Here is a 226,022-nt window from a genome sequence, read left to right as displayed (position 1 = left end):
GAACACGGCCGAGGGCGGCGCCGACGCCGTGCTCACCGCCGTGGACGCGCTGCTGCGCAGGACTCTGGAGGCCGGGGCCACCCGGATCTCGCTCCAGGTCAACGTGGTGGGGGAGGACGGCGACAAGTGACCGGAAACGCGGACGAGCCCTTCATCACGGCCGTGAAGCCGCTGATCGACGCCATGGGCGGGGAGATGCTCCCGCCCGACGAGGCCGGCGCCGACGACGTCGTGCTCGCCTGGGAGGGCGTCGACGTGGTCGCCGTACGGCTGCCGCAGCTCGCCGACTCCCTCGACCACATCCTGGCCGCCATGGAGCGCAAGCAGGGCAAGCCGTTGGCCGACCTGGACCGGAAGGCGAAGCAGGAGGTCGTGCGCATACTGGAAGCGCGGGGCGCCTTCTCCGTACGGCACGGTGTGGAGACCGTGGCGGGTGCGCTCGGCGTGAGCCGCTTCACCGTCTACAACTACCTCAACCGCGAGAAAGAGGGCTGACCCGCGGGGCGCGTCCCGGGGGCTGACTCGCGAGGTGCCTCCCCTGGGTTGTTACGCGGAATTTTCAACAAAGTGTTGACGCTGAGTTCCGGAGAGCGTTAGCTAACGGCAGCCCGTTCAGCACGAAGGCCGCCTACGGCCACGGAGGCTCCCGTGACGTCGACTTCCACGCCCCCGGGTCTGGCCCGGTTCAATGTTCTGGAGGAGCACGCGGCCCTCGCCGCCCTCCACGAGGCGTGTGCCTCCACCGCATGGGCCCGGCGGCTGCTCGCCGCCCGCCCCTACGCCACCCCCGATGCCCTCTACTACGCCAGTGACGCGGCGATGGCCGACCTGAGCCCGGCCGATCTGGCGGAGGCCATGGCCGGACACCCGCCGATCGGCCGCCCCAAGCCCGGCGACCCGACCTCGGCCCGCGAACAGTCCGGCATGGCAGGCGCCGCCGAAGCGCTCAAGGCGGAGATGCTCGAACTCAACCTGGCATACCAGGAGAAGTTCGGCCATGTCTTCCTGATCTGCGCCACCGGCCGCAGCGGCGAGGAGATGCGGGACGCGGTCAAGGAGCGGATCGGCAACGCGCCCGAGCAGGAGCGGGAGATCGTCCGCACCGAACTGGGCAAGATCAACCGCATCCGGCTCGCCCGACTCGTCGCAGAGGACGCCTGACACCATGAGCACCCGCACCACCGCCTCCGTGTCCACCCACATCCTGGACACCTCGCTCGGCCGCCCCGCCGAGGGCGTCGCCGTCCAGCTGTCCGCCCGCCAGGGCCGTGACGCGAACTGGCGGGCGCTCGGCTCCAGCGCGACCGACACGGACGGCCGGTGCAAGGACCTGCCGGCGCTGCCGGAGGGGACCACCCACGTACGGCTCGACTTCGCCGTGGAGCCGTATTTCGAGAAGAAGCAAGCCGATGCGCAGCAGGACGCCCCCGCGAATCGGGACAGCGGACCGGCCGTGTTCTTCCCGGAGGTGGCGATCACGTTCGCCGTCGTACCGGGCGAGCACTACCACGTACCGCTGCTGCTCAACCCGTTCGGCTACTCCGTTTACCGAGGGAGCTAGCTACATGCCCACCATCCTGGGACAGAACCAGTACGGCAAGGCCGAGAACCGGGTCGTGAAGATCACGCGGGACGGCGCCACCCACCACATCAAGGACCTCAACGTGTCCGTGTCGCTGAGCGGCGACATGGACGAGGTCCACTACTCCGGCTCCAACGCCAACGTCCTGCCGACCGACACCACCAAGAACACGGTGTACGCGTTCGCCAAGGAGCACGGCATCGAGTCCGCCGAACAGTTCGGCATCCACCTGGCCCGGCACTTCGTGACCAGTCAGGAGCCGATCAGGACGGCCCGGATCCGGATCGAGGAGTACGCCTGGGAGCGCATCGAGGCCTCCGGCGCCAACTCCCGATTCGTCGGCGCGGACGAGGTCAAGCACTCCTTCGTACGCAAGGGCCAGGAGACCCGGCTCACCCAGGTCACGTACGACGGCGAGTCGTGGGAGGTGATCTCCGGCCTCAAGGACCTCGTCGTGATGAACTCGACCGACTCCGAGTTCTGGGGCTACGTCAAGGACAAGTACACCACCCTCCCCGAGGCCTACGACCGCATCCTGGCCACCCAGGTCTCCGCCCGCTGGCGGTTCAACTGGACCGACGACGAGCAGAGGACGCCGAGTTGGGAGGAGTCCTACGAGCAGACGAAGAAGCACATGCTCCAGGCCTTCGCCGAGACCTACTCCCTTTCGCTCCAGCAGACGCTGTACCAGATGGGCTCGCGCATCATCGACAACCGCGGCGAGATAGACGAGGTCCGCTTCTCACTGCCCAACAAGCACCACTTCCTGGTCGACCTGGAGCCGTTCGGGCTCAAGAACGACAACGAGGTGTACTACGCCGCCGACCGGCCCTACGGCCTGATCGAGGCGACCATCCTCCGGGACGGCTGCGCGGCGAAGATCCCGGTGGATCTCACCAACCTCTGATCCACTCCATATTCTCGGCACCCGCGGCCGGTGACGTCCTGCGTTCCGGCCGCGGCACTCAAATCCCCGGGGTCCTGCCGTGCCCTCCCGACAAGTCCACTGAGCGAAAAGGACGAATCATGGCAGCAGACCAGCGCACCGTCATCGAGAACTGTTCGATCGCGACCGTCGACGCCCACGACACCGAGTACGCGAGCGGGTACGTCGTCATCGCCGGCAACCGTATCGAGTCGCTCGGCGCGGGCCGGGCACCCGAGGACCTGGAGAACGTCGTACGCCGTATCGACGCCACCGGCCATCTGGTGACCCCCGGCCTGGTCAACACCCACCACCACTACTACCAGTGGATCACCCGGGGCCTGGCCACCGACCACAACCTCTTCAACTGGCTGGTCGCGCTGTACCCGACCTGGGCGCGCATCGACGAGCCGATGGTGTACGCGGCCGCCCAGGGCTCGCTCGCGATGATGGCCCGCGGCGGTGTCACCACCGCGATGGACCACCACTACGTCTACCCGAAGGACTCCGGCGACCTCTCCGGCGCGATCATCCGAGCCGCCCGCGAGACCGGCGTCCGCTTCACCCTCGCCCGCGGCTCCATGGACCGCAGCGAGAAGGACGGCGGACTGCCCCCGGACTTCGCCGTCGAGACCCTCGAAGGCGCCCTCGCCGCCACCGAGGCGACCGTCAAGGAGCACCACGACCCCGCCTTCGACGCGATGACCCAGGTGGCCGTCGCCCCCTGCTCGCCGTTCTCCGTCTCCACCGAACTCCTGCGACAGGGTGCCGAGTTGGCTCGCCGTCTCGGGGTGCGCCTGCACACGCACGGCTCGGAGACCGTCGAGGAGGAGCAGTTCTGCAAGGAGTTGTTCGGGATGGGCCCGACCGACTACTTCGAGTCCACCGGCTGGCTCGGTGAGGACGTGTGGATGGCGCACTGCGTCCATATGAACGACTCCGACATCGCTGCCTTCGCCCGTACCAGGACCGGTGTCGCCCACTGCCCGTCGTCCAACGCCCGCCTCGCGGCCGGTATCGCCCGCGTCCCCGACATGCTCGCCGCCGGCGTCCCGGTCGGCCTCGGCGTCGACGGCACCGCGTCCAACGAGTCCGGCGAACTCCACACCGAACTGCGCAACGCGCTGCTGATCAACCGCCTCGGCGCGCACCGGGAGGCCGCCCTCAACGCCCGCCAGGCGCTGCGCCTCGGCACCTACGGCGGCGCCCAGGTCCTCGGCCGTGCAAGCCAGATCGGCTCCCTGGAACCCGGCAAGCTCGCCGACCTGGTGCTCTGGAAGCTGGACACCCTCGCCCACGCCTCCATCGCCGACCCGGTGACCGCCCTGGTCTTCGGCGCGGCCGCCCCGGTCACGGCCTCCTTCGTGAACGGCCGTCAGATCGTCGGGGACAACCGCCTGCTGCACGTCGACGAGGACGCGATCGCCCGCTCCACGCGGGCCGAGGCCCAGCGGCTGGCCCACATCGCCGCACAGTAACTGCGTCTATCCGTACGGCACTTGAGGTCCGGAACCGCGGTACGGCATTTCAGCGGTAGGGCACTTCAGCGGTAGGGCACTTCAGCGGTACGGCACTTCAGCGGTACGGCACTTCAGCTCCGGCCAGGAGGGACGGCTCCCGGCCGGCAGCCGTGGACCCCAGCGGGGTGCACGGCGGCCGTCTCCTGGGCGCGTGCTTCCTCGCGCGCGCCCAGGAACGGTCACCCGTCGCCCCCCTCGGTTTCGCCGGGGTCGCCCCGATGACCGCGATCGCCGCCTCCACCCACGACAAGTCCGACGCCCTGCCGGTCATCTTCGGCGCGGTGATCGTCGCCGGACTCCTCGGCTTCCTCGCCGCCCCCTCCTTCAGCAAGGCGGTCCGGTTCTTCCCGCCCGTCGTCACCGGCACGGTCATCACCCTCATCGGCGTCTCGCTGCTCCCGGTGGCCTTCGGCTGGGCACAGGGTCCCGACCCGGCGGCACACGACTACGGTGCGGCCAAGTACCTGGGCCTGGCCGCCGCAACCCTCCTCGTGGTCCTGCTCCTGCGCCGTCTCACCCGGGGCTTCGACCGTCCCCGCGTACTGCCGGCGCTCTGCCGGGTGCGCCGGGGTGAATCCGCCGGCGTCCCGCGCGCCGGCGGCCGCCGCGCAGCCGAATTCAGCCTGCGCCCCGGACTGACTGGCAGGGGCTGAGCGCGGGGAGCCGGCCGGTCATGTACGAGCGGGGCGGAACGCCCATCAGGGCGCGGAAGTCGGTCGTCATGTGTGACTGGTCGAAGTAGCCGGTAGCGGCGGCCAGTTCGGACCAGGCCGCGCTGCCCGCCCGGGCGGCGAGCGTGCGGACGCGGTCGATACGGGCGTAGTGCTTCGGGGAGACACCGATGCCGTCGGTGAACAGGTTCCGCAACTGGCGTTCGCTGACCGCCAGTTCCCGGGCCACGTCCCGCACCTGGGCGGGCGCCCGGTCCAGCCGCACCGACAACGCCTCGACGCCCGACCGCAGCAGCGCCGTCCGGGCCGGATCCGACTGCTCCGACAGCATCCCGGGCAGTACCTCGGTGATACGCGGCAGCGCCTCCCGAGGGTCCAGCCACCGCACCTCACGGGCGAACCGGCGGGCCGCCCCGCCCGGCAGGTCGTCCAGCGGCACCACGCGGCCGACCAGCCCCGCGGCCGGAACACCCAGCAGGGGCCGGGCGGTTCCCGGAGCGAGGCGCAACTCCACACACGAGATATGGGACTTGCCCGCGTGGTAGGTCGCCCGCACCCGCGGCCCGATGGCCAGGACGTCACGCCGGCCGTCCCCCGTCACCCGCAGCACCACCTTGGTCACGGCGTCCGGCAACTGGACGAACGTCCCCTCGGGCGGCTCGGTGAAGGACATGGTCCGTACCTCGGTGACCCACGGGCGCAGCCCCTCGGGCGGAGTCGGAAGCGACTGGGCGATGGTCATCGGCACGCTTCCACGGTAAGCGACCCGCGCCACCGCCCTGGCGGGTCGGCCGTGCCGGAATTTCCAAGAGCCGGCCGCCCGGGCACGCCCATCGTGGGCCACATGATTCTGGTGACGGGTGCCACGGGCACCATCGGTAGGGACGTCGTACGGCAGTTGGCCGAGCGCGGTACGAAGGTGCGCGCGCTCACCCGGGACCCGGCGAAGGCGCGGGTGCCCGCGGGGGTGGAGGTGGTGCGCGGGGACTACGGCGACCCTGCCTCCCTGGACGCCGCGCTGGCCGGTGCCAGGGCCGCGTTCCTGCTCAGGCCGCCCGGCCCCGACGCGGGAGAGGACGCGGCGCTGGTCGCCGCGGCGCGGACCGCGGGAGTGGAACGGCTGGTGAAGCTCTCCGCCGTCTTCACCGGCGACCCGGCTTCGGGCCCCTCCGCGCAGTGGCACGTCGACGGCGAGCGGGCGGTGCGGGACAGCGGGCTCGCCTGGACGGTGCTCCAGCCGTCGTCGTTCGCCTCCAACACGCTGACCTGGAGGGAAGCGCTCCGGGCGGACCAGCCGGTGCCCAACATGACCGGGGACGGCGCCTCGGGCGTGATCGACCCGCGCGACATCGCCGAGGTGGCGGTGCGGGCCCTGCTGGACGCCGGGCACGCCGGGCGGACGTACGTCCTGACCGGCCCCGAGGCGATCACCGTGCCCGGCCAGGCCACCGTGCTCGCCGAGGTCCTCGGCCGCCCGGTCCCCACCCGGGACCTGTCCCCGGACGAGACCCGCGACTTCCTGCGTACGGCCTGGGGGATGGAGGGGAGCCGGGCGGAAGGCGTCCTGACCGGCGTGGCGTTCGTCCGCGCCGGAGGCAACGCGTTGGTCACCGAGGACGTGGCCGAGGTGCTGGGCCGCCCGGCCCGGACCTTCCGCGCCTGGGCCGAGGACAACAAGGACCTTTTCGAGGCGAGTTGAGTCGAGACACGCTGCGGCCCAGGGGCCTCGGCGGCCGCGACGCCGGCTCTCCGGTACGGCTGCGACGCCGGCCCATCGGTACGGCTGCGGGACCGGCTCACCGGTATTGCGGCGGTGCCGGCTCACCGGTACTGCCGTGGTGCCGGCTCACCGGTTCCGCGGTCGTAGTACCGCCGTCGCCAGCACCAGGGCGGCCACCGCGATTCCGGTCCCCGCCCGGAACGCCAGCCGGTAGCCCTCCGCCGTCGCGGGGATCAATTCCGCACCCCGGTCGAGGAGTCCGCCGGTGCGGCTCGCCGCCAGGGTGCTCAGTACCGCGAGCCCCAGCGAACCGCCCACCACCTGCGTGGTGTTGAACAGCCCGGACGCCAGGCCCGCGTCCTCCTCGCGCGCCCCGGACATCGCGAGCCCGGTCAGCGCCGGCATCGCCGCGGCGAACCCCGCGGCGAGCAGCAGCAGCGGCGGCAGCACGTCGACGGCGTAGGAGGCGTCGACCGGCACCCGGCTCAACAGGGCCATCCCGGCGGTGATCAGCACCAGACCGCAGAGCAGGACGCGGTACGCGCCGTAGCGGGCGACCGTCCGCGCGGACAGCCCCAGCATCAGCACCCCGATCGCGACCGGAGCCGGCAGAAAGGCGGTGCCGGTCGCCAACTCGCCGTAGCCGAGGACGCGTTGGAGGTACAGCGCACCGAGGAACTGGAAGCCGTACATCGCCGCGATCATCAGCACCTGTACGGCGTTGGCGCCCGCGAGCAGCCGGGAGCGCAGCAGCCGCAGACGCAGCAACGGGCGCTGGGCGCGTGCCTGGCGGAGGGTGAACGCCGCCAGCAGGGCGACTGCCAGGGCCGTCAGGAGGAGGGTGGCGAGCGGGCCGCGGTCCCCGGCGCCGACGATGACGTAGACCGTGAGCATCAGGGCGCCGGTGACCAACGCGGCGCCCGGGAAGTCGGCGCCCTGGCGCAGGCCGGCGCCCCGCTCCGGGGCGAGGATCCGGCTGGCCGCGAACCAGGCGGCCAGCCCTGTCGGCAGGTTGATCAGGAAGATCCAGTGCCAGCTCAGTGCCTGGGTGAGCGCCCCGCCGAGGAAGGTGCCGAGCGCCCCGCCCGCCGCGCCGACCGCGCTGAACGCCGCGATGGCCCGGCCCTGTTCACGCGGCTCCGGGTAGAGGGCGACCAGCATGCCGAGCACTACCGCGGAGGTCATCGCGCCGCCCACGCCCTGCATCGCCCGCGCCGCGATCAGCACCCCCTGCCCGGTCGCCATCGCGCACAGCAAGGAGGCGACCGTGAACAGCGCAAGGCCCGTCGTGAACATCCGCTTGCGGCCCAGCAGGTCGCCGAGACGCCCCGCCAGCAAGAGCAGCCCGCCGAACGGGATCAGATACGCGTTGACGACCCAGGCCAGCCCGGGACCGCTGAAACCCAGGTCGCGCTGGATGGCCGGCATCGCCACGGTGACGATGTTGCCGTCGAGGACGGTCATCAGGGTTCCCGCGCACAGAACGGCGAGGGACGCCCAACGGGGGTATGTTCGTGGGAGTGCCACCGGGGCCGCCGGTGTCGGCTTGGGTGTATCGGTCGTGGTCGACATGGCCTCAGGCCTCCGTAATCGCCGTAGAAACTCACCAGGCAGCTGAACAGGAACCGATCGTGCGCAAGGTGCACGACTTGTAACGGAGTTCATGGTGAGTGACCATGGGGGGAGACGTAAGGAGGCAGCTCGATGTCCCAGAGGAACACCGGTGTAACCGTCCAGGCAGTGAACGCGGATGCCTGCCCGGTCCGCGAGGTTCTTGACAGGGTCGCCGGCAAATGGAGCGTCCAGATCCTGGTCGCGGCTTCGTACGGCCCCATCCGTTTCACCGAGCTGGAGCGCGGTATCGAGGGCATCAGCCGCCGGATGCTGACCCTCACCCTGCGCAACCTCGAGCGCGACGGGCTGGTGACCCGCACGGTGTACCCGACCGTGCCCCCGAGGGTGGAGTACGGACTCACCCCGGTGGCCCTGGAACTGCACGAGACGCTGCAGCGGCTGACCGACTGGGCCGAGCGCAACCGCGGCTACATCGCGCAGGCGCGGGCGGCCTACGACGCCGAGCACCAGCCCGAACTGCTCGACGTGTAGGCGGCGTTGACGGTGTAGTCGGGGTACACGGAGTGGGACCGGGTGGGGGCGGTCCGCCGGACCCTCAGAAGCCGAACAGGTCCGGAGTCGAGGTGAGTTCCTTGAAGACCTCGCGCGGATCGGCGACCAGCCGACGGGCCTTGAGGTCCAGCAGCCCGCCGACCGACTCGACCTCGGCGGCCAGTGTGCCGTCCACCTTGGTTATCGACTGGAGTATCCGGAACGTCTTCCCCCCGTTCCACTCGAACACGCAGGTCACGTCCACCTCGTCACCGGCGAGCAGCTCCCGTTTGTAACGGATGGTCGTCTCCAGCCCCACCGGGCCTACGCCCCGCCCGATCAGCTCGGACTGCGTGACCCCGGCCGCCTGGAGCAGCGACCAGCGGGCGTGCTCGGCGTAGTTGATGTACACCGCCTGGTTCAGATGGCCCTGCACATCGGTCTCGTAGCCACGGACCGTGACGCGGACGGAATACGGTTCGCTCACGACTTCCCCTTCTCGTGTACGACGTCTCGTGTACGACGTCTCGTGTACGACGTCTCGTGTACGACGCACTGATCCTGTGTCGGCATCCTGGCACGCCCGTCACACCCGGCGCGGCGATGCCAGTAGATAGCGCGTTCGAGTCCGTGGCTCCGTGTACTCGCCGGTCTGCCACCCCGCCCGCTCCAGGGTGTCCGCGCACGCCCGCAGGGGCTCGCCCTCCGGCGCGTACACGGCGACCGCCTCGGGCTGCGGAGTGGCCCGCACCCGGTAGCCGGCGGTGTCCGGCCCCTCGGGCGGGTGCCCGGCCGCCTCCAGGGCGAGCGCGGCGGCCCGCACCAGATGCGTACGCTCCCAGCCGCACGGCCGGTCCGTGGCGCCGTCGGGGTTGGTCATCCGGCGCAGCTCCAGGAGCCCCTGCCAGGCGCTGTGCACCTCACGCGCGCGGGCGGGCCCGTCGTCGACGGCCTCCTCACCGCCGACACGGGCGGCGAACACCCCGCCGTCCGGCTCGGCCGGTGCCCCCGCCGGTGCCAACGCCGGGGGCCGCGGAGCCGCCGCCTCCCGCATCCGATGGCCCGCAGGCGTCAGGAAGTGGTCGTGCGGCGACCGCGGATGCCGAAAGGCGAGCCCCCGCTTCACCAGCGCCGCCAACTGCGCCTCCGTACCCCGCAGCCGCCCGCTGACCGGATCGGCGGCATCGATGACCCGCCGCTGTGCGGCGGTGGGCGGTCGACTCACAGCGCGTCCCCTCCCGGAAACCGATCCGAACGACCCGCACGGACCCACCTACCGAAGGCTACGTCTGCCCACCGACACCCGCCCGCACGAAGATCCCCAGCCGCCAGCCGCCAGCCGCCAGCCGCCAGCGGTCAGCGGTCAGCGGTCAGCCGCCAGTCGCCGGCCGCCGGTCGCGCATCTCCGGCCGCCGGCCGATGGGCGCCCGCTGCCCGCTGCCCGCTGCCCGCTGCCGGCCGCCCTCCCGCAGTCGCCCGCCCCCAGCGCCGCTCTCTCAGTCGTTCCTCGGCTCGCTCGGCCGGATGTTCCACCCCGCGATCACCGGGCGGTCGTGTTCCGTGCCGAGGCGGCACAGCGTTCCGGTCGCCAGCTGGAAGAGGGCGCCGTCGGAGGGGGGCAGGCCCAGGCGGCGGGCGGTGAGGACGCGCAGGAAGTGGCCGTGGGCCACCAGCAGCACGACCCCCTCCGTGTTGGCGAGGGCCGCTTCGACCTTGGACAGCATCCGGTCGGCCCGCTCGCCGACCTGCTCCGGGGTCTCCCCGGGGTGCTCCGGCGGGCCGGGCACGACCCCGTCGCTGAAGAGGAACCACCCCGGCCGGGTGCGCTGGATCTCCACGGTGGTCACGCCCTCGTAGCCGCCGTAGTCCCATTCCCGCAGGTCGGCGTCGATCCGGGCGTCGGGCACGCCGATCAGCTCGGCGGTCTCCCGGGCGCGCTGGAGCGGGCTGACGAAGGCGGCGCCGATGCGATGCGACCGGATCAGCGGCACCAGCCGCCGCGCCTCCTCCCGCCCGTGCTCGGTGAGGGGCACGTCGGTCCACCCGGTATGCCGCCCGGACCGCGACCACTCGGTCTCACCGTGCCGGACGAGAAAGACATCAGCCATACGTCAGAGGCTATGAGCCCACCGTTCCAGTTCGGCGAACTCACGCGCCCGAAGGCCGTGGCGGGGGTCGACCGGAAGGAGTAACGCGGGGCCCTCGTGGTGCTCGGCGCCATGGCGGACGTCCAGGTCGGTGACCATGTCGTCCACCCAGACGAACGGCCGCCCCGCCGTCCACGCCACCACGGTCCGCGTCTTACCCGCCACTCGGGTTGCCAGGCCCGGGCACGGCCCTACTGCCGGTATCCGCTCAGGAACCGCCCGATCCGGCCGATCGCGGTCTCCAGGTCGTCAGCGTGCGGGAGAGTGAGGATGCGGAAGTGGTCGGGGCTGGGCCAGTTGAAGCCGGTGCCCTGAACGACCTGGATCTTCTCCTGGAGGAGCAGGTCCAGGACGAACTTCTCGTCGTCGTGGATCGGGTGCACCTTGGGATCGATCCGCGGAAAGGCGTACAGGGCGCCCTTGGGCTTGACGCAGCTCACGCCGGGGATCTCGTTCAGCTTCTCCCAGGCCACCGTGCGCTGCTCGTGCAACCGGCCCCCGGGGGCTACGAGTTCGCGGATGGACTGGCGGCCGCCGAGCGCGGCCTGGATGGCGTACTGGGCGGGCGCGTTGGCGCACAGCCGCATGGAGGCCAGCATGGTGAGGCCCTCCAGGTAGTCCTTGGCGTGCTGCCTGGGGCCGGTGACCACCAGCCAGCCGGAGCGGAAGCCGGCCACCCGGTAGGTCTTCGACAGGCCGCAGAAGGTGAGAACGACCAGGTCGGGGGCGAGGGCCGCGGCCGAGTGGTGGACGGCGTCGTCGTACAGGATCTGGTCGTAGATCTCGTCCGCGAAGACCATCAGGCCGTGCCGGCGGGCCAGGTCGAGGATGCCCTCGATGATCTCCTTCGGGTAGACGGCGCCGGTCGGGTTGTTGGGGTTGATGATGACCACGGCCTTGGTACGGTCCGTGATCTTCGACTCCATGTCGGCCAGGTCCGGGTACCAGTCCGCCTGTTCGTCGCAGAGGTAGTGCACCGCCTTGCCGCCCGCCAGGGTGGTCACGGCCGTCCAGAGAGGGAAGTCCGGGGCGGGGATCAGGATCTCGTCGCCGTCCTCCACCAGCGCCTGTACGGCCATGGAGACCAGCTCGGAGACGCCGTTGCCGAGGAAGACGTCGTCGACGCCGACCTCCAGGCCGAGCGCCTGGTAGCGCTGGGCCACGGCCCGGCGGGCGGAGAGGATGCCGCGCGAGTCCGTGTAGCCGTGTGCCTGCGGGAGCATCCGGATCATGTCCTGGAGGATCTCCTCCGGCGCCTCGAAACCGAACACCGCGGGGTTGCCGGTGTTCAGGCGCAGCACGCTGTGGCCCGCCTCCTCCAGCGCGTTGGCGTGCTCGATCACCGGCCCGCGGATCTCGTAACAGACCTCGCTGAGCTTGTTGGACTGCCGGAACTCCATGCGCCCCTCCGGAAACTCGTGATGCTTGGTTTTACCAAGTAGCAGCTTGGAAAGTCCAACATCTTGTCTAGACTGCGTCGCATGTCACCTCGCCGAAGCTACGACCAGTACTGTTCCGCGGCCCGCGCCCTAGACGTGGTGGGCGACCGCTGGACCCTGCTGATCGTCCGGGAGCTGCTCGCCGGTCCCCGCCGTTACACCGACCTGCACGCGGATCTGCCGGGGGTCAGCACGGACGTCCTCGCCTCCCGGCTGAAGGACATGGAGCGGGACGGGGTCACGACCCGGCGGCGGCTGCCCCCGCCGGCTGCGGCGTACGTCTACGAACTCACGGAGCGCGGAAGAGGGTTGCTCCCGGTGATCCAGGCGCTGGGGAGCTGGGGGGAGCCCGAGCTGGGCGAGCGCCGGCCCACCGACGCGGTCCGCGCCCACTGGTTCGCGCTGCCGCTGCTGCGGGCCCTGGACGGCGAGGGGCTGGTCGAAGTCCGGCTGGGGGAGGGCGACTTCCATCTGTACGCCGGCGCGGAGGACGGCCCGGTGTACGGCGACGGTCCCGCCCCGCGCGAACCCGACGCACGGCTCGTGCTCGACGCCGGGACGTGCACTTCCCTGGCCCGGGGGGAGTTGGGCCTGGCGGACGCGGTCCGGGCCGGGCGGGTGACGGTGACCGGGGACGGCGCGCTCGCCAAGCGGCTGCGGGACGCCTGAAACGGCGACCGGGCCCGCCGCGAACGGGGGCCCGGTCACCGGAACACGTCAGGTCAGGCGCCCGGCGGCACCCGGTACGGCCGTCCCGCCCCCCGGGTCAGCGCGTATCCGCCGATGCCTGCCAGCGCGGCCAGCACTCCGCCGATCCCGGTCCACACCCAGCGGTCGGTCCACCAGCCGGAGGACCAGCCGTCGTCCGAACCGAAGCTGGAGAGCACCGCCGCCTTGCTGTCGTCGTCGCTCTTCTCAGAGCTGACCGCGATGCCGGGGACCAGCGGCTTCGCCAGCGAACCGTCCACCGCCGCCGAACCGCCGATGTCCTTGGAGTCCACCCGGACCTCGGCGCTCACCGGCTGGCCGAGGTCCGCGTTGCCGAGGTCCACCACCGTCAGCCGGACGTAGTACGTGCCGGGCAGCGGGTCGTTGGCCCACGGCTCCGACCAGCCCCGGACGGTGCGCATCACACAGGCCAGCTGTACCGACGCGGTGCCCTGTCCGGCGGTGCGGGTCGCCGCGCCGTACTGGCAGGCCTGGCGGCGCCGAAGCCCGTCGTACACGTCGATCTGCCACGTCTGCGCCGCGTGCGAGTCGGGCAGCTTCACCGTGGCCTTGACGTCGGGGCGCTGGCCGGTGTCGGCGGGGAACGACCAGTACAGGTAGTCGCCCGTCGATCCGCTGGCGGTGGCCTGCTGTCCCTGGTCGAGTTCGGTCGCCGTACGGAAGGACGTGCCCGCCTGGGTGGGCGCGCCGCTGTCCTCCGAGGCACTGGGGGAGGGCGAGGCGTCGTCGGCGACCGCCGGACCCGCGGCCAGGCCCACCGCCAGCAGGGCCGCGCTCAACACACGTGTGATCGACATCAGTTGGTCCTCCAGACCGCTACCCGCCAGCGCGACACCCAGCCCCACACCAGACCCGCGAGGAAGCCGGTCAGCACCAGCGCCCCGAGCAGCCACCAACCGCGGCCGAGACCGAAGGAGGCGACGTCGGACGCCTTCGACGGCCCGTCCACCACGTCCACCGTCAGCTCGACGGGCAGACCGGGGCTGGTCTTCACGCCGGACGTGGCCGAGAAGGAGTTGGTCACCTGGAGACAGACGGTCTCCGGGGTGGTGTCCTCGTCGTCGTCACTCTCGGCCTTCGGGTACCGCAGGCCGGTCGAGATGACGTCGGTCCGGCCGGTGCCCGACGCCTCGCCGCGCACGATCTCGCGTCCGTGCACGGTCACCGCGCGCAGCAGCACCCCGTAGTCCGGGTTGACGGCCCGATCGGCGGCGACGCTGACCGAAGCCCGCAGCTCCTGGCCCGGGTCGACGTCGACCTTGTACCAGCGCTGCTGCCCGAACTCCTCGCGGTCGGTGTACAGCCCCGACTTCAGCGCGGGCGCCGAGGAGCACTGGCCGGTACCGTCCGTGGCCACCGGCGTGACCACCGGATCGGCGGCCCGGTGAACCAACTGCCCGACCCGGTCGGTCAGTTCCTCCTTGTGCTGGACGGAGGTGTAGGTGCCGCCGGTCGCGTCCGCGATGCAGCTCAGCTGGTCCCGGGTCTTGGCGTCCGGCACCAGGCCGAGCGTGTCGATGGTCAGCCCGACGCCCTTGGCGGCGATCTCGCGGGCCACCTCGCACGGGTCCAGCGGCTGGCAGGTGTCCTCGCCGTCGCTGATCAGGACGATACGGCGGGTCCCGGTACCGCCTTCGAGATCGTCGGCCGCCTTGAGCAGCGCGGGGCCGATCGGGGTCCACCCGGTCGGCGTGAGCGTGGCGACGGCGGTCTTCGCCTCGGTGCGGTCCAGGGTGCTGACCGGGTAGAGCTGCGCGGTGTCCTTGCAGCCGGTCTTCTTGTCGTTTCCGGCGTAGTTGGCGCCCAGTGTGCGGATGCCGAGCTGGACCCCTTCGGGTGTCGCGTCCAGCACCTCGTTGAACGCCTGCTTGGCCGCCGCCATCCGCGTCCCGCCGTCGATGTCCGACGCTCGCATGGAACCGCTGACGTCCAGCACCAGCTCCACCTTGGGAGCGGCCTGGCCCGTCTCGTCCGTCTCGTCGGCGACCGCTCCGCCGGGGAACGCGATCCCGGCCGCCAGGGCGGCGAGCAGAGCGCAGACTCCTGCCGCCGTCCGTTGTGTTCTGATCATCGGCGGATCCTATTGATCAGAGGCGCCGGGCTCCAAAACGAGGTCCGGACGCCGACCCGCGAGCGGCCGGCAGGCCAACAGAGGGTGGCGGGTGGGCCGGTGAGCGCTCACCGCCCGTCGGCGAGCGGATTCGGCAGTGCCGCCCACTGGTCCCCGGGCGCCTCGGGCGACAGCCGCATCAGCGTCAACGCCTTCGCCGGCAGCGGGCCTTCGAGGAGGGCCGTCAGGTCGGGGGTGGCGGGAAGGTCCCGTACGGCCGTCTCCAGAGCCGTCGCCAGGGCCGGACCCGAACCCGCCGTGCCCGCCAGGGCGCCCGCGACCAGGGAGCCGAACAGCTTGCGGCGCAGCGTCGTTTCGTCGTCCGTGACCAGGCGTCCCGTCAGCGCGGGCGGGGTGATGCCGTGCCGGTTCAGACGAGCCGGGCTGAGGCGGATGTCGGCCAGGTCGCGGTAGACCAGCCGCAGCGGCGCACCGCTCCCGGACAGCACCACCAGCAGGTTCTGGCCGTGCGCCTCCAGGGCCACGCCGAGGTCCAGCAGCCGCAGCCCCACGGTCAGGGCGAGCCGGGTGAACCCGGCCAGCCAGGACGGCGATGCGGGCAGCGCGGTGCCGGCCAGCGCGGCCACCGGCAGAACCCGCTCGCCCGGCGCCGCGTACACCTCGGGCGACTCGCGCAACACCGCCGCCAGATCGGGGGAGTCGGCGGTCGCCGCGCCCAGGGTGCGGGTGATGTGCAGGAGCCCGTCCGTGCGGGACGCCAGGTCCGTCGCGAAGGACGACAGGGTCATGGCCGCGTCGACGGAGTACGCCGAGATGTCCCGGACGGACGAGGTCAGCCGGGCGCTCAGCGCGGTCTTCACATGCGGTCCCTCGGGGAGGGCGAGGGTGCGCAGGGACATCAGGGGGTGTGCGGTCCGCCAGGGCTCACCGGGGCCGCCCTTGAGGACATGGGCGGTCTGCCACGGATGCACCGGGATCAGCAGCCGCCCCGCATCCCGGAGTTCGTCCGGCCACTCGCCGGTCAGCAGACAGTCCCCGGCCGCCACCGGGACCGTCTCCAGCCGTACCACCGGCCGGTGCTCCGGCGCGTACGCGAGCTGCTCCGCCGCCGAGAAGCCGGGCCGGGAACGGCAGTTGGGGTGGAAGGGATGCCCGTCGACCACTCGCTGCTCCCACTCCCAGTCCTGCCCGGGCCACTCCTTCGAAGGGAACTCCCGGTCCGCCCGCGAGAGCGCCAACGAGGCGGCACTGTGCCCCAGTTCGGCCGCGAACCCCGCCGAGTGCGGCCACCCCAGATCGGTCATCAACCGCGCCGGATCGTCGTACGACACCCCGTCCAGACGTACGGCGGTCACATACGCGTCGGTGGCGTACGGATCCGCGCGCGGGCCGTGCAGCGCGCGCCCGTCGGCCAGCCACAGGGCCAGGCTGTGCGCCCCGCGCACCCGGCGCGCCACCCACGGCAGCGGCTCGTGCGCGAGCGCCCGCCACAGCCGGGTCAGCACCGCCGCCCGTGCACCGGGCAGCTCGGCCGTGTACCCGGACACCAGGTCCGGTCGCGCCTCGGCCAGCTCCGTCGCGAGCTGTGTCTCGATGGGGGAGGGACGGTGCACGGGAGGGCTCCTCGGAGACGGGGTCGACGGTCATGATGGCTGATGACGGCAGACATACTGATCGTGATCGGACGGTGTGGACGCAGACACACTGATCGTGATCGGACTGTGTGGACGTAGCGAACGAATGGAACGCGTGGATCTCATGCCCCCCGGCGACGGCATCGGCGAGCGCGCCGACGCGTACGCTGCCGCGCCCCTGCTCAACTGCCTGCTGCGAGAGGTGGCCGAGCCGCTCCCGGACACCGGGGACGGCCCGCTCCCGGACACCGGGGACGGGCCGCCCCCGGACGCCGGGCAAGGGAAACCGCGGGTCTACCGGCTGCCCGGCGGCGGCCGGCTGCTGCGGGTGCGCGGCACGCGCCGGCCCGCCGCGCCCGAGGTGTACGCGGCCGGCCGCTGGCACCGCATCGGCCACACCGAGCTGGTGAAACTCGTCGCCGAGGAGCTGCGCGCGCACACCGGGCTGTCCAACGACGACCTGCCGGCCGAGATGATCGACAGCCGGGACGCGGTCGCCGCGCTGCTCACGGCACGCGCCCGGGCGACGGCGCCCGACGACCCGTATCTGCGCTCGGAGCAGTCCCTCATCACCGGCCATCCCTACCACCCTGCCCCGAAGGCCCGCGGCGGCGGCCCGGTCACCGCCTGGCTGCCGTACGCGCCCGAGGCGCACGCCCGGTTCCCGCTGGTGCTGCTCGGGGTGCGCGCGGACCAGGTGGCCGAGGAGGGCGACACATCGGCGCTGGACGCGCTGGCCGCCGCACCGCCGGGCTACCGGCTGCTGCCGGCCCACCCCTGGCAGCTCGACCTGGCCGCCCGTGACCTGGCCCCGGCCTTCGCCGACGGACGGCTGGTACGACTGCGGGAGACCGACTTCGCGGTCTGGCCGACGGCCGCGATCCGCACGGTCTACGAGCCGGAGCGCGATCTCTTCCTGAAGTTCAGCCTGGACGTCCGGATCACCAACGACATCCGCCGGCTGTGGGCGCACGACCTGCGGAAACTGCGCCGTACGGACTCGGCCGCGACCGCCGCCTTCGCGGCGATGGGCGGGCCCGCGGCCTGGCTCGGCGACCACGGCTACCGCACCGCCCGCTTCGCCTTCGAGGAACTCGCGGTCGTCGTCCGGGACGGGCTGCGCGGATCTCTGCCGCCCGGGGCGACCCCGCTGCTCGCGGCCGGTCTGGTGGAGGGCTTCGACGGCAGCCCCCTGGCCGCGGCGGCGGAGCCGGCAGCCTGGTGGCAGGCGTACCTGCGCGCGGTCGTACCCCCGGCGCTCACGGCCTTCGCCGACCACGGCGTCGTCCTCGAAGCGCATCTGCAGAACACGCTGGTCGCCGTCGACGCGGACGGTACGCCGGTGCAGGCGCTGTACCGGGACGCCGAGGGCGTCAAACTGCTGGCCGACGTGGAGCGGGCCGCCGGGTGGGAGCGGCTGGTGTACTGCCTGGTCGTCAACCATCTGCTCGAGGTCGCCGCCGCGCTCGCCGAGCACCACCCCGGGTTCGATCCATGGCCCGCGGCCCGCCGGGAGCTGGCACGGCATCCACTTCCGGAGGTGGCCGCGCTGCTGGCGTCGCCGACCCTGCCGGGCAAGACGAACCTGCTGCTGCGCTGGACCGGGGCGGACGGCGCCGACGCGCGCTATCTGCCGTTGCCGAACCCCTTGGCCTGAAGTCGTGGCGGTCGGGAAGCGGCCCGGTGGATCCGCCTAGGATCATGGTGCCCGATCCCCGGCAGGTGAGGAGCCCCAACGGCCATGGCCGACACGCATGTTGTCGTCATCACGGGAGGCGGAACCGGCATCGGTGCCGCCACCGCCCGATTGCTGCGGGCCGCCGGGCACCAGGTCGTCATCGGCGGGCGGCGGCCCGAGCCGCTGCGGCGACTGGCCGACGAGACCGGCGCCCTGGCGCACCCCGGCGACCTCTCGGACCCGGCGGGGGTCCAGGACCTGATCGACACCGCGGTCACCCGCTACGGCAGGCTCGACGGACTGGTCCTCAACGCGGGCATCGGCCGCAGCGGCGCGGTCGGGGACCTCTCGGACGAGACCTGGGACGAGGTGCTGCGCACCAACCTGACCGGCCCCTTCCTGACCCTCCGCGCGGCCCTGCCGCACTTGATCCAGGCCCGCGGCGCGGTGGTCGCGGTCGCCTCGGTCGCGGCGCTGCGCAACGGGTGGGGCAACGCCGCGTACGCCACCTCGAAGGCCGCGCTCCTCCAGCTGTGCCGCTCGGTGGCCGTCGACTACGGCAGCCGGGGGGTACGGGCCAACACCGTGTGCCCCACCTGGGTCCGCACCGAGATGGCCGACGGGCGGATGGCCCGGTTCGCGGCGGAGGAGGGCATGGCCGGCGGGGTCGAGGAGGCGTACACGCAGGCCACGCGGCTGGTGCCCAGCGCCCGCCCCGGCGACCCGGCCGAGGTCGCCGAGGCTATCGGCTGGCTGCTGTCGCCCGCGGCCTCGTTCGTCAACGGCGCGACCCTCACGGTGGACGGCGGGATCAGCGCCCTCGACCCGGGAACGGTGCCGTTCGGCTTCCGCGTCGAGAGCCGGGGCGGAGACGCCGGCCACTGAGCACCCCTGGCGCGGCCCGACGGCTCCGTCCCGGCGTTCCGACGGCTCCGTCCCGGCGTTCGTCCGGACGGAGCCGTCCTCCCGTGCTGTACGGACGCGGGTCGCTGCCGCTGCGGGCCAGGGCGCGGTCGAGCAGGGGCGCGTCCTCGTCCTGGGGCACCTCGCATATCCCTCCCGGTCGCGAGGGTCTTTTCGTTCTGGTCCGGGCTCTCCCCGACACCCTCCGCTACGAGACCCAGTTCGTGATCGCCGAAGGCGACTACCACCTCATGCTGTACGGCCGCTGCGCCGGCCGTGGCGCTCCCGCCGCCTCGGTGGTCGCCGACGTGGTCCGTGTCGAGGACGGCAAGCTCGCCGAGCACTGGGATGTCTGGGAGGAAGAGGCGACCCCACCGGAGTCCGTGAGCGGAGGACCGATGTTCGGCGACCGATTTCCCGCCGAATGATCACAGGAGGCTGTGCCCGGGAATGGGGGACATGTCGCCATGTGTTGGGGCGGAAGGACGACGAGCACCGGAGCACGACGTGAGCGCTGCGATGATCACCGCAACTGTGGTCGAGACCCTGCGGACCTGGCGCCGTTCGGCGCGACCTCTGTGGCTGGTCGGACCCCTCCTGCTGATCATCGCGATCCCGGTGGCCGACGGGTTCCTGCCGCCCGACATCCATCTCGCCCACCTCCTCGTCGTCGCCGTGGCGGTCACCGCGGTCGGCGCCGGGCCGCGCGCCACCGCGCTGATCGGGGCGCTGGCGGTCCTCGCCCTGGTCTCCGCGGGCGTGGAGCGACGGTCACTGACCACCGAGAGCGTCCTCGTCGAGCTCTCCGCCCTTGTCGCCGTCTGCGCGTTCCTCGTCCTCTTCACCGGCATGCGGGACCGGCGTGAACGCGAGCTCGCCCGGGTGCGCTGGGTGTCCGACGCGGCCCAGCGCGTCGTCCTGCGGCCACTGCCGCAGCGGGCCGGACCTGTCACTCTCGCCTCGCAGTACCGCAGCGCCGAAGCCGACGCGACCATCGGCGGCGACCTGTATGCGGCCGCCCGGATCCCCGGCTCCACGCGGCTGCTCATCGGGGACGTCCGGGGCAAGGGACTCCCCTCCATCAGCGACACGGCGATCGTGCTGGGCGCCTTCCGGGCCGCCGCACACCGCCGGATCCCGCTGCCGGAGCTGGTCGCCTACATCGAGGACGCCGTCCGGTGGGGGCTCGCGGAGTTCTCGGAGCCCAAGGAGGACGCCGCCGAGCGCTTCGTGACCGCCGCCGTCCTGGACATCCCGGACGACGAGCCCGTGGTGCATCTGATCAGCTGCGGGCACCCGCCACCCCTGCTGCTGCGCGGTCGCGCCAGGACGGCGCTGGCGCTGCCGGTTCCCGAGCCGTCGCCGCCGCTCGGTCTCGGCGTGTGGCCCGCCGACGCGGACAGCACGGACAGTGCCGGCGCCCGCTACGTACCGGCGACCTTCCCGTTCGAGCACGGCGACAGGCTGGTCCTGTACACCGACGGCGTCAGCGAGGCGCGGAACGCCGACGGCGACTTCTATCCGCTCGCCGAGCGCGCCACGGCCTGGGCGGACAAGGCGCCCGGTCCGCTCGTCGAGCAGCTCGCCACGGACGTCCGGGCGTACACGGGCGGCCGGCTGCACGACGACATGGCCATGATCGTCGTACAGCGCGATGCGTAGGACTCCGGTTCGGACAGCCGTTCTCCAGATCACCCGCTGCGCGGACGACGCCGCGGGCGCCGCGGACCTGGTCACCCTTGTCGGCGTACTCCACCGCCGCCAGCAGCAGCGGAGTCCCGGGTGATGACGGCGCGACGGCTCGGGTACTCCCGCCCGGCTGTCACGCCGGGTCACTATGCTCAGTTCATGCCCGGATCGCAGCACGGTGGAGTGTCCGTGGAATGTAAGACAAACGAGCGATGGGGCCTTGGAAGATGCTGAGAGAGGTGAGCGCCACCCGATATATCGCTCCTCTGCGCTCTGGTGGCTCCGTACCCGGCATCGTCGAGGCCGACGACCTCGGCACCTACGTCGTCAAGTTCACCGGCTCCGCTCAGGGCCGCAAGGCGCTGGTCGCCGAGGTGGTCGTGGGGGAGCTGGCGCGGGCGCTGGGACTGCGGTTCCCGGAGCTGGTGCTCGTGCACTTCGACCCGGCGATCGCCGAGGACGAGCCGCATCAGGAGGTACGCGAGCTGCACGCGGCCAGCGCCGGGGTGAACCTCGGGATGGACTTCCTGCCCGGCGCGAAGGACTTCACCCCGGAGATCGCCGAGGTCTTCCCGGTGGACCCGCTGGAGGCCGGCCGGATCATCTGGCTGGACGCGCTCACCGTCAACGTCGACCGTACGGTCCACAGCTCCAACCTCATGGTCTGGCCGACGTTCGGCACCGCGCCCGCGCACCTGTGGCTCATCGACCACGGCGCCGCCCTCGTCTTCCACCACCGCTGGGACACCTCGGCACCCGAGAAGGCCTACGACTTCCGCCACCACGCCCTCGGCCGGTACGGCCCCGACACCCGGGCCGCCGACGCCGAACTCGCGCCGCGGGTGACCGAGGAGCTGCTCCGGGACCTCCTCGCCGAGGTCCCGGACGCCTGGCTCACCGACTTCGGCACGCCCGACGAGATGCGTGCGGCCTACGTCGGCTATCTGCTGGCCAGGGTCCGGGCCTCCGCGCAGTGGCTCCCCACCGATTTCCCGGGCCGCGACCAGCTCGCGGCCGAGGAGGCCGCCCGCGCGGCCAGGTCACAGCAAGGACGCCCGGCCTGGCTGAAGCAGGTTCCCGACCTGCACGGCAAGCCCGCGGCTCAACAGGATTGGTCGGTACACCTCGGATGAGTGACAGCCAGCGCGTCGAGATCGAATACTGCACCCAATGCCGCTGGCTGCCCCGCGCGGCCTGGCTGGCGCAGGAGCTGCTGACCACCTTCGAGGCCGAGCTGACCGAACTGGCCCTGAAGCCCGGCAAGGGCGGGATCTTCGTCGTCCGCGTGAACGACGAGGTGGTCTGGGACCGCAGGGAACAGGGGTTCCCCGAGCCCACGGCCGTGAAGCAGGCCGTACGCGACCGAGTGGCCCCGGGGAAGTCCCTGGGCCACTCGGACAAGTGAGCAGGTGAAGGTCAGCCGCGCAGCTGCTGGTACGCGGGCAGCGTGAGGAAGTCCGCGTAGTCGTCGTCGAGGGCGACGGTGAGCAGCAGGTCGTGGGCCTGCTGCCAGTGGCCGGCCGCGAAGGCCTGCTCGCCGGTCTCCTCGCGGATGGCGTCGAGTTCCTCGGCGGCGATCTTGCGGGCCAGCTCCGGCGTGGCCTTCTCGCCGTTCTCGAACTCGACGCCCGCGTTGATCCACTGCCAGATCTGTGAGCGGGAGATCTCCGCGGTGGCCGCGTCCTCCATGAGGTTGAAGATGGCCACCGCGCCGAGACCGCGCAGCCAGGCCTCGATGTAACGGATGCCGACCTGGACGGCGTTGACCAGACCGGCGTAGGTCGGCCTGGCGTCCAGCGAGTCGACCGCGATCAGGTCGGCGGCCTCGACATGGACGTCCTCGCGCAGCCGGTCCTTCTGGTTCGGCTTGTCGCCGAGGACCCGGTCGAAGGACTCCATGGCGATCGGGACCAGGTCGGGGTGGGCGACCCAGGAGCCGTCGAAACCGTCGTTCGCCTCACGGTCCTTGTCGGCGCGGACCTTCTCGAAGGCCACCTTGTTGACCTCGGGGTCCCGGCGGGACGGAATGAAGGCCGCCATGCCGCCGATGGCGTGCGCACCGCGCTTGTGGCAGGTGCGGACGAGGAGTTCGGTGTACGCCCGCATGAACGGGGCGGTCATCGTCACGGCGTTGCGGTCCGGCAGGACGAACCTGGGGCCGCCGTCACGGAAGTTCTTGACGATGGAGAACAGGTAGTCCCAGCGGCCGGCGTTCAGCCCCGAGGCATGGTCGCGGAGTTCGTAGAGGATCTCCTCCATCTCGTACGCGGCCGTGATGGTCTCGATCAGCACGGTGGCGCGGACGGTGCCCTGCGGGATGCCGACGTAGTCCTGAGCGAAGACGAATACGTCGTTCCAGAGCCGGGCTTCGAGGTGCGACTCGGTCTTCGGCAGGTAGAAGTAGGGCCCCTTGCCGAGGTCGAGCAGTCGCTGCGCGTTGTGGAAGAAGTAGAGCCCGAAGTCGACGAACGCGCCCGGCACCTGCTCGCCGTCGACCTCGATGTGCCGCTCGTTCAGATGCCAGCCGCGCGGCCGCATCACGACCGTCGCCAGCTCCTCGTTCGGGCGCAGGGCGTACGACTTGCCCGAGCCGGAGTCCGTGAAGTCGATGTTCCGCGTGTAGGCGTCGATCAGGTTCAGCTGGCCCAGGACGACGTTCTCCCAGGTCGGTGCGGAGGCGTCCTCGAAGTCCGCGAGCCAGACCCGGGCGCCCGAGTTGAGGGCGTTGATGGTCATCTTGCGGTCGGTGGGGCCGGTGATCTCGACACGCCGGTCGTTGAGCGCCTCGGGGGAGGGGGCCACCCGCCAGGAGTCGTCCGCGCGGATCGCGGCGGTCTCCGGGAGGAAGTCGAGCGTGGAGGTGCGGGCGATCTGGGCGCGGCGCTCGGCCCGGCGGGCGAGGAGTTCGGCACGGCGCGGCGAGAACCGCCGGTGCAGCTCGGCGACGAAGGCGAGTGCCGCGTCGGTGAGGACCTCCTCCTGCCGGGGCAGGGGCTCGGCGTCGACGATGGCCGGCGGAGACGGCGCTGGTGCGGACATGAGCTGTCACTTCCTTCAGCGGTGGCACCGGGTGCCAGTCGTTCCGGGGAGAGCGAAGCACGCCTGATCGAGGGTCGGGTGCTTCTGAACAGTGGATACTAGTTTCCTCATTGTGGAAGTTCAATGGTTTGTTGATGTCGAGATTCTCCGGGTCGAGCCAAGGTGGCGCTCAGTGCCACCCCGTTCACTCAAGGTGGCTCAGATCCGCTTCGGTGTCGATGTCGAACGGCTCGGCCACATCCCCGCACTCGACCGGCGCGATGCTCGACTCGTGGGCCTTGAGATAGGCGCGGGCGCCCCGGTCGCCGGTCGCGCTCGCGGCGATCCCCGGCCAGTGCCGGGCGCCGAACAGCACGGGATGTCCTCGCACCCCGTCGTAGGCGGCCGCCACCAGCGAGTCCTCGTCCCGGTACCCGCCGAGCACCCGGGCCACCGCCTCGCCCCCGATCCCCGGCTGATCCACCAGCGACACCAGTGCGGCCCGTACCCCTGCCCCGGCGAGCGACGCCAGCCCCACCCGCAGCGAGGACCCCATGCCCTCGGCCCAGTCCGGGTTCTCCACGACCACGCAGCCGTCCAGCCGGGCCCGCGCCCGCACGTCGTCCGCACGCGCGCCCAGGACCACGTGCACCGGCCCGCAGCCGCCCGCGCGCAACACCCCGACCGCGTACTCCACCAGGGGTCGCCCGCGATGGGTGAGGAGCGCCTTGGGCCGCCCGCCGAGCCGTCTGCCACCGCCGGCGGCGAGCAGCAGCCCGGCGATCTGGTCACGCGTGTCCGTCATGCGTCCTGCATACCCGACGCCGGGGCGGGCGGCCGGTTCCGCAGGGCTGAATTTCGGTCCGCGCTGTAGCGCGTCGCGCGCGGGAGGGCGTTTACTGACCCGCGTCGCCGGGCGCCCGACCACCGTCATGGGGCGACGGGCGAGGGGGGAGAGCTGTGTTGCGGAGCTTGGGACAGAGACCAGTGACCGGCAGTGACGAGGATCCGAGGGTTACGGAACTACGGACGGCGGTCTCCCGCCTGCGCCGCGAACTGGCCGCGCATCCGGCCGAGTTCACCGACCGCGCGATAGCCGAGGACGAGCTGGCGGCCCTGGCGGCGATGGCCGTCGGCGGCATGCCGGAGATCCCGCGGCTGCGCCGTTCCCTGTTACTGATCGCGGGAGCCATCGGTTCGGTGAGCGCACTGTCCCGGGGCCTGTCGGACGTACGTCAGGCGGTGGATATGTTCGGGGAAACCCCGAGGGGCTGATGGCGAGGGGCGCGGTGACGTACCTCGCGGTTACGCACCCAGGGGCGCCGGGCCGTATCGATGTGCGGCTCCGCCGCGTGGGCGCGACCAACCGGAACGGGACCCGCACCCGCCCACGGCGAAGCGGCCCCCACCCCTCAGGCTCCTGAACTCGCCAACGCCTGGGACAAATCGACGGCCACCTGCTGCAGCACCGGCACGATCTTCTCCGTCGCCGCCTCGGTGACCCGCCCCGCCGGCCCGGAGATCGAAATGGCCGCCGCCGTGGGCGACTCCGGCACGGACACCGCCAGGCACCGCACCCCGACCTCCTGCTCGTTGTCGTCCACGGCGTACCCCAGCTGCCGTACCTCCTCCAGGGCGGTCAGGAACCCCTCCGGAGTGGTGATCGTCTTCTCCGTGGCCGCCGGCATCCCGGTCCGCGCCAGCAGGGCCCGTACCTCGGCGTCCGGTACGCCCGCCAGCAGCGCCTTGCCCACCCCCGTGGAGTGCGGCAGCACCCGCCGGCCCACCTCGGTGAACATCCTCATCGAGTGCTTCGACGGCACCTGCGCCACGTACACGATCTCGTCCCCGTCGAGCAGCGCCATGTTCGCCGTCTCGCCGGTCTCCTCGACCAGCCGCGCGAGGTACGGCCGTGCCCAGGTGCCCAGCAGCCGGGACGCCGACTCGCCGAGCCGGATCAGCCGGGGGCCGAGCGCGTACCGCCGGTTGGCCTGCTGGCGTACATAGCCGCAGGCGACCAGCGTGCGCATCAGCCGGTGGATGGTCGGCAACGGCAGTCCGCTGCTCGCGGACAGCTCGCTGAGGCCGACCTCGCCGCCCGCGTCCGCCATCCGCTCCAGCAGATCGAAAGCGCGCTCGAGGGACTGGACCCCGCCGCCGTTGGACTTGGCGGAGCCGGTGGTGCTGGCGCTGGACGTCGGCACGGCGCGTTCCTTTCGGGGCTGCCTTTCGGGCCGGGCAGAAGAGCAGAAGCCTACCCGGCGGCCGGTTGACGCCCTGCTTGTGCGTAGCTACGTTCTGCTTGCCGGAATTGTAATTCCGCTTTGTGGAAACGTCCAGAGTGTGCGCCTGTGCGGCCCTGGGGATCAGTGTGCCCTTGACGGCGGGGGAGCGGGAGTGAAGACTCCTTCAACAGAACGTTGAATTCCGTTACATGGGTGTAAATCCCGTTTCCCGGAAGTAAAACGGCGGCAGAGAGAGGGGTCCGGGTGTCCGACGCTGAACTGGTGCTGCGCTCGACGCGCGTCATCACCCCGGAGGGGACACGGGCCGCCTCGGTCTCCGTGTCCGCCGGGACGATCACGGCCGTACTGCCGTACGACGCCCCCGTTCCGGCGGGCGCCCGTCTGGAGGACTTCGGCGACGACGTGTTGCTGCCCGGCCTGGTCGACACCCATGTGCATGTGAACGACCCGGGCCGCACCGAGTGGGAGGGCTTCTGGACCGCCACGCGCGCGGCGGCGGCCGGCGGTATCACCACCCTCGTCGACATGCCGCTCAACTCCCTCCCGCCGACCACGACCGCCGACAACCTCCGCGTCAAGCGGGAGGTCGCCGCCGGCAAGGCGCACGTGGACGTCGGCTTCTGGGGCGGCGCACTGCCGGACAACGTCAAGGATCTGCGCCCCCTGCACGACGCCGGGGTCTTCGGTTTCAAGGCGTTCCTGTCGCCGTCCGGCGTGGACGAGTTCCCGCATCTCGACCAGGAGCAGCTCGCCCGCTCCCTGGCGGAGATCACCTCCTTCGACGGCCTGCTGATCGTGCACGCCGAGGACCCGCACCACCTGGCCGCCGCCCCGCAGCACGGCGGCCCCAAGTACGCCGACTTCCTGGCCTCGCGTCCGCGTGACGCGGAGGACACGGCGATCGCGCAGCTGATCGCGCAGGCGAAACGCCTCCACGCGCGCGTGCACGTCCTGCACCTGTCCTCCTCGGACGCGCTGCCGCTGATCGCCGAGGCCAAGCGGGACGGCGTACGGCTCACCGTCGAGACCTGCCCGCACTACCTCACCCTCACCGCCGAGGAGGTCCCGGACGGTGCCAGCGAGTTCAAGTGCTGCCCGCCGATCCGTGAATCGGCCAACCAGGACCTGCTCTGGCAGGCGCTGGCCGACGGCACCATCGACTGCGTGGTCACCGACCACTCGCCCTCGACCGCCGATCTGAAGACCGCCGACTTCGCGACCGCGTGGGGCGGCATCTCCGGACTCCAGCTCAGCCTCCCCGCCGTGTGGACGGAGGCTCGCAGGCGCGGCCACGGTCTTGAGGACGTGGTCCGCTGGATGTCGGCCCGCACGGCCGCGCTCGTCGGCCTCGACCACCGCAAGGGCGCCATCGCGGCCGGCCGGGACGCCGACTTCGCCGTCCTCGCGCCCGACGAGACCTTCACCGTGGACCCGGCGGTCCTGCAGCACCGCAACCGGGTCACCGCGTACGCGGGCAAGACCCTGTACGGCGTCGTGAGGTCCACCTGGCTGCGCGGCGAACGCATCGTCGCGGACGGCGCGTTCACGGCCCCGGAGGGACGCCTGCTGACCCGCACCCCCTGACCACCGCGCGCTCCCGCACCCGCAGCGGCCGACACCCGAGAGGAAGACTTCTTTGACGGCGATCCCGACCTTCACCGGCGACGCGAACCCCTACTCCGGCGGCGACCCGTACGCCGACTACCGCACCGCCGACTTCCCCTTCACCCAGTACGCCAACCTCGCCGACCGGCAGCTCGGCGCCGGGGTCATCGCCGCCAACGACGAGTTCTTCGCCCAGCGGGAGAACCTGCTGGTGCCCGGACGGCCCGAGTTCGACCCCGAGCACTTCGGGCACAAGGGGAAGATCATGGACGGCTGGGAGACGCGCCGCCGCCGCGGTGCCTCGGCCGGGCACCCCTGGCCCACGGCCGAGGACCACGACTGGGCGCTGGTCCGCCTCGGCGCCCCCGGCGTCGTCCGCGGGATCGTCGTCGACACGGCCCACTTCCGCGGCAACTACCCGCAGGCGGTGTCGGTCGAGGGCACGTCGGTCCCCGGCTCCCCGTCCCCGGCGGAACTCCTCGGCGACGACGTGAAGTGGACGACCCTCGTCCCGCGCACGCCGGTGGGCGGCCACGCTGCGAACGGCTTCGCCGTCTCCGTCGAACAGCGCTTCACCCACCTCCGCGTCAACCAGCACCCCGACGGCGGCATCGCCCGCCTGCGCGTGTACGGCGAGGTCGTCCCGGATCCCGAGTGGCTCGCCGTGCTCGGCACCTTCGACGTGCTCGCCCTGGAGAACGGCGGCCAGGTCGAGGACGCCTCCAACCTCTTCTACTCGCCGGCCACCAACACCATCCAGCCGGGCCGCTCCCGCAAGATGGACGACGGCTGGGAGACGCGCCGCCGCCGCGACCAGGGCAACGACTGGATCCGCTACCGGCTGGTGGCGCAGGCACAGATCCGGGCGATCGAGATCGACACGGCGTATCTGAAGGGCAACAGCGCGGGCTGGGCGTCGGTGTCGGTGCGGGGCGGCGAGGACGGCGACTGGCGGGAGATCCTTCCGCGCACCCGCCTCCAGCCGGACACGAACCACCGCTTCGTCCTGGCTGCCCCGGCCGTCGGCACGCACGCGCGCGTGGACATCTTCCCGGACGGCGGAATCTCCCGGCTGCGGTTGTTCGGAACGCCGACAGAGGCGGGATGGGCAGGGCTGACGGCCAGGCACCGCGAACTGTCCTGACCCGCCTTTCCCGCCGGCCCACCCGACTCGGTCGCTGTTCGAGCCCGCTGCTCTGACGACCGAGACGTGTGGGTGGGCGGGCGAGGGAACCGCTGAAGCGTCGGCTACGTTCTTTCCCCGTGACCCTTCAGCAAGAAATCGTCGGCAACGCCATGCAGATGGCGGTCGTCAACCTGCACCCCGGCCAGACCGTCTACTGCGAAGCCGGAAAGTTCCTGTTCAAGACCACGAACGTGAGCATGGAGACCCGGCTCAGCGGCCCGAACGGCGGCGGCCAGCAGCAGGGCGGTGGCGGCGGCATGGGCGGCATGCTGCGCCAGGCCATGGGCACCGCCATGCAGGTCGGCCAGCGCATGCTCGCCGGTGAGTCACTGGCCTTCCAGTACTTCAGCGCACAGGGCGGTGAAGGCACCGTGGGCTTCGCGGGCGTGCTGCCCGGCGAGATGCGCGCCCTGGAACTCAACGGCACGCGCGCGTGGTTCGCCGAGAAGGACGCCTTCGTCGCGGCCGAGTCCACCGTCGAGTTCGGCATCGCCTTCCAGGGCGGCCGCACCGGCATGAGCGGCGGCGAGGGCTTCATCCTGGAGAAGTTCACCGGCCACGGCACCGTGATCATCGCCGGTGCGGGCAACTTCATCGACCTCAACCCCGCCGACTTCGGCGGCCGTATCGAGGTCGACACGGGCTGTGTCGTCGCCTTCGAGGAGGGCATCCAGTACGGCGTCCAGCGCGTCGGCGGCCTCAACCGCCAGGGCCTCATGAACGCCGTCTTCGGCGGCGAGGGACTCTCCCTGGCCACCCTGGAGGGCAACGGCCGGGTGATCCTGCAGTCCCTCACCATCGAGAGCCTCGCCAACGCCCTGAAGAAGGCCCAGGGCGGCGACAAGCAGGGCCCCACCGGCGGACTGTTCTCGACGCACGCGGGGTGAGGCGCCGTACGGACGATCACGACCGATGAGTCGCGGGCGCCCGCGGGGTCTGAGCTGACGACAGCAGACCGCACCCCAGGAAGCAGGCACCCCCACGGGCAAGCTCGTCTCCACCATGTTCATCACCCTCGACGGCGTCTACCAGGCACCCGGCGGCCCCGAGGAGGACCCCGGCGGCGGCTTCACCCACGGCGGCTGGAGCCACCCCGTGCGCTGAGCACTCACCTACGTCGTTCTGCGGGAGGCGGCCCAGAGGTCTCTTACTCAGGCCGTCCGGCGAAGAAGTCCGCCAGGGAGGACGCGAGCGTTTCTGGAGCCTCTTCGGCCACGTGGTGCCCGGAGTCGATGCCGTGGCCGCGTACGTCCGGCGCCCACTGCCGCCAGATCTTCAGCGGGTCCCCGTACAGGTCCTCGAGGTCGTCCCGGAGCGACCACAGGATCAGTGCCGGGCACTGGATCCGTGTCCCGGCGGCGCGGTCGTCCTCCTCGTGCCGCCGGTCAATGGTGAGGCCGGCCCGGTAGTCTTCCAGCATCGCCCGCACCACGTCGGGGTTTCTCGTGGCCGCGCGCCACTCGTCGTAATTCTCCTGCCCCATGCTCTGGGGATCACCGTGGTACCAGCTGTCCGGATCGGCGTTGATGACCCGCTCGGGAATATCCGGCTGGGCGAAGAAGAACCAGTGCCACCACTGCGTGGCGAAGTCGACCGTGATGCGGGACAGGTGCTCGGTGAGGGGCAGACAGTCGATCAGCGCCACCCGCGAGACCGCGTCGGGATGATCGAGTGCGAGACGCAGCGCGACACTGCCTCCGCGGTCGTGCCCGGCGAGCGCGAACCGGGCATGACCGAGGGAGCGCATCACCTCGACCACGTCACCAGCGACGGCCCGCTTGGAGTATCCCGCGTGGTCTGCGGTAGGCGCCGGACCGGTGGACCGGCCGTACCCCCGGAGATCGGGACAGACCACGGTGAAACCGCGTCGGACGAGGAGCGGGGCGACGCGATGCCAGGTCGCAGATGTCCGGGGGTGGCCGTGCAGCAGCACCACTGGCGGCCCTTCCCCGCCGTAGCGAAGGAGAATCGATGCTTCATCGACCTGAACCCGCCTGGTCTCAAAGCCCTCGAACAAGGCCCAACCCCCACCCTCGTTGACACACCACGGCACTTATCTGCCCAGGACAACCCCGTACTCGCACCCGAGGACCACCGGGCCAACAGGCTGCGCAAGCCGGCCCCCTTTGCCGACGAGTGCTGAACCGACACAGCCTTCCTCATGCCCCCACGGATCCCGTGGACACACCTGCCGGATTCGCCAACGGTGTGACGTCCGAGCCATCCGGAGGAAGTGCGGACCTCACCAGGCGGTTTGCGATGCACGATCAGGGGCACGCGGAGATCAGTGCTTCGGACCGGAGGCGCATGTCCAGCGGGGATTCCTGCCGCGAGATGCCCGGCCTCTGATGTCGGCTCCCTCGTTGCGTTACCCCTGACCACGCGTTCAGTGATCCGGAATCCGCATTCCGGGCTCTCTGAGCAGCCGTCCAGGAGCCATCTCTCACATGACTGGCAACACAGCTTCCGACCGGTCCCGTACGCCTACTCACACCACCCGTGCCGCGTCCCGGCACCCCCACGACGACTCTCCCGACACAGCAGCCCTCTTCGCCCGGCTCGCCTCGCTCGGGGACGTCCCCGAACGCCGCGTTCTACGCGACGAGCTGGTGGCTGCCTGGCTGCCCATGGCGCACCGTGTCGCCAGCCGCTTCCGCGACCGCGGGGAGAACATCGAAGATCTCCGGCAGGTCGCCGCCCTCGGCCTGGTCAAGGCCGTCGACCGCTTCGACCCCTCGCGTGGCGCATTCGAGAGTTACGCGGTGCCCACCATCACCGGCGAGATCAAGCGGCATTTCCGCGACCGGATGTGGGTGCTGCGGGTCCCTCGCGGCGTGCAGGAACTGCGCAACCGGGTGCGGGTGGCCCGCCGCGAACTGACCCAGCAGCCTGGCGCTCTGGAACCCACCCCGGCCGTCCTCGCCGCTAACACCGGGCTGACCGAGGACGAGGTCAGGACGGGCCTGGAGGCCCTGGACAGTTTCAAGCCCCTGTCTTTGGACGCCGAGCTGTCCGTCCGAGAGAACGGCCACAGCCTCGCCGACACCCTCGGAGACGTGGACGGCTCCTTCGACACGGTCGTGGACCGGGAGGCCGTCAAGGAGGGCCTGCGCCGACTGCCTGAAAGGGAGAGGGACATCCTCTACCTGCGTTTCTTCGAGGACATGACGCAACGCCGGATCGCCGACAAGCTCGGCCTCTCCCAGATGCACGTCTCCCGCCTCATCGCACGTAGCTGCGCCCTCGTCCGGGCCGTAGCTCTCCACCAATGAGGCATGCGGAAAGCCGCACGCGCCATCATCTGCAGCCCGTACCTGAGGAGACCGTCCGATGCTCATGCCCCACCCCGTGGCCCTGCGCAGACTCCTCACGGAGTACGAAACACGTCTCGCGATCCAGCCCCGCACCGACGGCACCACTCCCGACCCGCGCCTGCAGGACCTCGCCTACACCCTGTGCGTGTCCACCGGCACCCGGGAGATCGATCAAGCTCTGCTAGCGGCCCACGACTACCTTGAACGGCCGATCGAAGACCCTGTCGAAGACCCTGACAGCGGAGGCGAAATCGCCGCGTCGCGCCGGGTACGTACCGTGGTAGCCCCTGGTCAGCAGCACCGCACCGCAGGCGCCACACCTCTTCTTCACAGCTAGGTACAGCGCGGCAACGGCACCTCGTGGCCTCTCGCGGCCCCCTGGACCGGGAAGAGCGGACGCGGTCGGGTGGTCGGCTCCTACGTACACGGGCGCGCCTGTTCCTGTACGGGCCAGGTACGCGCGAGTGGTCCGTCGTTCCTCCCAGGCCATCCTCAGCGACGTGTGAATCGCATGTGCGTCCCCAACTCCGCGGCTGGACTGGACGGCGGTCGGCGGTCCGAGTCGGCTCCCCGCCGTGGCTGTGCAGGACACCGCTGCGGGGTGTCTCCTCGGACCGACCTGTCCGCCGGCCTGGCGGCCCCTAGGGGGTCGACATGCCGTGTCCGGTGCGCGAAGAGTGGTTCTCCCTCGCGATGGCGCTCGCCGTCATGGCCAGCAGGAGGCCGACGATTCCGACGATGACGTTGTTCACGATGCTCTTGGTGGTGCTGACGTCACCTGCGACGGCCCAGGGGGCGATGATGGTCCAGGCGCCCATGACGCAGGCGGCCCAGGGCATGCTGTGGGTGCGCTCGTAGGCGCGACCGAATCCGCCGCTCATCAGCAGGGCGAAGGCGATGCCGACGATCAGGTTGTTGACTGCCAGCGTGGACAGGTTGTTGAAGCCCACGATCCACGGGGACGCTGCCAGGTACACGCCCGTGAGCAGGGCCATGGCTTCGATGGCTTGGGCCATCGGCGTACTCGTCGCTCGCTCCGCCACCTCGTGACGAGTGCGCATGGCGACGATGTCAGGGTGGGTCTCCATCGACGACCGGGGAGAAGTTGTCATTTCGGTTACCTTCGCAATCGGGATCGGCTTGTGGCCCGTGACGAGTACCCCGGATAGCGCCGGTTCCAAAACCGTCCGCCCCTCTCTCTCCGGATCCTTCCTTGTGTTCACGGCCGTCGATGGGTGCGCTGCCAGCGGGGGCGCGCGTCGTTTGCCGGGGTCCGGCGACGGAGGCGCAGCGTGGGCAGACCCGCCGTACGCGATTCGCCGCGCCATCTCCTGGCGGTGACATTGGTGACCAGAGCGGATTCGAGCGATTCCGGGAAGAGGTCGGTCACGCGGGGTGCCGCGTCTCACCTCGCAACGTGTCGTGGGCTTACGTCCTGGGGGGAGAGGGTACCCAGTGGTTCTGGGGGGATTTTTCCCCATATGAGGAGCGCTATGTATGAGGGAACCACTCGCTGTCCCGCTCTATCGGCCGAGGAAGCAGCCTCGTCGCACGGTCCGTGTCGCGTCCGTGCCCGCCGGTCACGTGTACGTCCAGCACTGCGCGGATCCCCGCGGAACCGACGGAGTGCTCCGTCTCGCTGATCCCCGGCCCAACGGCGCACCCAGTACCTCTCAGCGCTGGTGGCCGCCGATGATGCTGGATCCGACTTGGGTGGCCGATCATCATGATCGGTTCGATGTGTTCCATCTGCACTTCGGGTTCGATGCCCATGAGCCGGACGCACTGCGTGCGCTCGCGGACGTCTTGCACCGATACGGCAAGCCGTTGGTGTACACCGTGCACGACCTTCGCAATCCTCATCAGGCCGATCCAGCTCCCCATCTTGCTGCTCTGGACGTGCTGCTGACGGAAGCGGATCGTTTGATCACCCTTACTCGGGGAGCTGCGTCCGAAATCGTCCGACGCTGGCACCGCTCGGCGATCGTACTTCCGCATCCTCACGTGGTGGAGGTGCCTCGCCTCGCGCGTCCCCGACCTTCCTGGTCCGGCTTTCGGGTAGGGGTGCACGCCAAAAGCCTGCGTCCGAACATGTCCGTCCTGCCGGTGGTCCGGACGCTGAGTTCCGTGTTGTCCGGACTGCCCGGTGCCGAGATGCTGGTGAATATTCATCGCGAAGTCGGCGATTCCGCTGCGCACGCCTACGCCCCCGAAGTCATGGCCGAGCTGGAAACCCTTGCCGCTGAGGGGCGGTTGAGGCTGCACGTCCACGACTACTTCGACGACGAGCAGCTATGGAGCTATCTGAGCGGGTTGGATGTGTCAGTGTTGCCGTACACCTTCGGTACCCATTCAGGTTGGCTGGAAGCGTGTCACGACCTGGGTACCACGGTCATCGCGCCGACCTGTGGTTACTACGCCGAGCAGCGCCCCTGCCTGTCCTACGGACATACCCAGCGGGAGGGCTTGGATGAGGAGTCACTGCGCCATGCGGTCCTGACCGCATACCGGACCCGGCCGTCTTGGCGAGCCACGGCGGCCGAACGGACAGCCGAGCGCATTCGTGTTGCTGCCGCCCACCGCGACCTGTACACGGAGTTGTTGACTTGAGCACGGGCCTGCGGATCGCCCTGATCGCCTCCGCCCGCTTCCCTGTCCGGGAGCCTTTCGCAGGCGGACTGGAAGCGCACATCTGGGCGCTTGCCCGAACGCTCACTGCTCGCGGCCACCGCGTGGGGCTCTTCGCTGCGCCCGGCTCGGACCCGACGCTGGACCTGCACGAACTGCCGGTTCACCGGCCGAAGCTGAGCGCCGCCGCCCGAGCCGACGTGAGCATGCCTGACCCGGAATGGATGGCCGAGCACCACGCCTACCTGCGTCTGATGCTCGACCTGTCGGAGAACGGCCGTCGACGGTTCGACGTGGTGCACAACAACAGCCTGCACTACCTCCCGATCGCCATGGCCTCGGCTCTGCCTCTGCCTGTGGTGACGACCCTGCACACCCCGCCTACCGCCTGGCTGGAATCGGCCATCCAGACGCGGCGAGACTGCCCGGTCACGTTCACGGCCGTCAGCGCCCACACCGCCCGTGCCTGGCGGCCTACCGTGCCTGCGGCTCGGGTCGTGCGCAACGGCGTCGACATGCGAACGTGGTCTCAGGGCCCGGGCGGTACCTATCTGGTGTGGTCGGGACGGCTGGTTCCCGAAAAGGGGCCCCACCTTGCGGCCGAGGCGGCACGCAAGGCTCGTATTCCCCTGCGGCTGGCCGGCCCGGTGGGGGACCCCCGCTACTTCACCGAGTATGTGGAGCCGCTACTCGGCGACGGGGTCGACTACGTCGGCCACCTGGATCGCCGCAGCCTGGCGGACCTGGTGGGCGCAGCACGCGCCGCGCTCGTCACCCCGTGCTGGGACGAGCCGTACGGGCTGGTCGTAGCCGAGGCGCTGGCTTGTGGCACCCCTGTGGGCGGGTTCGACCGAGGGGCTCTGCGCGAGATCCTGACTCCCGAGTGCGGACGGCTCGCCCCACCCGGTGACGCCGCTGCCCTGGCCGACCTGATACCGGAGATCGCGCGGTTGGATCGGAGGGCAGCCCGGGACCGGGCCGAACGCTTCTGTTCCCTGCAGGTGATGGCCAATCAGTACAGCGCACTCTATGAGGAGCTGACCACATGATCGGCTACTACATCCACCATCAGGGCCGGGGCCACCTGCACCGTGCGCTCTGCATAGCCCGGCACGCGAAGACGCCGATCACCGCTCTGTCCTGCCTGCCCCGCCCCGCCGACTGGAGCGGCGCGTGGGTTCGACTCGCGCAGGACAACGGGCCGGGGACCACTGCCGCAGACCCGGCAGCCCATGGCCGGCTGCACTGGGCCCCTCGACACCATCCTGGGCTCCGTACGCGCATGGCGGATATCGCGCAGTGGATCCGCCTTTTCACCCCTGCCCTTCTCATCAGTGACGTATCGGTGGAAGTGGCCACCTTCGCCCGTCTGATGGGCATCCCCGTGGTAGTGGCGGCCATGCGCGGTGAGCGAGACGATCCCGGTCACCGACTTGCCTACGACCTCGCCGACACCCTGCTGGCGCCCTGGCCTGAAACAATCCCCGAGCCAGGCTGGCCCGACGCCTGGTACGCCAAGACAGCCCATACGGGCGCCTTTTCCCGCTACGACGGCCGGAAGCACCCCGAGCGGGCCGTCGCCGGCCGTGAAGTGCTGCTGATGCTGGGAGCCGGAGGCGCGGACATGGATGAGACGAAACTCCGCGAGGCGGCTCAGGCCACACCCGGCTGGAGGTGGACCGTACTGGGAGGCCCAGGCGGATGGACGGAGGACCCGTGGCCACTGCTGTGCCGGTCCGACGTAGTCGTCACGCATGCCGGACAGAACGCCATCGCCGAGTGCGCCGCCGCGCACGCCCCCGCCGTGGTCATCCCACAGGACCGGCCGCACGGCGAGCAGCATGCCACTGCTCGTGCGCTGACGGCCGCTTCCCTGGCCACCGTATGCGACACGTGGCCCACGCCGCAGGAGTGGCCCGCGCTGCTGGAGTGGGCGCGGCACATGGGAGGCGAGCGCTGGAGTCAGTGGGCGCCCGGCGATGGCGCGGTCCGGGCTGCTCGACTGATCGATTCCCTGGCGACCCATCACATGCAGCGAGGTGGCTCGCACCCGCTGCTCTGGGAAGGTGTCTCATGCGCACAGCAGTGATCACCCTGGTCGCGGGGCGCCACCATCATCTGGCCCTGCAACAGCGTGGCCTGGCCGCCGGCACACAGGACACGGACCACTACATCGTGGTCACGCTGCACGACCCGGCCGCCGCCGAGATCGTCCGGGAGCGGCTGCCCGCGGCCGACGTGCTCACCGTCGAACTGGCCGCCGGCCGGCTGCCGCTCGCCACCGCTCGCAACGTCGGTGCCCGGCGAGCTCTTACCGCAGGCGCCGAACTGCTGGTCTTCCTGGACGTGGACTGCGTTCCCGGACCGACCCTCCTCGGCCGCTACAGCGAGGCGGCCCATGTCGCCGAGACAAGCGGCGACCACCGTGCCCTGCTGTGTGGCACCGTGGCCTACCTTCCCCCGCCACCACCCGGCGGATACAGACTGGAGCAACTGCCCGACATGGCGCCGCCCCACCCAGGGCGCCCGACACCCGCCACAGACGAAGTCCTGCGCGACGGAGATCACCGGCTCTTCTGGTCGCTGTCATTCGCCGTGACCGCTGACACCTGGCTGCACACAGGCGGCTTCTGTGAGGACTACACCGGCTACGGCGGAGAGGACACCGACTTCGCCCGTACTGCCGCCGCGCGAGGAGTCGACCTGTGGTGGGTCGGTGGCGCCCCTGCCTATCACCAGCACCACCCGGTGAGCCATCCTCCGGTCGAGCACCTGGACGACATACTGCGTAACGGAACCCTTTTCCGCGAGCGCTGGGGCAACTGGCCTATGGAGCAGTGGCTCCGAGACTTTGCCGACCTCGGACTGATCCGCCACGACCCCGCTACCGACACCTGGCACCGCACCGAGAAGCCGGTCACCTCGCCCGCCTGAACACTGCCTGGCGTCAACTCGTGGCGAACCAGGGAATGAGCGTGCGCGACGCCGCCGAAAACCAGGGATGTGGGAGAAGCCGGTGTGGTTCTAAACGCCGACTGGTTCCAGGGCGCTGTCATCGAAAACTGGCGCCCTCAGGACGGCCGACGCAGGGCACTGATTCCTGTCGACCGGCTTGGCTGATCTTGCTGCTCATCGGCCACAAGCCAGGACAACGAGAGCTGCCCGTGCCCCTCGCCGTGGGGGGCGAGGGGCTGGAAGCCCGGCCGATCGGGGGCCGGTCCTTCAGGGGGCCGCACTGTTCCTCGGACCGGTCAACGGGCGACTCAGCAGCCGAAGTCGACGAGGTTGAACGTGACGTAGTGGTCGGAGGTGTAGTAGTCCTCCTCGTACTCCTCACCCGTGACGATGCGGCGCGCACCGCGCGTGGAGGAGCCCGGGGTCTTCACGGTGTACTCGTGATAGTAGCCAGACGGCTGACTGGGCAGGACCCCCTCCTGGTTGCGGAAGACGACGCCGTCCTGCGAGTACGGGAACGGACCGCCCGACGCGATCAGGTCGAGCGTGTCGTACGCCTGCGAAGGCAGGTTGCTGTAGCAGATACTGCCGACCGAGGTGGCTGCGGCGTCCGCCGTCGCGGCGGTGACAGTGCCGCCGACCAGGAGGGCGGACAGCAGGGCGCCTGCTGCGCCGATGCGGGTGATTCGTGGGGGGAATCTCATGGCCTCATGATGACGCGCGTAGACGATGTCATGTCAATGACAAGGCAAGGAATTTGTTCTGGAGTCCATTGATTTTTCACGCAGTTAACCTGCCATGGGCGGCCCCCATGAAGTCTGCACACAGGGCCGCCGAGTCCACTCGCTGCCCGGCTGCTCCCGCAGAAGTCCACGCCGAGTACGAGGAGTTGCTGGCCGCAGCATAGGCGAAACACTCAACACCGCTGTCCGAGAAGCGCAGGGCCCCACCCTCTTCGAGTCTGCGCTTGCCGAGCACGTTCCCGCAGCGGCGTGTCACTGCATCGTGCTCCCCGCGACGGCGAACAGCGCGATCGCCAGCACGATCAGCGCGACGCCGGCGAAGACGCCGTAGCCGTCGAGGAAGCCGAGCCGTTGCAGGAGGCCCACGTGCCAGTGGGTGAACTCGTGCACCAGGCCCAGCACACCCTGCACCAGAGCGACGAATCCGAGGAGTTCCAGCAGCTGTCTCACAGCACGACTCTCGCCCCGCGGCCTCCCCCCATGCCATCGGCCGCGGGGCGAGTCGTGCCCACCGGAAGTCGCTCCGCACGCGCGCGTGCCGTGCCGAAAGTCCACACCGGCCCAACTTTGGTCGACGATCCCGTGCACGGGGAGGTGGCACGGTCCGGTCCTGCGTAGATTCGTCGACCGTGAGCGGTGACATCTCGATACGGGCGTTCGAGCGGCGGCGGTGGCTCTTCCCGTCCGCAGTGCTCCATGAACTCGATCCCGGCGCCGGCCCGGCCGGCCTGCGGCCCAGGCGCACCGCGCGCGACTGGCTCGTCGACTTCAGCTGTTTCCTGCTCGCCGTTCTGCTGGGCGTGGCCGCCGCGAACACCATGCGGCAGGACCCGAACGTCTCCCACGGCCTCGCGGTCGCCGACCAGCTGATCGGCGGCCTGGCCTGCGCCGCGGTCTGGCTGCGCCGCCGCTGGCCGACAGGTCTGGCCATCGCCATGGTCCCGGTCGGCTTCGTCTCCGACACCGCGGGCGGCGCCGCCATGGTCGCCCTGTTCACGCTCGCCGTGCACCGCCCGTTCCGGTACGTCGCCTGGATCGGCGGCGTCGACCTCGCGCTGGTCCCGTTCTTCTACTGGCTGCGCCCCGACCCCGACCTGCCCTACCTGGCCGTCGTCATCCTGGTCGTGCTGTTCACCCTCCTGGTCATCAGCCTCGGCATGTTCGTGCGCTCCAAGCGGCAGCTGATGGTCAGCCTGCGCGATCGTGCCCAGCGCGCCGAGACCGAGGCCGGGCTGCGTGCCGAGCGGGCCCAGCGGCTGGCCCGCGAGGCCATCGCCCGTGAGATGCACGACGTCCTCGCCCACCGGCTGACCCTGCTCAGCGTGCACGCCGGAGCCCTCGAGTTCCGTCCCGACGCACCCCAGGCGGAGATCGCCCGGGCGGCCGGGGTGATCCGGGAGAGCGCCCACGAGGCCCTCCAGGACCTGCGCGAGATCATCGGCGTCCTGCGCGCCGCCGACGGCGACGAGGCGGGCGGCCGGCCGCAGCCCACGCTGGCCGTCCTCGACGCGCTCGTCAGCGAGTCCCGCCAGGCCGGCATGAAGGTCACCCTCGTCAACCACGTCGGCGACCCGGCGGCCGTTCCCGCCTCCGTCGGCCGTACCGCCTACCGCATCGCCCAGGAGGGCCTCACCAACGCCCGCAAACACGCCCCCGGCGCAGAGGTCACCGTCCGCGTCACCGGAGCCCCCGGCGACGGCCTGGACATCGTCGTGCACAACCCCGCCCCGGAGACCGAGGCCCCGCACGTCCCCGGCTCGGGGCAGGGCCTGATCGGCCTGACCGAACGCGCGACGCTGGCCGGGGGCCGGCTGGAGCACCGGGCCACCGGCGACGGCGGCTTCGAGGTGCGGGCCTGGCTGCCCTGGGGCTCCGCCTGAACCACCGCGTCCGCAGTCCGGACAACTCTGTCCGCCCGGACGACCACGTCCGCCGCCCGGACGACCACGTCCGCCGCCCGAGCGGCCACGTGCCGTCGTACCCGCGTGATTACGTAGGAGCCATGACCGCGATCAGACTGCTGCTCGTCGACGACGACCCCCTGGTGCGGGCGGGGCTGTCCCTGATGATGGGCGGGGCCGGGGACATCGAGATCGTCGGGGAGGGCGCCGACGGCGACGAGGTCGAGGCGCTCGTCGACCGCACCCACCCGGACGTCGTCCTGATGGACATCCGCATGCCGTCCGTGGACGGGCTCACCGCCACCGAGCGGCTGCGCGCGCGACCGGACGCCCCGCAGGTCGTCGTCCTGACCACCTTCCACGCCGACGAACAGGTGTTGCACGCCCTGCGCGCGGGGGCCGCGGGGTTCGTCCTCAAGGACACCCCGCCCGCCGAGATCGTGGACGCGGTGCGCCGGGTCGCGGCCGGTGACCCCGTGCTGTCGCCCGCCGTCACCCGCCAGCTGATGCGGCACGCGGCGGGCGTCCGGGCGGACACCCGGCAGGCACGCGCGCGTGACCGGCTCGCCGCCCTCAACGACCGCGAGCGCGAGGTCGCCGTCGCGGTCGGCCGGGGCCTCGCCAACGCCGAGATCGCCGCCGGCCTCTTCATGAGCGTCGCCACCGTCAAGACCCATGTGTCCCGCATCCTGGCCAAGCTCGGCCTGAACAACCGCGTCCAGATCGCACTGCTGGCATACGACGCGGGACTGCTGGAGGAGTAGGGGCACCAGTCGGGCGCCCCGAACGTTCTCCCGGTACGGGACGGCCTCGGGGACCTCCTGAAGGGGAGTACAGCATGCAGGTGACCGACCTCGGCGAGTATGGCGACGGCCTGCGCACGGACCCGCACACGGTCTACGCCCGGCTGCGCGAGCGCGGCCCGGTGCACCGGGTGCGGTGGCCGCTGCCCGACGCGTACCACGAGACCTGGCTGGTCGTCGGGTACGAGGAGGCCCGCGCGGCGCTCGCCGACCCCAGACTGGCCAAGGACACCGAGAAGGCCGGCTTCAAGTTTCTCGACGAGGAGCTGATCGGCAAGTACCTGCTGGTCGCCGACCCGCCCCAGCACACCCGGCTGCGTGGGCTCATCACGCGCGCGTTCACCGCCCGCCGGGTGGCCGCACTGGAGCCGCGGATCCAGGAGATCACCGACCACCTGCTCGACGAGATGCTCCCGGGTGGCCGCGCCGACCTCATCGACGCCCTCGCCTACCCGCTGCCGATCACGGTGATCAGCGAACTGCTCGGCGTCCCCGAGCTGGACCGCGCACGGTTCCGGAAGCTCTCCAACGAGGTGGTCGGCTCCGCCCGTCCGAGCAACGAGTACGACGCGTTCGCCGAACTCGCGGCGTATCTGCGGGAGCTGATCGAGGACAAGCGGTGCGCGGGCCCGAGCGACGACCTGCTCAGCGACCTGATCCGCACCACCGCAGAGGACGGCGACCGGCTCTCCGCCGAGGAACTGCGCGGCATGGCCTTCGTCCTGCTGATCGCAGGCCACGAGACCACCGTCAACCTGATCGGCAACGGCGTCCTGGCCCTGCTCACCCACCCCGGCCAACTCGCCGCCCTGCGCGCCGACATGAGCCTCCTGGACGGCGCCGTGGAGGAGATCCTGCGCTGGGAGGGCCCGGTGGAGAACGCGACGTACCGGTACGCCGCCGAACCCCTGGAGATCGCCGGCACCGCCATCGAGCGCGGCGACCCGGTGATGATCGGGCTCACCGCCGCCGACCGCGACGGCGCCCGCTACCCCGAGCCCGACCGCTTCGACATCCGCCGCGACCACCGCGGCCACCTCGCCTTCGGCCACGGCATCCACTACTGCCTGGGCGCACCCCTGGCCCGTCTGGAGAGCCGCACGGCCTTGCGCTCCCTCCTGGAGCGAGCCCCGGACCTGGCCCTGGACGGCCCGCATGGGGACTGGCTGCCGGGCACGCTGATGAGGGGCGTGCGGAACCTTCCGGTGCGCTGGTAGCCGGGGTGCGCCGGTAGCCGGTGCGCCGCGGCCGGCGGCGGCCGCGGTCAGCCGAGCCGGTCCGGGATCTCCGCGAGCGCGACCGGTCTTCGCTCGTGCCGGGAGACCTCGCAGGCCTCCGCGATCCGCAGTGCCTGGAGTGCCTCACGCCCGTCGCAGGGGTTGGCGAGCCTGCCGCGCACCACGTCCACGAAGGCACACAGCTCGGCCTCGTAGGCGGGTCCGAACCGCTCCAGGAAGCCGGGCCACGGCTTGTCCGCGGGCGGCGGCCCGGTCGGCTCGGTGGAGGCCACCGGCGTACGATCGTCCAGGCCGACCACCACGGTGTCCCGCTCGCCGGCCAGCTCCATCCGCACGTCGTATCCGGCTCCGTTCAGCCGGGTGGCGGTGGCGGTGGCCAGCATGCCGTCGTCCAGGGTGAGCAGGGCCGCGCCGGTGCCCACGTCACCGGCCTCGCGGAACATGGCCGGCCCGGCGTCCGAGCCGGTCGCGTACACGTCGACCACCTCGCGGCCGGTCACCCAGCGCAGCACGTCGAAGTCGTGGATTAGCGTGTCCCGGAACAGGCCGCCGGACAGCGGCAGCCACTCAGGCGGTGGCGGCGACTGGTCGGAGGTCAGCGCCCGCACGGTGTGTAGCCGTCCGAGCCGGCCCGAGCGCACGGCCTCGCGGGCGCCGGCGTACCCCTTGTCGAAGCGCCGCTGGAAGCCCATCTGCAGCACCGTCCCGGCCTTCTCCACCTCGGCCAGGGCGTGCAGCGTGCCGGGCAGGTCGAGGGCGATCGGCTTCTCGCAGAACACGGGAAGCCCCGAGCGCGCCGCCCGGCCGATCAGCTCGGCGTGCGCCGAGGTCGCGGTGGTGATCACCACCGCGTCCACGCCCCACTTGAAGATCTCGTCCGTCCCGGGTGCCGCCGTCTCCCCTAAGCGGTGTGCCAGATCCTGGGCCCGCGCCGGATCCACGTCCGTCAGGATCAGTGACCCGACCTCACGATTGCGGCTGAGCGTGTTCGCATGAATGGTTCCGATGCGGCCCGTCCCGATGACCCCGATGCGCATGGGAACAAGGTGCGGGTGCACCCCGTGCGCTGTCAATCCGTATGTCCGGACAATCGAACTACACAACTTCCCGTCAACCCGTCACGGGGATACGCTCGGGCCCGTGCCGAAACCAGATGTGGACCCGACCGTGCCGCTCGACCTCAGCGTGGACCGGAGCTCGCCGGTGCCGTTGTACTTCCAGCTCGCGCAGCAGCTGGAGGCGGCCATCGAGCACGGCTCGCTCACCCCCGGCAGCCTGCTGGGCAACGAGATCGAGCTCGCCGCACGGCTCGGCCTCTCCCGCCCGACCGTGCGTCAGGCAATCCAGTCCCTTGTCGACAAGGGCCTCCTCGTCCGTCGCCGGGGTGTCGGCACCCAGGTCGTGCACAGCCAGGTCAAACGCCCCCTGGAGCTCAGCAGCCTCTACGACGACCTGGAGTCGGCCGGCCAGCGCCCCGCGACGAAGGTAGTGGTCAACAGCGTCGTCCCGGCGTCCGCCGAAGTCGCCGCCGCGCTCGCGGTCGCCGAGGACACCGAGGTGTACCGCATCGAGCGGCTGCGGCTGGCGCACGGTGAGCCGATGGCGTACCTGACCAACTACCTGCCGCCCGGCCTGCTCGACCTGGACACCGGGCAACTGGAGGCCACCGGCCTCTACCGTCTGATGCGGGCCGCCGGCATCACCCTGCACAGCGCCCGCCAGTCCATCGGCGCCCGCGGCGCCACAGCCGCCGAGGCCGAGCGGCTCGCCGAGCCGGAAGGCGCCCCGCTGCTCACCATGCGGCGCACCACGTACGACGACACCGGCCGCGCCGTCGAGTTCGGCGACCACATCTATCGGCCGACCCGCTACTCCTTCGAGTTCCAGCTGCTCGTACGATCCTGAGCGCGGCCCGGTTTCCGACGTTCCGTTAGTCGCAATGTCCGGACAATGTGAGCACAGAGTGCCGCCCGCCGCCGTCAGGGGTGTACCCCATGTTCGATACTGAGGCTTTTGGGGCAGGCGAGGTCGCCGTCGGTGGTCACCCACGGTGAGCTTCGCCCGCCCCTCTCGCACGTATGAGCACGGCAAGAAGGGCACGGCCTCGTGGCACGGTTTCGGACCTGGGTGGGCATAGCGGTGGCGGTGGCGCTCGGCGTCACCCTCACCGGATGCAGCAGTACCGGCGGCAAGCGGGCGGAGGACGCCCGGAACGCCGCGGCGGCCCAGGGGAGAGCGGCGGTGAACACCCCCCGCTGGACCTTCGCGATGATCACTCACTCGGGAGACGGCGACACCTTCTGGGACATCGTGCAGAGCGGTGCGAAGCAGGCCGCCCGCAAGGACAACATCGACTTCCTGTACTCGCACGACGACGAGGCCCAGCAGCAGGCGCAGCTCGTGGACGCGGCGGTCGACAAGAAGGTCGACGGGATCATCGTCACCCTTGCCAAGCCCGACGCCCTCAAGGCGGCCGTGGCCCGCGCCGAGAAGGCCGGCATCCCGGTGATCACCGTGAACTCCGGTTCCGCGGAGTCCAAGGCCTTCGGCGCCCTGGCGCACATCGGCCAGGACGAGACCATCGCGGGCCAGGCGGTCGGCGACGAGCTGGACAAGCGCGGTAAGAAGAAGGCCCTGTGCGTCCTGCACGAGCAGGGCAACGTCGGCCACGAGCAACGCTGCGCGGGCGTCACCGAGAACTTCGACGGCGAGGTCGAGAACCTCTACGTCAACGGCACCAACATGCCCGACGTGCAGTCCTCGATCGAGGCGAAGCTCCAGGCCGACCGGTCGATCGACGCGGTCGTCACGCTCGGGGCGCCGTACGCCGACACCGCCGTGAAGGCGAGGACGGACGCGGGCAGCACGGCCGAGGTCGACACCTTCGACCTCAACGCCAAGGTCGCCGCCGAACTGAAGGACGGCACCCTCGGCTTCGCCGTGGACCAGCAGCCGTACCTCCAGGGCTACCAGGCGGTCGACCTGCTGTGGCTCTACAAGTACAACGGCGACATCCTCGGCGGCGGGCAGCCGGTGCTCACCGGTCCGCAGATCATCACCAAGGACCAGGCACCCGCGCTGGCGAAGTACACCGAGCGGGGCACTCGATGAGCGCCGCCTTGGAACACTCCCTTGATGAAAGGATTCTGCAGACCTCTCCGCTGCGGAGACTCCTCTCCCGTCCGGAGCTGGGCTCGGTCGTCGGCGCACTCGCCGTCTTCCTCTTCTTCGCCGTGGCCGCGGACGGCTTCCTGCGCGCGTCCAGCATCAGCACGGTCCTCTACGCCTCCTCGACGATCGGGATCATGGCCGTACCGGTGGCGCTGCTGATGATCGGCGGCGAGTTCGACCTCTCCGCGGGCGTCCTGGTGACGTCCTCCGCGCTGATCTCCTCGATGTTCAGCTACCAGATGACGGCGAACACCTGGGTGGGCGTAGGGGCCTCGCTCCTCGTGAGCCTCGCCGTCGGCGCCTTCAACGGCTTCGTGCTCACCCGCACCAAGCTGCCCAGCTTCATCGTCACCCTGGGCACCTTCCTGATGCTCACCGGCATGAACCTCGGCTTCACCAAGCTGATCGACGGCACCGTCTCGACGAAGACGATCGCCGACATGGAGGGCTTCCCGTCCGCCCACGCGGTCTTCGCCTCGACGCTCACCGTCGGCGGCGTCGACATCAAGATCACGATTCTGTGGTGGCTCGCCCTGGTCGCGATCGCCTCCTGGATCCTGCTGCGCACCCGTGCCGGCAACTGGATCTTCGCCGTGGGCGGCAACCAGGACGCGGCCCGTGCGGTCGGCGTCCCCGTCACCAGGACCAAGATCGGCCTCTACATGGGCGTGGCGCTCGGCGCCTGGATCTCCGGCCAGCACCTGCTCTTCTCGTACGACGCCGTCCAGTCCGGCGAGGGCGTCGGCAACGAGCTGATCTACATCATCGCGGCCGTCATCGGCGGCTGCCTGATCACCGGCGGTTACGGCAGTGCGGTCGGCTCGGCGGTCGGGGCGCTCATCTTCGGCATGACCAGCAAGGGCATCGTCTTCGCCGAGTGGAACCCCGACTGGTTCAAGTTCTTCCTCGGAGCGATGCTGCTCCTCGCGACCCTGCTCAACACCTGGGTCCGCAAGCGCGCGGAGGCCACCGCATGACCCTCGTCCAGCTCACCGACGTCAGCAAGCACTACGGCACCGTCCGCGCCCTGGAGGGGGTCTCCCTGGAGGTCCACGCGGGCGAGATCACCTGCGTCCTCGGCGACAACGGAGCCGGCAAGTCCACCCTGATCAAGATCGTCGCGGGCCTGCACCGGCACGACGACGGCACGCTCGTCGTCGAGGGCGAGGAGACGACGCTCACCTCCCCGCGCGCGGCCCTGGACCGAGGCATCGCCACGGTGTACCAGGACCTGGCGGTCGTGCCGCTGATGCCGGTGTGGCGCAATTTCTTCCTCGGCTCGGAACCCCGCAAGGGCCGTGTGTTCAAACGCCTGGACGTCGACTTCATGCGCCGCACCACCCGCGCCGAACTCCTCCGCATGGGCATCGACCTCCGGGACGTCGACCAGCCCATCGGCACCCTGTCGGGCGGCGAACGCCAGTGCGTGGCGATCGCGAGGGCCGTGTACTTCGGCGCGAAGGTCCTGGTCCTGGACGAGCCGACGGCGGCGCTGGGAGTGAAGCAGTCAGGTGTGGTCCTGAAGTACGTGGCGGCGGCACGCGACCAGGGCCTGGGTGTTGTGTTGATCACCCACAACCCGCATCACGCGTACTTGGTGGGCGACCGCTTCGTGCTGCTGAAGAGGGGCACGACGGTGGGGAGCTACCGGCGCGATGAGATTGGGCTCGAAGACCTGACCGCCCAGATGGCAGGGGGAAGCGACCTGGAGGCTCTACGCCACGAACTGCAGCGTACGTAGAGGGGCGCGGGGCCGTGTCGGTTCGCGGCTCCGCCGCGCGGGCGCGACCGGCCACGAAGCACCAGCACCCGGCAACGGCCCGCACCGCTCCTTATCTCCCCCGAACGGCGCCACCCCTCCCCGTACGGCAGAATCAAGCCCGATGAGCACCTACCGCGACCTCACGGCCCCCATAGGCTCCCGCCGAGCGCCCGTCCTGCGAACGGTCGGCACAAGGGAGCGCCGGTCCCACCTGACGGCCCCCCGTGTCCCCACCGTCGGCATCGACATCGGCGGCACCAAGGTCATGGCGGGCGTCGTGGACGCCGACGGCAACATCCTGGAGAAGCTCCGCGCGGAGACCCCGGACAAGTCCAAGAGCCCCAAGGTCGTCGAGGACACGATCGTCGAGCTGGTCCTCGACCTGTCCGACCGGCACGACGTGCACGCCGTCGGCATCGGCGCGGCCGGCTGGGTCGACGCCGACCGCAACCGCGTGCTCTTCGCCCCGCACCTGTCCTGGCGCAACGAACCACTGCGCGACCGCCTCTCCGGCCGTCTCTCGGTCCCCGTCCTCGTCGACAACGACGCCAACACCGCCGCCTGGGCGGAGTGGCGGTTCGGCGCCGGCCGCGGCGAGGACCACCTGGTCATGATCACGCTGGGTACCGGCATCGGCGGCGCGATCCTGGAGGACGGCCAGGTCAAGCGCGGCAAGTACGGCGTCGCCGGCGAGTTCGGCCATATGCAGGTCGTGCCCGGCGGCCACCGCTGCCCGTGCGGCAACCGCGGCTGCTGGGAGCAGTACAGCTCCGGCAACGCGCTGGTCCGCGAGGCCAAGGAGCTGGCCGCGGCCGACTCCCCGGTGGCCTACGGGATCATCGAGCACGTCAAGGGCAACATCAACGAGATCACCGGCCCGATGATCACCGAGCTGGCCCGTGAGGGCGACGCGATGTGCGTCGAGCTGCTCCAGGACATCGGCCAGTGGCTCGGCGTCGGCATCGCCAACCTCGCCGCCGCCCTCGACCCGTCCTGCTTCGTCATCGGCGGTGGTGTGAGCGCCGCCGACGACCTGCTGATCGGCCCCGCGCGGGACGCGTTCAAGCGCCAGCTGACCGGCCGCGGCTACCGCCCCGAGGCCCGGATCGCGCGCGCCCAGCTGGGCCCCGAGGCGGGCATGGTCGGGGCCGCCGACCTCGCCCGCCTGGTCGCCCGCCGCTTCCGGCGGGCCAAGCGGCGCCGGGTCGAGCGGTACGAGCGCTACGAGCGGTTCGCGGAGGCCCGCCGTCCCCGGGACACCGCATGACCGCTTCGCTGCCCCGCCAGGCCGCGCCTCCGGACGAACCGCACCGCCCGCCGGAGAGCCCCGGCCACAGGGCGCGCCGTCGGGCGCTGACCCTGCTGATCATCGGGCTGCTCATCGGCGTACCGGCCGGCTATCTGGTGATCTCCGGCGCCCAGAGCCGCAACAGCGGCAAGGACAAGGAGTCGAAGTACTCGGCGACCGGCCTCACCGAAGGCTGGCCGTCGAAGGTGCAGCGGCGGCTCTACCAGGTGCCGGTCCCGCACCCGGCCGACCAGATCGCGTACTACGAGACGAACAACTGGAAGACCAGCCGCCTCTACGTCCAGTTCCGCACCAACAGCGCCGGCCTGGACAGCTTCCTGGAGGGCATGGGCGTCAACCGGGACGCGCTCAAGAAGGACGACATCAGCATCGGCACCCGCGACCAGAAGATCACCGGATGGAAGTTCACCGGCCCCGGCCCCTGGTCGGGCCTGACGCGTAAGCAGAAGAACCCCGCGCCCACCCAGGACGTGGTCGTGAACACGGCCGACCCGAACTACCCGATGATCTACGTCGTCTCCCGGACCGTGCCGTAGGGACGGCCCCCGGCCGGTCGCCGAGGCCGATTGTCAGAGCCCGCCCGTACAGTCGAAGACGTCTGATCCGACATGTGGGCGGGAGGTGGTAGAACGTATGAGCGGCACGGTGACCGAGACACCGGACGACGTCCCCCTGCGCCTGGCGGCGGTCTATCTGCCCGCCGACCTCCCGCGCCAGGGCCGTATCGCCTTCTGGGACCCGGACGGCGGCCCGCTGCCCGCCGCCGCGACCGAGGACCTGACGGTCGTACGACGGCACGGCGCCGGTGTCCGCCGCCGGCAGGTGCCCGCGCTGACCCTGCCGCTCGGCGAGGCCCTCCCCCTGCTGGTCCGGGCCCCCCGTGACCCGGCCGCCCACCCCGCCACCGCTTGCTGGGGCGCCGCCGCCCAGCACGCGCTGCGGCTCGCCGCCCGGGGCCGCCTGCTCCCCGGCCTGACCCCGGCCGGGTACGACGCCTGGCGGGCCGGCCCCCTGGAGCCCGCCGACATCGCCCACCTGCGCGCGGTGGCCGCCGCCCTGCCCGCCGAGGGCCACGCCGTCCCGCTGCCCGGCCCCGGCCCGCTCCGGCTGCCCCAGCCGCAGGCGCTGATCCGCTCCTTCCTGGACGCGGTCGCCGACACCCTGCCCCGCACCCCGGCCGCCCCTCACACCTCGGGCAGGCCGTTCGCCGCCCGCGAGGGCCGGCGGCTGCCCGACGCCCAGGAGTGGGCCGCGGAGGTCGCCGCCGGCATGGACGCGGGCGTGCGCATCTCGCTCCGCCTCGACCTGTCGGCGTACGACCTCTTCGACGACGGCGAGGGAGCGCACCGCGCGGGAGCGGCGATCGTCCAGGTGCACAGCCTGGCCGACCCCACCCTGGTGACCGACGCTTCGGCACTGTGGGCGGGGCAGTCCGACGCCGCCTTCGGTCCCCGCGCGCGCGTGGACGCGGCGCTGGCCGTACGCCGGGCCGCGCGGGTCTGGCCGCCGCTGGACCGGCTGGCCGAGCAGGACGTGCCGGACGTACTCGCCCTCTCCGAGTCAGAGCTGGGTGATCTGCTCGGAGTGGCCGCGACCCGGCTGGCGGCGGCCGGGGTCGCCGTGCACTGGCCCCGGGACCTGGCCCAGGACCTCACCGCGGCGGCCGTGATCCGCTCCGCCCCCGGCTCGGCGACCGACGGCACGGGCTTCTTCGACGGCGAGGATCTGCTGCAGTTCCGCTGGCAGCTGGCGCTCGGCGGGGACCCGCTCAGCGACGCCGAGATGGACGCGCTCGCCGAGGCCCACCGTCCGGTGGTACGGCTGCGGGACCGCTGGGTGCTCGTCGACCCGGCCCTGGTCCGCAAGGCCCGTAAGCGCGAACTGGGCCTGCTCGACCCGGTCGACGCGCTCTCCGTGGCACTCACCGGCGAGGCCGAGGTCGACGGCGAGAGCGTCGAGGCGGTCCCCGTCGGCCTCCTCGCGGCCCTGCGCGACCGCCTCACGGCCGGCATCCAGCCCGCCGAGCCGCCCGCCGCACTGCAGGCCACCCTGCGCGACTACCAGCTGCGGGGCCTGGCCTGGCTCGACCTCATGACCTCTCTCGGCCTCGGCGGCTGCCTCGCCGACGACATGGGCCTCGGCAAGACCATCACCGTCATCGCCCTGCACCTCAAGCGGGCCCGCACCGAACCGACCCTGGTGGTCTGCCCCGCCTCGCTGCTCGGCAACTGGCAGCGGGAGATCGCCCGGTTCGCGCCCGGCGTCCCGGTCCGCCGCTTCCACGGCCCCGACCGCTCCCTGGACGGCCTCGGCGGCGGCTTCGTCCTCACCACGTACGGCACCATGCGCGCCACCGCGGCCAGGCTCGCCGACCAGCCCTGGGGCATGGTCGTCGCCGACGAGGCACAGCACGTCAAGAACCCCTACTCGGCCACCGCCAAGGCGCTGCGCACCATCCCGACCCCCGCACGCGTGGCCCTCACCGGCACCCCGGTGGAGAACAACCTCTCCGAACTCTGGGCCCTGCTCGACTGGACCACCCCCGGACTCCTCGGCCCGCTGAAGTCCTTCCGCGCCCGGCACGCGCGTGCCGTGGAGAACGGCGGGGCCGAGGAGAACGGGGAGGCGGTGGCCCGGCTCGCCGGCCTGGTCCGCCCGTTCCTCCTGCGCCGCAAGAAGTCCGACCCGGGCATCGTCCCCGAACTCCCGCCCAAGACCGAGACCGACCACCCTGTCCCCCTCACCCGCGAACAGGCCGCGCTCTACGAGGCGGTGGTCCGTGAGTCGATGCTCGCCATCGAGACGGCGGAGGGGGTCGCACGCCGGGGCCTGGTGCTCAAGCTGCTCGGCGCCCTGAAGCAGATCTGCGACCACCCCGCGCTCTACCTCAAGGAGGAGACGCGCGCCGACGGCCTGGCCGCCCGCTCCGGCAAACTCACCCTGCTCGACGAGCTGCTGGACACGGTCCTCGCCGAGGACGGCTCGATGCTCGTCTTCACCCAGTACGTCGGCATGGCCCGCATGATCACCGCGCACCTCCAGGCGCGTGCGGTCCCGGTCGACCTTCTGCACGGCGGCACTCCGGTACCGGAGCGGGAGCGCATGGTGGACCGCTTCCAGAGCGGCGCTACGCCGGTCCTCGTACTGTCGCTGAAGGCCGCGGGCACCGGCCTCAACCTCACCCGCGCGGGCCATGTGGTCCACTTCGACCGCTGGTGGAACCCGGCGGTGGAGGAGCAGGCAACCGACCGCGCGTACCGCATCGGCCAGACCCAGCCCGTCCAGGTCCACCGCCTGGTCACCGAGGGCACGGTGGAGGATCGCATCGCCGAGATGCTGGAGGCCAAGCGTGCCCTTGCCGACGCGATCCTGGGCTCCGGCGAGTCCGCCCTGACCGAACTGACGGACCGTGAGCTGTCCGACCTGGTGTCGCTGCGGAGGACGTCATGAGCGGGGACGAGCAGCGGCCGGGCGATGCGGCCCGGCAGGCGCTGCGGGCGGCGCGGGGGCGCGGTGCGGAGACCGGGCGCGACGAGGGAGCACCGGCCGAGGGGCGGCCCGACGGCTCCGGCGAGCAGCGGGTACCCAGGGCGTCCGACGCGGCGCGGCTGGCGCTGCGGGCGGCTTCGACGGCGAAGGAGGCCGAGCAACGGGACGCCGATGCCGAGGCCGATGCCGATGCCGAGGCCGACGCGGCGGACGCCGGTGCCGTTCGTCCGGGCGCCCGGCCCGGGGACATCGCGCGCCAGGCGCTGCGTGCGGCCCGGGCGGAGGCACGGCGGGCCGAGGCGGCCGCGGCGGAGGCTTCGGAAGGGTCCCCGGCTCGCCGGGTACGCCGGCTGCCGTCGCCGGCCCCTGCGGAGACGCCTCGCGGTCGCACCGCCGGTGACCTGAAGCAGTTCCTGGCGACCGCGTTCAGGATGCCGAAGGAGGAGCCCGAGTCAGCGCGGCCCGACGACCTGGCGGAGCAAGGAACTCCGACGGAACGCCCCGACGAAGACGGGGCGCACCTCACCGCGACGCAGCCCTGCGCAACGGATCCCACCCCGTCCGCGCCCGCTGACGCCCCCGACCGCCCGCACCCGACTCCCGCCACGCCGCCCGGCCGCTCGCAGCCGACCGCCTCCACGCCCGGCACGCCTTCCGACGCCGGAGAGCCGACGGCCTCCACGCCCGGCACGCCTTCCGACGCCGGAGAGCCGACGGCCTCCACGCCCGGCACGCCTTCCGACGCCGGAGAGCCGACGGCCTCTGCGTCCGGTATGCCTTCCGACCTCGGAGAGTCGACGGCCTCTGCGTCGGCCGCGGCTTCCGGCCGTCCGCGACTGACGGCCTCTGCGTCCGGTATGCCTTCCGACGCCGAAGAGCCGACGGCCTCTGCGTCCGGCATGCCTTCCGACCTCGGAGAGCCGACGGCCCCTGCGTCGGCCGCGGCTTCCGGCCGTCCGCGGCCGAGTGCCCTCGTGCCCACCGCGCCTCCCGGCGATCCGCGGCCGAGCGCCCTCGCGCCCCCCGGCGACCTGCGGCCGAGCGCCTCCGCACCCGCCGCGCCCCCCGGTGACGGGGATCCGAACACCCCCGTACCCCCTACGGCTTCCGGGCGCCCGGAGTCGGCGGTCGGCCCCACCACCCCCCGCCTGCCCCGCACCATGGCCACCCCCCACCGCGACACCGAACTTCGCCGGACCTTCCCCTCCTTCCCGGCCTTCCCCTCCGGGGCCGGTGGCTCTGGGGCGGACTTCGCCGAGACCTGGTGGGGGAACGCCTGGGTGCGGGCGTTGGAGGAGGGGGCGTTGGATGTGAAGCGGCTTGCGCGGGGGCGGAGTTATGCCGAGCAGGGGCATGTGGACGCCATCACCGTGACGCCGGGGCTGGTCCTGGCGTATGTGCAGGGGAGCCGGCCGCGGCCGTATCGCGTGCAGGTGCGGTTGCGTACCTTCGGCGCCGAGGAGTGGGAGCGGTTCCTGGAGGCCGCCGCCGACCGGCCCGGGGACATCGCCGCGTTGCTCGACAAGGAGCTGCCGCAGTCCCTCGCCGAGAGCGGAGTGCCCTTGCTGCCGGGGCCGGGGGAGCTCGAACCCCGTTGCAGCTGCCCGGACTTCGGTCATCCCTGCAAGCACGCGGCCGCCCTCTGCTACCAGACCGCGCGGCTGCTGGACGCCGACCCGTTCGTACTGCTTCTGCTGCGCGGCCACGGAGAGCGCGAGGTCCTCGACGCGCTGTCCCGGCGCAACGCCGCCCGCGCGGCCCGGGAGCGGCAGCCGGCGTCGCTGCCCGGCGTCCGTGCCACCGAGGCCCTGGTGCCGCGTCAACTCCCGCCGCTGCCGCCCCCGTTGCCGGTTCCACCGCATCCCGAGCAGCCCCCGGTGTACCCGGGCGTGCCCGGGGGACCCGACCCTTTCACGCTGGACCAGCTCGCCACGGACGCCGCCGCCCGCGCCCATGCCCTGCTCGCCACCGGCCACGACCCGGTCGGCGAACTGACCCTCTGGCAGGACGCGGTACGCCTCGCCGCGGCCCGCCCCGGCTCCGGCCTGACCGCCTCCACCCGCGCCCTCTATGCCTCGCTCGCGGACGCCGTCGGCCGTACCCCGGGCGACCTGGCCCGCGCGGTCGCCGCCTGGCGGCAGGGTGGCCCGGAGGGACTGGCCGTGCTGGAGGAGCCCTGGGATCCGCCGGCCGGCCGTTTCGACCGGGCCAGACCCCTGCTCCTGGCCGCCGACCTCCCGGCCTTCCGGCCCTGGCGCAACCACCTGACCCACCCCGACGGTCAGGTCCAGCTCCGGCTGGGCCGGGACGGCCTGTGGTACGCCTACGAGTCCGAACCGGGCCAGGACGACTGGTGGCCCAGAGGCACCCCCGACCTGGACCCGGTGGGCGCGCTGACCGGACTGGGGGCGCCCGAGGACCTCTGAAGAGCCCGGAGCTAGACGTGGTTGCCGACGTCGTCGTGCCGGGCCACGAACCGGGCCCTGGCGCCCTCCAGCCGGTAGAGGAACCGGCCGCCGTCCCGGTCGGTACCCGACGTACCCGACCAGGTGATCCCGCCCATCCTGGAACACCTGGCGGCCCACACCCGGTGATCACCCCGCCCCGCCCCGGCGGAATGCAACCGTCGGCCCAGGCGGCCGGCGATGGCCTCGGCGATGTCGACCTGTCGGCCGCGGTCAGGACGTACGTGGCAGATAGCCGGACGCCCACCACGCGGGAGCACACGCCACGGCCGCGTCGATCATGTCGTCCTTGGTGACCGAGGCGTCCTGGAGCCAGGCCTTGATGGCGCCGGCGAAACCGTGAGCCATGAACTGGGCGATCACTTGGGGGTTGGCGTCGGGAAGCGCCGAGCGATCACCGCGCGCCATGAACGCCAGGGTGTACTCGCTGAAGTGGCGCACGAGCGCCTCGTAGACCCCGCTGTCCGCCGGGTCGTCGAGGGAGAGCCGGTAGACCGCCCGGAACCGCTCGACGTGGTTGCCCACCTCGGCGGTGGTGAGGCGCAGCAACTCGGCGGCCGAGTGCCCGCGCCCCGCCCGCTCGTCCTCCAGGCGGTGACCACGGTCCAGGTCGGCGTCGAGGACCTGGATGAGCAGTTCCAGCGGAGTGCTGTAGCGGTTGTAGAAGGTGGCTCGGGTGACCCCGGCGCGGTCCGCCAGCTCGGCGACGCTGATCTGGGAGACCGGCCGCTCCGAAGCGAGTTCCACGATGGCCTGCTCGAAGGCCTGGGTGGTCCGGGTGATGCGCGGGTCGATCCGGCCGCTCAGCGTACTGCCCTCCTGTTCGGTCGGCGACCGCGTCGCCCCCCGGTTGCGGGAGCGCGGTCCGCCGCCCTGTGCTGAGTCCATCTTGCGGCACACACTCGGCCTCGTGGCACGCGGCGGGAGAACCGGTGTGAACACCGCCGCGCCCCGCCCGACTGGGCAACAGCGCCCCGGAGACAGGCTCCGACGACGTCATCGCCGGAGCCCTTTCGCCTTCCAGCCGCCTCCTCACACGGTTGCCGTCCCGCCTGTTCCCAGCCCGCAACCGGTCAGGCGGCCTGGGTGAGTTCGGCGCGGCCGAACAGGAGCGCGTATCCGGACGGGAGCTGGGTGAGGATGCGGTCCAGGAGGCCGGGTCCCGCCAGGCGGCCGACGACGGCGAGGACGGCTCCGGTGTCCCAGCGCGCGACCGCGGGGGTGGCACCCGTGCGTGCGGCCAGGTCCTTGACGAAGCCCCAGCCGGTGAGCGGTTGAAGGTCGGGGATCTGGCTGGTGAACACGAGGGCGGCCTCGGAGGGGAGACAGGCGGCGAGGTCGACGCGTTCGTCGCCGGAGAGCTGACGGCCCAGGGCTCCCAGCACCGCACGCGTGACGTCCTCCGCCCGCTCCCGGGTCGGATACGCGCCTTCGTACCGGATCCTTTCCAGCATCTGCTGAAACGTCATGCCGGGTCGGGCGGTCGCCGGTTCACGCAGCGAAAGCATCGGGAGTGGTTGCCTTTCTCGTGCAAGGGTGTTGTCGAATGTGGGAAGGCCGGCGAGGGTGAGCGCCGGCCGGTCCTGCTGAATTGAGAGCGGGCCCCACGTTCCTGGGCTCAGGCGCGCTCGGGCCGGCCGAAGAGGAGGTCGTAGCCCGGGGGGAGCTGGAGCAGGATGCGGCGGGTGAGTTTTTCGCCCGCCGCATCGGCGGTCACACTCAGTACGGCACCGACGTCCCAGGCCGCGGTCTGTTCGGTGGCTCCCTCGATCCACGCCGCGGTCGCCCGCAGGAACCGCTGCGGTGGAAGCGGCTCGGTGGCCTGCAGCGGGTTGAGGAGAACCAGGGCGAAGGTCTCCGGAAGCCGGGCGGCCAGCTCGGCCCGCACCTCACCCACCAGATGCGCGCCCAGCAGCGCCAGAACGGTACGCGCGGCCCGTTCGGCTTCCTGGGGTGTGGCGTACTCGCCGCGTTCCTGCACGCGGTCGAGGAATGCTTCCCCCCGCATGGCCACCACTGCCCCTTCACGTCGTGTGCGATGGACGTAGAGCGGAGGACGGGACCAGAGGGGGGAGATCGATGCCCGTCCTCCGCCGTCGGCGCGGTCGGGGAGCTGGCTCCTCAGCCGCCGATCTGCTGGTGCTGGGACTCCCCACCGATCGTGATCTTGCGGGGCTTGGCGCGCTCGGCGATCGGGATCCGCAGGGTCAGCACCCCCGCTTCGTAGTCGGCCGTGATGCGCTCGGTGTCCAGGGTGTCGGCCAGCACCAGCTGGCGGGAGAAGACACCCAGGGGCCGCTCGGAGAGCTCCATCTGTACGTCGTCGGCCTTCACGACCGGGCGGCGCTCCGCCTTGACGGTGAGCATGTTCCGCTCGACATCGATGTCGATCGCGTCCTTCGCGACACCGGGCAGGTCGAGGGCGATCACGTACACCTCACCCTCACGGTAGGCATCCATCGGCATCGCCGAGGGCCTGGACCAGGTACCGGTCACACCCGTCAGCTGCTGGGCGAGCCGGTCGAGTTCGCGGAACGGGTCGGTGCGCATCAACATCGCGAATACACCTCCACAGGTCTGGCAGGAACTGCCAATGCGCTTCGTCTGACACCGTTGTAACATGTCATCCAAACGACGACAAGTGGAGTGTCGTCCAAACGGTGACAGTCCGAGAGGATCTCCGTGAACACCTCCCCGAGCCCCGTGACCCCACCTCGTGCTTCGCCGCCGCGGCAGCGCTGAACACGATCAACGAAGCCGCTCGCACCGCCCAGACCCGTACTCGGTGAAGTGCTCAGTCCGGGTGCGAATAACGTGCTCAGTCGTCAAGGCTGCGGCCGAGGTCCTGTCGGCACTGATCAAGTCCTTTGCGAGGCGGGGCTCGTTCTGCCTATCGTTCGATTCGGCGTCACGGTGGACGCTCGACAGGGCAGTGCCCAAGGCACGAGGGGGGCCGTCGTGGGTGTGTTTGTCCGGATCAGGGGTTGGTTGGAGTGCGATGATCGGCAGCTTGCCCGGATCAAGGAGATCGTCAGCTCCGAGGACCCCGATCGGACGTACAGCGGCGGCTGGGGCTACCCGGCGCGGCAGTACAACTGGACCAACTGGGTTTTCTTCGGCGCTGACATGCGCGAGCAGTCCGTTGACTGGTTTCTGGATCAACTGCGTCGCGTAGCGCGGATTCCTGCCTCCGATGACGACAACGACCTGGTCACCGGCCTGTTCCTCGTCAGTCACGAAGTCGAGGGCATGAGTGAGTGGCAGGTCCGCGATGGGGGCGTGGCGATCGGAAGCCCAAACGGGGAGTACCGGTACCTCGACGAGTAGAGCCACCCACCTCTTGGTTTCTGGCGTCGCTGACAGGGTGGCCGGCTCAGGTGCCTCGTTGGCTCAGGTCCTCCACCCCCCAGGTGGGAAACCCTTCGGGCCCTGCCGTTCGCTGCGAGCGGCAGGGCCCTTGGCTCCTTCTCGCGGGAGGCTTCGCGGCTGTGCCGCGCCCCGTGTTTGCTGCGCCCTCGGAGACGCGGCTGCTCACTCTTGGCGAGGAAGGGCGGCCGCGTGTCGTCAGCCGACCTTCTGCTTCTGCTGTTCGCGTATTTCGTGGACGGTGGCGTTGAGGGTGCCGTCCTGCTGTTCGTAGTGGGAGAGGGCGAGACCGAGGCCGAAGAAGGTGGGCGCCCATTCGCCGACGAAGAGTCCCCACCGGTCGGCGCGGTCGAGGCCGACGCCGGGCTCGACTGTGAGTGAGGTTGCCCAGGCGGCGATGCTGAGGCCGATGGATGCCATGCCGGCGAGGTAGGCGTGTTCGCTGCGGATGCCCATGTCGTGCATTGATTTGATGATCATGGCGCGCTCCGTTCATTGGGTGGCTTTCCCTGGACGGAGTTCCCACACCTGCGCGCCCTATTCGAGTCATTTGAGAGATATGGCCATTTTTTCTGTCAGCTCGTAGGGAGGCTGCCAGGTTTCGCGCGGCGCGCCCTACGTCAATGCTGTGACCTGCGACTTCTCGCGCCACACCCGGCTGGAACCTGATCGGACCACGCCGAGCTGCCAACGGTCACATCGTGTACGGGGTGACAGGCGTGCCGGATGATCCGCACCTGTGCTTCCCTGATGATTCAGTGGGTTCAAGGGCTGTTCCATCGGGCCTCTCACCCACCGGATTGAGTGCTTGGGCCAGCCTCACCAACCCCGCCTGCCAGCAGATGGCATCAATCGCCTCAGTCAGCTGGTCACACAGCACCCGGCAGCCGTCGTATCCCGCCACCGGAGTCCAGACCGTTCTGTCCCCACCGCTCATACTCACCCCTACCGGCTCACCCCTACCAGGTGACCGACCGCGCCGCCCTGACCACTTTTTCCGCCTGCGCCGGCCGTCGTATCCCGCCACCTCCGAGACGGCCATCCAGCACAACGTGCGATCACGGCCCATAACAACGGAGCCGGCCACGGCATCACCCCATCGGCCGAGCCTGCGCGGTGTGGAATGGAGTCTCCAGCCACTGGGGGCATGGCGGATCCGCGTTGCCCTTGCCGCTTCAAGGCTTGTGACCGCGTCCCGTCAGGAGCCGGCGCGGCGCCGCGTGCGCAGACCGCCGAGCGCGTGGCCGTGCCGGAAACCATTCCCTGGTCCGGAACGCTGCCTACGTCTTTTCCTCACTGCCGCTCGCCGTTGTGCCGGCTGGCCGGGATGGGCGGCTGGGTGGAGGGGCCGTCTGGGTCGGTCCTCATACGGCGGAGGGGAATTCTGCGGTCACCTCTTCCTTGCCCGGAGCGGACCGGTCCATCCCGGGAAGGGATCGCACTTGCCCCGTACCAGATCAGTCGCCCGCCCTTCACCTCCAGTGCCCGGCGTGCCGAGTGGCTGGCTCAGACCGTGAGGGCTTCGCGGAGGCTGGTGCAGCAGGGGATGACGGCGTCGACGCCGACGATCTGCAGAGTGCGCAGCACGGAGTCCGGTACGCCGGCCAGACGCAGCCAGCCGTCCGCCGCCGTGAGGTCTCGGTGGGCACTGAGCAGGACGTTTATACCGCTGGAGTCCATGAACGTCACCTGCCGCATGTCGACGACCACGCGGGGCCGGTCGCCGGCTTTGCCACGTTCCAGAGCCTGGACGAGAGGGCCGGCACTGGTGTGGTCGATCTCGCCGGTCACGGTCGCCACGGTGATGCCTTCGGTGGCGGTGGACACGACCTTCACCAGTTCGGGCCCGTGCGCGTTCTCAGTCTCCACGACGGCTTCCTCAAACATCCTCGACAACAGGTACGGCCTGGCACCACGGCCTGGCATTTGCCGTAACAGTGCCCGGCATCGTATGGGGCGATGCCCGTGTGTGGCCTACCTGACAGACCCTGGGGTGACCCATGAGGTGAGCCCCGGGCGGATGCAAGACCCGCCGTGAGCATCCGATGCCTCGAACGATATGCCGCCCGAGAGGTCTTCAGCCTGGTCAGGACGGTATCCAGCGGCCCCCGTTATAGGGGCGTCTGTGTGCCGTGGCGCTCCCCGCCGATAGGGTGGACGGTGATCGACAGGGACGGGCAGGGTGAGGGCGGCGGATGGCGTGGGCGGTGCCGAGGAGAGCGGGAGCACGGGCACCGGGCGCCCGACGTCACGGGACGTCGCCCGGCTCGCCGGCGTGTCGCACACCGCGGTGTCCTTCGTGTTCAACGGCCGGGCCGAGGGCAACCTCTCGCCCGCCACCCAGGAACGGATCCGGCAGGCCGCGGCCCGGCTGGGCTACCGCCCCGACCCGGTGGCCCGCGGTCTGCGCCGTCGCCGTACGGCCGTGATCGGGCTGGTCACCGATGAGATCGCGTCCTCGCCGTTCGCCGGTCGGCTGCTGCGCGGCGCCATGGAGACCGCCTGGGAGAGCGACCATCTCGTCCTCACCGTCGACTCCGGCGGTGACCCGGCCAAGGAGGACGCGGCCGTCGCGGAACTGCTCGACCGGCGCGTGGACGGCATCATCTACGCGGCCATGTCACTGCGCCGGGTCCGCGTCCCCGAGGGCCTGCACCGCACCCATTCCGTGCTGGCCAACTGCCTGCCCGAGGACGACTCCCTGCCCGCCGTGGTCCCTGCCGAGCGCGCCGGTGGCCGTACCGCGGCCCGGCTGCTGCTCGGTGCGGGCCACCGCCGCCTCGCCGTGATCGGCGGTCTGGACGACATCGCCTCGGTGGAACGTACCCGCGGCTTCCGGGACGCGCTGCGCGCCGAGGGCGTCACCGTGCCCGCGGAGTGGATCGTGCGCGGCGGCGGGGAGATCTCCGCGGGATACGCGGGGGCGCTGCGCCTGCTCGACGGGGTCGAGCCGGGCCGTCGCCCCACTGCCGTCCTGTGCTACAACGACCGGGTCGCGGCGGGTGTCCTGCACGCCGCGACCCGGCTCGGGATCGACGTGCCCGCCGATCTGTCCGTGGTCGGTTACGACGACCAGGAGCACATGGCCGCGTTCCTCACACCGCCGCTCACCTCGGTCGCGCTGCCGCACCGGGCGATGGGCGAGGCGGCGGCCCGGCTGCTCCTGGACGCCATCGAAGCCGGCCGTACGCCACCCGCGACCGTCCGGCGCCTGGCCTGCCCTGTGGTCAGCCGCGCCTCCGTGGGTCCGGCGCCCACCCGGTGACCCGGGCACCCGGCCCGTCGACGACCAGCTCGGCGATGTCGCCGGGGCGGCGGTAGACCCGCTCGGTGACCATCGCCCGTTCCGCGACGAAGAGTTCGAGGAGCGAGCCGTCGACGAGCAGCCGGAGCGCGAGTTCCGGCCCCTTCGGCACGTGCACGGTGATCGGGGCGGAGCCTTCCCTGCCGGTCCGGGGCCAGGCGCTGCGGTCGAGGACGACGGTGCCCGCGGCAGGGTCCGCCCGGACGGTCAGCTCCCGGCCCGCCGCGTCCCGGAGCAGGCTCACCGTGGTCGGTTCGCAGACGGTGACCGTCAGGTCGTACGTGTGGGGAAGCGGAACCCGGCCCGGCGCGGTGACGAACGGCTCGGCCTGGCGCAGCAGTTCGAGTTCCGGGGCCGGGCTCACCCGCAGTGAACCGTCGGGGTGGACGTCGACGACCCGTGGCGCGGTGAGTACGCCTGCCCATCCGGCCCTGTCCGTCTCCTCTTGCGGGCGGGCCTCCCACGACCAGCCCCACAGCAGTGCGCGGTCCGGCTCCTGGAGGACGGCGGGCGCGTAGAAGTCCCGCCCCTGATCGAGCCGGCCGCCGGCGCGCGGCACAAACCTCAACGCCCACCGTCCATCGGCCTGCAGACGGCCCGTCAGGTATCCGGTGGAGCAGGGATCGCCGTCCCACAGGGACACCACGAGCACGTGGTCGCCGCCCGCTGTCCGGTACAGGTGCGGGCACTCCCAGCCCACCGACTTGTCGCCGAACACGCCCGCGGCCACCGGGTCCTTGCCGTCCAGCAGCACACCGGCGAACCGCCAGTCGGTCAGGTCGTCGCAGTCGTACAGCAGGACCGACGGGGTGCCGTCGGCGTGCCCGGCCCCGACGAGTGCCCAGCGCCGCTCTGCGTGGCGGAAGACGAACGGGTCGCGGAACATCACCACGTCCAGTCCCGGCGGCGGCCCTGCCACCACCGGTGTCGGCAGCGGCTTCCACTCGGTCAGCCGCTCGTCGTCCGGGTCGGCCGCCCGTGCCAGGCAGATGGTGCCGAGTCCGGCGTGGGCACGGTCGACTCCCGTGTATACGGCGGTCGGTGTGCCGGCGTCGTCGATCACGCAGCCCGACCAGCAGCCGGCCTCGTCGGGGCCGCCCGGCGTCGGGGTGAGCGCGATCGGGTGATGCTCCCAGTGCGCGAGGTCGGCGCTGGAGGCATGACCCCAGTGGACGTTCGCGTGCACCGGTGCGTCGGGGTTGTGCTGGTAGAAGAGGTGGTAGCCGTCCCGCCAACGGAACGGCCCATTGGGGTCGTTGATCCAGCCCACGGGCGGACGGACCCTGAAACGCGGCGCGTTGGGGTCATTGCTCAACGGTTGACTCCTGCCGAGGTGATGCCCTCGCGCAGAGGGCGCTGGCCGACGACGAACACGGCGAGGGCGGGGAGCATGGAGAGCACGACCCCGGCCAGGACCACTGAGATCGACCCGGTGCCGAGGTTGCCCTGCAGGGAGACCAGACCCAGCGGAAGCGTGTAGTTCTGTCCGGAGGTCTCCAGGATCAGCGGGCGGAAGAACTCGTTCCAGTGGTAGTTGAAGGCCAGCACGCCGACGATCGCCAGGCCGGGTGCGGCCAGCGGCGCGTACACCGAGCGGAAGATCCGCCAGGGCCCCGCGCCGTCCAGCATGGCCGCCTCGCCCAGGTCCTTGGGCATACCGAGGAAGTACTGGCGCATCAGGAAGGTGCCGAAGGCCGTCGGGAAGGCCGGGATGATCAGGCCGAGGAGCGTGTCGGTGAGACCCATCGACTTCAGCACCAGGAACACCGGCACGATGGTGACCTGCAACGGCACCATCATGGTCGCCAGGACCAGACCGAAGAGCGGCTTCTTGAACCGGAACTCCAGGCGCGCGAAGGCGTATCCGGCCAGGCCAGCCGTGATCATCTGGCCGACGGCGATCAGCGCCGTCACCAGCGTGGAGTTCAGGGCGAGCAGCCACACGTCGATCTGCTGGAAGACCCCGCGGTAGGCCGCGGTCGTCGGATGCGTCGGGATGATCTGCGGGGGCAGGTCGAAGGACTGGGCCGGAGTGCGCAGTGAGGTGGCGACGGTCCAGATGACCGGGCCCAGCGTCAGCAGGGCGCACGCCGTCAGTGCGGCGATCCGGGCCCAGGGGGCGAATGCGTGACGTGCGCGGCTCAGGGTCGGGGTTGCTTGGCTCATAGCGCTCATGCGGCTCACCGGCTCACTGGTAGTGGACGAAACGCCGGCTGAGCCGGAACTGGACGGCGGTGACCGCCATGATCAGCACGAAGAGCAGCACGCCCACCGCGGACGCCTCGCCGAAGTCGAGCTGCTCGAAGGCCCTCTCGTAGATCACCATCACCACGGTGCGGGTGGCGTCGCCGGGTCCGCCGTCGGTGAGGACATAGGGCTGTTCGAAGACCTGCAGGGCGTTGATGATGCCGACCACCGACGCGACGAGCAGCGTCGGCGACAGCAGCGGCAGCGTGATGCCGAGGTGCTTGCGCAGGCCGGTCGCACCGTCGAGGGCGGCGGCCTCGTGGATCTCCTTGGGGATGTGGTTCAGGCCGCCGACGAACAGCAGGAACGAGAAACCGAACTGCTGCCAGACGTAGACCAGGATCACCGTGGCCATCGCCGCGTGCTCCGAGGTCAGCCAGGGCACGGGCGCGACGCCGACCAGGCCGATCAGCCAGTTCACCACCCCGAAGTCCTGGTTGAACAGGTACTTCATCACCACCGAGATCGAAGCGGCGGACAGCACCAGCGGGAAGAAGAACGCCGAACGGAACACCGACCGCAGCCACCCCGGCATCCGCCCGTTCAGCGCGAGCGCCAGCGACAGCGCGATCAGCAGTTGCAGCGCGACCGCGAGGACCATGAAGAGGAGCGTGTTGCGGAAGGAGACCAGGACGGTCGAGTCCGTGAAGGTCGTACGGTAGTTGGCGCCGCCGGCGAAACGGGGCGGGTCGATCACGTTCCAGTGGAACAGGCTCAGTACGAGGGACCCGATGATCGGCACGACCGTGAAGACGACGATGCCGACGACCGTGGGCGTCAGGAACAGCGCGGCCAGCAGCCGGGCGCCGCGGTCGCGGACGGACGGCCGCACGGCGACGGCCGGTGGCGTGGCGGGCCGCGGACGTACGGCCGGGACCTGGGAGTTCGGGACCTGGGTGTTCGTCATATCTCACGCTCCATGGCCTGCTCCAGGTCGCTCTGCATCCGGCGCAGCGCGGGACCCACCGCACGCGGCGAGGCCAGCGCGGTGCCGGTGTACTTGAGCAGGACGTCGGTCACCTCGGCGACCTGCGGCGGCGCGAGGATCGGGCCGGTGTCGGGAAACCGGTCGAGGGTGTCGTAGAAGACCCGCCAGTGCGCCGGGCCGCTCGCGGCGTAGCGGGCGGCGTTCAGCATCGAACGCCGGGCCGGGGTGGTCTGGTTGCTCTGGAACAGCCGGGTCATGGTGTCCTTGCGGGCCGCGTACTTGATGAACTCCCAGGCGGCTTCCTGCTTCTTCGAGGTGCGCAGCAGCGCGTAGCCCGCCGCGCCGAACTGGTGGCGCTGGGTACGCCAGCGCGGGAAGTACTGCACGTCGTAGTCGGCGGCCCGCATGCCGGCCAGCTGCAGGCCGCCCGCCCAGAACCCGCCCGCCGGTGTGACGCCGACGCGGCCGGTGGAGAACACGCCGACCAGATTGCTGCCGTTGCCGCCCTCGGGGCGGGTGCACAGGTTCTCCTGGACGAGGGAAGCGAGATAGTCGTACGCCTCCTCGACCCGGTCGGCGGTGGCCTGCGGGGTCGTCCAGCGGAAGCCCCCGCCGCGTCCCTGCCGGTCGGCGGCCGGGTAGAAGGTGTCCCACAGCCAGGAACCGCCGGGCGACTTCGACTCCTTCAGCAGGTTCGTGCCGTTCGCGAAGAGCCAGGGCACCACGCCGCCCCACAGCCGGTTGGTCCAGAAGTACGGCGTGAAGTGCGCATCGCCGGCACGCTTCATCTCCCGCAGCAGCGCGGTGAAGTCGTCGCGGCTCCAGTCGGCCGCCGGGAATCCCGCGCCCGCCCGCTTCAGCACCTGCTTGTTGAGGTACATGTCGGCGGCGTTGAACTCCATCGGCAGCTGGTAGAGGTTCCCCTCGTACATCATCGACTCCACCAGCGAGGGGTGGACGTCGGCGAAGTACTCACGCAGCTGTGCCGCGTCCCGCCGCACCCAGCGGTCCAGGGGCACGCCGAGCCGCTCGGCGAACAACTGCACGCCCTCGGTGGCCACATACACCAGGTCGGGGGCCGTGCCGGCGGCGATCTGGGTGAGTATCTTCGCGAAGAAGTCCGACCAGTCGACGCCACGGCCGCCCCGAAGCCCAACCCCGGGGCCACGGCCAAGAGCGGGACCAAGTCCGCGGCGAGCGGGGCGAGTTACCGCGCCGCGTACCACTTCACGGTCCCCGACCAGTGGAAGAACGACCCGCAGCGGCCGGTCTGGATCGACGGCGAGTACCACTACTACTACCTCTACAACGCCGACTACTTCACCGGTGCCGTCGGCACCGCGTGGCGTCTGGCCACCACCAGGGACCTGGTCTCCTTCACCGACCGCGGGGTCGCCGTGCCCAAGGACACCACGCCCAACGGCGATCTCTGGTCGGGTTCGGCGGTGGTCGACACCGGTAACACGGCCGGATTCGGCGCGGGCGCGGTCGTCGTCATCGTCACCATGTCCCCCGGCGGCGGCACCGACCACCAGGAGCAGTTCCTGTACTACTCGACCGACGGCGGTCTCACCTTCACCAACCACGGGACCGACCCCGTCCTGCCCAACCCGGGCGTCGCCGACTTCCGCGACCCCAAGGTGATCCGCGACGAGGACCGGGGCCGCTGGGTGATGGCCCTCGCCGAGAACGACAAGATCGGTTTCTACCACTCCGACGACCTCAAGTCCTGGCGGTACGTGAACGGTTCCGTCCACGACGGCATCGGCGTCCTGGAGTGCCCCGACCTGTTCCGCATCACCGCCGGCGACGGCACCGCGAAATGGGTACTCGGCGCGAGCGCCAACGGGAAGAGCTCGGGGCTGCCCAACACGTACGCCTACTGGACGGGTTCCTTCGACGGCAGCGTGTTCACCGCCGATGCGAGCGACCCGCAGTGGCTCGACCACGGCTGGGACTGGTACGGCGCCGTCACCTTCGAGAAGCGGGGCGCGAGCGGTGCGGTGGACGCGGCTGCCCGGTACGCGATCGGATGGGTGAACAACTGGGACTACGCCAACACCACCCCCACCATCGACTGCGACGGCTTCAACGGCACCGACTCCATCGTCCGCGAGATCACCCTGAAGAAGGCATCCGACAGTACTTACTACCTCGCCTCCCGGCCCGTCGCCGGCCTCGACTCGCATGTCTCCCGCACCGTGAGCCTGGGCGACGTGACCGTGGACGGCACGAAGGTGCTCGACTACACCGGTGTCTCCTACGAGGTGACGACGGAGATCACCTGGTCCCGACTCACCGGCGCCGGACTCCAGTTGAGGCGCTCACCCGACGGCGGTCGGCACATCGACGCCGGGATCTACGCCGACTACGCGTTCCTCAACCGACGCAACACGGTGAACGCCGACACGTCCGGCAAGTGGCAGGAGAGCCACACCCCGTTCGACCCGTCGGCCGGCACGGTGAAGCTGCGCATCCTGGTGGACCGCACGTCGGTGGAGATGTTCGTCGACGACGGCCGCTACGTGCACACCAGCCAGGTGTTCCCGTACCTGCTGGACACCCGGCTCGCGCTGTTCACGATCGGCGGCAGCGCGGTGTTCCGCAACACGGTGATACGCGAGTTCTCGGTGTGAGGCAGGCCAGAGGCGCGGGTGCGCACCATGCGCGTGAACCGATCGGCAACACTGGAACGGGTCGCCCGGCCCTGGACGGATCCGCGTTCCGCCCCGCTGACGCGGCGAAGCCGAACGTCTTCCGCGTCCGGGTCGTATGGCCCATGCCGGCGAGGCTGTCCTGACCTTCCTCCGCATTCCGAGGTCGAACCGGGCGAACGTGGCTCTCCCCGGACCTTGCCCCGGCGGAGCCCCTGCGCGTGGGCAGGGGAATCCGCCGCGGACGAGTACGAGCCCCGTTCGGCCGACTCTCGCCGGAACGTCCGCGTGCACGACATCGGTCTGGGCCGAGCCATGGCGATCCCCGCTCGCCGGTTCCTCGTGCGGGTTCAGCAGGGTGTGATGGTGTCGAGTTGTGCGGCGAGGTCGGGGTGGGTGGTGGCGAGGTGGGGGCGGGTGGCGCGGAGGGGGTGGATGAGGTCGGCGGGGTCGTCGTGGGCGAGGGCGGCGTGGAGTTGGCTGACGGGGAGACGGGCAGCGTCCGGTAGGTCGGTGAGGGCGGTGATCTGGCCGGCGATACGGCGCAGGTCTGCTGCGTTGTGGCGGGCCCAGGTGGTGATGGTGCGCTCGGCGGCGCGGCGTTCGCGGGTGGCCTGGACGCGTTGTTCGCCGGTGGTTCCGGCGGGGCCGGGGCGGCCGCGCAGGTACCGGCGTTCGGCGGCCTGGCGGCTGGCGACGCCGAGGGGGTGCGCGAGGTCGGCCCAGCTGGCTCCGGCGTCCCGGGCGGTCTCGATCAGGCCGGTTTCCCATCCGGCGAGCCGCTCGCGCACCTGCCGAAGCAGCAGGAGGGACGCCAGGGCCTGGTCCGTGCCGACTTCGTGAGCCTCGGGAGCGCCCAGGGCCTCGTCCCGGGCGGCGCGCAGGGCCTCGTCTATCGCCTCCAGTGCCGCCGCGGCGGCGAGGAACGACGCCGGACTGTTCGCATCGGTGCTGGGTGAAGCCGACTGGTCGGCCGGGGTCATGGGCACCTCCCTCAGTTGTCATCCTTCGGACGACGTTGTGTTTGTCATCCCTTGGATGACATGTTACAACGGTTTCAGTGAGGCGCATTGGCAGCCACTGCCCGAACCCTCTGGAGGTGTTTTCCGATGTTGATGCGCACCGACCCCTTCCGTGAGCTCGACCGGCTGGCGCAGCAGCTGATGGGGCCCGGCACCTGGTCGCGTCCGTCCCCGATGCCCATGGACGCCTATCGCGAGGGTGACCAGTACGTGGTGGCGTTCGACGTTCCCGGCGTCAGCGCGGACGCGATCGACATCGACGTCGAACGGAACATGCTGACCGTCAAGGCCGAGCGCCGGCCGGTGGCGAAGGCCGACGACGTACAGATGGAACTGTCGGAGCGGCCGCTGGGCGTCTTCTCGCGCCAGCTGGTGCTGGCCGACACGCTGGACACCGAGCACATCCAGGCCGACTACGACGCGGGCGTGCTCACCCTGCGCATCCCGATCGCCGAGCGCGCCAAGCCCCGCAAGATCGCCATCGGCGTCGGGTCCGGCCGCAAGGAGATCTCCGGCTGAGCCGGACGGACAAGGGCTCGACAGCGGCGGAGGACGGGTATCGGTTCGCCCCTCTTGCCCGTCCTCCGCGCCCCTGGGACCGAGGAAGGAGGGCGTCCGACGTGACTGTGCGACGGGAAGCATTCCTCGACCGCGTGAGGGAACGCGGCAAGTACGCCACCGAGCAGGAAGCCGAACGCGCGGCCCGTGTGGTGCTCGCCCTGCTGGGCGCACACCTGGTCGGCGAGGTACGCGCCCAGCTGGCGGCGCGTCTGCCGGAAGGCTTCGCACTGATCCTCCTCAACCCGTTGCAGAGCGCTGAGCCGCTGCCCCCGGAGCGGTTCGTGCGGGCAACGGCGGCCTGGATCGAGGGCGCCACCGAGCAGACCGCGGTCTGGGACGTCAGCGCCGTCCTCTCCACGGTCGCCGACGCCGCCGACGACGACCTGCTGGGCCAGATCCTGCTCCAGCTGCCGGCGGGCTACGACCTGCTCTTCGGCCGCCTCCCGCCCACTTGACCACCCACCCCCGGTGACCCCACACCGGCACCACGACCCTGGTGACAGAAAGGCAACCACCGCAGTGATGTCCGACCGACCCGCGCCGTTCCAGCACCCCTACGACAGGGCGTACGAGCAGATGCTGGAGAAGGTCCGCTACGACGGCGCCTACCCCACCCGCGAGAAGGCCGAGGAAGCCGTCCGGCTGGTCCTCGCGGGACTGGGACGCCAGCTGGCCGGCGACGAACGCGCCGAACTCGCAGCCCGCCTCCCATTCGAAGCGGCACGCATCCTCACCGCCCAGATCCCCGACATCCGGCCGCTGACCGGCTGGGCCTTCGTCAAAGAGCTCGCCGACCGCACCGGCGCCTCCCAGGCCACGGCCCGCTGGGACACCGGTTCCGTCTTCTCCGCTGTCGCGGCCTGCGCCGGCCCCGACCTGATCACCCGCATCCTTCACCAGCTCCCCTCCGGCTACGCGCTGCTGTTCGGCCGCGCCGAACTCACCCCCGCCGCATAGACGGCGACGACGAACAGCCTCGGGGCGGGCACGACCTCCGCGTCGCCGGCCGCCCCGCACACCCTCGCTGCCGGCAGGTGACCTCCTCCGCCCGCTCGGCCGATACTGCGCATCGTCACCACCGTCACGGGCCGGCCCGGCGCGGGGCGCGAACTGGAGTGCCTGCTTCTGGAGTCGGCCATGTCGATGCCGTAGTGCTCGTACAAGCGGTGCTCTTCGTCCTCGGGCAGGTGGCACCCGGCGTCGATGTCTGCGTTGGAGGCGTCCTTGACCTTGTCCTTGGCGTAGCGGCGACAGGGCCTAGGGCCGGGGCCGGGCTCGGGCGATGAGTATGGCGACGTCGTCGTGGTCGTCCGGATCGCGCAGTGCGTCCAGGAGCCGGTCGCAGGTCTCCTCCGAGGTTCGGTCGGGTCTGTGGAGCAGGTGGAGGAGGAGGTCCAGGCGCTCGTCGATGGCGTGGTGGCGGGTCTCGACCAAGCCGTCGGTGTAGAGGACCAGTTGGTCGCCGGGGGCCAGGCCGATGGTGGTGACTTCGAAGGCGACACCCCCGACGCCGAGGGGTGCGCCGGTGGGCAGATCGAGCAGTTCTGGGGGCTCGCCCGCGCGCATCAGCACGGGGGGCAGGTGTCCGGCGACAGCGATGTGGCACAGGGCGTGGTGCGGGTCGTAGATGGCGTAGGCGCAGGTGGCGTACTGCTCCAGGTCAGCGGTGATCTTGTCGAGGTGGTGCAGCACTTCGGTGGGTGGGAGGTCGAGGTCGGCCAGGGTGGAGGTAGCGGTGCGCAGGCGTCCCATGGTGGTGGCGGCGCTTATGCCGCTGCCCATCACATCGCCCACGACCAGCGCGGTCTTGTCTTGCGTGAGGGGGATGACATCGAACCAGTCGCCACCGACTTCGATGGTCGTTCCGGCGGGCCGATATCGGGAGGCGATCTCCAGGCCCGCCTGTCGCGGTGGGATGTCCGGCAGCAGGCTGCGCTGGAGAGTGACCGCGGTGTTGCGTGCGCCTTGGTACAGACGGGCATTGTCGATGCGGACTGCGGCTCGGTCGGCCAGTTCACCGGCCAGGAGGAGGTCGTCGTTGTCGAAGGGCAGCGGGTTGCGGGCGCGGATGAGGCCCAGGGTGCCGAGCACCTCACCACGGGCGATCAGGGGCGTCAGCAGATAGCTGTGGACGCCGGCGCGGGCCAGGACGGCGGCGGCCTCGGCGTCACGGGCGATACGTGCCAGGTCCCGCTCGCCGACGTGGGGTATCAGGATGGGGCGTCCGGTCCGCACGCATCGAGTGGCCAGGCGCTCCGCGCCGTAGCTGGCGAGCTGGCCGGGAGGGTCGGCGGCGCGGACGGCCTCAGTGGGGTACGCGGCTTTCACGGCGAGGGCGCGGAAGAGTGCCCGGCCGGCGCTGGGTCCCGTCGGGTGACGGTCGTTCAGGATGGAATCCAGGATGTCCACCGCCGCGATGTCGGCGACCTCGGGGACAGCGACGTCGGCCAGCTCCCGAGCTGTCTGCTCCACGTCCAAGGTGGTGCCGATACGGGCGGAGCCATCGGCGATCAGGGCGAGACGCTGCCGGGCGCGGTGCCGATCGGTGACATCCACCAACACGATGGCTACCCCGAGTACCCGGCCGCCGGGACCGTCGAGCCGGTAGTAGGAGACGGACCAGGCATGATCGTTGTCGGGGTCGGCGGGAGTGCGTCCCACGCTGTGCTGGTCGATGATGGGCTTTCCGGACGTGAGGACTTGCCGCAGCGCGGCCTCGATCGCATCGACCTCCAGGAAGGGCAGGGCCTCGCGGACTCGTCGCCCGAGGTGGCCTTCGGCAGGAATGCCGTTGATCTGCGCCAGCGCCGGGTTGACCGCCACGTACCGCAGGTCGGTGTCCAAGACGGCCAGCCCGATCGGGGACTGCGAGACCAGCCGCGTGGACAGGGCCACGTCCCGTTCCACCTGACGCAGGGCCGCCTCGTCGGTGGCGATGCCCAGGGCATAGAAGGCACCCCGGTCGTCCAGCAGCCGCATGTTGCGGAACTCCACCAGCCGGCTACTGCCATCCTTGTGCCGGACGGGGAAGGTGCCTGCCCATCCCTGTCCCGTCCTCATGACCTCGCTGAACAGCCTGATCATCAGGTCCAGGTGCTGCTCATGGACCAGCAGCCGCGCCGCGTACTGGCCCAGCGCCTCCTGCGCGGTGTAGCCGAACAGCTCCTCGGCCTGCGGACTCCACAGCACGATCCGACCCTCGGCATCCAGCAGCACAGCTGCGACACCGAGCAGATCCAGCAACTCACGCGGCTGTCTCGGCCCGGAATCCGGTTGGTCACCCTCGGCACCGAAGGGATCGGCTTTCCTCATTCAAGCACTCCCTCCGCCTGTCGGCGCGACACGCCGCCCCGCGCCGGCATCAGGCTGTGGCCTGCGTACCCTGCACATCGCAGTGCTTCCATGGTCCCCCGGATCCGGGCGGCCGCACCGTCGCGCGATACAGCTCGCGCCCCAGATCCCAGGCGGTGGGCACCGACGAAAAGCTCCGACCTCCCGGGTGCGGGGGTGGGCGGCGCGGGCGGCGGCGAACAGGCCGCCCACGATCCGGGTCTCGTTCTCAGAGGCCAGACGCAACGGAACGATCCGGCGGGGCGGAGTCCGCAGCAGCGCAGCCCCCAACCCCCGGTCGGCTGACCACCGCCGCCGCACCGGCTCTCCCCGTACAGCACCAGGGCGAGCGGGATGGCGCAGGGGAGGGTGCGGGCGGGAGAGGAAACCAGCTATTCCGTCGGTCGTGGCCGCCTATTCGTGACGGCTACGGCCGATGCCTGATCGGCCGCATTGCATCAGACCGGCGTCGCACGGAAGCGCGCTCGCCCAAATTTTCGCCCGAGGTCTCCGGTACACCTGCCCACGACGCGCTCGCTGTGGCGTGCAGATCACACAGGTCGGATGGCTCTTCGCCGGCTGTGGGCCGGCGAAGAGCCCGAGTGGCTGTTTCCCCAACCCCTGCCGCCGAGTCGCCCTCCCGTCCAAGCTCACACTCGCTTCGTACGGCCCACGGCCGCGTTCAAGACGCTCTCCGGGGTACGTCACCTGGCGCCGCGCTCAGTAGGACTCGGGGGCAGGCCGTTGCGGCTCATCGCTGCGGGTCGGGTCTGGTCTCGGCTCCGCCGGCCGCGATTGCCGTGCCAGTCCAGTATCAGGACCGTAGCGTCGTCCTTGAGGCTGCCGTGGCAGGCGTCGAGCACCGCGGCTGTCAGGGTCCGGACGGCTTCTCGCGGGTGCAGCGCGCGGCTGTCGTGAACGACCGAGGCCAGGTCGACGGCTGCGGCACCGCGCTCCTGCATTCCGTCGGTGAGCAGGACCAGGCGGTCCCCGGGACGCAAGTGCAGTTCCTGCAGGAAGTAGGTGGTGGGTGCCGCCACACCGAAGGGCAGGTTGACGGCGAGTTTCACCTCCTCGACGGCGTTGTCACGTAGCAGCAGCGGCTGGGGGTGGCCGGCGTTGACCAGTTCGCACACACCCGTTTCGAGGTCGACGCACAGCAACTGCCCGGTGGCCAGGCCGCGGCTGTGACTCAGCAGGGTCTCGTGGGCGTGGCGGGCCTGCTTGAGGGCGTCACAGCCGCTGCGACGTGCCCGCCGCAGCGCGCCGACCAGCAAGGTGGCCAGCAGAGCGGAGTTGGTGTCGTGGCCCATGGCATCGGTGATCGACAGGTGCAGGGTGTCGCGGTCGAGGGCGTAATCGTAGGTGTCGCCGCCGATGTCGTCGGCCGGGACCAGCCCCGCGGCGAGGGTGAACTGGGCCGCCTCGCAGCAGGGGGCCGAGGGAAGCAGCTGGTGCTGGATCTCCGCGGCCAGGCTGGTCCTGGTGGTGCGCCGGCCCAGGTGGTACAGATCGGTGAAGCGGCGGTCCGTGACGATGACGTAGGCCAGTGCGTGGGCCGCCTCGCGGACCTGTCGGAGCACGGTGTCGTCGGCGGACTGCAGGGTCACCTCCAGGACGCCGATGCAGTCGCCGCGGTTGGTGACCGGCGTGATGACGCGCCGCCCGCCCTGTCCGTCCGGTTCCACATGCTGGCGCTGGCTCTGCAGAACGCTGTCGTAGACGCTGCCCTGCAAGGCGATCGGCTCGCCAGGGTCGGCGGCGTCATCGCCGGCCGCGGCGAGGCGTACCAGCCGCTGGCCGATGAGGTCGACGAACAGGAAGGACGCGTGCTCGGCACCGAAGCGCTTTTGCAGGTCGTGTGCCACGACGTCGACGGACTCACCGGGCGGGGCCGCTTCCGCAGCGGCCAGCAATTCGCCCAGTTCCAGATCTCCACCCTTCACAGCAACCTCCTGTCGGTTGCCCCACCTTCTTCCCCGAGTCTGCGCAGCATCACCTGATCTGCCCATTTATCCTGGTCAGATCGGTACGAGCAGGTCCCGGGTCCGTCAGGTGGCGCCCGTGGGCGGTCGTGCGGCTAGGGCCTGTCTGACAATTCCCGTCTGCCTCGCGACGCCATGCACGCACTCTCGCCGCACCGGGCGCAGACCCAAGTACGTCCAGTACGAGGGCTTCGCCCGGGACGACTTCCACATCGACTACGACCGCCAGCAGATCACCTGCCCCCAGGGCCAGGTCAGGCAGGGCTGGCACGGCCCCTACCCGACCTCCTCACCCACCGCTGCCCCGCTGATCGTGGCCAGGTTCACCAAGAGTCAGTGCCAGCCCTGCCCGGCCCGCACCCAGTGCACCACCTCCCGCGAAGGCACCCGCACCGTGGGCTTTCCCCCACGAGAACTCCGCGACCTGCAACTCCGCGTCCGCACCGAGCAGCAGACGCCCGAGGGGAAGACGCGCCACGCGGTCCGCTCCGGAGTGGAGGGCACGGTCAACGAGTTCGCCGGTAGGTGGGCAGGTCGACACCCCCGCAGTTCGGGCCGGGCTCATGCGGGCGGCGAGACGCAGCTCCACGACAGCCTCGGCGCCGTCGACCTCACCCTGGACGAGGAGGCAACCGCCGCTCTCGACAAGACCAGCGCCCCACACCGGGTGGCTATCCCTACGGCGCGTTCGGCACCAGCCAGCGCGACCGCCGATTTCCAGGGTGGAAACCAGGCCCTCGGAGACCTCATTGGCAGCGGATCGAACCAGCCCACCGGTCGCGTGTCCGCGCCCGCCGGTCAACGGCCGTCCGTCCGCTGACCGGTGGGCGCGGAGCGTGCGGAGCACCGTTCAGCTGAGTCGGTCGGTGGGCTGTGCCGCTTGGGACTGGGTGGCTGCGAGGCTGGCGAGGAGCTTGAGGCGGTCTTCGGAGGTGCTGCCCGGCTCGGCGGTGTAGAGCGTCAGGTCGTGGACCGCCCGGTCGGACATGGGCAGGTTCAGGGACTGGTAGGTCAACTCCAGGTCGCCGACCTCGGGGTGCCGCAGCCGTTTGACGCCGTCGTGACGGATACGGACGTCGTGGGCGGCCCACAGGGTACGGAAGTCAGGGCTGAGGGTGGACAGCTCGCCGATGAGGTCGCGCAGGGCCCGATCGTGCGGCTCGCGCCCGGCTTCCGCGCGCAGCAGGGCCGCGGTGGCGGCGGCGGCGGCGTCGAAGTCAACGAAGAATTCCTGCGCGCCGGGGTCGAGGAAGATGTAGCGGGCGATGTTGGGGCGGCGGTGTCCGTCGGTGGTGGAGCTGTCGAAAACCGGGGAGTGCAGGGCCTGGCCGAGCGGGTTGGTGGCGACGATGTCCTGGCGGCCGTTGCGGACGAAGGCCGAGGACAGCGTCACGGAGTCGAGCAGCCACTGGACCGCAGGCGGGACGGCGACGTCCTGGCGCCGCGACGGCGTGCGGCGGGCGGGGCGGGCGGCGCGGGCCAGGTCGAACAGGTAGGTACGCTCGTCGTCGTCCAGTTGCAGGGCGCGGGCGACCGCGTCGACGACGTCGTCGGACACCCCGGCTATGTGCCCCTTCTCCAGCCGGGTGTACCACTCGGTGCTCACCCCGGCCAGGACGGCGACCTCCTCACGCCGCAGCCCCGGTACCCGGCGTCGGCCGCTGGTCGGCAGCCCGACCTGCTCCGGGGTTATCTTCGCGCGGCGGCTGGCGAGGAAGTCACGGATCTCGGTGCGGTGGTCGGTGCGGTCGTCGGGGCGCGGGTCCATGCCTTCCACGGTAGCCACCGCGCCGCACACAGGGAGGTAGAGCTTGTACCCCCCATAAACCCGACCTTCCTCAAAGGGTGGGGCGGCCCGTTTCCTGGGACACGTACCCCGATCACACCCCCCACGGAGATGAACCTTGACTACGCGAGGAGCAGTCATTCAGGCCCCCGCCCAGCGGGGTGCCGAAAGCCCCGAGCAGCCGCAGCCGGCCGCCCGGCTGCCGCTCGTCGTCTACGTGCTCGCGCTCGGCACGTTCCTGATGGGCACCACTGAGTTCGTGGTGGCCGGCCTGCTGCCCGAGATCGCAAGCGACCTGCAGGTCAGCGTCGCCCAGACCGGCCTGATGATCACCGTCTTCGCCATCGGGATGATCGCCGGCGCCCCGCTGATGGCGATGCTCACGCTGCGGCTGCCCAAGCGGCTGACGCTGATGCTGGCCCTGGGCGTCTTCGCCGCCGGTCACGTGATTGTCGCCCTCAGCTCGAACTTCACCCTGGTCCTTGCCGCCCGGTTTCTGACCGCCATTGCCACCGGCGCCTTCTGGGCGGTGGCCAATGTGGCCGCCGCACGCGCCGCGGGCCCGACCGCCAGTTCCCGCGCCCTGGGCCTGGTCGGCGCCGGAGCCATGCTCGCCAACGTCGTCGGCGTGCCGCTCGGCGCGTTCGCCGGGCAGGCCATGGGCTGGCGCGGACCGTTCTGGGCCCTGGCCGCCCCCTCCGCGGTGGCCATCGTGCTCATCGCCCGCACCGTCCCCCACGACGATGGCGATGCGCAGGAGGCGTCGATCCGCTCCGAGGTGACCGCGCTGCGCTCCGGCCGTCTGTGGCTGGTCCTTGCAGCCTGCGCCACCACGACCGGCGGCGTTCTGGCCGCGTACTCCTACATCTCGCCGCTCCTTACCGACCGGTCCGGGATCTCCTCCGGGATCGTGCCGCTGGTCCTGGTCGGCTTCGGCCTGGGCGCCCTGGCCGGCTCGCTGGTCGCAGGCCGCCTGGGCGACCGCCGCCCGCACACCGTGACCCTCGTGGCCGCCACAGGAGCAACCCTCCTGCTCCTGGCGATCTCTCTGCTGGCCGGCTACGCCGTGCTCACCGTCATCCTGGTCGCCCTGCTGGGCTTCTTCGGGCTCGGCGCCAACCCGGTGCTGATGGCCCTGGCCGTCCGCTTCGCACGCCAGGCACCGGTCCTGGCCTCCGCCCTGACCGTCTCGGCATTCAACCTCGGCACCGCCATCGGCTCCTGGATCGCCGGACTCACCCTCGGCACCTCGCTCGGGACGACTGGCCCCGCCGTGGTCGGCACCGTCATCGCCGCCCTCACCCTGATTCCCACCACCGCCCTCGCCCTCGCCCGGCGGCGCCGCTCCGCCGCGTCCGGTCCGACGGACCTCCAGGGTGCGCGACCCGCCCACGCCGAACAGGCTTGAACCCGGTTCAGGTGCGTACCCGCCCCCCACACCCACTGACCAGCACCACCCGACCCACCACCGCACTGGAGAACCCCTCATGCGCGCAACCCTCATGTACAGCGCCGGCGACGTCCGCGTCGAGAACGTCCCCGACTCCGTCATCAAGCACCCCACCGACGCTCTGGTCCGCATCACCGCGTCCTGCGTCTGCGGCAGCGACCTGCACCCCTACGGCTCGATGAAGCCGGAGCACGGCCCTGCACGGATGGGCCACGAGTTCATCGGCATCGTCGAGGACATGGGCTCCGAGGTCACCACGGTCAAGCGCGGTGACCTGGTCGTCGCCCCGTTCGCCATCTCCGACAACACCTGCGAGTTCTGCCGCGAGCACCTGCACACCTCTTGCGCCCATGCGCAGGCCAACTTCTGGGACGGTCTGCCGGACGAGGGCGGCCAGGCCGAGGCGGTCCGTGTCCCGCTCGCCGACGGCACCCTCGTCAAGCTCCCCGTCACCGCGGACTCCGCCCTCATCCCGTCCCTGCTGACCCTCTCGGATGTCTTCGGGACCGGCTACCACGCCGCCGTGGCGGGCGGCGTGAACGAGCGCACTCGCGTCACCGTGATCGGCGACGGTGCGGTCGGCCTGCTCGCGGTCCTGTCCGCCAAGCGTCTCAGGGCGGAACAGATCATCCTGATGGGCCGCCACCAGGCGCGTACTGACCTCGGCCGTGAGTTCGGTGCCACAGATGTCGTCTCCGCCCGTGGCGAGGAAGGCATCGAGGCGGTCCGCAAGCTGACCGGCGGCAACGGCACGCACGTGGTCCTCGAAGCGGTCGGTCACATGCCCGCCTATGAGCAGGCCCTCGGCGTGGTCCGCCCCGGCGGTGTGATCAGCCGCGTCGGTGTCCCCCAGTACGAGGAAGCTCCGGTCGGCTTCGGCAGCCTGTTCCGTCACAACATCCGCCTCGCCGGTGGGCCCGCACCGGTCCGCGCCTACATCGAGGAACTGATGCCCGCCATCCTCGACGGCACCATCGAGCCCGGGAAGGTCTTCGACGCCACCACCGACCTCGACGGCGTCCCGGCCGGCTACCAGGACATGGCCGACCGCACGAGCCTGAAGGTCCTCGTCAAGCCCTGACCCGGGACACATCAGGAAGAACGCCGACCCATGTCGGAGCACCGGTCCGTCCGATGGGATATCCGCAGCAAGGTCCGTTCTGTTCGCGGCTTGTCGAAGTTATGGACAGGGCACTCCCCGTTGTCCGTAGCTTCGACCGCACGGGCCGTGTAACGTCCAGGTCAGCAGTCGTGGTTCCGAAGTACCGCCCGTGGACGTGAGTTCACGGGCAGCTTGCTGTTCAGCGTCTCTGAGGACCAGGACGACCACCTCCGGCTCCGCAAAGTGCGGGAGCCGACTTCGAGTCCCCTTGGAGGACACATGGCCAGCGGAACCGTCAAGTGGTTCAACGCGGAAAAGGGCTTCGGCTTCATCGAGCAGGACGGCGGAGGCCCGGACGTCTTCGCCCACTACTCGAACATCAACGCCTCCGGCTTCCGTGAGCTCCAGGAAGGCCAGAAGGTGAACTTCGACATCACCCAGGGCCAGAAGGGCCCGCAGGCGGAGAACATCACTCCCGCCTGAGCTGTCCAACTCCGCGACGCCCGCCTCGGTAAACCGAGGCGGGCGTCGCGCGTCAGTGCGGGGCATGAGGATGTCCTCATCTCGATGGTGAGGGGCGTCGAGGCGCAGGTGTCCAGCGTGGCTCATCTCGCCCGAGATCGCCCATGCCGTCGCGGGCGTGGGCTCCTTCTCCGTCTACCCGAGTTCACCGCGACGGAGGGCGTTCCTTATCTCGCTGAGCTTCGCGGTCGTTGCCGGGGTCCGCTCCTGTGCTTGTTCAGCGAGTCGGAAAGCATCGTCGATCTCGCTGAGCTTCCTGGAGGACAGGACGGCCGCCCGCTCTATCAGGTCGTCCCGGGACACGGTGGTCAGCCACGTGCACGGGGTGAAGCCTGGACGCGGGAACGCGAGCCGCAGCACGCCTTCGAGTGGCAGCCCTTCACCGGCGCCGACCGTCACTTCGATGCCCAGACCGCTGATGTCGAGGCCCGCCGGAGGGACGACCTGCATCACCTGGAACCCGGACGCGTCGTCTCCTGACAGCAGTACGACCAACCTCCGCTCGTCGAACTGGACCCACCAGACTTCGCCACGTTGCACAAGCCCTCCCATACACAGGACGGCAGGCAGACGCTGCGCGACCTGACGCGGTGTGGAGACGGGTGCGGCCACCGTTGATCATCGGCGTGTGAGGCAAACGATCATGTGGTGGCCGCAGGTCACAGCGTAGACCCTGCCTACTGGCAGGAGGCGTTCGAGGGCCTGATGAGCCGGACAGCGGGACGCTTCACACGGGTCGAATCCCGACGCCGGGCCCGGAAGGTGGTACTCGGCCTGTTGTCGGACCTGCCGCGCGAGAACTGCTGGACCACCACGAATTCACTTCGGTGGCTGTGTATCTCCTGTGTAATGCCAGCCTTTCACTTTGCACTTTCTTTCACTTCTCTCAGGTTGCATACAGGCCACACCCATTGGGTCCGTGCCTGCGAACGAAAGTGCCACACTTGGTGCGACTTTCAGTCACCGAGGGAGTGGGGGTGGGCTGAGGCGAAGGAGCCGTTTCGGGCACCCCTTCCCACGCCTTAGCCTCGCGCGTTAGCATTAGCGAATTATCGATTGGGCGCTAACTGCATAGTGACGGAATGTCTGGGAGAAGGAATTTGCGGACATGACGGAATGGGCGGCGAGCTTCGCCATCTCGCCTGGTGCGCCGCGGGGGCCGGTCGAAAGGGGGCGATTACGACCCCGCCTGAAAATCTCTATTTGCCCTGTTCGATCATTCTCGCGCCTGGCTGGATCTAGTGCTTCTTTGCTGCATGGGCCATTGACCTGCGGTGATGGGTGCGGTTCTGATGAGGCGGCCGTAAGGGTGGGGTAAGAACTCCGTGAACAGTTGGGGTGGGGATGGGCCTTCTTTGGCATGCGCGCTTCACGGGCGGCGCGCGTAGACGTGCTGTCTCACTGGCCGTGTCGGCCGCATTGATGGCGGCTGCGCCGACTCTGGCCGCGCCGGCAGCGGACGCGTACGCCGATGATGCTGCGGCGACCGGACAGGTGACGCCAGAGGCGCGGGCGGACGCGGAGAAGGCGGCACAGACGGGGGAACAGGTCGAGATCGTGGGCGAACGCACGCCGTACACCACGACGTTCGCCAATCCGGACGGTGTGACGTTCACGCTGAAGGACTCCGCCGTGCCGGTGCGGGCTCGCCAGGCGGACGGGTCCTGGACGCAACCGGACGCGACGCTGGAGGCGCGGTCGGACGGCACGGTCGGGCCGAAAGCGTCGGTTGCCAAGATCACCTTTTCGGGCGGTGGAAGCGGCTCTGATCTGGTGAAGCTGTCCCTCGACGGGCGGTCGCTGACGGTGGGTTGGCCCGGCACGTTGCCGAAGCCGACGCTGGACGGTGACTCGGCGGTGTACGCCGATGTCCTGCCGGGCGTGGATCTGCGGATGACCGCCACCACCGAGGGCTACCGAGAGGTGCTCGTGGTCACCTCGGCATCGGCCGCCTCGAATCCGGACCTGAAGAAGCTCTCGTTCCCGGTACGGGCTGACGGGCTGTCCCTGAGGGACGGGGGAGGTGGTGGCCTGTCCGCGGTCGACGACGACGGCAACACCGTCTTCCGGGCTCCCGCCGCCCAGCAGTGGGACTCCGCGGGCGGTGCCAGCGACACTGTGCCCGCCTCTGCCGCGGCTTCCTCTCACTCGGCGTCGCAGGCTTCGTTCACGACAGCGGCGCGGGCCGGCGCTACGGACGAGACCACGGTCGACGACGGTGAGGCGACGCCGGACCCGACCGAGGGGCCCAGTGACGGAGACTCCTCCGCCCGTCTTCCGGTCACCGCGGAACAGGACACGATCACGGTGACCCCGGATGCGTCGATGCTGACCGATGACTCCGCTGTCTTCCCGCAGTACATCGACCCGGACGTTGGCATGACGGCCTCCGAGCGGACCTTGCTGTCGTCGGACGGGGACACGTTCTACAACTTCTCCGGCGGTGACAGCGGCAAGGGCGTCGGCTACTGCGGCACCTACGTCACCGGCGGCTACGCGTACTACTGCGGCTCTGGCTACAAGAACCGCATGTACTTCGAGTTCTCGCCGGCGAAACTGGCGGGAAAGCATGTCCTGGACGCCACGTTCGCCGTCACGGAGAAGTGGTCGATGTCCTGCACCCCGTCGTGGGTGGACCTCGTGCGTACCGGCAACATCTCCTCGTCGACGAACTGGCCAGGCCCGACGGCGAACTGGGACCTCATGGTCGACCGATACGTGTCCGCGGGACGCGGATCGGCGTGTGATCCCAGCCAGCCCGCCGCCCCCATCGAGTTCAACGACAACCCCGCCGAGACGAACGAGAACCTCACCTCCACCATGACGAAGTTCGCCAACGGCGACTTCTCCCGCCTCACGCTGATGCTGAAGGCGCACGACGAGACCGATCCGAACAGCTGGAAGCGGTTCGACGACGACGCCGAAATCGACGTCAAGTATGTGGGTATCCCCGCGAAGCCCACGAAGATCGGCCTGGTCGCCGGGACGGGTGTCGCGTGCGAGACCAAGCAGTCGGACCCGCTGGTGGTTTCCGACCCGACGCCGGCGTTGACTGCGACACCGCAGACCGCGGCGGGCGGTGAGTCCGGTGCGTCGCTCAAAGCGGTCTACAGCGTGGACAAGTACACGGCGAGCAGCGACACATGGTCGACCGTCTTCGAGACCGCCCGGCCCACCAGCGGATATGTGGGCGACAACGTCTCACCGGGCAGCGTCCCGACGTCGACGCTGACCGAGGGGACGCTGTACCGGTACCGGGCGTGGACGCGGTCGTACTACAACAGCGGTGACGACTACCTGGCCGGCCCGTCGAACGCAGCCAGTAACGCCTGGTGCTACTTCAAGGTCGACCCGACCCGGCCCAAGGCCCCGGGAATCGCGCTGTCGAGCCCGTACTCGGTGTGCGCCACCACCTCCTGCACGGCGGCGGGTGGACCGGGTACGGACGTGACGTTCACGTTCAGCCCCGCGTCCGGAGACGCAGCCACCAACACGTACTACGAGTACAAGCTGACTTCTTCGGCCGCCTGGTCGTCGCCGATCTCCGCCTCGAAGCCGACGGCGGTGTTCACGCCGCCGACGTCGGGCACGTTCAGCGTCTTCGTCCGGGCCGAGGACTCGCTGGGCTGGGGTGCCACGAATTCCGTGGACTTTCTGGTAGCGGAGGGCACAGGTCCGGTCGGTCAGTGGCACTTCGACGAGTCGAGCGGTGCCGCGCTCGACACGTCGACGACGGTTGCGGCGGAGCAGGACAACGCGACCCTCTCCTCCTCCGGCGCCTCGCGGGACGGGCGTGGCCGTCGCGGTGTGCTGACCCATGACGCCACGGGCGCGGAACTGGCTACCCCTGAGACGGACACGGGGCTGACCGTGGACGGCTCGGCGGGTTATGCGGCGACCTCGGGGGCGGTGGTGGAGTCGCGGTCGTCGTACACGATCGAGGCGTGGGCCCGGATGGCTGCTACCCCGACCCACAACCAAGTGGTCCTCTCTCAGACGGGCAGCGGCAGCACGCAACCTGGCTTCGCGATCTACTACTCCACCGCCTACGGCAAGTGGATCTTCAACTGGCACTGGACCGACTCGGCCGGCACCGCGCACGTCGTCCGCTCGCTCGCGGACACCGCCTCACCTCCCGTAAAGGTGTGGACGCACTTGGCCGGTGTCTACGACGCGAAGGCGGGCACGATCCAGCTGTACGTCAACGGCAAGGCCCAGGGAAGCCCGCAGGCCCTGCCGAGCGGAGAGCCGGAAGCCGACACCGGCCCGCTGGAGTTCGGCCGCGGCAACGGCAGCACCGCGGGAACGTTCGCCGACTACTTCAACGGGCAGATCGACGAGGCCACCGTCTGGCAGCGGGCCCTGTCGCCGGCAGAGCTGTCCACCGAGGCACAGCTGAAGACCAATGACAGCTACGGAGCTGCAGAGCTGGTGGCGGCCTGGGACCCCTCTGCGGCGACCGGCACCACCGTCGCCGACACCACCTCCGGATACGGTCCGTCCCTGACGCTGTCGGGCGGCGCGTCGCTGGACGGAACGGGAATCGTCCTTGACGGGACCGACGATGCGGCGACAGCAGCAGGACCGTTGGTAGACGAGACCGGGTCGTTCACCGCGACCACCGCGGTGCAATTGGACAGCGCCGCGCTCGCGGCGAAGCCGGTCGGTTTCATGGGGCAGGTCCTCGGCCAGCGCAGCGCCGACGGCTCCGCCTGGGGCCTGTGGTACGAGCTGACCGGCACCGACACCGACCCCGAGACCGGCACCACGATCCCCGTCGGCCTCTGGCACTTCGGCCGGCTCAACACCGCCGGCAGCTTCACCGGAGTGGTCTCCGACGACGTCGCCAACCTCGGGAGCGCGGTGCGCCTGACCGGCGTGTTCGACGCACAGTCCGGCACGGTCAGCCTCTACGTCGGCGACGCGCAGAACGGCGATGACACCGCCTACACGGCAACCCCGGGCACCGGCGACTTCGCCGTCGGCAAGGCCTACGTGAACTCCGCCTGGGGCCACTACCTGCCCGCGACGGTCAGCGACATCCGAATCTGGGCCGGTGCCATGGCCAGCCAGGAACAGATCGTCGAAACAGTCGGCGACTGACTTCCCCTCTGCCGGTGGTGAGGCGGCATCTGCCGCCTCACCACCGGCATCCCGCACTTCCTTTCCTGATGACTTCTCACGTGTAAGGGGTTGTTGCCGTGCGCGCCGCCAGTGATGCGAGACGCCGTAGACACCGAGTGCTCACGGTCGGCGTGACACTCGCGCTGGCCCTGACCGGCCTGACTCCCGTGGCCGCCGAAGCCTCGACGACCACCAAGCAGCTGGTACCTGCCGTACCCGAGCAGCGCTCCGACACCGTCAAGACGGTCAAGGGACTGGGCGCGAAGAAGGCCCGGGCGCGGGTGGCCGCGACGAAGGCCGCCAACAAGAAGCAGGCCGCACACGCTCTCGCCGAGCAGAAGGCGACCTGGCCCAAGGCCGCCACCGACATTGCTTTCCTGCCCGTCTCCGGCACCGTCAAGCTGACAGCCGGCGGACTGCCCGTGTCCGTGCACCGCGGCGCGGGAGCGAAATCCGCCTCGGGGAACGTCAGCGTCCGGGTCCTCAGCCGCAAAACCGCGACAGCCGCCGGCATCAAGGGCGTACTGCTGACCGCAAGCGCCAGCGACCACGGGGACGCCAAGGTCACCGTCGACTACAGTGCCTTCGCCTCGGCCTACGGCGGGGACTGGGCGGGCCGCCTGCACCTCGTACAGTTGCCGGCCTGTGCCCTGACCACTCCGGAAAAGGCCGCCTGCCGTGTCCAGACGCCCCTGGGCTCACACAACAGCATCAGCGGCCAGAGCGTGTCCGCCACGGTGCCACTCGGGCAGGCTTCCGCCCAGCGGAGTGACGCACGGGCATCCCGTTCGACCGCCCGCCCGTCCCTCCTGTCTCAGACCTCAGCTTCCTCGGCCACCGTGCTCGCGCTGACGGCGGCCTCGGGTGAGTCGGCGTCCGGTTCGGGCAACTACTCGGCCTCGCCACTGTCGGCGTCGTCCAGCTGGCAGGCCGGCGGCTCCTCCGGTGCGTTCACCTGGAACTACCCGCTGTCCACGCCACCCGCGGCGGCGGGCCCTGCGCCTTCGCTCTCGTTGGACTACGACTCCGGCGGTACCGACGGCAAGACGGCGTCCACCAACAACCAGTCCACCCAGGTCGGTGAAGGCTTCGAGCTGACCGGGTCGTCATACATCGAGCGGTCGTACGCGTCCTGCGACGACGACGGCCAGTCGGACAAGTACGACCTGTGCTGGAAGTACGACAACGCCTCACTGGTCCTCAACGGCAAGTCCACCGAACTGGTCAAGAACGACACCGACGGGAAGTGGCACCTCAAGGACGACGACGCCTCCACCGTCACCCACTCCACCGGCGCCGACAACGACGACGACGGCGACGGCAGCATCGACGGCAAGGGCGAGTACTGGACCGTCACCACCGGCGACGGCACCAAGTACGTCTTCGGCCTCAACAAACTGCCCGGCGCCGACACCGAGCGCACCAACTCGGTATGGACCGCCCCCGTCTTCGGCAACGACTCCGGCGAGCCCGGCTACGACAAGGGATCCGGCTTCGCTGACCGCTCCCTCACCCAGGCCTGGCGCTGGAACCTCGACTACGTCGTCGACCTGCACGGCAACGCCATGTCGTACTGGTACACGGCCGAGACCAACTACTACCCCAAGAACGGGGCCTCGACCGCCAACACCCAGTACACACGAGGCGGCTACCTCACCAAGATCCTCTACGGCCAGCGCGACACCACACTGTTCTCCGGCACGGCCTCGGACGAGGTGACGTTCTCCTACGACGAACGGTGCACCGCCTCGGACTGCTCTTCATTGACCGACTCGACCTCCGACGACTGGCCGGACGTCCCGTACGACCTGATCTGCGCGAGCGGCGACGACGACTGCCAGTCATCCAGCCCCTCGTTCTTCACCCGCAAGCGGCTGACCGGCATCAACACGCTCGCCTATTCGGCGGCGACCTCCGCCTACACAGCGGTCGACTCCTGGACACTGACCCAGCAGTTCCAGGACGGCCAGGACATCGACAACACCTCCGACCAGACCCTGGCGCTCACCTCGATCCAGCACACCGGCAAGAACGGCACCGACATCAAGCTGGACCCGGTGACCTTCACCTACCAGCTGCGGCCGAACCGGGTGGACTCCACCTCCGACAACATCCTGAAACTGAGCATGCCGCGGATCGCCACCATCACGTCCGAGACGGGCGCGATCACCACGGTGACCCTCTCCAACCCGGAGTGCATACGGGGCTCGAAGATGCCGTCGTCCGAGGACAACGACACCCTGAGCTGCTACCCCCAGTACTGGCACATCAACGGTGCCACCGAGGCCTCGCTCGACTGGTTCAACAAGTACCGGGTCACCGCCGTGCTGAGCACCGACCCGACCGGCCTGGGCCAGGGCGTCGAGAACTCCTACAGCTACACCGACCCGGCCTGGCACTACAACTTCGACCCACTCGTCCCCGCCGACGAGCGGACCTGGTCCCAGTGGCGGGGTTACGGCAAGGTCACCACGACCACCGGCGCCGCCGGCACCACCCAGTCCAAGACCGTCAGCGTCTATATGCAGGGCATGGACGGTGACAGGCAGTCCGATGGCACCACCGCCCCCGCCACCCGGACCGGCCTGGACGTGTCCGGCCTGGACGTCTCCGATATCACCGACAGCGACCAGGACGCCGGGTTCCAGCGCGAACAGGTCACCTACAACGGCGACACCCCGGTCACCGTGACGGTCAACACCCCCTGGACCTCCCAGACCGCCAGCCAGCAGAAGTCGTACGCGAGCGTCAAGGCGTACTACGTCCGCACCGGCCAGACCTCCACCTCCACCTACCTCACCACCTCCGCCACTTGGCGCACCCGCACCACCAGCACCACCTACGACGACTACGGCATGGCCACCCAGGTCAACGACACCGGCCAGACCGGCGTCAGCGGCGACAACACCTGCACCCGCACCTGGTACGCCCGCAAAACCGCCATCGGCCTGACCGACCTCGTCTCCCGCACCCGGGTGGTCGGGCAGGACTGCTCCGTCGCCGAAACCAGCCTGAACCTGCCGGCCTCCTCGACATCCCGAGGCGACGTCCTCTCCGATACGGCGACGGTGTTCGACAACACCTCCGCCACCACCTGGTCCGCCACTCAGACCCCGACGCTGGGCGAGGCGACCTGGACCGGACGAGCCGCCGCCTACCCGGCCACCGCCACCAGCGGCGAACGCACCCCGACCACGTGGCAGACCGTCGCGACCACCACCTACGACGACAGCGCTGGCACCGCAGGTCTGGGCCGCCCCATGACCGTCACCGACGCCGGCGGCAATACCACCTCAACGACCTACACGCCCACCGACTCGGGCCCCCTGACCAAGACCAAGGTCACCAACGCCAAGGCCCAGACCACTTACACCTACACCGACTACGCCTCTGGCCTGCCCACCAAGGTCTACGACGTCAACAACAAGATCACAGAAACCACCTACGACGCACTGGGCCGCAAGACCGCGACCTGGCTGCCCAACCGCTCCCACTCCGCGGGCCAGACCGCGAACTACACCTACGCCTACAGCGTCACCAACGACGACCCGTCCTGGGAGTCGACCGCGACCCTGAAGGCCGACGGGACCACCTACAACACCACGTACTCCATCTACGACTCCCTCCTGCGGCCCCTGCAAATCCAGTCCCCGACCTCCAACGGTGGCCGTCTGCTCACCGATACCCGTTACGACAGCCGAGGCCTGGCCTACGAGACCTACACGGACGTCTTCGACTCCGCCCATCTGCCCAGCGGTGCGTACGCGCGCGCCGAGTACGGCGGCGCCCCCAAGCAGACGGAAACCGTCTACGACGGAGCCGGCCGGGCCACGAGCAGCAGCCTGTACGTGTACGGCGTCAAGAAGTGGTCTACGAGCACCAGCTACACCGGTGACTCGACCGCGACGACCGCACTGGACGGAGGCTCGGCGACCCGCACGATCACCGACATCTTCGGCAACACCGTCCAGAAGCGCACCTACTCCGGCACCGACCCCGCCGACGCCGACTACGGCGCCGGAACCGGAGCCGCCTACACGACCACCAAATACTCGTACACCCTGGACGGCCTGCCCCTGACGGTCACCGGACCGGACGGCGCCCAGTGGTCCTACGTGTACGACCTGTTCGGCAGGCAGACCTCGGCGACCGACCCGGACCTGGGCACCACGACCACCAGTTACACGTCCCTGGACCAGATGGCCACCAGCACGGACAACGGTGGCACCGAACTGCTGTACGCCTATGACGTACTGGGCCGCAAGACCGATCAGTGGCAGAAATCGCAGACGGACGCGAACAAGCTGGCCCACTGGGACTACGACACCACCGCCAAGGGACAGTTGTACGACTCGATCAGCTACGTCGGCGGCAGTGGCAGCACCGGCAGCGCCTACACCCGCAAGATCACCGCTTACGACAACCTCTACCACGCCACCGGGACCCAGCTGATCCTGCCGTCCAGCGACTCACTGGTCACCTCCGGAGCGGTCAGTTCGGCGACCCTGGCCACCACCTCGTACTACAACATCGACGGCACCCAGCAGTACTACACCGAACCGGCAGCCGGCGGCCTCAGCAGCGAGACCGTCGACTACGAGTACAACAGCCTCGGAATGATCACCAACGTCGGAGGGGCCACCGGCTACCTGTTGGCCGCCGACTACAACGCCCTCGGTCAGGCCAACCAGTACACCCTGGGCACCTCCACGGCCGCCACCGCCAAGAAGGCGTACATCACCAACACCTATGAGGAGGGCACCGACCGTCTCACCCGCAGCCTCACCACCGACGCCACCCGCAGTGTCCAGGACCTGAACTTCACCTACGACAAGACCGGCGACGTCACCTCCATCTTCGACACCGCCAACCTCTCCGGCACCGGCGCGACCGACTACCAGTGCTTCAGCTACGACGGTTACCAGCGCCTCACCGACGCCTGGACCCCGTCCACCGCCACCTGCGCCACCAGCAGCCGCACCACCGCCAACCTCGGCGGAGCCTCGCCTTACTGGACCACGTACAGCTACACCGGCGGCGGCCTGCGCACCACGGAGACCACGCACACGGGCACCGGAGACTCCAGCCGCACGTACTGCTACGACAGCACGAAGCCCCATCGGCTCACCGCGACGACCACCGCGACCTCCTGCACCGGTGTGAGCGCCACCTACGGCTACAGCAGCACCGGCGCGACAACCACTCGCCCCAACGGCACCGACACCCAGTCTCTGACCTGGAACGCCACCGGGAACCTCGACACGGTCACCGAGAAGTCCAGCAGCGGTACCACGAAGAGCACGACCAGCCACGTCTATGACGCGGACGGCAGCCTCCTCATCCGCCGCAACACCAGCGGCGAGACCGTTCTCTACCTCGGAGCCACCGAGGTCCACCTGGACACGTCGACCTCGACGGCCAAGTACTGGGCACAGCGCTACTACAGCGTCGGTACCACCACGATCGCCCTGCGCACCAACAAGAGCGGCACCCAGACCCTCTGCTACCTCTCCGGCGACCCGCACGGCACCTCCACGGTCAGCCTCGACGCCACCACCCAGGCCGTCACCAAGCGCTACGAGACCCCGTTCGGCGCCGCACGCTCCGGTGGTACGGGCGCCTGGGCCGACGACAAGACCTTCCTCGGCAAGACCACAGACCCCACCAGCGGACTCACCTACGTCGGAGCCCGCGAATACGACTCCGTCACCGGCCGCTTCCTCAGCGTCGACCCCCTTCTCGACACCAACGACGCCCAGTCCCTGAACGGCTACAGCTACGCGGACAGCAACCCTGTCACCCTCAGCGACCCGGCAGGCACAGAAATTGGGTCGAGGCCGAACTCCTGCCAGTACGACATCAAGTACTGCACACCCGAAGAACTCGGCAAGCCCGCCAAGTCTTCCGGGAGCAAGAAGGGCGGCGGGACTGCGACTACCACTAGCACGGGACACACGGGCGGTAGTACATCCAACGGGGGCAATGGTGACGCGTCCGGCTGCGCACCTCTCGTAAGTTGCGGCTTCGCCGCTGGACCTCTCGTCGGGCCCCAGCCGGAATACCTTCCTTACATTCCGCCAGGTATTGCAGCCCCTGGCTACGCGGAAAAACGCGAGTGCGCGGCGATGCAGATCCTCGTATCCTGCAATCCGGGGGATGCGATCCTGGGCGGCGGCAATGACGACCTGCGGGAGATCGGAATGAAGTGGGCTCTGGGCGATCTCGACGGAGCCACTACCTACGGCGAAGACAGCGAAGTAGCCAAGCAAGTCATGGTCAGCGACGTCACCGCTGCTCAACGGAAAGAGATCATGCGGAAATGGACGCAAGGCCAGACGGAAGGCACCCTGGAGCCGTACTCGATCGGCGCGAAGAGCGCCGGGGGGAAGATCAAGCAGTTCCTCACCGACCAATGGTCCATCTTGACTGGCGACAACAACGCATCCACTGCCGTACTCGGGTCGTACACAGCGAAGTACAAGATTCTCCGAGCCAACAGAAACGGGGTGCAGGCTCGAATCACTATCACCAATAACATGACGATGTCATCCTTCGCCCACATCGCGACAGGCTACGGAACGGCAGCCGATCGCGCAGTCCAGAGGTATGACAACGACGGAATAGTCGCACTCGGGCACGCAATGACCTCGCATTACATGACGATTACCTTCCGGACGGTAATCATGAACTAGAATCAGCCCGAGTCAGAGATGTGGAGGCTGTGGTGTGGTTACCCGAACCGACGGGTAACCACACCACAGCCTCTCGATGCAAGGAGAATGAGTGACGCAGTCCAGCCGAGCAATTCGGCTTCACCGGCAGTCTCCACACTTTATCGGATGTCTCGCCATTGCTACCCTTTTCTTGTCCGGATGCTATGCGTCGACGAATTATGAAAAATATCCGGAGGGGCGCTTCGTATCCACCGACTCTCTCATTCGCGTATGGAAGTCAGGGTCTGCCACCCTGGACTTGCAGAAGAACGGAAATTTCACAGCCAATCGAATCAAGCTCGAATATTTCAGCTGCCCGGGCAGCGGGGTCAAGGAAAAAGACGGCGACGGGACGTGGAGTAGCGACAAGGGGCGTCAGAGAAGCGAAGTACTTCTTCGATTTAATGATGGATGCACTGCGACCCTCTGGGCCGGTGCAATGAACGGACGCACCGTCCTGTGGGGTGAATATGGCGACAGTGATCAGACCATGACGCTCAAGTAAATGACGGGTGCCACTTAGTGATGATGTACGCCAGCGGCCGGTTAGGAGGCTAACCGTTTACGTTCCTGCGATATCCGGTCTGTGCGAGCTGGCCACTGGCGACCGAATGGCGGCTGCCCCGGGCCCGTCCACGTCCGGCTGAAGCCAGGAGAAGGACACCATGTCGGGCGTTGTTCGGCGGTCGTTCGGCCGGTCTGGTCGGCATGGAGTTCACCTCTGCCTACGCCGCCTCCAAGTTCGCGGAAGAGGGATGGATGGAGTCCCTGCGCTACGACGTCGAGCCGTACAACATCCACACCACGATCGTGGAGCCCGGCTACTTCCGCACCGAACTTCTCGTGGACGGCTCCACCACCTGGCCCGAGCTGTCCATCGACGACTATGCCCCGCGCACCACCCCGAGGATCGAGGGCATGAAGAGCATGAGCGGCAAGCAGCCCGCATTGCTGTCCGGGGCGAGCCGTACGCCGTGCTCCAGGCGAGCCATTGGTGCGTGTCCCAGCCCCGCTCCCTGCCGATGCCCACGCCGTCTTTGTGCAGGGTGGTCAGCGCCAGCCGGTGGTGGAAGGCGACGTCGCGACAGCTGTGCCGACGCATCTCATCAGGCCCTGGTCGAGTCCGCCGTGGGTGCCGGGGCCACCGCCGCGCGTCCGGATGCGGAGGTCGGCTCGGGTCCGCCCTCGCTCAGGCCGTAGCGGTTGTGGAGTCTGCGCAGGAAGCCGGGCGCGTACCAGGCCGAGCGGCCGAGCACCCGCATCGCGGCGGGGACCAGGACTCCGCGTACGGCGATGGCGTCGATGAGGATGGCCAGTCCGCTGCCGAGGCCGAACATCTGCATGAAGCTGAGCTTGGCGGTGCCGAAGGCGAAGAAGCTCACCGCGAGCAGGCAGGCCGCCGCGCTGACGATGCTTCCGGTGTGGCCGAGTCCGTTGCCCACGGCGGTCTCGTTGTCCGCTCCCTGATCGTGGAGTTCCTTGATCCTGCTGGTGACGAAAACCTCGTAGTCCATCGAGAGGCCGAAGGCGATGCAGAACATCAGCACGGTCATCGTCATCTCCATCGGCTGTGCGGTGAAGCCGAGTGGTGAGGAGAGGTTGCCGTCCTGGAAGATCCAGGTCATCACGCCGAGGGTGGCTCCCAGGCTGATCAGGTTCAGGACCAGTGCGCGCAGCGGCTGCACGATGCTGCCGGTGAACAGGAAGAGCAGTAGGAAGGTGGTGACGACGATCAAGGCCACGGCCAGGGGGAGCCGGTCGCCGATGGATTCCTTTGAGTCGACGAGTTCGGCGTCCGTTCCGCCGACCAGGGGGTGGGCCCCTGGGGGAGGGGTGGCCGAGCGCACCTGCTCGACCAGGCTCTGGGCCGCGTCCGACTTCGGTGTCAGGCTGCTCATCACGCTGATTCGCTGTGCGTCGGATCGGCCGAGGGTCGGGTCGCCCGGCCCGGTCGCTGTGGCCTGGCCCGCGGTGTAGGTTCCCGTGCTGGTCTCGACACGCTCGACGCCCTCGATCGCGGCCAGTCGGGCCGCGTACGACGCCAGCGGGGCCTTGTCCACGGGCTGGTTGATGGCGATGTGGAGGGCCGAGTCCTCGCTGCCGCCGAACTTTTCGCGCAGTGCCTGCGAGACCTGGCGGCTTTCGGCGTCCTTGGGCAGCACCCGTTCGTCCGGCGTGCCGAAGGTGATGTGCAGCAGCGGGCTCGCCGCAAAGAACAGCACCGCGAGGACGGGCAGTGCTGTGAGAGCGGGCCGCCGCATGACGGTGCGTGCCACCCGTCCCCACAGGGGTGCGCGGGCGGCGGAGCTCCGCGGCTTCGCCCACGGCAGCCGCCCGCTGTTGACCCGGTGCCCCAGAACCTTCAGCAGGGCCGGCATCACGAACAGGGTGCTCAGGGCCGCGATCGCGACGACACCGACTCCGGCGAAGCCGAAGGAGCGCAGGAAGTACTGCGGGAACACCAGGAGTGCCGCCAGGGCGGCCGCGACGGTCGCGGCGGAGAAGGCGACGGTGCGGCCCGCTGTGTGCACGGTGCGCCGGACGGCGTCGTCCACGCTCAGCCCGGCCGCGAGCTGCTCCCGGAAGCGGCTGACCATCAGCAGGGCGTAGTCGATGCCCAGTCCCAGGCCCAGGGCGGTGGTGAGGTTGGTCGCGGTGTCGGCGACATCGGTGACGCTGCCGAGCAGGAAGAGCTGGGCGAACGATCCCATGATGGCGATCAGCGCGATGATCAGCGGCAGCAGGGCCGCGACCACACTGCCGAAGACGAACAGGAGCAGGACGAGAGTCAGCGGTATGGCGATCCCTTCGGCGAGGATCAGATCCTCGACCACCTGGTTCGACAGGTCCGCGCCCACGGCGGCGCCCCCTCCGGCCTGGACGGTGAGGGTGTTCCTGTAGGTGCCGCTGTAGGTGTCGAGGATCCCCTTTGCGTACTCCCGCTGCTGGGTGGCGTCGCCTCTCACGTGGGCGAGCACCATGGCCTCGCGGCCGTCCTCGGAGAGCAGGTCGGGGCTGTTCGTTTCCCAGTACGAGACGACGTTGCTGAGCCGCTTGTCCTTCTTGAGCTCGGCCACCAGGGCTTGGCCGGTCTCTCGGGAGGCGGGAGTGTCGATGCGGCCGGCGGGGGAGCCGACCAGCAGAACAAGGTTGGTCTCGCCGCCGAACTTCTCGTCGATGACCTTCGACGCCCGGGCGGAGGGAGAAGCCGGATCGTCGAAACCGCCCCCTTTCAGCTTGTCGAAGGCGCCCGCTCCGACGACCCCCATGAGGGCCACGGCCAGGGCGGCGACGACCAGGACCAGCCGGGATCGGCGAATCGCCAATCCGGCCACACGTTCGAACACGGAGATCTCCTTCTGAGCTTCTTCTGGGGAAGACGAGGGGCCGGCCGGGCATGGGCCGGCGCAGCGCGGCGCAGCGTTCCTTCGCCCCGTCAGAGGGGGCGCGGTGTCGCGCTCTTCATCGGCAGGGCACGACGTTAGCCAGGCGATCGGCTCTTGAGCAGAAGGAGATTTACCTGACACTGTCAGGTATTCAGGAAGTCGTAAGTTTCTGAGACTCCGTCGGATCGGCACCATAGGATCGCCGCATGTCCGCAGACGCGTCCGCGACGGTCCTGCCATCCCTGCGCCAGCGACGCCGGGCCGTCGCCACCCAGGAGATCGTGGCCGCCGCCGAGAAGCACCTCGCCGAACACGGGCTGCACGCCCTGTCCCTGAGAGCGGTCGCCCGTAGCCTCGGTATGACCGTGCAGGGGCTCTACCACTATTTCCCGAACCGGGACGCCCTCGTCACGGTTCTCGTCGCCAAGGCGTACGAGGACCTGGCCGACGCGGTGACAGCGGCTGTCGCCACGATGGCGGACGAACCGGCTGCTCTGCGGTTCCTGGCCGCCGCCCAGGGCTACCGCCGATGGGCCGTTACCCACGCCGAGCGATTCCAGCTGTTGTACGGGGCGCCGTTGCGGCACTACGAGGCACCGGCCGAGGGTCCGACCACTCAGGCGATGCGTCGGATGAGCGAGGTCTTCCAGCGCGAGATGTTCGGCGGGTTCACCACGTCACAACTGGCCGCGGCCGACACCCGGGTCCTCTCGTCAGCCCTCCAGGCGGATCTGGAACACTTGTTTCCGCACGGCCCGGACACCCTGCCGCCTCCTGCGGCCGCCCTCCTCGTCAGCGCATGGGGCCACATGCACGGCATGGTCGTCCTGGAAGTCTTCGGACACACCACCTTTGTCGGCGAACACCAGGCCGAGATCTTCCGCATGGCGATGCGGGACCTGTTCGAGGACGTTCATCGCCGGATCCCCGCACCGTCCCGCGCCGAGCCTCGGTGAGAAACCTGGACTCCGCCCCGACACCAAGGATGAGCCGCTCAGTTGCGGCAGACGCCCGCTGCGGCTGTCGGGAAGGATTCGTGCGCGTCCTCTTCGGCGGCGGTGACGCGCAGCTGTCGCTGGCACGACGTTGCCGCATTCGTGGCTCAAAAGGATTGGTCCGCGACTCCGGCCGAGCGGCCCGGGCAGCCCTGATCGCCGGGCGTGACGACGGCCGTGCTCTCCGCCGCCGGTTCCAGGGGGCCGTCGACGAGGACGCTGACTCCTGGACCGCTCAGCCGATACGTCATGGCTGTGTCCTACGGCATAGCCGTACAGGTCGCGGAGACGCCATCCGCTCCGGACTCCAGCAGGTGGCAGACGCGGCGCTGCGAACCTGGCCACCCCTCAGACAGCCGGCGCCCAATGGAACAGCGCATCGGCCACAATGAACTCTCGTCAGCGCATATCCGCTTCAGCAACGGCCGGCACGGCTAGGCGCCGTCCGGCGGAGCATGTGGCCGCGGTGGCGCCAGGTTAGTTCTCGCGGGCCGGAGCGCGCCCGGTTGCGAGGCGTTTCCGCCCCTCGGGTACGGGCAGGACCGCCAGTGCGGTGTCTGCGATGTTCCGCAGTGCCTCCGGGGCCAGGCCGGCCTTGCCCACCGCCTCGATACCGCGGACCACCGTCAGCAGCAGTGCCGCCAACCGCTCCGGATCCGCGGCGCGGTCGATGTCGCCGTGGCGCTGGGCGGCGCTGATTTCCGTGCGCAGCAGGGTCAGCAGCGCCTGCATGGTCTCGGCCGACCGTCCGGCGACCGTCGGGTCCTGGTGGGCTAGTTCCGCCGCGCCCTTGGCCAGCAGACACCCGCGTCGCTCGGTGTCGGAGGCGGAGTTCTCCGCCATGAGGTGTACGTATCCCGACAGCCGGGCCAGGGCCTCCGCGTCCGGACCACCCGCCAGTCGCTCCCGGGCCACCTCGACGACCGCGGTGCACCAGTCGTCGAACACCCGGTGGAACAGCTCGGCCTTGTCGCCGAACGCGCCGTACAGGCTGCCCTTGCCCAGGCCGGTCACTCGGGAGATGTCGTCCATCCGCGTTCCCGCGTAGCCGGTCGCCCAGAACTGTTCCCTGGCCTGCTCCAGTATGTGGCGTTCGTCGAACGCGCGTGGTCTCGCCATGGGCTCACACTAGCCATTCTTGACTCGATCGTCCATTACTGCCTACGTTGTGGACGATCCATTCCACAACCGAAGGGGTTCCCATGGCGGGCGTGCTGCAGGAGAAGGTGGCCGTGATCACCGGAGGCACCAGCGGGATCGGGCTGGCCATCGCCCACCGGTTCGTCCGGGAGGGCGCACGGGTCTTCGTGACCGGCCGGGACATCGACCGCCTCGAAGCGGCAGTCAAGGAGATGGGCCCTGCGGCCACCGGCGTACGATCCGACGTCTCGGTCCTGGCCGACCTGGACGCGCTCTACGCGCGAGTCCGCGAGGAGGCCGGCCGCGTCGATGTGCTGGTGGCCAACGCCGGAATCGTCGCGGACGCCGCGCTCGGCGCCCACACCGAGGCGAACGTCGACCTGACGCTCGCCGTCAACGTCAAGGGCCCCCTGTTCACCGTTCAGAAGGCGCTTCCGCTGCTCGCGGAGAACGCCTCCATCCTGGTCGTCGGCTCGAGCAACAGCGTGCGGCCCAACGAGCAGCTCGAGGTCTACAGCGCCTCGAAGGCGGCGTTGAGCAACCTCGTGCACAACTGGGCCCGGCAGTCACGGGAGCGCCGCTTCCGGGTCAACGTGCTCAGCCCGGGACCCACGCGGACCCCTGCCCTGCTGCGCGCCGCGGGGCCGGACGCCGACCGGTTCGCCGAGGCCGTCGTGCCCCTGGGGCGGCTGGCCGACGCCGAGGAAATCGCCGAGGCCGCCCTCTTCCTGGCTTCGGACGCCTCGTCGTTCGTCACCGGCGCCGAACTCTTCGCCGACGGCGGCTACACCCGGGCCTGAACGACGGCCGGTGGTGCGCTTCCGGTTCCCTCGAAGCGACGGGTGCACTCCCGGCCGCGTGTGTGCGTCCTACGCGGCCCAGTGCGCCCGAAGCAACAAGATCGTGGCCGCGGCCTCTTTGGATGACGTCGGCCGCCACTCCGACTGCCGCGCCGGCAACGCCAACGTCCGCTGAGTGCTTAGCCATCTCGTTGATCGTCGCATCTCATCAGCATCCCGTTGCAGTACCAATCCGGATCCGCCCCACAGAAAGATCACCTTGTGTCCGACAGAGACCTGCGCGCTTTCTACCTGCGCTATATCGAGGCGCTCAACGCCCACCAGTTCGACGGCATGGACGAGTTCATCGACGACCGGACCACCCTGAACGGCGAGCCGGCTACGCGGGACGACCTCATCGCCGTTCAGAAGCATGACGTGGACGCGGTTCCGGACCTCCACTGGGAGCTCGAGGAGTTGCTCTTCGACGGTGACCGTCTGGCCGCGCGACTCGTCAACACGGGTACCCCGGTGAAGGAATGGCTCGGCGTGACTCCTACCGGCGCCTCGTTCGAGATCACCGAGTACGCCATCTACCAGGTCCGCAACGGACGATTCGTGCACATGACCGCTCTGCACGACGCCGGCGGACTTCTCCGGCAACTGACCGGCTGAGTTCCGGATCAGCGCCGGCAGCTCACAGAACAATCCCACATCGCCAACGGCCCAGCCGGGCCACCTGACTCGCAGGAGTACGCATGACCATCACTCTGATCACTGGGGCCAACAAGGGCATCGGGTTCGAGACAGCCAGACAACTCCTCGCGTTGGGTCACATTGTCTACATCGGCGCTCGTGACCCCGAGCGAGGCGAGAAGGCCGCGGCGGCGCTCGGCGCGCGATTCGTCCAGCTCGACGTGACCGACGACGCATCAGTGAGCAGCGCTCTGGGGGCTATCGACTCGACCGAGGGCCGACTCGACGTCCTGGTGAACAACGCGGGCATCCTGGGAGAGGGAGTCACCGACGGTCCCACGGCACTCCGGGCCTTCGACACCAACGCGGTGGGAGTCGTGCGTGTCACGGAAGCGGCGCTTCCTCTGCTTCGCAAGTCCTCGAACCCCACTGTGGTCACCGTTTCCAGCAGCGCCGGATCCTTCTGGGCAGTGACCAATCCGGAGCGACCTGAGTTCAACTTGCCGTTGGCGCTCTACTCCGCGTCCAAGTCCGCAGCCACCATGCTGACAGTCCAGTACGCCAAGTCCCAGCCGGGCATCAAGTTCAACGCAGTCGAGCCGGGCACCACCGCGACTGACATGACCGCGGCATTCGGAGTCGGAAGGGCGCCGGAGGAGAGTGCCAGGGTCGTCGTGCGTCTTGCCACCCTCGATGCTGATGGCCCGACAGGAACGTTCCAGGACGAGAACGGCGAAGTGCCCTGGTAGTCGTGTGGGAGCAGGCGGGGCAGCACGCCTGAGCTGCCCCGCCTGCTCCCACAGAGCGCCCCCTGTAACAAGATGTCTCAAACAGCTCGCGGCGCTGTCCATGCCGATCCCGCCATGTAGGGCCCAGCCGACCTTCGGCAGGTTCCGAACAGGCTCACGTTCCGCGTAGGCATACGTGCAGGACGTGTCCACTCGCAGGGGGTCTCCCGCATCTGGCTTTGTTCACGAGAACGGACAGCCGCGTCACCAACCTGTCCGGACAGCACACCCTATGGCCCAGGCCACACAAAACCGCATGGCGTGATCCGCAGCTGCGCGGGTAAACGTGCGCTGCATCAGGTGAATGGAGAGCGGATGGCAGTCGTGATGGAAGCAGACCTCACGCCGGCAGGCGGCACGGCGCCGTACAGGCCGGTCATGCAGACCAGTGCTGCCCTGGTCGCAGACGGCGAGGACATCGCCCGGGCCCGCCGCCTCGCCGCCGATTTCCTCACCCGGGTCCAGGCCGAGCACGGTATCCCGGTCTCCCAGCGCGCCATGGACCTCACGCAGCTGGTGGTCAGCGAGTTGGTCACCAACGCCCGCAAGTACGCCCCCGGGCCGGTGCTGCTGGACCTTCGGATCACCGGTAGCGTGGTGGAGGTCGTGGTGTGGGACTCCGACCCGGTGCTGCCCGTGGCCCGGGCCGCGGACGCTGGCCGAGTCGGACAGCACGGCCTGGAGATCGTGATGGCCGTCTCCCAGGGCTTCGAGGCGCAGCGCGAACCGGTCGGCAAACGCATCACCGCCCGTATCGCCTTGGCCGACGACCCCGCCGGCGCCCCTCACGGGCGCCAGCCCCTGTAGTCCGGCCCGACGGCCCTGTCTCAGGTGGGGCGTGCGCAGCCCGGCAAGAGCCGCTTGCAGCTTCCCTGAGCAGAGGGCCGGGCAGTGCCGTGCCCTGGGCGTGCCGGAGAACCTGTTCCGCAATGGCGGACACTTTGATGTTGGTGTGGGAGACCTCCCGCAGCACCGTGAATCCGCCGTCCGGGCTGATCCGGCCCAGCATGGTCAGCACGCCGAACGCCCAGTCGCGATGTGCCGGACATGCATCGTTGAACAGTGCTTGTAGAACAGCAGGGGCCAAGGGTCAGTCCTTCGGCTTCCCGAGCTCGGCCGTGAAGGACGCAGCGGTGGCTGCGATATCCCGGTTGTGTCGCCCGCCTACCTGCCGGTGCTCTCCGCGCCGACAGCGGTTCCCGCTGAGTACGGCGTCGCGTGCTCGCTCGTCTGGTCCCAGGGGATACGCTGGCGAGCCCCGGCCGCAGCGATCCGAGGCTCGCGTCGCTGCTGACGTGTGACGCCACCGCAAACGCTTCCCGCTGGGCAACGCGACGCGGCATCCTCATTCCTTTCCGCCTGCGTGCCGGGTCAGGTGCCTCGTTGGGTGGAGGGCCGTGTTCACCTCACCGGAATCCTCCGACGGGCGATCACACGCGGGGCACCGTCAGAGGTCGGGACGAGAACAAGGTCAGTGGGTGCGTTCGTAGTGGCGGCGTGCCTTTTCGCGGTTGCCACAGACGGCCATCGAGCACCAGCGGGCGCGGTTGGCGCGGCTGCGGTCGAGGAGGAACAGCCGGCACTCGGCGTTGGCGCAGGGGCGTAGCCGGCCGGGGAGCTGCTTCTCGGTGGCGGCCCAGGCGAGAACCGCCTCGACGGCCAATCGGGCGTGCGGGGGAGTCTTGACGATCCACTGAAGACCGTTCGAAGTGATCTCCGGGATCTGGTGGACCCCTTCGAGCAGAGGGCTCAATGCGGCGGGCGAGCCTTCTCCGCGCACTATGTCCTGCAGGAGGTCCCGCGTCTCGCGCAGCAGTGCCAGTTCCGCGGGGCTGCCTTCGCCGCCGTGTTCCCGCGCCCAGCGTCTACCTCCGGCCGGGGCACCGAGCGCGTCCTGTTCCTCGCCGTTGACCAGCGGCCTGCTGTTGAGCAGGTCCAGCAGCGTGTCCATGGAGTATCACCCTCCTCCTAACCGGATAGAAGTGTTTGACAGGTTAGCTCAGCGAGTGCTTGCATGGCGCGGAACTAACCGCATCAGACTTTCTAAGGGGTTAGACATGGGCTCGGTGCGCTACCGGACCGCCACCATCGATGGTCATGAGATCTTCTACCGCGAAGCAGGCCCCGCCGACGCTCCCGCGATCGTCCTGCTGCACGGCTACCCGACCAGCTCGTTCATGTTCCGCGAGCTCATCCCGCTGCTGGCCGACGACTACCATGTCATCGCGCCGGACCACCTCGGCTTCGGCCACTCCGACGCCCCCCTGGTAGGCGAGTTCACCTACACCTTCGACGCCCTCGCCGAACTCACCTCCGGACTGCTCGACCACTTGGGCCTAAACCGCTACGCCCTCTACGTCCAGGACTACGGCGCCCCCGTCGGTTGGCGCCTCGCGCTCCAGCGCCCCGAACGGATCTCCGCCCTCGTCACCCAGAACGGCAACGGCTACGAGGACGGATTCGTCGAGTCGTTCTGGGCTGACGTGTGGGCCTACGGGGCCAACCCCGGTCCCGGCACCGAGGCCGCCGTCCGCGCCGCGCTGAGCATCGATGCCATCCGCTGGCAGTACGTGCACGGCGTGCCCGACCCGGCCCTGGTCAGCCCGGACACCTGGGAGCACGACTTCGCCCTCGTCTCCCGCGAGGGCAACGACGAGGTCCAGTTGGCGCTGTTCCGCGACTATCAGAACAACCGCCCGCTCTACCCGCTGCTGCACGAATTCCTGCGCACCAGCGAGGTCCCGGTGCTCGCCGTGTGGGGGCGCAATGACGAAATCTTCGGCCCGGCAGGGGCGAGGGCCTTCGCCCGCGACGCCAAGGATGCGGAGGTGCACCTCGTCAACGGCGGGCACTTTCTGCTGGAGAGCCACCTGGACGTCGTCGCGGGCTACATGCGCGGTTTCCTCGGGCGAGTGCTGGAGTAGGCGGGGCGGGAGGTGGAAGTGGAGCTCTTCACAGGGCACGCGCCGGCAGGGCAGTCTCAGGGCCCGGACGAGGCTGGGCCGCTAACGCAGGACTGACCGATCGGGGTGCCGGCGTACAGCGGCACGGTCGGCAAGTGTGACCTCGTACGTATGGTGTCTCCGCGCCTCGATGCGATGCGATGCGATGCGATGCGATGCGATGCGGGTGGAACGGGTGTGAGTGGCGGGCGGCGCGGTCCGCGGTGCGGCTGTACCCGTGGCTTGACGGCGGCGTGTCCGGACGGCGGTCGCGGTACTGAACGGACATGCAGTGGCTATCGCCGCCTGTTGGCCGATGCCGCTGTCGGCGGCCGCCCGGTACTGATGGAGCTGCCGGTGCGCGGTTGTGGCGTGGCAGCGCGGACTGCGGCGGCTGAATGTTCGTCGGCTGAGGAACGGACGGCGCGCTACCAGCGCCCCAGCCCGCTTGCTGTAGGACCCGCCCGCCGGCTTCCCCGGCCGTCCAGCGCGCAGGGAGGTGAAGAGCTCGCCATGACCCTGCCCGTACGGCGGGCCCCGGACGGTCTCGCGCACCGCAATATCGACCGGCGCGCACCCGTGCTCGGCGATCCGCTCGGCCCTTCTCAGGGGCAAGGCGGGCCGGGTGCGGGCCTGTAGCGGTTGGGGCGCTCGCAGTCCGCAGGACGACGATGTGCCGCCGAGTCAACGTCAGGGCCGGTGCGTCAGCCGGCACCACGGTCGATCAGCGCGTCGGTCAGGCATTCGAACAGCCATTGTGCCGAGCGCTCGAGCGGCCACCCGCAGTCGTCGGTGAGCGTGAAGTAGGAGCCGTTGCTGAGGAAGTACCAGAGCACGTCGGTCGCCGCTGCCACGGTCAGGCCGGGCCGCAGGGCGCCCAGCTCGTGCAGTCGTGACGCGGTGGCGGCCAGCCCGGCTCGCAGGCTCGCGTGCGCAACCCCGAGACTCTCCCGAACGGCGGCGTCCTTGGGCGCGGCGGCCGTCACCTGGCGCATGAGCGGCCCCCACTTACCGAACTCGTCGCACGTGCCGTCGACGATCATCCGCAACAGTGCGACGGGGTCGGTCTGTGCCGCGATGTGGTCGTGGATGCCGCCGGCTTCCGCGGCGTGCACGCCCTCCTCGATGAGCGTGCGCAGCAGGCCGCTCTTGCCGCCGCCGGCCGCGTAAACGGTGGGCACGGCCACGCGGGCGGCACGCGCTATGTCCTCGACGCGCGTGTCGAAGTAGCCGCGTTCGACGAACAGCTGTCGGGCCGCGGCGAGGATCGCCTTCCGGGTGGCCGCCGCGTATTCGGCCCGTCGGCCAGAACCGTGTGTTGACATCCTCCGATGATAGCTGTACTCATTCGATATAGTTACCTATCAAAAGGAGCGGTGATGATTTTTCCCGTACTGAAGGACCTGGCGCGCCTGCTCGACGCGATCACGCCTGAGCAGGGGCACCTGCCGACGCCGTGCGACGAGTTCGACGTGCGCACGTTGCGGCTGCACCTGCTTGGCTGGTTGGACTACTTCCAGGCCGCGCTCGCCGACCCCGCCGGCGACGTGCGCCCCGATCCGGAGGCCCGGGTCACCGGGGACCGGTCCGGCGATCGGTCCGACGACTCCGCGGCCGTCATCGAGAAGCTCACCGCGACGCTGCGGGCCGCCCTGGACGACGCGGTGGCCACGCGGACCGTCAATCTGCCGAGGCTCGGCGGCGCCTACCCGGGCAGCGCGGTGATCGACCTGCTGCTGGTGGAGGTCCTCGGGCACGGCTGGGACCTGGCCCGGGCCACGGGCCTGTCGTGGCGGCCGGACCCGGCGGCCTCCGCGCACGCGCTCGCCGTCCTTCAGGCGATCGTCAAGCCCGAATACCGCGGTCCCGGTCTGCCGTTCGGCCTCGAGGTGGTGGTGTCCGACGAGGCACCCGCCCTGGACAGGCTCGTCGCCTTCACCGGCCGCGACCCCGGCTGGACGCCCCGCGGAGACCTGCCGGGCGGGAGCCTGTGAGGCCGGGCGGTCTCCCGGATTGTTAGGAACATGAGCGACTTCGCGGCGCCCGCCGCCCCGCTGCGGCCGCAGATCCTCGCGCTCTGCTACCGCATGCTCGGCTCAGCCGGCGACGCGGAGGGCGCGACGCAGGAGACCTGCCCCGGGGGCGCCGTGACTCCGGATGTATCGCAGGGCGGTCGCCGCCGCGGAACGAGTGCCGGTCAGCCCGGTCAAACCGGCCGGCACCCCTAGCGCCGATCCGGCGCGAGGCGGTGGGTCAGGCGGAGGACCGAGGTAGGCGCGTCGCTGCCAGCGCGGCGATCGTTCCGTCGGCCAGGCGCTGGATCGCGGGGCGGTCCAGGTCCTGCCGCCGCACGAGCACACGAAAGTAGAGCGTGCCGATCATGTGGTCGAGCGCGAGATCCAGGTCGCAATGGGTCGGGAGTTCGGCACGCTCGATCGCCCGGCGGAGCAGGCGCTAGGCGTGGGCGCGGCGCGGCGCCTCGACCGTTTCACGAAGGGTCGCCGCCAGAGCGTCGTCTCTTCCCACTTCGGAAAGGATCGCGGGAATGATGCGGGCGGCCAGTGGGCGCCGCATGCCGTCGTAGGTAGCGGTGAGGAACGCCACCAGGTCCCCGCGCAGAGACCCGGTGTCCGGCATCTCGACTGCGCCCGTTGCGACTTCCGCGATCATCGCGGTCACCATGTCGGCCTTGCTCGGCCACCTCCGGTACACGGCGGCCTTACTGACCGCCGCGCGTTTCACGATCGAGTCCACCGACCGTACCGAGTTTTGAGGAGAAGTCATGATCTTCCACATCAACCGTTTGACGCCCAAGCCCGACCTGAGCGAGGAGCAGATCCAGGCATGCCTCGACCTGCTACGTCAGGTCGGCGAGACCAGTGCCGCCGTGAAGTCGTACGTGGTCGGCCCGCACCCCACCGGGGGCTTCGCATACGGAGCCGTGTTCGTGATCGAGGACCTCGACGGCTACCACGAGTACCTGAACCATCCCGCGCACGTCCGCCTCGAACTGGAAGGCATCGGATGTCTCGCGCGGTTCGAGGCTTTCGACATCACGGACTCGGCCGACCCCGAGATCAAAGCGAAGATCGAGCAGGTGCAGGCTCGCCATTTCGCCGAACACCCCGAGATCGCCGCACTCGTGGCGCAGGCCACCTCTTTCACCAGGCCCGGCGGCGAAGACACAGCGACTCCGTCGTCCTGAGCGGCGAGATCCTTCCGGGTGCTCCACGGCTGCGTCGCTGACGAGGCGCCAGGCGTAGAACGCACATTTCAGACCGCCCCCCAGCGCGCCACATCCCGCGGAGACAGGAGCTCGCGATGAACACGAATGACCCGATCGACCGGCTCAAGAACGCGATCAACTCTCACGACCCTCACCAGGTCGCTGACTGCTTCACCACCGACTATCGGTCCGAGACCCCGCATCGGCCGCAAGAAGGCTTCACCGGGAATGACCGGGTGCTCATGAACTGGACCGCCATCTTCGGTCGGCTGCCCGACATCCGGGCCGAGGTTCTGCGCCGCGCTACGGCCGATGCCGAACTCTGGTCGGAATGGGAGATGGTTGGCACAGCCCCGGACGGCACGCAGACCGTCATGCGGGGGCCGGTCATCATGACGACCCGCGACGGACGCATCGACTGGACACGTTTCTATCTCAGCCCTGTCGCCGTCGACGCCTAACCGGGGGGCCGGCGGCCGATGACCGCACGCTCCACGCCGCGTCCGACTGGACGAGATCGACCGGGTGCTCACCGCGGGCCGCCGCCGCACCCGGGGAGATCCGCCAGGCCGTGGCGCCGCCCGAGGACGCTGCGGAATGGGTCGAGGCGCTCGCGGGGCTGCGGCGGTAGGCGGTGAGCGCTCCGCGGCTCGCCCCGTTCCGCGAGCGGCTCGCCGCAGCGTTCGAGCGGACCGCACGAGCCCTGCGGTCCGAGGTCACCTGTGCCCGGGCCCGGCGCTGGCCGTGCAACTGATCCTCGCCGGGTGCGTCTGGTCTAGTTGGGAATGACGAGCGCGGTTTCGGGGGCGGCAGTGGACATACGCTGGTACCTGCTGGTGCAGTGCGTCGAGTGCCTGCCGCGTGTCGCGGGGACCGCAGCGCCCGCTCTTGACGGCGGCCCAGCAGTTTCCACTTCTCCAATGACCAGGAGCAGGAGGTGGACCTGCGGCTCACGACGAAGCGGTGACGCCGGGACCGCTTTCGCGAACCGCCCGCCGTGTCACAGAATTCCATGCTCACCGTGTCCAGGACGAGGCGCTGGCCCGGCTGGACGGTGAGCGTGGGCGGCCGGTCCCGCAGCCCGGTGGCCGTGGCTTACCCAGTTCGCCGATGATCTGCTGAACGGGACCGGTCATGGCGTCTCGGGCTCTGATCTTCAGCGGGCTCGTCCGGCGTTCCTCGATCGAGGGAAGGTGGCGGCCCGGACGGCGGCGCCGAGTGCGAGGAGGGCGGTGTCCTCGTCGAGGCCGTGGTCGAAGTCGTCGAGCACGCCGGTCAGGGCGTAGACGAGCGAGCGGGGGAGCGGCCGGCGTGGCCGGTGGTGAAAATGAGCAGTCTGTCGTCCCCGTACAGGCTGGAGCGGTCGTTGCCGGTACGGGTTTCGGTGAGACCGTCGATGTACAGCAGAAGCGGGGTCCCGTACCGGCTTCGCAACCTTGACGCGCTCAGGGGGCGTCCTGTTCGTACCGGCGGCGGTGTACGGCGGTGACGACACCCAGGGCCGCGCCGACGGCGATGATGGGGAGCCCGCGGGTCCACACCTCGCCCTCGACCCGGGTGGCGAGCAGCACGCAGGACGCCGCGCCGAGAACCGGGACGGCGGTCCAGGCCCGGAAGTGAGGCCGGTCCGTGTGGTCGCCGCGCTGGACGAGAACGGCGGTGTTGACGAGGAAGAACACCACGAGGAGCAGCAGTACGAGGGTGGATGCGAGGGTCGCCACGTCTCCGGTGAGTGCCAGGAGGAAGGACAGAGCGGTCGTGACCGCGATGGAGGCCCAGGGGGTACGGCGCCCGGGGAGCACCCGCGTCAGGACGCGGGGAAGGAGGCCGTCCCGCGCCATGCCGTAGGCCAGCCGGGAACTCATGATGCCGGTGAGTAGCGCCCCGTTGGCGACGGCGACGAGAGCGATGGCGCTGAACAGCTTCGGCGGTACCCCGCCCGCCTCCTTCACCACTTCGAGCAGCGGTCCGCTGGAGTGGGCCAGTGTGCTCGTGGGCACGGAGGCCGAGGCGACGATCCCGACGAGGACGTAGACGGCCCCCGCCGTCACCAGGGCTCCGAAGAGGGCGCGCGGATACGAGCGGCGCGGGTCCCGGGTCTCCTCGGCCACGTTGACGGAGGTCTCGAAGCCGACGAAGGAGTAGTACGCGAGAACGGTCCCGCCCAGAACGCCGGCGGCGGGCCCGGTGTCGGCCGTGCCGAGGTGGACGAGCCTGCCCGGGTCCCCGTCGCCCCGCAGGAGCAGCCAGAGGCCGAGACCGGCCACGAGGAGCAGGCCGGCGACCTCGACGACCGTGGCGGCCACGTTGGCGCGGGTGGATTCGCTGATGCCGCGCGCGTTGAGGAGAGCGAGGGCGCACAGGAAGACGGCCGCCACGAGCACGACGGGCAGGTCGACGAAGCTGCTCAGGTAGTCGCCGGCGAAACCCCGCGCCAGTGCGGCGACGGACACGATGCCAGCGGCGAGCATGCAGAAACCGGCGAGGAAGCCGGTGAAAGGCCCGTAGGCGAGGGTCGCGTAGTGGGACGCGCCACCGGCTCGCGGGTACTTCGTGGCGAGTTCGGCGTACGAGGCGGCCGTGAGGAGCGACAGCAGCAGGGCGAGGAGCAGGGGCACCCACACGGCGCCGCCCGACTTCGCTGCGACCTGGCCCACGAGCACGTAGACGCCGGCGCCCAGCACGTCGCCGAGGATGAAGAAGTAGAGCAAGGGAGTCGTCAGGGCCCTTTTGAGCGCGGAGGTCTCGCCCTGGGGAGAGCCCTCGGGCAGGGGTGTGGAGGAGGTGGTCACCGTTGTCCTGTACCCCTGCGCCCCCCCCCGGCGCGGACAACACGACGAGCGGTACCCGCGAGCGGACCATCAGGGCTGTCGTGCCGTCCTGCTATCGGTGGTCGAAGGGACGGCTCAGGAAGCGGCCGATCACGCTGCGGTACTTCACCGGCCAGGCGCATCAGGGATAAGGGAAACGGTAGAGAACGACGTCAGAAGGTTGGCTGGCTTGGGGCGTGGCCCTTACCCACGCCCGTGCCGTGCACGTCCTGCTGATTCGTGCGGGTCTGCCCCTGGCCCGGCATTGCGGGCTTGCCCGGCGAGCCGGCACACGCACAGCCTCCGAGTCGGCAGACGACACCGAGCAGAGCGGGTCCGCAACGGCGTGGGCAGGTCCGCCGTTCCTGCGTGCCGTTGGCTGTGCGTTGCTGAGGGCGTGCCGGAGGGTGTCACGGCAGTCGACGATGGCGTCGGCGCCGACGATCTCGATGATGCGCCGCACAGACTCGGTGAGCGCCGCCAGCCGTAGCCATCCGTCGGCTTCGACGGCGGTCCGGCGGGCGGTGAGAAAGATGTTGATGCCGGTGGAGTCCATGAACGTGACACCGCGCATGTCGACCACCCGGCGGGGCCCGGTGCGCGCCGCGGACGTCCAGTGCCTGTACCAGCCGCTCGCCGTTGTGGTGGTCGATCTCTCCGGTGAGCGTCAGGACACGGATGCCGTCGCTGGTCCGGTAGAAACGACGGACAGCCGACCTGGCGGCTGCGATCCTTCGGTGTTCGTCAATTCTCCCTCGACCATGGCGGCCATACTGGCACAAGGGATCTTCGACGCGGGTGCTGCCCAGCATCGTCTGGACGCGCTTTCTGGGTGACGGGTCAAGGACGGGCTCACCAGGCGTCAACGCCACCGGGACGGGTACGCACGGGCATGTGAGCGAGGAGCGACGGCGGCAATGAGTGAACCTGGGGCACGGGGCGGAAACGGCGCGGCCCCGGCCGGGCGCCCGTTGCAGACCGCGGTGGCTCTACGCGGAGACGGTGAGGATATCGCCCGGGCCCGCCATCGGGCCGCCGATTTCCTGGCACGGGGGCGGGCGGAGCACGGCCTGGAGGTCTCGCAGCGCGCCCTCGACCTTACACAGCTCGTGGTAAGCGAGCTGGTTACGAACGCCCGCAAGTACGCGCCCGGCCCGATGCTCATGGACCTGCGTATCGACGGCGACGTGGTCGAGGTGACGGTGTGGGACTCCGACCCGGTGCTGCCGATGGCCAGGGCCGCTGACGTCGGCCAGGTGGGCCAGCACGGCCTCGAGATCGTGATGGCCGTCGCCGAGGGTTTCGAAGCACAGCGGGCGCCGGTCGGTAAACGCATCACAGCCCGCATCGCGCTCACGGACAGTCCCGCGGGACACTCCCGGCACCCAGGCGCCAGCCCCGACGGCTCGGCCCCACTCCCGTCTCCGTGAAATGCGAGAGTGCGCCGGAGCTGCCGGCCCGCGGCCGCCGCCACCTGCGTTGGCCACGCATCCGCGCCACCGCCTGGCTCGCCGCCCGGGCATCAACGCCGAACGCGCCCTGACCGACACGCCTGGGCCCACACCAGGAACACCTGGCGACAGCTGCCACGGCCTGAGCATCAGCCCTCGCCGAACACGGCCAACGGCAAAACCGAACGCTTCCACCGCGGCTCATGAGTGGCCCTCCAGCGGCCCTGCACCCCACACACGAACGGCAGGCGGCCTTCCCCGACCGGCAGCACCGGTACGACCTCCCGCGACCCCCGCGCCCCGATCGGAGTCAGCCATCAACCAGTCGCCCTACAGGCCATCTGGGACCACCGGAAACGGCTTACCCGTCGGCGGTCGCTACGGTCGCTGCACTGCTCGCCGGGGCCGGGCGGCGTGCGGGACACTTCCCGCTCACGCGTCATCGGCGCATGCGCCGCGAGCAGTCGCTTCCGGAGATCTGCCGTGCGCCGCTGCTGTGCTGCCCCGGCTCCTCCGGACGGGTGGGATCCAAGGCCCGCGAGCTCATGCTCTGCAAAGCCGCCTCGCCCGGCAGGGAGCATGGCCAGATCCGCCTGGGTCAGGTGCTCTCCGTACTCCGGGGGGTACTCACCACGACCCGAGGCCCCGAGGAGGCAGACGTGACCTTCAACCCGTTGGAACAACGCGGTATCCCGTTGGACCGACAGCTGCGCAGCTGGCGCGAGCTGAACGTGGATCCGATCGACCCGGACCACTGCGACCCCTACACCCGATGCCGGATCATCACGATGAACGGTATCGAGGTCGAAGCAATCCTCTTCAGCCACCAGCTGGCCCGCAACACGGTCGACCCGGAGGTGAAGCGGCAGCTGGCGCGGACCCGGTACATCGAGGCGCAGCAGCAGAAGGTGGTGAACTGGCTGCTGCCGGGGGTCTCGTCGGTGCTGGAGACGACGATCGCCTACGAGCAGGTCGCGGTCGACCTGACGGCGTGGATCGCGCGGATGGAACCGGACCCGTACCTGAAGCAGGCGTACCAGTTCGGGGTGCTGGAGGACTTCGACCACCTGTACCGGTACGCGAACCTCTACGAGATGATCGAGCACCGCAAGGCGGAGTCGATCGTCGACGGGCTGACGGAGGTGATGCCCGGCAGGCCCACCCGGTTCCACCACCGCGACCCGGTCGACAACGTCCGCGACCCGTACGACAAGGACGCCACCGCCCCGCTTTCCAAGCTGCACGCGCTGACGATCATGTCGGCGGAGCAGCAGACGATGAACTTCTACATGAACACCGGTCCCACCTACATGGAGCCGATCGCCCGACAGCTCTACCAGGAGATCGGCCTGATCGAGGAGGAGCACGTCACGCACTACGAGTCCCTCGTCGACCCGGGTGAAACGTGGTGGGAGCAGCTCGTCAACCACGAGTACAACGAGTGCTACCTGTACCACTCCTTCATGGAGCAGGAGAGCGACCCCAAGGTCAAGGCCATCTGGGAACTGCACCTGAACATGGAGCTGGAGCACCTGCACACCGCCTGCGACCTCATGCGCAAGCACGACGGCCGCGACCCCGCCTCGGTCCTGGCCCCGGAACTGCCGAACGTGCTCACCTTCGAGCCGAACAAGGGCTACCTGCGCGAGCTGCTCGACACCCAGATGGACCTGACCACACTCGGCGCCGGATACGTGCGAGAGGCACACGAGCGGTTCGCGAAGATGCAGGAGAAGATCCACGGCGGCGAGGCACCCCCGAGCGACCTCGTCATGACCGAGCACGACGCGATGTTCGGCCGCGAGTATCGGGTCCAGAGCGAGGGCGAGCACCCCGACCCCACGCAGCGCGACAAGTAGGGAGGGTGTCGACATGTCCGAGTTGCAGACCCCGCACGCCGGCGACGACCACGCCAAGGACGACGATGTCGTCGCCCTGCTGATGCGTCAGCACGGCGACATCCGGAACCTGTTCGACGAGGTCGAGGCCACCAAGGGCGAGGAACGCCGGGACGCCTTCCACCGTCTCGTACGGCTCCTGGCCGTGCACGAGACCGCTGAGGAAGAGGTCGTCCACCCCTTCGCCCGACGCGCCCTGCCGGGCGGGCAACAGGTGGTCGAGGACCGGCTCACCGAGGAACGCGCGGCCAAGGAAACCCTGGTCGCGCTCGACGAACTGGACACCGACGACCCCAAGTTCATGCCTCAGCTGCTCAAGCTCCGCAGGGACGTCCAAAAGCACGCCAGGGCCGAGGAACGCTACGAGTTCACTCATATCCGCCGCAGCACCGACACGACCAACCTCGCCGCTATGGCCAAGGCCGTCAAGGCCGCCGAGGCCATGGCACCCACGCGGCCCCATCCCGGAGTCGAGTCCGGTGCCAAGAACATCGCCCTGGGACCGGTCGCCGCGCTCATGGACCGCACCAAGGACACCGTCCGCAAAGTCATGGGCAGCGATTGAACACCGATTCGCCTGTCACGGCGTGTGCTGGGCACCTGACGCTGCCGCCCGATACCCAGCGGTTTTTTCCGGAGATGCTGCGCAGTGCCGCCTTGCGTGCGGAGGTCGCGGCGGGACGCCTGGCGGACGTAGGCGCTCAGAGGGGCAGTCACTGGCCACAGACCGGGCAATCGACTGCCGACTCGCCGTAGTCAGACGAACCGCCGGGCGGCAGTACCGTGAGAGGTTCCTTCGGGGCCCGGGTGCCGGTACGGCACCCGGGCCGCTCCACACGTTACGCGGAGAGGCGCGATGACCGCAGACGACACGTGCGGCCGTACTCGCTGACGACGACTGCCCCGCCTGCACCATGAGCCGGGCCGCGGAGGTGGCCGGCACCGCCAAGGCTTGTTCCGTGCCATCGTCGAACATCGCCTGATCACACCGCTCCGCTCCGCCGGCGGCCCCCGCCGCTCCCCGCTACCAGGTGCGCACGACGCGCGCCCGCGAGCTCGTCGATCAGGGCGGTCCCGTCGAGGCGGCCTGCCGCATCGCTTGGTGGTGATCCCGTCACCCCACGATGCGACTGACCGGTGTCGACGAAGTCGCTTCGTACGTGCGGTTGGTGAAGGTGGCGAGCGCGACGCTGAAACCCTCGCTCAGGAGGTGTGCGTCGGCCGTACCGTCGGCTGACGCGTTCGTACCGGCCACCGGTCGCAGCCTCCACCTCACCCGAGGGACCGCAGAAGGCGTCTCTCACGACCGGGCGGTCCGATGCGGAGGCCGCGACGTCACCGCGCTGTCACGCGCAGGGTCTCGACGCCGGGGTCTGCCGCGTCCGGGATGAGCATGCCGGCCGCCACGCCGCTGCGCAGATAGTCGACGACCTCGGCAGTGATGACCTCTCCCGGTGCCACCACGGGGACTCCGGGCGGATAGGGGCTGATCGTCTCGGCGGAGACGCGTCCCACGGCTTTGTCGGCCGGGACGTGCTCCGCGTCCGCGAAGAAGGCGTCGCGGGGGCGGACCGCCTGTTCCAGCTCCAGCACGCCAGGTGCCGGGAGCCGGACCGCCGGTCGTGTCTCCATGGTGTCGGCCTGACGGACGAGGCTACGCAGGGACTCGATGAGGAGACCTTCTGTCCGGTCGTTGTCGGCGTGGGTGATCTGTGCGCTGATCCGGCAGGTGTCCGAGGAGCCGATGTCGACGTGGCAGTGTGCGCGCAACCATTCGGCCGCCTGCATACCACTGACGCCGAGGTCCCGTACATCGATGGTGATCTTCAGCAGGTCCAGTTCGGCCGTCAGGCCGGCGTCCACGACCTCGAGACCCATCGGACGCAGTCCAGCCATGTCGGCGACCGCCGCACGGACGCGGGCAGCACGACGGAGCGCGGTGTCCATCAGGTCGTACCCCTGCTCGGCCATCTGGCGCCGCCAGCCGTCGAGCGTCGCGTACACCAGAGAGGAGGAACTGGTCGTGCCCAGCAGGTCTTCGCGCTGCTTGAGAACCTCAGGAGACACCCGGCCGCCCTGGAGGTGGAAGACGGAACTCTGCTCGATGGCGCCGCCCATCTTGTGGACGCTGGTGACCACCAGGTCGGCGTCGGCGTCCATCCCCCAGGCCGGCAGATCGGGATGGAACGGCAGGTGGGCCCCCCACGCCTCGTCCACGATCAGCGGTACGTCCCGCTCGTGGCACACGTGGGCGACACCGCGTATGTCCGCACAGGAACCCCAGTCCGTCGGTGTGATCAACAGCATGCCCTTGGCGTCCGGATGAGCCGACAACGCACGCCGGACGTCGTCGGGCTCGGGCGGGTGCGCCACATGCCGCTCGGCATCGAACTTCGGGTGCACCCACACCGGGACAACGCCGTTGACGATCACGGCGGCGATCACGGACTTGTGGGCGTTCCTGGAAATGAGGAGCTTCTCCCCGGGCCCCGCTACGGCCAGCATCGCTGTCTTCACGGACAGGGAACTGCCGCAGGTGGAGAAGAACGCGTGCTCCGCGCCGACGGCGTCGGCCATCAGCTCCTCCGCCTGGGTGAGCACGCCCTGCGATTCGCGGCGGTCGTCCAGGCCATTGAGAGAGAGCACGTCGGAGGCGAACACTCCTTCCCCGACGACATCGACGACCCTGGGATCGGCCCCCAGCCCCTGCTTGTGCCCGGGCGGCCCGTACACCACGTCACCGCGACGCCTGAACTCCTGCAATGCCTCCAGCACGGGAACACGGGAGTGGTCCATGATCGTCTCCTGTTTCAGACCGCCGCGAGTTCCCAGCGACCAAGACCGCGCGGTTCGGTGTGTTGATGGCTTCCTCGGACGAGTTACACGGCGGGGCGAGCCAAAACACGATGTGCGCAGTGCTGCCGCCGCCCGCTCGTCGGCAGGTCACGCGCGGGCGCCCGCCGCATATCCGGGCGCCCGCCGTCCGCCGAGTGGCAAGGACCGTGCTGGGTACTTCGGAAGAGGGGACTCGTTCGGCGACCTGACCCGTCGGATCCGTTCCCGCCGACCGAACAGGCCACGACTTTTCGGGCATGCGATCAGTTGGGCAGGAACCATCATGGCTGTCTTCCACGACGACGCTTTGGACCTGCACTTCATCGGCACGGCGACCGTGCTCCTGCGCTTCGGTGATCTGGTCCTGCTCACCGACCCCAACTTCCTGCACCGCGGAGAGCGCGCCCACCTCGGGTACGGACTGACGAGCAGGCGCCTGACCGAACCCGCCCTCCAGCCGGCACAACTCCCCACACTGGACGGCGTGGTCCTCTCCCACTTGCACGGTGACCATTGGGACCGCAGAGCCAGACGGCGCCTGGACCGGTCGGTTCCGATCGTCACCACCCGGCACGCCGCCCGCCACCTACGCACGTGGCAGGGTTTCGACCACGCTGGCGGCCTCCGGACGTGGGAGAGCTGCACGATCCATGGAAGCCGGTCGCAGGTGCGGGTCACCGCGCTGCCCGCAGTCCACTCGGTGCGGCCCGTGTTGCGCGGGCTGCTGCCACCGGTCATGGGCAGCATGCTGGAGTTCGGCCGCCGTGACGGCCCAGTGGGGCTTCGTCTGTACGTCTCGGGCGACACGCTCGTGTACGACGGACTGGACGAGATAGTCCGTCGTTTCCCGCGGGCCGATCTGGCCGTGCTCCACCTGGGGGGAACGCGACTGCCCGGCGGCTTCGTCGTGACCATGGACGGGGCGCGGGGTGCCGAACTCGTCCGCCGACTCGGGGTCCCCCTGGCTCTGCCGGTCCATTACGACGACTATGGAGTCTTCCGCTCACCGCTCGACGACTTCTTCATGGAGGCCGAGCGCCTGGGGCTTGGGGAGCGGCTGGTCCGGTGCGGTCGCGGGCAGCACGCGCGCGTCGGGCCTTCGAGCAGTCCGCCCTGGGTCCGCTGACGGATGTGACCCCGTCAGCAGTCGGTCGCCTGAGATCCAGGCCCGCGGCTAGGGCGGCCGGACCTGGGCGACTTCGGCAAGCCGCACATCCGACACGGCAAGGGCAGCCGCGGACGCGGGCCGAAAGCCCGCCTGGTGCCCGCCATCAACTCGACGGACGCCCTGAGGGACTGGTGGCTCGGCGACGTACGGCACCAGTTCGGCGACGACTACGCCCACCCCGACGCCCCGATGTTCCCCAGCGAGGGCCGCGACCCCTGACCGGCTTCTGCGGGCGAGCCGGGGACGACGCCTTGAGATCGGGGCTGAAGAATGCGGTAGACCTCTGCCTTCCTACCTGGTCCGGAAGGCTGACGCCGCACGTGCTGCGGCACTTCTGCGCGTCCTCGCTCTACCTGCAGGGCGTCGACCTGAAGGCCGTGCAAGAGCTGTTGGGCCACGAATGGCTGTCCACTACGACCCGGTACATCCACGTGCACGACAACCACATCGAACAGACGTGGGCAGCGGCGAACCAGCGGGTCGCATCCCGTCTGGGCCTGGGGTGAGGAGGAGGGTATGCGCTAACGGAACTGCGACCAGGGCCGCGAACGTCCCATCCCTCACGCCACACGCCTTAGGCATGCCCGATTCCGTAGTTCGGGGGCCTGACGGTGCTTCGGGGGCTCAACTCTGACGCGGGACGCCCAGCACCTGTACGAGCCGGGTGAGTTCCTCCTGGAAGAGCTTCTCCGGGTTGGTGGTCTGGGTGTGCATGTGGCCGTAGACCTCCAGCGACACCAGGCCGTGCAGGTGTCCCCAGATACGCAGGGCGAGGGCGACGGCTGCGGGCGGCAAGTCGGGGAATGCGGGCCGCACCTTGTCGAGGAGCCCCAGGTCGAAGTCGGACCAGCCGAAGGCGCTGTCCTCGTAGAGATGCTGGGTGTGCGGCCATGCGGCTGCCGCAAGGGCGGTGAGGCCGGTACAGACCCGGCGCGCGGCATCCGGGGCGGGGCCGCCTTCGGGGGCGCGGTAGCCGGGGACAGGGTCGCCGTAGATGAGCCGGAAACCCTGGGGGTTCACCAGGGCCCAGGTCCGGAAAGCGGTGGCCCATGCTGTGATGCGAATGGCGGGATCCGTGGCGGGGGCAGCCTCCCAGGCGGCGTCCACGGCGTCGGCCAGCGCGGTGTACACGTCGTTGATGAGCGTGGTGACCAGGTCGTCCCGGGTCGCGAAGTAGCCATAGATCGCGTTGGCGGTCATGCCCATCTCACGGGCGATGGCCCGAAGCGTGATGGCGTCCGGGCCGCCCGAGGCCATCAAGGCGAGGGCCACCTTCTTGATGTCGGCCGTGGTCTCGGCCCGTAGCCGCTCGCGTCTTCCCTTGCTTCCCGTAACTGTCACAACAAGAACTCTACAGCGTCCATTTACTTCACAGCGTATAGTTTCTGCACGGCGTCACCTTTGGTGGCGTTCCACGTCTGCATGCACAGGGGAGAACCATGCACATCGGAGTCATCGGAGCCACGGGCACCATCGGCAGCAGGGTCGTCGCCGAGGCCCTCGAACGGGGCCACCACGTCAACGCGTTCAGTCGGGACGCCGCTCAGGCGCAGCACGAGGAGCGTCGGGACAACATCACCTGGACGAGCGTCGACGTCCTGGACCCGAAGAGCATCGCCGGCGTCCTGCCCGGACTCGACGTCCTGATCAGCGGATTCCAGCCGGGCAACGCGGCCAAGGACTTCGCGGACACCGTCCGGCGCTCGATCGCCGACCCCACCGTCTACGCCGCGGCGGCACGGGCCCTGCTGAAGGCTCTGGAGAGCCACCCACAGACCCGGCTCATCGTGATCGGCGGGGCCGGCAGCCTCGAAATCGAACCGGGCGTGGTGCTCGCAGACTCCGACGAGCTGCTGCACGCCGCCCTCGACCAGCTTGGACTGCCCCGCGAATACGGCGCAGCGGTACGCGGCCACCGCGACGCCCTGAACGTCCTTCGAACCTCGAACCGGCTGTGGACCTACTTCAGCCCCGCTGAGGAGATCGCTCCCGGCGAGCGCACCGGTCGCTTCAGGATCGGCGCCGACCAGCCGGTCCTGGACGCTGACGGCCGCAGCCGCATCTCGGTGGAGGACACGGCCATCGCCTTGATCGATGAGGCGGAGCTGCCTCGCTTCGTCCAGCGCCGCTTCACCATCGGCTACTGAGAGCCGCAGCCCACATCCCCGTGGGGGATCTCATGAACTCCCCCACGGGCAAGAGCGACGTATATCTCAGCCAAAACCCGGTTGGTCGGCTTACCGGCACTGTGGCATGTACCAGATAGGTGCTGCCGGCCCAGCTACGTGGCGGATCCGCATGTATCCGTAGCCATCACGCAACTGCGGCCAGAACCTTTTTCAAGAATCGCCATCCCCTGCCCCGGTCCGGGGAACCCGGTACGTCCGGCGGCGCCCTGAGGGGGCCCGCACGTGGGCTCCTCAGTAGGGGAACCGTCCGACGTGCCCTGCGGATCCGCACCGGATGATTGCCGCGGTGTCGTGGAAGGCGATGCCTGGTCTTGCGTGCTCGTGGATGATCGAGGCCACGAGGTGACGGCCCACGACCGACGAACGGGTCCTCACACACCCGCAGCACCGGAATGGGAGGGCTGCGCGGCAGCCACGTTGAGTACGTGCGTGTCCGCTGCGGCGACCATGGGTCCTTCCCCGTCCCGGAGGGCGTCGACGACACCAGCGCCCTGTTCGTGTCCGGCTCGGTGCCCATCGGATCGATGGGCGCCGACCGGGCAGGGATGAAGCCCGGCGACGTGGTAGCCGTAAGGGGCTGAGGGGCCCCTCGACGAGGCACCGCGGGCCTACGAGATGTTCAAGAAGAACTAGGACGGCTGCGTGCGCGTGGTGATCCGGCCCTGCGGCTAGCCGAAGTTCCACCGCAGGCCGCCCCTGCCCCTGTTTCTCGTCCGCGCAGGTGGGGACCCGGCCCACCATGAGTACTTTGCCACGCCGCCGCCCCTGGATGCGGCAGAGCCGCGTCCTGTGCCGGCTGGACCGCCTGGCGCGGGAGCCCAGGGCCGACGCGGTCATCGACGCGGTCCGCAAGGGGGTGCGGGCCCTGCCGCGCGGCGATCCATGCCCTGGCCGAGCGGTGTCGTCATCTCGCCGGACCGCTGTCCGAGGGCACGGTCAGTGACGGATGTGTCCAGTGCCCGTGGCAGGGGAGTGTCTTCCGGCTCTCGGACGGCTGCAACGTCCGCGGCCCGGCCCCCGCGCCCCAGCCGGCCTTCGACATCCGGATCACCGACGGCCATGTCGAGATACGCCTGCGCCGACAGGACCGGGACGGGCAGGCGCCGGACGAGGTCGAAGCGGGCAGCGACGCACGGAAAGGGGATGTATGAACACGGCAACTGACAACCGCCTCGCACGACGCCTGCAGGGGCTGCTGCAGCGGACCGGAAGGCAGTACGCGGCCGGGCACGACCGGCCGCTCGGCGGCTACCTCGGAGCCATGGCGGGCTTCGCCGCGTATACGACGGCCTGGGCCACCGCCGTACGGCTCCGCGGCCGGCCGCTGCCCGACCGGCCCGAGCCGTGGGACGTGGTCCTGACCTCGGTCGCCACCTTCCGGCTCAGCCGGCTGCTGACCAAGGCATCGGTCACCAGCCCGCTGCGCGCCCCCTTCACCAGGTACGTCGCTCCGCAGGGCCCGGCCGAACTGCAGGAGGAGGCACAGCCCGAAGTCGCCAAGCGCACCGTCGGAGAACTGGCCACCTGCCCCTTCTGCATGAGCGTCTGGGTGGTCTCCACCCTGACCGCCGGCCAGCTTCTCTGGCCGCGTGCGACACGTACCGCCATGGGCGTGCTCGCCGCTCTGGCCGGGGCTGACACGCTTCAACTGGCTTACAGCGCGCTGGTCGAGAAGACGACCGGCGAGTGACCGCGCTCAAGGGCGCACTGTGGCAGGGACTGCTCGCTGGCACCGCCGGAGGAGTCGCGATGACCTTGGGTGAGAAGCTCGAGCAGGCCGTCACCGGTCGGCCCGACTCTCATGTGCCCGCGCGTGTTCTCCAGCGGCTGACCGGCCTGCCCGAACACCCCGGCACACAGCCACCCAAGTGGGCGGAATCCCTCAGCACAGCCGACACCCTCTGCCTCCACACCGCTCGGCAGCCAGCCGACCGGTGATGACAGCGCCACCGGTGGCTACGGCCAGGGACATCTGGTTGCGGCGTCACGGCTGGAAACGTCCGTGTCGGTCGGTGGTGTTCTCACGAGACGCAGTGCTGGCCGGTGCCGCCGACGGTGGCCGCGGCGCAGGGGCGGCGACGTCACGCCCAGCCCGACCTGCCAGGCGGTGTCGGGTCACTGTAAGCGCCGGACAGAGCCTCGAAGCTGCTTGAACCATCCACGGGGACCGGTCGAGGCGGAGCACCTCATCTTCCAGCGCGCGGAAATCTGTGCCCGCTGGAGTAGACATTGGCCGACAGTGTGGTTAAGGTTTCTGTCGTAGCCGAGATTCACAGAGGCCCGGCAGAGATGAACTGCCGGGCAGCAGTACGCAGTTGCAGTTCGTAGGGCGGTGCGGTGGTGGAGTTCCGGAGCCAGAGCGGTTGCAGGACGGCGACGGGGCTGACGACCGGACCGGGTGGCCCGCAGTGATCAGGGGCCGCCATGAGCAGTACCGCAGTGGCAGTACCAGTAAATGAAGGTTCGCAGTACACAGCAGTGAAGTCAGTGAGCAGTACCTCGGTGAAGGCGTCGGCTGCGGGCGCGCGCACCGGGAGGTTCGGCAGCGGGGTTCCAAGCCAGAGCAGACGCAGGACGGGCGACGGGGCTGGCTGCCGAAGAGTGGCGCTGTTCGAGGCCACCAGCAGTTCGCAGTACCAGCAATTCGCAGTACCAGCAGTTCGCAGTTCCCGTTAGTGAGTAGTTGCTCAAGAGGGAAGAACGGAGGAGCCGAGCGCCATCAGGATCGCCCGGGTGGAAGTCTTGGACCCGGGTACCGCAGGACATCGATAGTGAGGTGGTCTCCGGTCGAGCAACCGCGATCCCCGCGCCCCCGACAGCGTCTCGGTCGGGTCTGCGGAAACAGAGGGCCGGTGCAGTATCAGGGCCGGCAGATGGTGTAGTAGTTCCTTCGGGGCCCTGGCGGCAGTACGGCGCCAGGGCCCCTCAACGCGTGCCACAGAACATAGAGGTGCAATGACAGCAGACGACACGTTCGGCCGTCTCGATGACGACGACTACCCCGCCTACACCATGGGCCGGGCCGCCGAGATGCTCGGCACCACGCAGAGCTTCCTGCGTGCCATCGGCGAAGCCCGCCTCATCACCCCACTGCGCTCCGCGGGCGGCCACCGCCGCTACTCCCGCTACCAGCTGCGCATCGCCGCCCGCGCCCGGGAACTCGTCGACCACGGCACCCCCATCGAGGCCGCCTGCCGCATCATCATCCTCGAAGACCAGCTCGAGGAAGCCCAGCGCCTCAACGCCGAATATCGCCGCGCCGCCGAATCAGCGAAACCGACCGCAGCAGCATGAGATGAGCGTGCCCGTCCGCGTCGGCGGGCACAGCACGCATGGTCTGCCGTGCGGTGTGATCGTTTCCTATGGTGACACGGCGTGTGGGCGTGTAGCGTTCTGTGTCAGCTGTCGTGGTTCGGAATTCCCCCTGCCCACGCCTTTGGTGTGGGCGTTTTGCTGTGCTGTGCCGCAGGGACCAGGGCGATCACCTCCGCCTTCCGCATGGAGCGGGAGGCGTTCATCGACTGGAAGGCATCAGACATGGCAACGGGAACTGTGAAGTGGTTCAACGCGGAGAAGGGCTTCGGTTTCATCGCCCAGGACGGCGGCGGCCCTGACGTCTTCGCGCACTACTCCGCGATCAACTCCTCGGGCTTTCGTGAGCTCCAGGAGGGCCAAGCTGTGACGTTCGACGTCACCCAGGGCCAGAAGGGCCCGCAGGCCGAGAACATCACCCCGGCCTGACGTCGTAGACCTGCCCCGGGGATCGCGCACGCTGCGCCCGGTGAGCGCCGCCCGTGCGAGCCTTGCCCAGGGGGCGAAGCGCCTGCTCTCATGCCGGGCATGCGCAGGATCAGGGGCCGCGCAGCCATCGCTGCGCGGCCCCTGACCTGTTGAGGCGGAGACGGGTGCGACCTCGGTCCGAACTTCCTGACCCCGCTTGCTTCGAGCGTCGTCCAGGTCGGGTACGGCATACTCTGCGCCTCTGTTCGCGCAGTTAAGTCATCGCCCGGGAGTAATCTGCTTCGTCCGCGACGAGGCGGAGGCGTCGGTGAGGTCGGCACCGGTGGCGGCGTCCCGCCGGAAGTGGCCGACGCCGTGCCAGTCCAGGCACATGACCGTCGCGTCGTCCTGCAGGTGGCCGAGGTTGACGTCGACGATCGCCCCGATGAGGGCCCGGGCGGCCTCGCGGGGATGCAGCGCGCGGGTGCGCACGACCAGATCGGACAGATCGAAGCGGTTGGCGTTGCGCTCCAGCATGCCGTCGGTCAGCATCACCAGCCGGTCGCCCGGACGCAGGTCCAGCGATTGGACCCGGTAGGTGTGAGGGGCGGGGAAGCCGAACGGCATATCGATCTGCGGAGCGATCTCCCGCACCTGCCCGTTCCGCATCCGCAATGGCCACGGGTGCCCCGCGTTGATGAACTCGGTCCTGCCGTCGATCAGACTGATGCGCAGGAGCTGGCCGGTGACATAGCTCTGGCGGCCGTGCTCGCGCATGGCCTGGTCGGCCTGACGGGCCTGTTCGGTGAGGTCGGCACCGGCCCGCCGGGCCCGGCGCAGCGCGCCCACCAGGAGGGTTGCCAGCAGCGCGGCGTCGACATCGTGACCCATGGCGTCGGTGACAGAGAGCTGGACCGTGTCCCGGTTGATCACGTAGTCGAAGGTGTCCCCCCCGACGCGGTCGGCCGGCTCCAGCGCCCCGGCCACCGCGAACTGCGCTGCCTCACACGCCAGTGAGGCCGGGAGCAGCCGGTGCTGGATCTCCGCGGCCAGGCTCAGCGGGGTGGTACGGCGGCCCCACTGGTAGACGTCGGTGAAGGACCGGTTCGCGATGACGATGTACGCCAGGGCGTGCGCGGCCTCGCCGATCTCCCGCATCACCTCCGCATCCGGCGCCACGGGCAGGAACAGTTCGAGGAGCCCGATGGCGTCCCCGCGATTGGTCACAGGGGCGACGATCCGCACCACCGTGCTGTCGCCCGTGTCCTCCAGGCTCAGCCGCTGGGTGCGGATCACGTCCTCGTACACGGTGTCCCGCAGCGTGATGCGCCGGGCCGGTTCATCGGTCTCGACGCTCCCCGCCGCCCCCAGTCGCACGACCGAGTCGCCGGTGAAGTCGGTGATCAGGAAGGACACAGACGCCGCCCCGAGACGCTCCTTGAGCATGCGCGCGACCACGTCGAGCGACTCCACGGGCGCCGCGGCCTCCGCCGCCTCCAGCGTCCCCGCCAAGGTCATGGCCTGCCCCGGCCACCGACGTTCTCCGAAGTTTGAGTGGTCGGCTCGCCGTCCCCGTCAGGCCCGCATACGCTCACGGTGACTCCTCGCCGCTCGCTGGTGCTCAGGATTCCGTCCCAGGTACGCGAGGGGTTCGCGCGAAGCGCCGGGGCCGGGCAGAAGCTGCTGCACGACAAAGCCCGTGCAGAGTACCTCTGTCGTAGCAGAGTCCGTTCCCCTCACGGCCTGCTTGGTGGATCTGGTCGATGAGGTGGTGCTGTGTGCCGTCGTCTGGCCGACGCGGTCGCCTCGGTCATGCCCGGTGGCCTCGTCGTGGGTGAAGGCGGCGTGCAGGTGCGAGGTCCTGCATCCTCGCTTGGCGTGGACATGGCGCTCCGGCCCTTCCGAGACCGTTCTCAAGGTGGAACACGCCCCTTTGAATCGCGGGCTTTCGCGCCTTTGGTCCGTGGGACGTGTTCCCGATGACTCGTCATGTGCCGTGCGTTGCCGCCCCGGCCTCCTGGGGGGCCGCTGACGTCCAGGTCCGGGTCTCGATAGCCGCCGGGCCGCGCGCGGAACCGGGGACCGTGCTGCCGGGTGGTGGCTCAGGCGTCGATGATGACGGGGATGATGAGGGGCTTGCGGCGGTAGGTGCGGAAGGCCCAGTTCGCCACGGCGCGGGCGAGGAGCTGTTCGAGTTGGCGCGCGTCCCCGACGCCTTCCTCGGCCGCAGCGGCCAGGGTCTTCTCGATGACGGGGATGACCGGCTCGAAGGTGGTGTCGTCATGGACGAAACCGCGGGCCAGGAAGTCGGGCGCCTCGGCAAGGGCGCCGGTGTCCGCGTCGACGATCGCCACCACCGTGACCACGCCTTCCTCTGCGAGGGTGAGGCGGTCCTTGAGGGACGCCTCGGTGGCGCCCCCGACCTCCATGCCGTCGACGTAGACGTTGCCGGCGGGGACCTTGCCGGTGATGGACGCGCGCCCGTCGACGAGGTCGACGACGACGCCGTCCTCGGCGATGACGACCCGGTCTGGGTCGACGCCGGTACGGATGGCGAGGTCGGCGTTGGCCCGCAGGTGGCGCCATTCGCCGTGGACGGGCATGACGTTGCGGGGTTTGACGATGTTGTAGCAGTAGACGAGTTCGCCGGCGCTGGCGTGCCCGGAGACATGCACCTTGGCGTTGCCCTTGTGGACCACGTGGGCGCCCCACCGGGTGAGTCCGTTGATCACCCGGTAGATGGCGTTCTCGTTGCCGGGGATGAGGGAGCTGGCGAGCAGGACGGTGTCGCCCTTGCCGATGCGGATCATGTGGTCGCGGTTGGCCATCCGTGACAGCGCTGCCATCGGTTCGCCCTGGGAGCCGGTGCACACCAGAGTGATCTTGTGGTCCGGGAGCTTCTCCAGCTCCTTCGTGCTCACGACCAGACCGGAGGGGACCTTCAGATAGCCCAGGTCACGGGCGATGCCCATGTTGCGGACCATCGACCGGCCGACGAAGGCGACCTTGCGGCCGTGCTGGTGGGCGGCGTCCAGGACCTGCTGGATGCGGTGCACGTGGCTGGCGAAGCTGGAGACGATGACCCGGCGCGGCGCGGTACGCATCACCTGCTCGATCGCCGGGTTCAGCTCACGCTCGGAGGTGGTGAAGCCGGGGACCTCGGCGTTGGTGGAGTCGGTGAGGAACAGGTCCACACCCTCCTCGCCGAGGCGGGCGAAGGCCCGCAGATCGGTGATGCGGTCGTCGAGAGGGAACTGGTCCATCTTGAAGTCGCCGGTGTGCAGCACCATCCCGGCGCCGGTACGGATCGCGACGGCGAGGCTGTCGGGGATGGAGTGGTTGACCGCCACGAACTCGCAGTCGAAGGGTCCGAAGCCACGCCGGTCGCCCTCCCGCGCCCGCACCGTGCGCGGCCGGATGCCGTGTTCCTTGAGCTTGGCCTCCAGGAACGCCAGCGTCAGCTTGGAGCCGACGACGGGAATGTCGGAGCGCTCGCGCAGCAGGTACGGCACGCCGCCGATGTGGTCCTCGTGGCCATGGGTGAGGACCACGGCCACGACGTCGTCCAGCCGGTCCCGGATCGAGGTGAAGTCCGGCAGGATCACGTCCACGCCGGGCTGGGTCTCCTCGGGGAACAGCACGCCGCAGTCGACGATGAGCAGTTTGCCGGCGTGCTCGAAGACGGTCATGTTGCGGCCGATCTCACCCAGGCCGCCCAAGGCGACGATCCGCAGCCCTCCTTCGGGAAGGGGAGGGGCGGCTTTCAGTTCGGGGTGCGGATGACTCATACCTTGACGTTACCCGGCGAGCGGGAAGGGATGATCCATTGCCTGTGTGATCTCTCCTTCCCGACGGAGCGGGGCGCGCAGCGGCTGCCGGGACGACCTGCGGCGGCGGGTGAGACGGCGAGGCCCCTGCCGAGGCACATCGTGACGGGACCTCGGTGCGACATACTTTCCCGATGAGTTCACGCACTTCCCCGACCAGCCGGCCGATCACGATACGGAGGGCTGTCGCGCGGGATGCCAAACGGCTCACGCGGCTCGTGCGTGGCTCAGGCGCCTACGAGGGTAAGTACGCGTCGGCAGTCGCGGGCTACCGGGTCGGTCCTGATTACATCGAGGCCCACCGCGCCTTTGTGGCCGTCGGCGCCGACGAACATGGAGGCCGGGTCCTCGGGTTCTACTCGCTCGTCCTCGCTCCACCGGAGCTCGACCTGCTGTTCGTCGCTGACGAAGCGCAAGGACGGGGTATTGGACGACTGCTCGTGGCGCACATGCAGTCCGAGGCCCGTGCCGCCGGGCTCGACCGCGTCAGGGTCGTGTCGCATGTTCCCGCTGCGGACTTCTACCACCGTGTCGGTGCGGTGCGGACCGGGACCGCGTTCGCGAACCCGCCCGCGGTGCCATGGGACCGTCCCGAATTCGAGTTTCGCATTCCTGCGGGATGACGCGGTGAGCCGGTTCGCAGAACACCGGCCTCGCCTGCATGGCTGCCAGAGCTCGGTGCGGGGCCGCGGACCGTCCTGACGACGCTGCCGGAGACGGCGCCGCCGACCTGGTGCCGCAGAGGAGGTCGGGCCTTCCCCCGTGAAGGTGGGCACGCGGTTATTGATCACACGGCGAGCGTGAGTTCAGCGGTGCTCGTCTTCGTACAAGCACGCAGTCCCCTCCTGGCAGGCCCGGTGCTTCGCAGCAGCACGCATCCGCCGGCGGCCCGGCCCGGCTACGCTCCCCGCCCGGCTCGTGAACTCAGGGTCGTGGCGACTCGGAGCCTGCCCGAAGCTGCTGCCAGCAGCGATGTACGTGCTGCTCGGCCTGCTCCACGACGTAGCGAGGGACTTCATCCGCAGGCTGGTTTTCAGCGGGAATGCTGTGCTGTGGCCCTGGTGCTGCCGCGCGCTGCGGCCATACCGGCGGCTGGCGGCCCAGCGGCCGGCCAGGACGAGGGAAGTGACCGACGCGGCGGCCAGGGCGGGTAGCGCGTGGGAGACAGACAAGGCTCGACATCTTTCCGTGCAGGGGGAGAGGGCATGGAGGGATACCGGTATCCGCGTACCGGCACCCCTCCAGGTCGGTTCAGCCGGGCCAGGTGCCGGTCAGACGACGGGTGGCGGCGGCCCCGCCGCGGTCAACGGCGGCCTTGACCCCAGCGAAGATGGCGCCCTGCAGGGCGGCGGCGAGCAGGACCTCGCTCCAGGTACGGTCCTCGTCGGTGGCGTCGGGCGCGTCGTCATCGTGGCCGAGCATCTTCCACGCCTGCTTGAACGCCGCTCCGGCGACCACGCCGCTGACGGCACCCAAAGCCAGACCCACCGGCTTGTAAGCGATCTTCGAGGCTTTCACACGGCTCACCCCTTGCGACGGCGGCAGACCATCCACACCACGACGGCCACACTGGCGGCCAGCAGCAGGCCGCGCTTGTCGCGGGCCATCTGTGCACCCTGGGTGGTCTTCTGCTGGACCGATTCGGGGGCCTTGTCGTGCCACAGCTGGCCGGCTCGGGCGGCCTTCGCGCGGGCCTGCTCGGCAGCCTGGGCAGCCTTGTCCTTCACTGGGTCGGGCAGCTTGTCCTGGGCCTGATGTGCCAGGCCGACGGCCTTGGCTTTCAGCTCGTCAGCCTTGACCGCGGCCTGTTCCCTGGCCGCCGTGGCCTTCTCCTGGGCGCGTGCCTTGACGTCCGTCTTGGCCGCGAGGGCCTCGACCGTCCGGCCGAGTTCCTCGCGAGTGTGCTCGACCTGCTCGCGCAGCTCATCGGGGCTGTCGGCGGTGGGCTCGTCGTGGGGCGGCTGGGTCATCGGTGTGCGCTCTCCTTGATCTCGGCCACATCGGCCTTCACGTTCTCGACCGTCTGCCGCGGTGTCGGCGGCGCGGCCTGGTCAACCTGCTTCTTCCCGCTCATGGCCATCACCGCGACGATCACACCCAGAACGGCTGTGATGATCAATGCCGCGGCCCACACCGGCAGCACGAGCGCCAGCGCGGCGATCACACTCGCCACCAGCGCCTGCAACATGAGGAAGCCGACCACCCCGGCTCCGCCGAACAGGCCACCGCCCTTGCCGTAGAGCTTGCCCTTCTCCTTCATCTCCGCCTGCGCCAGGCGCATTTCACCGCGCACCAGCTCCGTCAACTGCTGCGACGCCCTCTGCACCAACTCGCCCACCGGCTCCTGGTCGGCGGGGTTCGGGCTGTGGTCGCTCCCGGACGAGTACGGCTGCGTGCTCGACACGGCGGTCACCTCCCGTCCATCTCGTTCCTGCGGGCCGGGCAGTCCGACCCCTTCACTGCGCCGCGAGTACCCCGAACGCCCCCGTTCAAGGCAGGTGGCTTGGCAGGGACGGGAATCGCCGGTCAGCGGCAGCGTCGCGGAGGCGCACGACGCGCTCACCATCACCATCGAGGGGTCTCCCGCCCTGGGATCCACATTCCTTCGCTACGCCCTGACTGCCGCAAGGCGGGTTCGAGCGGGCCGCCGCACGCCGCGATGCAGACGACAGACGACTTGTCATATGCCGCGATCGTCGTCCTCGGCACCTTCGGGGTCGACGCCCTCGTTGCATACCTGGACGCTCTGTCTCCTCGCCGGTGGGCTCTTCGGTCGACATCCGCACCCACTCCGCCGGAGCCGCCTCGGTCTCCACCACCGGACGCTCGTCGTGCAGGTGACCTCGTCCTCGCTGATTGCGGGCCCGACCGGCAATCCTGGCGCCGGTGGCCGGTCCCGGGCTATGGCCAGTGGCGCAGGAAGAGAGCCGGGGCACGGCGGGCGAGCCAGGCGCTGGCAAGGCCAAAGGCAGCGCCGGCGGCGACATCGCTGGGGTAGTGGGCGCCCGACTGCACCCGCTCAAGGGCCACCAGCGCGGCCGGCACGGCGCACAGCGCCCCCACGGTCGGCCAGGCGGGAGCGACGGCGGCGGTGAAGGCGACAGCCGCGGCGGTGTGCCCGGAGGGGAACGAGGAAGAGTGGGGGCGATCCGCGACCTCGTCGTGCGGGATCCACTCGGCGGGCGGCCTGGGGCGGTCGGCGAGCGGCTTGCACAGCGCGTTCGACGCCAGCTGCGCCACTACCAGGGCCCCCAGCCCGGCGGTCGCGGCCTTGCGGCCCCGCCACCCGCCCCACCACGCCATGGCGGCCGCGGTCCCGCACCACAGCTTCGTGCTCTCTGCGGACTCCTCCACCGCCGACAGCACCTTGGCCACGCCCGGCGGGATGCGGGAAGCCGCCCGCCGTGTCAGAACCCGATCAGCCCTATACAAGCCCGTCAGCAACCTCATGAACCTGCGGTTATCCCCAAACCCTGCTCGGTAAGCAGCCCGACTGTCGGGATCAGTCCGCCACCCGCCGCGCGACGGTCATGATTCGTCCAGCCGGCGCAGGTCCTCCTCATCCCACTTCCGTGTGTCGCGCGGCTCGGTGTAGGGCTCCTTGTGCGGCGGCAGACCGCCGGCGACCGCTCGCTGCCGTACGGTCTCGGCGTCGAACTCCAGACCCAGCAGGATCGCCAGGTTGCTGATCCACAGCCAGACCAGGAAGACGATGACACCGGCCATGGTGCCGTAGGTCTTGTTGTACGAGGCGAAGTTGGCGACGTAGAACGCGAAGGCGGCGGAGGCGATCAGCCAGATGACCAGGGCGAGGAAGCTGCCCGGGGTGATCCACCTGAACCCCTTCACCCTGGCGTTCGGGGTGGCCCAGTACAAGAGCGCGATCATGATCGTGACCAGGACCACCAGGACGGGCCACTTGGCGATCGACCACACCGTCAGCGCGGTGTCACCGATCCCGAGCGCGGTGCCGGCCTCGCGGGCCAGAGCGCCGGTGAAGACGACGATCAGGGCGCTGACGACGGCGAGTATCAGCAGGACGACCGTCAGCCCGACCCGCACCGGAAGGATCTTCCACACCGGGCGGCCTTCCGGCATGTCGTAGACGCGGTTGGCCGCGCGGATGAACGCCGCGACGTATCCGGAGGCCGACCACACCGCCAGGACGATGCCGACGACCGCCATGATCGACCCGATGCCGGCGTTGTTCTGCAGCTGAGAGACGGCCCCGGTGATGATGTCGCGGGCGGAGCCCGGAGTGAAATGCTTGAAATTGTTCAGCACCGAGTCCGTGGTGGACTTACCGGCGAGACCGAGCAGCGACACCATGACCAGCAGGGCCGGGAACAGCGACAGCAGACCGTAGTACGTCAGGGCCGCGGCACGGTCGGTCAGCTCGTCGTCCTTGAACTCCCGCAGGCTGCCCTTCAGCACCGCCCCCCAGGCCGTCTTCGGCAGCTGCGTCGGCGTGTCCGGCGCGCGCCGCTCCACCGCGGGGCCAGGCCCTACCTCGTCAGGCGGCGGGGGCTTGCGTTCCGGTGCCTCGTCGCCGCCGTGGTGCTCTTTCCGTCCTGGAAGATGCAGCTTCATGCCGGCCGAGTACCCCGGGACCCCCACTCCATCAGGAGGTTGACGCAGCTGTCCACGGACGTCCCCGCTGGGCTTCTCCGCGGAGCGGTCTCGCCGCCGGAGAGCGTCAGCGCGCCTGGCGCAGTAGCGCGTCGTTGTGGGTGGCCGAATTCCTCGCGCACCTTGGTCCTGGCCGGTCATTCGCCGTCTCGGTCGACCTCAGACGGGCGAGGGCAGCGCGCAGTTCGGTCAGGACGGTCTCCGGCAGGGCGCCTCCCTGGGCGTGTTTGACGATCTGCTCGGCGATCGAGGACAGCTTGGTGTTGGTGTGCTGCGACACCTCGCGCAAGACGCTGAATCCGTCATACGGACTGATCGTGCCCATGAGGACAAGGACGCCGATGGCCTGATCGACAACCGCGTGCGAGGTGACCGCCCGCTGCAGCTGCTCCTTCTCCGCCCGCAGCTGCTCGACTTCCTGGACGAGGTCCTCGATGCGGGCAGAGGCGCCGGAGTCCTGCCCGGAAAGCGTGGAGGAGGCCATGCCTATCACCAGATCTGTCAGCGGAAGGGTGGACAAATTTCGCCTGCCCGGCTCCCCTGTCAGTATCCCTTCGCCGCACAAGCGGCGCACTGGATGGCTGGAAAGGGGCCGAGCTCCCCGCAGCGGTGCCGGAGAGCTCGACGGGGGCTGGCTTCCGAACCCCTCGCTGGGGCGGGTAACCCGGACGCGGACTGCCATGCGGCAGCGTCACGCTGCCTCGATGTGCCGCGCGCTCTGTCCAGCCGGACTGCGCTCGGTGGCGGACGGGTCGACGTCGTGGACCAGTCGCAGGTGACGTCCCCGGGCGTGGCGGGGCGCCGGCGCCCTGGCCGACAACCGGTCCTCGACGCGGTCCATGGCGTACGGCAGTACACCCAGGGCGGGCAGCAGCAAGACGGCAACAGCGATCACGGCGCCGATCCCTCCTGGTGGGTGACATCCGGCCGGGTTCCCGCCGAGGCTCGGCCGGCAGCCGAACCATGTGAGGATCTGGTGACGACCCGGTGTGGACGGTGTTCGGCTGATGGGTCTGTCCGCTGTCGGCGCATGGAACGCGGCGGCGGAAGCATGTGAGAAGGCATGGAGTGTGCGATCTACCGAGAACAGACGGGCGAGCGCGAAAAGATCGACGGCCGGCAGGAAGACGGAGGGTGTCAGGGCATCCTCGACCGCTTGGCGGTGCTGAAGCCGGACGAGTTCGCCTGGATCCGGATGGACGACCCCGGCGAGGACGGCCTGCAGCGGGTCGGCGAGTACCTGAAGCTGCATCCTCTGGCGATCGAGGACGCCGTCCAGGCACACCAGCGGCCGAAGCAAGAACGCTACGGTGACGTGCTGGCGGTCGCCGTGAAGACGCTGTGGTTCGTCGAGGAGACCGCCGATGTGGAAACCGGCGAGGTGATGATCTTCCTCGGCCCGTCCTTCGCGCTGACCGTCCGGCACGGCGCCGCCGATCCGGCTGCGGAGGCGGCCCGTCGGCTGGGAGACGTCCCGCAGATGGCGCGGCTCGGACCGGTCAGTGTCCTGCACGCGGTGACCGACGTGATCGTGGACGCCTACGCAGAGGCAGCGGCCCAGGTCCGCGCGGACCTCACCGACCTGGAACGGTGCGTGTTCTCACCCGTCCGCGATGACCTGACGGAGCAGATCTACGCGCTCAAGCGGGAGGTGGTGGAGTTCCGCGACGCCGTCCAGCCTCTGGTCCCCGTCGTGCAGCACTTCACCGCGCCCCATGACGACTGGCCGCAGCGGATGGTGCCCTACTTCCGCGATGTCGCCGACCATCTCACCCGCACCGACACCGAAGTCCGCGCCCTTGACGACCTGCTCGGCTCCGTCCTCGACGCCCACCTGGCGAAGGTGGGCACCTGGCAGAACGACGACATGCGCCGCATCAGCGCCTGGGCCGCCATCCTGGCCATCCCCACCATGGTGGCCGGCATCTACGGCATGAACTTCGCCCACATGCCCGAGCTGGACTGGCGCTACGGCTATCCGTGCGCGCTGGCCGCGATGGCCCTCGGGGCGGGACTGCTGTACCGGGCATTCCGCCGCAACGGCTGGCTCTGACATCCCGACCGCCCCTGCCTCGGCTCGTCGGCGGCCCGCCGCCCCGACGAAGCGTTGCTCGCAGCGACTGAAGGAGGGTACGTGCCCGCAGGGCCCACTGCCGACACGCCAGGAGTGCAGCCCTGAGAACGTACACCTGGGCTCTCGTCGGCAGTGCCGGCGCGGGGCAGGGCCCGCCACAGGTCTGTCTCCGGATCTCTGCACCTCTGCGCGAGGTCAGCTGCCCGGTGATGAGTTCACGCTATTCCCCGAAGAGGCCGAACGGACCGCTCCTGGACGTCGCCTCACTTCCGTCGGCGGTCGTCCTCCGAGGAGCGGCTCGTCTCCAGCCAGGACCGTGCCGGTTCTGCCGGGCGGGTGGTGTCCACGGTGAGCTGGAGGCGGGTCCCTCCCTGGCTGTCCGCGGGATAGCTGCGCTGCTCGGAGGCGGCGAAGCACTGGCGGAGAACCTCCGCGACGCGACGGGCGACCTCGGGGGAGGCCGCGACGATACGTACCTCGGCGTGCCCGTCCGGGGGTGTTTCCGTGGGCTGCATGGCGACCTCGTTGTTCGGGCACAGATGAGCGGACCGATCTTTCACTCTACTTTCCTTACAGGCAGGCAGGCAGGCAGGCGAGTGCGATGTCCGACTCCGGCTCCCCGGGTGTGACCAGGCTCCTGCCGGACGCCGTCCACCAGGCCCTGAAACCCGCGACGGCTGTCGTACGGCTGGAGACCGCACGACCGCCGGGGTGTTCTCGACGGAGCATGGTGGCAGCGGTTGAGACGTTGCACTGCGAGTGAATCAATAATATCTGTGCCCGAGAGGTCAGAGTTTTCCGGACCACGCAGTACGAGTTTTTGCCGCGACGAGCAGAGTGGAATTATCCAACGCACACTGAACGTTCCGGCGTGCTACTGTCGATCCCAGTTGCAGTTGTGGTTCCCAAACTTCAAGTGCCCCCGCCACGCTTTTGCCGATCGGGAGCACTTTTGTATTTCCGGTCATTTCCGGGCGGGGTAATCATCGCGGCGACACGGCGTCCGCGCAGTGCGGACGCCGATGCACTGCCCCAAAGGAGATATGACATGGCTGCTGGTACCGTGAAGTGGTTCAATGCGGAAAAGGGCTTCGGCTTCATCGAGCAGGACGGTGGTGGCGCTGACGTGTTCGCCCACTACTCGAACATCGCCGCGCAGGGCTTTCGTGAGCTGCTCGAGGGCCAGAAGGTGAACTTCGACATCGCGCAGGGCCAGAAGGGCCCGACGGCCGAGAACATCGTTCCGGCCTGACGCTCACGCACCATCTGTAGTTGGGGCCCGCATCCTTCGGGGTGCGGGCCCCAGCTGCACGCGTATCCCGCAGCGGTTCTCACCCGCGGGACGCCCCGTAGGAACCCGCAGTACCACCACAAGCGGTTCCTCTCCCAGAGCCCAGGCGCGTCCTGAAGCGCTGCATCGCAGCGGGCGCCCGGATCGCAAGGTCCCCATCGCGTCACCAATTTCAGCACCTGTGTCCACGGATGTTTCCGCCGGTCAGATCTGCTTTCTTTTGTCACCGGTCCATACTTGTAATTCTCCAGGCCATTCATCGCGGCGGGAATTCCTTGATATGTGCCACATCGAGGAAGGTTCCGCATGAACCGCACGTACACGAACGACCGCCCCGCCCGCACCCGTGACGGCCGTGCCGATGCCGGAAGGGGCGGCAGCGGCTACGGCTCGCAGGCACCGCGCCGTACCGGCGGGCCCGTCCGCTCCGGCGGTTACGGCCGTCGGCCCGGCGCCGTGCAAGGTGAGTTCGCGCTGCCCAGGACGATCACCCCCGCGCTGCCCGCCGTCGAGGGCTTCGCCGATCTCGACATGCCCGAGCAGCTCCTGACCGAACTCGGCCGGCAGGGTGTGACCGCACCGTTCCCCATCCAGGGAGCGACGTTGCCGAACTCCCTGGCGGGCCGTGACGTCCTGGGCCGCGGCCGCACCGGTTCCGGCAAGACCCTCGCCTTCGGCCTCGCCCTGCTCGCCCGCACCGCCGGACAGCGTGCCGAGCCCCGCCAGCCGCTGGGGCTGATCCTCGTACCCACGCGTGAGCTGGCACAGCAGGTGACCGACGCGCTGACCCCGTACGCCCGCTCCGTGCGGCTGCGGCTGGCGACGGTGGTGGGCGGCATGTCCATCGGCCGACAGGCCGGCGCACTGCGCACCGGCAGTGAGATCGTCGTAGCGACACCGGGACGGCTCAAGGACCTCATCGACCGCGGCGACTGTCGGCTGAACCACGTGGACGTCACCGTGCTGGACGAGGCCGACCAGATGGCCGACATGGGCTTCATGCCCCAGGTCACCGCGCTGCTCGACCAGGTGCGGCCGGAGGGGCAGCGCATGCTGTTCTCCGCCACCCTGGACCGCAACGTCGACCTGTTGGTACGCCGCTACCTGACCGACCCCGTCGTGCACTCCGTCGACCCGTCGGCCGGTGCGGTCACGACGATGGAGCACCACGTCCTGCACGTCCACGGCGCCGACAAGCACGCCGCCACGACCGAGATCGCCGCCCGCGACGGCCGCGTGATCATGTTCCTGGACACCAAGCACGCGGTGGACCGGCTGACCCAGGACCTGCTCAACAGCGGGGTGCGGGCCGCCGCGCTGCACGGCGGCAAGTCGCAGCCCCAGCGCACCCGCACGCTGGCGCAGTTCAAGACGGGGCACGTCACCGTGCTGGTGGCGACCAACGTCGCGGCGCGCGGAATCCACGTCGACAACCTTGACCTGGTCGTCAACGTCGATCCGCCGACCGACCACAAGGACTACCTCCACCGCGGCGGCCGTACCGCCCGCGCCGGCGAGTCCGGCAGCGTCGTCACCCTGGTCACGCCGAACCAGCGCCGTGGCATGGTCCGTCTGATGTCGGACGCCGGAATCCGGCCGCAGACCACCCAGGTCCGCTCGGGCGACGAGGCCCTGAGCCGGATCACCGGCGCCCAGGCCCCGTCCGGCATCCCGGTCGTCATCACCGCACCGGTGGTCGAACGCCCCAAGCGCAGCGCCACCTCCCGAGGTCGCCGCCGCCCCGCCTCGGCGACCAGGCGCACCCCCGGACGCCAGTCCGGCTTCGGCGCGGTGGCCTAGACCTTTAGTGATCAGGAAGCCGGCCCATCTCCGCAGGAGGCACGCTTTGACGCTGGTTCAGACAGAGTCCCGCCCGGCGGACGCCGACCCCGCGCACAGGACAGCGGTAGAGGTCATGGACGCGGCCGGACCGCAGGTCTGTGACGACATGAGCGTCGAGGTGGCGCTGGCCGTCATGGCCGCCGCACGCACGGTCCGGCTGGTCGTCTGCGACCAGGACGGCCAGTGCACCGGCCTGGTCACCCATGCCGAACTCGCCGCCGTCCGTGACAGCTCCGACTACACGGACCGTGTCCGCCTGCGCGACATCCTCGGCGACCACGGTTCGTTCGCCTCACCCGTGACCACGATGGCCGAAGCCGAGCACGCGATGCGCACCCGTCGGCTCGGTGTCCTGCCGGTGGTCGACGAGCAAGGCAGCGCCCTGGGCATCGTCGCCCTCTCCCGCTGAAACACCTGGCCCCCTGGCCCCTGGTCGGACCGTTCTTCCCTTCTCTCTGTGAGGCCACATGCGCTGCGTCATCGCCCGCTTCCCCTTCGAGCTCACCAAGGCCGGCGTGCTGGAATCGATGAAGGGCATCAAGCCCGAACCGGTCACCGGCCAATCGGTGATCATCGGCCGCCGCCACTACCCCGTCAAGCAGGTCGGCCAGGTCATCACGCGCCAGGACCGCCGTGACTTCAGCGCCGCCGAAGTCCTGCGAGCCATGGCTCAGCTCGGCTTCACCTGCCGCGCCGTTCCCAAGGCAGCGCCCCTGGGAATTCTCAGCACGATGCAGCACGCTTCCGCGATGCTCGGCACCCCCGTCACGGCCTGATCGGGTAAACAGACACGAGCCGACACCTGAGCAGCGATGTGGGCCCGACCGGTACGCCGGTCGGGCCCACACCGTGTGCAGCGGGTTCCCGTCACCGTTGCCCTGCAGGATCCGGGCGACAGGGAACTGCAGACGCGTGGGGCCGACATCGTCCTGGCCGCAGTCCCCGCCCACACCCTGCGCGTTGTGCGCATCGTCGGCCTCGACCAGCTCTTCTCCTTCCACCCGACAGCGACGCCGCTACCCGGTCCTGAGCCGTGTGGCGGTGTGGTGAGCGTCCGCGGTGTGTGTGGTGGGCACCCGGGTACGCGAGAGAACAGGGCAACCCAAAAGCACTGAATAGCGGTGAATACGGCGAAAGGGCATCGCATGGTCATCCCGCTGAGGAATCAGACGGCCGACAAGCCTGGTCGGGATGAGGGCACCCCGCTGCGCTACGGCGCGACCTGGGGGGAAGGCGCGGCCTGTGCCGCAGACGCCCGCCGGGCCCTGCGCGCCTTGCTCAGCCGCGCCCTCCGAACCGGCAGCACGGCCGTGCCGACCGCCTTGGCCGTCGACGCCGAACTTGCCGCCAGTGAGCTGGTAACCAACGCCGTCCGGCATGCTCCGGGCCCCTGCGGGATGACCCTGCAGCTGTCCAGCGACGAGTTGACGATCACCGTGTGGGACAGCTCCACCGAGAAGCCGGCGGCGAAGAAGGCTGACCCGCGCCGCATCGGCGGTCATGGGCTGCACCTGGTGCACACGGTCAGCGACAGGGTCGTCGTCGCACTCCGTGAAACGGGAAAACGGATCACCGCCCATCTGCCCCTGACACCGAACCGGAGCACCACCGGTCTCGGCGAAATCGCGCTCCCGGGCTGAACGCCAGCGTCACCGGCCCGTAGCTGACAGCGAAGGCAGCATGCTCGGCGGACGACAAGCGCACCGCACCCCGCTCGGCCGCCGGCTCGTCGTGGCACCGAGGTGTGTTCTCGACCGGCACCCGCCACGGGCGCAGCGATGAGATCTGGTCAGCGGGATGACCGGTGTCCCGGCCTGTGAGGTTGCGGGTCTTCACATGCTCCCGTGATGGGCATTCGCCCTCTGCGGGCCTATGTCTGCTCGGCTGAATCGATGTCGATGGCCCAGCAGAATGCGGTGTGTCCCCCCAGTGGAGGGGCTGGTGACGGAGTCGTTACCTGTCTTCGGAGGTGGGCTGGCTGTCGATCACGTCGGCGGCTGTGGCGTGGACAGGCAGGAGTGAGTCGACGCCGGTCATGCTGAGCATGCGCATCAGGCGGTCGGGGACGGCGGCGAGGCTGAGTGAGCCGCCCGCTCCCTGGGCCGCGTGCCAGATGCCGATGATCGCGCTGAGACCGGCGGAGTCGCAGAAGCCGACCTGTGCCAGGTCCAGGGCCAGGCGCGGGTGTCCTTGGTCGATGATTTCCAGGGCCCCGGCGCGCAGGGAGGGCGCGGTCTGCACGTCCATATCTCCGACGATCGTGGCGATGGCGAGGCCGGGGTGGGGGTAGTGAACAGTCAGGTGAAGTGTGTGGGTCACGTCGGTCATCGCTCCTGGCCGAAGTGTTCGGGTACGGCGGTGGTGTGGGCGGTGGCGGCGACGCCGGTGTCCGGCGCGGTTTCGGAGTCAGGTACGGACAGGGCCAGCAGGGCCACGTCGTCGCCGACTCCGCCGGGCAGTGAGGCCAGCAACGTGACGGTTTCTTCGACCAGGGCGGTGGCGGCCACGGGCCCTGTGCGCCGGTGGAGGAAGCCGGTCAGGCCGTCCTCGCCGAGCATGGCGCCTTGCGGAGTGTGGGCTTCGGTCAGCCCGTCGGTGTAGAGGAACAGACCCTCCCCGGGGGCCAGGGAGAAGGTGCTCTGGGCGAAGTGTGCCTGGGGGAAGGCTCCGATGAGCATGCCGCCCTTGGGGCGTACCGACTTGACCCATACCGCGCCGCTGTCGTCGGGGCGCACGTGGTAGGCCGGCGGGTGGCCGCCGGTGGCCACTGTGACGCTGAAGCCACCGTCTTCCAGAGGTGTCAGGAGGCCGAAGAGGGCGGTGCAGAAGCGGCTTCCGGCGGTGACGTCGGTGAGCAGGACGGTGTTGAGCGTGCTCAGGACGGTGACCGGTTCCGGGTCGATCTGGGCCGCGGCGCGCAGGGTGTGACGGGCCAGAGCGGTGACGGTCGCCGCCTCGGGGCCCTTGCCGCACACGTCACCGAGGAAGAACGCCCACCGGCTGCCGTCGACGGGGAAGACGTCGTAGAAGTCGCCGCCCACATCGTGTACGGAGGCGGTGTGATAGTGGCAGGCCAGCTCCAGGCCGGGCACCACGGGAAGGGCCGGGGGCAGAAGGGTGCGCTGGAGGGTGGAGGCGAACGCGGCGATGGCGGTCTTGTCCTTCTCCGCCTGTTCCCGCGCCGCCTGTTCCGCCTCCCGCCGTTCCTGCTCGTTGCGTAGTGCGCGCAGTGCCGACAGCCGCAGCTCCATCTCGTCCAGCACGATCGCGGCGAGGTCGGCCAGTGTGGCGGTGTCGTCCTCGGTGATGGAGCGCGGCTTGGTGTCGAGGACGTTGACTGTGCCCAGCCGGTGGCCGTCGGGGGTGATGATCGGTGCGGCGGCGTAGAAGCGCACACCCATCTCTCCCGCGACCAGCGGATTGTCTGCCGCCACGGGATCACGAAGGGTGTCGGGAATGACCAGCGCGTCATCGCGCAGAATCGCCGAGCCGCACAGGCCCGGATCGCGGCCGATCTCCTTGACGCCCTCCAGACCGTGTGCGGCCTTGAACCAGATGCGGTCTGTGTCCACGATCGTGACCGTGGCCACGGGGACATCGAAGAGGCGGGCGGCCATCGCCGCCACCCGGTCGAACGCACCGTCGGGCGGTGTGTCGAGGATGTCGTAGCGGCGTACCGCAGCCATACGGGCCGCTTCCGCCCCCGGATCCGGGACCAGCTCGGGGCGCCGCCCGGGCACCGGGGCTGCAGCCGCAGCGTGCTGGGTCATCGGCTTTCCTCTCTGTCGATGGACCGCGGCGAGCGGCACGAACCGACGCAGCCTAGGTCGAGTACTCGTCCGAACGCCAATGCCGCGGCAAATGCCGGATTTACTGCGGCGGAGCCCCTGCGGTGATCACCGCGGCCTGGGGCGGGCGATTCCGGCCGCCGGGGTGAGGTGTACGCATTCACTGCGGCGATGCCGGGAGGGCGGGGCGGCCGTGACCATCGGACCAGTGACCGAACTCGGGAGCGGGGGCGCGCTTCGGCTGCCGCGCGCCCGGGTGGTGCCCCTGTCCGCCCCTCCGCCGTCGTACGCCGTAGCGGTCGAGCGGTACCTCACCAGCGCCGGCATCGCGAAGTCCTCCGCGCGGACCTACCGGACCTCGCTGACGACGTGGGGATGGATGCTCGCCGATGAACCCGCCCCGACCGGCCCCGCCCGCAGGGTCACGAGGCCGCCCGTCTTTCCCGTCGCCGCGAACGTGAGCCGCTCATCTCCGGTTCGGCGCGAGGTCGTTTCGGGCGTGGCCACGCACGGCGAGGTTCATGTCGCCGCCGTCCAGCCTGGGCAATGCCGAGCTGTTATCCGATGCCTCAAGCGATACGCAGCCCGCGGGGTCTTCAACCTGGTCAGAACGGCGTCCAGCGCCCCCTCGTTATAGGGGCGTCCGTGAGACGTGAGAGGGTCAGAGGCGTGAGTGAGACACCGTCGAACACCCTGCAATACCGCTTTGACGGGCCAGAAGAGGCTCCCGTCCTGATCCTCGGTCCCTCACTGGGTACCACCTGGCACATGTGGGACCGGCAGGTCCCGGAGCTGACCCAGCAGTGGCGGGTTTTCCGTTACGACCTGCCCGGCCACGGCGGCTCCCCGGCGCACCCGGCGGGTTCCATCACCGAGCTGACCGCCCGGCTGCTGGCCACGCTCGACTCCTTCGGCGTCCAGCGCTTCGGCTACGCCGGCTGCGCGCTCGGCGGCGCCGTCGGCATCGAGCTGGCTCTGCGGCACCCGGAGCGCATCGCCTCGCTCGCGCTGGTCGCCGCCTCCCCCCGGTTCGGGACGGCGGACGAGTTCCGTCAGCGCGGTGTGATCGTGCGGACGAACGGCCTCGACCCGATCGCCCGGACCTCGCCGGAGCGCTGGTTCACCGGCGGGTTCGCCGCCGCGCAGCCCGCGATCACCGAGTGGGCCGTCCAGATGGTGCGCACCACCGACCCCGGCTGCTACATCGCCGCCTGCGAGGCCCTGGCGGGCTTCGACGTGCGACACGAACTCGCCCGGATCGGCGTGCCCACGCTCGTCCTGGTCGGCTCGGACGACCAGGTCACCGGGCCCGCCGAGGCCCGCACCCTGGTCGCCGGGATCCCGGACGCCCGGCTCGCCGTGGTACCCGGCGCCTCCCACCTGGTCCCGGTCGAGCAGCCCGCCGCCGTCACCGACCTGCTGGTGCGGCACTTCTCCACCGCCTGGCAGCCCGCCTACGACTCGACCACCGGCCAGATGGCCATCCCGGCCGCCACACTGAAACCGGTCCTGCCCGCCGCACCGCAGCTCGTACCCCAGGTCGCACCGCAGGTCACGCCCATCGCCGAGATCGCTCCGGCCGCCGCGGTGCCCCAGCCGCTCGGGCGGCCCGATCCCTACGACGCGGGACTGAAGGTCCGCCGGGAGGTGCTCGGGGACGCACATGTGGACCGGGCGCTGGCGCAGGCCGACGACTTCTCCGGGGACTACCAGGAGTTCATCACCCGCTACGCGTGGGGCGAGATCTGGGACCGGCCCGGCCTCGACCGGCGCTCGCGCAGCTGTGTCACGCTCACCGCGCTGGTCGCGGGCGGCCACCTGGAGGAGCTGGGCTTCCACGTCCGCGCGGCCCTGCGCAACGGCCTCACCCCGGGCGAGATCAAGGAGGTCCTGCTCCAGGCGGCGGTGTACTGCGGGGTACCGGCGGCGAACAGCGCGTTCCGGGTCGCCCAGCGGATCATCCGCGAGGAGACCACTCCCGAGGACTGACGGACGGCCCGGGGGCAGGATGGTGACCATGAAGCTCACGAAGAAGTCCCACGCGTGCGTGCGTCTGGAGAAGGACGGGCGCACGCTCGTCCTCGACCCCGGAGGTTTCAGCGAGGAGGACGCGGCCGTCGGCGCGGACGCGATCCTGATCACCCACGAGCACCCCGACCACTTCGACGAGGGCCGGCTGCGGACCGCGCTGGACGCCGACCCGGCCGCCGAGATCTGGACCCTGAAGTCCGTCGCCGACCAGCTCGCGGCGGCCTTCCCGGGCCGGGTGCACACCGTCGGACACGGCGACACGTTCACCGCCGCCGGCTTCGACGTCCAGGTGCACGGCGAACTGCACGCGGTGATCCACCCCGACATCCCGCGCATCACCAACGTCGGCTACCTGATCGACGGCGGGAAGGTCTTCCACCCCGGCGACGCCCTCACCGTCCCCGACCACCCCGTCGAGACGCTGATGCTCCCGGTGATGGCCCCCTGGAACAAGATCTCCGAGGTCATCGACTACGTCCGCGAGGTGAAGCCGCGGCGCGCCTACGACATCCACGACGCCTTGCTCACCGACCTGGCCCGGCCGATCTACGACCGCCAGATCGGCGCCCTGGGCGGCGCGGACCACCAGCGGCTGGCCCCGGGGGCCTCGGCGGACGTCTGAGACACGTTGTCAGAGGGGCCCGGTAGGTTGTCAGGCATGCGCATCGCGACCTGGAACGTGAACTCGATCACCGCCCGCCTGCCGAGGCTCCTCGCCTGGCTGGAGAGCAGCGGCACCGACGTGCTCTGCCTCCAGGAGGCCAAGGTCGCCGAGGCGCAGTTCCCGACGGAGCAACTGCGCGAGCTGGGCTACGAGGCGGCGGTCCACGCCACCGGCCGGTGGAACGGAGTGGCGGTGCTCTCCAAGGTCGGCCTGGCGGACGTCGTCAGGGGCCTGCCCGGCGACCCCGGGTACGACGGGAGCGTGGAGCCGCGCGCGATCTCGGCGACCTGCGGCCCGGTCCGGGTCTGGTCGGTGTACGTGCCCAACGGGCGCGAGGTGGACCACCCGCACTACGCCTACAAGCTCCAGTGGTTCGAGGCCCTCAAGGCGGCCGTGGCCGGGGACGCGGGCGGCAGCCGCCCGTTCGCGGTGCTCGGCGACTACAACGTGGCGCCGACGGACGACGACGTCTTCGACACGGCTGCCTTCGAGGGCCTCACCCATGTCACCCCGGCCGAGCGCGCCGCCCTGACCTCGCTGCGCGAGACCGGTCTGTCCGACGTGGTCCCGCGCCCCCTGAAGTACGACCACCCCTACACCTACTGGGACTACCGCCAGCTCGCCTTCCCCAAGAACCGCGGCATGCGCATCGACCTGGTGTACGGCAACGAACCGTTTGCCAAGGCTGTGCAGGACGCCTACGTCGACCGCGAGGAGCGCAAGGGAAAGGGCGCTTCCGATCACGCTCCGGTGGTGGTGGACCTGGAGGTGTAAGTGTCAACCTGGGTCCATGAACATCCCCTTTCTGGGCAACAGGCACGCCAAGACCGGTGGCGTGCCCCTGATCGCCGACCCCGATCTGCTCGCCGAGTGCGAGCTGCTGCGTGCCCAGGCGGCCGAGGAGGGTGTCACGCTCGACGACACCCCGGCCTCGCTGGAGGCCCTCGACCAGCTGGTACCGCGCTGGCGGGACGACGAGGAGACCCTGACCTGGCTGGGCACCGACGCCGGCCTGTATCTGGGCACCGTCCTGACCCGGACCGTGCCCGGCGCGGAATGGGGGATCCGTGCGGACGGGGAGCCGGTGGTACGACTGCAGTCGGGACGGGAGTTCGAGGTCGTCGAGTCCGGCCACGACTGGGCCGAGAGCGGGGTCCCCGAGCTCTCCCAGCTCTACGCGGAGGTCGCCGAGGCCTGACCGGCGGCCGTGCGAACGGCGATCACCGCGGAGATCATCGCGGCGATCCTGGAGCGATCCCTGCTGTTCTTCGCGGTGCTGCTGGGCCTGCCCCGGTTCGGACTCGTGCTGCCCTTCCAGGTGGTCGCGGTCGTCGCGCTCGGCTGCTACACCTCGGCCTTCATCTGCGAGGCACTGCGCGCCGGCATCAACACCGTACCGAAGGGGCAGGGCGAGGCGGCCCGCAGCCTGGGCATGACCTTCGGGCAGACCCTCGGCCTGGTGGTCCTGCCCCAGGCGTTCCGCTCGGTCATCCCGCCGATCGGCTCAACCCTCAACGCGCTCGCCAAGAACTCCGCGACTGGCGGGCGCGTTCAGCGTCACCGAACTCCTCGGCACCTACAAGACCTTGAGCGAGCTCGGCTACAACATCGTCCGGCCGTTCGTCTGGATCGCCGTCGGCTACCTCGTCATCACCCTCGCCCTCAGCGCCCTGTTCAACGTGCTGGAGCGGAAGTGGGGGGGCGCCCGATGACCGAGGCCACCGCGCTCTAAGACGTTCCGGGTCCCGTCACCAGACGACGGCACACGGTGTACGGCGTCCTCTCGACCCTCGTCATCCTCGGTCTGGTCGCCTGGATCCTCCATCTCCCCTTCGACACCCAACAGTTCACGCATACGAAGTGGATGCCCTTCGCATGGCGTACGTCCTGGTGCCACAGGCCGTACGGGCCATGCTGCCCGCCATCATCAGTCAGCTCGTGGTGGCCCTCAAGGACACCTCGCTGGGCTATCTCATCACCTACGAGGAGTTCCTCCATGCCGGGAAACTGATCGCATCCGACCTCGACTACGATTTGCCCTTCATCCCTGTGGTGATGGTGATCTCGCCGATCTGCATCGGGATGTGCATGTTGCTCTCGTGGTTCGCCGGCTGGGTGGCCGGACGGGAGCAGCGCAGTCCCAAGACCGAGGCCGTCGAGGTGGCCCCGGCCGAACCAGGGACGCTGCTGCCGTAGGGGCGGCAGCCAGGGCCAGGCCCGGCCGGCGGCAGCCGGAGATCACTGCTCGCGCAGCGGAACGGACACGTACGACGGGTCGTCCACCGGCGAGGAGAAGGTCAGCTGCGCGCCGGACGGGTTGTGCTCGATGTAGAGCGGGTCCACCGTGTCGACCACCAGCGCGAGCCGGTGCCCGGCCGGCACGTCGTAGGCGGTGGAGAACAGGTCCAGGTCCACGTCGAACGACTTGCCGGGGGTGCGGTCGTACCAGGTGTACGGCGCGTTGGTGACCAGCTTGCCGAGGCCGAGCGGGCCCACGTCGTACAGGTAGGCGACGAGGGTGCCGCTCTCCTTGGTCGGGGTGAGGGTCGTGTGCAGCCGTGCCGTGCCGCGCACCCGCTGCGCGCCGCCGTACCGTTCGGACTGCCAGACGGCGGCCCAGCGGCGTGGCAGCAGCGGGATCGAGGCGACCGGCGGCAGCTGGGCGATCTGGTCGAGGAGGCCGGAGAGGAGGACGACGCCGCCGTCAGCGCCCGAGTCGACGTTCGCGTGGATCGTGGTCGAGCCGGCGAGGGCGATCTTCTTGCGGGTGGCGCCCACCGACTTCCAGTCCGGGTAACCCTCGTACCCGCCGTCGGTACGGGACTTGAGCTGGACCGGCTGCTCGCGGTCGATGCCGTTGTCCTCGCCCTTGAGGTAGTGGTCGAACCAGCGCTCGGTGTCGGTCCACACGTCGTTGGGCAGCCCCAGCAGGCCGGTCAGCTCGGCGGTGGCGTGGTCGCCGGGGCGTAGCTCCAGGCGCTTCGGGCCGGTCAGCTTCCCGTAGAAGTCGGCGTACTGGTTGGCGGGGAAGACGGAATCGCTCCAGGCGTTGGCCATGAACACGGCCGCGCCGTTCTGGTTGAGCTGGTCGACATAGGTCGCGACGGAACGTTTCGCCCCCCAGGCGATCATGTCCTGTTCCCGCTCCAGGTTCGAGGCGTAGAAGTCCTTGAAGATCTGCCGGACTTCGGGGCTCTCGCGCCCGGTGAGGGTCGCCGAGCCGTCCAGGAGGGCGGCCGCCTCGACGTGCTGGGTACGGCCCGAGTAGATCGAGTCGATCAGATCCGCCCAGCCGCTGAGCGCGCCGACCGCCTTGATCCGCTTGTCGTGCGCGGCGGCCAGCAGGCTGATCCCGGCGCCGTACGAGACCCCCGCGATGCCGATGTGCCGGGGATCGGCGGTGGTGTTGGCGAGGGCCCAGTCGATGACCTTGGACGCGTCCGCCACGTCCGGCGGACCGGCCACTTCTATCTGCCCGCCGGACTGCCAGAACCCGCGCACGTTGTAACTGAGCACGATGTAGCCGGCGTCGGCGAGCTTCTGGGCCTGGGCCAGATACTCGACCTGGGGCAGCGACCAGCTCGTGGGCAGCACGATGAGGGGGTAGCGGTGCGTGGCGTCGGCGCCCGCGGGCGTGACGACGTTGGCCTTCAGCACGGTGCCGCCGTCGCCGGTGATGTCGACGAAGCGGACGGAGGCGGCGGCCTGTGCGGCCGGTGCCAGGCCGACGACGCCGGCGGCGATCAGGGCCGCCGAGGCGGCCCCCGCGGCGGTCGTGCGCAGAGCGGCGGTGCGCATGCCGATGTGGCGGCCGGTGGTGGTGCGGCGGCTCGTTGTGGTGCGACCTCGTCCCATGGGTCACTCCTCACTCGTGTCAGTGCAAAGTGACCAGACGGTAACCGCGACCCTTTACCGTAAGTAACCCGTCGGTAAGTTACGTGCGGGTAACGATTGTTGAATGGTGCAGCTACTCAGGAGGCGCGGTGTGAGGAACGTGCGGTGTCGGTCGTGGCGGGCGGCAGCGGCGCCTGGGCGGCGCGGGTGACGTCCGAGACGAGTTCGACCACGTCGGGGCCGTACGCCTGCGAGTTGACCACCTTGAGGAGCAGCACGAAGGTGCTGTTGCCGTGTTTGCGGGCGAGCCGCTCGTGGTTGCGGGCGAGGTAGCGGGTCGCCGCCTGGTTGGTGATCGCGCGCTGTCCGCAGAAGAGGAACACCGGGCGGGCGTCCGGGCGTTGGCCGGCGGTGAGGCGGGCGAGCAGGACGTACTCCGTGATGCCGGGGTCCAGGCGGTAGCGCTCGGTGCCGATCTGGAAGGCGCCGCGGTCGGGGCCCGGCTCCGGGTCGATGTTGACCCGCACGCCCGGCAGCATCGCCGACATGTGCGCCAGCATGCGCCGGTTCGACCCGGGCCCGCCCACGCAGAACTCGGTGCGCTCGCCGAAACCCTGCTGGACGTTGTCCTGGGTCACCATCTGGAGGTTGGCGCCGCAGTCCTTGATCAGCGCGGCCAGCTCCAGGAGCGCGAACACGTCCAGGCGGTGGACCGCGGGTTCGGAGGTGGCCGGATCGCGGTTGACGACCAGCAGTGACTCCGAGTTCTCCGGAAGACCGAAAAAGGCCTGCTTGCGGCGCAGGCCGCGGCGCCACAGCGAGGTGCGGGCCAGCCAGCCGAGCGCCGCGCTGATGCCGGCGGCCACGACGCCAAGGATAATGTTGCGCAGGTCGTCATTCATGGGCGCGCATGGTAGCGGTCACAGGTGGCTGGAACGTACCCGTGTTCGAAGTGTGGCGATCGTATGACAGTGCCCTGAATGTGGCTGTCAGGGCCGGGGCCCCGCCGATACGCTGCGCGGACGTTCCGGAACTGGAGGTGCGGATGCGTCGCCCTGTCACGCGGAAACTGACCGTTCTGGCGGTCTCGGCCGCCGTGGTGTCGGTAGGGGCGGCAGCGCCTCCCGCCGCCGGCGGAGCGACCGTCGCGAAATCCCCGGTGGCCGTCGGCTACGGCGGTGCGGTCTCCAGCGTCGACGCGGACGCGACCGCCGCCGGTATCGAGGTGCTCCGCAAGGGCGGCAACGCGGTCGACGCGGCCGTGGCGACCGCCGCCGCGCTCGGGGTCACCGAGCCCTACTCCTCCGGCGTCGGCGGAGGCGGCTACTTCGTCTACTACAACGCCAAGTCCCGTACGGTGCACACGATCGACGGCCGCGAGACCGCACCGCTGACCGCCGACTCCAACCTCTTCGTGGAGAACGGCCGGCCACTCGCCTTCGCGGACGCCGTGAGCAGCGGGCTGAGCGTCGGCACGCCCGGGACGCCGGCCACCTGGCAGACGGCGCTGGACCGGTGGGGGAGCGAACGGCTGGGCACGGTGCTGAAACCGGCCGAGCGGATCGCCCGCGACGGGTTCGTCGTCGACGACACGTTCCGGTCGCAGACCGCGTCCAACGAGACGCGGTTCCGGTACTTCCCGGACACGGCGAAGCTCTTCCTGCCCGGCGGGCAGCTGCCTGCGGTGGGGTCCACCTTCAAGAACCCCGACCTGGCCCGGACCTATCGGGAGCTGGGGCGGAAGGGGACCGGGGCGATCTACAAGGGGGACCTCGGCAAGGACATCGTGTCGACGGTCAACAATCCGCCGGTGGATCCCGGTTCGGGGTGGAAGGCCCGGGCGGGCAAGCTGTCGGCGAAGGATCTGGCGGCCTATCGGGCCAAGTCGCAGGCGCCCACCGAGACCGGGTACCGCGGGCTGAAGGTGTACTCCATCGCGCCGTCCTCGTCCGGTGGGACGACCGTCGGGGAGGCCCTCAACATCCTTGAGAACACCGACCTCTCGAAGGCCAGTGAGGTGCAGTATCTGCACCACTTCATCGAGGCGAGCCGGATCTCCTTCGCGGACCGGGGGAGGTGGGTCGGCGACCCCGCGTTCGAGGACGTGCCGACGAAGGGGCTGCTGTCGCAGCGGTACGCCGACGAGCGGGCGAAGCTGATCAGCGACGACGCGGTGCTGACCAGCCCGGTCGCCCCGGGCGACCCGAACAACCCCGGGTCGACCGGTACGGCGGCGCCGACCACGTACGAGGGCGAGAACACGACGCACCTCACGGTCGCCGACAAGTGGGGGAACGTCGTCTCCTACACGCTGACCATCGAGCAGACCGGTGGTAGCGGGATCACCGTTCCCGGGCGGGGGTTCCTGCTCAACAACGAGCTGACCGACTTCTCCTTCGCGCCGGCGAACCCCGCGGTACACGACCCGAACCTGCCGGGCCCGGGGAAGCGGCCGCGGTCCTCGATCTCGCCGACGATCGTGCTCGACAAGGCCGACAAGCCTGTGGTGGCGGTCGGTTCGCCCGGTGGGGCGACCATCATCACCACCGTGCTCCAGGTGCTGACCGAGTTCCTGGACCGGCATCTGCCGTTGGTGGACGCGATCGCCGCGCCTCGGGCGTCGCAGCGGAACGCGGCGAAGACCGAGTTGGAACCGGCGCTGTACAACGACCCCGTTGTGAAGGGGAAGTTGGAGGCCATCGGGCAGTCGTTCTCGTTGAATCCGGAGATCGGGGCGGCTACCGGGGTACAGCGGTTGCCGGGTGGGAAGTGGCTGGCGGCGGCGGAGACGGTGCGGCGGGGTGGAGGGTCGGCTCAGGTGGTGGATCCTGCGCCTTAGTCCGGCTGCGGGTGCGTGGGGGCTGGTCGCGCCCACGCGGCGGTAGCCGCGAATCGACACAGCCCCGCGCCCCTCAAGGGGCGCTTCAGCCGGGCGAGTTGGAAGGGTCCCGCTTCTGGAACACCAGACCTCCGCCCGCCACGTCCACCGTCACCTGATCGCCCTCCCTGACCGTGCCGTCCAGAAGCAGCCGTGAGAGCTGGTTGTCGACCTCACGCTGGATGGTGCGGCGCAGTGGCCGTGCGCCGTACTCCGGCCGGTAGCCGCGTTCCGCCAGCCAGTCGACCGCCGCGTCCGTGAAGTGGGCCGTGATGCCCTGGGCGCGCAGCATGCGGCGGGTGTGTTCCAGGAGCAGCTCGGTGATCTGGTGCAGCTGTTCGCCGGTGAGCTGGCGGAAGACCACGATCTCGTCGATGCGGTTCAGGAACTCCGGGCGGAAGTGGTCCCGGAGCGGGCGCAGCACCTGCTCGCGGCGGGCCTCCTCCGTCGCCTCCTCCCCGCCGGGGCCGAAGCCGATGCCGGCGCCGCGCCTGGTGATCGCGTCCGAGCCCAGGTTGCTCGTCATCACGATGACCGTGTTGGTGAAGTCCACCGTGCGGCCCTGGGAGTCGGTCAGGCGGCCGTCGTCCAGGACCTGGAGCAGGATGTTGAAGACGTCCGGGTGGGCCTTCTCCACCTCGTCGAGGAGGAGGAGCGAGTAGGGGTGGCGGCGGACCACCTCGGTGAGCTGGCCCGCCTCCTCGTGGCCGACATAGCCGGGTGGGGCGCCGACCAGGCGGGAGACGGTGTGGCGCTCCTGGTACTCGCTCATGTCCAGGCGGACCATCCGGTCCTCGCTGCCGAACAGGATCTCGGCCAGCGCGCGGGCCAGTTCGGTCTTGCCCACGCCGGTCGGGCCGAGGAAGAGGAAGCTGCCGATCGGGCGGTCCGGGCTGGCGAGCCCGGCGCGGGAGCGGAGCACCGCCTCGGAGACGGCCGCGACCGCCTCGTCCTGGCCGATCACCCGCTGGTGCAGATGTGCCTCCAGGCCGAGCAGTCGCTCCTTCTCCTCCTGGGTGAGGCTGCTGACCGGGATACCGGTCTGGCGGGACACCACCTCGGCGATCGCCTCGGCCGTCACCTCCAGGTTCAGCCCCTCGTCCACCTGGTCCTCGCCGGAGAGTTCGGTGGTGCGCGTCTTCAACTCGCTGATGCGGTCGCGGAGCTGGGTGGCACGCTCGTACTGTTCGTCGGCGACCGCCTGGTCCTTGTCGCACGTGAGCTGCTCGATCTCGCGCTCTATCGCGCGTACGTCGGTGCCCTTGGTGCGCGAGCCGAGGCGGACGCGGGCGCCGGCCTGGTCGATCAGGTCGATCGCCTTGTCCGGGAGCCTGCGGTCGGTGAGATAGCGGTCGGAGAGCTCCACGGCGGCGACCAGGGCCTCGTCGGTGTAGCGGACCTGGTGGTGGGCCTCGTAGCGGTCGCGCAGGCCGCGCAGGATCTCGATGGCGTCCGGGATCGTCGGCTCGGGCACCAGGATCGGCTGGAAGCGGCGGGCCAGCGCCGCGTCCTTCTCGATCTTGCGGAACTCCTCAAGGGTGGTCGCGCCCACGATGTGCAGCTCGCCCCGGGCCAGCGCGGGCTTGAGGATGTTGCCCGCGTCCATCGAGCCGCCCTCGCCGCCGCCTCCGGCGCCGACCACGGTGTGCAGTTCGTCGATGAAGACGACCAGCTGGTCGGAGTGGGCACGGATCTCGTTCACGATGTTGGTCAGGCGCTCCTCGAAGTCGCCCCGGAAACGGGTGCCCGCGACCACGCCGGGCAGGTCCAGGGCAATCACCCGGCGCCCGGAGAGGACGTCCGGCACGTCCCCGTCGGCGATCCGCTGGGCCAGGCCCTCGACGATCGCGGTCTTGCCGACACCGGCGTCGCCGATCAGCACGGGGTTGTTCTTGCCGCGCCGGGAGAGCACCTCGATGGTCTGCTCGATCTCGTCGTCACGGCCGATGACCGGGTCGATCCGGCCCTCCCCGGCCAGCCCGGTCAGATCGCGGCCGTACTTGTCCAGCGTCGGCGTGCCGCTCCGCCGCCGGCTGTCCGTGCCGGTGAGGGGGCGGTCGGTCTCCGGGGCCTCCGGCGGCAGGCCGGCGGCGAACCGGGCCGCGTTCAGGATGTGCCCGGCGGCCGAGTCCGGGTTGGCGGCGAGCGCGCCCAGCACGTGCTCGGGGCCGATGTATCCGGCGCCGCCGGCCCGGGCCAGGTCGTGCGCGTCCAGCAGGGCCCGCTTGACGGCCGGGGTCAGGGACAGCGAGGTCGGCGGGGGCGCCTCGCCCGGCGGGTGCTGGACCGGGCCGGCGCGGCCGTCGATCTCCGTGGCAAGCGAGTCGGGATTCGCGCCGAACCTGCTGAGCAGGGAGCGGGTCGGCTCCGCCGCCAGAGCCGCGCGGAGCAGATGCTCGGTGTCGAGGTCCCGGCTGCCGTGTTCGGCGGCGTACTGGGCGGCGCCCTTCACCAACTCCCGGGCCGGCTGGCTGAGCAGCCTGCCGATGTCGATCTGCCGGGGGCCCGGGCGTTCCCCGCCGCCGAAGAAGCGGGCGAGGAACTCTCCGAAAGGATCCTGTCCGAAGTCGCTCGGTCCGGGGTAACCGCTGCTCATGAGCGTTCGTTCCGTTCCGGCGTCCCGGCGCCTGGCGGGACGCGCTCGCTGGTCGACGTGCCGGTCCACGCGGGTGCCCCCTGCAGCGCCCGGTCACACCACCTTCGCACGCCCGCGCGAGGGGGGCATGTCCAGCACCGCGGGGGCGGCCGAGGGGGCCGGCACGGTCGCCGTTGTGCGGAGGAAATGCGCAGGTACGGCCTGTGTCAGTGCTTCGGATTCCTTTCCGTGAGGATCCGGGGCCCCGCATCCGTGATCGCCACCGTGTGCTCCACGTGCGCCGCGCGGGAGCCGTCGTTCGTACGCAGGGTCCAGCCGTCGGGAGCCTCGTGGTAGCCGTCCCGCCCGCTGCCGATCAGCATGGGCTCGATCGCGAGCGCCATGCCGTGCCGGAGCGGAAGGCCGCGGCCGGGGCGGCCCTCGTTCGGCACCTCCGGGTCCTCGTGCATACGGCGGCCCACACCGTGTCCGCCGAAGCCCTGCGGGATGCCGTAGCCGGCCTCCCGGCACACGCTGCCGACGGCGTGCGCGATGTCGCCGATGCGGTTGCCGACGACCGCCGCCGCGATGCCCGCGGCCAGGGCGCGCTCGGCCGTCTCGATGAGCCGTACGTCCGCCGGGCGCGGCCTGCCGACCGTGAAGCTGATCGCCGAGTCACCGACCCAGCCGTCGAGTTCGGCACCGCAGTCGATGGAGACCAGGTCGCCGTCGCGCAGCCGGTAGGAGGTCGGGATGCCGTGCACGATCGCGTCGTTGACGGAGGCGCAGACGACGGCGGGGAACGGGGTGGCCGCGAAGGAGGGCCGGTAGCCGAGGAAGGGGGAGGTGGCCCCGGCCGCCCTCAGCACCTCCCGTGCCACCTCGTCCAGCTCAAGGAGGGAGACGCCGACGGCGGCGGCCTCCCGTACGGCCGTCAGGGCCTGCCCGAGGACCTGGCCGGCCCCGTACATCGCGTCGATCGATACGTCTGTCTTCAGTTCCACCATGCCAATTACTATACCGGCTTTATAGGCCGGCTAGGAATGACGACTTAGGATGACGGCATGGTGCGCACCCCCCTCACCCCGGAAGAGCGTGAACGCGGCGAGCGGCTCGGACGGATGCTGCGCGAGGCGCGCGGCGGCCGGAGCATGACCGAGGTGGCGGCCGAGGCCGGCATCTCGGCCGAGACGCTCCGCAAGATCGAGACCGGCCGGGCGCCGACCCCCGCCTTCTTCACCGTCGCCGCGCTGGCCCGCGCGCTCGGCCTGTCGATGGACGAACTGGTGGCCCGCTGCGCGCTGACCCCGGTGTGACGCGCATCGGTCAAGATCCCGTAATGAGGGCTCTGCGCGCCCACTGAAAACTCCCCGTAGCAGCCCCGTAACACAACTGGTGTTGCCTACGGAACCGGAGTGTTCCGGTCGGGCGGGAGTCGAGCGATGACTGTGGATCAGCTCCCGGGCCGGGTACGGGAGTTCGCGAACTACCTCAACGGCCTGCTGGCGCGCCTGGACCAGGGCGCCGGCTGGTGCGCGGTGTTCTGGCAGCGCGACCCCGACGGCATGCAGGCCTACCTGGGTGGGCGGGAGGTGCCGCCCTGGGACATCGTGGAGGCGCTTCTCCAGGACCTCGCGACCGCCTACGGTCCCGAGGCCGCCGCCCGTGCGGCCGGGCAGGCCCGGCAGCTGCACGCCGGCGCCCTCGCCGCGTACGACGCCCGGCCGGGTGCCCGGCAGGACCTGAGCGACCGCCTCGACGTCATGCTCCGCGAACAGCGCTACGCCGCCGAACGGCTTGCCCAGCTCGGCCGCGCGTACAGCTCCGCGCACTCCCGCGAGGAGGCCGAGTCCCTCGACATCGACCTCGCCTGGGCCCGCGACGACCACGAACGGGCCTCCGCCAGATGTGTCGAACTCCGGTCCAGGATGGGGCGGTTGGAGCAGCAGGCCGAGCTGAGGCCGCCGTCTCCCGGCCCGGCCGCCGAAGCGGCCGCGCAGACGTCCATGACCGGCCCGGCCGCCGCACCGACCGCGCACGCGTCCGTGACCGGCCCGGCCGCCGCACCGACCGCGCACGCGTCCGGTGCGACGACGCGCGGCCACTCGGACGGGGGCACGCCCGACGGCGGCGCGGCCCCACCGTCTCCCGCGCCGGAGACGCCCGAAGCCCCGGCCGCCGCTCCCGCTCCGGCCAAGCAGCGCAAGCGGCGACGGGGCAGTGCCCGATTCGCCGGCATGGCGGAGGACGAAACCGCGCCCGCCGCCGTACCGCAGACACCGGAGGCGGCCGTACCCGGGGCCCCCGCCGGCCGTCGCACCCCGCGCGGGGCCCGGTTCGCCGGGGCCGCCGAGGCACCGGCGCGACCGGAGCCGGTGGTGGAGCAGGCCGACCAGGAGGCGGCACAGGCCGTGGCGGGGGCCGTGGCGCGACTCGAACGACTCCGAGGCGAGGGCCGTACCGGCGAGGCCCACGCGCTCCTGGCCGAGGCCGCGCAGTGGCCCGCCGCCCGGTTCCCCCTGCTCGCGGACGCCCTCCAGCGGGCCGGGCTCGGCGTCGACTGGACCACGCTGCTCTGGGAGACGGCCTCGTTGCCGCCCGCCCGGCTGGTGGCGGCCGCCGATGCCCTGACCGCCGCGGGCCGGACCGCCGACGGCCGCCAGATCCTCCGGCAGGGCGTCGTCCGCCCCGCCACCGAGATCGGCGAGGCCGTCCTCGCCCTGGACGCGGCGGGCCGCCACCGCGAGGTCCGGGCCCTGCTGGACACCTACGTCCAGGTCCGCACCCCGGAGGAGGCGGCGCACAGCGCGGAACCCGACCCGCACCGACTGGTTCCGCTGCTCCTCCGCTCGGCCCAGGCGATCTCGGACCAACGCCACTGGGACCTGCTGCACGCGCTCAGGGTGGCAGGCCTCACGTCCTGACGGACGTGCGCATCGGCCCCCGCGTCCGCCAGCCAGGTTAGAAACGAGATCGACTCGGCGGCTTAACGACGATGGTCTTGGCAAGGACTCCGAGGAGGCTTACTTTCGACCCTCTACGGGCGTAGAAGGAGCAGCTCATGGCCAACGTCGTACGCGCCGCTCTGGTCCAGGCCACCTGGACCGGCGACACCGAGTCCATGGTGGCGAAACACGAGGTGCACGCCCGCGAGGCGGCCCGCCGGGGTGCGAAGATCATCGGATTTCAGGAAGTCTTCAACGCCCCCTACTTCTGCCAGGTCCAGGAACCCGAGCACTACCGCTGGGCCGAGCCGGTCCCGGACGGCCCCACGGTCCGTCGTATGCAGGAACTGGCCCGCGAGACCGGCATGGTGATCGTCGTCCCGGTCTTCGAGGTCGAGCAGTCCGGGTTCTACTACAACACCGCCGTTGTGATCGACGCCGACGGCAGCGTCCTCGGCAAGTACCGCAAGCACCACATCCCGCAGGTCAAGGGCTTCTGGGAGAAGTACTACTTCAAGCCCGGCAACGTCGGCTGGCCGGTCTTCGACACCGCCGTCGGCAAGGTCGGCGTGTACATCTGCTACGACCGCCACTTCCCGGAGGGCTGGCGGCAACTCGGTCTCAACGGCGCCCAGTTGGTCTACAACCCGTCGGCCACCTCGCGCGGCCTGTCGGCCTACCTCTGGCAGCTGGAGCAGCCCGCGGCCGCCGTCGCCAACGAGTACTTCATCGCCGCCATCAACCGGGTGGGCCAGGAGGAGTACGGCGACAACGACTTCTACGGCACAAGCTATTTCGTCGATCCACGTGGGCAGTTCGTGGGGGAGGTGGCGAGCGACAAGAGCGAGGAACTCGTCGTCCGTGACCTCGACTTCGACCTGATCGAAGAAGTACGGCAGCAGTGGGCCTTCTACCGCGACCGCCGTCCCGACGCCTACGAAGGGCTGGTACAGCCGTGAACGACCTCTTCGCCCGCCACCGCCAGGTCCTGCCCGACTGGCTGGCCCTCTACTACGACGAGCCGCTGGAGATCACGCACGGCGAGGGCCGGCATGTCTGGGACGCGGACGGCAACCGCTACCTCGACTTCTTCGGCGGCATCCTCACCACGATGACCGCGCACGCGCTCCCCGAGGTGACGAAGGCGGTGAGCGAGCAGGCCGGCCGGATCATCCACTCCTCCACGCTCTACCTGAACCGCCCCATGGTCGAACTGGCCGAACGGGTGGCCCACTTGAGCGGCATCCCGGACGCCCGGGTCTTCTTCACCACCTCCGGCACCGAGGCCAACGACACCGCCCTGCTGCTCGCGACCACCTACCGCCGGACCAACACCGTCCTGGCGATGCGCAACAGCTACCACGGCCGCTCCTTCAGCGCCGTCGGCATCACCGGCAACAAGGGCTGGTCCCCGACCTCCCTCTCGCCCCTCCAGACGCTGTACGTCCACGGCGGCGTCCGCACCCGTGGCCCGTTCGCCGAGCTGAACGACCGGGACTTCATCGCGGCCTGCGTCGACGATCTGCGCGACCTCCTCGGCCATACCCGCCCGCCGGCCGCGCTGATCGCCGAGCCCATCCAGGGCGTCGGCGGCTTCACCTCCCCGCCCGACGGGCTGTACGCGGCCTTCCGCAAGGTCCTCCAGGAGCAGGGCATCCTCTGGATCGCCGACGAGGTGCAGACCGGCTGGGGCCGCACCGGCGAGCACTTCTGGGGCTGGCAGGCACACGGCCAGAGCGGCCCGCCGGACATCGTCACCTTCGCCAAGGGCATCGGCAACGGCATGTCCATCGGCGGGGTGATCGCCCGCTCCGAGATCATGAACTGCCTGGACTCCAACAGCATCTCGACGTTCGGCGGCACCCAGATCACCATGGCGGCGGGCCTCGCCAACCTGTCGTACCTCCTGGACCACGATCTCCAGGGCAACGCCCGCCGCGTCGGCGGCCTCCTCATCGAACGCCTCCGCGCGGTCGCCGCCCAGCTGCCCGGCGTACGCGAGGTCCGGGGCCGCGGCCTGATGATCGGCGTCGAACTGGTCAAGCCCGGCACGGACGAGGCCGACCCCACGTCCGCGTCGGCGGTCCTGGAAGCGGCGCGCCAAGCCGGCCTCCTGATCGGCAAGGGCGGCGGCCACAACACGAGCGCGTTGCGTATCGCCCCGCCGTTGTCGCTGACGGTGGCGGAGGCGGAGGAAGGCGCGGCGATCCTGGAAAGCGCTCTGAGAAGCGCCTACTGAAGCGCCCCACAGGGGCGCGGGGCTGTTTCGGATATGCGGCTACCGCCGCGCGGGCGCGACCAGCCCCCACCGGCCCGCAGTCCCCCGAACGCACCGAACCCGACCAAGGGACCACGCAAGATGACCGCCACTTGGGATCCCCCGAACACCACAGACAGCCCCATACTGTCGGTCCGTCAGATCCTGGCCCTGGAACGGGTCCTCGCCGGCGACCCCGAGGTGGTCGCCGGTGCCACCCACCTCGACCGCCCCGTCCGCTGGGTGCACGTGGCCGAGGCACCCGACGTCGGCGTCATGCTCACCGGCGGCGAGATGGTCCTCACCACCGGCGTCCTCCTGGCGGACGACGCGCACAAACAGGCCGAGTACATCCAGTCCCTGCACCGGGCCGAGGCCGCCGCGGTCGTCCTCGGCCTCGGCCGCGCCTTCCCGTCCCCACCCGACGCCATGCGCCGCGCGGCGGACCGCTGCGGCCTCCCCCTGGTGGTCCTGCACCGCCCCTTCCCCTTCGCCGAGCTGACGGAGGAGGTCCAGTCCCGGCTGGTACGGCGGAAGTTCGCCGCCGTCAGCCTCTCCGAGTCGGTCCGTACCGCCCTCACCGGCCTCATCACCGCCGGTGCCCCCCTGCAACGCCTCCTCGACGAGGTCGCGGTGCACAGCGCCTGCCCGGTCGTCGTCACCAACCTCGCGCACCGGGTGCTGGCCACCGCGGGTGAGCGGTCGGCCGTGGACGACGTGCTGCGCGACTGGGAGCGCATCGCCCGGCAGGCCGGCGGTGGCGAGGGCGACGGCTGGATCCGTGCCGAACTCGGTGGCCGCGGGGAGCGCTGGGGCCAGATCATGCTCTGCGGCTACCGCGGCGACACCGCCACCGGGCGGCTGCTCGCCGACCGCGGCGCCGAGGCCCTCGTCCTGCACCGCATGCTCGGCGGCGGCTCCGCCCACAGCTGGGAGGAACAGTCCGCGCAGAGCCTGCTGACCGACCTGGTCTCCGGGGTCGTACCGGCCCGGCAGCTGCTGCCCCGGGCGCGGGCGGCCGGACTGCCGGTCAACCGGCGGACCTTCGTCCCCCTCGTGGTACGGGACGCCGAACCGGCCCAACTGGAGAGAACCCTCCGCCTGCTGGGGCTGCCCGGACTCGTCGCCGAGCTCACCGAACGTGTCACCGCCGTCCTGCTCAGCCTCGCCCGCGACCAGGACGCCGACGCCCTCGCCACGCACTTCGCCGTCCGGCTGCACGGCGAGGCGGCCGAGCCGCGGGCGGTGGTCGCCGCCGCGGGCCCCCGTACCGCCTGGGACGACGTGCCCGCCGGCCTGCGCGAGGCCCAGCACGTGGCCGACGCCGTCGCCGACTCCTCCGACGCCCTCGACCTGCCACCCGTCGTACGGCTCAAGGACGTACACCTGCGGGGCCTGATCCGGCTGCTCCGCGACGACCCGCACGTCCAGTCCTTCGCCGAGCGCGAGCTGGACGGGCTGCTGTGCGGAAAGGGCGTCGACCAGGACCTGCTTGGCGTCCTGCGGACGTATCTCGCCACCGGCCGCAACAAGTCCCGCACCGCCCAGCTGCACCACGTCTCGCGGCCCGCGCTGTACCGCCGGCTGGAGGCGATACAGGCCCGGCTCGGCGTCGACCTCGACGACTTCGAACAGGCGGCCTCCGTGCACATCGCACTCCTCGCACATGATGCGCAACAGCGGTGAAACATGCGACGACCTGGGAAAACGGCGGTGAAACATGAGCCGACGAGCGCGTGACACGGTGACACGCGGAGCGCCCGCAGACGTGACACCGTGCCACTCAAAGCCCGCTTTCGGACTTCCTAGGCTCCTCGCACACCGAGCGACCGGAGGTCCCGATGAGCCGAGTGATTCGTGCCGCCCTGTTCCAGACCGCCTGGACCGGCGACAAGGAGTCGATGATCCAGGTCCACGAGCAGGCGGCCCGCGACGCGGCCGCGCAGGGCGCCCAGGTCCTGTGCTTCCAGGAACTGTTCTATGGACCGTACTTCTGCCAGGTCCAGGACAAGGCGTTCTACGAGTACGCCGAGCAGGTACCGGACGGCCCGGTCGTCCAGCGTTTCCAGGCCCTCGCCCGGGAGCTGGGCATCGTCCTGATCCTGCCGGTGTACGAGGAGGAGCAGCCCGGCGTGCTCTACAACACCGCGGCCGTGATCGACGCGGACGGCTCCTACCTCGGCAAGTACCGAAAGCACCACATCCCCCAGGTGCCCGGCTTCTGGGAGAAGTTCTACTTCCGCCCGGGGAACGCGGGCTGGCCGGTCTTCGAGACCGCAGTCGGGAAGATCGGCGTCTACATCTGCTACGACCGGCACTTCCCCGAGGGCTGGCGGGCGTTGGGCCTCGGCGGTGCGGAGATCGTCTTCAACCCGTCGGCCACCTCGCGCGGACTCTCCCGCTACCTCTGGCAGTTGGAGCAGCCGGCGGCGGCCGTCGCCAACGAGTACTTCGTCGGCGCGATCAACCGCGTCGGCGTGGAGGACCTGGGCGACAACGACTTCTACGGGACCTCGTACTTCGTGGACCCGGAGGGCCAGTTCGTCGGCGAGGTGGCCTCCGACAAGGAGACCGAACTCGTCGTGCGCGACCTGGACCTGGCCAAGCTGCGCGAGGTACGCGACCGCTGGCAGTTCTTCCGGGACCGCCGCCCGGACGCGTACGGACCGCTGACGGCTCCGTAGACGCGCCCCATAGGGGCACGGGGCGGCACTGAATATGCGGCTGCCGCCGCGTGGGCGCGACCAGCCACCGTCGGACCCGCACATGACCACGAAGGAGAGGACCCCATGACCGGCCGGACAGTAATCCGTGGCGGACTCGTCATCACCGCGTCCGACGAGATCCACGCCGACGTCCTGATCGAGGACGGCCGTATCGCCGCCCTCGCCGCCTCCGGAACCCCCGCCGCCGAGGCCTTCACCGCCGAGCGAAGCATCGACGCCACCGGCAAGTACGTGATCCCGGGCGGCGTCGACGCCCACACCCACATGGAGCTGCCGTTCGGCGGCACCTTCGCCTCCGACACCTTCGAGACCGGCACCCGGGCCGCCGCCTGGGGCGGTACGACGACGATCGTCGACTTCGCGGTGCAGAGCGTCGGCCACAGCCTGCGCGAGGGCCTGGACGCCTGGCACGCCAAGGCCGAGGGCAACTGCGCGATCGACTACGGCTTCCACATGATCGTCTCCGATGTGAACCAGGAGACGCTCAAGGAGATGGACCTGCTGGTCGAGGAGGGGGTGACCTCCTTCAAGCAGTTCATGGCCTACCCGGGGGTCTTCTACTCCGACGACGGCCAGATCCTGCGCGCCATGCAGCGCTCCGCCGAGAACGGCGGCCTGATCATGATGCACGCCGAGAACGGCATCGCCATCGACGTGCTGGTGGAGCAGGCCCTGGCCCGCGGTGAGACCGACCCCCGCTACCACGGGGAGGTGCGCAAGGCTCTGCTCGAAGCCGAGGCCACGCACCGGGCCATCAAGCTCGCGCAGGTGGCCGGCGCCCCGCTGTACGTCGTGCACGTCTCGGCCATGGAGGCGGTGGCCGAGCTGGCGCGGGCACGGGACGAGGGGCTGCCCGTCTTCGGCGAGACCTGCCCGCAGTACCTGTTCCTGTCGACCGACAACCTCGCCGAGCCCGACTTCGAGGGCTCGAAGTACGTGTGCTCGACCCCGCTCAGGCCCAAGGAGCACCAGGCCAAGCTCTGGCAGGGCCTGCGCACCAACGACCTCCAGGTGGTCTCCACCGACCACTGCCCCTTCTGCTTCGTGGGCCAGAAGGAGCTGGGACGAGGCGACTTCTCGAAGATCCCCAACGGCCTGCCCGGCGTCGAGAACCGCATGGACCTGCTCCACCAGGCCGTCGTCGACGGGCACATCTCGCGCCGCCGCTGGATCGAGATCGCCTGCGCCGCCCCGGCCCGGATGTTCGGGATGTACCCGAAGAAGGGCACCATCACCCCGGGTGCCGACGCCGACGTCGTCATCTACGACCCGCACGCCGAGCAGATCGTCTCCGCCGAGACCCACCACATGAACGTCGACTACTCGGCGTACGAGGGCAAGCGGCTCACCGGCCGGGTCGAGACGGTCCTCTCGCGCGGCGAACTCGTCATCACCGAGCGGGAGTACACCGGACACGCCGGGCACGGCGTCTACACCCCGCGCTCCACCAGTCAGTACCTCAACTAGGAGTGGCGCCCATGGACTTCGGACTCGTCCTGCAGACCGACCCGCCGGCCTCCCGTGTCATCAGCCTGATGAAGCGGGCCGAACGCAACGGCTTCTCCTACGGCTGGACCTTCGACTCCGCCGTGCTCTGGCAGGAACCGTTCGTGATCTACAGCCAGATCCTCGCCAACACGACGAAGCTGACCGTCGGGCCGATGGTCACCAACCCGGGCACCCGCACCTGGGAGGTCACCGCCTCCACCTTCGCCACCCTCAACGACATGTTCGGCAACCGCACGGTCTGCGGCATCGGCCGCGGCGACTCCGCGATGCGGGTGGCCGGACGCAAGCCCAACACCCTCGCCCGGATCAGCGAGGCCATGAAGGTCATCCGGGCGCTGGGCCGGGGCGAGGAGGCCGACCTGGGGGGCACGGTGGTTCGGTTCCCGTGGATCAGGCCCGGTGCCGAACTCCCCGTCTGGATGGCCGCGTACGGCCCGAAGGCGCTCAAGATGACCGGCGAGGAGGCGGACGGCTTCATCCTCCAGCTCTCCGACCCCTACCTCACCGAGTACATGGTGAAGGCGGTGAAGGACGCGGCGGTGGCCGCCGGACGTGACCCGTCCGAGGTCAGGATCTGTGTCGCCGCCCCGGCGTACGTCACCGAGGACGACTCGCCCGAGGCCCTGGCGCACGCCCGCGACCAGTGCCGCTGGTTCGGCGGGATGGTCGGCAACCACGTGGCCGACCTGGTCGCCAAGTACGGCGAGCACTCCTCCCAGGTCCCCGAGGAACTCACCGACTACATCAAGTCCCGGCAGGGGTACGACTATGCGCACCACGGGCGCAGTGGCAACCCCGACACCGAGTTCGTACCCGACGAGATCGTCGACCGGTTCTGCGTCATCGGACCGGCCGAGAAGCACATCGAGAAGCTGAACGCGCTGCGTGAGCTGGGCGTCGACCAGTTCGCCGTCTACGACATGCACGACGCGCAGGAAGCCACCATCGACGCGTACGGGAGCAAGGTCATCCCGGCCCTCAACGGTTGATCCCCGCACCCCGGTTGATCTCCCCCTTCCCATCTCCCCCCTTCCCATCTCCCCCCTTCCCATCTCCCCCTTCCCGCCGTCCCGGGAAGGGGGTCCCCACACCCCCCGCTCACCTCCCCCCTCGACGCCACCCGCACGGCCTTTCTCCCGTCCCGTCTCCTCCCGATTGGCCTGCCCATGACCGACACCGCTCCCACGGCCATACCGCCGTCCGGCCAACTCACCACCTCCGACGGGCGCGTCGAGCTCGCCCCGGGCTCCCCGCCGCCGACCGGTCCCTACGCCAACGAGGACCTGCTCCCGGTCCCCGTCGAAAAGCGCACCTGGACCACGTACAACTTCTCCGCGCTCTGGGTCGGCATGGCCCACAACACGGCCTCATGGACCCTCGCCTCCGGGCTGATCGCGGTCGGCATGGACTGGAAACAGGCCGTGTTCACCATCGCCCTGGCCAACCTGATCGTCCTCGTCCCGATGCTGCTCACCGGGCACGCCGGACCGAAGTACGGCATCCCGTTCCCGGTCTTCGCCCGTGCCAGCTTCGGCGTACGCGGCGCCAACCTCCCCGCCGTCGTACGGGCGCTGGTGGCCTGCGGCTGGTTCGGCATCCAGACCTGGATCGGCGGCGAGGCCATCTACTTCCTCGCCGGCAAGCTCATCGGCGACAGCTGGGCGAACGCCTCGCACATCGGCGGCTACGCCTGGACCATGTGGCTGTCGTTCGCACTCTTCTGGGCGCTCCAGGTCGCCATCATCTACCGGGGCATGGAGACCATCCGCCGCTTCGAGAACTGGGCCGCGCCCTTCGTGATCGTCGGCGCGGTCGTGATGCTGGTCTGGATGAGCAACAAGGCCGGCGGTCTCGGCCCGCTCTTCGACCAGCCCTCCAAGCTCGGCTGGGGCGGCGACTTCTGGAAGCTGTTCTGGCCCTCGCTGATGGGCATGATCGGCTTCTGGTCCACCCTGAGCCTGAACATCCCCGACTTCACCAGGTACGGCAAGAGCCAGAAGGCGCAGACCTGGGGCCAGGCCCTCGGCCTGCCGACCACGATGACCCTGTTCGCGTTCCTGTCGGTCCTGGTGACCTCCGGTTCCCAGGCCGTGTACGGCGCGCCGATCTGGGACCCGGTCCAGCTGGCCGCCAAGACGGACAACGTGGTCGGGCTGCTCTACGCCCTGGTCACCGTCCTCGTGGCGACCCTGTCCGTGAACATCGCGGCCAACCTGGTGTCGCCGTCGTTCGACTTCTCCAACATCGCGCCCCGGAAGATCAGTTTCCGTACCGGCGCCCTGATCACCTGCGTGCTCGGTGTGGTGATCTTCCCGTGGAAGCTGTACTCCGACCCGCAGGGCTACATCTTCACCTGGCTCGGCCTGGTCGGCGGTCTGCTCGGCACGGTCGCCGGCATCCTCATCGCCGACTACTGGCTGCTGCGCCGCACCCGCCTCGACCTGACCGACCTGTACCGCACGGGCGGTCGTTACTGGTACGACGGCGGCTGGAACTGGCGGGCGGTCGTCGCCTTCCTCGTCGGCGGTGTCCTCGCCGTAGGCGGCGCCAGCTTCAAACCGCTGTTCGACGGCCGCCCGATCCCGGCCCTGTCCTCGCTCGCCGACTACGGCTGGGCGGTCGGCCTCGGCACGTCCCTGGTGCTGTACGTCGGACTGACCCTGCTGACGAGGCGCACCACCGAAGAGGCATGAGCGCGAAGGGCGGCCAGATCGGTTACTGGCTGCCCTTCAGCGCGGTCACCGCGCTCTTCGCCGCCTTGATGGCGCCCTTGTTGATCTCGTCCGTGTCCGGCGCCTTCTTGCTCTCGAAGTCGCTGCCGTTGTAGGTGACGACCACCAGCGCGTTGGAGACCTGGGCCATCACCACGCCCTCACGGGTCTGCTGCTTGTCCTCGGTGGTGAGGTTCACCACCGAGTAGCCGTTGTCACCGAGCCCCGGCACGGCCCCGCCGCCGCTCTTCTCCGCGACCCGCTGCTTGTACTCCTTCGCCGCCGCCGCGTCCGTTTCCATGATCTCGAAGGAGACGTCGAGCCAGCGGTAGTCGTACCCCTTGAGCGCGTTCCAGGAGCAGGTGCGGCGCAGTTTGGTGTCCGTGGAGGGGATCTCCTTGCCGGCCGTCTTCGCGCCCGGAACCAGCGACTTGATGGTGGCCACCGGGATGCTGCCGCAGGGTGCGGGCGCGGCGGCGTACGTCTTGGTGGCCGCCGTCGACGTAGTGGACGACGACGGGCCGTCGCTCGCCGACTGACTGGCCGTCTGCTGGGTCGAGGTGTCACCGGAGGTGACGGTGGACGTCTTGTCCGGACCCGACGACATCGCCCAGCCCGCACAGGCGAGCACGGCGACCGGCGTCAGGCGCGCGGTGAGGGCGAGTGGCAGTGGTAGAGAACGCAAGTCGCACTTCTCGTGGGGGACGGTGTGCCGAGGTGTCCACACTGCGGACGGGACGCCAGTGTCACACGAGTCACTGTGGGGTGGAAGTGGAATCGGCGCCTTGCCTGTGCGACAGGCACTTACGCCCTGTTGACGAGGCCCGCGGGCCCGTCCCCGTACATCCGGAATGTCGTGTGGCCCCGGTCCCCGTACTTCCGGAATGTCGGGACTGCGTCCGGCTCTGGAAGGTGACCGGAGTCACCGCCGCGCGCGGTCGCGCGAGTTGCCGAACAGCAGCCGGTAGCCGACGAGGAGGACCAGGGAGCCGGCGATCGCGGCGCCCCAGGTGTAGAGGTCGAAGAACTGCTTCTCCACCGGGCGGTCGAGGAGGCGGGTCGAGAGCCAGCCGCCGACGAAGGCGCCCGCGATGCCGATGAGGGTGGTGCCGATCAGGCCACCCGGGTCACGGCCGGGCAGCAGGACCTTGGCGATGGCTCCGGCGAGGAGGCCGAGGATGATCCAGCTGATGATGCCCACGTTCGTTGTCCTCCCGGTACGGGGTGGTGTCTTGCTCAGTTGCCTTGTTGCGCAAGCTTATGAACGGAGGAGGCCGTGCGGGGTGCCTGACGCCGAGCCGTCGATGATCTGTCACCCGCTCATGACAATGCCGGGAACACGTGGAGGACTTTGCGGGGAGGCTCGCAGGGGTCAGTGATCGAACGCCTACACTGAGTGTGCTTCTGTGCGACGACTGTGAGGGGAGGAGCGGGCTGTGGGGGAGGACATCGGTGGCTTCACGGACCCCTCCGACGGGGTGCTGACGGAGGCGGCCGCGGTGTTCGGGCTGCTCGCCTCGCCGGCCCGGCTGCACCTCATGTGGGCGCTGTCCCAGGGCGAGAGCGACGTGACCTGCCTCGCCGACCGGGTCGGCGGCGCCCTGCCCGCGGTCAGCCAGCACCTGGCCAAGCTCAAGCTCGCCGGTCTGGTGCGGTCCCGCAGGGAGGGGCGCCGGCAGATCTACTATGTGGACGATCCGGACATCGTGACCGTGGTGCGGGTGGCCGTCGGCCAGCTCACCGCCCGCTCGCACCAAGTCCCGGCGCCGGTGCGCCGGTTGCGCGAGGCCGGGGTCTGAGGGCGCCGGGGCGGACCTGACGGCGCGGGCGCTCCCGGCGTTCCGCGGAGGTGCCGGCGCGTTTCCATGAGATCACTCACCTGTGAAATCGGGCGGGATCCGTGCTGCTCGGGCTGTGGGTTTGTTAGATTGCGCAATCACGCAACCCAACTGGGCCCACCTCGCGCCTGCCCGTACACCGCCGCGTACGGGACGACCTTACTGTCCGCGGGCCCAACCCGTTCATGGGAGTGGAAGATGACCGACCCGTGGGACGGCCCGGGGGGGCAGGCCACGCGGAGCCGCACCGACCGGGTGCCCGGACAGCGTGGCGCCCTGCCCGACGGGACGCGCCCGACCGGTGGCCGGGCCGCGGCCCGGCAGGCGGCCAGATCCCGCGGCGGCAGAGGGTCCCGACGGGCCAAGCCGCCGGGCCGCGGCAGGCGGGCGCTGAAGATCGTCGGCCTGGTCACCGCCGTCCTGGTCCTGGTCACCGCGGGCGCGGGCTGGTGGTTCTACCAGCACCTGAACGGCAACATCAACAGCGTCTCCCTGGACGGCAAGGGCGGCACCGAGAAGGCCGACGCGTTCGGCCGGACCCCGATCAACATCCTGGTGATCGGCTCGGACGGCCGTACCAGCACCGAGGACTGCAAGCTCGGCGGCGGCTGCAAGACGACCGGGGTGCAGACCGGCAACGGCAACGCGGACGTGGAGATGGTCGTCCACATATCCGCGGACCGCTCCAACGCCACGGTCATGAGCATCCCCCGCGACACCATGGTCAACGTGCCGGCCTGCAAGGACAGCGCGAGCGGCCAGTCCACGCCCGGCTACTACGGCCAGGTCAACAGTGCTCTCGAGTACGGGCCCGCCTGCCAGGTCGACACGATCCACCAGCTCACCGGCATCACCATCGACCACTTCGTCAAGCTGGACTTCTCGGGCGTGGTCAAGATGTCCGACGCGGTCGGCGGTGTCTCCGTGTGCGTCAACTCCAACGTGTACGACACCTACTCGCACCTCAAGCTGTCCAAGGGCGCCCACACCCTCAAGGGCGAGGCCGCGCTGGAGTTCGTCCGCTCCCGGCACGGCTTCGGCGACGGCAGCGACCTCGGCCGTACCGTCTCCCAGCACATCTTCCTCAGCGCGATGATCCGCAAGTTCAAGAGCGCGGGCACACTCACCGACCCCACCGCGGTCTACAAGCTCGCCGACGCCGCCACCAAGGCGCTCACCGTGGACGACGGCCTCGGCACCGTCAAGAAGCTGATATCGCTGGCTGCCGACGTGAACAAGGTCCCGACCAAGCGGATGACCTTCACCACCATGCAGACCGCCCCGGATCCGGCCAACAGCAACCGCGTGGTGGTGGGCGCCGGCGCCAAGGACCTGTTCGCCACCATGGCCAACGACCAGTCGCTGACCACCAGTTCCGGCAAGAAGTCGTCGGCCGCCGCGGCCACCGCGAAGCCGAAGGCCACCACCTCGACCGTGCCCGCCGCCCAGATCGCGGTGACCGTCGAGAACGGCACCGACATCACGGGCCGCGCCTCCGCGATCGCGACCTCGCTGATCTCGCAGGGCTTCAGCAGCGGTACCACCACGGCCAACGCGCCCGACTCCGCGACCACGACCACCGTGACCTACGGGAGCGGCGACAAGGCCGAGGCACAGACCGTCGCCAAGGCCCTGGACGTGCCCAGCTCGCACGTCAAGCAGGGCACCGGCACCGGCGTGACCCTGATCATCGGCAGCGACTGGACGACCGGCACCAGCTACCCGGCCAGCTCCGGCGACACCAAGGCCGCGGTCTCCAACGCCAACGCCTCGACCGCCGACGACTCCAAGACCTGCGCCAAGGTCAGCCCCTACAAGACCGTCAGCCTCAACGGGGTCGCGATGACACCGGCCCAGGCGTACGCGGCGGCGAGCGGGAAGCCCGACTCGGACGAGGGCTAGGACAAGAAGGGCAGGACGAGGGGGACGACCGGCCGGAGCGATGAGGTGAGGGATGCGGTCCACCACCCGTCCCGCTCTCCAGGGGACCGTCGGCATGGTCTCCGCCGGCCAGCGGCGCGGACCTGCGGTGCGAAGTGCGCCCCTGGTCCCTGCGGGGGCGCGTCTCTTCCGTCGCTCTCCCTTTCGGCGAAGATCCCGGGAACTGAACGGCGCCCGCATCCGACTCGTATGGAGGAGGCAGGTCGACCAGGTAGGACGCGGGCGGTGGTGACATGCGAGCGCAGCGGGAGAGGTCCTCGGACCGCGTGGCGGCATCGGCGCGCATGAGCGTGTCCCTCCCGGTACGGGGCCTGCGCGCGGCGGTGTTCGCCGTGCTGTGCGTCCTGCTCGCCGTCGGGGCGCATGTACTGGCCATGGGTGGGGCGCCGCCGGTGTGGACGCAGGTCGCCGGCGGTGTACCGGTCTTCGTGACCGGCTGTCTGCTGGGCGGCCGGGAGCGGTCGCTGGCCGGCATCGGAGGCGGGACGCTGGCCGCGCAGGGCGGACTGCACCTCGCGTTCGACGCGGTACGGCCGCACGCCGGGATGGCCGCGCACGGCATGCACGGCATGCGTATGGCGCCGTACGCCCATACCTACGCCCATGCCCACGCCCACGCGCTCACCCCCCACTCGACCGCCGCTCACATCGGAGCGGCCCTGCTGCTGACCTGGTGGCTGCGGCGCGGGGAGGCCGCGCTGTGGTCGTTGCTGCGGCGGGCGGTCGTCTTCGTGCCCGGGCTGGTCGCCTGGTGGCAGGTGGAGGGCGGGCTGTGGGGCGGACAGCCGGTGCCGGTTCCGGCGATGGTCCGGGCCGCCCCCGACAGGACACGGCCGACGCGGCTGCGGTACGCCGTGCACCGGCGCGGGCCGCCGACGGGGATGTCGTACGCCGTCCGACCCCGACATCCCTTCCTCAGCACGGAGATCACTCACCCATGTCCACGACACGCACCACCCTGCGCCGCGCCGGCGCCGTCACCGCCCTGACCGCCGCCGGACTCCTCGTCGCCGCCGGTGTCGCCGCCGCGCATGTCACCGTCCATCCCGAGAGCTACGCCAAGGGGGCCACGGACGGTGTGCTGACCTTCCGCGTGCCCAACGAGGAGGACGCGGCCTCCACCACGAAGGTGCAGGTCTTCCTGCCCACCGACCATCCGGTTCTCGGCGTCCTGGTCTCCCCGCGGGACGGCTGGACCGCCAAGGTGACCACGACCAAGCTCAAGACACCGGTGAAGACCGACGACGGGACCATCACCGAGGCCGCCTCCGAGATCACCTGGACCGGCGGGAAGATCGGGGCCGGGCAGTTCGAGGACTTCGACGTCGCCTTCGGCCAGCTGCCCGAGGACACCGGCGGCCTGACCTTCAAGACCCTGCAGACGTACTCCGACGGCAAGGTCGTGCGCTGGATCGAGGAGGCCGGGAGCGGCGGCGAGGAGCCGGAGAACCCGGCGCCGGTCCTGAAGCTCACCGCGAAGGGCGGCGACGACAGTGCCACGGCGGCCTCGGCCGCGTCCCCGAAGAGCGCCGACACCTCCACCTCGACCACGGCCGGCAGTGACTCGACGGCCCGGAGCCTCGGCAGCGCCGGATTGATCGTGGGCGTGCTGGGACTGGCCGCGGGGGGCTACGCCGTCGTGCGCGGCCGGTCGGGCGCCGGGTCCCGGGGGGAGTGAGCGTCCGCCCTGCCGGCGGGGGTTCCCGCCGGCAGGGCAACAGGCGCCGGGCCAGCTCGGCTTTGGCCTCGCCGGACTGCGCCGGGTCGGTGAGGACCCGGCGCAGGCCACCCTCGCGGTCGAGCAGCCCGCCCCGTCGACGCGGCCGGCACCCATGCGGCGCCCGTCACCCACTAGTGCCGAGGCAAGCAACATTCGCCCCTTCAAGGAGCGGCGTCCGGGGCGTGCTCTCGGCGTGCCGGGTGCGAGCCCTCGTACTGGATGTACGTGGGCGTGGCCGCCGAGGCGGGGGTCGCCCTCTTCGGGGTCGGCTTCCCTCGCTGGACCGCGGCGGACGAGGAACGCGAACTGTCGGGTGCTGATGCGGGAGGCACTGGACGCGCTCAAGGCCGTGACCGCGGGCGGACGGTGGCGGCCGGAAGAAGGAAGCTCAGGGCGATCGGTAGGGTCCAGAGGGTAGATCCGACCGGCCGACGTGCGTAGCAGCGAGGTGAGAGCCCCCATGTTCACCACCCGACCCACCCTCCAGGGCACCTTCGGCATGGTGTCCTCCACGCACTGGCTGGCCTCCCAGTCGGCGATGGCGGTCCTGGAGAACGGCGGCAACGCCTACGACGCGGCCGTCGCGGGCGCCTTCGTCCTGCACGTGGTCGAGCCGCACCTCAACGGTCCCGCCGGCGAGGTGCCGATCCTGCTCGCCCCGGCCGGTGGCGAGGTGCGTGTGCTGTGCGGGCAGGGCGTGGCCCCGGCCGGCGCCACGGTCGCCCACTACCGGGGGCTCGGCCTGGACCTGGTCCCCGGCACCGGCCCGCTGGCCGCGGCCGTGCCCGGCGCCTTCGACGCCTGGCTGCTCCTGCTGCGCGACCACGGCACCAAGCCGTTGGCGGAGATCCTGGCGTACGCCATCGGGTACGCCGAGCACGGGCACCCGCCCGTGGAGGGCGTCGGCGCGACGGTGGCGAGCGTACGGGAACTGTTCGAGACCGAGTGGACCTCGTCGGCGGAGCTGTACCTGCCCGGCGGCCGTGAGCCCCGGCCGGGCGAGTTGTTCCGCAACCCCGCCCTGGCCGCCACCTGGAAGCGGCTGCTCGCCGAGACCGCCGGCGCCGGGGACCGGGAGGCGCGGATCGACGCGGCCCGCGAGGTGTGGCGCACCGGCTTCGTCGCCGAGGCCCTGGTCCGGCAGGCCGCCCGCCCCACCATGGACACCAGCGGCGAGCGGCACACCGGCACCCTCACCGCCCGCGACCTGGCCGGCTGGTCCGCGAGCTACGAGACCCCGGTGTCGTACGACTGGAACGGCTGGACCGTGTGCAAGGCGGGCCCCTGGAGCCAGGGGCCCGCCCTCCTCCAGCAGCTCGCCCTGCTGCCGCCCCGGCCGTCCGAGCTGCCCGGGTACGGCTCCGCCGACTACCTGCACCTCCTCATCGAGGGCTGCAAGCTCGCCATGGCCGACCGCGAGGCCTGGTACGGGGACGCGGCCGAGGTACCGCTGGCCGAACTGCTCTCCGACGCGTACAACGCCGAGCGGCGCGGCCTGGTCGGCGCCAGGGCCTCCGAGGAGCTGCGGCCCGGCAGCCCCGGCGGACGCGTGCCCCGGCTGCCCGGGTACGCGCGCGTGGAGGCCGCGTCGAGCACCGCCTTCGACCCGTTGGGCGCGGGCGAGCCGACGGTCGCACAGGTCGCCGCCGACGGCACCACCCGGGGCGACACCTGCCACCTGGACGTCGTCGACCGCTGGGGCAACATGATCGCGGCCACCCCCAGCGGCGGCTGGCTCCAGTCCAACCCCGTCGTCCCCGAGCTGGGCTTCCCGCTGGGTACCCGGCTCCAGATGGCCTGGCTGGAGGAGGGCCTGCCGAACTCCCTCACCCCCGGCCGCCGCCCCCGCACCACGCTCACCCCGTCGATCGCCCTGCGCGACGGCGTCCCGGTGCTGGCCTTCGGTACGCCCGGCGGCGACCAGCAGGACCAGTGGCAGCTGCACTTCTTCCTCGCCGTCGCGCTGCGCGGCCAGGTGCGCGGCGGGCTCGACCTCCAGGGCGCGATCGACGCCCCGAACTGGCACAACGACAGTTTCCCCAGCTCCTTCTACCCGCGCGGGCGCCGTCCCGGAAGCGTGACCGTCGAGTCGCGGACGGACCCCGGGGTGGTGGCCGGGCTACGGCGGCGCGGCCATGACGTGACGGTCGGGCCGGGCTGGTCGGAGGGGCGGCTGTGCGCGGTGGCCCGGGACCCGCGGACCGGGGTGCTGTCGGCGGGGGCGAATCCGCGCGGGATGCAGGGATACGCCGTGGGACGCTGACCCCGCACCGGCGGCACCGGCTGTTCGTCCGTATTCCATGTGCCGTACATCAAACCGGTGGGGATTGTCAGGGACGCGTGCTCTCATGGAGGCATGATCGAAGCAACGGAGACCATCGACGAGTTTCTCCTGCAGCACGCCGGTGACGTCGAGGACGCCATCCGCAAGGCCGCCCGGACCGAGATCCTGCCCCGCTGGCGCCGGCTCGCCGACCACGAGGTCGACCAGAAGAGCGGGCCGCACGACCTGGTGACGGACGCCGACCGGCTCGCCGAGCGGTATCTCACCGCGGCACTCGGGCCGCTGCTGCCCGGCTCCGTGGTGGTCGGCGAGGAGGCGGTGCACGCCGACCCGGAGACCTACGACGCACTCCAGGGCGACGCGCCGGTGTGGATCGTCGACCCGGTCGACGGCACCCGCCAGTTCGTGCGCGGCGAGGACGGCTTCTGCACGCTGGTGGCGCTCGCGCACCGGGGCGTCCTGCTCGCCTCCTGGACCTACGCCCCGGCCCGTGACCAACTCGCCACGGCGGTACGGGGGAAGGGTGCCTTCCTCGACGGCGAGCGGCTGTTCTCCGGTGCCCCCGCGGCGGCCCGGGACCTCCGCATCGCCACCTCCCACCCCGACTACACGACCGACGCGCAGAAGCGCGCTCTGTTCCCTCTGTGGACCGACGGCGTCGCCCCGCGCGCCTGCGGCTCGGCGGGTCTGGAGTATCTCGCCGTCGCCCGGGGCGAGTTGGACGGAGTCGCGTTCAGTTGGGAGGCCGCCTGGGACCACGCGGCCGGGCTGCTGCTGGTCGAGGAGGCGGGCGGCGCCCACCTCACTCTCGCCGGCGAGCCGTTCCGGATCACGGGCGGCAACACCCTGCCGTTCGCCGCCGCCCGCGACACGGCCACCGCCCACCGCGTGGTGGACCTGCTGCAGAACCCGCACTGGTAACCCGGACGAGGGCGGTGTCAGTCCTCCGGCATATCCTGAACCCGAGTGGCCAATCGGCTGACGAAGGGGTGCGAAGGTGCCGTCGATGCTCGATGCGGTCGTGGTGGGGGCGGGGCCGAACGGCCTGACGGGCGCCGTGGAGCTGGCCCGGCGCGGCTTCTCCGTGGCCGTCTTCGAGGCGCGCGACACCGTGGGCGGCGGCGCCCGCACCGAGGAGCTCACGCTGCCCGGCTTCCGGCACGACCCGTGCTCCGCGGCGCACCCGCTCGGCGTCAACTCGCCCGCGTTCCGCGCCCTGCCCCTGGAGCGCTACGGCCTGGAGTGGCTGCACCCCGAGCTGCCGATGGCCCACCCCTTCCCCGACGGCCGGGCCGCCGTACTGGCCCGCTCCGTCGCCGAGACGGCGGCCTCCTTCGGCCCGCGCGACGCGGGCACGTACCGCAGGCTGGTCGAGCCGTTCCTGCCCAAGTGGGACACCCTGGCCCGGGACTTCATGTCCCTGCCACTGACCGCGCTCCCGCGCGACCCGGTCACTCTCGCCCGTTTCGGCCTGGTGGGGCTGCCGCCCGCCACCCTGCTGCTGCGCCGCTTCCGCGACGAGCGGGCCAGAACGCTCTTCGCCGGTCTCGTCGCCCATGTCATGGCCCCGCTCGGCGGCTTCGCGACCGGCGCCGTAGGCCTGGTCTTCGCGCTCGCCGCGCACGCCCGCGGCTGGCCGGTGGCCCGAGGCGGCTCCCAGGCCATCTCCGACGCCCTCGCCGCCTATCTCAAGGACCTCGGCGGCGCGATCCACACCGACTACGAGGTCAAGCGCCTCGACGACCTGCCGCCCGCGAGGTCGTACATCTTCGACACCTCGCCGACCGCGCTCGCCCGTATCGCCGGCCTCGGCAACTACTACCAGGACTACCGGTACGGCCCGGGCGTCTTCAAGATCGACTACGCGCTGGACGGGCCGGTTCCGTGGACGGCGCCGGAGGCCCGCCGGGCCGGGACCGTGCAGATCGGTGCGGACAGCGCGGAGATCGGCACCGCCCTGCGCGCCGCCTCCCGCGAGGGCCGCGCCCCTGACCGGCCGTTCATGATCACCGTGCAGCCCGGGGTCGTGGACCCCTCCCGCGCCCCCGAGGGCAAGCAGGTCTTCTGGGCGTACGCCCATGTGCCCAGCGGCTGGACCGGCGACCTCACCGACGTGATGGAACGTCAACTGGAGCGCTTCGCCCCGGGGTTCCGCGACCGCGTGCTGGCCCGCGCCACCGCCGGACCCGCCGAACTCGCCGCCCGCAACGCCAACTACGTCGGCGGCGACATCGGCACCGGCGCCGTCTCCGGCCTGCAGATCCTGCTGCGCCCCAAGCTCTCCCTGTCCCCGTACGGCACCCCGCATCCGGCCGTCTTCATCTGTTCGTCGGCCACCCCTCCCGGCCCAGGGGTACACGGCATGTCGGGGCACAACGCGGCCAAGGCCGTGTGGAGGAGGCTGAGACAGTCATGACCCGCATCACGCTCGTCCAGGGGGACATCACCCGGCAGACCGTCGACGCGATCGTCAACGCGGCCAACTCGTCCCTGCTCGGCGGTGGTGGCGTCGACGGCGCCATCCACCGGCGGGGTGGCCCCAAGATCCTGGAGGAGTGCCGCGAGCTGCGCGCCGGTCACCTCGGCAAGGGCCTGCCCACCGGCCAGGCGGTCGCCACCACGGCCGGCGAACTCGACGCCCGCTGGGTCGTCCACACCGTCGGTCCCGTCCACTCCAGGTCCGAGGACCGCTCCGAGCTGCTGGCCTCCTGCTACCGCGAGTCCCTCAAGCGCGCCGACGAACTCGGCGCCCGCACGGTCGCGTTCCCCGCCATCTCCACCGGCGTCTACGGCTGGCCGATGGACGACGGCGCCCGGATCGCCGTGGCGACGGTCCGGGAGGCGGACACGGCCGTCGAGGAGGTCCGGTTCGTGCTCTTCGACGATCGGGCCTACGAGGCGTTCGCCGCGCAGCTGGCCTGAGCGCGGGGGCTCACACCGAGTCCCGGACGATGGTCCGCGCCGGCACCGGCACCAGCCCCGCCGAGTCCAGCCCCGGCGCGGTGCGCGCCGCCGGCCGGCCATGGGCCTCCGCGTCGATGTGCACGGTGGTGAGGGCGGGGGTGCTCAGCTCGCCGTACTCGGTGTCGTCGTAGCCGATCACCGCCATGTCGCCGGGGACGGCAAGGCCCAGGTCGTGCAGGGCGGTCAGGGTGCGCAGGGCGAGGTCGTCGTCGAAGGCGGCGACCGCCGTGACGTCCGGATGGGCCTCGCGCAGCCCGGCGACCGCGCCGGTGCCCGCCCGCCTCGGGCGCGGCACCGTGACCGGGACCAGGGGTGGCAGGCCGAGGCTGTGCACGGTGTGCTCGGCGAACCGACGCCGGGCCCGGGCCAGGGGCGAGTCCTCCTCGGGGAGTGCCAGCGCGATCCGGGTGTGCCCGTGCTCGGCCAGATGCCGGATCTGCAGGGCCGCGTGCGCGGCGAGGCCGTCCTTCCAGCCGCCGCCCCGGTCCTCCAGATCGTGACCGGTCAGATACGGCTCGGCGAACCGGATCACGGCACGCGGGGTGATCGCGTCGAGCACCTGCCGGGTCGCCTCCGCCGAGTGCTGCCCGTGCCGCACCAGCAGGACATGCCCGTGGGCGGCGAGTTCGGCGTCCAGGCCGCGCACGTAGCTGCGCGAGTAGTTGCCCTCCAGACCCCGGTCCAGGTCGAGGACGACCACCCGGGAACTGCCCTCGCGCAGCGCGCGGGCCACCCCGTGCGGGACGTAGCCGAGGTCGTGCGCCGCCTGCCGTACCCGGTCGCGGGTGGCGGCCGAGATGGACTGGCGCGGGTCGTCGTTCAGGACGAAGCTGACCGTGGCGCGCGAGACACCGCTGGCGGCGGCCACGTCGTTCAGCGTGACCCTCCCGGACCCACCCATCACTCCACCCCGATCCCCGTGCGCGGGCGTTCGGTGCGGGCCGCGCCGGCGGGGACCAGATGGGCCTCGGCCGCGCGCCGGAACGCCGGGAGCAGGGGATGGCGACCGCCGGCCCGGGTGGCCAGGACGACCTGGACGGGTTCCGCGTCCTCGACCGGGACGACGACGATGTCCGGCCGCAGGTTGCCCCGGAAGCCGGCCGGCGCCAGCGACACCACCTCACCGCTCGCGACCAGCTCCAGCTTGTCCTCCAGCGTGTCCACCAGGGCGCCCAGGTTGGTGTGACCGGCGGGATTCGCGCCGATCCGGCCGGCGCCGGTGAAGCGGGGGAGCGGCTCGTCGGCGAAGTCGGCGAGGGTGACCGACTCCTTGCCCGCCAGCCGGTGGCCGAGCGGGACCAGCAGGACGCGCGGCTCGTCGTACAGGACCGTGATGTCCAAGTCGTCGGCGGTGAACAGGAACCGGGTCACCACCACGTCGACCCGGTGGTCGAGCAGCGCCGCGCGCGGTTCGCTCCAGTCCACGTGCAGCGTGCGGACGTCGGCCTCCGGGTGGCGCTGGCGCAGCTCGCGTACGGCCGGGGTGACGATCTGGTGGGTGGTGTACCCGACCGTGAACGGGCCGTGCGCGGCGGCCGAGCGCGCGCTGGCGGCAGCCCGGGCGGCACTGCGCAGCAACTCCCTGGCCTGCGGCAGAAAGGTCTCGCCGGCCTCGGTGAGCCGGGTGCCGCGTGGGGTGCGGTCGAGCAGCCGGACGCCCAGCTCCCGCTCCAGACGCCGGATCTGCCGGCTCAGCGACGGCTGGGCCAGGTGCAGCGACTCGGCCGCCCGGCCGAAGTGCAACTCCTCGGCGACCACGGTGAAGTAGCGCACCAGACGGAGCTCCACGTCCACCTGCGGTACGAAGGAATCGGGCACGTCTCGACTCTACTCCCGCCGCCGTGAGCTGCGGTCATGACCGGACAGGCATCACCGGGTGCGGAACGGGTCTTGGACCCGGTCCCCGGGCCGGACGCAGGCTGGAGTCATCCCAGCACATTCACTCTCCGTGAGGTGATTCGTCATGCGTGTGTTCGTCACCGGCGCCACCGGGTTCATCGGCAGCGCGGTCGTGCGCGAACTGCTCGGCGCCGGGCACCAGGTGCTCGGCCTCGCCCGTTCGGACGCGGCCGAGGCGGCCCTGAAGGAGGTGGGAGCGGAGGTGCACCGCGGCGACCTCGACGACGTCGCCGGGCTGCGGGTCGCGGCGCAGACGGCGGACGGCGTGGTCCACACGGGCTTCAACCACGACTTCTCGGACCTGCCGGGTGCCCTGCGCACCGAACTCGCGGCCCTGGCGGCCTTCGGCGACGCCCTCGCCGACTCCGGCCGCCCCCTGGTCATCAGCTCCGTGACCGGACTGCTCACCCCCGGTCGCCTCGGCACCGAGACGGACGGACCCGACCCCGCGGCGCCCGGCGCACACCGCGGCGAGTCGGAGCGGGCCGCCCTCGCCCTGGCCGACCGCGGCGTACGGGTCTCCGCGATCCGTCTCTCGGCCTCCGTGCACGGCGCGGGCGACCACGCGTTCGTCCCGCATCTGATCGACCTCGCCCGGGACAAGGGCGTCGCCGGCTACCCGGGCGACGGCGCCAACCGCTGGCCGGCCGTGCACCGCCTGGACGCGGCCGTCCTCTTCCGCAAGGCCCTGGAAAGCGCTCCGGCCGGTGCGGTGCTGCACGCGGCCGCCGAGGAGGGCGTACCACTCCGCGACATCACGGCGGTCATCGGCCGCCGCCTCGGTCTGCCGGTCGTGTCCCTCCCGCCGGAGGAGGCGGCCGCCCACTTCGGGTGGATGATCCGCTTCGCCGGCAACGACAACCCGACGTCGAGCACCGCGACCCGGGAGCGCTACGACTGGCGGCCCGACCGGCCGGAACTGCTGGCCGACCTCGACCAGGACCACTACTTCGGCGGCTGAGCCCCGCACCCGCCCTGCCCGGGGACGCCGGCGCCCCGGTGGCCAACCGGCGCCCCAGTGGCCAACCGGCGCCCCCGGGGGACCCCGGCCCTCGGTGCCCTCGGGGTCAGCTCGCTGTCCCGGCAGTCCCGGCGGTGCCGGCCGTATCGGACGTCCTGGCGGCCCTGGCTCTGCGAACCGCCCCTGCGGCCTCCGGTGGCCGTGGAGCCAAGCCCCACGACACCCCCGCCAGCGCCGCGACCACGCCGGCGACCAGCAGGGGATGGCCGACCAGCCAGGTCTGGAGGTTCTCGAACGGGTCGGCCGGGATCAGTGTCGCCCGTTCCAGCATCCAGGACCCCGAGAACACCAGGCCGACCCCGGCGATCCCGATCCGGAACGCCGGATAGACGGTGGTGCGGGCCAGCACCAGCAGCGACGGCATCAGCAGCGCGACGACCAGCAGCTGGGTCAGCTCGATGCCCAGGTTGAAGCCGAGCAGCGTGGTGACCAGCGAACCCCGGTCGAGCCCCAGCTCGCCGATGAGGGAGGCGAACGCCAGCCCGTGCACCAGCCCGAAGCCGCTCGCGATCAGCACCTCGCCGCGCGCCACCAGGGGTCGTACGGCATGCAGCGCGGACACCGCTATCGACAGGGCGATGAGCGTCTCGACCGGCCGGGACGGCACATGGACGACCCCGGTGGCGGCCAGCGCCAGCGTGAGTGAGTGACCCACCGCGAACGCCGACACCACGTGCACGATCCGCACCGCACTGCGCCGCGCCGAAGGGGCCGCCGTGCGCCAGCTGCCCCCGGCGGCCAGCAGGGGGGCCGGGATGAGCAGCATCAGCAGGAACAGCAGGTGGTCGGCGCCCTCACCGACGTGCTTGATGCCCAGCCCGGCGGCGCTCAGGAAGCCGCGCAGCCAGGACCACCGGCCCGAGGGCACCTCCAGGGACTTGGTGTCCCAGTCGAAGACGCCCAGGGTGCGGGCGTCGGCGGACGTGCCGACGCCCTGCTTCAGGTCGTAGCCGACCGTGGCGATGACCTGGTGGGTGAGGAGTTCCTCGACGATGACGTCGTAGCGCAGCCGGAAGCCGGTGACACGGGCGTCCGGCGGGCGGATCGTCAGGGGGTAGACGAGGTGGCGGATTCCGTCGATCGTGCGGACCGTCCCGCTGCCGAGTGCGACCGTCCAGGCCCTCCCGTCGTCACCAGTGGCGCCGATGTGCCGGGCGGCGTACCGGTGCAGGAACGCCCGGTCGGTCCCGAGGACGGCGGCCGCGGTGAGATCGCGGTGTACGGCCACCGAGAGCCGGTCGAGGGGTAGTTCGATCTCGCCGGTGACCCGGTCGTCGTGGACGTCCAGAAGGACGGCCGAGGTCGCCATGGGGTGGGCGTCGGCCGCCGCCACGGGACCGGCGACCAGCGCCACGGCGGCGACCAGCAGCGCGAGCAGCAGTCGGCGCACGCGTCACTCCCAGCCGTAGTCGGCGGTCTCGTCCCGGAAGATCGTGTGCTGGTGGACTCCCGAGGTGGACGCGCCCGGCTGGTTGGAGAACTCGACCCAGGCCGACGGACCGTCGATGCGCACATAGGTCTGGTTGTTGTCGAGGGTGGTGCCCCCGCTCCAGCCGAGGTACGTCTCGTCGTACTCGGAGACGTACTTGGCCAGCAGTCGGCGGGCCGCCTTCTCGTTGAGGTCGTCCACCCAGGTGGCGAGCATCTTCGTCACCGCGTGCTGCTGCTTCCTGGACAGGTCGCTGACCCGTACGCCCTGGGGCGTGGGGAAGGGGCCGTCGTGACCCGGGCCGAGATACAGGTCGTCGAAGCTGCCGTCGAGCTCGGCGGCGGTCAACTGGTCGGCGGTGAGCGACTGGACGGCGGCGATGCTCGCGGCTCGCTTGTCCGCGAGCGGGGCGTAGTGCACACCGTCCTGGTCGAACTCCATCGGCTCGACGCCGGTCAGCGTCGGGGACATCGTCACGTTCCGGCCGGCGTACGTGATGTTGTATGCCGCGTGGTGGCCGCCGTACTGGACCATGAACTCGCCCTTGGTGCTGGGCTTTCCGAAGAAGGAGATGTAGTACCAGTCCGAGCCGAAGCTCGCGCCGCCGCCACCGCCGGGCCCACCGGTGGGACGACCCGTCGGACCGCCCGTGGGTGTGCCGGTGGGCGTACCCGTGGGCGTACCCGTGGGCGTACCTGTGGGACCGCCACCGCCACCGCCACCGCCGGGGCCGGTGTTCGGGAGTGAGGCGAGATAGTCGTCGGACGCGCGGATGTCGACGAGTTCCCGGTACCCCTGCTTGCTGAGCGCGGCCCTCATCACCTTGAGGGCCGCCGCCTGCTGCTCGTCGGTGAGGTCGCCCAACTTGAGGCCGTTGCGCTGTACGACCGGAATCGGGAAGTTGGACCAGCCGGTCTTCTTGACCGGGTCGTCGAAGCTGTAGAGCGCGGCCTCGCGCTGCTCGTCGGAGAGGGTCGCCAGGAAGGCGTTGGCGGCCTTCACCACCTGCGCGGTGTTGGCGCCACCGGCGCCGAAGTGCCTCGCGGAAGCCGGGATCGCCTTTACGGCGGTCAACTCCGCACCGGACGAAGCCGAGTTGAGCGCGGCGCAGCCGGTGACACCGAGGCTCAGGCAGGCGGTGACGGCCACGGCGGGACGCACGAGTCTGACGGAGTTCATGGGACTCCCAGGTGTGTGGGGGGCAACGGCACTCATGGTGGGCGTCCGGTCTCAGAGGGTTGCGGGAGGGGATCGGGAGTCGGGTAAGAAATGAGTTCCGCGTTGAGTGAGAGCCCCGGAGGATTCCTGTGAACGGATTGCGAACCACGCCTGGATCGACTGGAGTCGCCCGCCCCGCGGACCGGGTCCTGGTCGTCGACGACGATCGCGCGGTGCGTGAATCCCTGGCGCGGGCCCTGGAGTTGGAGGGGTACGACGTCGTCACCGCGGCCGACGGGGTACAGGCCCTGGTCCGCACCCGCCAGGACGTCTTCAGCGCGCTGATCGTCGACGTGATGATCCCGCACGTCGACGGTGTCGCCGTGTGCCGCGTGCTGCGCGCGGACGACGACCGCACCCCGCTTCTCCTGCTCACCGCCAGAGCGGGCACCCGGGAGCGGGTGGCCGGCCTGGACGCCGGGGCCGACGACTACCTGTGCAAGCCGTTCGAGGTACCCGAACTGCTCGCACGTTTACGCGCGTTGCTCAGGAGATCGCCGCTACCGGACCCCGTGCCCATCCCCTCCGCGTTACGGGTCGCCGCCCTGCGGATCGCCCCCACCGAACGCCGGGCCTGGTGGGGGCAGTGCGAACTGGCCCTGTCCAGAACCGAGTTCGACCTGCTGGAACTGCTGGTACGCAATGAGGGCCTGGTCCTCGATCACGCCACCCTCTACCACCGGGTCTGGGGAGAGAGCGCCGGAGTCGACGCCAGGAACCTCGCCGGTTACGTCGGCTACCTGCGGCGCAAGCTCGCCGGCGCCGGGGCGCCCGAGCTGATCCACACCGTGCGCGGGGTGGGCTACGCGGTGCGCCGCCCATGAGCCTGCGCGCACGCCTCGCCCTCTCCTTCGCCGCGGTCGGCGCCGTGGTGGCCGCCCTGGTCGGGCTGCTCAGCTACCGTGCGGCCTCCGACCGCGTCCTCGCGGAGACCGACCGCACCCTGAAATCCACCACGGTGGCCGTGGTGCGGGACCGGGCCGGGGCACTCGCCGTCGTCGACGCGATGTCCCGGGGCCCCGCGCTCTACCCCGGGCCGGACCTGCCGGGCCCCGGCGACGAGAAGGAACGGCAGCTCGTGGTGCGGTCCGTGGCCCCGGACGGCACGCCCAGCCACCTCGCGGGACCGCCCGTCGAGCTTCCGGTGTCCGGCGCCGTACGCGGCCTCGCCGCCTCCGGCGCGCCCGGCCGGACCGACACCGCCGAGTCCGCCGTGGGCGGCCACACCTACCGAGAGCTGACCACCGCCCTGGGCGGCGGCCGCGGCGCCCTCCAGGTCGCGGTGCGGATCGACCAGACGCACTACGTGCTCGGCGGCATGGCCCGGGAGATGGCCGGCGCGTCCCTCGCCGTCACCCTCCTCGCGGCCGGCGCGGGCCGGCTGCTCGCCCGGCGCATCGCCCGGCGGCTGGAACAGCTGGCCCGGACCGCCGAGCAGGTCAGCGCGGAGAGCCTGGCCGGCCTCGACGGCACGGGTTTCCCGGCGGAAGCCGACGCTGCCGGCCCGGGAGGGGGGATCGCCGGAGCCGGCGGTCGGGACGAAGTGGGCCGGCTGTCGATGTCGTTCAGCCGCATGCTCGCCCGGCTCACCGCCGCACGGGAGGCGCAGGAACGGCTCGTCCAGGACGCCGCCCACGAGCTCCGCACCCCTCTCACCAGCCTGCTCACCAACGCCACCGTGCTGCGCAGGGCGGCCGAACTCGCCCCGGACGCCCACGCCCGGGTCCTCGACGACGTCGAGGGCGAGACCCGCGAACTCGGACTCCTCGTCGACGAACTCGTCCAACTGGCCCTCGCCGGGAGCCGGGACGAGCCGGACGGGCCCGTGGACCTGGCCGAGCTGGCCGGGCGCGGGGCACGGCGCGTGTACCGCCGTACCGGACGGTTGGTGCGCATCGACTCCGACGGCTCGGTGGTCCAGGGCCTGCGGTACGCCCTCGAGCGGGCCATCGGGAACCTCCTGGAGAACGCCGCCAAGTTCGATCCCGACGGCCGGGAGCCGATCGAGGTGCGGATCCGGGCGGGCGCGGTCATCGTCTCCGACCGGGGGCCCGGCATCGACACCGCCGACCTTCCCCGTGTCTTCGACCGCTTCTACCGCGCCGACACGGCCCGGGGACTGCCCGGTTCGGGGCTCGGCCTGGCCATCGTGCGGGAGGTGGCGCGAGTTCACGGGGGAACGGTGTCCGCGACCCGGCGAGCCGGGGGCGGGGCGATGGTCGGCTTCCTCGTGGCGGCGGAGCGGGTGCGGTCGGTGCGGGGTGCCGAGCGGGACGGGACGGAGTGAGCCCGGCCCACGGTCGCGCCTTCGCGTACTTCGCGTACTTCGCGTACCTCGCCTACTTCGCTTACTTCGCGTACTTCGCGAACGGGGAATGCCGTCGCACCGGCGGTCACGGAGCCACAGGCCCGCTCACCTACGTGTCGGATTTCCGCCAGCCTCGGCCCCGCCCGGTGACCGATGCTGGACCCATGCAGAAAGGGACGAACCTCGACCGAGAGCACTGTGTACGAGCCGTGCAGTCGAAGGACGCACGGTTCGACGGCTGGTTCTTCACGGCCGTCCTGACCACCCGCATCTACTGCCGGCCCAGCTGCCCGGTGGTTCCGCCCAAGCCCGAGAACATGACGTTCTACCCGAGCGCGGCCGCCTGCCAGCAGGCCGGCTTCCGGGCCTGCAAGCGCTGCCGCCCGGACACCAGCCCCGGCTCCCCGGAGTGGAACCAGCGCGCCGACCTGGTCGCCCGCGCCATGCGGCTGATCGCCGACGGGGTCGTGGACCGCGAGGGCGTGCCCGGCCTCGCCGTCCGCCTCGGCTACAGCCCCCGGCAGGTCGAACGCCAGCTTCTCGCCGAGCTCGGCGCCGGCCCGCTGGCCCTCGCCCGGGCCCAGCGCGCCCAGACGGCACGCCTGCTGATCGAGACGACCGCCCTGCCGATGGCGGAGATCGCCTTCGCGGCCGGCTTCGCCTCGATCCGCACCTTCAACGACACCGTCCGCGAGGTCTTCGCGCTCTCCCCGAGCGAGCTGCGCAACCGCCGCCCGCGCTCGGCGCATCTCGCCCCGGGCGTGCTCACCCTCCGGCTGCCCTTCCGCGCCCCCCTCAACCCCGACAACCTCTTCGGCCACCTCGCGGCCACCGCCGTCCCCGGCGTCGAGGAGTGGCGGGACGGCTCCTACCGGCGGACCCTGCGGCTGCCGTACGGCCATGGCATCGTGGCCCTCGCCCCTAAGCCCGACCACATCGCCTGCCGACTCACCCTCAGCGATCTGCGGGACCTCCCCGTCGCCATCAGCCGCTGCCGGCGGCTGCTCGACCTGGACGCCGACCCGGTCGCGGTCGACGACCTGCTGCGCACCGACCCCGTCCTGGCTCCGCTGGTGGACAAAGCGCCCGGCCGCCGGGTGCCCCGTACGGTCGACGAGGCGGAGTTCGCGGTCCGGGCCGTGCTGGGCCAGCAGGTTTCCACGGCCGCCGCCCGCACCCACGCGGCCCGCCTGGTGACCGCCCACGGCACCCCCGTGGACGACCCGGAGGGCGGCCTCACCCACCTCTTCCCGACCCCCGAGGCGCTGGCCGAACTGCCCCCCGAGTCCCTGGCGATGCCCCGCACCCGCCGTACCACCTTCACCACCCTGGTCGGCCGACTCGTCGACGGCACCCTCCAGCTGGGCGTGGAGAGCGACTGGGCGGAGGCCCGCGCCAAGCTCCTCGAACTCCCCGGCTTCGGCCCCTGGACCGTCGACGTCATCGCCATGCGCGCCCTCGGCGACCCCGACGCCTTCCTCCCCACCGACCTCGGAATCCGCCGCGCCGCCCAGGAACTGGGCCTGCCCGGCACTCCGGCCGCCCTCACCGGCCGCGCGGCAGCCTGGCGCCCCTGGCGGGCCTACGCGGTGCAGTACCTGTGGGCGACCGACAGTCACCCGATCAACTTCCTTCCCGTGTAAGGACCTTTCCGTGAAGAACCACACCGTCACCGACAGCCCCTACGGCCCCCTCACCCTGGTCGCCGAGGACGGCACGCTCTGCGGTCTCTACATGGAGGCCCAGCGCCACCGCCCGCCCGAGGAGACCTTCGGCGCCCGCGACGACGACCTCTTCGCCGAGGCCGAGGAACAGCTCGCCGCCTACTTCGCGGGTGAGTTGAAGGAGTTCACCGTCGAACTCCGCCTGGCCGGGACCCCGTTCCAGCGCAGTGTCTGGGACCAGCTGACCAGGATCCCGTACGGCCAGACCCGCACCTACGGCGAACTCGCCGACGCCCTCGGCAATCCGCAGGCCTCCCGCGCGGTCGGCCTGGCCAACGGCAAGAACCCCGTCGGCATCATCGTCCCCTGCCACCGCGTGATCGGCGCGAACGGCGGCCTCACCGGCTATGGCGGCGGTCTGCCCCGCAAGCAGCGCCTGCTGGCCTTCGAACGGGGCGCGGGCCTCTTCTGAACTCCGAGTCCGGGTAGGGTCACGCACGGAACGGGCCTTCGACCACAGGGGTGAGATGGCGGCCAGCGACGTGCAGGTCTGGACCGGAATCGTCGGTACCTTCGCCACCGTCGGCGTCAGTGTGCTCGGAGTCGTCAACTTCCAGCGCAAACGCGATCGGTCGGCAGCGGTCGGCACGGCGTTCAGGGACGTCATGGAGGCCCTGGCGTCGGACAACTCGACCCAGCAGATGGCCGCGGCAATCCTGATGCGCCGGTTCTTCGACACCAACTCGGAACAGGGCGCCGGCCGCACGCCCTACGCCAACGAGGCGGTAGCCGTGATCACCGGACTGCTCAGAGAGTCCGAGACGGGCAACATCCAGAAGGTGCTCGCCGACGGTCTGTGGTACGCGCCCAGTCTCGCCCGGGCCGATCTGCAGGGCTGCAACCTGACGCGGGCCTACCTGGGCCGCAAGGAGGGGGATAGGAAGAAGGTCGACCTCACCCACGCCGACCTCTTCGAGGCCGACCTCACGGGCGCGTCGTTGAAAGGGGCCGTCGCCAGCGGGGCGGTCTTCTACCGGGCCACGCTGGTGGACGCCGTGCTGGCCGACGCCGTCCTGACCGGCGCGGACTTCAGACGAGCGCGTCTGACAGGCGCGAACTTCTCCCGGGCACGGCTCGGCGGCGCGCAGTTCTCCGGGGCCGTCGACGTACCGGCGGACATAATGGGTCTATTGGACTCGAACGGCAGAGTAGTCAGCGAAGAACCCGTATGAACATCAGCGTCACCGACCGCCCGCGCGTCTTCCTGGGGGCGCCATCCATCCTCACCCCGCAACAGCAGCCCGATCTGGAACGCTGGGTGGCCTGGCTGGAGCACCGGTCGTGCGAGGTCGTCCGCGTGACCCGGGACAGTTACGGCGCGGATCCCTGGCGTCTGCTGACCGGACTGTTCTCCCACAGCGACGGCGCGCTCCTCCTCGGCTTCAGGCAGCTCGACGCGCGGTCCGCCGTCTGGCGACCGGACACCAAGGAGGAAGCCCGGTCGGCCGATTGGTGGACGTCTCCCTGGCTGCAACTGGAGGCGGGCATGGCCGTGGCCCTGCGCGTCCCGGTCCTGGTCGCACCCGAGGCCGAGGTGGAGGACGGAGTGTTCCACCCCGACCTCTGGGGCACCCATGTGCAGGGCACGGCACTGACCGACCCCGGCGCCACGGCTGATCACTGGCTGACCGCCGTCCGCGAGCACCGCGACCGCCGTACGTCCGCCGGCCAGGGGTGACCGTTACGAGCCTGCCTCCCCGAGCCGCCGCAGCAGCGCGGGCAGTGCCGTCCCGATCGGTTCCCGGACGATCTCGTCGGCCCGGTCGTCGTACGGTGTCGGCTCGGCGTTGACGATGATGAGCCGGGCGCCGTGGTCGGCGGCGACACCGGCGAGGCCGGCGGCGGGCTGTACCTGGAGGCTGCTGCCGACGGCGATGAACACCGTGCAGGCCTTGCTGATGGCGAGGGCCTCGCCGAGGACGACCGGGTCGAGGCGCTCGCCGAACATCACGGTCGCCGACTTGAGGATGCCCCCGCAATCCAGGCACGGAGGGTCGTCCTCGCCGGCCTCGACGCGGGCGATCGCGTCCACCATCGGCCCCCGCGCGTGGCACTTGGTGCACACCACACTGCGCGCCGAGCCGTGCAGTTCGAGCACCTTGCGGGCGGGCATCCCGGCGAGCTGGTGCAGCCCGTCCACGTTCTGAGTGATGACCCTGATCGGCACGCCGGACCGTTCCAGGTCGGCCACCGCCCGGTGCGCGGCGTTCGGCTCGGCCTGGAGCGCGCGGTTCTTGCGACGCATCTGCCAGGACCGGCGCCGGATCTCCGGGTCGCCCATGTAGTAGTCGTAGGTCACGAGCTTCTCGGCCTCGGGATCCCGGCGCCACAGACCGTTGGGCCCGCGATAATCAGGAATCCCGGAATCGGTGGAGATGCCTGCGCCACTCAGGAGGGCGACGAGAGGCTTGTTCATGGGCCGAGACTAGGACGCCTGCGCTGACGGAGGCGAACGGATATCCGGGTGCGGTGGTGTCCCCGGTGCACCGCTCCGACCGATTCCCGTGACGCCGCGCCGGTCTCAGACCGAGGCTCGGTCCTTCGGTACCAGGTGCGCTCACCGCCCGGGTCACCGCACGACGAGGAAGCCGACGGAGGCCCCTGCCGGTCGGGATACCGGCGCCGCTGAGGAGGGCGGCGAGGGGCTTGGGCATGTGTTCGAGGGTGAGGCGGGCCCGGTGTGGGCGGCGAGCGGACATCGGGGGGCCGGTCAGCCCACCCGGTCGCCGTTCTCCAGCTCGGCGGCGCCCGTGCCCTCGGTCAGGACGTCCAGTGCGGTCAGGACGCGGCGGCCCAGTGCGCCCGGCAGGTGGGCGGTCAGCTCGGCGCGGGGGACCAGCCGCCAGGACAGCAGCTCTTCCTCCTGGAGCCGGATCGCCTTGAGGTCGGCGTCGGAGAGGACGCCGCCGTCGTACAGATAGGCGACGATCGGCGGTCGGCCCGTGCCGTGCACCCAGTCCACCGCGAGCAGCCGGCCCAGCTCGCGGTCCAGGCCGATCTCCTCCAGGGTCTCCCGGCGGGCGCCCTGCCGCGGGGTCTCCCCGTCGTCGGACTCGACGGTCCCGCCCGGCAGCGCCCAGCCCTCCCGGTAGTTGGGCTCGACGAGCAGCACCCGTCCCTCGGTGTCCCGGAAGAGCGCGGCGGCCCCGGCGAGGATCCGGGGGAGGCTCGCGATGTACGCGGCGTAGGCGTCAGTCGTGGTCACACGGGAAGCGTAGCGAGTGCGGACTCCGTGCTCGTCCGGGCGAGACGCACGGTGCGCTCCGCCAGGTCGCTGATGCGGGCCCCGTCGAAGCCGAAGACGGCGCTGCGAACCGTGTCCTCAAGGGGGGCCTGCCACTGGTCCGGGACGGCCGTCGCGCCGGTCATCACCCCGGCCACCGAACCCGCCGTCGCCCCGTTGGAGTCGGTGTCCAGGCCGCCGCGCACGGTGAGGGCGATGGTCCGGGTGAAGTCGCCGTCGCCGTAGAGCAGCCCGGCGGTGAGCACGGCCACGTTCGGGACGGTGTGGATCCAGCCGAGGCCGGATGTCTCGCCGGAGACGGTGGCGAGGGTGTCCTCCCAGCTCAGCCGGGTCTCGTACAGGGAGACGACCCGGCGCACGGTCCGCGCCAGGCGGCAGCTCGCCGGTATGACGGTGAGCGCGGTGTCGACCGCCTGTCGTACCGTCGGCGCGGTGAACGCCGCCGAGATCAGCGCGGCGGCCCACATCGCGCCGTACACCCCGTTCCCCGAATGGGAGAGCACGGCGTCGCGGCGGGCCAGGGCGGCGGCCCGGCGCGGGGCGGCGGGGGAGGTCCAGCCGAAGACGTCGGCGCGGATCAGGGCGCCGATCCACTCCTGGTAGGGGTTGTCGTAGGTGGCGGTGAGCGGCGGTTTCAGCCCGTTGACGAGGTTGCGGTAGGCGGCCCGCTCCGCCGTGAACGTCTGGAGGTACGGCAGCCGCTGCAGCCACAGCGCGCCGACCTGCTCGGTGCTGAAGCCGAAGCCGTGGGTCTCCAGAAGGTGCAGACCGAGGATCGCGTAGTCGACGTCGTCGTCGCGGCAGCTGCCGTGGATCCGCCCGCGCACGCACTGGCGCCACTCGGGCCGCAGGGCGAGGGCGTCGCGCTCGTCGGCGGGCTCGGGGAGGTAGTCGGTGAGTGGCAGGGCGGCGGCCCGCCGCAGATAGCCGTCGATGCGCTCCTGGGTCCACAGGTCGCCCCTCTCGACCGGTTTGCCGAGCATGTTGCCCGCGATCCGGCCGAGCCAGCCGCCGAGCACTCGGTCGGAGAATCCTTGCCCCGGACTGCTCATGGCTGTGGTCTACCCGTTTTCCGCCGCCTTGCCTTCCCAGGCGGTTGCCGACCCTTTCCCAGGGTTCGGGCGCGGCATGACGGCGAGGGTGTCCTCCGGTTAAGGTCACAGCGGCGCGACTGGCCTTGACGTGCGCGAGGCCCGGAGAGCAAGGGGATACAGGTGACACAGCGCGTGCTCATCGCCGCGGACAAGTTCAAGGGCTCGCTGACGGCCGTAGAGGTCGCCGAGCGGGTCACGGCGGGACTCAAGCGGGTCGTGCCCGGCCTCGACGTCGAGGCGCTGCCCGTCGCGGACGGCGGGGACGGCACGGTGGCGGCGGCCGTCGCGGCCGGATTCGAACGGCACGAGCGGGAGGTCGCCGGCCCGCTGGGGCAGGAGGTCACCGCCGCGTTCGCGCTGCGCGGCGACACCGCGGTCGTCGAGATGGCCGAGGCGAGCGGCCTGCAGCGGCTGCCCCGCGGGGTCTTCGCGCCCCTGACGGCCTCCACGTACGGTTCCGGAGAGCTGCTGCGGGCCGCGCTGGACGCGGGTGCGCGCACGATCGTCTTCGGTGTCGGGGGGAGCGCCACGACCGACGGTGGCGCCGGGATGCTGTCGGCGCTCGGGGCGCGGTTCCTGGACGAGGACGGCGAACCGGTTCCGCCGGGCGGCGGCGGCCTCGCCGACCTGGCCCGCGTGGACCTGTCCGGGCTGGACCCGCGCCTGTCCGGCATCGACCTGGTCCTCGCCAGCGACGTCGACAACCCGCTCACCGGCCCGAAGGGCGCGCCCGCCGTGTACGGGCCGCAGAAAGGGGCCTCGCCGGACGACGTGGCGGCCCTGGACGAGGCGCTGAGCCACTTCACGAAGGTCCTGGAGGCCGAGGCCGGCCCGCGCGCCGTCGAGTACGCGGCCGCGCCGGGCGCGGGGGCCGCCGGGGGCATCGGATACGGCGCCCTGCTGCTCGGCGCCCGCTTCCGGCCCGGTATCGAGGTCATGCTCGACGTCCTGGGTTTCGCGCCCGCGCTGGAGCGGGCCTCGCTGGTGATCACGGGTGAGGGGTCGCTGGACGAGCAGACCCTGCACGGGAAGGCGCCGGCCGGCGTGGCGGCCGCGGCGCGCGCCGCCGACAAGGAGGTGGTGGCGGTGTGCGGCCGCCTCGCCCTGCCGCCGCAGGCGCTCGGCCGGGCCGGCATCCGCCGTGCCTACCCGCTCACTGAGGTGGAACCGGACGTGGTGAAGTGCATCGCGGACGCCGGACCGATCCTGGAGCGGGTCGCCGAGCAGATCGCGCGGGACTTTTGCTGCTGACGGCGGCCTACTAGACCGGCGTCAGGGCGCCCGTCGAGTCGCGGTAGTAGCTGCCGCTCGTCAGGCCCCACACCTTGTGCTTGTTGTGGAGCCACTGGAACGCGATGTCGTGCACGATCTCGGCGGGGCGCTCCCAGACTACGGAGTGTCCCGCACCCTCCAGCTGGAACATCAGCTTCTCGGGCCCTCCGATGGCCTTGTAGAGGGCCGGCACGGAGAAGCGCAGGGGTGGGGGAACCGGGACGTTCGGCTGGGTGTTGGCCGTCTTGTCCAGTTCTCCGTAGACGATGGCGACCGGAACCCGGTCACCGAGGACGTAGTTGCCCAACGCGTCCTGGTAGGGCACCGTCTCCTTGGTCCAGCCCCAGGAGTAGAGGTTCCGGAACCGGTGGATGCCCTCGTACACGCCGGGTGACAGCTCCCGGCCCCATGTGCTGCCGACGGGGTCGTTCGCCATCATGGCGGCCCACGCCGCGTCCTCCATGCCGGGCTCCCGCTGGGGTGGGTTGCCCTGCTCGCGGGTCCAGGCGTCCACGAAGCCTTTCCTGTCGCTGACGAACATGGGGAAGCCGTACAGCGTGGGCGGGTCGGAGACCGGCAGCGAGGTGCCCGCCGGAAGGGCGAAGGGGTCCGCGAGGTCGCCCGACCACCGCCCCGCAGGCGGGAAGATCGGGGCGAGCAGGAACAGGCTCTTGACCATCTCGGGGTGCTGGAGGGTGTACGGCCCCATGGACGGCGCCGCGGCGGACCAGCCGATGAAGTCCATCGGCTTGTTCCTGCCGGGCAGCGACCTGATGAAGTCGACCACGGTGGCGAGCTCCGCACATTCGCTGTCGGTGTTGCTCAGCTGGTGCGGGTACAGCGGCGGCCCGGTGTACGGGGGCGAGAGGGGATTGGGCGACAGGACGGCGCGCTGCGCCGGGCTGGCGTTGCGGGGCTCGTCCATCTTCGGACGTGGCGACCGTCCATTGCCCTGCAGGTCCATCATGAAGACGTCGAAGTGGTGCTTGGCCAGGTCCTGTGCCCAGTTGTAGTCGATGGCGGACCCGGGGACCGTCAGGTCGTACCCGGCGAGGACCGGCACGCTCCTGCCGTGGAGCATCAGCACCGGTTCGCGGGGCTGGTTGCCCTGGGTGCCGTCGTACTCGCGGACGAAGAGCTTCACGGTGTCGCCCTCGTTCGCCGGAAGCCTCGAGACGTGCGTGACCGAGTAGTCCTTCTGCGTGAATGCGGCCATGGCTGTCCTCCGATCCGTAGGAGGGGAGCGATCCCCATCCCCGAATGGGGACAAATCCCCGTAAAGTTCAACCCAATTCCACCGTCCTCCCCTGTCTCGTCCTGCGCAACTCGGCCCCGGCCAGGGGTGGTTGACCGGTCAAAGGCAAACGCCGTATGCCCTTGAACCAGAAACGGGTGTGGCCCGAGCCTACGAGGCTCGGGCCACACCCGTTTCGCGTCGTCACGAGGCTCAGGGCAGCTGCGCCGCCCGTGCCTCGCGCCTGTTGTCGCGGATGTGGTTCACCCGGCGGGCCGTGGCGAACAGCGGGATCACCGCGCCCATCACCAGCTGCAGCGCACAGCCGGTCTGGAGGAGGAGCTGGCCGCCGGGGGCGTCGAAGGCCCAGGCCGCCAGGAGCCCCATCGAGAGGACGATCCAGGCCAGCATCGCCCCGGCGAGACGCCCGCGCGGCTTCGGGTACTCCACCCGGCTCACCATCAGCCACGCCGTGCCGAGGATGGCAAGCAGCGTCGCGAAGAAGGGCAGCTCGAGCAGCACGATCGAGACGACCGTGAGCGCGCCGAACGGCGACGGCATGCCTTGGAACATGCCGTTCGGCGGTGTCACGCAGCTGAAGCGCGCCAGCCGCAGCACCACCGCCAGCAGCACGACCACCGCTCCGACCGCGGCCACCTTCTGGTACGCGTCGTCGGCCACCATGCCGTAGACGAGCACGAAGTACGCGGGGGCCAGACCGAAGCTGATCAGGTCCGAGAGGTTGTCCAGCTCGGCGCCCATGGGGGAGGAGCGCAGCTTGCGTGCGACGAGGCCGTCGAACAGATCGAAGACCGCCGCGCAGAGCATGAGGATGACCGCGGTGGCGGCGCTGTGCCGCGCCATGCCCGCCGACTGGTCGTCCCCGGTGAGGTGCGGGATCAGGATGCCGGTGGTGGTGAAGTACACCGCCATGAAGCCACACGTGGCGTTGCCCAGCGTGAGGGTGTCCGCTATCGAGAGGCGGAGAGAGAGCGGCATCTCCTCCTCGTCGTCGCCGACCTCGTCGGCCTCGGGCACCCAGCCCGCCTGGGTCTCCGGATCAATCACGGTCAATGCGAGTCACCCCAGCCACGGTCTTCTGCCCGACCTCGACCGCGACCTCCACGCCCTCGGGCAGGTAGAGGTCGACGCGCGAGCCGAAGCGGATCAGACCGATGCGGTCGCCCTGCTCGACCTTCGTGCCCTGCGGGATGTAGGGCACGATGCGACGGGCCACCGCGCCGGCGATCTGGATCATCTCGATGTCGCCGAGTTCGGTGTCGAAATGCCAGACTACGCGCTCGTTGTTCTCGCTCTCCTTGTTGAAGGCGGGAACGAAGCCACCGGGGATGTGCTCCACCGACGTCACCTGGCCCGACAGGGGCGCGCGGTTGACGTGGACGTTGAGCGGGCTCATGAAGATGGCGACGCGGGTGCGTCCGTCCTTCCACGGCATGATGCTCTGCACCACACCGTCGGCAGGCGAGATGACACGGCCCTGGGCGATCTCACGCTCGGGGTCGCGGAAGAACCACAGCATGCCCGCCGCGAGCGCGGTGGCGGGTACGGCGACGGCCTTCGCGGCGCCGGAGCGACGGGCGCGGAGGAGGCTGACGGCTGCGGTGGCGACGGTCGGGAGAAGCCACGGCGATGCTCCGCGCGCGAGGCGTACGCCGGCCAGGCTGTCTCGATGTGCAGAGGTTTGGCTGTGGGGCATGGATGACCTTCGTAGCGGATGATGCCGCGCGGGAAATGGGGACGGCGGCTTTCCGGGATGGTACCGGTCGGGGGCTGCAACTGGGCAAGCCAGGAAGCCGAGTCGGCGGCCGAAGACCGCTGACGGGGTGTGATCTTCTTCTCGAAGAAAACACCCCGTACCCGGACAATCAGCCCTGGAATCGATACTCTTCGAGCAGCCTTCGCCCGATGATCATTTTCTGGATCTCGGCGGTACCCTCGCCGATCAGCAACATCGGTGCCTCACGGTAGAGACGTTCGATCTCGTACTCCTTGGAGAAGCCGTAGCCGCCGTGGATCCGGAAGGCGTCCTCCACGACCTCCTTGCAGTACTCGGAGGCGAGGTACTTCGCCATCCCGGCCTCAAGGTCGTTTCGTTCCCCCGAGTCCTTTTTGCGTGCGGCATTGACCATCATGGCATGCGCGGCCTCGACCTTGGTGGCCATCTCCGCGAGCTTGAACTGGATGGCCTGGTGCTGGGCGATCGGCTTGCCGAAAGTGTGACGCTGCTGGGCGTACCGGACACCCAGCTCGAACGCACGCTGCGCGACACCACAGCCGCGGGCCGCCACGTTGACGCGGCCGACCTCGACTCCGTCCATCATTTGGTAAAAACCTCGGCCGGTGGCCCCGCCGAGCACCCGATTGGCCGGAATCCGGAGCCCGTCCATGATCAGTTCGGTGGTGTCGACGCCCTTGTAGCCCATCTTGTCGATCTTGCCCGGGATGGTGAGGCCGGGGCGGACCTCTCCGAAGCCGGGCTCCTTCTCGACCAGGAAGGTCGTCATCGACTTGTGGGGCGCGGTGCCCTCGGGGTGGCCTTCGTCACTTCGTACGAGGACGGCCACGAGGGACGACGTACCGCCGTTCGTCAGCCACATCTTCTGGCCGTTCAGGACGTACTCCTCGCCGTCCTTCACCGCCTTCGAGGTGATCGCCGACACGTCCGAGCCGAGCCCCGGCTCCGACATCGAGAACGCGCCCCGGATGTCGCCGGCCGCCATCCGCGGCAGGAAGTGCTCCTTCTGCTCCTGCGTGCCGTGCTGCTTGAGCATGTACGCCACGATGAAGTGCGTGTTGATGATCCCGGAGACGGACATCCAGCCGCGGGCGATCTCCTCGACGCACAGCGCGTACGTCAGGAGGGACTCGCCCAGGCCGCCGTACTCCTCGGGGATCATCAGGCCGAAGAGGCCGAGCTCCTTCAGGCCGTCGACGATCTGCTGGGGATACTCGTCGCGGTGCTCCAGCTCGGTGGCGACCGGGAGGATCTCCTTGTCCACGAAGTCGCGGACGGTGGAGAGGATCTCCTGCTGGACGTCGGTCAGACCGGCGGTCTGGGCGAGACGGGCCATGGCTACTTCTCCTGCTCCTTGAGCTCCGGGCGGCCCGGCTGCTCGCCGCCGCGCTCCTTGATGTACGTCTCGGTCGGCACCATCACCTTGCGGCGGAAAACGCACACCAGCGTGCCGTCCTGCTTGTAGCCCTTGGTCTCGACGTAGACGATCCCGCGGTCGTTCTTCGACTTCGAGGGCCACTTGTCGAGCACGGTCGTCTGGCCGTAGATCGTGTCGCCGTGGAAGGTCGGCGCCACGTGCTTGAGCGACTCGATCTCCAGGTTGGCGATCGCCTTGCCGGAGATGTCCGGCACGCTCATGCCCAGCAGCAGCGAGTAGATGTAGTTCCCGACCACCACGTTCTTGCCGAAGTCCGTCGTCTTCTCGGCGTAGTTCGTGTCCATGTGGAGCGGGTGGTGGTTCATGGTGAGGAGACAGAACAGGTGGTCGTCGTACTCCGTGACCGTCTTTCCGGGCCAGTGCTTGTACGTCGCCCCGACCTCGAACTCCTCGTACGTGCGTCCGAACTGCATCGCGCTCACGCCTCCGGGATCTCGAACTTCGACGTGCGCTGCATGCCGGCGGCCCGGCCCTTGCCGGAGATGACCAGGGCCATCTTGCGGCTGGCCTCGTCGATCATCTCGTCACCGAGCATCGCGGAGCCCTTCTTGCCACCCGCCTCGGACGTGTAGTAGTCGTACGCGTCCAGGATCAGCTCGGCGTGGTCGTAGTCCTCCTGCGACGGCGAGAAGATCTCGTTGGACGCCTCGACCTGGCCCGGGTGCAGCACCCACTTGCCGTCGAAGCCGAGGGCCGCGGCGCGCTGGGCGACCGCGCGGTAGCCGTCGATGTTGCGGATCTGGAGGTAGGGGCCGTCGATCGCCTGGAGGTTGTTGGCGCGGGCGGCCATCAGGATCTTCATCAGGATGTAGTGGTAGGCGTCCGCCGGGTAGCCGGGCGGCTGCTCGCCCACGACCAGCGACTTCATGTTGATGGACGCCATGAAGTCGGCCGGGCCGAAGATGATCGTCTCGACGCGCGGGGAGGCCTGCGCGATCTCGTTGACGTTGTTCAGGCCCTGGGCGTTCTCGATCTGCGCCTCGATGCCGATCTTGCCGACCTCGAAGCCCATGGTCTTCTCGATCTGGGTGAGCAGCAGGTCCAGCGCGACGACCTGCTGGGCCGTCTGCACCTTCGGCAGCATGATGCAGTCGAGGTTCTGGCCGGCGCCCTCGACGACGGTCACGACGTCACGGTACGTCCACTCGGTCGTCCAGTCGTTGACGCGGACCACGCGCGTCTTGCCGGTCCAGTCGCCCTCGTTGAGGAACTTCACGATGGTGTGCCGCGCCTCGGGCTTGGCGAGCGGCGCGCACGCGTCCTCCAGGTCCAGGAAGACCTGGTCCGCCGGGAGACCCTGCGCCTTCTCCAGGAAGCGGGGGTTCGAGCCGGGCACGGCCAGGCAGGAGCGCCGCGGGCGGAGCCGGTTGACAGCGGGAAGGTGTGCGGCGGAGCCGCTCGTTGGAGGGGTGGTGGCGGGCGACGGGCGGGCGGTCATGCGGGGACCTCCAGGGGGTCGAGCTTGTTCGCTTTCCGGATCTCGTCGACGATGCGGCCGATGATTCCGGTGATGTCGAAGTCCTTCGGGGTGAAGACCGCGGCCACTCCGGCTTCCCTGAGCTGCTCGGCGTCACCATTCGGGATGATGCCACCGGCGATCACGGGTATATCTGTGGCACCGGCCACACGGAGTCGTTCCAGGACGTCCGGGACCAGCTGGGCGTGCGAGCCGGACAGGATCGACAGGCCGACCGCGTGCACGTCCTCGGCGAGGGCCGCGTCCACGATCTGCTCGGGCGTCAGCCGGATGCCCTGGTACACCACTTCGAAGCCGGCGTCCCTGGCCCGCACCGCGATCTGCTCGGCGCCGTTGGAGTGCCCGTCAAGACCCGGCTTGCCCACGAGGAACCGCAGCTTGCCGGTGCCCAGGTCGCGTGCCGTGGCGTCCACCCTGGCGCGCACCTCGGCCAGCGCCGAGCCCGCCTCGACGGGCACGGCGACGGGAGCGGAGGAGACCCCGGTGGGCGCCCGGAACTCGCCGAACACCTCCCGCAGCGCGCCCGCCCACTCGCCGGTCGTGACCCCGGCGCGGGCGCACTCCAAGGTGGCCTCCATGAGGTTGCCGGTGCCCTTGGCGGCCTCCTTCAGCCGCTCCAGCGCCTTGCAGGGCCGCGGGTGATTGAACGGCGGCTGGTAGCGCGTGTCGCGCCAGTGGCCGATCGCCGCCACCACCCGGGCCTCGACCGCCGGGTCGACCGTCTGGATCGCGGTGTCCAGGTCGGCGGTGAGCGGGTTGGGCTCGGTCGTCTCGAAGATGTTGACGCCGACGATCTTCTCCTGCCCGGACTCGATCCGGCCCCGGCGCTCCGCGTGCGAGGAGACCAGCTGCGACTTGAGGTAGCCGGACTCGACGGCTGCCATCGCGCCGCCCATCTCCTGGATCCGGTCCATCTCGGCGAGGGAGTCCTCGACCAGCTGGGCGACCTTCGCCTCGATGACGTGCGAGCCCTCGAAGATGTCCTCGTACTCCAGCAGGTCGCTCTCATGGGCGAGCACCTGCTGGATGCGCAGCGACCACTGCTGGTCCCAGGGCCGGGGCAGGCCGAGCGCCTCGTTCCAGGCGGGGAGCTGCACGGCACGCGCGCGGGCGTCCTTCGACAGCGTCACGGCGAGCATCTCGAGGACGATCCGCTGGACGTTGTTCTCGGGCTGCGCCTCGGTCAGACCGAGCGAGTTGACCTGGACGCCGTAGCGGAAGCGCCGCTGCTTGGGGTCCTCGATGCCGTACCGCTCGCGGGTGACCTTGTCCCAGATGCGGCCGAACGCGCGCATCTTGCACATCTCCTCGACGAAGCGGACGCCCGCGTTCACGAAGAACGAGATGCGGGCGACGACATCGCCCATGCGCTCCTGCGGCACCTGGCCGCTGTCGCGGACGGCGTCGAGGACGGCGACGGCCGTGGACATCGCGTACGCGATCTCCTGGACCGGGGTGGCGCCCGCCTCCTGCAGGTGGTAGCTGCAGATGTTGATCGGGTTCCACTTCGGCATGTGGGAGACCGTGTAGGCGATCATGTCCGTCGTCAGCCGGAGGCTCGGCCCCGGCGGGAAGACGTGCGTCCCCCGGGACAGGTACTCCTTGACGATGTCGTTCTGGGTCGTGCCCTGGAGCTTGGTGATGTCGGCGCCCTGCTCCTCGGCGACGACCTGGTAGAGCGCCAGCAGCCACATGGCGGTGGCGTTGATCGTCATCGAGGTGTTCATCTGCTCCAGGGGGATGTCCTGGAACAGCCGGCGCATGTCACCGAGGTGCGAGACGGGTACGCCCACCCGGCCCACCTCGCCGCGGGCGAGGATGTGGTCGGGGTCGTAGCCGGTCTGCGTCGGCAGGTCGAACGCCACCGACAGGCCGGTCTGGCCCTTGTCGAGGTTGCGCCGGTACAGCTCGTTGGACGCCTCGGCCGTGGAGTGCCCGGCGTACGTGCGCATGAGCCACGGCCGGTCCTTCTCCCTCGGCGCCTGCGGCACGGAATCCCGTCCGCCGTCGGCGATCTGACGCTCAGTCATCTATGACCTCGGGTGTCTCAGATGTTGCGGAAGCGGTTGATGGCGTCGAGGTGCTTGGCGCGCATCTCCTCGTCGCGCACGCCCAGGCCTTCCTCGGGGGCCAGGCACAGGACGCCGACCTTGCCCTGGTGGAGGTTGCGGTGCACGTCGTAGGCGGCCTGGCCGGTCTCCTCCAGGGAGTAGACCTTCGACAGCGTCGGGTGGATCTTGCCCTTCGCGATCAGCCGGTTGGCCTCCCAGGCCTCGCGGTAGTTGGCGAAGTGCGAGCCGATGATCCGCTTCAGCGACATCCACAGGTAGCGGTTGTCGTACTCGTGGTTGTAGCCCGAGGTGGAGGCGCAGGTGACGATCGTGCCGCCCTTGCGGGTGACGTAGACCGAGGCGCCGAAGGTCTCGCGGCCCGGGTGCTCGAAGACGATGTCGACGTCCTCGCCGCCGGTCAGCTCGCGGATGCGCTTGCCGAAGCGCTTCCACTCCTTCGGGTCCTGCTCGTGCTCGTTCTTCCAGAACTTGTAGTCCTCGGCGTTGCGGTCGATGATCGCCTCGGCGCCCATCGACCGGCAGATCTCCGCCTTCTGGGGGCTGCTCACCACGCAGATCGGGTTGGCCCCGCCAGCAAGCGCGAACTGGGTGGCGTAGGAGCCGAGTCCGCCGCTCGCGCCCCAGATCAGCACGTTGTCGCCCTGCTTCATGCCGGCGCCGTTGCGGGAGACCAGCTGCCGGTAGGCGGTGGAGTTGACCAGGCCCGGGGCGGCGGCCTCCTCCCAGCTGAGGTGGTTCGGCTTCGGCATCAGCTGGTTGGACTTGACCAGCGCGATCTCGGCGAGCCCGCCGAAGTTGGTCTCGAAGCCCCAGATCCGCTGCTCGGGGTCGAGCATGGTGTCGTTGTGGCCGTCGGACGACTCCAGCTCCACGGACAGGCAGTGCGCGACGACCTCGTCCCCGGGCTTCCAGGCGTTGACGCCGGGGCCGGTGCGCAGGACCACGCCCGCGAGGTCGGAGCCGATGATGTGGTACGGCAGGTCGTGCCGCTTGGTCAGCTCGGAGAGCCGGCCGTAGCGCTCCAGGAACCCGAAGGTCGACAGCGGCTCGAAGATCGAGGTCCAGACCGAGTTGTAGTTGACGCTCGATGCCATGACGGCGACCAGGGCCTCGCCCGGGCCCAGCTCTGGCAGGGCCACCTCGTCGAGGTGGGTGGACTTGCGCGGGTCCTTGTCGCGGGTCTCCAGACCCGCGAACATCTCCGTCTCGTCCTTGTGCACGGTGATCGCGCGGTACGACTCCGGGAGGGGCAGGGCGGCGAAGTCGGCCGGCGTCGAGTCCGGCGACTGGATCGCGTCGAGAATGGCCTGAGTGGTCACGGTGTTGCCTCCGGCGGTGTGCGCCCCTTGAGGGAAGGGGTGCTGAGGGTTACGTCGGTGCTGCTGAGGGTTTTGGGAGGATGCCGTCGGTTCGGCGTGGGTGGTGCTGCGGCAGCGCTTTGTGGCGCGGGAGGTTGCCTGTGACGCAGGCGTCCGGCGGGCGGGCTGGTGGGCTCGCCGGGACAGGCCGGACACCCATCAACGTATGACACCGCGTGTCAGGTGGCAAGGCACTGAGTGCCAGAACTTGCTCTCAGATGAAATCTTTACGTAACAAATGAGCGATGATCGATCAAAGCTACCGGCCGGTAGGGTAAGGTGTCCCGACTTGCGGAGGTCGTCCGGATGTCAGAGCGGCTCGGCCGTCCGGTCCGAGCGGTGCCCGGCACGCAGTGCCATCGCGTGCGGCGGTCGGAACCGGCCCTGAGGGCCGATCGGGTGACGGGGGAGGCCTCCCCCTGGCTTGGCGGCGGGATTCTCACCGACCAGGCGTCGACGCGCCCCGAGAGGGGCGCGGGGCTGTGTCGATCTGCGGCTCCGCCGCGTGGGGTACGGCGTGCCACGACGATGCCGCACCCGCCGGCAGGGCACGTCGTGGCACCCCCTCAGGCGCTCAACGCTCCTTCAGCGCCTGCTCGATGGTGCGCATCACCTCGTCGAGCGGGGCGTCGGTCCGGGCCACCGTCACCAGCACCTCGCCCTGCGAGGCCACGGTGGCCGGCGCGGTGGACCGGGGCGGGGTCTCCCGGCCCGCCCCGATCCCCGTCCCGAACGTCTTCCGCACGATCGCGAAGGCGTGGTCCAGCTGCGCCTCCACGTCGCCCTGCCCGCCGGCCCGCAGCCAGCGCCGCAGCACGTGGTTGTGGGCGGTGACCACCGCCGACGCGGCGACCTCGGCCAGCAGCGGGTCGTCGTTCGCGTCGTCCGCGTGCGCGTGCTCGTCGAAATGACCGAGCAGATAGCGGGTGAAGAGGCGCTCGTAACGGGCCACCGAGGCGATCTCGGCCTCACGGAGGGTGGGCACCTCGCGGGTGAGCTTGTAGCGGGCGACCGAGATGTCCGGCCGGGCCGCGTACATCTTCATGACTTCCTTGATGCCACGGCACACGGTGTCGAGCGGGTGCTCGTGCGCGGGGGCCGCGTTGAGCACGGCCTCGGCACGGATCAGCGTGTCGTCGTGGTCCGGGAAGATGGCCTCTTCCTTGGAGCGGAAGTGGCGGAAGAAGGTGCGGCGGGCGACCCCGGCCGCGGCCGCGATCTCGTCGACGGTGGTCGCCTCGTAGCCCTTGGTCGCGAACAGCTCCATCGCGGCGGCCGCCAGTTCTCGGCGCATCTTGAGCCGCTGCGCGGCCGCGCGACTGCCCGCGGCACTTTCCGGCGCGTCGGGCGTGGCTGGTGTACGTGAGGACCTGGCGGGCTGGGGCATGACCCGAACGTACTGCATGTGCGCAGCTTGATGGGCATGTCCGGGGTTTCCCCCGCCTGTGAGGGGCGGGGGACCGCCGGGCCGGGCGGACGGGGGAGGGCTGTGCCGGGCGGGCGGGGGACGGCCGCCCGGGTCGAGCAGCCCGCCCCACTCCCGCTCGTCCGGGAACCAGTCGCCGGGGCCCTCAGCGGCGGGCATATTCGCGGAAGCCACGGCCGGTCTTGCGGCCGAGGCAGCCCGCGGCCACCAGATGCTCAAGCAGTGGCGCGGGCGCGAGGCCGGGGTCGCGGAACTCCCGGTGCAGGACCTTTTCGATCGCGAGCGAGACGTCCAGACCGACCACGTCCAGCAGCTCGAACGGGCCCATCGGGTAGCCGCCGCCGAGCTTCATCGCCGCGTCGATGTCGTCCAGCGAGGCGTAGTGCTCCTCGACCATCTTGATCGCGTTGTTGAGGTACGGGAACAGCAGCGCGTTCACGATGAACCCGGCCCGGTCACCGCAGTCGACGGCGTGCTTCCGGATGTTCGCGCAGACCTCGCGGACGGTCGCGTGGACGTCCTCGGCGGTCAGCACCGTACGGACGACCTCGACCAGCTTCATGGCCGGCGCCGGGTTGAAGAAGTGCATGCCGATCACGTCCTGGGGACGCGAGGTGGCCCGGGCGCAGGCCACGACCGGCAGTGAGGAGGTCGTGGTGGCCAGGACCGCGCCGGGCTTGCAGACCTTGTCCAGCGTCGCGAACAGCTGCCGCTTGATCTCCAGGTCCTCGGCGACCGCCTCGACGGCCAGGTCGACCTCGGCGAAGGCGTCGTACGAACCCGCCGCGGTGATCAGGTCCAGCGTCGCCGCCGCGGCCTCGGCGGTCATCCGCCCCTTGCCGACGGAGCGGTCCAGGGACTTGCCGATCCTGGCCTTCGCCGCCTGGGCCTTGTCCTCGCTGCGGGCGGCGAGGACGACCTGGTAGCCGGCCTTGGCGAAGACCTCGGCGATGCCGGAGGCCATGGTGCCGGAGCCGGCCACTCCGACCGAGCGGACCGTACGGCCCGTGGTGAGGGCGGCACCGTCCAGCGGGGTGAGCGCGTCCCGGACGACGGTGGCGCTGCCCGGGGCCTCGTAGGTGTAGAAGCCGCGCCCGGACTTGCGGCCGGTCAGGCCCGCCTCGCTGAGCTGCTTGAGGACGGGGGCCGGGGCGTGCAGCCGGTCGCGGGACTCGGCGTACATGGCCTCCAGGACGGTCCGCGCGGTGTCGATGCCGATCAGGTCGAGCAGGGCGAGCGGGCCCATCGGCAGGCCGCAGCCGAGCCGCATGGCCGCGTCGATGTCCTCGCGGGAGGCGTACTTGGCCTCGTACATCGCGGCGGCCTGGTTGAGGTAGCCGAACAGCAGCCCGTCCGCGACGAACCCGGGGCGGTCGCCGACCGCGACCGGTTCCTTGCCCAGTTCCAGTGCGAGGTCGGTGACCGCGGCGACCGCGCTCGGGGCGGTGAGCACCGAGGAGACGACCTCGACCAGCTTCATCGCCGGGGCCGGGTTGAAGAAGTGCAGGCCGAGGACGCGCTCGGGACGGGCCGAGTCGGCGGCCAGCCGGGTCACGGAGAGCGCGTTGGTACCGGTGGCCAGGATCGTCTCGGGGCGGACGATGCCGTCCAGCTCGCGGAAGATCTGGTGCTTGATCTCGTACGACTCCGGGACCACCTCGATGACGAGGTCGGCGTGGGCCGCGGCCGTGAGGTCGGTGCCGGTGCGGACCCGGGCGAGGACGTCGGTGCGCTCCTGCTCGGTCAGCCTGCCGCGGGCCACGGCACGGGCGGTGGAGGCCTCGAGGGCGGCGAGGGAGCCGGCGGCCTGGGTCTCGCTGACGTCGATGCCGATCACCTCGCGGCCGGCCTTCGCGAGGACCTCGGTGATACCGGTGCCCATGGTGCCGAGGCCGACGACGGCGACGGTCCTGAGCGGGGACAGGGAGGGGTCGGACTGGGGAGTGGCCATCGCGGGACTCCAGGAATGAGGGTGACGACTGGAAACGCCCCCCGGTGCGCCGAAGGGGCGCACCGGGTGCGGAAAGAGCTGCATGAGAGCTGCGTGAATGCGGGTGTTGCCGGGCTGCTGGCGCACACGCCCGGTGCCGTCGCCGCAGGCGCGCACACGCCTGGGAGCGGCTGATCCCGACCGGCCCTGTCCCGGAGCCGAGTCGTACGTCCGGTACGAGGTACCGAACCTGATGCTCACGACGGCTGCGTCACCAAACCGGAATGAGCGTGGGTGCGAGTGGGTGACCCGCTCGATTGAGCTTAACCGGCGGGTAACGAGCGCGCCAGCCCCCCGACTTTGTGATGTACGTCCCTCGGCTCCCGCAACCCCTCTACGCTGGGCTTCGTGGACGAAGAGTTGCGATCACTCACGGAGCGTCTCCGACAGGAGTCGCAGGGAACGGCCGCCTACGACCGGCTCCTGGCCACCGAGGACCACGACGAGTTGGCGGAGGTGCTCACCGCCGCCGGACAACCCCTGTGGGCCAGGGAGTTGGCGGCGTACCGCCTGGGGACGGCCGGCGACCGGCGCGCCTTCGAAACCCTGGTCCTCCTCCTGAACCACCGCGACCCACCCCGGTGCGCCTCCGCCGCGCACGCCCTGGCCACCCTGCGGGACCCGCGCACCGCCCGCGCGGCCGCCGCCCTCGCCACCAACGAACTCCGGGTCGCCTACGCCCTGCACCCGGTCCGTCTTCTGGTGGTGCTCCGCGCCCCGGAGTCCGTGCCCGCCCTCATCACCACCCTGGAGCGCCGGCTGCGCCCCCACGACCCCTACCGCAAGGTCGCCCTCGCCTGCGTGGAAGGCCTCGGCACCCTGGGCGACACCCGCGCCCGCCGCGTCCTGAGCGAGGCGCTGGCCCATCCCACCCTCGCCGAGGCCGCGGTCCAGGCCCTGGCCCACATCCCTAGGCCGAGGTGAGGTCGCGGTCCCTGACGTACCGCACCTCGGGCACGGGCACCCCGTCGACCTCGTACGGCTGCTCGGCGCCGTCGGGTCAGTCATGCGTCCATGGTGGACCATGGGTCTGACAACGCCCCCGACGGTCGGTCAGGACCGGTTCAGCCGCGGAACCCCAGCAGTCCGTGCAGGGTCGAGCCGCGGGACGACGTGGACGCCGCCTTCGTGCTCAGGGGCTTCGGGTCCGGGGTCTTCCGGCAGACCGCGTCGGCGGTGCCCTCGCCGTGCGGGACCCTGCCGTCGGTCAGGTAGGCGGCGAGGTAGTCGTCCAGGCAGGTGTTGCCGCTCAGCGTGATGCCGTGGTTGCCGCCGCCCTGTTCGACGACCAGGCTGGAGCCGGCCAGCAGCCGGTGGGCCGTGACGCCGCCCTGGTAGGGGGTGGCCGCGTCGTCCGTGGCCTGGAAGAGAAGGGCCGGCGGGAGCTTGCCGTTGGCGATGTTCGGAGGCTTCAGGTCGGACGTCGGCCAGGAGGTGCACGCCGCGTTGTACCAGGCGTTGTTCCAGACCATGAACGGCGCCTTCTCGTAGGCCGCCCAGTTGTCCTTGCGCCACTGGTTCCAGTCCCGCGGCCAGGAGGCGTCCCGGCACTGGACGGCCGCGTAGACGCTGTAGCCGTTCTCCCCCGTGGCGTCGACGGCGGCGAAGTTCCGGTACGCCTCGACCAGCGCCGCCGTCTTCTTGCCGTTGACGTAGGCGGAGAACGCCTCCGCCAGGTAGGGCCAGTAGCCGTTGTAGTAGCCGCCCGGGATGAAGGTGTCCTCCAGCTCGGCCGCGCCCACCTTGCCGCCCGCCGGCTTCTTCGCCAGCGCCGCCCGCATGGCGTACCACTTGGCCTCGACCTGCTTCGGGTCGGTGCCCAGCTTGTAGGTGGAGTCGAATTTCGCGATCCACGCCATCAGGGCGCGGTGGCGGTCGTTGAACGCGTAGTCCTGGCCCAGGTTGTCGTCGTACCAGACACCCGTCGGGTCCACGATCGAGTCCAGGACCAGGCGGTGGATCCGCTCCGGGTGCAGCTTCGCGTAGACGGCGCCCAGGTAGGTGCCGTACGAGTAGCCGAAGTAGCTGATCCGGTCGGCCCCGAGGGCCTGGCGGACGGAGTCCATGTCCTGGGCGGCGCTGACCGTGTCGAGGTACGGCAGCAGGCTCGCGTACTTCTTGCCGCAGGCCGCCGCGAACGACTGCACGCGCTTGAGGTTCGCCTGCTCCAGGGCCGGCGTGGCCGGCACCGAGTCGGGGCGCACCGGGGCGAAGTAGCCCGGCGCACAGTCGATCGCCGGGCTGCTCTTGCCCACGCCGCGTGGATCGAAGCCGATGACGTCGTACTGGGCCGCCACCTTCTTCGGCAGCGTGGAGGCGACGAAGCCCGCGAGGGTCAGCCCGCTGCCGCCGGGGCCGCCGGGGTTGACCAGCAGCGGGCCCTGGTACGTGGACGCGGTGTGCGGGACGCGGGAGAGGGCGAGCGTGATCTGCTTCCCGCCCGGGTTCCGGTGGTCGAGGGGCGCCTTGACGGTGCCGCACTGCAGCGTCGGATAGTCGGTGGTGCCGCACTTCTTCCAGGCCACCGAGGGCGCCTGGACGGCGGCGCGGGCGGTGGCGCCGGCGGGCAGGGCGGTGAACGACCCGGCCACGACAGCGGCGGCGGCGCACAGCACGGCTGCGCGTGTTCGCATGGGGTCCTCCCAGGACGGAGGTGTCGCGGACCGCACGTGCCACGGTCCTCGCCGCATCGTCCCGGGAACAGCACCCGGAAGAACCTGTTCTGACGATTATTGACCCAATTGGGCCGAGGGTTGCGCTCGAACGCTCCCAGCTGTGAACGCCTCGGTCGGGAACGCTCTCAGAGCAGCGTGAGCTGCGTCGGCTCCGGCAGCGCGGGCTCCTCCTCCGCCGTCGGTACCGGCATCCGGCGGGGGGTGCCGGCACGGTTCGGCCCGATGCCGTACTCCTCGGCCAGCTCGTGCACCTGACGGGTGATCCGGCGCTGGTACCACCTGGGCGCGTAGGCGCCCTCCGTGTACAGCCGCTCGTAGCGCCGGACCAGGTGCGGGTGGTGGGCCGCGAGCCAGCTCATGAACCACTCGCGGGCGCCGGGGCGCAGATGCAGCACCAGGGGGGTCACGGAGGTGGCCCCGGCGGCCGCGATCGCCCGCACGGTGGCCCGCAGTTGGGCCGGGTGGTCGCCCAGGAAGGGGATCACGGGCGCCATCAGGACCCCGCACCCGATACCGGCCTCGGCGAGGGCGCGCACGACGTCCAGGCGGCGCTCGGGGGCCGGGGTGCCCGGCTCCACGGTCCGCCACAGCTCGGGGTCGACGAAGCCGACCGAGACCGAGATGCCGACGTCCGTGACGTCCGCCGCCCGGCGCAGCAGGTCGAGGTCGCGCAGGATCAGGGTGCCCTTGGTGAGGATCGAGAACGGGTTCGCGTGCTCGGTGAGGGCGGAGATGATCCCCGGCATCAGCCGGTAGCGGCCCTCCGCGCGCTGGTAGCAGTCGACGTTGGTGCCCATCGCGATGTGGTCGCCCAGCCAGCGCCGTGAGCCCAGCTGGCGGCGGAGCAGATCGGGGGCGTTCACCTTGACCACGATCTGGGTGTCGAAGCCGATCCCGGTGTCGAGGTCCAGATAGCTGTGGGTCTTGCGGGCGAAGCAGTAGACGCACGCGTGCGAGCAGCCTCGGTAGGGGTTCACCGTCCATTCGAACGGCATCCGTGAGGCCCCCGGCACCCGGTTGATGATCGACCGTGCCCGCACCTCGTGGAACGTGATTCCCCGGAACTCAGGCGTGTCGAACGTGCGGGTCGTGACCGCGTCCGCGCCGAACAGCGCGGTGCCGGCCCGGCCGTGTTCGGCCTCCTCGGTGAGGTTCTCCCAGCGCATGACGCCTCCTCGGTAGCACTGCCCCCAGAATAGAACATCTGTTCCCATGATCGTGCGAACGATATGTGGAGACCGCGCGGACACCGTTTCCGACCGCTTCCGGCACCCCGATTTGGGCGGCCGGGCGCCGGGGTGGTTGGCTTGCCCCGATCCCCGAGAACCCAGGTGCTGGAGGAAGTCAATGGCGCAGGTCGAGGCCACTACGGAGCGGGTCGTCGCGGCGGACGCGGAGACGGTGTTCGACGCGCTCGCCGACTACAGCGGCACGCGCGCGAAGCTGCTGCCCCAGCACTTCAGCGAGTACGAGGTGCGCGAGGGCGGCGACGGCGAGGGCACCCTGGTCCACTGGAAGCTCCAGGCCACCAGCAAGCGCGTCCGCGACTGCCTCCTGGAGGTCAGCGAGCCCACCGACGGCGAACTGGTCGAGAAGGACCGCAACTCCTCCATGGTCACCACCTGGCGCGTCACCCCGGCCGGCGAGGGCGGCTCCAGGGTCGTGGTCCACACCACCTGGCAGGGGGCCGGCGGCATCGGCGGCTTCTTCGAGAAGACCTTCGCCCCCAAGGGCCTCGGCCGGATCTACGACGAGGTGCTCGACAGGCTCGCCACCGAGGTCGAGAAGTAGCCCTGCTCCACGGCGGTAGGTAACCGCCGGATGAACAGGGGGCGTTGAACCCCCTCACCGGTTCGAGTGGATCTCCAGCCCGACCGGTCTCGTGCCGTAACTCGTCGTGCTTGCCCACAGTTGTCGCCCTACGGGACACAAGGCGGGAACTGTGCGCAGGCGCGACGAGGGGAGCGGTACGTGGGGACGACTCTGGTGCAGTACGAGGAGCCGGCCGCGGCGCCCGCCGACGCCCCCGCGCCGGAAACCGCCCCGGCCTCCGGACTCGGGCCGCGCCGCACCCGGTTGGTGTTCTGCGGGCTGATGCTCGCCCTGCTGCTGGCCGCCCTTGACCAGATGATCGTCGCCACCGCGCTCCCGAGGATCGTCGGCGAGCTGCACGGCCTGGACCGGATGTCCTGGGCGATCACCGCCTACCTGCTCACCTCCACCATCGGTCTCCCGGTCTACGGCAAGCTCGGCGACCTCATCGGCCGCAAGAGCGTCTTCCAGTTCGCGATCCTGGTCTTCGCCGTCGGCTCCGCGCTGGCCGGACGGGCGCAGAGCATGGACCAGCTGATCGCCTTCCGCGCGGTGCAGGGCGTCGGCGCCGGCGGGCTGATGATCGGTGTCCAGGCGATCATCGCCGACATCGTGCCGCCCCGGCAGCGCGGCCGCTTCATGGGTCTGATCGGCGCCGCCTTCGGCCTCGCCTCCGTCGCCGGACCGCTGCTCGGCGGCTACTTCACCGACCACCTCTCCTGGCGCTGGTGCTTCTACATCAACGTGCCCTTCGGGCTGGTCACCCTGGCCGTCGTCACGGCCGTACTGAAGCTGCCCAGGCCCCGGGTCCGGGCCCGCTTCGACGTCCTGGGCACCCTCCTGCTGGCCGCCGCCTCCACCTGCCTGGTGCTGCTGACCAGTTGGGGCGGCACGGAGTACGAGTGGGGATCGCGTGTCATCCTCGGGCTCGGCGCCGGTGCCGTGGTCGCCACCGTGCTGTTCCTGTTCGCCGAGCGCCACGCGGCCGAACCCCTCATCCCGCTGCGGCTGTTCCGGGACACCGTTTTCAACGTGACCGGACTCGTCGGACTGGTCGTCGGCGTGGCGCTGTTCGGCGCCGCCAGCTACCTGCCGACCTTCCTGCAGATGGTCGACGGCGCCTCGGCCACCGAGTCCGGGCTGCTGATGCTGCCCATGATGGGCGGGATCGTCGGCGCCTCGATCGTCGCCGGCCAGCTCATCAGCCACACCGGGCACTACCGGATCTACCCGGTGCTCGGCGGGGCGCTGTCCGTGCTCGGCATGTGGCTCCTCTCCCGGCTCGAAGTCGACACCCCGCGCTGGCAGTACAGCATCTGGATGGCCGTGCTCGGCGCCGGCATCGGCATGGTGATGCCGGTGCTCATCCTCGCCGTGCAGAACTCCGTACCGCCCGCCGACCTGGGCACCGCCACCAGCGCCAACAACTACTTCCGGCAGATCGGCGGCAGCGTCGGCGCCGCCGTCTTCGGCACCCTGTTCGCCGACCGGCTCACCGACGCCCTGCACCAGCGTCTGCCCGCCCACGCCGGCGCCCGGCTGCCCGACCCCGAGTCCCTCACCCCGCAGCTCGTGCACGCACTGCCCCCGGCGCTGCGTGACGCCTACATCCGCGCCTACGCCGACGCGATGCCCCGGATCTTCCTCTACCTGGTCCCGGTGCTCGCCCTCGGCCTGCTCATCGCCTGCTTCCTCAAGGAGAAACCGCTGGTGTCCCACCACACCGCCGAAACCGAGTCCATCCCCGTGAACGCCCCGATCCCGCAAGCGCGTTCGCCGTACACCGGCGCCGGGATCCCGGTCTGCGGCACGGTGCAGCACCCGGACGGGACCGTGGTGCCCCGCGCCGCCCTCACCCTCATCGACGCCGTCGGCCGGCAGATCGGCCGGGGCGCCAGCGGCGACGACGGGCGGTACGCCCTGTCCACGCCCGGCTCCGGGGCGTACGTCCTGATCGCCGCCGCCGGCGGCCACCAGCCGCAGGCGGTCACCGTGACCGTCGGCGAACGGCCCGTCGAACTCGACGTCGTCCTCGGTGGCGCCGGACGCCTCGCGGGCACCGTCCGCACCGCCGACGGCACGCCCGTCCGCGACGCCACCGTCACGCTCACCAACGTGCAGGGCGAGGTCGTCGCCAGCACCCGCAGCGGACGCGAGGGCGGCTACGTCATCACCGAGCTGGTGGCCGGCGAGTACACCCTCGCCGGCAGCGCGCCCGCCTTCCGTCCGGCCGCCCTCCCGGTCACCGTCCAGGCCTCCCGGGAGACCCGGCAGGACGTCGAACTCGCCGGCGGCGCCGTGCTGAAGGGCACCGTCCGGGCCGGGGGCGGCCGACCCGTCGAGGACGCGCGCGTGACCCTGCTCGACGCCGCCGGGAACGTCGTGGACACCCTCACCACCGGTCCCGACGGAACGTTCCGGTTCGTCGACCTGTCCTCCGGCGAGTACACCGTCATCGCCGCCGGTTACCCGCCGGTCGCCACCGTGCTCCAGGTCGCGGGCGGCGGCCGCACCGAACGCGATCTCCAACTGGGGCACGAGGACTGACCGAACGGGGCGCGAGGGCGCGGACCTGCGCGCCGGTGCGCTCCGGTGAAACCAATTCCCGGATTGCCACACATCGCAACCGACGGCCACCGTACGGTAGTGGCGGGCGGCACAGATCTTTCGCGGAGCCGTGGGGAGAGAGGGCCTGGCCATGGACCATGGCAGCGAGCGGGACACGCCTCCCAGCCTCGGTGCTGGGGAGGGCGCGCCAGGCCGTATCCCGCTGGCCGTGGTCGTCGTCGGCCGTGACGGGCGGGTCTCCCACTGGAGCACCGGCGCGCGCCGCCTGTTCGGCGCCGCCAGGGAACAGGCGATCGGCCATTCCGTCCTCGACCTGCTGCCGGTCTCCGGAGCGCTCCCCGAGGACGACGAGATCACCCCGTACGGCGCCTACGCGGCCTACGACGGCCTCGGCCCCGACCTGGAGTCCTCCCTCGACGGACGGCTGAACTTCCCCGCCGCGGGCCGCGCCCGGCTCACCGTGCCGGACCGCGACCGCGTCGACGTGCTGTGGTGGGCGTATCCCCTGGTCGGCCCCGGCGAGGAGCGGCTGCTGGTGCTCGCCGCCGACGCCGAGCGGCTGCGCCGGTCCGAGGGCGCCGAGGACGTGGCCTTCGAGCGCATCGCACCCGGATTCGCCCTGCACACCGACTTCCCCGGCGCCGAGGAACTCGCCCGCCGGCTCCCCGAGATCCTGCCCAGCATGAGCGTCGACGAGAGCGCCCGGATCGTCGCCCAGGTGCTCGAACTCGGCTATCCCATCCTGGAGTTCAGCCAGAACGACCGGGTCCCCGTCACCCCCGACTGGGGCGTCGCGCGGCGCACCGAACGCAAGGTCCGCCGGGAGCGCGCCGCACGGGCGGCCGCCCAGGGCCTGCCCGTGCCCGCCGACCTCACCGACGAGGAGGGCGAGGACCTGGAGTACGCGGCCGTCCGCGAGCGCCTCGAATTCCTCAACGAGGTCAGCGGGAGGATCGGCACCTCGCTCGACCTGTCCCGGACCATCGTCGAGGTCAGCAGGGCCGTCGTACCCCGCTTCACCGATGTCGCCGGCACCTATCTGCGCGAACAGGTCGTCGCCGGCGAGGGGTTCCCGGACGGCGTGCCCGACACCACCACCATGTGGCACCGGGTCGCCCTGGAGCACACCGACGAACCCGGCCGCTGGGACGACGTCGTCCCGGTCGGCGAGGCCATGCCGTTCCCCGCGCACACCCCGTTCTTCCAGTGCATGACCAGCGGCGAGCCGGTCCTGGTGCCGCGCATCAGTGTGGAGATGGGCCACGCCATCGCCTCGCAGTTCGAGAAGCGGGACATCCGGCCCCTGATCACCGGCCGCTCGATGCTGGTCGTCCCCCTCAAGGCCCGCCAGGTCGTGCTCGGCTTCATGATCCTGCTGCGCCACCCCGAGCGCGAGATGTTCAACGACATGGACCGCGTCACCGGCGCCGAACTCGCCGCCCGCGCGGGCCTCGTGCTCGACAACGCACGCATGTACACCTTCCAGGAGAGCGTCGCCGAGACCCTCCAGGACAGCATGCTGCCGAACATACCGCCGCGCATGGCGGGCTGCGACATCGCCACCCGGTATCTGCCGGGCACCCTGCTCGGACGCGTCGGCGGCGACTGGTTCGACTCCGTGAAACTCCCCGGCGCCCGCACCGCCCTCGTCGTCGGCGACGTCATGGGCCACGGCCTCAACTCGGCCGCGATGATGGGCCAGTTGCGGACGGCCGTCCAGACCATGGCGGCCCTGGACCTGCCGCCGGCCCAACTCCTGCGCAACCTCGACGACCTGGCCCAGCGCCTCGGCGACGGCTACCTCGCCACCTGCCTCTACGCCGTCTACGACCCGATCGAGAGCGAACTCCACCTCGCCAACGCGGGCCACATTCCGCCCGTGCTGGTCCGTGCCGTCGACGGCCGCAGCGAACTCCTCGATCTCCCCACCGGGGCGCCCATCGGCGTCGGCGGGGTCGCCTTCGAGTCGCTGCGGGTGCGCGTGGACCCCGGCGACCGGCTGGTGATGTGCACCGACGGACTCGTCGAGATGCGCGGCGAGGACATCGGCGTCGGCCTCGCCACCCTCTGCGAGTCCGCCGCCCACCCGGCCGCCTCCATGGACGACGCCTGCGACACCATCATCCGCGCCCTCAACGTCCGAGGCGGCCGCAAGGACGACGTCGCCCTCCTCATGGCCCGCCTCAACGGCATCGAACCGGAGGACGTCGCCGAATGGCGGCTCGCCCTCGACCCCGCCGAGGTGCGCCGCGCCCGCGCCGCCGTCCGCGAACAGCTCCACGAGTGGGGCCTGGCCCGGCTCGCCGACGCCACCGAGCTGATGGTCAGCGAACTCGTCACCAACGCGCTACGGCATTCCCACAGCCGTCCGGTCCAGCTCCGGCTGATCCGCGGCGAAACCCTGCTGTGCGAGGTCGATGACGACGACCACGCCCTGCCGACCCTGCTCAGCGCGGAACCCGGCGCCGCCGCCGGACGCGGACTGCGGGTGGTCAGCACGCTGGCCCGGGAGTGGGGTACCAGCCGCACGGCCGCCGGTAAGACCGTCTGGTTCGAGCTGACCTCACGGCGCCGCTGACTTGGGGCCGGTCGTTTGGATCAGGTCGCAGGACCGCAGCGGGGCATTTCGGCGCAGGTGAGCGGGGTCGGGTGCGTGTGGCTGCAAGGCGCAGGAGGGAGTCGACGCGGAGCGCCGGCGAGTGACGACAACGCGGCAGACGTGCGTGCCACACCCCGTGTCCGCGGCGTGAACCAAACGAGAGGCCCCAAGGGCGCACGTTCGTCGAAAGTCGGGTGAAGGAACGCGCCGGACGCTTGTGGCCGAAACCGGCGCAGGGTAAACCGTACTGGCCCGTCACATACGGCGGCCTTCTGCGGTCACACCCTGGGGAGTTGGGCATGAGCGTGACGAGTCGATACCGGGACGCCTGGGAGGGCTTCTGGCGCGAGGCGCCCGACGAGACGGGGGCGGTGTTCTGGGACGCGGAGCCGGGCGTGACCGCCTCGGTCCATGTCCCCCTCTTCGAGCCCCATCTCACCGACCCCGGTCTGCCGCTGGTCGACCTCGGCTGCGGCAACGGCACCCAGACCCGCTTCCTCACCGGCCGCTTCCCGCGGGTGCTGGGCACCGACATCGCCGAGGCCGCCCTGGAACACGCCCGGCACGCCGATCCGGCCGGACTGGCCCGCTACCGGCAGCTGGACGCGGTCGAGAAGACCGAGGCCGAGGCCCTGCACGCCGAACTCGGCGACGCCAACGTCTATATGCGGGGCGTGCTGCACCAGTGCGAACCCGACGACCGGCAGCCGTTGATCGACACCGTCGCCACCCTCGTCGGCGATCGTGGCCGGGCCTTCCTCGTCGAGCTCTCCCAGGCCGCCGGCCCCATCCTCGGCGGCCTCGCCCAGAGCCCGGCGGGCCCGCCGCCCAAGCTCGCCCCGGTCTTCCGGCACGGCATCGCCCCCGGCGAGGTCGCCGACGACGCGGTACCCGAGTACCTGCGCAACGCCGGCCTCACGGTTCTCGCCAGCGGCCAACTTCCCTTGACGACGACGGAGTTCACCCCGGACGGCGAGCGGATCGTGCTGCCGTCGAAGTGGCTGGTGGCCGGCCGCGCGAACTGACCACCACGGACAGCCCGAGTCCGACCCCTCGGCGTGGCGTGGCCGAGGGGTCGGACCGCTGTGCCGGGCCGATCGGGTGCGCCCGCGGCCACGGCAGCAGGCCGCCTGCTGGGCATGGTGTCGGCCGGGGGCGGAGGGTCGTGCCGGGTGGGCGGGTGCGTTCGCGGTCATGGCGGTAGGCCGCCTGGGGGGGCATGGTGTCGGCCGGGGGCGGAGGGTCGTGCCGGGCCGGGCGGGTGCGTTCGCGGTCATGGCGGTAGGCCGCCTGGGGGGCATGGCGTCGGCCGGGGGGGCGGAGGGCTGTGCCGGGCCGGGCGGGTGCGCTCGCGGTCATGGCGGTAGGCCGCCTGGGGGGCATGGCGTCGGCCGGGGGGCGGAGGGCTGTGCCGGGCCGGGCGGGTGCGGCGGAGGACGGCGGTTTGCTTCCTGGCCGGTGGCCGCGCGGGCGCGTAACGTGGCGCACCATGAAGATCCTCATCAGCGCCGACATGGAGGGCGCCACCGGGGTGACCTGGCCCGGCGACGTACTGCCCGGAACGCCGCAGTGGGAGCGGTGCCGGTCGATGTTCACCTCGGACGTCAACGCCGCCGTCCTCGGCTTCCTCGACGGCGGTGCCGACGAGGTCCTCATCAACGAGGCCCACTGGAGCATGCGCAACCTGCTCCTGGAGCAGCTCGACGAACGCGCCGAGATGATCACCGGCCGCCACAAGGCCCTCTCCATGGTCGAGGGCGTCCAGCACGGCGACGTCGACGGCATCGCCTTCGTCGGCTACCACACCGGCGCCGGCATGGAGGGCGTCCTCGCCCACACCTACCTCGCCAACTCCCTCACGGGCGTCTGGCTCAACGGCGTCCGCGCCAGCGAGGGCCTGCTCAACGCGCACGTCGTCGCCGAGTACGGGGTCCCGGTCGTCCTCGTCACCGGCGACGACCTGGCCTGCGAGGACGCCCTCGGCTATGCCCCCGAGGCCCTCAAGGTCGCCGTCAAGGACCACGTGTCCAGGTATGCGGCCAAGTGCCGCACGCCCGCCAGGACCGCCGCGGACATCCGCGCCGCCGCCAAGGGCGCGGCCGGGCTCGCGGTGCGCCACGCACCCGTGACCGGCGGGCCGTTCACCGTCGCCCTGGAGTTCGACGCCGAGCACCTCGCCCTCTCCGCCACCGTCGTCCCTGGCGTGGAACGGACCGGCGAGCGGAAGGTGGCGTACACCGAGGGGACCATGTACGACGGCATCCGCACCTTCAAGGCGGTCACCACGATCGTCTCGGCCGCCGTGGAGGAGCAGTATGGCTGACGAGCAGGCGCTGGACGAGGTGGTCAGGTTCACCTCCGAGCTGATCCGGATCGACACCAGCAACTTCGGCGGCGGCGACTGCCGGGAGCGGCCCGCCGCCGAGTACGCGGCCGAGCAGCTGGCGGGAGCGGGTCTGGAGCCGATCCTCCTGGAGCGGACGGAGGGCCGCACCAACGTCGTCGCCCGGATCGAGGGGTCGGACGTGACGGCGGACGCGCTCCTTGTCCACGGCCACCTCGACGTGGTGCCCGCGCAGGCCGCCGACTGGAGCGTCGCCCCCTTCTCCGGGGAGATCCGCGACGGGGTCGTGTGGGGCCGGGGCGCCGTCGACATGAAGAACATGGACGCGATGATCCTGGCCGTGGTGCGGGCCTGGGCCCGGGAGGGGGTACGACCGCGCCGGGACATCGTCCTCGCGTTCACCGCCGACGAGGAGGCCAGCGCCGAGGACGGCTCGGGCTTCCTCGCCGACCAGCACCCCGAGCTGTTCGAGGGCTGCACCGAGGGGGTCAGCGAGTCGGGCGCCTTCACCTTCCACGACGGCACCGGACGGCAGCTCTACCCCATCGCGGCGGGCGAGCGCGGCACCGGCTGGCTGAAGCTCACCGCGCGCGGCCGGGCCGGACACGGCTCCAAGGTCAACAAGGAGAACGCGGTCACCCGGCTCGCCGCCGCCGTCACCCGCATCGGCGAGCACACCTGGCCGCTCCGCCTCACCCCGACGGTCACCGCCGCCCTCACCGAACTCGCCGCCCTCTACGGCATCGAGCCCGACCTCACCGAGGTCGACCTGCTCCTCGACAAGCTCGGGCCGGCCGCCAAGCTGGTCGAGGCCACCGTCCGCAACAGCGCCAACCCGACCATGGTGAACGCCGGTTACAAGGTCAACGTCATTCCCGGCGAGGCCGTCGCCTTCGTCGACGGACGCCATCTGCACGGCACCGAGGACGAGTTCCGCGCCACCCTGGACCGGCTCACCGGGCCCGACGTCGATTGGGAGTTCCACCACCGCGAGGTCGCCCTCCAGGCGCCGCTCGACTCACCGACGTACGCCCGGATGCGCGCCGCCGTCGAGGAGTTCGCGCCGGAGGGGCATGTGGTGCCGTACTGCATGTCGGGCGGCACCGACGCCAAGCAGTTCTCCCGGCTCGGCATCACCGGCTACGGTTTCACACCGCTCCGGCTGCCCGAGGGCTACGACTACCAGGCCATGTTCCACGGCGTCGACGAACGCGTCCCCGTCGAGGCCCTGCACTTCGGCGTCCGGGTCCTGGACCGCTTCCTGCGCACGGCATAGGAGACATCGTGGAGACGAAGCCTTACGGCTCCTGGCCCTCGCCCATCGACGCGGCCCTGGCCGCCGCGCACGACGGCAGCCCCGACTGGGTGGGCTTCGTCGGCGACGAGACCTGGTGGACCGAACCCCGCCCGCGGGAGGGCGGACGCCGGACCCTGGTGCGGGGCAGCACCCGGGAGTCCGTGCTGCCCGCGCCGTGGAACGTCCGCAGCCGGGTCATCGAGTACGGCGGACAGCCCTGGGCCGGTGCCGTGCCCGCCGCCGGCGGCGAACCGCTGCTGGTCTTCGTCCACTTCGACGACCAGCGGCTGTACCGGTACGAGCCGGGCACCGAGCCCCGCCCGCTGACCCCGCCCGGACTCCGCTGGGCGGAACCGCGGTTGCTGCTCGAACGGGGTGAGGTCTGGTGTGTCCTCGAGGAGTTCACCGGGGACGGCCCCGGCGACGTGCGGCGGGTGCTCGCCGCGGTGCCGCTGGACGGCTCGGCCGCCGCGGACCGGGCCGCCGTACGCGAACTCGCCGACGACCGGCACCGGTTCGTGACCGGGCCGCGTCTCTCACACGACGGACGGCGGGCCGCCTGGCTCGCCTGGGACCATCCGCGGATGCCGTGGGACGGCACGGAGCTGCTGGTCGGCGAGGTCGGTGACGACGGCGTGCTGCACGGGGTCCGCACGGTCGCGGGCGGCCCCGAGGAGTCCATCGCCCAGGTCGAATGGTCGAAGGACGACCGCCTCCTGTACGCGAGCGACCGCAGCGGCTGGTGGAACCTCTACCGCGACGGCACCCCTCTGTGCCCGCGCGAGGAGGAGTTCGCCGGGCCGCTCTGGAGGCTCGGCCAGCGCTGGTTCGCGCCGCTGGACAACGGGCTGATCGCCGTCGTCCACGGCCGGGGGTCCACCGCACTCGGGGTACTCGACCCGGAGTCCGGTGAACTCGTCGACGCCGCCGGACACTGGACCGAATGCGCGCCCACCCTCGCGGCGCACGGCACCCGCGTCGTCGGGGTCGGCGCCGGCCCGCGCACCGCGGGTGAGGTGATCGAACTCGACACCGCGAGCGGCCGCGCCCGGGTCGTCGGCACCCCCCACCGCGACCCGGTCGACCCCGCCTACTACCCCGAGCCGCGGGTGCGCACCTTCACCGGCCCGGACGGCCGCGAGGTGCACGCCCACATCTACCCGCCCCACCACCCCGGCCACACCGCCCCCGACGGCGAGCTGCCGCCGTACGTCGTCTGGGCACACGGCGGCCCCACCAGCAGGGCGCCCCTCGTCCTCGACCTGGCGATCGGCTACTTCACGTCCCGGGGCATCGGGGTCGCCGAGGTCAACTACGGCGGCTCCACCGGGTACGGGCGGGAGTACCGCAACCGGCTGCGCGAACAGTGGGGCGTGGTCGACGTCGAGGACTGCGCGGCCGTTGCCCTCGCCCTCGCCGAGGAGGGCACCGCCGACCGCGCCCGGCTCGCGATCCGGGGCGGCAGCGCGGGTGGCTGGACCGCCGCCGCCTCGCTGACCGGCACCGACGTCTACGCCTGCGGCACCATCGCCTACCCCGTCCTCGATCTCACCACCTGGGGCACGGGGGAGACCCACGACTTCGAGTCCCAGTACCTGGAGTCACTGATCGGACCGCTGGCCGAGGTGCCCGAGCGATATGCGGAACGCTCGCCCAGCGCGCACGCCGTCCGGCTCGCCGCGCCCTTCCTGCTGCTCCAGGGCCTGGACGACGTGATCTGCCCGCCCGCGCAGTGCGAACGCTTCCTCGCCAGCCTCGACGGACGGCGCGTGCCGCACGCCTACCTCACCTTCGCGGGCGAGGGCCACGGCTTCCGCCGTGCCGAGACCATGGTTCGCGCCCTGGAGGCCGAACTCGCCCTGTACGCCCAGGTGTTCGGGCTGAACGTGCCCGGCATCCCCGAGTTGGAGCTGGTGAAGTGACAGAGCTGGTACGACCGTCGAGGCTCGCCCCCGGAGCACGGGTCGCCGTGGTGGCGCCGAGCGGGCCGGTGGTGGAGGAGCGGCTCCAAGCGGGCCTCGACATCCTGCGGGGCTGGGATCTCGACCCGGTGGTGGCACCCCATGTGCTCGCCGAGGACGGGGAGTTGGGCTATCTCGCGGGCTCCGACGCGGACCGGGCCGCCGACCTCCAGCGGGCCTGGTGCGACCCGTCGGTGTCCGCCGTGCTCTGCGCGCGCGGCGGCTACGGCGCCCAGCGTCTGGTCGACCTGCTCGACTGGGAGGCGATGCGCGCGGCCGGCTCGAAGGCGTTCGTCGGCTTCAGCGACGCGACCGTGCTGCACGAGGCGTTCGCGACCCGGCTCGGCCTCGCCACCCTGTACGGGCCGGTGGCCGCCGGCGCCGACTTCGTCAAGAGCACCGAGGCACAGGAACACCTGCGGGCCACCCTGTTCGCCCCGGAGACGGTCCGCACGATCACCGGCCGGGGCAGTGCGCTGGTGCCCGGCCGGGCCCGGGGCGTCACGGTCGGCGGCTGCCTGCGCCTGCTGGCGACCGGCATCGGCACCCCGCATACCCACCCCGGCGCGCGAGGCGGGCTGCTCCTGCTGGAAGACGTGGGCGAGCAGCCGTACAGCCTCGACCGGAGCATCACACAACTGCTGCGGTCCGGCTGGCTCGACGGGGTCGCCGGGGTCCTGCTCGGGTCCTGGGACCGATGCGGGCCGTACGAGGGCGTGCGGGCGGTTCTCGCCGACCGGCTCGGCGGACTCGGGGTACCGGTGATGGGGGAGTTCGGCTTCGGGCACTGCGAGTCGGCCCTGACGATCCCGCTCGGCGTCGCGGCGGAGCTGGACGCCGACGCGGGCACGCTCACGCTGCTGGAACCCGCGCTGCGCTGAGACCGTACGGCCGGCCGCGCTCGCCCGTGCGGGGCGGGGGCGCGGGGCCGATTTCCTGCAACGCCGTGGCCCGCTTTGCGTAGGGTGGTCGGATGCCGCACACCACTTCCCGCTATCTCGCCGAGGGCCCTCGCGTGGGCATCCGCCACTTCAGCTACGAGGACGGCGCCGAGTTCATCGCCCGGGCCCGGGAGAGCAAGGACCTCCACCAGCCCTGGCTGTTCCCGCCCACCACGGACGCGGCCTACGTCGGCTACGCGGGCCGGCTGATCGAGGACCGCAGCAAGGCCGGGTTCCTGGTCTGCGAGAAGGACGGCGGAGAGCACGGCGGGGCGATCGCCGGGTTCATCAACATCAACAACATCGTCGAGGGCGGCTTCCAGTGCGGTGCCCTCGGGTACGGGGTGTTCGCGCACGCCGCCGGGCGCGGGCTGATGCGGGAGGCGATGGGGCTGGTCGTGGACTACGCCTTCGGGCCGATGCGGCTGCACCGGCTGGAGATCAACGCCCAGCCCGGCAACGCCGCGTCCATCGCGCTCGCACGCGGCGCCGGGTTCCGCCTCGAGGGCTTCTCGCCGAACATGATCTACATCGACGGGGCCTGGCGGGACCACGAGCGGTGGGCGATCACGGCGGAGATGCGCTGATCCCGGGGACGAGCCCGGCCTTTGCGCAATCCTGACCGGCAGCTCCCCTGGTCAGCTCATCCCGCGCCGGGTTCCATGGCGATCGTGACGAGGATCCGACGTGAGGTACTGACCCTGCCCGCGGCGGAGCTGGGTCCGGACAACCCGCTGCCCCCGCTCCGACCCCTTGACGAGATTCACCGCGTCGACGAGCGCGACCGGGACGAGCTGCCCGCCGACATGGCCCGGCAGCTCGGCTACGAGCCGCTCCGCCGACGCCTTCGTCGACCTGTGCCGCGAGCTCCCCCACTGCCCGAACGGCGTGGGAGGTACCCCCACCGACGACGGTGCGGCCTGGACGGCGGCCGCCGCCGCGCTGGGCCGCGAGGCCCTCGAAGCGCTGCTGCGGGTACGGCGGGTCGCCGACGCCCGTTCCGTCTGGGAGGCGCTGCCGCCGGCCACCCGGGAGCGCGGCCGGTTCCGGCTCCTGGCGGCCGAGTTGCTGCTCGCCGAGGGGCGTCGGGAAGCGGCCCGGGCCGTGTTCGACGACGGCTTCGAGGTCGCCGACCTGCGGGAAGGGGCCGATGCCGTCGGCGAGTTGTGGGCGCGGCTCGGTGACGAGCCGCTGCCCGGTCGGTACGACTTCCGGATGCGGCCGCGGAACCCCTGATCAGGCCGGGTGCTGATCGACGTACTCGAACACCGAGCCGTCCGGGTGCATCGCGAGCAGGTTGCGGCCGGCGGGGGTGGGCACCGGTCCCGCGAGGATGTGGGCGCCGAGGTCGTTCAGCAACCGGTGGGCCGCGTCGACGTCCTGCACGGCGATCGTCGCGGTCACCTTGCGCAGCACCTCCAGCTCCGCCTCCGGGCCGCTCATCAGAAGGAAGGAGCCGACCGCGGCGACCTGGACGCCCCCGCGTTCGAAACGGAGGGCTCTGCCGCCGGAGAGGCGTTCGTAGAACGGGATCGCGGTTTCGAGGTCGTCGACGCAGATGCGCAGGGAGGCGCCCAGAATCTCCATGCGACGAGCCTAGTTGTCCCCGGACGGGAAGACGCCACCTCCGGTGATCTCCTGTTACGGCTGTCCGCGTCCGGGTACCCGGGCCGCATGGCACATCGGGATCATCTCGAACATCTGGACAAGGACCTCGTCGACGAACTGGCGCAGGTCGCACGCGAGACCGTACGGGATGAGCTGCGCGAGCAGGCACGGAAACGGCGACGGGCCGCCCTGCTGTACGGCGCCTCCGGTGCGGTCGCCCTGTACGCCGGGGCGGCGGTGGCGGCGGCCGTGGGCCTGGCGCTGGCGACCGTGCTGCCGGGGTGGGCCGCGGCGCTGGTCACCGCGGTGATCCTGGGTGGGGTCGCCGGTCTGCTGCGGGAGGCCGGCCGGCCCGGCAGGTCGCACGCTCCCCATCGGGTGGTCGGCGGGACGGCGCCCGCGGGGCCGCCCGGCGGGCCGGGGCTGGCCTATCCGCCCATGCCGTCGGAGCCACCGGTCCCGCCCATCACCCCGGTCACGCCCCTGACGCCCGACGCCGGCCAGGAGCCGCCGTACCATCGCGCCTGAGGCGGACCCCGCCGTGCCGTCGGCCGCCCGTGCGGGTGCGGCCGGTCGCGCGGTTCCGTGTTCCCCGGGCGGGGCGGCTTCGGCGGGCGGCGTTTGGCCGGTCCGCCTACGGTTACGTGGGAAGCCTCGGAACCCTGACGCATGCCCGGAGGCGCACCGTGAGTCGTCGACCCCGGACCGTGACCGTCGGCGCCGGTTTCGCCGGGTGTCGCGCGGCCCTCACCCTTGCGCGGCCGGCCCGGCACCGTGCCGACGCCACTCCGCCCGCCCCATCGACCACCTTTCCGTGTCCGCCCTCGTCGAGCCCCGCACCACCCTGGCCGGGGCCGCTGGACACGGCCTCGCCGGCAACCGCCTGAAGGCCCCCGGAAACGCTACGGACACTCCCTCCGAAGGAGTCTCATGAACACCGCCGAACTCGTCGAACTCGCCCAGCAGCTGCGCGTGGACAGCGTGCGGGCGGCGGCCGCGGCCGAGTCCGGGCACCCGACCTCGTCGATGTCCGCCGCCGATGTGATGGCCGTCCTGCTCGCCCGTCATCTGCGCTACGACTTCGACCGGCCCGCCCACCCCGGCAACGACCGTCTCGTCCTCTCCAAGGGCCACGCCTCGCCCCTGCTGTACGCCGCCTACAAGGCGGCCGGCGCCATCGACGAGGCCGAACTGCTCACCTTCCGCAGGCTCGGCTCTTATCTGGAAGGACACCCCACCCCGCGCCGGCTGCCGTGGGTCGAGACCGCCACCGGCTCCCTCGGCCAGGGCCTGCCGGTCGGCGTCGGCATCGCGCTGTCCGGGAAGCGGCTGGAGCACGGCCAGTACCGGACCTGGGTGCTGTGCGGGGACAGCGAGCTGGCCGAGGGCTCCGTGTGGGAGGCCGCCGAACAGGCCGGGTACGAGCATCTCGACAACCTCACCGCGATCGTCGACGTCAACCGGCTCGGCCAGCGCGGCCCCACCCGGCACGGCCACGACCTGGGCGCCTACGCCCGCCGTTTCCAGGCCTTCGGCTGGCACACCGTGCAGATCGACGGCCATGACGTGGACGCCGTCGACCGCGCCTGCGCCGAGGCCGCGGCCACCGTGGGACAGCCCACCGTGATCCTCGCCCGCACCCGCAAGGGGCGGGGCGTCGCCGCCGTCGAGGATCGCGAGGGCATGCACGGCAAGCCGCTGCCGGACCCCGAAGAGGCCGTCGCCGAACTGGGCGGCGTCCGGGACCTCCACGTCCATGTGCAGGAGCCTCCGGCGGCCCGTGCCCTGCACTCCGTGCCCACCGGCGCACTCGAACTCCCGCGCTACGACAAGGGGGACGATGTCCCCACGCGTGACGCCTTCGGCAAGGCGCTGGTCGCGCTCGGCACCGCCCGCGCCGACATCGTCGCGCTGGACGGCGAGGTCGGCGACTCCACCCGCACCGAGCTCTTCGGCAAGGAACACCCCGACCGCTACTTCGAGTTCTACATCGCGGAACAGCAACTCGTCGCGGGTGCCGTCGGGATGGCCACGCGCGGCTGGGTGCCGTACGCCGTCACCTTCGCCGCCTTCCTCAGCCGGGCCCACGACTTCCTCCGCATGGCCTCGATCAGCGGCAGCGGGATCAACCTGGTCGGCTCGCACGCCGGTGTCGCGATCGGGCAGGACGGGCCCTCCCAGATGGGCCTGGAGGACCTGGCGATGTTCCGCTCCCTGTACGGCTCGACCGTGCTGTACCCCTGCGACGCCAACCAGACCGCCAAGCTCGTCGCGGCCATGGCCGGCCTGGACGGCATCCGCTATCTGCGCACCTCGCGCGGTGCGAGCCCGGTGATCTACGGGCCGGACGAGGAGTTCCCGGTGGGCGGCAGCAAGGTGCTGCGCTCCTCCGACGCGGACCGGCTCACCGTGGTCGCCGCCGGCGTCACCCTGCACGAGGCGCTGAAGGCCGCCGACGCGCTCGCCGAGGACGGCATCCGGATCCGGGTGGTCGACCTGTACTCCGTCAAGCCCGTCGACCGGGGGACCCTGCACCGGGCCGCCGAGGAGACCGGTTGCCTGGTCACCGTCGAGGACCATCATGAGGAGGGTGGGCTCGGCGACGCGGTCGCCGAGGCGTTCGCCGACGGCCGCCCGGTACCGCGCCTGGTGCGGCTCGCCGTGCGGACCATGCCGGGCTCGGCCGCACCCGACCAGCAGCTGCACGCCGCGGGCATCGACGCCGAGGCGATCGCGGCGGCCGGCCGCCTGCTGGTCGAGGAGGCGATCGTGCGATGACCGGCGGCGCCGAGGCGCTGGTGGCGCCGGCGGCCCGACGCGGACCACGACAGGAGGAGGGACCATGACCGGACAGGCCGGACTCCGGTACGTGTACGCCGTCTGCCGCCCCTTCGAGGCGGCCCTGCAGTCCCAGCTCACCGGCGTGGCCGGCGCCCCGCCCGGGCTGCTCAGGCACCACGGCCTGGTCGCCGTCGTCAGTACGGTCCCGGAGGGTGACTTCGCCGAGGCGCCCCTGCGGGACCATCTGGCCGACCGGGACTGGCTGGCCGCGACCGCCCGCGCCCATCAGGGCGTGGTCGACGCGCTCACCACGGTCACCACCCCGCTGCCGCTGCGGCCGGGCACGGTCTTCCGGGACGACAGCGGCGTACGGACCATGATGGAGGCCTGCGAGGCCGACTTCCGGTACGCCCTCGACCGGCTCGAGGGCAGGGTCGAGTGGGGCGTCACTCTCTACGCCGACCCCGGCCCGTCCGAGACGGATCCGGCGGCCGCCGGGGAATTCGCCCGCGCCCTGCACGTGCGGCTTTCCCGGTGCGCCGAGGATTTCCGGCTGCACCCTCCGGAGAACGCGGAGAACGCGGAGAACGCCGAGAACGCTGAGCCGGCCGGAGTTCCGGGGAAGAATCTGCTCAAGGCCGCCTACCTGGTGGCGCGCGCGCAGTGCGAGGAATTCGTGGAAATGGTGGACCGTACGAAGGACGAGGCGCCCGGAATACGCGTGGAACTCAGCGGCCCGTGGGCGGCCTACTCGTTCTACTCGTTCAGCGGCGACCTCGCCCGGCACGAGCGCCACGATCCGCCGGGCCTCTCCGCACAGTCCGGCTCCGGGACCGCGACAGGCAGCGGCCCGAGGTCCTGAATCCGGACCTCGGGCCGCTGGGGCCGCTGTTGCCGCGCGGGTGAATCGGCCACCGGAGGTGGCCTCACCACCGGTACCAGCGGCCCCTGCCGCCGGTGCCGGTCGTGCCGCGTACCAGGAATCCGAGAAGCCACAGCACGAGCACGACGAGCGCGACCCACCAGAGCAGTTTCACCGCGAATCCGGCACCGAAAAGTATCAGCACCAGAAGCAGTACCAGCAGAATGGGAACCATAGTCCGACCTCCTGGCGATCCGTGTTTCCCGAATTCCGCGGATCAGACTCACTTACGGCAGAGAATCTCTCCGTGCAGGACGGCGAACCAGCCGTCGTCCTGTGCCGCCCACTCCCGCCAGGCCTCGGCGATCGCCCGCAGTTCCGCGGTGGTCGCGTGACCCCCCTCCGTGGCCCGCTCGGCATACGACGAGGCGACCGTGCGGTCCGCCCACAGCCCGCCCCACCACGCCCGCTCCTCGGCCGTGCTGTACGTCCAGGTGCCGGAGGTGGCGGTGATGTCGGTCAGTCCCGCGTCGAGCGCCCAGGACTTCAGCCGCCGCCCGGCGTCCGGCTCGCCCCCGTTGGCCCTGGCCACCCGCCGGTACAGCTCCAGCCAGTCGTCCAGGCCCGGCACCGCCGGATACCAGGTCATCGCCGCGTAGTCCGAGTCCCGTACGGCGATGAAGCCGCCGGGCCTGGTGACCCGGCGCATCTCGCGCAGCGCCTGCACCGGGTCGCCCACGTGCTGGAGCACCTGGTGGGCGTGGACCACGCAGAAGGTGTCGTCCGGGTAGTCCAGCGCATGCACGTCGGCGACCGTGAAGTCCACGTTCGTCAGCCCGCGCCCGGCTGCGGTCTCCCGGGCCTGCTCCAGGATGCCCGGCGCGTGGTCGGCGCCGGTGACCCTTCCGTCGGGGACCAGTTCCGCCAGGTCGGCGGTGATGGTGCCGGGGCCGCAGCCGATGTCCAGGATCCTCATGTGGGGCTTCAGCGAACCGAGCAGATAGGCCGCGGAGTTGGCGGCGGTGCGCCAGGTGTGGGAACGCAGCACGGACTCGTGGTGCCCGTGTGTGTAGACGGCGGTCTCCTGCGGTTTCGGCATGGCTCAGCCCCTTCGCTTCACACCAGGCGGACAGGGCCGGACGGCCCCGTCCCGCGGTATCCGCAACGCTACGCCCGCATGCCGAATGATGAGACCCGCGTTTTGCCATGTGGACTGACGCTCCGTCAGTGCTGCCGGTAGACGGTCAGCGCCTGCGGCAGCTTGTCCACCGTCACCTCGCCCTTCACGTCGGTGACTTCACCGTCGTACGCGAGCGGGGTACCGGTCTTGAGGCCGGTGAGACGCAGCCGGCTCACCCGCACCTCCGCGTGCGCGGGGGAGCGGCTCAGCGGGCCCGCGAGGGCGGCGGTGACCAGGCGCAGCGCCGGATGCCTGCCGCCGTGCACCACCCGTACGTCCAGCTGGCCGTCCGCCAGGTCGGTACGGCGGCCCGGTGTCAGGCCCATCCGGTGGTAGACGCAGTTGCCGACGAACAGCAGCCACAACGGGTGGGCTGTGCCGCCGAGTTCGACCTCCAGCGGATGCCGGTCGGTGCGCAGCACGCGCAGTGCCGCGAGCACCTCGGCGGGCCGGCCGCCGATGCGGTGCGCCCAGCGCTCCCGCTCGCGCACCAGCTCCGGATACACACCGAGGCTCAGCGTGTTGAGGAAGACGCCCTCCCGGCCGTCGCAGGCGAAGCGGCCGACGTCCACCCGGACCGCCTCGCCCTCGCGCACCGCACGGCTGAGGCCCCGGCCGTCCTCCACGCTCAGGTCGTAGGCGAAGTGGTTGAGGGTGCCGCCGGGCAGTACCGCGAGCGGCAGGCCGTGCCGCAGGGCGATCCGGGCGGCCGCGTTCACGGTGCCGTCGCCGCCGCACACCCCGAGCGCCCGCGCCCGCAGCGCCGCCTTCTCCAACTCGGCCTGCACCTCGGCCGGTTCGCACTCCACCAGTTCGGCCTTCGGCAGCTCGTCGCGCAGCGCCCGGACCCGGTCGGAACTGCCCGAGGCCCGGTTGGCCACCACCACCAGGCCGTCCCCGTCGGGCAGCGCCGGGGCCTCCGCGCGTGGCCGGGGCGGCGGGCCGGTCTGACCACGGGTCGGTACCAGCCGGCGGATCGCGAAGGCGGCGCCCACGCCCAGGGCCGCACCCGCGAGCACATCGCTCGGGAAGTGCACGCCCGTGTAGACCCGGGACATCGCGACGGAGAACGCCACCGGTGCCACCACCGCGCCCCACCCCGGGGACTCCAGGGCGACCCCGGCCGCGAACGCCGCCGCCGACGCGGCATGGCCGGAGGGGAACGAGGTGGTGATCGGCTGCCGCTTCAGATGCCGTACCGCCGGCACCGGGTCCAGGGCCGGCCGGTGCCGGCGCACCGAGCGCTTGCCGAGGGTGTTGATGGTCAGGGAGGCAAGGCTGAGCGAGGCCAGGCCGCGGGCGGCGGCCCGGCGGGCCCGGGGGGTACGGGACGCGGCCACCGCGGCGGCCGCCGCGAACCACAGCACGCCGTGGTTGGCGCTGCGGCTCAGCCGGGGCAGCACCGGTTCGGCGAACGGCCAGTTCCGCTCGGCGGCCACCTCGAACACCCTCAGGTCGAGAGCGAGCAGTCGGTCGCGCAGCGCATGCCGGCCGGGCTTCAGGACGGTCAGGTCAACATCTGGGCTCATGCGGGTCCGGTTACCCTGAAGTGGCCGTTTCGTGCCGGTACCCGGTCCGGTCGAGTGAGAGGAACCTCTGGATGCGCCTGCTCCTCATACGTCATGATCATGGGCAGACCCCGACCAACGTCGACTTCCTGCTCGACACCGGCGTACCGGGCCCCGGTCTGACCGCGCTCGGCGAGCAGCAGGCGGCGGCCCTGCCCGAGGCACTCGCCGACGAGGACATCGAGGCGCTCTACGTCTCCACGCTGACCCGCACCCAGCTCACCGCCGCCCCGCTGGCCGCCGCCCGCGGCCTCGCCCCCATCGTCCGCGACGGCATCCGCGAGGTCTCCGCCGGCGACCTGGAGCTGCTGCCGGGCCACTCCGAGCGCGGCCAGGAGTACATGCGGACCGTGTTCGCCTGGGCGGCCGGGGACACCGCGCTGCGCATGCCCGGCGGGGACACCGGGGACGAGACCCTGGCCCGCTACGACGCGGTGATCGCCGAGGCCGCGGCGAGCGACGCCCGGACGGTCGCGGTGATCAGCCACGGCGCCGCGATCCGCCTGTGGACGGCGGCCCGCGCCGACAACGTCGACGTCCCCTTCGCCGCCGCCCGCCCCCTCGACAACACCGGCGTGGTCGTCCTGGAGGGCTCCCCGGCCGACGGCTGGAAGGCGGTGTCCTGGGAGGGCGCGGTCGTGGAACCGGCGGGGGGAGAGCGGGCCGGCGGGGGAGCCGGTGGAGTCGACGGCCGAGTGAAGGGGGCCGACGTGTCCGGGTGCGGGTGCGTCGTGGTCGCTCGCGCAGTTCCCCGCGCCCCAAAGGGGCGCGGGG

At 70.6% G+C, this 226,022-nt stretch carries 201 protein-coding genes and 17 pseudogenes (1 of these 218 running past the window's edge); 132 read left to right on the top strand and 86 right to left on the bottom strand.

The window, feature by feature from the left end; translation table 11 throughout:
* The 7 genes and pseudogenes from AB0N16_RS01090 to AB0N16_RS01060 form a co-directional block, all read left to right on the top strand.
* Positions 1-130, top strand: the 3' portion of a protein-coding gene (locus tag AB0N16_RS01090) for a hypothetical protein (protein WP_365791719.1). It extends 125 nt beyond the left edge of the window; only the last 130 of its 255 coding nucleotides appear in the window; the start codon falls outside the window, past its left edge; the stop codon is at positions 128-130.
* Positions 127-495 carry a helix-turn-helix domain-containing protein gene (locus AB0N16_RS01085; RefSeq protein ID WP_365791717.1) on the top strand — a complete coding sequence of 123 codons (369 nt, stop codon included), beginning with the start codon at positions 127-129 and terminating at the stop codon, positions 493-495. The genes AB0N16_RS01090 and AB0N16_RS01085 overlap by 4 nt, the downstream gene beginning before the upstream one ends.
* A 153-nt stretch (positions 496-648) precedes the next feature.
* Positions 649-1,161: a 2-oxo-4-hydroxy-4-carboxy-5-ureidoimidazoline decarboxylase gene (gene uraD / locus AB0N16_RS01080; protein WP_365791715.1), complete on the top strand. Its 513-nt coding sequence runs from the start codon at positions 649-651 to the stop codon at positions 1,159-1,161.
* Positions 1,162-1,165: 4 nt separating this feature from the next.
* Positions 1,166-1,561: a hydroxyisourate hydrolase gene (uraH, locus tag AB0N16_RS01075; protein WP_365791713.1), complete on the top strand. Its 396-nt coding sequence runs from the start codon at positions 1,166-1,168 to the stop codon at positions 1,559-1,561.
* A 4-nt stretch (positions 1,562-1,565) separates the two neighbouring features.
* On the top strand, positions 1,566-2,489 hold the full coding sequence (gene pucL, locus AB0N16_RS01070) for a factor-independent urate hydroxylase (RefSeq protein ID WP_365791711.1): 924 nt from the start codon (positions 1,566-1,568) through the stop codon (positions 2,487-2,489).
* Positions 2,490-2,608: 119 nt separating this feature from the next.
* Positions 2,609-3,985, top strand: coding sequence for an 8-oxoguanine deaminase (locus AB0N16_RS01065; RefSeq protein ID WP_365791709.1), 1,377 nt, complete (start codon positions 2,609-2,611; stop codon positions 3,983-3,985).
* Positions 3,986-4,227: 242 nt separating this feature from the next.
* Positions 4,228-4,554: pseudogene (locus AB0N16_RS01060) on the top strand (solute carrier family 23 protein); the annotation flags it as partial.
* 91 nt (positions 4,555-4,645) lie between these two features.
* On the opposite strand, the gene AB0N16_RS01055 reads toward AB0N16_RS01060, so the two are convergent.
* On the bottom strand, positions 4,646-5,440 hold the full coding sequence (locus AB0N16_RS01055; RefSeq protein ID WP_365792743.1) for a helix-turn-helix domain-containing protein: 795 nt from the start codon (positions 5,438-5,440) through the stop codon (positions 4,646-4,648).
* A 93-nt stretch (positions 5,441-5,533) separates the two neighbouring features.
* Between AB0N16_RS01055 and AB0N16_RS01050 the strand changes: the two genes are divergently transcribed.
* Complete coding sequence (locus AB0N16_RS01050) at positions 5,534-6,397, top strand: NAD(P)H-binding protein (RefSeq protein WP_365791707.1); 864 nt, start codon at positions 5,534-5,536, stop codon at positions 6,395-6,397.
* 147 nt (positions 6,398-6,544) lie between these two features.
* On the opposite strand, the gene AB0N16_RS01045 is transcribed toward AB0N16_RS01050, so the two are convergent.
* Complete coding sequence (locus AB0N16_RS01045; RefSeq protein WP_365791705.1) at positions 6,545-7,990, bottom strand: MFS transporter; 1,446 nt, start codon at positions 7,988-7,990, stop codon at positions 6,545-6,547.
* 132 nt (positions 7,991-8,122) lie between these two features.
* Between AB0N16_RS01045 and AB0N16_RS01040 the strand changes: the two genes are divergently transcribed.
* Positions 8,123-8,524, top strand: a complete 402-nt coding sequence (locus AB0N16_RS01040; RefSeq protein ID WP_365791703.1) for a helix-turn-helix domain-containing protein — start codon at positions 8,123-8,125, stop codon at positions 8,522-8,524.
* Between the two features lie 64 nt (positions 8,525-8,588).
* Here AB0N16_RS01040 and AB0N16_RS01035 read toward each other — a convergent pair whose 3' ends face one another.
* From AB0N16_RS01035 to AB0N16_RS01015, 5 genes and pseudogenes are all read right to left on the bottom strand, one after another.
* Complete coding sequence (locus AB0N16_RS01035) at positions 8,589-9,011, bottom strand: acyl-CoA thioesterase (RefSeq protein WP_365791701.1); 423 nt, start codon at positions 9,009-9,011, stop codon at positions 8,589-8,591.
* Positions 9,012-9,110: 99 nt separating this feature from the next.
* On the bottom strand, positions 9,111-9,749 hold the full coding sequence (locus AB0N16_RS01030; RefSeq protein WP_365791699.1) for a hypothetical protein: 639 nt from the start codon (positions 9,747-9,749) through the stop codon (positions 9,111-9,113).
* A gap of 271 nt (positions 9,750-10,020) precedes the next feature.
* On the bottom strand, positions 10,021-10,632 hold the full coding sequence (locus tag AB0N16_RS01025; RefSeq protein WP_365791697.1) for a histidine phosphatase family protein: 612 nt from the start codon (positions 10,630-10,632) through the stop codon (positions 10,021-10,023).
* A gap of 3 nt (positions 10,633-10,635) precedes the next feature.
* A pseudogene (locus tag AB0N16_RS01020) lies at positions 10,636-10,827 on the bottom strand (hypothetical protein); the annotation flags it as partial.
* Positions 10,828-10,862: 35 nt separating this feature from the next.
* Entirely contained in the window at positions 10,863-12,071 is a 1,209-nt protein-coding gene (locus tag AB0N16_RS01015; RefSeq protein WP_365791695.1) for a pyridoxal phosphate-dependent aminotransferase, read from the bottom strand.
* An 81-nt stretch (positions 12,072-12,152) separates the two neighbouring features.
* Between AB0N16_RS01015 and AB0N16_RS01010 the strand changes: the two genes are divergently transcribed.
* Positions 12,153-12,779, top strand: a complete 627-nt coding sequence (locus tag AB0N16_RS01010; RefSeq protein ID WP_365791693.1) for a winged helix-turn-helix transcriptional regulator — start codon at positions 12,153-12,155, stop codon at positions 12,777-12,779.
* A gap of 53 nt (positions 12,780-12,832) precedes the next feature.
* On the opposite strand, the gene AB0N16_RS01005 is transcribed toward AB0N16_RS01010, so the two are convergent.
* The 3 genes from AB0N16_RS01005 to AB0N16_RS00995 form a co-directional block, all read right to left on the bottom strand.
* The gene (locus tag AB0N16_RS01005; RefSeq protein ID WP_365791691.1) at positions 12,833-13,636 is read right to left on the bottom strand and encodes a hypothetical protein; all 804 of its coding nucleotides are present in this window, start codon (positions 13,634-13,636) and stop codon (positions 12,833-12,835) included.
* Positions 13,636-14,910, bottom strand: coding sequence for a VWA domain-containing protein (locus tag AB0N16_RS01000; RefSeq protein ID WP_365791689.1), 1,275 nt, complete (start codon positions 14,908-14,910; stop codon positions 13,636-13,638). The genes AB0N16_RS01005 and AB0N16_RS01000 overlap by 1 nt, the downstream gene beginning before the upstream one ends.
* Positions 14,911-15,017: 107 nt before the next feature.
* Complete coding sequence (locus tag AB0N16_RS00995) at positions 15,018-16,523, bottom strand: IucA/IucC family protein (protein ID WP_365791687.1); 1,506 nt, start codon at positions 16,521-16,523, stop codon at positions 15,018-15,020.
* Between the two features lie 127 nt (positions 16,524-16,650).
* On the opposite strand from AB0N16_RS00995, the gene AB0N16_RS00990 reads away from it, so the two are divergent.
* The 6 genes from AB0N16_RS00990 to AB0N16_RS00965 all read left to right on the top strand — a co-directional run bounded on the left by AB0N16_RS00990 (position 16,651) and on the right by AB0N16_RS00965 (position 22,219).
* Positions 16,651-18,201 carry an IucA/IucC family protein gene (locus AB0N16_RS00990; RefSeq protein ID WP_365791685.1) on the top strand — a complete coding sequence of 517 codons (1,551 nt, stop codon included), beginning with the start codon at positions 16,651-16,653 and terminating at the stop codon, positions 18,199-18,201.
* Positions 18,202-18,285: 84 nt separating this feature from the next.
* Positions 18,286-19,107: an SDR family oxidoreductase gene (locus AB0N16_RS00985; RefSeq protein ID WP_365791683.1), complete on the top strand. Its 822-nt coding sequence runs from the start codon at positions 18,286-18,288 to the stop codon at positions 19,105-19,107.
* A gap of 83 nt (positions 19,108-19,190) precedes the next feature.
* Positions 19,191-19,553, top strand: coding sequence for a hypothetical protein (locus AB0N16_RS00980; protein ID WP_365791679.1), 363 nt, complete (start codon positions 19,191-19,193; stop codon positions 19,551-19,553).
* Between the two features lie 79 nt (positions 19,554-19,632).
* Complete coding sequence (locus AB0N16_RS00975; RefSeq protein ID WP_365791677.1) at positions 19,633-20,787, top strand: PP2C family protein-serine/threonine phosphatase; 1,155 nt, start codon at positions 19,633-19,635, stop codon at positions 20,785-20,787.
* A 254-nt stretch (positions 20,788-21,041) separates the two neighbouring features.
* The gene (locus AB0N16_RS00970; RefSeq protein WP_365791675.1) at positions 21,042-21,947 is read left to right on the top strand and encodes a HipA family kinase; all 906 of its coding nucleotides are present in this window, start codon (positions 21,042-21,044) and stop codon (positions 21,945-21,947) included.
* Positions 21,944-22,219 (top strand): SelT/SelW/SelH family protein, encoded by a 276-nt coding sequence (locus AB0N16_RS00965; RefSeq protein ID WP_360475128.1) that lies wholly within the window; start codon positions 21,944-21,946, stop codon positions 22,217-22,219. The genes AB0N16_RS00970 and AB0N16_RS00965 overlap by 4 nt, the downstream gene beginning before the upstream one ends.
* Before the next feature lie 11 nt (positions 22,220-22,230).
* On the opposite strand, the gene aceB is transcribed toward AB0N16_RS00965, so the two are convergent.
* Together aceB and AB0N16_RS00955 are read right to left on the bottom strand one after the other, a co-directional pair.
* Entirely contained in the window at positions 22,231-23,853 is a 1,623-nt protein-coding gene (gene aceB, locus AB0N16_RS00960; protein WP_365791673.1) for a malate synthase A, read from the bottom strand.
* 184 nt (positions 23,854-24,037) lie between these two features.
* Positions 24,038-24,637, bottom strand: coding sequence for a nucleotidyltransferase family protein (locus tag AB0N16_RS00955; protein ID WP_365791671.1), 600 nt, complete (start codon positions 24,635-24,637; stop codon positions 24,038-24,040).
* A 155-nt stretch (positions 24,638-24,792) separates the two neighbouring features.
* Between AB0N16_RS00955 and AB0N16_RS00950 the strand changes: the two genes are divergently transcribed.
* Positions 24,793-25,107 carry a DUF5955 family protein gene (locus tag AB0N16_RS00950; RefSeq protein ID WP_365791669.1) on the top strand — a complete coding sequence of 105 codons (315 nt, stop codon included), beginning with the start codon at positions 24,793-24,795 and terminating at the stop codon, positions 25,105-25,107.
* A 137-nt stretch (positions 25,108-25,244) separates the two neighbouring features.
* Here the strand turns inward: AB0N16_RS00950 and AB0N16_RS00945 are convergent, their stop codons facing one another.
* Complete coding sequence (locus AB0N16_RS00945) at positions 25,245-26,036, bottom strand: IclR family transcriptional regulator (RefSeq protein WP_365791667.1); 792 nt, start codon at positions 26,034-26,036, stop codon at positions 25,245-25,247.
* 285 nt (positions 26,037-26,321) lie between these two features.
* On the opposite strand from AB0N16_RS00945, the gene allB reads away from it, so the two are divergent.
* The 4 genes and pseudogenes from allB to AB0N16_RS00925 form a co-directional block, all read left to right on the top strand.
* On the top strand, positions 26,322-27,662 hold the full coding sequence (allB, locus tag AB0N16_RS00940; protein ID WP_365791665.1) for an allantoinase AllB: 1,341 nt from the start codon (positions 26,322-26,324) through the stop codon (positions 27,660-27,662).
* Between the two features lie 52 nt (positions 27,663-27,714).
* Positions 27,715-28,827: an allantoicase gene (gene alc, locus AB0N16_RS00935; protein WP_365791663.1), complete on the top strand. Its 1,113-nt coding sequence runs from the start codon at positions 27,715-27,717 to the stop codon at positions 28,825-28,827.
* Between the two features lie 119 nt (positions 28,828-28,946).
* Positions 28,947-29,756, top strand: coding sequence for an AIM24 family protein (locus AB0N16_RS00930; RefSeq protein WP_351698010.1), 810 nt, complete (start codon positions 28,947-28,949; stop codon positions 29,754-29,756).
* A 115-nt stretch (positions 29,757-29,871) separates the two neighbouring features.
* A pseudogene (locus AB0N16_RS00925) lies at positions 29,872-29,964 on the top strand (dihydrofolate reductase); the annotation flags it as partial.
* Between the two features lie 52 nt (positions 29,965-30,016).
* Here AB0N16_RS00925 and AB0N16_RS00920 read toward each other — a convergent pair.
* Positions 30,017-30,886 carry an alpha/beta hydrolase gene (locus AB0N16_RS00920; protein WP_365791661.1) on the bottom strand — a complete coding sequence of 290 codons (870 nt, stop codon included), beginning with the start codon at positions 30,884-30,886 and terminating at the stop codon, positions 30,017-30,019.
* Positions 30,887-31,316: 430 nt separating this feature from the next.
* Here AB0N16_RS00920 and AB0N16_RS00915 point away from each other — a divergent pair, with 430 nt between their 5' ends.
* Together AB0N16_RS00915 and AB0N16_RS00910 are read left to right on the top strand one after the other, a co-directional pair.
* Positions 31,317-32,141, top strand: coding sequence for a SigB/SigF/SigG family RNA polymerase sigma factor (locus tag AB0N16_RS00915; RefSeq protein WP_365791659.1), 825 nt, complete (start codon positions 31,317-31,319; stop codon positions 32,139-32,141).
* Between the two features lie 58 nt (positions 32,142-32,199).
* Positions 32,200-32,520, top strand: a complete 321-nt coding sequence (locus AB0N16_RS00910; RefSeq protein ID WP_365791657.1) for a DUF5133 domain-containing protein — start codon at positions 32,200-32,202, stop codon at positions 32,518-32,520.
* A 304-nt stretch (positions 32,521-32,824) separates the two neighbouring features.
* Here the strand turns inward: AB0N16_RS00910 and AB0N16_RS00905 are convergent, their stop codons facing one another.
* Positions 32,825-33,295, bottom strand: coding sequence for an SPW repeat protein (locus AB0N16_RS00905; protein WP_365791655.1), 471 nt, complete (start codon positions 33,293-33,295; stop codon positions 32,825-32,827).
* A 580-nt stretch (positions 33,296-33,875) separates the two neighbouring features.
* Here AB0N16_RS00905 and AB0N16_RS00900 point away from each other — a divergent pair.
* Genes AB0N16_RS00900 through AB0N16_RS00885 form a run of 4 tightly spaced genes read left to right on the top strand, consistent with a single transcriptional unit; the run spans position 33,876 to position 37,745 of the window.
* Positions 33,876-34,793 (top strand): glycosyltransferase family 1 protein, encoded by a 918-nt coding sequence (locus AB0N16_RS00900; protein ID WP_365791653.1) that lies wholly within the window; start codon positions 33,876-33,878, stop codon positions 34,791-34,793.
* Positions 34,790-35,860 carry a glycosyltransferase gene (locus tag AB0N16_RS00895; RefSeq protein WP_365791651.1) on the top strand — a complete coding sequence of 357 codons (1,071 nt, stop codon included), beginning with the start codon at positions 34,790-34,792 and terminating at the stop codon, positions 35,858-35,860. Before AB0N16_RS00900 ends, AB0N16_RS00895 begins: the two co-directional genes overlap by 4 nt.
* The gene (locus AB0N16_RS00890) at positions 35,857-36,900 is read left to right on the top strand and encodes a glycosyltransferase (protein ID WP_365791649.1); all 1,044 of its coding nucleotides are present in this window, start codon (positions 35,857-35,859) and stop codon (positions 36,898-36,900) included. The genes AB0N16_RS00895 and AB0N16_RS00890 overlap by 4 nt, the downstream gene beginning before the upstream one ends.
* Positions 36,885-37,745, top strand: a complete 861-nt coding sequence (locus AB0N16_RS00885; protein ID WP_365791647.1) for a galactosyltransferase-related protein — start codon at positions 36,885-36,887, stop codon at positions 37,743-37,745. Before AB0N16_RS00890 ends, AB0N16_RS00885 begins: the two co-directional genes overlap by 16 nt.
* Positions 37,746-38,074: 329 nt before the next feature.
* Here AB0N16_RS00885 and AB0N16_RS00880 read toward each other — a convergent pair whose 3' ends face one another.
* Positions 38,075-38,470 carry a ribonuclease domain-containing protein gene (locus tag AB0N16_RS00880; RefSeq protein ID WP_365791645.1) on the bottom strand — a complete coding sequence of 132 codons (396 nt, stop codon included), beginning with the start codon at positions 38,468-38,470 and terminating at the stop codon, positions 38,075-38,077.
* Between the two features lie 291 nt (positions 38,471-38,761).
* Positions 38,762-38,959, bottom strand: coding sequence for a hypothetical protein (locus tag AB0N16_RS00875; RefSeq protein ID WP_365791643.1), 198 nt, complete (start codon positions 38,957-38,959; stop codon positions 38,762-38,764).
* Between the two features lie 179 nt (positions 38,960-39,138).
* Here AB0N16_RS00875 and AB0N16_RS00870 point away from each other — a divergent pair, with 179 nt between their 5' ends.
* From AB0N16_RS00870 to AB0N16_RS00860, 3 genes are all read left to right on the top strand, one after another.
* A complete protein-coding gene (locus AB0N16_RS00870) occupies positions 39,139-40,389 on the top strand; it encodes a histidine kinase (RefSeq protein WP_365791641.1) in 1,251 nt (416 codons plus the stop codon).
* 122 nt (positions 40,390-40,511) lie between these two features.
* Positions 40,512-41,174: a response regulator transcription factor gene (locus AB0N16_RS00865; RefSeq protein WP_365791639.1), complete on the top strand. Its 663-nt coding sequence runs from the start codon at positions 40,512-40,514 to the stop codon at positions 41,172-41,174.
* Between the two features lie 74 nt (positions 41,175-41,248).
* Positions 41,249-42,430, top strand: coding sequence for a cytochrome P450 (locus AB0N16_RS00860; RefSeq protein WP_365791637.1), 1,182 nt, complete (start codon positions 41,249-41,251; stop codon positions 42,428-42,430).
* A gap of 47 nt (positions 42,431-42,477) precedes the next feature.
* On the opposite strand, the gene AB0N16_RS00855 is transcribed toward AB0N16_RS00860, so the two are convergent.
* Positions 42,478-43,488, bottom strand: a complete 1,011-nt coding sequence (locus AB0N16_RS00855) for a Gfo/Idh/MocA family oxidoreductase (RefSeq protein ID WP_365791635.1) — start codon at positions 43,486-43,488, stop codon at positions 42,478-42,480.
* A 130-nt stretch (positions 43,489-43,618) separates the two neighbouring features.
* On the opposite strand from AB0N16_RS00855, the gene AB0N16_RS00850 reads away from it, so the two are divergent.
* From AB0N16_RS00850 to AB0N16_RS00815, 8 genes are all read left to right on the top strand, one after another.
* Positions 43,619-44,356 carry a GntR family transcriptional regulator gene (locus AB0N16_RS00850; protein ID WP_365792741.1) on the top strand — a complete coding sequence of 246 codons (738 nt, stop codon included), beginning with the start codon at positions 43,619-43,621 and terminating at the stop codon, positions 44,354-44,356.
* A 201-nt stretch (positions 44,357-44,557) separates the two neighbouring features.
* Positions 44,558-45,562, top strand: coding sequence for a sugar ABC transporter substrate-binding protein (locus tag AB0N16_RS00845; protein WP_365791633.1), 1,005 nt, complete (start codon positions 44,558-44,560; stop codon positions 45,560-45,562).
* Positions 45,559-46,599, top strand: coding sequence for an ABC transporter permease (locus AB0N16_RS00840; RefSeq protein ID WP_365791631.1), 1,041 nt, complete (start codon positions 45,559-45,561; stop codon positions 46,597-46,599). Before AB0N16_RS00845 ends, AB0N16_RS00840 begins: the two co-directional genes overlap by 4 nt.
* Positions 46,596-47,363, top strand: coding sequence for an ATP-binding cassette domain-containing protein (locus AB0N16_RS00835; RefSeq protein WP_365791629.1), 768 nt, complete (start codon positions 46,596-46,598; stop codon positions 47,361-47,363). Before AB0N16_RS00840 ends, AB0N16_RS00835 begins: the two co-directional genes overlap by 4 nt.
* Positions 47,364-47,505: 142 nt before the next feature.
* The gene (locus tag AB0N16_RS00830; RefSeq protein ID WP_362570595.1) at positions 47,506-48,651 is read left to right on the top strand and encodes an ROK family glucokinase; all 1,146 of its coding nucleotides are present in this window, start codon (positions 47,506-47,508) and stop codon (positions 48,649-48,651) included.
* Positions 48,648-49,229 (top strand): sugar kinase, encoded by a 582-nt coding sequence (locus AB0N16_RS00825; protein WP_365791627.1) that lies wholly within the window; start codon positions 48,648-48,650, stop codon positions 49,227-49,229. Before AB0N16_RS00830 ends, AB0N16_RS00825 begins: the two co-directional genes overlap by 4 nt.
* Before the next feature lie 97 nt (positions 49,230-49,326).
* Positions 49,327-52,143 carry a DEAD/DEAH box helicase gene (locus tag AB0N16_RS00820; RefSeq protein WP_365791625.1) on the top strand — a complete coding sequence of 939 codons (2,817 nt, stop codon included), beginning with the start codon at positions 49,327-49,329 and terminating at the stop codon, positions 52,141-52,143.
* Positions 52,140-54,608 (top strand): SWIM zinc finger family protein, encoded by a 2,469-nt coding sequence (locus tag AB0N16_RS00815; protein ID WP_365791623.1) that lies wholly within the window; start codon positions 52,140-52,142, stop codon positions 54,606-54,608. The genes AB0N16_RS00820 and AB0N16_RS00815 overlap by 4 nt, the downstream gene beginning before the upstream one ends.
* A gap of 11 nt (positions 54,609-54,619) precedes the next feature.
* On the opposite strand, the gene AB0N16_RS00810 is transcribed toward AB0N16_RS00815, so the two are convergent.
* The 5 genes from AB0N16_RS00810 to AB0N16_RS00790 form a co-directional block, all read right to left on the bottom strand.
* On the bottom strand, positions 54,620-54,745 hold the full coding sequence (locus tag AB0N16_RS00810) for a hypothetical protein (RefSeq protein WP_365791621.1): 126 nt from the start codon (positions 54,743-54,745) through the stop codon (positions 54,620-54,622).
* A gap of 115 nt (positions 54,746-54,860) precedes the next feature.
* Positions 54,861-55,535, bottom strand: a complete 675-nt coding sequence (locus AB0N16_RS00805) for a TetR/AcrR family transcriptional regulator (RefSeq protein WP_365791619.1) — start codon at positions 55,533-55,535, stop codon at positions 54,861-54,863.
* A 185-nt stretch (positions 55,536-55,720) separates the two neighbouring features.
* Positions 55,721-56,155: a DUF2267 domain-containing protein gene (locus AB0N16_RS00800; RefSeq protein ID WP_365791617.1), complete on the bottom strand. Its 435-nt coding sequence runs from the start codon at positions 56,153-56,155 to the stop codon at positions 55,721-55,723.
* Between the two features lie 110 nt (positions 56,156-56,265).
* On the bottom strand, positions 56,266-56,655 hold the full coding sequence (locus tag AB0N16_RS00795) for a DUF2267 domain-containing protein (RefSeq protein ID WP_365791615.1): 390 nt from the start codon (positions 56,653-56,655) through the stop codon (positions 56,266-56,268).
* 113 nt (positions 56,656-56,768) lie between these two features.
* Positions 56,769-57,203 (bottom strand): Hsp20/alpha crystallin family protein, encoded by a 435-nt coding sequence (locus tag AB0N16_RS00790; protein WP_365791613.1) that lies wholly within the window; start codon positions 57,201-57,203, stop codon positions 56,769-56,771.
* 402 nt (positions 57,204-57,605) lie between these two features.
* Here AB0N16_RS00790 and AB0N16_RS00785 point away from each other — a divergent pair, with 402 nt between their 5' ends.
* The gene (locus tag AB0N16_RS00785) at positions 57,606-57,974 is read left to right on the top strand and encodes a hypothetical protein (protein ID WP_365791611.1); all 369 of its coding nucleotides are present in this window, start codon (positions 57,606-57,608) and stop codon (positions 57,972-57,974) included.
* A 237-nt stretch (positions 57,975-58,211) separates the two neighbouring features.
* Here the strand turns inward: AB0N16_RS00785 and AB0N16_RS00780 are convergent, their stop codons facing one another.
* Together AB0N16_RS00780 and AB0N16_RS00775 are read right to left on the bottom strand one after the other, a co-directional pair.
* Entirely contained in the window at positions 58,212-58,493 is a 282-nt protein-coding gene (locus AB0N16_RS00780; RefSeq protein ID WP_365791610.1) for a hypothetical protein, read from the bottom strand.
* A gap of 1,026 nt (positions 58,494-59,519) precedes the next feature.
* On the bottom strand, positions 59,520-59,882 hold the full coding sequence (locus AB0N16_RS00775; protein ID WP_365791608.1) for an STAS domain-containing protein: 363 nt from the start codon (positions 59,880-59,882) through the stop codon (positions 59,520-59,522).
* A 331-nt stretch (positions 59,883-60,213) separates the two neighbouring features.
* On the opposite strand from AB0N16_RS00775, the gene AB0N16_RS00770 reads away from it, so the two are divergent.
* Positions 60,214-61,278, top strand: a complete 1,065-nt coding sequence (locus AB0N16_RS00770) for a LacI family DNA-binding transcriptional regulator (protein ID WP_365792739.1) — start codon at positions 60,214-60,216, stop codon at positions 61,276-61,278.
* Here AB0N16_RS00770 and AB0N16_RS00765 read toward each other — a convergent pair.
* From AB0N16_RS00765 to AB0N16_RS00750, 4 genes and pseudogenes are all read right to left on the bottom strand, one after another.
* Positions 61,241-62,632, bottom strand: coding sequence for a glycoside hydrolase family 32 protein (locus AB0N16_RS00765; RefSeq protein WP_365791606.1), 1,392 nt, complete (start codon positions 62,630-62,632; stop codon positions 61,241-61,243). The two genes, AB0N16_RS00770 and AB0N16_RS00765, sit on opposite strands and share 38 nt — an antisense overlap.
* Positions 62,629-63,483, bottom strand: a complete 855-nt coding sequence (locus AB0N16_RS00760) for a carbohydrate ABC transporter permease (protein WP_365791604.1) — start codon at positions 63,481-63,483, stop codon at positions 62,629-62,631. The genes AB0N16_RS00765 and AB0N16_RS00760 overlap by 4 nt, the downstream gene beginning before the upstream one ends.
* A gap of 22 nt (positions 63,484-63,505) precedes the next feature.
* Entirely contained in the window at positions 63,506-64,471 is a 966-nt protein-coding gene (locus tag AB0N16_RS00755; protein WP_365791602.1) for a sugar ABC transporter permease, read from the bottom strand.
* Positions 64,468-65,625 (bottom strand): annotated as a pseudogene (locus AB0N16_RS00750) (extracellular solute-binding protein); the annotation flags it as partial. The pseudogene AB0N16_RS00750 and the gene AB0N16_RS00755, both read right to left, overlap by 4 nt.
* On the opposite strand from AB0N16_RS00750, the gene AB0N16_RS00745 reads away from it, so the two are divergent.
* Positions 65,587-67,128 (top strand): GH32 C-terminal domain-containing protein, encoded by a 1,542-nt coding sequence (locus AB0N16_RS00745; RefSeq protein WP_365792737.1) that lies wholly within the window; start codon positions 65,587-65,589, stop codon positions 67,126-67,128. The pseudogene AB0N16_RS00750 and the gene AB0N16_RS00745 overlap by 39 nt on opposite strands.
* A gap of 368 nt (positions 67,129-67,496) precedes the next feature.
* On the opposite strand, the gene AB0N16_RS00740 is transcribed toward AB0N16_RS00745, so the two are convergent.
* A complete protein-coding gene (locus AB0N16_RS00740; RefSeq protein ID WP_365791600.1) occupies positions 67,497-68,129 on the bottom strand; it encodes a type III effector protein in 633 nt (210 codons plus the stop codon).
* Positions 68,130-68,255: 126 nt separating this feature from the next.
* Here AB0N16_RS00740 and AB0N16_RS00735 point away from each other — a divergent pair, with 126 nt between their 5' ends.
* From AB0N16_RS00735 to AB0N16_RS00725, 3 genes are all read left to right on the top strand, one after another.
* Positions 68,256-68,687, top strand: coding sequence for an Hsp20/alpha crystallin family protein (locus AB0N16_RS00735; RefSeq protein WP_365791599.1), 432 nt, complete (start codon positions 68,256-68,258; stop codon positions 68,685-68,687).
* Positions 68,688-68,788: 101 nt separating this feature from the next.
* A complete protein-coding gene (locus tag AB0N16_RS00730; protein ID WP_365791597.1) occupies positions 68,789-69,184 on the top strand; it encodes a DUF2267 domain-containing protein in 396 nt (131 codons plus the stop codon).
* A gap of 67 nt (positions 69,185-69,251) precedes the next feature.
* Positions 69,252-69,686, top strand: coding sequence for a DUF2267 domain-containing protein (locus AB0N16_RS00725; protein ID WP_365791595.1), 435 nt, complete (start codon positions 69,252-69,254; stop codon positions 69,684-69,686).
* Positions 69,687-69,986: 300 nt separating this feature from the next.
* On the opposite strand, the gene AB0N16_RS00720 is transcribed toward AB0N16_RS00725, so the two are convergent.
* A complete protein-coding gene (locus AB0N16_RS00720) occupies positions 69,987-72,041 on the bottom strand; it encodes a SpoIIE family protein phosphatase (RefSeq protein ID WP_365791593.1) in 2,055 nt (684 codons plus the stop codon).
* A 722-nt stretch (positions 72,042-72,763) separates the two neighbouring features.
* On the bottom strand, positions 72,764-74,005 hold the full coding sequence (locus AB0N16_RS00715; protein ID WP_365791591.1) for a PP2C family protein-serine/threonine phosphatase: 1,242 nt from the start codon (positions 74,003-74,005) through the stop codon (positions 72,764-72,766).
* Positions 74,006-74,123: 118 nt separating this feature from the next.
* On the opposite strand from AB0N16_RS00715, the gene AB0N16_RS00710 reads away from it, so the two are divergent.
* Positions 74,124-74,864 (top strand): transposase, encoded by a 741-nt coding sequence (locus tag AB0N16_RS00710; RefSeq protein ID WP_365791589.1) that lies wholly within the window; start codon positions 74,124-74,126, stop codon positions 74,862-74,864.
* A 30-nt stretch (positions 74,865-74,894) separates the two neighbouring features.
* Here the strand turns inward: AB0N16_RS00710 and AB0N16_RS00705 are convergent, their stop codons facing one another.
* On the bottom strand, positions 74,895-75,812 hold the full coding sequence (locus AB0N16_RS00705; protein WP_365791587.1) for a helix-turn-helix transcriptional regulator: 918 nt from the start codon (positions 75,810-75,812) through the stop codon (positions 74,895-74,897).
* Positions 75,813-75,948: 136 nt separating this feature from the next.
* On the opposite strand from AB0N16_RS00705, the gene AB0N16_RS00700 reads away from it, so the two are divergent.
* From AB0N16_RS00700 to AB0N16_RS00690, 3 genes are all read left to right on the top strand, one after another.
* Positions 75,949-77,238 (top strand): MFS transporter, encoded by a 1,290-nt coding sequence (locus AB0N16_RS00700; protein ID WP_365791585.1) that lies wholly within the window; start codon positions 75,949-75,951, stop codon positions 77,236-77,238.
* A 79-nt stretch (positions 77,239-77,317) separates the two neighbouring features.
* Positions 77,318-78,361 carry an alcohol dehydrogenase catalytic domain-containing protein gene (locus AB0N16_RS00695; RefSeq protein ID WP_365791583.1) on the top strand — a complete coding sequence of 348 codons (1,044 nt, stop codon included), beginning with the start codon at positions 77,318-77,320 and terminating at the stop codon, positions 78,359-78,361.
* Positions 78,362-78,661: 300 nt separating this feature from the next.
* Complete coding sequence (locus AB0N16_RS00690; RefSeq protein ID WP_098750155.1) at positions 78,662-78,865, top strand: cold-shock protein; 204 nt, start codon at positions 78,662-78,664, stop codon at positions 78,863-78,865.
* Between the two features lie 174 nt (positions 78,866-79,039).
* Here the strand turns inward: AB0N16_RS00690 and AB0N16_RS00685 are convergent, their stop codons facing one another.
* Complete coding sequence (locus tag AB0N16_RS00685; RefSeq protein WP_365791581.1) at positions 79,040-79,444, bottom strand: type II toxin-antitoxin system PemK/MazF family toxin; 405 nt, start codon at positions 79,442-79,444, stop codon at positions 79,040-79,042.
* 882 nt (positions 79,445-80,326) lie between these two features.
* On the opposite strand from AB0N16_RS00685, the gene AB0N16_RS00680 reads away from it, so the two are divergent.
* From AB0N16_RS00680 to AB0N16_RS00665, 4 genes and pseudogenes are all read left to right on the top strand, one after another.
* Complete coding sequence (locus tag AB0N16_RS00680; RefSeq protein ID WP_365791579.1) at positions 80,327-84,007, top strand: LamG domain-containing protein; 3,681 nt, start codon at positions 80,327-80,329, stop codon at positions 84,005-84,007.
* 152 nt (positions 84,008-84,159) lie between these two features.
* Positions 84,160-90,720, top strand: a complete 6,561-nt coding sequence (locus AB0N16_RS00675; protein WP_365791577.1) for an RHS repeat-associated core domain-containing protein — start codon at positions 84,160-84,162, stop codon at positions 90,718-90,720.
* A 91-nt stretch (positions 90,721-90,811) separates the two neighbouring features.
* Positions 90,812-91,246 (top strand): hypothetical protein, encoded by a 435-nt coding sequence (locus AB0N16_RS00670; RefSeq protein WP_365791575.1) that lies wholly within the window; start codon positions 90,812-90,814, stop codon positions 91,244-91,246.
* Positions 91,247-91,431: 185 nt separating this feature from the next.
* Positions 91,432-91,686: pseudogene (locus AB0N16_RS00665) on the top strand (SDR family NAD(P)-dependent oxidoreductase); the annotation flags it as partial.
* A gap of 161 nt (positions 91,687-91,847) precedes the next feature.
* On the opposite strand, the gene AB0N16_RS00660 reads toward AB0N16_RS00665, so the two are convergent.
* Positions 91,848-94,088, bottom strand: a complete 2,241-nt coding sequence (locus AB0N16_RS00660) for an MMPL family transporter (RefSeq protein ID WP_365791573.1) — start codon at positions 94,086-94,088, stop codon at positions 91,848-91,850.
* 245 nt (positions 94,089-94,333) lie between these two features.
* Between AB0N16_RS00660 and AB0N16_RS00655 the strand changes: the two genes are divergently transcribed.
* Entirely contained in the window at positions 94,334-95,083 is a 750-nt protein-coding gene (locus tag AB0N16_RS00655; protein ID WP_365791571.1) for a TetR/AcrR family transcriptional regulator, read from the top strand.
* 516 nt (positions 95,084-95,599) lie between these two features.
* Here the strand turns inward: AB0N16_RS00655 and AB0N16_RS00650 are convergent.
* Positions 95,600-96,241 carry a TetR/AcrR family transcriptional regulator gene (locus tag AB0N16_RS00650; protein ID WP_365791569.1) on the bottom strand — a complete coding sequence of 214 codons (642 nt, stop codon included), beginning with the start codon at positions 96,239-96,241 and terminating at the stop codon, positions 95,600-95,602.
* Positions 96,242-96,324: 83 nt separating this feature from the next.
* Here AB0N16_RS00650 and AB0N16_RS00645 point away from each other — a divergent pair, with 83 nt between their 5' ends.
* The 4 genes from AB0N16_RS00645 (at position 96,325) to AB0N16_RS00630 (ending at position 99,332) form a co-directional block, all read left to right on the top strand.
* The gene (locus AB0N16_RS00645; protein WP_365791567.1) at positions 96,325-97,062 is read left to right on the top strand and encodes an SDR family oxidoreductase; all 738 of its coding nucleotides are present in this window, start codon (positions 96,325-96,327) and stop codon (positions 97,060-97,062) included.
* Between the two features lie 261 nt (positions 97,063-97,323).
* Positions 97,324-97,716, top strand: coding sequence for an ester cyclase (locus AB0N16_RS00640; RefSeq protein WP_365791565.1), 393 nt, complete (start codon positions 97,324-97,326; stop codon positions 97,714-97,716).
* Positions 97,717-97,799: 83 nt separating this feature from the next.
* Positions 97,800-98,486, top strand: coding sequence for an SDR family NAD(P)-dependent oxidoreductase (locus AB0N16_RS00635; RefSeq protein ID WP_364848420.1), 687 nt, complete (start codon positions 97,800-97,802; stop codon positions 98,484-98,486).
* Between the two features lie 417 nt (positions 98,487-98,903).
* On the top strand, positions 98,904-99,332 hold the full coding sequence (locus AB0N16_RS00630) for an ATP-binding protein (RefSeq protein ID WP_365791563.1): 429 nt from the start codon (positions 98,904-98,906) through the stop codon (positions 99,330-99,332).
* A gap of 664 nt (positions 99,333-99,996) precedes the next feature.
* On the opposite strand, the gene AB0N16_RS00625 is transcribed toward AB0N16_RS00630, so the two are convergent.
* Positions 99,997-100,476: a CGNR zinc finger domain-containing protein gene (locus AB0N16_RS00625; RefSeq protein ID WP_365791561.1), complete on the bottom strand. Its 480-nt coding sequence runs from the start codon at positions 100,474-100,476 to the stop codon at positions 99,997-99,999.
* A gap of 106 nt (positions 100,477-100,582) precedes the next feature.
* On the opposite strand from AB0N16_RS00625, the gene AB0N16_RS00620 reads away from it, so the two are divergent.
* A complete protein-coding gene (locus AB0N16_RS00620) occupies positions 100,583-101,449 on the top strand; it encodes an alpha/beta hydrolase (RefSeq protein ID WP_365791559.1) in 867 nt (288 codons plus the stop codon).
* 722 nt (positions 101,450-102,171) lie between these two features.
* Here the strand turns inward: AB0N16_RS00620 and AB0N16_RS00615 are convergent.
* Complete coding sequence (locus AB0N16_RS00615) at positions 102,172-102,792, bottom strand: TetR/AcrR family transcriptional regulator (RefSeq protein ID WP_365791557.1); 621 nt, start codon at positions 102,790-102,792, stop codon at positions 102,172-102,174.
* 54 nt (positions 102,793-102,846) lie between these two features.
* On the opposite strand from AB0N16_RS00615, the gene AB0N16_RS00610 reads away from it, so the two are divergent.
* Together AB0N16_RS00610 and AB0N16_RS00605 are read left to right on the top strand one after the other, a co-directional pair.
* Positions 102,847-103,461 (top strand): TIGR03086 family metal-binding protein, encoded by a 615-nt coding sequence (locus AB0N16_RS00610; RefSeq protein ID WP_365791555.1) that lies wholly within the window; start codon positions 102,847-102,849, stop codon positions 103,459-103,461.
* Positions 103,462-103,491: 30 nt separating this feature from the next.
* Positions 103,492-103,695, top strand: a complete 204-nt coding sequence (locus tag AB0N16_RS00605) for a hypothetical protein (protein WP_365791553.1) — start codon at positions 103,492-103,494, stop codon at positions 103,693-103,695.
* Positions 103,696-103,720: 25 nt separating this feature from the next.
* Here the strand turns inward: AB0N16_RS00605 and AB0N16_RS00600 are convergent.
* Positions 103,721-104,221: pseudogene (locus tag AB0N16_RS00600) on the bottom strand (TetR/AcrR family transcriptional regulator C-terminal ligand-binding domain-containing protein).
* 28 nt (positions 104,222-104,249) lie between these two features.
* Between AB0N16_RS00600 and AB0N16_RS00595 the strand changes: the two are divergent.
* Both AB0N16_RS00595 and AB0N16_RS00590 read left to right on the top strand, forming a co-directional pair.
* Positions 104,250-104,672: a Dabb family protein gene (locus AB0N16_RS00595; protein ID WP_365791551.1), complete on the top strand. Its 423-nt coding sequence runs from the start codon at positions 104,250-104,252 to the stop codon at positions 104,670-104,672.
* A 116-nt stretch (positions 104,673-104,788) separates the two neighbouring features.
* Positions 104,789-105,154, top strand: coding sequence for a nuclear transport factor 2 family protein (locus tag AB0N16_RS00590; RefSeq protein ID WP_365791549.1), 366 nt, complete (start codon positions 104,789-104,791; stop codon positions 105,152-105,154).
* A 255-nt stretch (positions 105,155-105,409) separates the two neighbouring features.
* Here AB0N16_RS00590 and AB0N16_RS00585 read toward each other — a convergent pair.
* The 3 genes and pseudogenes from AB0N16_RS00585 to AB0N16_RS00575 all read right to left on the bottom strand — a co-directional run.
* Positions 105,410-105,595 (bottom strand): annotated as a pseudogene (locus AB0N16_RS00585) (hypothetical protein); the annotation flags it as partial.
* A gap of 543 nt (positions 105,596-106,138) precedes the next feature.
* Complete coding sequence (locus tag AB0N16_RS00580) at positions 106,139-107,485, bottom strand: APC family permease (protein ID WP_365791547.1); 1,347 nt, start codon at positions 107,483-107,485, stop codon at positions 106,139-106,141.
* Positions 107,486-107,645: 160 nt separating this feature from the next.
* Positions 107,646-108,092, bottom strand: a pseudogene (locus tag AB0N16_RS00575) (STAS domain-containing protein); the annotation flags it as partial.
* A 328-nt stretch (positions 108,093-108,420) separates the two neighbouring features.
* Between AB0N16_RS00575 and AB0N16_RS00570 the strand changes: the two are divergent.
* From AB0N16_RS00570 to AB0N16_RS00555, 4 genes and pseudogenes are all read left to right on the top strand, one after another.
* Entirely contained in the window at positions 108,421-108,933 is a 513-nt protein-coding gene (locus AB0N16_RS00570) for an ATP-binding protein (RefSeq protein ID WP_365791545.1), read from the top strand.
* A gap of 680 nt (positions 108,934-109,613) precedes the next feature.
* Positions 109,614-110,813: a hypothetical protein gene (locus AB0N16_RS00565; protein ID WP_365792735.1), complete on the top strand. Its 1,200-nt coding sequence runs from the start codon at positions 109,614-109,616 to the stop codon at positions 110,811-110,813.
* A gap of 13 nt (positions 110,814-110,826) precedes the next feature.
* Positions 110,827-111,417, top strand: coding sequence for a hemerythrin domain-containing protein (locus AB0N16_RS00560; protein WP_365791543.1), 591 nt, complete (start codon positions 110,827-110,829; stop codon positions 111,415-111,417).
* Positions 111,418-111,708: 291 nt separating this feature from the next.
* Positions 111,709-111,949, top strand: a pseudogene (locus AB0N16_RS00555) (MerR family transcriptional regulator); the annotation flags it as partial.
* Positions 111,950-112,187: 238 nt separating this feature from the next.
* Here the strand turns inward: AB0N16_RS00555 and AB0N16_RS00550 are convergent.
* Positions 112,188-113,648 carry an ornithine decarboxylase gene (locus tag AB0N16_RS00550; RefSeq protein ID WP_365791541.1) on the bottom strand — a complete coding sequence of 487 codons (1,461 nt, stop codon included), beginning with the start codon at positions 113,646-113,648 and terminating at the stop codon, positions 112,188-112,190.
* 322 nt (positions 113,649-113,970) lie between these two features.
* On the opposite strand from AB0N16_RS00550, the gene AB0N16_RS00545 reads away from it, so the two are divergent.
* From AB0N16_RS00545 to AB0N16_RS00535, 3 genes are all read left to right on the top strand, one after another.
* Positions 113,971-114,813, top strand: a complete 843-nt coding sequence (locus AB0N16_RS00545; RefSeq protein WP_365791539.1) for an MBL fold metallo-hydrolase — start codon at positions 113,971-113,973, stop codon at positions 114,811-114,813.
* A 135-nt stretch (positions 114,814-114,948) separates the two neighbouring features.
* The gene (locus AB0N16_RS00540) at positions 114,949-115,074 is read left to right on the top strand and encodes a hypothetical protein (protein WP_365791537.1); all 126 of its coding nucleotides are present in this window, start codon (positions 114,949-114,951) and stop codon (positions 115,072-115,074) included.
* 101 nt (positions 115,075-115,175) lie between these two features.
* Positions 115,176-115,361: a tyrosine-type recombinase/integrase gene (locus tag AB0N16_RS00535; RefSeq protein WP_365791535.1), complete on the top strand. Its 186-nt coding sequence runs from the start codon at positions 115,176-115,178 to the stop codon at positions 115,359-115,361.
* Positions 115,362-115,479: 118 nt separating this feature from the next.
* Here the strand turns inward: AB0N16_RS00535 and AB0N16_RS00530 are convergent, their stop codons facing one another.
* The gene (locus tag AB0N16_RS00530) at positions 115,480-116,196 is read right to left on the bottom strand and encodes a TetR/AcrR family transcriptional regulator (RefSeq protein WP_365791533.1); all 717 of its coding nucleotides are present in this window, start codon (positions 116,194-116,196) and stop codon (positions 115,480-115,482) included.
* 98 nt (positions 116,197-116,294) lie between these two features.
* Between AB0N16_RS00530 and AB0N16_RS00525 the strand changes: the two genes are divergently transcribed.
* From AB0N16_RS00525 to AB0N16_RS00495, 7 genes and pseudogenes are all read left to right on the top strand, one after another.
* Positions 116,295-117,002, top strand: coding sequence for an NAD(P)H-binding protein (locus AB0N16_RS00525; RefSeq protein ID WP_365791531.1), 708 nt, complete (start codon positions 116,295-116,297; stop codon positions 117,000-117,002).
* Between the two features lie 467 nt (positions 117,003-117,469).
* Entirely contained in the window at positions 117,470-117,625 is a 156-nt protein-coding gene (locus AB0N16_RS00520; protein WP_365791529.1) for a hypothetical protein, read from the top strand.
* 297 nt (positions 117,626-117,922) lie between these two features.
* Positions 117,923-118,195: pseudogene (locus AB0N16_RS00515) on the top strand (Rieske (2Fe-2S) protein); the annotation flags it as partial.
* On the top strand, positions 118,192-118,734 hold the full coding sequence (locus AB0N16_RS00510; protein WP_365791527.1) for a DUF1360 domain-containing protein: 543 nt from the start codon (positions 118,192-118,194) through the stop codon (positions 118,732-118,734). The pseudogene AB0N16_RS00515 and the gene AB0N16_RS00510, both read left to right, overlap by 4 nt.
* A gap of 59 nt (positions 118,735-118,793) precedes the next feature.
* Positions 118,794-118,982: a hypothetical protein gene (locus tag AB0N16_RS00505; protein ID WP_365792804.1), complete on the top strand. Its 189-nt coding sequence runs from the start codon at positions 118,794-118,796 to the stop codon at positions 118,980-118,982.
* A gap of 1,017 nt (positions 118,983-119,999) precedes the next feature.
* On the top strand, positions 120,000-120,338 hold the full coding sequence (locus AB0N16_RS00500; protein ID WP_365791525.1) for a MerR family transcriptional regulator: 339 nt from the start codon (positions 120,000-120,002) through the stop codon (positions 120,336-120,338).
* A 243-nt stretch (positions 120,339-120,581) separates the two neighbouring features.
* Positions 120,582-120,785, top strand: coding sequence for a cold-shock protein (locus AB0N16_RS00495; RefSeq protein WP_030242128.1), 204 nt, complete (start codon positions 120,582-120,584; stop codon positions 120,783-120,785).
* A 258-nt stretch (positions 120,786-121,043) separates the two neighbouring features.
* Here AB0N16_RS00495 and AB0N16_RS00490 read toward each other — a convergent pair whose 3' ends face one another.
* Together AB0N16_RS00490 and AB0N16_RS00485 are read right to left on the bottom strand one after the other, a co-directional pair.
* Positions 121,044-122,282 carry a PP2C family protein-serine/threonine phosphatase gene (locus AB0N16_RS00490; protein WP_365791523.1) on the bottom strand — a complete coding sequence of 413 codons (1,239 nt, stop codon included), beginning with the start codon at positions 122,280-122,282 and terminating at the stop codon, positions 121,044-121,046.
* A gap of 584 nt (positions 122,283-122,866) precedes the next feature.
* Entirely contained in the window at positions 122,867-124,552 is a 1,686-nt protein-coding gene (locus tag AB0N16_RS00485; protein ID WP_365791521.1) for a ribonuclease J, read from the bottom strand.
* 173 nt (positions 124,553-124,725) lie between these two features.
* On the opposite strand from AB0N16_RS00485, the gene AB0N16_RS00480 reads away from it, so the two are divergent.
* The gene (locus tag AB0N16_RS00480) at positions 124,726-125,214 is read left to right on the top strand and encodes a GNAT family N-acetyltransferase (RefSeq protein ID WP_365791519.1); all 489 of its coding nucleotides are present in this window, start codon (positions 124,726-124,728) and stop codon (positions 125,212-125,214) included.
* A 628-nt stretch (positions 125,215-125,842) separates the two neighbouring features.
* On the opposite strand, the gene AB0N16_RS00475 is transcribed toward AB0N16_RS00480, so the two are convergent.
* The 7 genes from AB0N16_RS00475 to AB0N16_RS00445 all read right to left on the bottom strand — a co-directional run bounded on the left by AB0N16_RS00475 (position 125,843) and on the right by AB0N16_RS00445 (position 130,115).
* Positions 125,843-126,109 carry a DUF4235 domain-containing protein gene (locus AB0N16_RS00475; protein WP_365791517.1) on the bottom strand — a complete coding sequence of 89 codons (267 nt, stop codon included), beginning with the start codon at positions 126,107-126,109 and terminating at the stop codon, positions 125,843-125,845.
* Positions 126,110-126,114: 5 nt separating this feature from the next.
* Positions 126,115-126,561 carry a DUF3618 domain-containing protein gene (locus tag AB0N16_RS00470; RefSeq protein WP_365791515.1) on the bottom strand — a complete coding sequence of 149 codons (447 nt, stop codon included), beginning with the start codon at positions 126,559-126,561 and terminating at the stop codon, positions 126,115-126,117.
* Positions 126,558-126,929 (bottom strand): phage holin family protein, encoded by a 372-nt coding sequence (locus tag AB0N16_RS00465; RefSeq protein ID WP_365792733.1) that lies wholly within the window; start codon positions 126,927-126,929, stop codon positions 126,558-126,560. Before AB0N16_RS00465 ends, AB0N16_RS00470 begins: the two co-directional genes overlap by 4 nt.
* Positions 126,930-127,492: 563 nt before the next feature.
* Positions 127,493-128,041 (bottom strand): phosphatase PAP2 family protein, encoded by a 549-nt coding sequence (locus AB0N16_RS00460; RefSeq protein ID WP_365791513.1) that lies wholly within the window; start codon positions 128,039-128,041, stop codon positions 127,493-127,495.
* 78 nt (positions 128,042-128,119) lie between these two features.
* Complete coding sequence (locus tag AB0N16_RS00455) at positions 128,120-129,181, bottom strand: YihY/virulence factor BrkB family protein (RefSeq protein WP_365791511.1); 1,062 nt, start codon at positions 129,179-129,181, stop codon at positions 128,120-128,122.
* A gap of 106 nt (positions 129,182-129,287) precedes the next feature.
* Positions 129,288-129,704 (bottom strand): ANTAR domain-containing protein, encoded by a 417-nt coding sequence (locus AB0N16_RS00450; RefSeq protein WP_365791509.1) that lies wholly within the window; start codon positions 129,702-129,704, stop codon positions 129,288-129,290.
* Positions 129,705-129,911: 207 nt separating this feature from the next.
* Positions 129,912-130,115: a hypothetical protein gene (locus AB0N16_RS00445; protein ID WP_365791507.1), complete on the bottom strand. Its 204-nt coding sequence runs from the start codon at positions 130,113-130,115 to the stop codon at positions 129,912-129,914.
* A gap of 168 nt (positions 130,116-130,283) precedes the next feature.
* Here AB0N16_RS00445 and AB0N16_RS00440 point away from each other — a divergent pair, with 168 nt between their 5' ends.
* Positions 130,284-131,273: a magnesium and cobalt transport protein CorA gene (locus AB0N16_RS00440; protein WP_365791505.1), complete on the top strand. Its 990-nt coding sequence runs from the start codon at positions 130,284-130,286 to the stop codon at positions 131,271-131,273.
* A 284-nt stretch (positions 131,274-131,557) separates the two neighbouring features.
* On the opposite strand, the gene AB0N16_RS00435 is transcribed toward AB0N16_RS00440, so the two are convergent.
* Complete coding sequence (locus AB0N16_RS00435; protein ID WP_037684159.1) at positions 131,558-131,809, bottom strand: hypothetical protein; 252 nt, start codon at positions 131,807-131,809, stop codon at positions 131,558-131,560.
* A 533-nt stretch (positions 131,810-132,342) separates the two neighbouring features.
* Between AB0N16_RS00435 and AB0N16_RS00430 the strand changes: the two genes are divergently transcribed.
* From AB0N16_RS00430 to AB0N16_RS00405, 6 genes and pseudogenes are all read left to right on the top strand, one after another.
* Entirely contained in the window at positions 132,343-132,546 is a 204-nt protein-coding gene (locus tag AB0N16_RS00430) for a cold-shock protein (protein WP_003973099.1), read from the top strand.
* A gap of 345 nt (positions 132,547-132,891) precedes the next feature.
* Positions 132,892-134,385 carry a DEAD/DEAH box helicase gene (locus AB0N16_RS00425; protein WP_365791502.1) on the top strand — a complete coding sequence of 498 codons (1,494 nt, stop codon included), beginning with the start codon at positions 132,892-132,894 and terminating at the stop codon, positions 134,383-134,385.
* A 46-nt stretch (positions 134,386-134,431) separates the two neighbouring features.
* Positions 134,432-134,836 carry a CBS domain-containing protein gene (locus AB0N16_RS00420; RefSeq protein WP_365791500.1) on the top strand — a complete coding sequence of 135 codons (405 nt, stop codon included), beginning with the start codon at positions 134,432-134,434 and terminating at the stop codon, positions 134,834-134,836.
* A 58-nt stretch (positions 134,837-134,894) separates the two neighbouring features.
* Positions 134,895-135,203, top strand: a complete 309-nt coding sequence (locus AB0N16_RS00415) for an SCO5918 family protein (RefSeq protein WP_365791498.1) — start codon at positions 134,895-134,897, stop codon at positions 135,201-135,203.
* 138 nt (positions 135,204-135,341) lie between these two features.
* Positions 135,342-135,542, top strand: a pseudogene (locus AB0N16_RS00410) (hypothetical protein); the annotation flags it as partial.
* Between the two features lie 30 nt (positions 135,543-135,572).
* Positions 135,573-136,067: an ATP-binding protein gene (locus tag AB0N16_RS00405; RefSeq protein ID WP_365791496.1), complete on the top strand. Its 495-nt coding sequence runs from the start codon at positions 135,573-135,575 to the stop codon at positions 136,065-136,067.
* Between the two features lie 313 nt (positions 136,068-136,380).
* On the opposite strand, the gene AB0N16_RS00400 is transcribed toward AB0N16_RS00405, so the two are convergent.
* Both AB0N16_RS00400 and AB0N16_RS00395 read right to left on the bottom strand, forming a co-directional pair.
* Complete coding sequence (locus tag AB0N16_RS00400) at positions 136,381-136,746, bottom strand: STAS domain-containing protein (protein WP_365791494.1); 366 nt, start codon at positions 136,744-136,746, stop codon at positions 136,381-136,383.
* A gap of 5 nt (positions 136,747-136,751) precedes the next feature.
* Positions 136,752-138,197, bottom strand: a complete 1,446-nt coding sequence (locus tag AB0N16_RS00395) for a GAF domain-containing SpoIIE family protein phosphatase (RefSeq protein ID WP_365791492.1) — start codon at positions 138,195-138,197, stop codon at positions 136,752-136,754.
* Positions 138,198-138,884: 687 nt separating this feature from the next.
* On the opposite strand from AB0N16_RS00395, the gene pcaC reads away from it, so the two are divergent.
* From pcaC to AB0N16_RS00365, 6 genes and pseudogenes are all read left to right on the top strand, one after another.
* Complete coding sequence (gene pcaC / locus AB0N16_RS00390) at positions 138,885-140,204, top strand: 4-carboxymuconolactone decarboxylase (protein ID WP_365791490.1); 1,320 nt, start codon at positions 138,885-138,887, stop codon at positions 140,202-140,204.
* A 28-nt stretch (positions 140,205-140,232) separates the two neighbouring features.
* Positions 140,233-140,868: an MBL fold metallo-hydrolase gene (locus AB0N16_RS00385; RefSeq protein WP_365791488.1), complete on the top strand. Its 636-nt coding sequence runs from the start codon at positions 140,233-140,235 to the stop codon at positions 140,866-140,868.
* A gap of 36 nt (positions 140,869-140,904) precedes the next feature.
* On the top strand, positions 140,905-141,684 hold the full coding sequence (locus AB0N16_RS00380; RefSeq protein ID WP_365791486.1) for an exodeoxyribonuclease III: 780 nt from the start codon (positions 140,905-140,907) through the stop codon (positions 141,682-141,684).
* A gap of 16 nt (positions 141,685-141,700) precedes the next feature.
* Positions 141,701-142,108 carry a DUF6278 family protein gene (locus AB0N16_RS00375; protein WP_365791484.1) on the top strand — a complete coding sequence of 136 codons (408 nt, stop codon included), beginning with the start codon at positions 141,701-141,703 and terminating at the stop codon, positions 142,106-142,108.
* 57 nt (positions 142,109-142,165) lie between these two features.
* A pseudogene (locus AB0N16_RS00370) lies at positions 142,166-142,622 on the top strand (ABC transporter permease subunit); the annotation flags it as partial.
* 56 nt (positions 142,623-142,678) lie between these two features.
* Positions 142,679-143,106: pseudogene (locus AB0N16_RS00365) on the top strand (hypothetical protein).
* 42 nt (positions 143,107-143,148) lie between these two features.
* On the opposite strand, the gene AB0N16_RS00360 reads toward AB0N16_RS00365, so the two are convergent.
* Both AB0N16_RS00360 and AB0N16_RS00355 read right to left on the bottom strand, forming a co-directional pair.
* Positions 143,149-144,708 (bottom strand): CocE/NonD family hydrolase, encoded by a 1,560-nt coding sequence (locus AB0N16_RS00360; protein ID WP_365792731.1) that lies wholly within the window; start codon positions 144,706-144,708, stop codon positions 143,149-143,151.
* A gap of 173 nt (positions 144,709-144,881) precedes the next feature.
* Positions 144,882-145,646 carry a hypothetical protein gene (locus AB0N16_RS00355; RefSeq protein WP_365791482.1) on the bottom strand — a complete coding sequence of 255 codons (765 nt, stop codon included), beginning with the start codon at positions 145,644-145,646 and terminating at the stop codon, positions 144,882-144,884.
* A 143-nt stretch (positions 145,647-145,789) separates the two neighbouring features.
* On the opposite strand from AB0N16_RS00355, the gene ggt reads away from it, so the two are divergent.
* Entirely contained in the window at positions 145,790-147,583 is a 1,794-nt protein-coding gene (ggt, locus tag AB0N16_RS00350) for a gamma-glutamyltransferase (protein ID WP_365791480.1), read from the top strand.
* Positions 147,584-147,668: 85 nt separating this feature from the next.
* Here ggt and AB0N16_RS00345 read toward each other — a convergent pair whose 3' ends face one another.
* Positions 147,669-150,218: an ATP-dependent Clp protease ATP-binding subunit gene (locus AB0N16_RS00345; protein ID WP_365791478.1), complete on the bottom strand. Its 2,550-nt coding sequence runs from the start codon at positions 150,216-150,218 to the stop codon at positions 147,669-147,671.
* 206 nt (positions 150,219-150,424) lie between these two features.
* Positions 150,425-151,204 carry a type I methionyl aminopeptidase gene (gene map / locus AB0N16_RS00340; protein ID WP_365791476.1) on the bottom strand — a complete coding sequence of 260 codons (780 nt, stop codon included), beginning with the start codon at positions 151,202-151,204 and terminating at the stop codon, positions 150,425-150,427.
* 57 nt (positions 151,205-151,261) lie between these two features.
* Here map and AB0N16_RS00335 point away from each other — a divergent pair, with 57 nt between their 5' ends.
* The 9 genes from AB0N16_RS00335 to AB0N16_RS00295 all read left to right on the top strand — a co-directional run bounded on the left by AB0N16_RS00335 (position 151,262) and on the right by AB0N16_RS00295 (position 162,327).
* Positions 151,262-151,513 carry a helix-turn-helix transcriptional regulator gene (locus AB0N16_RS00335; protein WP_365791474.1) on the top strand — a complete coding sequence of 84 codons (252 nt, stop codon included), beginning with the start codon at positions 151,262-151,264 and terminating at the stop codon, positions 151,511-151,513.
* 126 nt (positions 151,514-151,639) lie between these two features.
* Positions 151,640-153,121: a hypothetical protein gene (locus tag AB0N16_RS00330; RefSeq protein WP_365791472.1), complete on the top strand. Its 1,482-nt coding sequence runs from the start codon at positions 151,640-151,642 to the stop codon at positions 153,119-153,121.
* 137 nt (positions 153,122-153,258) lie between these two features.
* Positions 153,259-154,101 (top strand): nitrilase-related carbon-nitrogen hydrolase, encoded by an 843-nt coding sequence (locus AB0N16_RS00325; protein WP_365791470.1) that lies wholly within the window; start codon positions 153,259-153,261, stop codon positions 154,099-154,101.
* Positions 154,098-155,381, top strand: a complete 1,284-nt coding sequence (locus AB0N16_RS00320; RefSeq protein WP_365791468.1) for an aspartate aminotransferase family protein — start codon at positions 154,098-154,100, stop codon at positions 155,379-155,381. The genes AB0N16_RS00325 and AB0N16_RS00320 overlap by 4 nt, the downstream gene beginning before the upstream one ends.
* A 120-nt stretch (positions 155,382-155,501) precedes the next feature.
* On the top strand, positions 155,502-157,085 hold the full coding sequence (locus tag AB0N16_RS00315; RefSeq protein WP_365791466.1) for a PucR family transcriptional regulator ligand-binding domain-containing protein: 1,584 nt from the start codon (positions 155,502-155,504) through the stop codon (positions 157,083-157,085).
* Positions 157,086-157,240: 155 nt separating this feature from the next.
* Complete coding sequence (locus AB0N16_RS00310; RefSeq protein WP_365791464.1) at positions 157,241-158,083, top strand: nitrilase-related carbon-nitrogen hydrolase; 843 nt, start codon at positions 157,241-157,243, stop codon at positions 158,081-158,083.
* A gap of 105 nt (positions 158,084-158,188) precedes the next feature.
* Positions 158,189-159,592, top strand: coding sequence for a dihydropyrimidinase (hydA, locus tag AB0N16_RS00305; protein WP_365791462.1), 1,404 nt, complete (start codon positions 158,189-158,191; stop codon positions 159,590-159,592).
* An 11-nt stretch (positions 159,593-159,603) separates the two neighbouring features.
* Complete coding sequence (locus tag AB0N16_RS00300) at positions 159,604-160,623, top strand: TIGR03842 family LLM class F420-dependent oxidoreductase (protein ID WP_365791460.1); 1,020 nt, start codon at positions 159,604-159,606, stop codon at positions 160,621-160,623.
* 177 nt (positions 160,624-160,800) lie between these two features.
* The gene (locus AB0N16_RS00295; protein WP_365791458.1) at positions 160,801-162,327 is read left to right on the top strand and encodes an NCS1 family nucleobase:cation symporter-1; all 1,527 of its coding nucleotides are present in this window, start codon (positions 160,801-160,803) and stop codon (positions 162,325-162,327) included.
* Positions 162,328-162,349: 22 nt separating this feature from the next.
* Here the strand turns inward: AB0N16_RS00295 and AB0N16_RS00290 are convergent, their stop codons facing one another.
* Together AB0N16_RS00290 and AB0N16_RS00285 are read right to left on the bottom strand one after the other, a co-directional pair.
* Positions 162,350-163,030: a hypothetical protein gene (locus tag AB0N16_RS00290; protein ID WP_365791456.1), complete on the bottom strand. Its 681-nt coding sequence runs from the start codon at positions 163,028-163,030 to the stop codon at positions 162,350-162,352.
* Between the two features lie 237 nt (positions 163,031-163,267).
* On the bottom strand, positions 163,268-163,546 hold the full coding sequence (locus AB0N16_RS00285; protein WP_365791454.1) for a GlsB/YeaQ/YmgE family stress response membrane protein: 279 nt from the start codon (positions 163,544-163,546) through the stop codon (positions 163,268-163,270).
* 235 nt (positions 163,547-163,781) lie between these two features.
* Between AB0N16_RS00285 and AB0N16_RS00280 the strand changes: the two genes are divergently transcribed.
* The 4 genes from AB0N16_RS00280 (at position 163,782) to AB0N16_RS00265 (ending at position 167,802) form a co-directional block, all read left to right on the top strand.
* Positions 163,782-164,144 (top strand): metalloregulator ArsR/SmtB family transcription factor, encoded by a 363-nt coding sequence (locus AB0N16_RS00280; protein ID WP_365791452.1) that lies wholly within the window; start codon positions 163,782-163,784, stop codon positions 164,142-164,144.
* Between the two features lie 237 nt (positions 164,145-164,381).
* Positions 164,382-166,085 (top strand): LCP family protein, encoded by a 1,704-nt coding sequence (locus AB0N16_RS00275; protein WP_365791450.1) that lies wholly within the window; start codon positions 164,382-164,384, stop codon positions 166,083-166,085.
* Between the two features lie 323 nt (positions 166,086-166,408).
* Positions 166,409-167,113: a hypothetical protein gene (locus tag AB0N16_RS00270; protein WP_365791448.1), complete on the top strand. Its 705-nt coding sequence runs from the start codon at positions 166,409-166,411 to the stop codon at positions 167,111-167,113.
* The gene (locus AB0N16_RS00265) at positions 167,062-167,802 is read left to right on the top strand and encodes a YcnI family protein (RefSeq protein WP_365791446.1); all 741 of its coding nucleotides are present in this window, start codon (positions 167,062-167,064) and stop codon (positions 167,800-167,802) included. The genes AB0N16_RS00270 and AB0N16_RS00265 overlap by 52 nt, the downstream gene beginning before the upstream one ends.
* A gap of 37 nt (positions 167,803-167,839) precedes the next feature.
* On the opposite strand, the pseudogene AB0N16_RS00260 reads toward AB0N16_RS00265, so the two are convergent.
* A pseudogene (locus AB0N16_RS00260) lies at positions 167,840-167,929 on the bottom strand (F0F1 ATP synthase subunit delta); the annotation flags it as partial.
* A gap of 375 nt (positions 167,930-168,304) precedes the next feature.
* On the opposite strand from AB0N16_RS00260, the gene AB0N16_RS00255 reads away from it, so the two are divergent.
* The 4 genes from AB0N16_RS00255 to AB0N16_RS00240 all read left to right on the top strand — a co-directional run bounded on the left by AB0N16_RS00255 (position 168,305) and on the right by AB0N16_RS00240 (position 173,050).
* On the top strand, positions 168,305-170,107 hold the full coding sequence (locus AB0N16_RS00255; RefSeq protein WP_365791444.1) for a gamma-glutamyltransferase: 1,803 nt from the start codon (positions 168,305-168,307) through the stop codon (positions 170,105-170,107).
* Positions 170,108-170,200: 93 nt separating this feature from the next.
* Entirely contained in the window at positions 170,201-171,049 is an 849-nt protein-coding gene (locus AB0N16_RS00250; protein WP_365791442.1) for an inositol monophosphatase family protein, read from the top strand.
* Positions 171,050-171,134: 85 nt separating this feature from the next.
* Positions 171,135-172,544 (top strand): NAD(P)/FAD-dependent oxidoreductase, encoded by a 1,410-nt coding sequence (locus tag AB0N16_RS00245; RefSeq protein WP_365791440.1) that lies wholly within the window; start codon positions 171,135-171,137, stop codon positions 172,542-172,544.
* Positions 172,541-173,050 carry an O-acetyl-ADP-ribose deacetylase gene (locus AB0N16_RS00240; RefSeq protein WP_365791438.1) on the top strand — a complete coding sequence of 170 codons (510 nt, stop codon included), beginning with the start codon at positions 172,541-172,543 and terminating at the stop codon, positions 173,048-173,050. Before AB0N16_RS00245 ends, AB0N16_RS00240 begins: the two co-directional genes overlap by 4 nt.
* Positions 173,051-173,060: 10 nt before the next feature.
* Here the strand turns inward: AB0N16_RS00240 and AB0N16_RS00235 are convergent, their stop codons facing one another.
* Entirely contained in the window at positions 173,061-173,960 is a 900-nt protein-coding gene (locus AB0N16_RS00235; RefSeq protein WP_365791437.1) for a LacI family DNA-binding transcriptional regulator, read from the bottom strand.
* 32 nt (positions 173,961-173,992) lie between these two features.
* A complete protein-coding gene (locus AB0N16_RS00230) occupies positions 173,993-174,910 on the bottom strand; it encodes a LysR substrate-binding domain-containing protein (protein ID WP_365791436.1) in 918 nt (305 codons plus the stop codon).
* A gap of 145 nt (positions 174,911-175,055) precedes the next feature.
* Here AB0N16_RS00230 and AB0N16_RS00225 point away from each other — a divergent pair, with 145 nt between their 5' ends.
* Positions 175,056-175,952 (top strand): SDR family oxidoreductase, encoded by an 897-nt coding sequence (locus tag AB0N16_RS00225; RefSeq protein ID WP_365791434.1) that lies wholly within the window; start codon positions 175,056-175,058, stop codon positions 175,950-175,952.
* Between the two features lie 106 nt (positions 175,953-176,058).
* Here AB0N16_RS00225 and AB0N16_RS00220 read toward each other — a convergent pair whose 3' ends face one another.
* The gene (locus AB0N16_RS00220) at positions 176,059-177,402 is read right to left on the bottom strand and encodes a HupE/UreJ family protein (RefSeq protein WP_365791432.1); all 1,344 of its coding nucleotides are present in this window, start codon (positions 177,400-177,402) and stop codon (positions 176,059-176,061) included.
* A gap of 3 nt (positions 177,403-177,405) precedes the next feature.
* Complete coding sequence (locus tag AB0N16_RS00215; protein ID WP_365791430.1) at positions 177,406-178,620, bottom strand: DUF3500 domain-containing protein; 1,215 nt, start codon at positions 178,618-178,620, stop codon at positions 177,406-177,408.
* Positions 178,621-178,748: 128 nt separating this feature from the next.
* On the opposite strand from AB0N16_RS00215, the gene AB0N16_RS00210 reads away from it, so the two are divergent.
* The 6 genes from AB0N16_RS00210 to AB0N16_RS00185 all read left to right on the top strand — a co-directional run bounded on the left by AB0N16_RS00210 (position 178,749) and on the right by AB0N16_RS00185 (position 184,369).
* Positions 178,749-179,483 (top strand): response regulator transcription factor, encoded by a 735-nt coding sequence (locus AB0N16_RS00210; protein ID WP_365791428.1) that lies wholly within the window; start codon positions 178,749-178,751, stop codon positions 179,481-179,483.
* Complete coding sequence (locus AB0N16_RS00205; protein ID WP_365791427.1) at positions 179,480-180,946, top strand: HAMP domain-containing sensor histidine kinase; 1,467 nt, start codon at positions 179,480-179,482, stop codon at positions 180,944-180,946. The genes AB0N16_RS00210 and AB0N16_RS00205 overlap by 4 nt, the downstream gene beginning before the upstream one ends.
* 185 nt (positions 180,947-181,131) lie before the next feature.
* Positions 181,132-182,610, top strand: coding sequence for an AlkA N-terminal domain-containing protein (locus tag AB0N16_RS00200; RefSeq protein ID WP_365791425.1), 1,479 nt, complete (start codon positions 181,132-181,134; stop codon positions 182,608-182,610).
* A gap of 10 nt (positions 182,611-182,620) precedes the next feature.
* Complete coding sequence (locus tag AB0N16_RS00195) at positions 182,621-183,103, top strand: methylated-DNA--[protein]-cysteine S-methyltransferase (protein WP_365791423.1); 483 nt, start codon at positions 182,621-182,623, stop codon at positions 183,101-183,103.
* Positions 183,104-183,158: 55 nt separating this feature from the next.
* Positions 183,159-183,863: a pentapeptide repeat-containing protein gene (locus tag AB0N16_RS00190; protein ID WP_365791421.1), complete on the top strand. Its 705-nt coding sequence runs from the start codon at positions 183,159-183,161 to the stop codon at positions 183,861-183,863.
* A complete protein-coding gene (locus AB0N16_RS00185; RefSeq protein ID WP_365791419.1) occupies positions 183,860-184,369 on the top strand; it encodes a hypothetical protein in 510 nt (169 codons plus the stop codon). The genes AB0N16_RS00190 and AB0N16_RS00185 overlap by 4 nt, the downstream gene beginning before the upstream one ends.
* A gap of 3 nt (positions 184,370-184,372) precedes the next feature.
* Here AB0N16_RS00185 and AB0N16_RS00180 read toward each other — a convergent pair whose 3' ends face one another.
* The 3 genes from AB0N16_RS00180 to AB0N16_RS00170 form a co-directional block, all read right to left on the bottom strand.
* Complete coding sequence (locus AB0N16_RS00180; RefSeq protein ID WP_365791417.1) at positions 184,373-185,107, bottom strand: Sir2 family NAD-dependent protein deacetylase; 735 nt, start codon at positions 185,105-185,107, stop codon at positions 184,373-184,375.
* A gap of 294 nt (positions 185,108-185,401) precedes the next feature.
* Positions 185,402-185,896 carry an NUDIX hydrolase gene (locus tag AB0N16_RS00175; RefSeq protein WP_365791415.1) on the bottom strand — a complete coding sequence of 165 codons (495 nt, stop codon included), beginning with the start codon at positions 185,894-185,896 and terminating at the stop codon, positions 185,402-185,404.
* Positions 185,893-186,987: an ADP-ribosylglycohydrolase family protein gene (locus AB0N16_RS00170; protein WP_365791413.1), complete on the bottom strand. Its 1,095-nt coding sequence runs from the start codon at positions 186,985-186,987 to the stop codon at positions 185,893-185,895. Before AB0N16_RS00170 ends, AB0N16_RS00175 begins: the two co-directional genes overlap by 4 nt.
* A 174-nt stretch (positions 186,988-187,161) precedes the next feature.
* Here AB0N16_RS00170 and AB0N16_RS00165 point away from each other — a divergent pair, with 174 nt between their 5' ends.
* The gene (locus tag AB0N16_RS00165) at positions 187,162-188,280 is read left to right on the top strand and encodes a glycerate kinase (protein ID WP_365792729.1); all 1,119 of its coding nucleotides are present in this window, start codon (positions 187,162-187,164) and stop codon (positions 188,278-188,280) included.
* A 10-nt stretch (positions 188,281-188,290) separates the two neighbouring features.
* Here AB0N16_RS00165 and AB0N16_RS00160 read toward each other — a convergent pair whose 3' ends face one another.
* From AB0N16_RS00160 to AB0N16_RS00115, 10 genes are all read right to left on the bottom strand, one after another.
* Complete coding sequence (locus AB0N16_RS00160) at positions 188,291-189,517, bottom strand: alpha/beta fold hydrolase (RefSeq protein WP_365791411.1); 1,227 nt, start codon at positions 189,515-189,517, stop codon at positions 188,291-188,293.
* Positions 189,518-189,748: 231 nt separating this feature from the next.
* Positions 189,749-190,573, bottom strand: coding sequence for a CDP-diacylglycerol--serine O-phosphatidyltransferase (pssA, locus tag AB0N16_RS00155; RefSeq protein WP_365792727.1), 825 nt, complete (start codon positions 190,571-190,573; stop codon positions 189,749-189,751).
* Between the two features lie 22 nt (positions 190,574-190,595).
* Positions 190,596-191,252: a phosphatidylserine decarboxylase gene (locus AB0N16_RS00150; protein ID WP_365791409.1), complete on the bottom strand. Its 657-nt coding sequence runs from the start codon at positions 191,250-191,252 to the stop codon at positions 190,596-190,598.
* A 169-nt stretch (positions 191,253-191,421) separates the two neighbouring features.
* On the bottom strand, positions 191,422-192,627 hold the full coding sequence (locus tag AB0N16_RS00145) for an acyl-CoA dehydrogenase family protein (RefSeq protein WP_365791407.1): 1,206 nt from the start codon (positions 192,625-192,627) through the stop codon (positions 191,422-191,424).
* Positions 192,628-192,629: 2 nt separating this feature from the next.
* Positions 192,630-193,142 (bottom strand): MaoC family dehydratase, encoded by a 513-nt coding sequence (locus tag AB0N16_RS00140; protein WP_030948303.1) that lies wholly within the window; start codon positions 193,140-193,142, stop codon positions 192,630-192,632.
* 5 nt (positions 193,143-193,147) lie between these two features.
* Positions 193,148-194,167 (bottom strand): CoA ester lyase, encoded by a 1,020-nt coding sequence (locus tag AB0N16_RS00135; protein WP_365791405.1) that lies wholly within the window; start codon positions 194,165-194,167, stop codon positions 193,148-193,150.
* On the bottom strand, positions 194,164-196,236 hold the full coding sequence (locus AB0N16_RS00130; RefSeq protein ID WP_365791403.1) for a protein meaA: 2,073 nt from the start codon (positions 196,234-196,236) through the stop codon (positions 194,164-194,166). Before AB0N16_RS00130 ends, AB0N16_RS00135 begins: the two co-directional genes overlap by 4 nt.
* Before the next feature lie 17 nt (positions 196,237-196,253).
* Entirely contained in the window at positions 196,254-197,597 is a 1,344-nt protein-coding gene (ccrA, locus tag AB0N16_RS00125) for a crotonyl-CoA carboxylase/reductase (RefSeq protein WP_351698953.1), read from the bottom strand.
* Positions 197,598-198,210: 613 nt separating this feature from the next.
* Positions 198,211-199,041, bottom strand: a complete 831-nt coding sequence (locus AB0N16_RS00120; RefSeq protein WP_365791400.1) for a TetR family transcriptional regulator — start codon at positions 199,039-199,041, stop codon at positions 198,211-198,213.
* Positions 199,042-199,207: 166 nt separating this feature from the next.
* Entirely contained in the window at positions 199,208-201,013 is a 1,806-nt protein-coding gene (locus AB0N16_RS00115; RefSeq protein WP_365791398.1) for a 3-hydroxyacyl-CoA dehydrogenase family protein, read from the bottom strand.
* Between the two features lie 387 nt (positions 201,014-201,400).
* On the opposite strand from AB0N16_RS00115, the gene AB0N16_RS00110 reads away from it, so the two are divergent.
* Positions 201,401-201,976 (top strand): adenylosuccinate lyase, encoded by a 576-nt coding sequence (locus AB0N16_RS00110; protein WP_365791396.1) that lies wholly within the window; start codon positions 201,401-201,403, stop codon positions 201,974-201,976.
* 140 nt (positions 201,977-202,116) lie between these two features.
* Here AB0N16_RS00110 and AB0N16_RS00105 read toward each other — a convergent pair whose 3' ends face one another.
* Positions 202,117-203,685 carry an alpha/beta hydrolase gene (locus AB0N16_RS00105; RefSeq protein WP_365791394.1) on the bottom strand — a complete coding sequence of 523 codons (1,569 nt, stop codon included), beginning with the start codon at positions 203,683-203,685 and terminating at the stop codon, positions 202,117-202,119.
* Between the two features lie 167 nt (positions 203,686-203,852).
* Positions 203,853-204,893 (bottom strand): Rv2578c family radical SAM protein, encoded by a 1,041-nt coding sequence (locus tag AB0N16_RS00100; RefSeq protein WP_365791392.1) that lies wholly within the window; start codon positions 204,891-204,893, stop codon positions 203,853-203,855.
* A 181-nt stretch (positions 204,894-205,074) separates the two neighbouring features.
* On the opposite strand from AB0N16_RS00100, the gene AB0N16_RS00095 reads away from it, so the two are divergent.
* From AB0N16_RS00095 to AB0N16_RS00050, 10 genes and pseudogenes are all read left to right on the top strand, one after another.
* Positions 205,075-205,518, top strand: a complete 444-nt coding sequence (locus AB0N16_RS00095; RefSeq protein ID WP_365791390.1) for an SRPBCC family protein — start codon at positions 205,075-205,077, stop codon at positions 205,516-205,518.
* Positions 205,519-205,698: 180 nt separating this feature from the next.
* The gene (locus tag AB0N16_RS00090) at positions 205,699-208,086 is read left to right on the top strand and encodes an MFS transporter (protein ID WP_365791388.1); all 2,388 of its coding nucleotides are present in this window, start codon (positions 205,699-205,701) and stop codon (positions 208,084-208,086) included.
* Positions 208,087-208,237: 151 nt separating this feature from the next.
* Positions 208,238-210,685 carry a SpoIIE family protein phosphatase gene (locus AB0N16_RS00085; RefSeq protein WP_365791386.1) on the top strand — a complete coding sequence of 816 codons (2,448 nt, stop codon included), beginning with the start codon at positions 208,238-208,240 and terminating at the stop codon, positions 210,683-210,685.
* A 320-nt stretch (positions 210,686-211,005) separates the two neighbouring features.
* On the top strand, positions 211,006-211,731 hold the full coding sequence (locus tag AB0N16_RS00080) for a class I SAM-dependent methyltransferase (protein WP_365791384.1): 726 nt from the start codon (positions 211,006-211,008) through the stop codon (positions 211,729-211,731).
* A gap of 464 nt (positions 211,732-212,195) precedes the next feature.
* Entirely contained in the window at positions 212,196-213,029 is an 834-nt protein-coding gene (locus tag AB0N16_RS00075) for a M55 family metallopeptidase (RefSeq protein ID WP_365791382.1), read from the top strand.
* Positions 213,022-214,326, top strand: coding sequence for a M20/M25/M40 family metallo-hydrolase (locus tag AB0N16_RS00070; RefSeq protein ID WP_365791380.1), 1,305 nt, complete (start codon positions 213,022-213,024; stop codon positions 214,324-214,326). The genes AB0N16_RS00075 and AB0N16_RS00070 overlap by 8 nt, the downstream gene beginning before the upstream one ends.
* Positions 214,323-216,269 (top strand): LpqB family beta-propeller domain-containing protein, encoded by a 1,947-nt coding sequence (locus tag AB0N16_RS00065; RefSeq protein WP_365792725.1) that lies wholly within the window; start codon positions 214,323-214,325, stop codon positions 216,267-216,269. Before AB0N16_RS00070 ends, AB0N16_RS00065 begins: the two co-directional genes overlap by 4 nt.
* The gene (locus AB0N16_RS00060; protein WP_365791378.1) at positions 216,266-217,189 is read left to right on the top strand and encodes an LD-carboxypeptidase; all 924 of its coding nucleotides are present in this window, start codon (positions 216,266-216,268) and stop codon (positions 217,187-217,189) included. Before AB0N16_RS00065 ends, AB0N16_RS00060 begins: the two co-directional genes overlap by 4 nt.
* Positions 217,190-217,281: 92 nt before the next feature.
* Positions 217,282-217,836 (top strand): GNAT family protein, encoded by a 555-nt coding sequence (locus AB0N16_RS00055; protein ID WP_365791376.1) that lies wholly within the window; start codon positions 217,282-217,284, stop codon positions 217,834-217,836.
* Positions 217,837-218,170: 334 nt separating this feature from the next.
* A pseudogene (locus AB0N16_RS00050) lies at positions 218,171-218,485 on the top strand (DUF5107 domain-containing protein); the annotation flags it as partial.
* Here the strand turns inward: AB0N16_RS00050 and AB0N16_RS00045 are convergent.
* On the bottom strand, positions 218,486-218,836 hold the full coding sequence (locus AB0N16_RS00045; RefSeq protein WP_365791374.1) for a VOC family protein: 351 nt from the start codon (positions 218,834-218,836) through the stop codon (positions 218,486-218,488).
* Between the two features lie 87 nt (positions 218,837-218,923).
* Between AB0N16_RS00045 and AB0N16_RS00040 the strand changes: the two genes are divergently transcribed.
* The 4 genes and pseudogenes from AB0N16_RS00040 to AB0N16_RS00025 form a co-directional block, all read left to right on the top strand.
* Positions 218,924-219,385: a phage holin family protein gene (locus AB0N16_RS00040; protein ID WP_365791372.1), complete on the top strand. Its 462-nt coding sequence runs from the start codon at positions 218,924-218,926 to the stop codon at positions 219,383-219,385.
* Between the two features lie 402 nt (positions 219,386-219,787).
* Complete coding sequence (locus AB0N16_RS00035; RefSeq protein WP_365791370.1) at positions 219,788-221,635, top strand: transketolase; 1,848 nt, start codon at positions 219,788-219,790, stop codon at positions 221,633-221,635.
* A 64-nt stretch (positions 221,636-221,699) separates the two neighbouring features.
* Positions 221,700-222,500 carry a GvpL/GvpF family gas vesicle protein gene (locus AB0N16_RS00030; RefSeq protein ID WP_365791368.1) on the top strand — a complete coding sequence of 267 codons (801 nt, stop codon included), beginning with the start codon at positions 221,700-221,702 and terminating at the stop codon, positions 222,498-222,500.
* Positions 222,464-222,544: pseudogene (locus tag AB0N16_RS00025) on the top strand (gas vesicle protein K); the annotation flags it as partial. The gene AB0N16_RS00030 and the pseudogene AB0N16_RS00025, both read left to right, overlap by 37 nt.
* Positions 222,545-222,564: 20 nt before the next feature.
* Here the strand turns inward: AB0N16_RS00025 and AB0N16_RS00020 are convergent.
* The 3 genes from AB0N16_RS00020 to AB0N16_RS00010 form a co-directional block, all read right to left on the bottom strand.
* Entirely contained in the window at positions 222,565-222,735 is a 171-nt protein-coding gene (locus AB0N16_RS00020; RefSeq protein WP_365791366.1) for a hydrophobic protein, read from the bottom strand.
* 48 nt (positions 222,736-222,783) lie between these two features.
* The gene (locus tag AB0N16_RS00015) at positions 222,784-223,599 is read right to left on the bottom strand and encodes a methyltransferase domain-containing protein (RefSeq protein WP_365791364.1); all 816 of its coding nucleotides are present in this window, start codon (positions 223,597-223,599) and stop codon (positions 222,784-222,786) included.
* Between the two features lie 125 nt (positions 223,600-223,724).
* Entirely contained in the window at positions 223,725-225,209 is a 1,485-nt protein-coding gene (locus AB0N16_RS00010) for a phosphatase PAP2 family protein (RefSeq protein ID WP_365791362.1), read from the bottom strand.
* Between the two features lie 71 nt (positions 225,210-225,280).
* On the opposite strand from AB0N16_RS00010, the pseudogene AB0N16_RS00005 reads away from it, so the two are divergent.
* A pseudogene (locus AB0N16_RS00005) lies at positions 225,281-225,947 on the top strand (histidine phosphatase family protein).
* Positions 225,948-226,022 lie beyond the last annotated feature (75 nt).

This window comes from Streptomyces sp. NPDC051105, assembly GCF_040682795.1.
Taxonomy (GTDB): domain Bacteria; phylum Actinomycetota; class Actinomycetes; order Streptomycetales; family Streptomycetaceae; genus Streptomyces.
Note: the sequence above shows the minus strand (reverse complement) of the source record. Positions and strands in the feature narration are given on the sequence as shown.

Excerpts from the sequence above, each read along its gene's own strand:
- AB0N16_RS00450 (WP_365791509.1), bottom strand. The coding sequence starts at position 129,704 with ATGGCCTCCTCCACGCTTTCCGGGCAGGACTCCGGCGCCTCTGCCCGC.
- AB0N16_RS00525 (WP_365791531.1), top strand. The coding sequence starts at position 116,295 with ATGCACATCGGAGTCATCGGAGCCACGGGCACCATCGGCAGCAGGGTC.
- AB0N16_RS00840 (WP_365791631.1), top strand. The coding sequence starts at position 45,559 with ATGAGCGCCGCCTTGGAACACTCCCTTGATGAAAGGATTCTGCAGACC.
- AB0N16_RS00910 (WP_365791657.1), top strand. The coding sequence starts at position 32,200 with ATGCTCATGCCCCACCCCGTGGCCCTGCGCAGACTCCTCACGGAGTAC.
- AB0N16_RS00055 (WP_365791376.1), top strand. The coding sequence starts at position 217,282 with ATGCCGCACACCACTTCCCGCTATCTCGCCGAGGGCCCTCGCGTGGGC.
- AB0N16_RS00375 (WP_365791484.1), top strand. The coding sequence starts at position 141,701 with ATGAACATCCCCTTTCTGGGCAACAGGCACGCCAAGACCGGTGGCGTG.
- pucL (WP_365791711.1), top strand. The coding sequence starts at position 1,566 with ATGCCCACCATCCTGGGACAGAACCAGTACGGCAAGGCCGAGAACCGG.
- AB0N16_RS00395 (WP_365791492.1), bottom strand. The coding sequence starts at position 138,197 with ATGACCCAGCACGCTGCGGCTGCAGCCCCGGTGCCCGGGCGGCGCCCC.
- AB0N16_RS00830 (WP_362570595.1), top strand. The coding sequence starts at position 47,506 with ATGAGCACCTACCGCGACCTCACGGCCCCCATAGGCTCCCGCCGAGCG.
- AB0N16_RS00970 (WP_365791675.1), top strand. The coding sequence starts at position 21,042 with ATGCTGAGAGAGGTGAGCGCCACCCGATATATCGCTCCTCTGCGCTCT.
- AB0N16_RS00550 (WP_365791541.1), bottom strand. The coding sequence starts at position 113,648 with ATGGACCACTCCCGTGTTCCCGTGCTGGAGGCATTGCAGGAGTTCAGG.
- uraH (WP_365791713.1), top strand. The coding sequence starts at position 1,166 with ATGAGCACCCGCACCACCGCCTCCGTGTCCACCCACATCCTGGACACC.
- AB0N16_RS00300 (WP_365791460.1), top strand. The coding sequence starts at position 159,604 with ATGGACTTCGGACTCGTCCTGCAGACCGACCCGCCGGCCTCCCGTGTC.
- AB0N16_RS00860 (WP_365791637.1), top strand. The coding sequence starts at position 41,249 with ATGCAGGTGACCGACCTCGGCGAGTATGGCGACGGCCTGCGCACGGAC.
- AB0N16_RS00345 (WP_365791478.1), bottom strand. The coding sequence starts at position 150,218 with ATGAGCAGCGGTTACCCCGGACCGAGCGACTTCGGACAGGATCCTTTC.
- AB0N16_RS00160 (WP_365791411.1), bottom strand. The coding sequence starts at position 189,517 with ATGGCCGCATTCACGCAGAAGGACTACTCGGTCACGCACGTCTCGAGG.
- AB0N16_RS00435 (WP_037684159.1), bottom strand. The coding sequence starts at position 131,809 with ATGCAGCCCACGGAAACACCCCCGGACGGGCACGCCGAGGTACGTATC.
- AB0N16_RS00215 (WP_365791430.1), bottom strand. The coding sequence starts at position 178,620 with ATGAACTCCGTCAGACTCGTGCGTCCCGCCGTGGCCGTCACCGCCTGC.
- AB0N16_RS00150 (WP_365791409.1), bottom strand. The coding sequence starts at position 191,252 with ATGCCCCACAGCCAAACCTCTGCACATCGAGACAGCCTGGCCGGCGTA.
- AB0N16_RS00595 (WP_365791551.1), top strand. The coding sequence starts at position 104,250 with ATGATCTTCCACATCAACCGTTTGACGCCCAAGCCCGACCTGAGCGAG.
- AB0N16_RS00740 (WP_365791600.1), bottom strand. The coding sequence starts at position 68,129 with ATGACCCCGGCCGACCAGTCGGCTTCACCCAGCACCGATGCGAACAGT.
- AB0N16_RS00495 (WP_030242128.1), top strand. The coding sequence starts at position 120,582 with ATGGCAACGGGAACTGTGAAGTGGTTCAACGCGGAGAAGGGCTTCGGT.
- AB0N16_RS01015 (WP_365791695.1), bottom strand. The coding sequence starts at position 12,071 with ATGGAGTTCCGGCAGTCCAACAAGCTCAGCGAGGTCTGTTACGAGATC.
- AB0N16_RS00560 (WP_365791543.1), top strand. The coding sequence starts at position 110,827 with ATGTCCGAGTTGCAGACCCCGCACGCCGGCGACGACCACGCCAAGGAC.
- AB0N16_RS01065 (WP_365791709.1), top strand. The coding sequence starts at position 2,609 with ATGGCAGCAGACCAGCGCACCGTCATCGAGAACTGTTCGATCGCGACC.
- AB0N16_RS00045 (WP_365791374.1), bottom strand. The coding sequence starts at position 218,836 with ATGGAGATTCTGGGCGCCTCCCTGCGCATCTGCGTCGACGACCTCGAA.
- AB0N16_RS00735 (WP_365791599.1), top strand. The coding sequence starts at position 68,256 with ATGTTGATGCGCACCGACCCCTTCCGTGAGCTCGACCGGCTGGCGCAG.
- AB0N16_RS00590 (WP_365791549.1), top strand. The coding sequence starts at position 104,789 with ATGAACACGAATGACCCGATCGACCGGCTCAAGAACGCGATCAACTCT.
- AB0N16_RS00360 (WP_365792731.1), bottom strand. The coding sequence starts at position 144,708 with ATGCGCACCGCCGCTCTGCGCACGACCGCCGCGGGGGCCGCCTCGGCG.
- AB0N16_RS00135 (WP_365791405.1), bottom strand. The coding sequence starts at position 194,167 with ATGACCGCCCGCCCGTCGCCCGCCACCACCCCTCCAACGAGCGGCTCC.
- AB0N16_RS00030 (WP_365791368.1), top strand. The coding sequence starts at position 221,700 with ATGACCGGACAGGCCGGACTCCGGTACGTGTACGCCGTCTGCCGCCCC.
- AB0N16_RS00115 (WP_365791398.1), bottom strand. The coding sequence starts at position 201,013 with ATGGCCACTCCCCAGTCCGACCCCTCCCTGTCCCCGCTCAGGACCGTC.
- AB0N16_RS00795 (WP_365791615.1), bottom strand. The coding sequence starts at position 56,655 with ATGCGGGGGGAAGCATTCCTCGACCGCGTGCAGGAACGCGGCGAGTAC.
- AB0N16_RS00130 (WP_365791403.1), bottom strand. The coding sequence starts at position 196,236 with ATGACTGAGCGTCAGATCGCCGACGGCGGACGGGATTCCGTGCCGCAG.
- AB0N16_RS00035 (WP_365791370.1), top strand. The coding sequence starts at position 219,788 with ATGAACACCGCCGAACTCGTCGAACTCGCCCAGCAGCTGCGCGTGGAC.
- AB0N16_RS00250 (WP_365791442.1), top strand. The coding sequence starts at position 170,201 with ATGATCGAAGCAACGGAGACCATCGACGAGTTTCTCCTGCAGCACGCC.
- AB0N16_RS00105 (WP_365791394.1), bottom strand. The coding sequence starts at position 203,685 with ATGCGAACACGCGCAGCCGTGCTGTGCGCCGCCGCCGCTGTCGTGGCC.
- AB0N16_RS00655 (WP_365791571.1), top strand. The coding sequence starts at position 94,334 with ATGTCCGCAGACGCGTCCGCGACGGTCCTGCCATCCCTGCGCCAGCGA.
- AB0N16_RS01025 (WP_365791697.1), bottom strand. The coding sequence starts at position 10,632 with ATGGCTGATGTCTTTCTCGTCCGGCACGGTGAGACCGAGTGGTCGCGG.
- AB0N16_RS00270 (WP_365791448.1), top strand. The coding sequence starts at position 166,409 with ATGAGCGTGTCCCTCCCGGTACGGGGCCTGCGCGCGGCGGTGTTCGCC.
- AB0N16_RS00800 (WP_365791617.1), bottom strand. The coding sequence starts at position 56,155 with ATGCTTTCGCTGCGTGAACCGGCGACCGCCCGACCCGGCATGACGTTT.
- AB0N16_RS00680 (WP_365791579.1), top strand. The coding sequence starts at position 80,327 with ATGGCGGCTGCGCCGACTCTGGCCGCGCCGGCAGCGGACGCGTACGCC.
- AB0N16_RS00490 (WP_365791523.1), bottom strand. The coding sequence starts at position 122,282 with ATGACCTTGGCGGGGACGCTGGAGGCGGCGGAGGCCGCGGCGCCCGTG.
- AB0N16_RS00880 (WP_365791645.1), bottom strand. The coding sequence starts at position 38,470 with ATGAGATTCCCCCCACGAATCACCCGCATCGGCGCAGCAGGCGCCCTG.
- AB0N16_RS00885 (WP_365791647.1), top strand. The coding sequence starts at position 36,885 with ATGCGCACAGCAGTGATCACCCTGGTCGCGGGGCGCCACCATCATCTG.
- AB0N16_RS00610 (WP_365791555.1), top strand. The coding sequence starts at position 102,847 with ATGATTTTTCCCGTACTGAAGGACCTGGCGCGCCTGCTCGACGCGATC.
- AB0N16_RS00245 (WP_365791440.1), top strand. The coding sequence starts at position 171,135 with ATGCTCGATGCGGTCGTGGTGGGGGCGGGGCCGAACGGCCTGACGGGC.
- AB0N16_RS00965 (WP_360475128.1), top strand. The coding sequence starts at position 21,944 with ATGAGTGACAGCCAGCGCGTCGAGATCGAATACTGCACCCAATGCCGC.
- AB0N16_RS00615 (WP_365791557.1), bottom strand. The coding sequence starts at position 102,792 with ATGTCAACACACGGTTCTGGCCGACGGGCCGAATACGCGGCGGCCACC.
- AB0N16_RS00010 (WP_365791362.1), bottom strand. The coding sequence starts at position 225,209 with ATGAGCCCAGATGTTGACCTGACCGTCCTGAAGCCCGGCCGGCATGCG.
- AB0N16_RS00645 (WP_365791567.1), top strand. The coding sequence starts at position 96,325 with ATGGCGGGCGTGCTGCAGGAGAAGGTGGCCGTGATCACCGGAGGCACC.
- AB0N16_RS00020 (WP_365791366.1), bottom strand. The coding sequence starts at position 222,735 with ATGGTTCCCATTCTGCTGGTACTGCTTCTGGTGCTGATACTTTTCGGT.
- AB0N16_RS00820 (WP_365791625.1), top strand. The coding sequence starts at position 49,327 with ATGAGCGGCACGGTGACCGAGACACCGGACGACGTCCCCCTGCGCCTG.
- AB0N16_RS00720 (WP_365791593.1), bottom strand. The coding sequence starts at position 72,041 with ATGAGGAAAGCCGATCCCTTCGGTGCCGAGGGTGACCAACCGGATTCC.
- AB0N16_RS00385 (WP_365791488.1), top strand. The coding sequence starts at position 140,233 with ATGAAGCTCACGAAGAAGTCCCACGCGTGCGTGCGTCTGGAGAAGGAC.
- AB0N16_RS00990 (WP_365791685.1), top strand. The coding sequence starts at position 16,651 with ATGGAACGCGTGGATCTCATGCCCCCCGGCGACGGCATCGGCGAGCGC.
- AB0N16_RS00760 (WP_365791604.1), bottom strand. The coding sequence starts at position 63,483 with ATGAGCCAAGCAACCCCGACCCTGAGCCGCGCACGTCACGCATTCGCC.
- AB0N16_RS00265 (WP_365791446.1), top strand. The coding sequence starts at position 167,062 with ATGTCCACGACACGCACCACCCTGCGCCGCGCCGGCGCCGTCACCGCC.
- AB0N16_RS00170 (WP_365791413.1), bottom strand. The coding sequence starts at position 186,987 with ATGAGCAGTCCGGGGCAAGGATTCTCCGACCGAGTGCTCGGCGGCTGG.
- AB0N16_RS00120 (WP_365791400.1), bottom strand. The coding sequence starts at position 199,041 with ATGCAGTACGTTCGGGTCATGCCCCAGCCCGCCAGGTCCTCACGTACA.
- AB0N16_RS00200 (WP_365791425.1), top strand. The coding sequence starts at position 181,132 with ATGCAGAAAGGGACGAACCTCGACCGAGAGCACTGTGTACGAGCCGTG.
- AB0N16_RS01040 (WP_365791703.1), top strand. The coding sequence starts at position 8,123 with ATGTCCCAGAGGAACACCGGTGTAACCGTCCAGGCAGTGAACGCGGAT.
- AB0N16_RS00905 (WP_365791655.1), bottom strand. The coding sequence starts at position 33,295 with ATGACAACTTCTCCCCGGTCGTCGATGGAGACCCACCCTGACATCGTC.
- AB0N16_RS00485 (WP_365791521.1), bottom strand. The coding sequence starts at position 124,552 with ATGAGTCATCCGCACCCCGAACTGAAAGCCGCCCCTCCCCTTCCCGAA.
- AB0N16_RS00275 (WP_365791450.1), top strand. The coding sequence starts at position 164,382 with ATGACCGACCCGTGGGACGGCCCGGGGGGGCAGGCCACGCGGAGCCGC.
- AB0N16_RS01000 (WP_365791689.1), bottom strand. The coding sequence starts at position 14,910 with ATGATCAGAACACAACGGACGGCGGCAGGAGTCTGCGCTCTGCTCGCC.
- AB0N16_RS01005 (WP_365791691.1), bottom strand. The coding sequence starts at position 13,636 with ATGTCGATCACACGTGTGTTGAGCGCGGCCCTGCTGGCGGTGGGCCTG.
- AB0N16_RS00460 (WP_365791513.1), bottom strand. The coding sequence starts at position 128,041 with ATGAGGTTGCTGACGGGCTTGTATAGGGCTGATCGGGTTCTGACACGG.
- AB0N16_RS00755 (WP_365791602.1), bottom strand. The coding sequence starts at position 64,471 with ATGACGAACACCCAGGTCCCGAACTCCCAGGTCCCGGCCGTACGTCCG.
- AB0N16_RS00330 (WP_365791472.1), top strand. The coding sequence starts at position 151,640 with ATGACTGTGGATCAGCTCCCGGGCCGGGTACGGGAGTTCGCGAACTAC.
- AB0N16_RS00015 (WP_365791364.1), bottom strand. The coding sequence starts at position 223,599 with ATGCCGAAACCGCAGGAGACCGCCGTCTACACACACGGGCACCACGAG.
- AB0N16_RS00790 (WP_365791613.1), bottom strand. The coding sequence starts at position 57,203 with ATGTTGATGCGCACCGACCCGTTCCGCGAACTCGACCGGCTCGCCCAG.
- AB0N16_RS00890 (WP_365791649.1), top strand. The coding sequence starts at position 35,857 with ATGATCGGCTACTACATCCACCATCAGGGCCGGGGCCACCTGCACCGT.
- map (WP_365791476.1), bottom strand. The coding sequence starts at position 151,204 with ATGGTGGAACTGAAGACAGACGTATCGATCGACGCGATGTACGGGGCC.
- AB0N16_RS00095 (WP_365791390.1), top strand. The coding sequence starts at position 205,075 with ATGGCGCAGGTCGAGGCCACTACGGAGCGGGTCGTCGCGGCGGACGCG.
- aceB (WP_365791673.1), bottom strand. The coding sequence starts at position 23,853 with ATGTCCGCACCAGCGCCGTCTCCGCCGGCCATCGTCGACGCCGAGCCC.
- AB0N16_RS00835 (WP_365791629.1), top strand. The coding sequence starts at position 46,596 with ATGACCCTCGTCCAGCTCACCGACGTCAGCAAGCACTACGGCACCGTC.
- AB0N16_RS00225 (WP_365791434.1), top strand. The coding sequence starts at position 175,056 with ATGCGTGTGTTCGTCACCGGCGCCACCGGGTTCATCGGCAGCGCGGTC.
- AB0N16_RS00810 (WP_365791621.1), bottom strand. The coding sequence starts at position 54,745 with ATGGGCGGGATCACCTGGTCGGGTACGTCGGGTACCGACCGGGACGGC.
- AB0N16_RS00545 (WP_365791539.1), top strand. The coding sequence starts at position 113,971 with ATGGCTGTCTTCCACGACGACGCTTTGGACCTGCACTTCATCGGCACG.
- AB0N16_RS01055 (WP_365792743.1), bottom strand. The coding sequence starts at position 5,440 with ATGACCATCGCCCAGTCGCTTCCGACTCCGCCCGAGGGGCTGCGCCCG.
- AB0N16_RS00635 (WP_364848420.1), top strand. The coding sequence starts at position 97,800 with ATGACCATCACTCTGATCACTGGGGCCAACAAGGGCATCGGGTTCGAG.
- AB0N16_RS00310 (WP_365791464.1), top strand. The coding sequence starts at position 157,241 with ATGAGCCGAGTGATTCGTGCCGCCCTGTTCCAGACCGCCTGGACCGGC.
- AB0N16_RS00805 (WP_365791619.1), bottom strand. The coding sequence starts at position 55,535 with ATGGACTCAGCACAGGGCGGCGGACCGCGCTCCCGCAACCGGGGGGCG.
- AB0N16_RS00650 (WP_365791569.1), bottom strand. The coding sequence starts at position 96,241 with ATGGCGAGACCACGCGCGTTCGACGAACGCCACATACTGGAGCAGGCC.
- AB0N16_RS00630 (WP_365791563.1), top strand. The coding sequence starts at position 98,904 with ATGCAGACCAGTGCTGCCCTGGTCGCAGACGGCGAGGACATCGCCCGG.
- ggt (WP_365791480.1), top strand. The coding sequence starts at position 145,790 with ATGCGTCGCCCTGTCACGCGGAAACTGACCGTTCTGGCGGTCTCGGCC.
- AB0N16_RS00455 (WP_365791511.1), bottom strand. The coding sequence starts at position 129,181 with ATGAAGCTGCATCTTCCAGGACGGAAAGAGCACCACGGCGGCGACGAG.
- AB0N16_RS00355 (WP_365791482.1), bottom strand. The coding sequence starts at position 145,646 with ATGAATGACGACCTGCGCAACATTATCCTTGGCGTCGTGGCCGCCGGC.
- AB0N16_RS00325 (WP_365791470.1), top strand. The coding sequence starts at position 153,259 with ATGGCCAACGTCGTACGCGCCGCTCTGGTCCAGGCCACCTGGACCGGC.
- AB0N16_RS00255 (WP_365791444.1), top strand. The coding sequence starts at position 168,305 with ATGTTCACCACCCGACCCACCCTCCAGGGCACCTTCGGCATGGTGTCC.
- AB0N16_RS00815 (WP_365791623.1), top strand. The coding sequence starts at position 52,140 with ATGAGCGGGGACGAGCAGCGGCCGGGCGATGCGGCCCGGCAGGCGCTG.
- AB0N16_RS00480 (WP_365791519.1), top strand. The coding sequence starts at position 124,726 with ATGAGTTCACGCACTTCCCCGACCAGCCGGCCGATCACGATACGGAGG.
- AB0N16_RS00695 (WP_365791583.1), top strand. The coding sequence starts at position 77,318 with ATGCGCGCAACCCTCATGTACAGCGCCGGCGACGTCCGCGTCGAGAAC.
- AB0N16_RS00725 (WP_365791595.1), top strand. The coding sequence starts at position 69,252 with ATGTCCGACCGACCCGCGCCGTTCCAGCACCCCTACGACAGGGCGTAC.
- AB0N16_RS00085 (WP_365791386.1), top strand. The coding sequence starts at position 208,238 with ATGGACCATGGCAGCGAGCGGGACACGCCTCCCAGCCTCGGTGCTGGG.
- AB0N16_RS00690 (WP_098750155.1), top strand. The coding sequence starts at position 78,662 with ATGGCCAGCGGAACCGTCAAGTGGTTCAACGCGGAAAAGGGCTTCGGC.
- AB0N16_RS01010 (WP_365791693.1), top strand. The coding sequence starts at position 12,153 with ATGTCACCTCGCCGAAGCTACGACCAGTACTGTTCCGCGGCCCGCGCC.
- AB0N16_RS00865 (WP_365791639.1), top strand. The coding sequence starts at position 40,512 with ATGACCGCGATCAGACTGCTGCTCGTCGACGACGACCCCCTGGTGCGG.
- AB0N16_RS00570 (WP_365791545.1), top strand. The coding sequence starts at position 108,421 with ATGAGTGAACCTGGGGCACGGGGCGGAAACGGCGCGGCCCCGGCCGGG.
- AB0N16_RS00070 (WP_365791380.1), top strand. The coding sequence starts at position 213,022 with ATGGCTGACGAGCAGGCGCTGGACGAGGTGGTCAGGTTCACCTCCGAG.
- AB0N16_RS00145 (WP_365791407.1), bottom strand. The coding sequence starts at position 192,627 with ATGGCCCGTCTCGCCCAGACCGCCGGTCTGACCGACGTCCAGCAGGAG.
- AB0N16_RS01045 (WP_365791705.1), bottom strand. The coding sequence starts at position 7,990 with ATGTCGACCACGACCGATACACCCAAGCCGACACCGGCGGCCCCGGTG.
- AB0N16_RS00430 (WP_003973099.1), top strand. The coding sequence starts at position 132,343 with ATGGCTGCTGGTACCGTGAAGTGGTTCAATGCGGAAAAGGGCTTCGGC.
- AB0N16_RS00315 (WP_365791466.1), top strand. The coding sequence starts at position 155,502 with ATGACCGCCACTTGGGATCCCCCGAACACCACAGACAGCCCCATACTG.
- AB0N16_RS00425 (WP_365791502.1), top strand. The coding sequence starts at position 132,892 with ATGAACCGCACGTACACGAACGACCGCCCCGCCCGCACCCGTGACGGC.
- AB0N16_RS00855 (WP_365791635.1), bottom strand. The coding sequence starts at position 43,488 with ATGCGCATCGGGGTCATCGGGACGGGCCGCATCGGAACCATTCATGCG.
- AB0N16_RS00510 (WP_365791527.1), top strand. The coding sequence starts at position 118,192 with ATGAACACGGCAACTGACAACCGCCTCGCACGACGCCTGCAGGGGCTG.
- AB0N16_RS00335 (WP_365791474.1), top strand. The coding sequence starts at position 151,262 with ATGGTGCGCACCCCCCTCACCCCGGAAGAGCGTGAACGCGGCGAGCGG.
- AB0N16_RS00185 (WP_365791419.1), top strand. The coding sequence starts at position 183,860 with ATGAACATCAGCGTCACCGACCGCCCGCGCGTCTTCCTGGGGGCGCCA.
- AB0N16_RS00075 (WP_365791382.1), top strand. The coding sequence starts at position 212,196 with ATGAAGATCCTCATCAGCGCCGACATGGAGGGCGCCACCGGGGTGACC.
- AB0N16_RS00190 (WP_365791421.1), top strand. The coding sequence starts at position 183,159 with ATGGCGGCCAGCGACGTGCAGGTCTGGACCGGAATCGTCGGTACCTTC.
- AB0N16_RS00405 (WP_365791496.1), top strand. The coding sequence starts at position 135,573 with ATGGTCATCCCGCTGAGGAATCAGACGGCCGACAAGCCTGGTCGGGAT.
- AB0N16_RS00620 (WP_365791559.1), top strand. The coding sequence starts at position 100,583 with ATGGGCTCGGTGCGCTACCGGACCGCCACCATCGATGGTCATGAGATC.
- AB0N16_RS00505 (WP_365792804.1), top strand. The coding sequence starts at position 118,794 with ATGACCTTGGGTGAGAAGCTCGAGCAGGCCGTCACCGGTCGGCCCGAC.
- AB0N16_RS00295 (WP_365791458.1), top strand. The coding sequence starts at position 160,801 with ATGACCGACACCGCTCCCACGGCCATACCGCCGTCCGGCCAACTCACC.
- AB0N16_RS00500 (WP_365791525.1), top strand. The coding sequence starts at position 120,000 with ATGACAGCAGACGACACGTTCGGCCGTCTCGATGACGACGACTACCCC.
- hydA (WP_365791462.1), top strand. The coding sequence starts at position 158,189 with ATGACCGGCCGGACAGTAATCCGTGGCGGACTCGTCATCACCGCGTCC.
- AB0N16_RS00100 (WP_365791392.1), bottom strand. The coding sequence starts at position 204,893 with ATGCGCTGGGAGAACCTCACCGAGGAGGCCGAACACGGCCGGGCCGGC.
- AB0N16_RS00080 (WP_365791384.1), top strand. The coding sequence starts at position 211,006 with ATGAGCGTGACGAGTCGATACCGGGACGCCTGGGAGGGCTTCTGGCGC.
- AB0N16_RS00040 (WP_365791372.1), top strand. The coding sequence starts at position 218,924 with ATGGCACATCGGGATCATCTCGAACATCTGGACAAGGACCTCGTCGAC.
- AB0N16_RS00625 (WP_365791561.1), bottom strand. The coding sequence starts at position 100,476 with ATGGACACGCTGCTGGACCTGCTCAACAGCAGGCCGCTGGTCAACGGC.
- AB0N16_RS00470 (WP_365791515.1), bottom strand. The coding sequence starts at position 126,561 with ATGACCCAGCCGCCCCACGACGAGCCCACCGCCGACAGCCCCGATGAG.
- AB0N16_RS00180 (WP_365791417.1), bottom strand. The coding sequence starts at position 185,107 with ATGAACAAGCCTCTCGTCGCCCTCCTGAGTGGCGCAGGCATCTCCACC.
- AB0N16_RS00915 (WP_365791659.1), top strand. The coding sequence starts at position 31,317 with ATGACTGGCAACACAGCTTCCGACCGGTCCCGTACGCCTACTCACACC.
- AB0N16_RS00415 (WP_365791498.1), top strand. The coding sequence starts at position 134,895 with ATGCGCTGCGTCATCGCCCGCTTCCCCTTCGAGCTCACCAAGGCCGGC.
- AB0N16_RS00955 (WP_365791671.1), bottom strand. The coding sequence starts at position 24,637 with ATGACGGACACGCGTGACCAGATCGCCGGGCTGCTGCTCGCCGCCGGC.
- AB0N16_RS00825 (WP_365791627.1), top strand. The coding sequence starts at position 48,648 with ATGACCGCTTCGCTGCCCCGCCAGGCCGCGCCTCCGGACGAACCGCAC.
- AB0N16_RS00380 (WP_365791486.1), top strand. The coding sequence starts at position 140,905 with ATGCGCATCGCGACCTGGAACGTGAACTCGATCACCGCCCGCCTGCCG.
- AB0N16_RS00705 (WP_365791587.1), bottom strand. The coding sequence starts at position 75,812 with ATGGACCCGCGCCCCGACGACCGCACCGACCACCGCACCGAGATCCGT.
- AB0N16_RS00985 (WP_365791683.1), top strand. The coding sequence starts at position 18,286 with ATGGCCGACACGCATGTTGTCGTCATCACGGGAGGCGGAACCGGCATC.
- AB0N16_RS00205 (WP_365791427.1), top strand. The coding sequence starts at position 179,480 with ATGAGCCTGCGCGCACGCCTCGCCCTCTCCTTCGCCGCGGTCGGCGCC.
- AB0N16_RS00140 (WP_030948303.1), bottom strand. The coding sequence starts at position 193,142 with ATGCAGTTCGGACGCACGTACGAGGAGTTCGAGGTCGGGGCGACGTAC.
- AB0N16_RS00605 (WP_365791553.1), top strand. The coding sequence starts at position 103,492 with ATGAGCGACTTCGCGGCGCCCGCCGCCCCGCTGCGGCCGCAGATCCTC.
- AB0N16_RS00780 (WP_365791610.1), bottom strand. The coding sequence starts at position 58,493 with ATGATCATCAAATCAATGCACGACATGGGCATCCGCAGCGAACACGCC.
- AB0N16_RS00440 (WP_365791505.1), top strand. The coding sequence starts at position 130,284 with ATGGAGTGTGCGATCTACCGAGAACAGACGGGCGAGCGCGAAAAGATC.
- AB0N16_RS00900 (WP_365791653.1), top strand. The coding sequence starts at position 33,876 with ATGATGCTGGATCCGACTTGGGTGGCCGATCATCATGATCGGTTCGAT.
- AB0N16_RS00240 (WP_365791438.1), top strand. The coding sequence starts at position 172,541 with ATGACCCGCATCACGCTCGTCCAGGGGGACATCACCCGGCAGACCGTC.